Genomic DNA, 230,686 nt, shown 5'->3' on the forward strand with positions numbered 1-230,686 from the left:
GATCACCATCGGCTAGCCCCTGCCATACCCCTATTTTTATCGATTCACTTTGAAGCTCTTCTTCCTGCAATACGTGTGCTTTGGAGTTAATTAGATCCAAGGGTAAGCCACGCGGCCATATGTGCTGTTTAGTAAAGGTCTTGTATATATTAACAAATCCTTTGCTATCCTTTGAGGTCAGAAAATCACCTTCCATTGCTGGAAATTCCCAGCCCTCATAAGGAATGTTGTCATCGTCTGTATCAATGATGACCTGAGCACCCTGTTGCATGGCGTGCAGATAGCCCATCATCTTACGTCCATAGTGATTGTAGGGCAATTTGGCCGACATCTGCATACCCATCGTCTCCTGTTCTTGCACTGATAAGTAGGTGACATTATCACTGCTCCAGTGCGCAGGAGACTTTTTATCGCCAGCAACTACAAGCTGATAGTCAGCAAGGGTAGCGAATTTTTTTACTGCCTTCGTTGGGGCAAAAATAGATGTAATGACAATGAAAGACTTCAACGAAGACATAAGCTGGAATAAGATTATATGAGAGAAGTTGGCGAATCAGAGTACTGCAGATAATGCTAACAACTCATAGTTAATGCTGATTTTGAGGCGCAAAGGTACAGTGTTTTTATTCACACTCTGTTTTGTTCAGTCAGCGCGAGCGTCTAGGAGCTCAGTATTTCACCCATATTGCTTGGTGTACAAGCCGGTAAGATAAGCCTACTCGCTGATTTTACAAGGTTTTATAAAAGCCTCCGATGCCTTCGGCTACTACTTTTACCTCTGGCTCTTGCATACCCGGCCATATTGGCAAACTCAATGAAGTTTGGGCTAATTCCTCAGCAATTGGGCAAACTCCTTCCTGCATATTCAGGTGGCTATAGGCCTGTTGACGATGAGGAGGCACAGGGTAATGAATTAGTGTACCAATGCCATGTTCCTGCAAATAGCGTTGGAGTGCGTCGCGATGGGCCGTACGCACTACATAAAGATGATACACATGTGATGCTCCTACTGTAGTAACCGGTAGAATAAGGTCTCCTAAGCCATACAAGTATTGGTCATAAAAAGCAGCTACTGTTCGGCGTTGTTGGGTCCAGGTGTACAGATATGGCAGTTTCACGTTTAATACAGCCGCCTGCAGCTCATCGAGGCGGGAATTATAGCCTATGACCTCGTTGTAGTATTTTTTTTGAGAGCCATAATTGCGCAGTGTGCGAATTTTGCCCCCCAGCACCTCATCATTCGTTGTTACGGCACCCGCGTCACCGAGAGCCCCAAGGTTTTTACCTGGATAAAAACTAGTACCATTTACATTGCCAAAACTGCCGGTCATCTGACCTTGCCAGGTAGCTCCCTGCGCCTGCGCATTATCTTCGACCACCCATAGCCCATGTCGCTGCGCCACTTCCATTATGGAAGTCATCTCACATGCTTGGCCGTACAAATGGACGGGCATTATGCCTTTGGTTTTGGGGGTTATAGCCGCTTCTAGGCGGTTAGGATCAATATTATAAGTAAAAGGATTGGGCTCAACTGGAACTGGTGTAGCGCCAACAAAAGAAACGGCCAACCAAGTGGCAATGTATGTGTTGCTAGGTACCAGCACTTCATCACCTGGCCCAACATTTAGCGCTAGGAGCGCCAGATGCAATGCATCGAGCCCATTTGCTACGCCGATGCAGTGCTTTACATCATTAAACGTGGCGTAGGCGGCCTCAAAAGCCTTTACTTGGTCGCCTAAAACATACCATTGCTTATCGTATACACCTGCAATTGCAGCAAGTATTTCCTCACGAATGGGGTCGTGCTGAGGCGAAAAAGACAGAAATGGAATATTCATCAGGATGTGAATTGCAATAGAAAACAGCCTCTAAAACCGCTGTAGTAGTCGAAGTATATAAGATGCCTAACAAGAAATTGTCAGACGAAGTAAGCGGTTATTGATTTGAGTAAAACAGCTATTGCGTTTGCAATACTATTTAGGGCGCAACACCGGTCTCATAAGTGTTTTTTACTACATACAACGGACGGTTGCGAGAGGCATCAAGTCCGCGCCAAACGTATTCGCCTATTATTCCTAGTGCAATCATTTGAAAAGCCGACACAAATAATACAACGACCATTAAGGTTGTCCAGCCAGTGGGCGCTTGGGGGGCAAAAATATTCAGACCGATAACGTACAAACCGTAGAGAAGGGCAATTATGCCCAGTAAAAGACCTACGACTGAAATGGCTCGAATAGGGAAATAGGAGAAGGCAAGCAGAGAATCAATAAACAATTTTATCTTTTTCTGTAAGGTCCAGCGCGACTTCCCTACTTCACGCTTACGGCGGACATACGGGATATTCACATATGGATATCCCAGCCACACCATGAGGTAAAACACATTGCTGTTGCGCTCGTGCATCTTTAACACCTCTTCGGCTACCTGACGGTCAAAAAAGACGAAGTCAAAGCCGCCCTCGGGTATGTTGCTCAGGGCTAAATGCTTCATCAACCAGTGGAAAGTCTCGGCAAATGTCTTTGCTAACCCCGTTTCCTGCCGGTCCTGCCTGTTACCGATGACTAGCTTAAAACCCTTTGACCAGTGGCCATACATTTGCACCATCAGCTCCGGCGGGTCCTGCATATCAGCGGTAATAACAGCCATACAGTCACCTGTTGCGTGAGCCATGCCGGCTACAATAGCGTTATATGACCCCACATTGCCCGCAAGCTCCACTACCCGGATTCGATCGGGGTATTGAGCGCGGGCTTCCAATAATACCTCTAGTGTACGGTCGCCAGAGCCATCGTCTACAAATACATACTCAAATTCGACTTCAGTGGGAAAACGGGCCTCATTGGCAACCAATTCTCGTACTGTAATCGGAATATTCTCCTCATTGTAATAACAAGGAACGATGACAGATAGCTTGGGCATTCAGGGACAGAAAAACGGTAATTATTTAACAATTTAATCACCGTGGAAAGATAAGATATGACTACTACCTCCTAGCTTGAAGCCTAATTTTTCGCACGTGCGGAATACAGCTCGATTAGTTGCTTGCGTTGTCATCAAAACAGCCTTATCACCTTTTTCACGAGCTCGGTGTATGGTTTCAGCTACAAGCTTCAGGTGCCATCCCCGATTTTGAGGTCCTACAGCCGTGAGAACCACTCTGGACATGCCGAACCCTGTTGCAGCTGAATCGTCTTTTAAATCACTGATTGCCAGAAAGGATTGAATAGGCAAGCCGGGCTCATCGGGCACAAGCACAGCATCGCAATAACCGCGAACGGCAGCGCTTGCATAACGCGCCAAAAAAGCATCGGCACGTTCAGCTCCAAACCAAGGATCGGCATGAAACCGATCATAATCATTGCGATTCTCAGCAGATATGCGAGCAATCTGTGCTTCGTCTTCTGAATTAGCTAGGCGTACCGGATAGCGCTCCTCATTGAATGATTCGAGGTTGTCACGATAGAAGAGCAAGCGTGTTTCAACTAGCCGCCATCCACTAGATGTCAACGTTTGCAATAGCATGCTATCCTCGCTTGGCACTTCACTAAAACAATAGTAGGGCCCGGATGCTGCTAAGTGCTTTTCAAAAGCTTTAATAGTTTTCAATCGATCCGCTGGGGGGCTTTTCTCAGAGAAGAGCCCTGTCAACAATCTATATGTGGGGACGGCAAAAAACTGGGTGTCCCAAGGCAAATCACTATATAACAGCTGACCTGAGCGATGCGTAAAAATGTTGTTATGAGCTGATTCATCAACAAACCTTGCTGCTCTGCCAACCCCAAATAGTTCTTGTTGGCGCTCAACGGAAACTAAGTTGCGAAGGAAAATATAGGGCGAATAGAATGCTAATACTGAAGCTCGTTGCGCAAGTAAAGCTTGGTTTACGCCTTCCATATTCTGCGAAATTGCTCATACTCACGTATGTAGTCTTTCTCGTCGTAAGGCTGAGAAGCGAAAACCAATTGCACAGCTGAATGCGAATACTGCATTGTATGCCAGGCATTTGGTGGCACATACAGACCCATATAGGGATCTTCTAAGCGATACACTTCAATTGTTCCATCCGACATTTCTGTCGTCACGGTAATACGCCCAGCAGCCGCCACGAGCACCTGTTCGGTCAAGTGATGCGCGTGACGGCCACGGACGATGCTCTCTGGAGTGTAATAGGTCCAGAATGTCCGTTTTACCTCAAAAGGAATAGGACGCAGTTGTTCTGTTACTGATATAAACCCAATAGTAGAGTCTCCTATTTTAGGAAACTCTATTAAATAAGGCTTCATCATGTGCAGGACCTAAACCTTGTCTTTGAAATACTCCAGCGTCCGGCGTAATCCTTCAGCCCGATCAACTTTCGGCTCCCAACCCAAAATCTCCTTGGCTTTTGTGATATCAGGCCGGCGCTTCATGGGGTCATTCTCAGGCAAGGCCTGATACGTTGGTTTAAATTCAACGCCCGTCAGCTTTGCAATTTCCTCCCCAAATTCCTTGATCGTGATTTCTGACGGATTACCAATATTCACTGGCAGTGGGTAATCAGAAAGCAGCAAGCGATAAATCCCTTCTACCAAATCATCGACATAGCAGAAAGAGCGCGTCTGCGAGCCATCGCCAAACACAGTCAGGTTTTCGCCTCTTAGCGCTTGTGAGAGGAACGCTGGTAATACACGGCCGTCATTGAGTCGCATGCGAGGGCCATAGGTATTGAAAATACGAATAATACGCGTTTCCAGTCCATGATGTGTATGATACGCCATAGTAATTGCTTCCTGAAAGCGCTTAGCTTCGTCGTAGCAACCGCGCGGACCCACTGGGTTCACATTACCGAAGTATTCTTCTACTTGTGGATGAACCTCAGGGTCACCATACACCTCTGACGTGCTAGCAATTAGAATGCGTGCATTTTTAACACGAGCCAGTCCTAATAGATTATGCGTACCCAATGACCCAACCTTCAAAGTTTGGATTGGAATCTTGAGGTAGTCGATTGGTGAAGCGGGGGAGGCAAAATGCAGAATGTAATCTAGTTTGCCTGGCACAAACACATACTTGGACACATCGTGATGGTGAAACTCGAAAGCTTCTTGCCCAAACAAATGCTCGATGTTGGATAAGTCACCCGTAATGAGGTTATCCATGGCTATAACATGGTAGCCTTCCGCCAAAAATCGATCACAAAGGTGAGAACCCAAAAATCCGGCACCGCCAGTAATGAGTATGCGTTTCTTATCAGACATGCGTGCTAAATAATATGGTGCTTGGGTATGTATGTTGATGAATGCTACGCCTGAACTACTGGCTCCTTGTGGTTGGCTCGGATGCCAATGCAATGGTAAGTAAAGCCAATCTCGCTTAGCTCTTTCGCATCATAGATATTACGACCGTCGAATATGGCTTTTTGCTTCATCAAGCGGCCCAGAACTTCGAAATTGGGTGAGCGAAACTCTGGCCATTCCGTTACGATAAGCAGGGCATCAGCATCAATCAGTGCATCAAATTGATCTTTGGCGTACGTGATACGGTCGCCCAACGAGTGCTTCGCCTCTTTGATAGCAACTGGGTCGTAGGCCGATACTGTACAGCCAGCTTCCAATAAGCGCTCAATAATCACCAAAGAAGGAGCCTCCCGCATATCATCGGTCTTGGGCTTAAAGGAAAGGCCCCAAATGGCCATCTTCTTACCTTGCAGATCGCCGCCGAAGTGCTTATTCACTTTGTCGAATAGTACTGACTTCTGCGCCTCATTGACATTCTCGACAGCTTTTAGCACCTGCATCTCATAGCCATTCTCAGCGGCTGTTTTAATGAGTGCCTTTACGTCTTTTGGGAAGCAAGAGCCGCCGTAGCCAATACCTGGATAGATGAACTTAGTACCGATACGAGCGTCAGAGCCAATACCCTGGCGAACCTTGTTCACATCGGCGCCCATAATCTCACATAGATTGGCGATGTCGTTCATAAACGAAATTTTGGTCGCTAGCATGGAGTTAGCGGCATATTTCGTCATTTCAGCCGAAGGAATATCCATGAAGATGATAGGATGACCATTGAGCAGAAAAGGCTTATACAGTTTGGTCATTACCTCTTCCGCACGCTCGGACGCTACACCAACTACGATACGGTCGGGCTTCAGGAAGTCGTCGATGGCGGCACCTTCCTTCAGGAATTCGGGGTTAGAGGCTACATCAAAATCGATATTCTCACCGCGCTTTTCCAGTGCTTTTTCGATTTCGGCACGCACTTTCGCAGCTGTGCCAACGGGCACCGTGCTCTTAGTGACGATAACCCCGTAGCTGTTCATATGCTCACCAATACCACGGGCTACTGCCAGCACGTACTTCAGATCAGCAGATCCATCTTCGCCGGGGGGCGTTCCTACCGCAATAAAGGCTACGTCGGCATCGTGGATGCTTTCGGCGAGGCTGGTAGAAAAGTGCAGACGGCCTTTCTCTACATTTCGCGAAACCATTTCCTCCAAGCCAGGCTCATAAATAGGTAGAATGCCTTTCTTGAGGTTATCAATCTTTTTCTGGTCGATATCAATGCATGTAACATCAATGCCAACTTCGGCGAAGCAAGTGCCTGTAACCAGACCTACGTAACCGGTGCCTACTACTGCAATTTTCATAGTGTATGAAAGGGTAAGAAAATTCTGAGTTTATGATTTTATATTGAGGGGCAACACTGGGGGGCAAATTAGCCCATCATCCATTTTTTCCACCAATGCTGGAACACAATAAGGGCCCAAATACGAGCATGAATATCACCAGGGTTACTAGAAAACAACTGCGTCTTGAGCGCACGTACGGCGTCTACGTCAAAAACGCCCTGAGATTCAATAAAATCGTCAGAAAGTAGATCGTCGGTTATTAGAGGACGCAGCTCATTGCGAAACCACTTCAGCAACGGCACTTCAAAGCCATGCTTCGGACGCTTATATAGTTCCGGCGGTAACATTGGGCGGAAAGCATCCTGCACGATGCGCTTTTTCATGTTCGCGTTGATCTTGCTTTCAACGGGAAGAGAAAAAGCAAAATTGACTACTTTATAATCCAGAAATGGCGTCCTTACTTCCAGCGAGTTTGCCATACTCATCATGTCCACTTTCGTAAGCATGTCATTTGGTAGCACCAAGTTCATATCAGTGAGCAACACCTCGTTCAAGTCACCATCTGCATGTAAGTGCTGAAGCACGTCACGCCGACGCTTTTCGGCCAACTTCTTCCCTACTTTACGCCGTGATGCCTGGCTTAGCAAGTTGCGGGCGTCGCGCTCGCTCACAAAGGAGGCCCAGTCCCAATAGCGGTCTTTTGGGCCGCTAAGCATGCCACGGGAGAAGCGCTGAAACTGACGGATACGATTGCCAAAAAACGAATTGCGCGATTTGGGCAGAATATCCCATAAGAAGTCGAGTCCAGCAACAGCCTCGGCTTTGAAGCCACCATTCCTGATTTGAAACTCGCCCATGTGCTTGTTGTAGCCAGCAAAAAGCTCGTCAGCACCATCACCAGATAAAGCAACAGTCACTTTTTCGCGCGTGCGCTTACTAAGGATGTACACAGCTAACGCTGAAGAGTCGGCGAAGGGCTCATCGATATACTCTAGTACATCAAAGATGTGATCGTAGAGGTCCTGATTTGTCAGAGAAAAGACCGTATGGTTCGTCTGGTGCATTTTGGCTACCAGATTGGCATACTTCGTTTCATCAAAGAAGGGCTCGTCTCGAAAACCTATGCTGAAGGTATTCAGGTGAGGCGTATGGCGAGCAGCGAGAGCGGTAATAGCGGAAGAATCGATGCCACCGCTTAAGAAAGAGCCTAATGGCACGTCAGCAACCAAGCGGCGTGCTACGGCATCGTCCATCAATTCCAGCAGTTTCTTTTGCTGCTCCTCGTAGCTGAGCTTATTCTTCTGCGTCTTTTTAGGATCGTAGGGAATCCGATACCACGCTTTGCCGACTACCTTTTGGCCTTTGACATACAAATAATGGCCGGGCAGCAATTTCTTGACACCTTTGAAGATAGTAGCCGGGCCAGGAATGTAGTTGAGCTGCAAATAGTGGCTCAAGGCCACATAATCCATCTTGCGCGGCACTCCCAAAGCCAACAGCGACTTCATTTCGGAGGCAAAGAACAGCTTGTCCTCGTCGCGATAAACCAGCAAGGGCTTAACCCCCATTCGGTCGCGGGCGATGAACAGCGAATCTTCCTCTTTATCGTAAATAGCCAAGGCGAAAAAGCCGTTGAGCTTTTTCAGGCAGCTGCGCCCTTCTGTAATATATAGGCGCAGAATGACTTCCGTGTCAGTTTGGGAATGAAACTGATGCCCCTTGCGAACAAGGCGCTGTCGTAGCTCGCGAAAGTTAAATATCTCACCATTGAAGACAATCGTATACCGCCCCGACTCATCGGTCATAGGCTGATTGCCGTCGCAGGAAAGGTCAAGAATGGCAAGCCGGCGAAAGCCGAGGCCTACATTGTCGTATACATAATGCCCTTGCGAATCAGGCCCACGGCTGATAATGGCATCAGTTGAGGCTGGCAATGCGGCTAGCGAATTGCGACCAGCGTCGGAGAAAGCGAATATTCCAGTAATTCCACACATAATAGGCGGGCAAAAGTACAAACTATAAAGACGTGTGCCCAAAAAAGTAGCCGCAAGCATCTGCAACCAAAGCCGTGCCACGGTAGTACACAGCTTAGCTTACTGCTTTTTCCCACTCATTTTTGCCATGAACCTTCAGCAGCAAATGGACTTACAGCAACAATTCGAAGCCGCCGTCTCTCGCGTAGACAACCTGCCCGGCGACCAGGCCGCACCGCATATGACCGAACTCTATGGCTTATATAAACAAGCAACGGAGGGCGACCACGATACCAAAGGCGAAGTAGTGGGCGACGATAGCCCCGATAATCCTAGTGGCACACCTGGCATGTCGCAGGCGCAGTGGGACTCGTGGAGCAAGTTTAAAGGTGTAAGCGAGGAAGATGCGAAACGTCACTATATAGAAAAGGTGAATGAAATAGCAGGTCCAGTTGGCGAGCAAACTTCCGTTATAACTGGATCAGGGCAGCCAGCAACTGGTTCGCAGGTAAAACCTGAAAATACGACTCCCTCCCAGCAGCCCGGCACAGGCCCCGGCGTTTCTACTGGCGGCTTGCGCGGTGATATTACAGCTGGTGCTCCGTATGGCGGCGAAGACAAGCTGAAGGGCGACCAAGAATCGGTTTGAGGCCTACACTGATGCCAGCCCGTAAGCCGGGCAACTAGTCAGTTTTTAATTAAGACTATAAAAGAAGCCCCCAGATTAGTTCTGGGGGGCTTCTTTTATGCGTGCTTTAAAAAATCTTGCCGGGATTCATAATACCATGCGGGTCGAATACGCTTTTTATACCGCGCATCAAGTTCAGCTGCGCTTCTCCCAGCGCGATGCCGATGTAGGGCTTTTGCACCAGCCCGATACCGTGCTCACCTGAGATGGTCCCCCCCAGTTTCACACAAAGTTGAAATATCTCCCGGATCGGCTCAGCCAAGCCCTTGTGCCACATAGCATCATCAAGGTCGCCGCGAATGATATTTACGTGCAGATTGCCATCGCCAGCGTGGCCGTAGCATACCGAAGTAAATCCGTAGCGCTGCCCAATCTCTTTCACTCCTTTCAATAATGTGGGCAATTCGGCGCGAGGAACTACGGTATCTTCCTCCTTATACACAGAGTTATATCGGACGGCATTCCCCACGTTGCGACGTATTTTCCACAACTCTTCTTTCTGAGTAGCCGTGTCAGCGAGCAGTATTTCGCCGATGTCATACTTTTCTAGTACACCGTAGACCAGTTCGGCATCTTTGTACAGTTGCTCCAGTTCATTGCCATCCAGCTCGATAAGCAAGTGCGCGGTGATGTCGGGGGGCAAATTCAGCGGAATATTCAGGTAGCGCGCCGACCACTCAATGGCCTCACGCTCCATAAACTCCATTCCGGAAGGCACGATACCAGCCCGAAATATTTCTGAGACTGCAGCGGCGGCTTGCGTCTGGTCGCGAAAAGGCACTAGCAACACGATATCCTGCTTCGGGTGCGGAATAAGCCGAAAAACGACGCGCGTAATAATACCTAGCGTTCCCTCCGACCCTACCATCAGTTGAGTCAGGTTGTAGCCGGTAGCGTTTTTCAGAACATTGGCTCCCGTCCAAATAATATCACCAGTAGGCAGAACTACCTGCAAATTGAGCACATAGTCCTTGGTCACGCCATACTTTACGGCCTTCGGACCACCGCTGCTTTGGCTCAAATTGCCCCCCAGAAAGCAACTACCCTTGCTGGCAGGGTCTGGCGGGTAGAACAAGCCCTTCGCCTGTACTGCTTCCTGAAACACCTGGTTGATAACGCCCGGCTCGACAGTAGCCTGCAGGTTTCGCTCGTCGATTTCAATAATTTTATTAAGGCGCTCCGTGCTTAGCACCACGCCATGGTGTATAGGCAAAGCGCCACCACTCAACCCAGTGCCTGCACCGCGCGGCGTGACAGGAATGTGGTGCTGATGGCACAAACGAACAATCTGGCTGATCTCTTCAGCGTTAGCCGGACGTAATACAACGTCAGGAGCAAAATGCAGATCCTCTGTGTGGTCGCGGCCATAGTCGGCGTAGGCATCAGCAGTAGCGGCGGCTTCAGCGCGTTGAGCCGTGAAAAGGTGTGCAGGGCCCACGATGGCCTCAAAAGCCACCAGTAATTCGGGGGTGAGCGGTTGAAAATTCATCGAAATTTGAAAGCAAATGACTGATTCGAGTATCTTTGCGCCAATGCAGAAACACCCTACGAAGGTACATGTTTCGAGACAGTATAGCCGCCTAATCGCTATGCTGCTACTAATGACGCTGGTGTGGCTGGCCAGTTGCGGCGGCGCAAAAAAAGTAAACTACCGCAACGGGCGCTACTACTCAGCCCGTGAAATGGCCCGAATAAAGGCCGCTGAACGGCGCAAAGGCGGTTCTAAATCAAAGAGTAAATATGCATCGTCCCGAGGAAAGACGAAGGTAGTAGCTAAGCGTGGTGCCCGACGGAAGCTGCCTGCCAATATCAGCCGAGAGTTGGCCACTGTTATTCAGACGGCGCGGTCATACGAAGGTACTCCCTATAAATGGGGCGGTACAACCCGTCTGGGAATGGATTGCTCAGGACTTCTCGCTACCTCGTTTAGTGCTATCAACGTTGACATTCCGCGTTCCTCTAATGAGCAAGCAGAATGGGGTACTCCAGTTCGTTCTCAAGAACTGCAGGTAGGTGATCTAGTATTTTTTGGTGCTTCACCCGGTAGCAACCGCATCACGCACGTTGGCTTAGTAACAGAAGCCACAGCCGAAAGTGTGCAGTTTATTCACGCTTCTAGCTCTTTAGGGGTTACTGAGAACAGTTTAGATACTGATTACTACCTCAGCAGATTTATTAAGGCTGTCCGACCCAAGTTGTGAAATTGCCTTCTACCTTTGCGGCCGCAAATTGGATCTATCAACTTTTGGTAGAATAGTTAATGATTCGATAATGCATAGCTACAAAGTCATCAGTACTTTTGTAGCGCCGTCGTCTGGCTTCTTCTTTTTTCACCTTTTTTTCTCTCTATGAAACAGTTACGTTTACGCTACTTGCTGTTGTTTCTGCTTAGCGTCTGTACAGCGAGGCTGGGTTGGGCGCAGGGCGTTACCACATCAGCTATGACCGGTATTATTACCGATCAAACTGGTGCAGGGCTGCCCGGAGCAACAGTTATTGCTGTTCACACACCTACCAACACGCAGTATGTAGCTCCTACTAATGCTGAGGGACGCTTCAACCTACAAAACATGCGTGTAGGTGGTCCTTATAACGTGCGTGTTACGTTCATTGGCTACCAAGAAGCTGTACGGGAGAACATCACTTTAACTTTGGGTCAGGTACTGCGCCTAGATGTAAACCTGAGTGAAGCTACCACTCAACTGGCTGGTGTAGTTGTGACGGGCGAAGATTCGCGCTCTGTACTCAGCGGTGGCCGCGCCGGTTCTACTACTAACATCAGTACCGAAGAAATTCAGCGTCTACCTACTATCACGCGTAACCTAAACGATTTCACTCGTTTGACGCCCCAGGCTTCATCTACTTCCTCCGGCTCTATTGGAGGTGGTAACTTCCGTCAAAATAACATTACTATTGACGGTTCTGACTTCAACAACAACTTCGGTATTGGAGGCAACCTTCCCGCTGGTGGTAACCCTATCTCACTGGATGCTGTGTCGGAAATCACAGTAAACGTAACGCCTTTCGACGTGCGTCAGTCAGGCTTCATTGGTAGCGCCGTGAATGCCGTAACCCGCTCCGGGACTAATGATTTCTCCGGCTCAGTTTATACTTACTGGAGAAATGACAAGCTACAAGGCAATGAAGTAGGCGACGAAACATTTACAAAGCAAAAGTTGGAAGAAAAGCAATACGGCTTTCGGTTAGGCGGTCCCATTATTAAGGATAAGCTTTTCTTCTTTGTTAATGCCGAAAAGCTTGATAGAACTAGCCCTGGTCAGCAAAGCGTAGTTTCTTCAGCGGAGCAACCTTATGGTGTTGCTGGTACGCCCGCCAACGTTGTGCGTCCCACTGCTGCTCAATTAGATGAATTCAGCAATTATCTGCGAGATACTTATAACTACGAGACCGGACCCTACTCTGGTTACTCCTTCCAAACCGACCGTACTACCCTTTTAGGACGTCTTGACTGGAATATCAGCACCAACCACCGGCTTACTGTTCGTTACAACCAAGTAGAGAGCAAGTCACCCAGCTTTGTTAGTGGATCTAGAAGCCCTTTAGGTAACTTTCAGTTCGGTGCTAACGCTCGTACCAGCAACCTTGCTTTGTGGTATAAGAACTCTAATTATTATCAGGAACAGAACTTTTACTCGCTGGCTGTTGAGGCCAACTCTACTTTTGGAGGCAAGTTCTTCAATACATTACGGGCTACTTACACTAATCAGAATGATCCCCGTAGCTCAGATAGCGAGGTTTTCCCATTCGTAGATATCTTGGATGGTAGCCCTGGCACCACTGGTAATCCTATCACTTCTTTCGGATACGAACCATTCACGTATGGCAACCTACGCGATGTACAAACCTATTCGGTTGTTGACTTTGTGAACTTCACAGCAGGTATTCACAATCTCACGGCTGGCTTCCAATTCGATCTGCAAAACACCAAGAACGGCTTCCAGCGCTTTGCCACTAGCTATTATACCTTCAGCTCGTGGGATGATTTCAAAAATGGCGCGAAGCCCCGTGATTTCGCTCTTACCTATTCATTGCTACCTGGTTTTGAGCAGGCCTTCCCTCGCTTTCAAACAGCTCAGGGCTCCGTGTATGCTCAAGACGAAATTAACGTAACCGATAAGTTGCGTATAACTGCAGGTTTAAGAGCTGAGTTGAACTCATATTTGGATGTAAAAGAGATTCAAACACATCCAATTGTAGCAAGCCTAGCATTTGCTAACGGTGAGCAGATCGACACAGGCATATTGCCTAAGAACCGCGTATTATGGTCACCTCGCTTAGGTTTCAATTATGATGTAAAAGGTGATCGCACACTACAAGTACGTGGTGGCAGCGGCCTTTTCGCTGGCCGTGTTCCCACGGTATGGATTGTATCTCAGTCTGGTGACGCTGGTATGATTCAGTTGACTACTACCTCTTCAGGTAACGATACTCCTGGTCCATTTAATCCGGATCCAGCAGCTTACCGTCCAGATACTCCTCCAGCAGCTGGTACCCAAGTACCAGGTACAATTAGTGCAACTGATCGTGATTTCAAAAATCCACAGACTTGGAAGAGCAGCTTAGCTGTTGATGCTCAATTGCCTTTTGGCATAGTAGGTACCTTGGAAGGTATTTATAACAAAGACCTCACCGTAGCACTAGGCCGTAACCCCAACTTAGTAGAAGCGCAGCCGCTGAACATCGCTGGTTACCCAGATAATCGGCCGATCTATCCAAATGCTGTTTTCAACAAGTTTATTAATCCGCTAACTCCAGGTAGTGCTACCCCTAGTGCTACTAACCCGGGCCCAAACCAGCCAGTAGCTAATGGTAACCCCTTAGGTACACAAGCCTTCAATACTGTTGTTCTAGACAATGGAACAAAGGGCTATTACTGGTCAGTAGCAGGCAAACTAGAAAAGCGCTTTGAAGGAGGCTTATTTGCTTCGGTTGCGTATGTACGCAGCAACGCTGAAGTTTTGTTTGATGGCGGCGGCGACCAATTGTTGAATACTTGGTCGAACACCCAAATCGTTAATAACTCGAACAACCCCGAGCTGAGCTACGCTAACTACGTTGTACCTCATCGTGTAATCGGCTCTTTGTCTTATCGTAAGGAGTACCTTGGCCACTTAGGAACCACCATTTCATTGTTCTATGAAGGTTCTACCCAAGGTCGCTTTTCTTACGCTTACGGGGGTGACTTCAACCGCGATGGTCAGACTTCAAATGATCTGATCTATATACCGAAAGATGGTTCGGAGATCGACTTCTCTGACTTCAACTACGGTACTACTGCGGCGCCTAACAACGTGAGTGGAGCCCGCCAGGAAGACTTATTTTTCCAGTACATCGAGCAGGATGACTATTTGAGAAGCCGCAAGGGCCAATACGCTGAACGCAACGGTGCAAAGTTTCCATGGCGTCATCAAGTAGACGTGAAACTTGCGCAGGATCTTTTCATGGACCTTGGCGGCAAGCGTAACACTTTACAATTTACGCTTGACATTTTCAATGTAGGAAACCTGCTCAATGAGAATTGGGGCGTATTCAAGTCTGTTAACAATGCTTCTATCTTGGTTCCAACTAACGTGACAACCAATAATACCACGGTTAATCCAGGTGGAACAACTCGCCCAACTTTCCGTTTGGCTACAGACCGCAATCAGCCTATTACTTCCACTTTCAGAAATAATAACTCGCTGACATCAACTTACTTCATGCAGTTTGGCTTGCGCTACATCTTCAACTAAGCCAAGCTATTACTTGATTCTGAAAGCGGCCGGAGAAATTCTCCGGCCGCTTTTTTTGAGTGGCAATGGAAAAGATTTGCCAAAAAAAGCCCCCCAGCCTTGCAGAATCCGAAACGCGCCGTACTTTTGTCCCACCAAACACGGAAGGTGAATGGCATAACAGAAATGGGGGATTAGCTCAGCTGGCTAGAGCGCTTGCATGGCATGCAAGAGGTCATCGGTTCGACTCCGATATTCTCCACTCAAACAAAAGGCCCGGCTTATCCAGCTGGGCCTTTTGTTTGGACTTCAGATTCCGTAAGCAACTGAGCGTTGCTGTTCAGTAGGCATCAAGTCTTAAGTCAGAAAAAAGCCTCCCAGACATATTCTGGGGGCTTTTTCTTTACTTATTATTGCACCTTACACAAACAACCCTTCTACAGACAGATACCGCTCGCCGGTGTCATAGCAAAACGTGAGCACGCGGCTGCCTTGGGGCATTTCGGCAAGCTTTTGAGCTACGGCGGCCAAAGAGGCCCCAGACGAAACACCCACAAAAATCCCTTCCTCGCGGGCTGCACGACGTGCCATATCGAAGGCGGCTTGTTGACTTACCTGGATGGTGCCGTCCAGAATATTCGTGTGCAAGTTATTAGGAATGAAGCCGGCGCCGATGCCTTGAATAGGATGCGGGCCAGGGGCACCGCCACTAATAACCGGCGACAATTCAGGCTCCACGGCGAAGGTCAGCATCTTCGGAAATAATGGCTTAAGCACCTCCGTCACAGCGGTAATATGCCCCCCGTGCCAACTCCCGTGATGTGATAGTCGAAGCCTTCGGGCGCGTCGCGCAGAATTTCCTGAGCGGTTGTTTCAGCGTGCACTTTAATATTGGCGGGGTTATCAAACTGCATAGGGATCCAGGCGCCAGGGGTGTTTTGCACGATTTCATTGGCTTTTTCAATAGCGCCTTTCATGCCTTTCTCGCGCGGTGTCAGCTCCAGGTTCGCGCCATACGCTGTCATCAGACGACGGCGCTCAATCGACATTGATTCGGGCATCACCAAAGTAAGTTTGTAGCCTTTTACGGCCGCTACCATAGCCAGACCGACGCCGGTATTGCCGGAAGTTGGCTCTACAATCAAGCTATCGGGCTTGAGGATACCATCTTTTTCGGCCTGCTCAATCATAGAAAGGGCAATACGGTCTTTGATGCTGCCGCCGGGATTAGCGCGTTCCACCTTCATCCAGACTTCCACATCGGGGCGGTTGGCAAAAAGGCGATTGATACGCAGTAAGGGAGTATTGCCGATGGTGTCGAGAATGGTATTTGCTTTCATTTTCAGATGTGTGTAGGTAGATGTAAGAGACTAATTATCAGGGACAAGCCACCAGAAACAATGTTGGCTTGTCTATTCGGAATTCATATGGAAAAGGAAATATCCGCACTGGGATCTTCGGTGCGGGTCACATGGAGCTGTGCTTTATGATAAACACGGGAATGGGAAGGGACGCTATCAGTCAGCCAGACGTTGCCGCCGATAATGCTGTGGCTACCTACCACCGTACTGCCCCCTAGGATGGTTGCATTGGCATACACCACTACGTTATCTTCAATAGTTGGATGGCGCTTAATGCCTTGCAGCTGCTTGGCCACGCTCAGGGCGCCCAGCGTAACCCCCTGAAATATTTTGACATGGGCCCCGATGACTGCCGTCTCACCTATCACAATGCCGGTGCCGTGGTCAATACAGAAGGAAGAACCAATACGGGCGCCAGGATGAATATCAATGCCGGTGCGGGTGTGGGCGTACTCACCGAGCAGCCGGGGCACGCGAGGAACCGCTAACTGGTGCAGCGCATGGGCCAGCCGGTGCAATGCGATGGCGTAAAAACCCGGATACGTGGATACTACCTCGGCTACCCCCTGCGCGGCAGGGTCGGCGGCCACAATGGCATTCGCATCGAGCAGCAACAATTCCCGCAGGTGCGGGAGCTGCGCGCCTAAGGCAGATGCTACGGCCTCAGGGGCCTGGAGAGACAGAATAGGGCGAAGCAAGGCCGTCAGGTCGGCACGGAGGTGGCTCAACGTGGCAGCTACGGCATCGGCGCTGGATAATTGGCGGTCGGCACGCTCAGGGAATAACAAAGACAGTAGCTGGTCGGCCCAATGGCAAAAGGCGTGCGCTGGCAATGGAACGGTGGCTTGTTGGTGTGCTAAAGCCAGCGTCTGAACAAATTCTTCGGACATAAAGAGTATGCGTAAGGGCGCTATATGGCTGCTCTGGGGCAGCTTGACAGGCCCATTGGGCCTAAGATAACGTCATTTGAAGTAGCAGCAACAATCGGTAGTAGCGAAGGTTTGGGGCAGCTACACGCAGACAACCGCAACACTGCCTTGCTCGTTATGAAAGCACAACCTCCGACACTTCACTCCAAAACACCCCATTTATGTCCGATTCCACTATCATCAAAGTCGATTCTCAGCACTCGCCCAAAGGCAACGACGGGGAAAAGTACCTCGCCTCAGGCAAGAACATATCCATGCGCCTCTGGGAAAATGAGCAGCCCAGCGACGACAAAGAGCCCGTATCGCGGCCTTATGAAACAGTAGGCTATGTGATTAGTGGCCGCGCCGAGCTACACTCCGAGGGCCAAGTGGTCATACTGGAGCCCGGCAATTCGTGGGTGGTGCCCAAAGGAGCCTCGCATACGTACAAAATTCTGGAAACCTTCACGGCTGTAGAAGCCACCACTCCTCCCTACCAAGTACACGGCCGCGAAGACAAGCAGGCCTAAGGCCGCGCTTCCTTCACCGCAAAAAAGCCCCCCAGTCAGCTTACAGTAATCTGAAAGCTGACTGGGGGGCTTTTTTATAAAGCTAAGTGCTAGCGTACCAACTCAATGCGGTCAATTTTGTCACCGATCTCCAGTCGGCTTACTACATCAAGCCCACCGACAACCTGAGCAAAAATTGTGTAGCGGCCATCGAGGTGGGGCGTGGGGGCGTGAGTGATAAACCACTGGCAGCTTTCGGTGTCTTTGCCAGCTGAGGCCAGCCCAACGGCCCCCGCGCCATAGCGCAGGTCAGCAAATTCGGAGCGAAGGTTATAGTCGGTGCTGCCCCAGCCATCACCGCGCGGGCAGCCTCCCTGAGCCACAAAGTTGGGCACGACCCGATGGAAGTTTTTCCCGTTGTAAAAACCTTTCTCCAGCAGTTCCACGAAGTTGGCCACCGAGCCCGGCGCTGCTTCCACCAGCAACTGAAAGACAATATCGCCTTTACTCGTGTGCACAATAGCCCGCTGCCCAGTCGGAATCCTACTTATCGTTGTCCAGCTTATTGGGTGCGCCACGATGGAGGACGAGGTTACGAGCGGCGTGGGGGGCTTTTTGGTTAGATAATCAATCGTCTGCTGCAGGGATTGCCAGGCTTCGAGGTCGCGGGGCATGGTGAGCTTGTCGCGAGCCTGGGTTAGAAAGTCGATAGAGGTCAGCAGCGGCTGCACATTCAGCTTGGGGTCTCGGATGGCTTCGGCAGCGAGGCCCATAACGGCTACATCACCGCTGCCCACAGCCCGCTGCAACAGCAAGGCAAAAGCCGGATACTGGGCTTCTGGAAAGTCGGGTAAGCGCCGCATAGCTACCAGCGCCTCCATACCATACGTCCCGATAAGGACCGGCTGCTGGGGGGCAAATGTGGCCGCAGAAACGAATTCGTAAGCACTCGGGTCTTCGCCTAACGCTTTTAATAAATAGCCTTTCTCATACGGATCGGTGGCGGCGGTGTAGCGTTCCTGCACGGCTCCACGAATAGCTTGTTGGCCTTCTCCCCGCTGTTTGAGGGCAGCGGCTAGCAACGTTGCCCGCACCCGCCACGGTTGTAGCTTATTGGCTTTCTCCAGAAATAGCGTACCCGGCTCTTGGGCAGCATGAGTCAGAAAAAACTCTGCCGCCGTTAGCGCCACCTGATCATTTTTATCCGTTAGGGCCGCCCATGCTGCTTCTTTTACGGGCACATACATGGCTGCATTCATCGCCCGTAGCGCACTCACGCGCACCTGATATTCGGGGTCGCGGCGTGTGATAGCGGCCAAAACGCTGGGCACGGATGGTGCTTCGGCCGCTTTGCTCAAGGCAGAAGTAGCGGCACTTCGCACAGCATAAGCCGGATCGGCCTGGGCTACTCTGGCGAGGGCAACGGCATACAATGTCAGATCGAGGCCGCGGGAACGAGCCAGAGCGTTGGTTGCAGCCAGGCGCGCTCCATGCGGATTAGGCAACTCTATCAGCTGCATGAGCCGAGCTACGGCCGCGTCAGAAGTAATGCCACGCAATCCAGCCCGATACAGCCCCCAAGCCTGACCCGTAATGCTAGCGGTATCAGAGGCCAGACTAGGGGGCAAACGCAGCAGGGTGTTTAGCTCATTGCGGGTGAGGCAGCGGCCGAGGGCTTCGAGAATAGTGCGGCGCGCGGCCGGGTCGGGCTCGGCAGCTATACGCTGTTGCAGTGCCGGGGTAGCGCTACTATCAGCCGTCTGGCCGAGGGCAAATGCTGCTGCGCGGCGCACACCCGGATCAGTATCGCTGAGGCAGGTAACTAAAGCGGAGGTGGCGGCTTTGTCCTGCACTGAGGCGAAAGCTAAGGCTGCCTCACGCCGATGCGTAGCGTCGGGCCGGCTCAGATACGGCAGCAGCAACGCCATTTGGCGAGCATCCTGCGCGGTTGCAATTCGCCGCAGGGCCGTGTCAGCCGTAAACTTATTGATGGAAGTAGCCGAGCCTGTACTTGGCGCGCTGGGGCGCGGCGTGGTACAGGCGCCCAGCCAACTGCTCAGGCAGCCAAAAGCGAGCAGTTTGGTGAGGCGGAAAAGGAAGAGTGGATGGGTCATCGATGGCCAAAATAGCCAAAATATGACGCTGACGCTAGTGTACTCGCTAAGCAGTTGTTAGTGAATACAATACAGTTCAAAATAGGCTCTATCACTGCGCTAGCCCAGCGATGAACTTCTTTATTCTGCAATAAAGCAGCCCACAGCCTCTGTCCGTGACTTGGCCACTGGCTTACCAGTAGTAATAGCGGCTAGTGCGTCGCGCAGTTCCTGCTCGGTCACAACAGTACGGCGCTGGCCGAGACGCACGTAGCTATTGTCAATGCGGCCCTGGTAAAGTATGGTACGACCATCGGCCGAGGCCACTACTACCTCCGGAGTGATACGGGCCTGAAAACGATGCGTAAGCTGCTTTTTGCTATCCATTTTCAGCGGAAAAGGCACCTTGTAGGTGCGGCCAAACGCGGCAATATCGGCCAGCGATGTTTGCTGATCAGGAAACAAGCCTACAAACTGTACGCCTTGCGAAGAATATGCAGCATACAAGTTGCGCAGCGCCAATGTAGCCTGTTGGCTAATTGGGCAGGTTTCGGCCAGAAATACGTAAACTGTGGCCACCTGCTTCGGACTTCGGCCTGGGTTCTGACTAAACACTGGCAGCGTGGTCACGAAAAAGCACACTAAAGCAAGCGTCTCTACCAGCCACCATTTTACACGAATCATATTCCTTTAGCTTAAGGTACGCTATTGTACATGAGCCATACTACTCATTGCAAGTAATAGTCAGTTGACAAACGGAAGGTTCGCTGGCAGTCATTTATTTCTAACGGCCAAGTATTGATCTACTCTAATCCGGTGCTTCTAGGCAGCACATGCGGCCGGTTGGAATCGGTGGTGGCCGAAAGCCCTGGGTCAACGTGGTGCCGCGCATTTCCAGCTCAATTTCCGGGCAAGTAGCGCAGGGCAACGGGGCATTCCAACACTGAATCCCGACCTGCGGTACGCGAACCAATAAGCCCTTACTCGGTTTCAGGAACAGCGTAGGCACCGCGGGAGCCGCCGCAGGCCACAGCAGGCGTTGCGCGAAAGTCTGGGGCTGCGTGCGTAACTGGTACACTGGGTCGCGCAGGGAATGAAGGCCCCACGCCAGAGTCAGCAACACTGGCAACCACGCAACGGCTCCACTACGCGGCCGCGTTGGGGCATGATTCAACCAAGGCCACAATCCAGCAATCAGCAGAAAACCAACACCGAAGCGGTAATCAGGTGCCGCCCAGAACCAAAAAAAGCCCCCAGCCACGCGGTTAACCAGCCTGCGGCCCACCCTGTTTCCTGGGAAGAGAACTTGCGCCAACGTATTATCGCCGGCACCACAGAGCCAGCAGCCAGCAACATGACGCCCTGCATAAAATTACTTTGCGTAAGCCACCAATGCGGCACCCATTGGGCTAGCGTCTGGTGGGGCGGCAAACAAGTGGGGTGCGTTGTCCACCGGCCCACGTTTGTAATCATGTATTGCTCTTTTTGAACTGAGTCCAGCGGAATCTTCCAATCGACTGTGATCCAATCGAGAGCAGCAACAGGGTAGATAAGGTAGCCCGACAAGAGGATACCGCGCACCAGCCAAGGCGTGAGCATACAGAATACAAGTCCTGCCACTAGTAACCAATGGCTACGAGTCATAGCGCGTCGGCTGGCCCACAGGCTATGTAAGGGCAGCAACAAAGCCGGCAGCGCCGAGAGCTTTATCGTAACAGCCAGCAGAACAACCAGCCCTACCAACACAGTATCAGCATCGAAGCGATGGCCGTTGCCTAGCTCCCACTTTCGAGCGTAGCGCAGGAAGGCAAAAATTAACAGCACGGGCAGCACGTAGTCGGGAGTTGGCGACGACAGCCAAATCTGAAAGCTCCAGAGCAGCAAAAAGAAAAGCAGCGGCAGTGCCCACGCCTCCCGCGAGCCACGCCTCGTTCCTATCATTGCCCGCACCATGGCTCCCAGCAATAACACATATAAAAAGCCCCCCAGCCCATACACAGTGCCCACCGGGCTGCCGTAGCGAAACAAGGACAGCAGCGGAAACCAGCTGGAATTGAAGGCCAGTCGCCCGTGCAAGTTGCCCAAGCCCGGAACCGTTGGGTATTCATTCAGCCATTTTAAGGTCTGGAAATGATACAGCCCTGAGTCGAAATTGGCGGGGGCTACAGTGCTTAGATGGAGCAGTCGGATGCCGAGCACGCCCAGAATGGCGAGGCTAGCCAGGAGTGAATAGCGGTTATTAGGATGCTTAACTACTTGCCAGCCTTGTCGGAAATCGGCTGATATTTCTTTGCGTTGCGCCACCATCAGAGCCAGAACACTGGCCGCAACCACCAGTTGAATACTCGTCCTGATGGCCCAGCTCAGCGAAATGCCCCCCACAACTGGCGCCACCACACACAGGCCCAACAAACTGAGCCATTCCAACGGCAGTGCTTCCTCGGTGCCAGATAACCCTTTGCTTCGCAGCCAACTCCACGCAGTTCGCCCCACCACCCTTGTTACGGCAGCAGTTATCAACCAGGAAAGCAACAGGGTCAACATGGGGGGCAAATATGCCAGGATGCGATGATAAACCAGCAGTCGCTCCTAAATCTGCGGGCGAAAGAATCATTCTGGTACTATAGTTCGATTCGTTAGGCTTCCGGCCTGATTTTGGCGCTGGGGGGCTTTATCACCAACTTTGCCCCGCTTTACTCCTCCCTTCATGACTATTCTCCGCCCTTCCCTCCTTCGCTATCTGCCTTTGCTTGCGGTACTGGCCACGGCCTGCACCGCGCCGCGCACCTTTACTAGTTCGGGTAAGGTTACTCCCCGGGGTGAGTTTCGGGTAGGCGGCAACACAGCGTTCAATGTGGCCACCGAAACGCTGGATCAGGCGGGCTCAACGCTGAAAGATGCTGCTACAGCGGCCGCCCGCAAAGACACTGTGCAGTATAGCGCCGCCGTTGATAGGCTACAGGCGGCGGCTCTGGCCTACGTGCTCGATCCGGTGCAGCCTACTGCCGACCTATACGTGCGCTACGGCGTCACCGACCGCGTAGATGCAGGCTACAAGTACGCTTTCGGCTCACACGTTTTCGACGCCATGTACCAGTTTATGGGGCCAACGGGTACACCGGAAAACCCTGATGGCCAAGCGGGTGCCATGTATGGTAGCATCGGGCTACAGTTTGCTACCCAGCGCGCCAAGTTGCCCAACCTTCCCTTCCTCGATGATATTGCGGACGTATTAAGCTTTCGGGCCAACCGCAATGACTTGATTGTACCACTGGTGTTCAGCAAATCGTTTGGGCCCGAAGAGGAAATTGGCGCGTTGTCGTTCGGCGTGGTTTATACGCACACCTTCGTACGCTATGGCTTCGATTCCAATAAAGTATATCAAGTCGGCACCAACAACCTCTTGGCCGGCTTAAATCAGAAGCAGGATTTTGGTGCTTTCGGTGGCTTTATAAATGCCAAAATTGGGTACCGTTACGCCTACGTCATTCCGGCCGTATCGGTGTTTTACCAAAACTACGGTACCTATCAACTGCTGAACAACCGTTCTACTACGCTGAAAGGCGTAACGATTGTGCCCTCTATCGGCCTGCAGTTTCGCATACCTGGCAGCCGACGCTAACTCATCAGCCAAGTAGCAATACGCTTCCAACCCCGGCTTCTTTATGGCGTACACCGTACGTGTAGGACAAGCACCCTGCACGTACGGTTTTGCCTTTTCCAGACTACATAGAACCAGTCTGGGGGCAATTTTCAGCTTATCCAATGAAGCCTATTCGCTCTTCTTTCCTGGCAATGCTGGCCCTGCGCTGTCCGCGCTGCCATCAGGGACCGTTGTTTAAATACCCAACGTATCGCGTTACCAAGTTCTCCCAAATGCTGGATTCCTGTCCGGTTTGCGGGCAGGCCTATGAGCCGGAGCCGGGCTTTTACTGGGGGGCAATGTTTGTGAGCTACGGCTTCTCAGTCGCAATTTTTGCGCTGAGCGGCGTCGGCTTATACTACCTGGCCGGCGACCCAGCCGTGTGGGTTTACGTGCTCACCGTAGCCGTCGTCACCGTACTGACAATGCCGCTGGTATTTCGCTACTCCCGCGCCCTGATGCTGTATTTGTTCGGCTTTGTCCGCTATAATCCGCGGTGGGCCGAAAACACGGAGCAGCCGTCGCAGAAGGCGTAGCCGGCCGCACCTCAAATAAGGCTTTAGAAGTTGGCTACTGCCGGTTATTCTCCAAATACCCTTCGGTGAAGATCTGGTAGCGGTCAAAAATAGAGCGCACCGAGCGCTTCAATACCAATTCACCCTGTGCGCCGGGGGGCACCGTTACGCCCGAAGCGTAGCCGTTCCACACGGCGCGGTTGGTTTTGTTATCGATAAGCGTGACCAGCAACGTGCCTTCCGTGAGCAGCAGCTTCACTGGCTTGTAGCCCTGGCGCTCTTCTTTGGGAGTCTCGTCATCTTCCACGATGCCAGTTGTTACCCACCGCGTGAGGTCCTCTTGGGCATAACCGCGAAAACGCATATCGCCTTCAAACACGCGGAAGTTTACCAGCAAGTCAGCGCGGCTGCGCGCCGGCCGGTAGCCTTGCACCCGCATACGGGTCCGAATAGCCTCGCGCAATACTTCGCCCAGCCGACTAGTATCAGCAGCTAAGCCTTGGCCAGTAATGAAATCATAGGTCCGATAGCGGCGAAAATTGCCAGTGTAGCTATAGTCCGATTCGACTCGGGCCTCACGTGAGGCGAAGCAGCCTGTCATTGCTAGTGCCAGCAAAGTTAGGAGCAGCGTAAACGATAGTTTCATGGGTGTTGGCTATTGGTGATACCTATTCCCAAGATACGAAATCGATTTTGTTTACGGTTTGATAATCAAGTGAAAAGGGGCAAAAAATATTGGTAATAGCTACTGATGCGCTTCGTTCGCGCTTCGTGGTTATTCTGGCAGTATTCTGCCTCAAATCAAACGTCTAGCGATAGCCTGCGGCCTGCAAAGCAAACAACTCAGCATAACGCCCCCCACGGGCCAGCAGCTCCGGGTGCGAACCAATCTCGACGAACTCGCCGTTTTCAATGACCAGAATGCGGTCGGCCATGCGCACAGTGCTAAAGCGGTGCGAAATGAGCACGGCGGTTTTGCCTTTGGTCAGGTCGGCGAAGCGTTGGAAAACTTCGTGCTCAGCGCGGGCATCGAGGGCGGCAGTAGGCTCATCCAGAATAAGCAGCTGGGCATCGCGCATGTAGGCCCGACCCAAGGCAATTTTTTGCCATTCGCCCCCGCTTAGATCTACGCCACCAGCGAAGCGGCGCCCGATAATCTGGTCGTAGCCAGCGGGCAGCTTTTGCACCACCGTATCGGCCAGACTTTGGGCCGCCGCCGCCTGAATGCGGTCTTGGTTTCCCTTCTCTTCAATGCGGCCTACAGCCAGATTCTGCCCCGCCGATAATTGGAAGCGCACGAAGTCCTGAAAGATGACGCCGATTTCCTGACGCAGCTCGGCCGGGTCATATTCGCGTAGGTCATAGCCGTCGAGCAGAATGCGGCCCTCCGTGGGGTCATACAGGCGAGCCAGCAGTTTAACTAAGGTTGTTTTGCCGGCGCCGTTTTCGCCCACCAATGCCAGTTTCTCGCCGGCTTGCAGCGTAAAGCTCAGGTTGCGAATGGCCCATTTGCCGGCGTTCCGGTATTTGAAGCCCACATTTTCAAACTGGAAACCCACCTGAATAGGCCGCGGAAACGGCCGCACGACGTGGGCTTCGTCGCGAATAATGCGCGGCTGAATACGGAAGAAATCGAAGAAGTCCTGTAGATACAGTGCGCCTTCGGCCACGCTGCTAAAGCGGCTCAGGATACCTTCGAGCAAGCCGCGCATGCGGGCAAATGAACCCGCCAAAAACGTAAGCTGGCCAATCGAAATTTGCCCCCTGACGGCTTGCGAAATGATATACACATAGGCTGCGTAGTAGCCAGCCGCGCCTACCGCCGCGAAAAAAGCCCCCCAGCCCGCCCGACGCAATACCAACGCTTTATTCTGTTGATAAAATTGATCTGACAGCAGCTTAAACCGATCAATCAGAAAGCCTGACAAGCCAAATATCTTAACTTCCTTGGCGGTTTCGTCGCTGGCGCCGGTTTGGCGCAGGTAGTCCAGCTCGCGGCGCTCCGGCGTCCAGCCGTGCACCAGCGAATAGCTGCGCTCATTAAAGTGGGACTCGCCCAGAAAAGCCGGAATAACGGCCACCAACAGTAACAGCAGCAACCACGGATTGAACGCTACCAGCCCTACGGCCAGAAACGCCATGGTAATGGCATCCTGGGCTTGACTGAGCACTTGCGCCATCAGCACGGTGCGCGAAAGGGTTTGGCGGCGGGCGCGTTCGAGCTTATCGTAAAAGGTGCTGTCTTCGAACTGATCGAGATCGAGTTCTGCGGCGTGCTCCATGAGGCGCACGGAGGAACGGTTGGCGAATAAATCGCCCAGCAAACTATCGAGCAAGGCCACACCGCGCCCCAGCGTATCCGACAAAATGGCCAGCCCAAACTCCAGCGCTACTAAGCTCAGCAGCGGCCTCAACGAAGCGTCAGAATTGCCCCCCGACCGCGCTAAACTCACGACGGAGTCGAGAATAAGCTGACCTACATACAGCATGGCCACGGGCAATGCCGCTCGCAGCAGACGCAGACCAATATTACCGAGGGTGAGGCTGGGGCTGGTTTCCCAAATGAGCTTCAGGAAAGCCGGAATGTTTTTTAGCGCCGAAAATCGCTCCCGCACGGTGAGGGCTGGCTTACCATCAGGACGGGGGCGTTTGGCGGAAATTTTATCGAAAAGATCAGAGAACCAAGGCATAGAAAATGGCACCGACACACTTCGCGCCGAACTGTTGAGGCAGCCGTTTTGGCATACAGTCTACCCGAAAACGCAGTGTATAATACAGCCTGGCCTATACCTAATTATATAGCCACAAGCCATCGGAACTGGTTAATTCTTAGACAACAAAAAGTGCTGGGAAAAGGCTAGTGGCTTGTGAAGAAGATCAGCATATGGCGTATATCTCATAATTTCAATATCTTCCTTAACACGCTAACAACTGGACAGATATGAATGCAGAAGCTAAAATTCTGAAGGCGGAAGACGGGACTCGGCTCACCGTGCTAGGTGATCATCAGCGTATTATGCTAAGTGGCAAGGACACCAACAATCAGTTCACGCTGATAGAACAATGGAATGACCCCGGTATCGGCGTTCCGAAGCACGTGCATGCCAATGAAGACGAGGTGTTTCATGTGTTGGAAGGCACGGTTGAGTTTCATATAGAAGACACGGTTCAAACCTTGAAGGCAGGCGAGCTAACCTACGTGCCGCGCGGCGTAGCGCACCGCTTTACTGTGGTGGGCGATGCCAAAGCCAAGGTTCATTTATCCATCTTTCCGGCTGGGATAGAGCGCATGTTTGAGGAGTTGAACCAACTACCGCCCGGTCCGCCAGACTTTGCCCGCATTACGCAAATATGCGCGAGTTACGGGGTGACGATTCTACCGTAAAACCCAGGTCTTAATACAGTTAGAACAAACACCCCTAGAGGTGTACAGCTTCGCTTTATTGCTTTCGCTGCTGCTTGCTCATGGGGGGCAAAAACTTTAACCAACTGGTGTGAGGAGGCGTACCTTTGCATCTATGCGCTTCTTCAAGAACAGTATTTACTCGGCTGGCTTTTGGCTGATGTGTCTGAGTTCATTTCTGTTTTTCATCAGCTTCAATATGCTCCTACCGGAGCTCCCTGATTATCTCACGCGGCTGGGCGGAGCTGACTATAAAGGATTTATCATTGCGCTTTTTACACTTACGGCGGGAATTTCGCGGCCGTTTAGTGGCAAGTTGGCCGATACTGTGGGGCGTATTCCGGTAATGGTATTTGGCTCGCTGGTGTGCTTTCTGTGCGGCTTCTTCTACCCCTGGGTAACCACGGTTGCGGGGTTTCTGCTGCTGCGCCTGCTTCACGGATTCAGCACGGGTTTCAAACCTACTGGCACGGCCGCCTTTATTGCCGATATCATTCCGCTCCAGCGCCGGGGTGAGGCAATGGGCTTACTGGGTGTGGCGGGCAGTTTAGGTATGGCCGCCGGGCCAGTAGTAGGAAGCTTGATTACCAATCAGTTTTCGCTCGAAACAATGTTTTACTGCTCTTCAGGAGCGGCGTTACTATCGTTAGCAGTGCAGGGCACCATGACTGAAACCTTGCCCCAAGCCCAGCGCGAACGGTTTAGCTGGCGTCTGCTACGCTTGGAATGGAGTGAGGTACTGGAACCTCAGGTGCGCGCGCCGGCTATTGTTACGCTGCTGTGCCTGTTCCCATTCGGCATTGTGCTCACCGTTATTCCCGACCAAAGCCAACTGCTGGGCATCACCAACAAAGGGCTGTTTTTTACCTTTTTTACCACTGCATCCTTATTGGTGCGGCTAGTGGCAGGCCGCGCTTCCGACACTTACGGGCGCGTACCAATTCTACGGGTCTCGGCGGCCTTGCTGGCTTTCTCCATGATTCTGCTGATTGTAGCCAACTCGGCAACAATATTTCTAGCTGCTGCCGTCATATTCGGCTTAGCCGCAGGGCTTAACTCCCCTACCCTCTACGCCTGGACCATCGACCTGAGCCATGAGCAGCGGCGCGGACGGGCCGTGGCCACCATGTACATCGCGCTGGAAGCCGGCATTGGGCTGGGGGCGCTGCTGTCGGGCTGGCTGTATGGCAACATCGCCAGTCATTTGCCTTATGTACACGCACTTGGAGCCATTGCTACGCTAGCCGCGCTGGCTTACCTGATGTGGGGCGTACGGGCCGAAGAGCGAGTTCGAGCTACCGCTTAACGTATACATAAATCTATATAGCAGAAAACTTGGAAGAGACGCGTCAATCTTGCACTTTTGGTTGCCGGATTCCCGGTCTCTTTCCTACACGGTGATTTTGGCTTATTTTAAGGAGCTATGCATGAAGGAGTATAAGCTATTCTTATCCCTTTTATTGTTTCCTTATGCCTTCTTCTGTAGGCCACTGGTCAGCTCTGGCTATAGTTTTTCTTGTTGGGGGGCAATTTTGCCAAGCTCAGCAAGCTCCCATTCAGTTCGGCGATGTAAAGGCCGCCGATTTTGCCCCCCAAGCTAAAGCTGATACGACGGCTGCCGCCGAAATCCTGTGCGACTTTGGGCAGTCGAAGATCAAGGGTGGCGACGAAGGTTTCGAGCTGGTATTTGAGCGTACTACGCGTCTGCGCATCCACCGCAAAGCTGGTTATGCATGGGCTACCGTGCAGGTGCCGCTCTACCATAAAGACGGGCGAAAGGAAGAAATAAATGGCCTTAAGGGTTTCACTTACAATCTGGTGAATGGCCAGGTAGTGAAGGAGAAGCTGAACAAAGAAGCCATCTTCGAAGAAAAGGTAGATGCGAATCATCTGCGCTGCGCTTTTACGTTGCCCAATGTGCGTGAGGGGTCCATTATCGAGTACTCCTACACCATCAAATCGGACTTCCTGTTCAACCTTCAGGACTGGCAGTTTCAGCATACCATTCCAGTGCGCTGGAGTGAGTACCGCACCGTCGTTCCGCAGTTCTTTACCTACAAAGCTACCGTTCGCAGCTATCTGCCTTTCGCGGTAAAGGAAAGTCAGGCCGTCGCCTATGGCACAAGCATTCGCATGGCCAAAAAGGACTCCTATGGCAATCAGGTAGCAAGTAGCGGCACCAACACGATGCAGATCAGCGCTCAGGCGCTCAGCTCGCGTTGGGTAATGAAGGATGTTGCGGCTTTCCGCGACGAGCCTTACATGACAACCGCGCGGGACTATATCAGCAGTCTGGATTTCGAATTAGATGGCATTCAGTACCCCGAGCAGAAATACCAGCAGATAACCAGCACCTGGGAGAAAATAGCCTCTGAATTGCTGAATGACGAGCAATTCGGCTTAGCACTAAGCAAGACTACGCCGCTCACAAATTCTGCAACAGCCTTAGTGGCGCAATATCCTAATCCCACGGAGCGCCTGAATGCGGCCGTGGCATTAGTGCAGCGCACGGTGCATTACAACGGGCAAAATCGTTTGTACACCACAGCGTCACTGAAGCGCATATGCGAGCAAGGCACTGGAAACGCAGCCGAGCTGAATCTGCTGCTCATTAATACGCTACGCGCGGCTGGTCTGGCGGCAGAACTGCTGCTGATCAGCACCCGCAGCCACGGCCGCATCCAGACTGATTTGCCCGTACTCAGCCAATTCAACTATGTGGCGGCTCTGGTCACCATGCCTGATAACAAAGAGGTGTTAGTAGATGCTACCGCACCCCTCACCACTGTTGGTATCTTGCCCGAGCGCTGCCTCAATGGACAAGGTCGGCTGGTTGACAAGGCGGGCGGCCGCTGGGTGTCGTTGGTGCCAACCCAACGCTACACCCGTTATACCTCGGCCCAACTGGCGTTAGATGAGCAGGGCGCACTGGGGGGCAAAGTTAAGCTAGAGCACACAGGCTATGCTGGCATAGAGGCCCGCGAACAACTAGCCGGCACCACCGAGCAACAGTTTGTCAAGAATTTGCAGCAACGCTGGCCCGAGTGGACCCTGACAGGGCCCGTATTCAATAACGTTGCCGCCTCACAGCAACCATTTAGCGTAGAAGTTGGCGTAAAAATCCCGGGTGCTGAGTCATCAGCTACCACGCTATACGTGCAGCCTTTACGCCACCTTGGAGAAGCTCAAAATCCCTTTCGCTTTGAAGATCGGCAGTTCCCAGTCGATTTTGGAATGCCCCATGAGCATAGCCAAACTATAGTACTGACGTTGCCAGCCGGCTATGAAGTGCAGGAACTTCCAGCTAACCTACTGCTAACCCTGCCCAACGATGGGGGGCGTTTTCAATTCAATATCACGCCGCAGCAAAATACCCTGCATATCAGCAGCCGCCTTCAGCTTCGCAAAACCGAATATTCAGCCCAGGAATATGCTTCCCTGCGCGAACTGTACAGTCGCGTGGTAGCAAAGCACGCGGAGGCCATTGTGGTAAAGCGCAAGTAATTAAGCATGTATACTTTATAACGCTTCATCTTACAGTAAGCCTATTGCATTTTTTGACGACTCTAGGCACGGGAATGCCCGGAATACTTTAACTGTAAAATTTCACTTTGCCCTGTATTCTCTCCGAGTAATTTTCTTCCTCCGAATAATCTCAACCTCATTCAACAGCAATACTTTATGCCGAAAAATTTACTCCATCGTAGCGCTCTAACTTTATTGCTACTGACGGGCGCTTCCCAACTTCCCGTCTTTGGTCAGGCTGATCCGATCAAGTTTGGCAAGCCTGACCTAGCTGATTTCGACGCCAAAAACTTTGTGGCCGACAGCGCCGCTGAAGCCGTCGTGCTCTGCGACTTCGGCCGCACTCGCTTCGAAACCGGCAGCGGCGACTTTAAGCTAGTTTTTGAGCGCGTTACTCGGATCAAAATCCTCAAAAAATCGGGCTACGACTGGGCCATCGTGAAGGTGCCACTTTATAAAAAGGGCTCCAACGAAGAGAAGATTTCGGCACTACGCGGCTTCACTTACAATATGGTGAACGGGCAGCTAGTGAAGGAGAAAATGGCTTCCGATGCTACCTTCATGGAGCAGCAGACGACCAACAACTTCATCCGCAAGTTCACGCTGCCCAACGTGCGTGAGGGCTCCGTAATTGAGTATACCTACACCGTCAACTCCGATTTCCTGTTCAACTTCCAGGACTGGCAGTTTCAGCACTACATCCCCGTGCGCTGGAGCGAGTATCGGGCGGCTATTCCGGAGTATTTCGATTACAAGCAGCTATTTCAGGGCTATGAGCCTCTAGCTGTGCAGGAGCGCACCGAAGGACTCACGCAGTTCAGCTTTAGTCAGGGTGGGTCATTCAATGAAGGCACTGCAATGAGTGGAGGAAGCGGGCGCACAGGGCCTAGCTCTACAACCGTGACGCCGCGCGTTACCAACTACCGCTGGGCTATGAAGCAGGTACCCGGCTTCCGTAATGAGCCTTTTATGACGACCTCTAAGGACTATGTTGCCCGCGTGGACTTCGAATTAGCCGGATATCAATGGCCTGGACAAGCGTACGAAAGTGTAGCCGGCTCTTGGCAAAAAATTGATGATGAACTGCTTAATCACGAAAACCTAGGGTCTCAGCTGAAACGCGGCGGCTTCTTGAAAGCAGAGCTGGCAGCCATCACCGCCCAGCACACCGACCCAGCGGCCCGCGCCGCAGCGGTACACGCTATGGTGCGCAAAGCCGTGAAGCACAACGGCACTGACTGGATGCTGAGTACTGGCTCGCTTAAGCGCACTTACGATCAGCATACCGGCAATTCGGCCGACGTAAACCTGCTGCTCATCGCGGCGTTGCGCGATGCTGGCTTGGAGGCCAACCCCGTAGTACTTAGCACTCGCAGCCATGGCCGCCTGACGGAGACAATGCCCTTGATGTCGAGCTTCAACTACGTGGTAGCCCATGTTGCTTTACCCGGCAACCAAGAACTGCTAGCCGACGCTACCGATGCCTTGCTCCCTTTCGGAATGCTTCCGACGCGCTGCCTCAGCGGGACGGGTCGCCTGTTGCTGCCGGGCGCGGGCAAGTCGCGGTGGGTAAGCCTTACACCTGCTCAACGCTATGTAAACTATCATCTAGTCCATCTCACGATGGATGAGCGCGGGGGCATGAAGGGTAAAGTGCACCGGGAAAACGGCGGCTACGCAGGGCTGGACCAACGTGAAACCCTGGAAAAAAAGGGAGAGAAGAAGTTTATGGAAGATATGGCCAAAACCCACGAGGGCTGGTCCATTCCTGCCTATGCCTTCAAAGAGCGCGAAACCCTGCACAAACCACTTACCCTAGATTACGAGTTTACCGCACCCGGCGCTGATGCCCCTACTCCTACCCTTTACCTGAATCTGGTGCGGCACTTCAGCGCGGAACGCAATCCTTTTGTGCACGAAGACCGTCGTTTTCCGGTTGATTTTGCGGCTCCTTATGACGAAACAGTACAGTTGAACATTACTCTCCCTGCCGGCTACGAACCGGAGGATATGCCCAAACCTACGGCTGTAAAGCTGCCCGAAGATGGGGGCTTATTTACATATCAGGTGGCAGCCTCGCCGGGCACTATCCAGATTATGAGCCGCATGACGCTGCGTCGGGCCGTGTATTCGGCGGAAGAATACACGTACCTGCGCGAGTTTTATAGCCGTATGCTGGCCAAGCAGGCCGAGCAGATTGTGTTGAAGAAGAAATCATGAGCTATTTTTTAACTACTCTGCGCCGTGCAAGCCTTGGCTTTACGCTGAGCGGCCTGGTTGCCTCAGCGGCCTGGGCCGGAGGGCAGCCCCCCAAATATGCACTGTCAGATTTGCCCACCAGCCTGCGCGAAAATGCCCACGCTGTAGTGCGCGAATATGAGGAGACTCTACTAGTAAAATCGGTGGGACGCACGGTGCAGACGGTGCACCGCGCAGCCACCATCCTCGACGACAATGGTAAGCATTGGGCGGGCGAACTGGTGTCTTACGATCAGCTAAACTCGGTGAATTACCTGCGCGGCGCTGTCTATGACGCAAACGGGCGGCTGATTCGGCAGCTGAAGGCCTCGGATGTAAAAGACTACAGCCTCGCCGATGGAATTAGTCTGGCGACCGACACGCGCGGCCGGCTCGCCGATTTAAGTCAGGCTACCTACCCCTACACCGTTGAGTTTGAGTACGAAGTCACTTCGGACAATCCTTTGTTCTACTCTTCCTGGCATCCACAAGCTGGTGAGCACGTCGCGGTGGAGCACGCCTCATTTCGGGTGATAACGCCCACGGAGTTGCCGCTACGCTACCAGGAGCGCCACTTGCCCGGCAGTTCAGCTGTGGTTCGCAGCAAGCAGGGCGCCTTGGATGTATATCAGTGGCAGGTAGCCAACTTGGTGGCGCTGGAGCAGGAGACAGCCGGTCCGCCCCTGGAAGAGCTAGTGCCCGCCGTGCTAACTGCGCCTACCGCCTTTGAAGTGCAAGGCCATCGGGGCGCACTCACCTCCTGGCAGACGCTGGGCCAGTGGAACTACGATCTGAATGCGGGCCGCGACGTGCTACCCGCCGACGTGAAAGCGCGCATCGCAGCTTTGGTGAAAGATGTACCTGACGAGCGGACCCGCATTCGCAAGGTGTATGAGTATTTGCAAGCCAATACACGCTACATTTCTATTCAACTGGGATTAGGCGGATGGCAGACCTTTCCGGCCAGCGCCGTGAGTGCAACCGGCTACGGCGACTGCAAGGCGCTGACTAACTATTGCATGGCTTTGCTTAAGGCTGCCGACGTCACTGCCTACTGCGCCCTGGTGCGGGCCGATGAGGCAGATATTCGGACGGAGTTCCCAAGCAATCAGTTTAACCACGTTGTGCTCTGTGTACCGCTGAAAGCAGCTAAGGCAGATACAGTGTGGCTGGAGTGCACGAGTCAGAATCAAGCGTTCGGCTACATGGGCAGCTTTACCGGCAACCGTCACGCGTTGCTGCTCACGCCTACGGGGGGCAAAATTGTGCGTACGCCTCGTTATGGTGCCGTTGAAAACCGACGCGAGCGGCGCGCTGACCTCTATCTGGATGCCCAAGGCACGGCCACTGTCAGCGTTCGGACGATGCGCACGGGGCAGGAACAAGATCACCATAGCCAATTGCTTCACGGCTTATCCCCGGCTGATCAGAAAAAGCAAATTGCTGAATCATTGCCTTTGCCCAACTTCAGCATCACAAAGTTTAATCTCGCTCCTGACCGGCGCACAGCATTGCCGGCCGTGGTAGAAACGCTTGGGCTTACGTTACCCAATTTTGCCCCCCCGAGCGGCAAACGGGCTTTCCTCACGCCAAATCTGCTCAGCCGCCTGCCAGCCTTGGCAGCGCCCGTGGGTGAGCGCCGGGCCGATATTTGGCTCGATCATGCCTTTTCGCATGCCGATACGGTGCGCATACACGTGCCGGCTGGCTTCCAGGCAGAAACCTTACCGCCTCCGGTACAGCTGACGACGGCTTTTGGAACGTATTCCAGCCAAATTCAAACGTTGCCCGACGGCACATTACAATATGTGCGGCGTTTGCACATGCCCCGCACCCGCTTTCCCCGCACCGATTATCCGGCATATGTCGAGTTTCGCCGCAAAATCAGCACGGCTGATAAAGCGCAACTGGTACTGCTGAAAAATGAAGCGTAACAGACTTTGTGTTATAAAAAAGCCGGCCTAAGGCCGGCTTTTTTTATGTCTGGGGGGCAAATTATTTGGGAGTTGGCACCTTTCAAAACCGATAAGTATCGTTGCATGAAAATACTACTCTAGTGCGCTCACTGCTACCCGGCTACCTTTCTCGGACAGAGGCGTAACTTGTTTGCCGATAGGTACTTCTTTATGCCCGTAATTTTTCTTTGGGCTGGCCGCCCTAGTAGGCGCTGGCCGCTGTTTTTATTTATGCTGTTGGGTGCAGTGGAAGCCGTTGCGCAAGTACCCAAGACTATATGGGCGGATGCTGCGCCTGCCTCTGCCGCCGCACGGATTTTGGCTTCCGGCCTAACTCAGTTTCGGGCAGTTCGCTTTCAGACGTCGGCTTTGCGGACAGCGCTACAAGCCGCTCCAGTTATTCGTAAAGGTGCTCAGCTCGGTCAGGAAACTGTGCTTTCGCTTCCTTTTCCAGATGGCTCCAGCCAACGCTTTCAGGTGACGGAAACTGCTGTGCTGCATCCTCAGCTAGCTGCTCGTTATCCACGCATTAAAACGTATACGGCGCAGAGCCTTGATAACTCGACAACTACAGCCCACCTCGATCTGACGTCCGCTGGGTTTCACGCACAAATATTGACTGGTGCCACAACTGTTTACATCGACCCTGCCGCGCCGGGTGACACCGTTAATCATCGGGTATTTTATCGAGCGGCGATGCGCCCGGATGGTGAGGCCTGTCTTACCACTGATGCAAAGCTGAAATTGCCCCCCGCTTCCAATGAGTTGCGGTCCAATGGCGCGCAGCTTCGGACTTACCGTTTGGCCGTGGCTTGTACGGGCGAATATGCGATAACTAAAGGCGGAACGAAGGCTGCTGCCCTGTCCGGCATCGTGACAACTATAAACCGGGTGAACGGTATTTATGAGCAGGAACTAGCCATTCAGCTGCAACTTGTGCCCACCAATGATGCTCTGCTTTTCCTTGATCCTGCCACCGACCCGTACACTAATAATAACGCGTCGGATTTGCTCACCGAGAACCAGCGCACCACGGATGCGCTGATTGGCTCGGCTAATTATGATCTGGGGCATGTGTTTGGTACGCGAGTTGGCGGGTTGGCTTACGTGGGCACCGTGTGCGATGCCTTATTCAAGGCGAGTGGCACTACAGGCCAGGCCGACCCCAGCGGCGACGCGTTCGATGTGGATTTTGTGGCGCATGAGCTAGGCCACCAGTTTGGGGCCGATCATACATTCAACGGTACCACCGGATTTTGTGCCAGCAGCCGCGTTGACAGCCAGGCGTATGAGCCGGGCAGTGGCAGCTCCCTGATGAGCTATGCGGGCCTGTGCTCGCCTCAGAATATTCAACCAAGCAGCTTCCCTTACTTCCATTCACGCAGCCTCGATCAGATCCTGGATTACGTGGCCGCGTTTGGCACCTGCGCTCAGGTTACGGCCAGCGGCAATCGGCCACCGACAGTGGATGCGGGGGGCAATTTTCGCATTCCCTTCAGCACACCTTTCACGCTCACCGGCACAGGCTCTGACCCTGATGACGACGCGGTAGCCTATACCTGGGAGCAGAACGACCTTGGGACCGCCGGCAACCCCGCTACTCCGACCGGTGATGCGCCCCTGTTCCGTTTTTTGCCCCCCAGCGCCTCTACTAGCCGGACATTTCCAGACCTCGGCAGCTTACTTGGAGCTGCCGAGCTGCCGCCTGGTGAGCTGTTGCCTACCTACGCCCGGCGCCTGCACTTTCGCTTGGTAGCCCGCGACCAGCGCCGGCCGGCCGGGGGCACCGATTATGATACGACCAGCGTAGCCGTGATCGGCACTGCTGGCCCGTTTCTGCTTAAATCTCCAACGGCGCCAACTACTTGGGTAGCCGGGACAAATCAAGAAGTCATTTGGGATGTGGCTGGTACAGACCAGGCGCCCATCAACACCGCGCAGGTGGCAATTCTGCTTTCTACCGATGGAGGACTCACTTTTCCTACCACGCTGACTACCGCTACGCCCAATGATGGTTCTGAGACGGTGCTAATTCCTGCTGGTCTGAGTACTACTACAGCCCGCATAAAGGTGCAGGCAGCGGGCAATATTTTCTTCGCCATCTCTCCACAGAACTTCACTATTTCCGGTGTACTGGCTAGCTCAGTCTCTGGCGTTGCACTTGGTACGGTGGAGGTTTTCCCTAATCCCAGCACTGGTGTCTTTCAACTAGAAGTGCACAACCAACAGTCAGGCCCCATTCGCGTGCTCGTTACGGATGCTATAGGGCGCATTATTCGCCAGGAAACAGTAGCTAAGTCAATAGCTCCGCTACAGTACCACCTCGACCTGCGCAGCCTGAGCCGGGGCGTTTATTATCTGCGCCTGACTATGCCCCAAGGTACCAGCGTAACACGCCTGCTGAAGGAATAGACTCACCGGTTTAATGCTCGTGCTCTACCACACAAAATCACCCTTACTTCCGCTGGCACTGCATTGAAGTCAAGTGCTTACCCGATACGCTAAGGACGTATTAAAATGTGTAACGAGCCTGCATCTTCACGTCGGAACGAAGGGAGCCCTCAATTTCTTCCAGGCCGGAGCTGATTACTTGCTGATGGCGATATTGCGTAGCAGCATAGCGCAGCCAGAACGTGAGGTGGCGAGTGCATTTTACCTCCGCCAACGCGTACGTGCGCGTACCACGACCGAAGAGCGCGGGCACCGAAAAGGCGTACAGCACATCCTGCTCGAAAGCATACTGCCGGGTATCGTAGTCGTCGGTGTCAAAGAGGGCGTAGCGGGCGCTAAGGCGCAAATAGCGGTTGAGGCGAACGGTGGCATCCTGGGCTAACAGGAAACCTGTGTGCGGCGTGGCTCCGTCGTCGCGGTAATGAGTGCCTTGCAGACGCGTGCGCAGACTGATACTAGATGAGGGCGCGGCGTCGTAGAAAAGCAGCAGGCTGCGGCGCTCGGTGGGTATGGGCTGGGGCACGGAGCGAGAGGGCGTCAGGTCGGCGTTCTGGTCTTTGGTACGTGAGCGGACTTGCACATAGAGTTGGCTGGTTTTGGTAGGCGCAAACGAGAAGCGCAGCAAATAATCGTGGCCGCGCGAGGGGGCATCAACACGATACTTCAACCACGGAAACCAGAATTGATCATAATACCCGGTTATTTCCCAGCGCGGCGCAGGTCGCACTTTTAGGCCCAGGTACACCCCGCTTTCGTTGATGTTACGCGTATTTTCGCCAAAGGCCTGCCCGTAAAAGGTGTGAAAGTTGCGGTCGTAGCGGCGGTACAGGATGGAGGCTTCTACGTTGGTGGCCAGACTGGCCAACAGGCCATTTACGGTGCCCAAGCCACCGCTGCTGGAGCGCGCTGTTTCACCGAAAAAGAGCACGTTACCGAGCACATAGCTATAGTGAAGGCCCACCGCCAGGTTATCTTTCCCCCGAAACTCAAACTGATTATAGGGCTCAGGACGGCGCTGCAAAGCCACGTCATAGTGTGTGCCTACCAAGGTAGCGCCGGCCGCAAAATCGCCCCCCACACTTGTATAAGTGATGTTACCGCCGGCTACAGCTTCGTGCAAACGCTTCCGATTGGCCAACTCAGTAGTGGTGCGGTGCAGGCCACTGGTGCTGATACCCGACGAAAATGTATCGTAGATGGCCAGCGAATCGGTGGCAAACTGTTGATTTGCATCCACTTTTTTGGCCGAGAAAAACGCTGTCGCGCGCACGGTCTTGTGCAAGCTTACGGTTGCCGCCGCCCCACGAAAGAAGGACGTTTCCAGCACCGATGAATAGGGTCGCACACCTAAGCTGCTGCGCCGCAGGGTGGTGATAGTTTCAGCCCCCTTGCCTACCTGCAAACCCGATGAGAGCAGTAAGCCCTGGCCAAATTGCAGCTGGTAATCACCCAAGGCCAGGGTTTTGAGTCGGCCTCGCTCCTGCACCACAAAGTGTGCGGAGTAAAAATCGGCCCCCAGACGCCCTTGCCCAGGTTTCCAAATCAGTGGTTCACCCGCATCTTTCTCCGCCGTAAAACCCAGACTAAAGTCGCGCGTGTGACTGACGCGATAACGCACCAAAAGCTTATCGGGTGAGCCGAGATAGCGACTAAGTGGTCGACCGGTGCTGGTAGTATCAGCGGCGGCATAGCCTCTACGAGCCTGCAAACCTCGCTCGTAGCGCAGAAATAAGGCATTATTATCCTCGTGCAGTATACGCTGCCAGAGCGGACCACGCGCAGCGTTCTGGTTTCCAGATTGTACCGTTACGAAAGGTGCCACGCGGTAAATACTGCGCACTTGCTCAAAGCCCACAATGCTTTGCAGTTCATACAAGCTCAGGAGCGGACCAAGCTGCTGCCGATGATCCAGCAAGGCTGAAATCTGCGTTTCCGAAAGCAATAGTAAGCCTCGCAGTTCTTCCCGGCTGGCTGTATTCAGGTTTAGAGGCGTCTGATAATAAAGCAGCAGGGTTTCATATACATCTTCAAAAGCTACCTCGTCGCTCTGAATTTCGGCAAACAATTCCTGCACGAGCCGGTCCAGATCGGCGGCGGGGCGCACGTAGTCCTGCCCTTGAAGCCGCAGAGGCAAAATCAGACACAGCATCCCGCAGGCCCACACTATAGTACGCCACCAACGATGCTTGCTGGCAGTGGTACAGCGTAGCATCCCATCGTGCGCGCCCTCCAGGCTTGACCTATACTGGGGGGCTTTTTTGGACGTAGCACTCACTTTTTAGCCCACTGCAAACTCACGCCCACATGCTGACTCAAGCCCAGCGCCGATTGCCAAGCCGCGGCATAGTCTATCTGAAAACGGCCGGCTTTAAAGCCTACGCCGGCTGTGGCTTGCTCCACTAGAGAAGCAAATCCGGCCCGAAGCGTCAACGCCTCCAGCAACTGATACTCAATACCCGCCTTGAAATCAGCATCCTGCTCCACATCTTTTTCCGTTTCCACGTTGAGCATTAGCTTACTCGTGGGGCGGTATGAGAGCCCAGCTTTGAGCACAGTGGGCACCCGCTCATCCTCATAGGCAGCCAAGCGCGCCTGATTCAGATTATATAAATATCCCCCGAATATCAGCCTATCTGGAATCAGTTCAGCTTGCCCTCCCAGCGAAGCAGCAACCACTCTTTTACTACCCAAGCCCTGAATACTGACCTGCAATACATCCACGCGGCCACCCACGCTGATCTGTCCGCCCCGATATCCGTAGCCTAAGCCCAGCCGCTGCTCAGCATACAGATTATTGCCAAAACGTTGCGCTTCGAAGCCGATTACACCACGACTGGGGGGCTTTTCGGTATGTACTGCACCCATCGGAGTAGCCACCACAAGCGCCACGTTATTGAATGCAGAGCTTAAATAGCGGTTTTCAGCATAGAAACCGAAACTAGTTTGACTTACTTGGCCCAGCCCGGCTACGTTGTTGCCTACTGCCCAAACATCCGTGATTGTTACCGACGCGTTGCCCAGCGCTGCCGCCCGCGCACCACGCACGCCAGGGCCGTTTCCAGCACTCGCAATAGAAATAGTAACGGAAAGAAATAAGCTTACTAACGATAAGTACCCGTTTAGCATAATAAGGAGATATGAGGCTAATTTATGCCTCGCACGCCCAAAGCAAATTTCGCGGCAAATGTTTCCGTTCGCGTTTTTATTATAACGAGAATGTAAAGCCATCTTATCACGGCGCAATTGCGGTCAATCGGTTTGCTACTATTGGTACACAAAAAAGCCCCCAGATTCATCTAAGGGGCTTTTTAAACAGCAATAAAGTCGTGGGCCTTACATATTCGCGCTGGCCTCGGCTTTCTCTTTGTTCTTTTTCTTCTTGATTTTGATCTTGCCGGCCTCAGCCGATTTGGTTTTCATCTTCCCGGCTTCCCAAGCGCCATTTACCTGGCTAGGCGTGCTGGCAGTAGCGCCGACGCCCGGATTGGGTCCCTTATTCACTACGGTCATTTCATCAACGAGGTGCTTAGCGCCACCAAGCTTATCCACGCAGAACAGCACGTAGCGGATGTCGACATTAATGCACCGCTTCAGGTCGGGGTCGTAGGCCAGGTCGCCAGTCATGGCTTCCCAGTTGCCATCGAAAGCCAATCCGATCAGCTCGCCGCGCCCGTTGATGACAGGTGAGCCGGAATTGCCCCCGTAATGTCGTTATCCGTGATAAAGGCCACCGGTAGTTGCCCGTCCTTATTGGCATAAGGTCCAAAGTCTTTAGATTTCAAAAGCGCCACCTGCTTGGCTGGCACCACAAATTCGGGGTTCGTAGGATCTTCTTTTTCCAAAATGCCCTTTCCCGTCGTCTGATAGTCATAGCTTACCGCATCGCGGCCCTGATAGGAGCGCACGGTACCGTAGCTCAGGCGCAGCGTCGAGTTCGCGTCGGGCGAGTACACTTTATCGGTGTTCTTGGCTCGCAGACCTGCTACATACTGGCGGTTGGCCCGGCCCATGGTAGCTTGGCTGGCTTGCAGCTGGGGGGCAATTTTCTGCACATAGTTCAGGTACACGGAGTTCATTGTTTTGAACGCCGGATCTGCTTCCAGCTTGGCTAAGGTAGGTGCCGCCAGAAAAGCGTTTAGCTTCGTTGGGGAGGTCAGGAAGGTATTGCCAAACACGTAGTCGGCGTACTTCTTCATGGAGCCACCGTACTGTTTGGCTACCGTTTGAAATACATCTGGGTGCTGAGCCTTGGGCACATCGGTGTAGTAGAGGCCCATCAGGGCGGCAAAAACCTTCTTATCCGTGGTAGCGCTGTAGTCTTTGAAGAACTCGGCGGCTGGTTCCTTCAAATCGGCTGTAGCCTTTTGAATGGCAGCTTTATCAGCATTCGGATCTTTCAGCAACGAATGCAAAGGCAGCATTCGAGCCGCGAACGTCATGATTTCGGTACCGAATGCGGCCTCATTCAAGTACACATTGCTTAGGTTGAACTCACGTAGCGCCGCGTAATTCTGATTGATATCCTGCAAGGCACTGCCATAGAGTTGCTGGCGGGCGGGGTCAGCGGCAATCCACTGGGCAAACTGCGCTTCTTCTGCTTTTTTCTTATCTACCGTTTTCAGGCGCTTCATGCCTTCGTTTTGCCCAATGTAGTACTTCCAGTAATTAGCAATGCTGGCGTACTTAGAGGCGTATTTGAGGCGGAGCGCAGGGTCGGCATCCATATCTTCCTTCCACAGTTTCAGGCGGGTATCACGCAGTTTGATGCGGGCTGGGTTGCTTTGGTCAAGCGTTAGCTGAAGGCCAGCGGCGGGCAGAAAGCGCTGCGTGCGGCCTGGAAAGCCAAATACCATGGCAAAATCGCCCTCGCTCACTCCCTGCAGGCTCACGGGTAGGTGCTTTTTGGGCACATAAGGCACATTGTCGGCTACGTAACCGGTGGTGGGCTTATTGTCTTTGCTGGCATACACCCGAAACATGGAAAAGTCGCCGGTGTGGCGGGGCCACATCCAGTTGTCAGTGTCGCCGCCAAATTTGCCCACTGATTCGGGTGGAGCACCTACCAGCCGCACATCGCCAAAGCGCTGATACACGAACATATAGTACTCGTTGCCGGCAAAGAAATCGCGCACGTAGGCTACGTACTGGCCGTTCTCTTTGGCTGCGTCAGCGAGTTGCTTCTGCCGCTGCTGCACCAGCGCGACGCGCTCCTGCTCCGGCGTTTGGGGGGTGATGCCCTCCAGTACTTGGCCCGTCACGTCTTCCATCCGCACCAAAATGTCGACAAACAGTCCGGGGTTGGGTTTCTCTTCGCTCTTATTGGCCGCAAAAAAGCCGTCGGCAAGCAGGTTTTTCTCGGGCGTACTATGGCTCTGAATAGCATCGTAGCCACAATGGTGGTTGGTGAGCAGCAAGCCCTGGCCGCTCACCAACTCGCCCGTACAAAAGCCCCCCAGCTGCACTACAGCATCTTTCAGGCTAGCATTATTGATATCATAGATTTCTTCGGCCGTCAGTTGCAGACCTTTCTTCTGCATATCGACGTAGTTGAGGCGCTTCACAAACATCGGCAGCCACATTCCTTCGTCGGCACGGGCGGCCATTGGTAACAAGAGTACCAGCAGCAACGCATTTGCCCAGATTTTTTTCAGCATAAGGGGTGGGTAGTGGGAATGAAAAGGGGAAGTGAGTGTGTAAGAAAGGGACTTCTATAAAGCAAAGGCTAAACTTACTCAGGTGGGGCGAGTAGTGAGCATATTTTGTTGAAACCTTGTCTTGTTATACTCATTTGGCGGACTGCATACGGGTACGCAACTCACTAGATCGATTCCTGCTTTTTGTTTGTTGCTCAAGGGAACGAACACAAAAACTAATTTGCCGTTGCTTTTCGCATAACCTTCGCTATGGCTTCCCTGTTCCGGCGCTTTTTTCTTGGTCTTATCTGGTTGTACAGGCACTTTATTTCGCCGCTCACCCCAGCCAGCTGTCGGTTTCAGCCTACCTGCTCGGCCTACGCGGCGCAGGCCATCGGCAAATTTGGCCCCTGGCGCGGTGGCTGGCTGGCGCTACGCCGTATTGGGCGGTGCCATCCGTGGGGTGGCCATGGCTACGACCCCGTACCCTAAGGTGAATCTTGCGTATAGCTAACCATAACCGTTGCTTGTGCCTACTGGGTCAGGCAACGTTTTTCTGTTTTTATACTCTCAACCCATGCGTTTAATTCCCATCATAACACTGTCAATCAGCGCTTTGCTTAGCGCTAGTTGTTCGCAGGCCCAGTCCGATGAAGTAGCAGGCGGCAAGAAGGGCAAGAAGAAGGATAAGAAGGAAAGCCTGGAGAATCGCCTTATGGAGGGAGCGGTGCCAGGTTTGAGCCGCACAGGTTCGCTTAACAAAGCAGTTCCAGAAAGCTCGGGTTTGGCCCGTGCCGATCAGGCAGGCACCTTTTACACGCACGGCGACGCCGGTAACTCCCCTATTCTTTACAAAATTGACGAAACGGGCAAGCTGCTGAACGAAACCAGACTCAGTGTGCCGAACCAAGACTGGGAAAGCCTGGCGCAGGATAACAAGGGCAACTTATTCGTGATAGATGCGGGCAACAACAACAACAGCCGCCAAGATCTGGCTATCTACCGCCTCAACCCAGCCAACCCTAAGCAAGTAGGCGCCATCCGATTCACGTATGCGGATCAGCGCGAATTTCCGCCCGCAAAAGGTGCCCGGAACTTCGACTGCGAGGCTGCGCTCTGGCACGACGGCATGATTTATCTTTTCACCCGCGACCGCGCCAATCAAACAACCAGTAAGGTGTATGCTGTACCGGATAAGCCCGGCCAGCAAACCGCCCGCTTACTTACCAGCCTCTCTATCAACGGGAGGTAACGGATGCTGACTTAAGCCCTGACGGCAAACGCTTGGCTCTGATGGGTAAGGAAGAGATGTTTTTGTATGAGGGCGACTCGTTTCAGACACTGCTCAAGTCGACGCCTCAGCGTATAGCCTTGCCCGGCGCGGGCCAAACAGAAGGCATTGTTTTCACCGATAACCAAACCCTAGTTATCAGCACGGAAGAAGGATCACTTTACCAGTATTCGTTGCAGGGCCAGTCGAAATCAGGGGCCAATGTTGGAGCCCAGTAATAGGCAAGGAAGCATCAGCAACTTTACAAGCACAAAAAAGCCCCCCAGAGTTGCTCTGGGGGCTTTTTTGTGCTTGTATGATGGACTACTTCGATTTTACCATTTTTTGGGCTTGCTCAGCGGCCGCGCGTGCTTCTAAATCTCGAGGGGCAAAGCCGAATGGATTGCTGGGCCATTTGCCGGCGCGCAATAATACCCACAAACCCATAAAGATCAGCGGAATACTTAGGATCTGGCCCATGTTCAGCACCATTCCGCTCTCGAAGTCAGACTGATCTTCTTTGAGAAATTCCACTAGAAAACGGAAGGTAAACAGCAGCACTACGAACAAGCCGAACAGTTGCCCTCTAGGCGTTTTTTCCTTCGTACGGTTCCACATCAGGTACAGCAGCACCAGCAAAAATACGCAAAATAGCGACTCATAAATCTGGGTTGGATGACGTGGGACGGCTACACCATTCACTAAATGCTCCGTGTCGCGCACAAACTTGAAGGCCCAGGGCACGGTAGTTTCGTGGCCGAAAATCTCGGAGTTGAACAAGTTGCCCAAGCGAATAAGTGCACCACCGAGCGCCACCACAATCACAATTCGATCGAGGGTCCAGAGGTAATCGAACTTATTATTGCGACTGAATAGCCACACCGCCAGCAAGATACCCAGCGTAGCACCGTGGCTAGCCAGCCCGCCTTCCCATATCTTGAGAATATCGAGCGGATGAGTAAGGTAATAGCCAGGGTCGTAGAATAAGCAGTGGCCGAGCCGGGCACCTACAATAGTGCCCACCAGCATATAAATCGTGATTACATCGACCCACTGCGGCGATACGCGCTCGGAACGGTAGATGTGCGACAGCACAAAGCTACCCAGCACAAAGCCGGACATAAACAGCAGGCCGTACCAGCGCAGGGTAAGGGGGCCTATCTTAACGATTTCGGGCGCAACGTCCCATGTAATGTAAGCGAGCAGCGAGGTCATGCGAAGAAAAAAGAGGGGTACAAAGGCAAAGGTACTCAGGCATTCGACTTACATCTTTGTAAGCCGCTTACCTATTCAGGTATCGGGCGTAAGCACGACGAGACAGTGCTGAAGTAATTAGCGGCGGGCGGGTAGAGGCGCCGGCGGGCCTCCATCAAGCTGATAGTGAATTACGGGTTCTGCAGAGCGCAGTGCGGCACCGTCGCCGCTAAGTAACAGCACTATGCCCAGTAATGCAGCATAGCTGGGCCAGCGCAGCCAAGTACGCAGCGGTTGGCGCTCTCCGGTTGCCTCCCCAACGAGCCGGGCACGTACTCGGCTATAGAAGAAAGGCTGAGGCTGGGCATCTTGCATGTTACGCCACTGGCGCAACAGGTCTTCCAATTCCTCATCGGCAGAGGAGCGAGTAGCAGGATCAGACATGGGGCAAGAGTGGAATAAGATGATTGCGAAGGGTTTTGCGAGCGCGAAACAACAGAGATTCCACGGCCGGCACGGTTGTTCTGAGGACAGCGGCTATTTCCTCGTAACTCAATTCCTGCTCGTGGCGCAGCGTAAAAGCCACTTGCTGCTGGTCGGGCAAGCGGGCAATATGCGTCAGTAAAAGTGTCACCTGCTGCTGCCCTTCCAGTTGGGCCTGCGGGTGGGCATGGTCGGCCGGCTCGTGCAGCACCTGATTATCGAAGCCCAAGAGGCTGGTGAAATAAGCGAAGCGCTTCTGCGCCTTGGCGCGCTGTCGGTGTTTAAGGGCCTGCGAGGTGGCCAGCCGATAAAGCCAAGTGCTCAGCGCGGCCTCTCCCCGAAACCTATCGATTGTTTGGTACACCTCCACGAATACTTCCTGCGCCACATCCTCCGCCTCTTCCGGCGACCGTAGTAGCGCCAATACCGTGCGGTAAATCCGGTTTTGGTATTGTTCTACCAACTGGCGAAACGCGGCCTCACTGCCCTGCTGGAGTTGCGCTACCAACTTGGCATCGGCAGATGCCGCGAAGCCTTGGCCGGACGACGGAATGCTGTGAGCGACGGGCAGCGGAAGTGTGTACACCAGTGAAGCGAAAACCGAAGAATAAAAACGACCTAAGCTCAGCACTCGGCTTTTCCTGCACATAGTAAGCTTATATCTGCTTAGGCCAAGTTAACGCGTAAAACTTGCGCTCACAGTTCTATATTTCCATAACATCTTGATTATTACAGCCTTGATTTATACAAAGCAGCAACATTTCCTCTGCATAAGCCTGGTCAAGGCACGCTCAGCGGCTATAGTTCACTTAGCTCTTGCGTATAGCCCCCACTCAGGATCGGGAAGCGCAACCAAGAGCGCGGATCCACATTGTAGTCATCAAGGTGGAACGCGGGTGCGTAACGCTCACGCTTCCACTGATTGCGCGCCCACAGCGAGTAAAAGTGCTTCACATAAGTTTTCAGCTGTTCCGCATCGGTCGATGCTTCTTCTTGCACCAAAGTGGCTAACACCTGGCGTGGACTGAGGCGGTCGTAGAAAGCCAGACGCTCGATGCGGTTGAGCAACACGTACGGCATCAGGTCGCGCTCGTCCGTTTGCTTGTCTTCCAAAGGGCGAAGCTCAGCCGTGGGTTGCAGCGCATTCACGTGGCGCAAAGCGTGGTAGCCAAGTTCTTTTTCGGCCCAGCGCAACCATTTTTTTACGAAATCCTTATCGACGCCTGCAATGGGCGAAATACTGCCGGCTGTGTCGCCATCCATCGTGCAGTAGCCCACCGACGCTTCGGAGCGGTTGGACGTGGTAATCAGCAGACAGTTTTGCACGTTGGCTAAAAGCCAAATACCCGGAGCTCGTACTCGCGCCTGAATATTTTGGAGAGCTAAATCGTCGGTCTGCCAGGTCAGCGGCCGATTGAGAGCGTGTTCAATCTTGGCAACATACCCTTCCACTTCCTCATCGATGGTCCAATCAAAGAAAATGCCCCCCAGCTCGCCGGCCAACTCCTTCGCCGACTGAAACGTATCATCGGAAGAGTTGACCGTGCCTTGATAAGCAGTAGTAAGCAAGCGGCCAGTTAGCTTTTGATTGACTGCTTTTTGCTCCTGATTAAGTAGGCTGAGGGAAGCATCTTTTGGGCCGGGTGCATTCTGGTCGTCTACTAGCACAACCGGGCCAGCTAGCGTCGCAATTTCTTCGGCTGTGAAGCACCCAGCACGGCGCATGAACTCGGCTGTACCTAGCTCCGCTGTGCCTAAGCGTACCATTTCGGCCACGGCTACGGCACACATGCAGGAGTCGGCGCCGCCACTAAGGGACAGCACAAATCCACGACTGCGCGCCTTCCGCATGTAGTCGAACAGGGCTAAGCTGAGGGCTTGGTTCAGCTCGCGGTATTCATCGGGCGTGGGCAAGGGCACAACATCCGTGGGGGGCAAATCTGAGTCAAAGTCAACATCTGTGCACTCCAAGTCCACTTCCTTGAAGCTTAATAGCTGATTGCGGAGCAGCAAATGCCCATTACGCGCCACCAGTATTTCGCCGTCGTAAATGATACGTCCAGCTTCGTTGCCCAGTAGGTTAGCGTAGAGGTAAGTGCAATTATACTTTTGCGAAGCCTGCAATACGAGTTGGTAGCGCACATCCGTTTTGCTCATGGCAAAATGGCTGGCCGATGGGTTTACAATGAGCTGTACTCCGCGCTCCATCAAACGGCCTGCCGGCCGATCAGCAGCGGGACGCCACGCGTCCTCGCATATTTCGAAGCCAAAACGGATGCCTTGGTGCTCAAAAACTAAGTCGCCCAAAGGCCATGTCTCTCCTTGCCACGCAATTGTCGTCGTTTCGCCCGCCCGCCAGGAGTTAAAGAAACGCGGCTCGTAATGCACGCCATCATTGGCCAGAAACTGCTTGGCAGCAAAGCCCAGAATTTCGCCGTCGCGCAGTACAGCGGCAGTGTTATAGGTCCTTCCGTCAATGCGAACAGGCAAACCCACACAAACCAGAATACCCTCTGTCCAGGGCCGAATCTGCTGCAGATACTCGAGCGCTGCCGCCGATAGCCAATCACTCAAAAACAAGTCTTCGCACCCGTAGCCTGTCAGGCTTAGCTCCGGTAGGCATAGCAAATCGACACCAGCCGCCTTCGCTTGCTCAATAGCTTCGCGAATGGTACGTAGATTATGATGCCAGTCAAAAGGAATCTGGTTGAGGGCAGCGCCAGCTAATCGCATGGAAAGAGAGAATAGTTTAGCCAACAACTACTTTTTGCCCCCCAGAGTTGTCTTAGCGGCTCAAAAGCTCTGCAGAAGACGGGCAGCGCACAAACAATGGGAGCAGCTATACGCCCAAGACTGTCAGAGCACGCTCGGCTGCTGTTTGTTCGGCTTGTTTCTTCGAGAGGCCCATGCCCGTTGCTACGGCTTCATCATCCACAAATACGGTAGCTGAAAATTCCATTACGCCACCCATCTGAGGCTCACCGGCCAGCTCGTAGCGCAGATGCTTGCCTTGGCGCTGCGCCCACTCAATAAGCTTACTCTTGAAATTAGCAGTCGTTGTGGTGAGCGACTTTACGTCTACGTAAGGCTTAATCAAGCGGGCTAGCACAAATTTTCGGGCAGCTTTGTAACCCTGATCCAGATAAACAGCTCCTACTAAGGCCTCCAGCGCATTACCGTTTACGGAGCGTGAACGAGCCGCCCGGCCTTGGGTTGGGTCGAGCTGCACCAGCTTATCCAGCCCAATTTTCAGAGCCAAGGCGTTTAGGCTTTCACGATTTACAATGCGGGAGCGCATTTCCGTGAGAAATCCTTCCTGCTCGTAAGGATACTTGCGAAACAGGTATTCGGCCACCACCGTCCCGAGCACGGCATCACCCAAAAACTCTAGGCGCTCGTTGCTTTGAGTACGACTTTTATCATCCTGTTGTCGCACCAGCGACGAGTGCGTGAACGCCAGTTGGTACAGCCGAATATTATCCGGCGTGCGGCCAGTCACTGTGGCAATGGCTTGGCGAAAAGCCCTATCCTGCCCCAGCAACCGCCGGAAGAATCCGAACAGCGGAAGTGGCTGCCCCGGCCGTGTCATTAACCTTGAAATTTGCGAAACAGAACCGACGTATTGTGCCCACCAAAGCCAAAGGTGTTGCTTAGCGTCACATTTATATCCCGCTTCTGCGCTTCGTTGAAAGTAAAGTTCAGCCGTGGATCTAGTTCTGGATCAGCGGTAAAGTGGTTGATGGTAGGCGGAATCACGCCATGCTGCAAAGCCAGAATACAGGCAATAGCCTCAATACCGCCAGCGCCGCCCAACAGGTGGCCAGTCATGCTTTTGGTGGAGCTAATGTTTAGGTTGTAAGCATGCTCACCAAATACCTTCTCAATGGCTTTCACCTCGGCCCCATCGCCTAGGGGCGTGCTAGTACCATGAGTATTAATGTAATCCACATCCTCTGGGCCAATGCCTGCATCGCGCAGGGCGTTTTGCATCACCAGCACTACCCCATTGCCTTCTGGGTCAGGAGCGGTGATGTGGTAAGCATCCGAAGACATGCCGCCGCCGATAATCTCAGCATAGATTTTTGCCCCCCGGGCTACTGCGTGCTCGTAGGCTTCTAGAATAATAGCGCCGCCGCCTTCACCCAACACAAAACCATCGCGCTCCTTATCATAAGGGCGGGAAGCTTGCTCGGGCGCGTCGTTACGCTCACTCATAGCCTTCAGGGCGTTGAATCCGCCTACGCCTGCTTCCGTAATAGCCGCTTCTGAGCCACCAGTTACCATTACATCGGCCAGATTGAGGCGGATGTAATTGTAGGCAGCAACAATAGAATCGGACGACGACGCGCAAGCGGAAGTAGTGACGAAATTTGGCCCCCGGAACTTGTGGCGAATGGAAATATTGCCCGATGAGCTATCGGCAATCATCTTCGGAATGAAGAAGGGATTGTAGCGGGGTGTGCCGTCGCCCTTCGCGAAGGTGAAGCACTCTTCCTGGAAGGTTTTGAGCCCACCAATACCGGAACCCCAAATAACACCTACCCGGTCGCGGTTTACTCCTTCCAGCAAGCCAGCATCTTTGATAGCTTCGTCGCTGGCAATGATGGCGAACTGCGTGAAGAAGTCCATTTTACGGCCCTCTTTACGCTCGAAATAATCATCGGGGTTGTACCCCTTTATCTCGCAGGCGAAACGGGTTTTGAACTTGCTGGCGTCAAAGCGCGTGATGGGTGCGGCACCACTAACGCCCCTTGACAAGCCATCCCAATATTCGGTGACGGTTTTGCCAAGAGGCGTAAGGGCTCCAAGGCCGGTCACAACAACTCTCCGAAGAGACATAGGCTAACGGGAGAAATTAGAAAGCAAAACGGCCGGCGGCGGGCCGGCCGGTAAGCAATAGAACGGGTAACGGCTACAAAGCCGTCAGGTTATTTGGCGTGCTCCTCGAGGTAGCTGATAGCTTGACCCACGGTGGCGATATTCTCGGCCTGATCGTCGGGGATAGACACGTTAAATTCTTTTTCGAATTCCATGATCAATTCAACAGTATCCAGCGAATCAGCGCCCAGATCGTTGGTGAAGCTAGCTTCTGGAGTTACTTCCGAGGCTTCAACGCCAAGCTTGTCAATGATAATGGCCTTTACTTTTTCTGCAATTTCAGACATTTCCGTGGGGGTTTAGAGAAAACTCGGCACAAATAACACTAACTTCCCTAACATTGTCAAACCAACCACCCCTAATCTTGCAGGTACAAGATTACGGCCGAGCTAGTTCCCGTTGGCTCCTGCGGTCCGTTGTTTTGTCCTGCGTAAGCCCGCAAGCACCCTATGAAAATGCTAACGCTGGATGTTGAGTATGACTGTGATTTTGAGCTATTTGGCCTCGTCTCATCGAGCCGCGAGCACACCCTTGCCTGGACGCTGAATCAGGCCCTGCGCCTGCGCTTGGTGAAGCAGCAAGACCTCATATATGACCTGCTAACAAAAGGTCGTTTGGTTATCAGCAATTATGTGTACGCCACTGAAACACTTACTTTACGGCTACTACGCAACCGTTCCGTGGACCCATCGCCACTGAAAAAGCCGTTTCTTGCACCTGACATTAAAGAGTATGACTACTTGCTGCAAGTTAGTAATGGGTCGGGTGCGCTGGCGGCCAGTGAATTGATAGAACAGCTTACGGCCTTACCCGCAGTACAGTACGTATGTCAGTTCGACCCAAATGAATTGAAGTTCAAAGAAAATCTGCTGTTTTGATAAAGTAACCTAGCTCCAGCGTGGTGTGCTGTCATAAATAGCCTTCAAATTGCCCCCAACTTACTCGTTCAACGATCCACCAAGCTGGAGCTTGGTGCTACTTGCTTATGGAACCTCGTCCGCATTACAATAAAACCAAAATTGTGGCCACCGTTGGCCCTGCCTCAAACACTTACGAACGCTTGGGTACGCTCATTCGGGAGGGTGTCGATGTGTTTCGCCTCAACTTCTCACATGGCTCCTACGAGGATCATTTAGCAGTTATTAATAATGTGCGGCGCCTGAACAAGGATATACGCACGAATGTGGGCTTACTGCAAGACTTGCAGGGGCCCAAAATTCGTCTTGGCGATGTAGAAGGTGGCGGTGTTGAGATAAAGCCTGGCGATAAGATTAAGCTGGTGTGCGGAGAGAAAGAAATCAGTACGGCTACTCGCTTAAGCACCATTTATATGGGGCTAGCCCGCGATGTGAAGCCCGGCGACATGATTCTGATTGACGACGGCAAAATTGAGCTACGGGTACTAGCTACCGACCGTGAGCAGGAGGTAGATGTGGAAGTAGTGTACGGAGGACTTGTGAAGCCGCGCAAAGGGATTAACCTGCCCGACTCGGACGTATCAGCGCCGTCGATGACGGAGAAGGACATCGAGGACCTCAAATTCGGCTTGGAGCACGATGTAGATTGGGTAGCCCTTTCCTTTGCCCGCCGGGCAGAGGACATCCGATTCATTAAGTCATTGATTGCAGAAAGTGGCAAGCAGACGCGCGTGGTTGCGAAAATCGAAACGCCGGAAGCTCTCCGCAACATCGACGAGATCATTGCGCTAACAGATGCTGTTATGGTAGCCCGTGGCGACCTAGGCGTAGAAATCAATGGTGGCGAGGTTCCGCTGGCGCAGAAGATGATTATTGAGAAGTGCAATAAGCTCGGCAAGCCGGTAATCGTTGCTACCCAGATGATGGAGAGCATGATTACTAACCCACGACCTACGCGCGCGGAAACCAATGACGTGGCCAACGCCGTCCTTGATGGTGCTGATGCCCTTATGCTGTCCGCCGAGACGGCCGTGGGTGAGTATCCGGTTGAGGTTATCCGTTCTATGGTGAACACTGTGCGCAGTGTTGAAACCCACGCCAATAATATTTTCCACCGCTTCCACCCCATCGACCCAGCCGCACCATCGTTTATGGTCGACAGCGTATTATCTGCGGCGGTTCACCTAGCTCGTAATACAAAAGCCAGCGCTATTACTGGCTTAACGCACCGTGGCTACACAGCCTTTCAAATCGCTAAATACCGTCCCAAAGCCGATATTTTCGTCTTCACTGACACCCGCGACTTGCTGACAGTATTGAGCCTCGTGTGGGGTGTGCGCGCTTTCTACTATGACCGCATGGTGAGCACCGACAACACCGTATCTGATCTGAAGTATGTGCTGACCACTACTGGCAACCTCAAAAAAGGTGACGTATTCATCAATACAGCGTCAATGCCCATTAACGAGAAAGGCAAGACCAATATGGTGAAGGTGAGCGTAGCTTAGACTAAGAAGGTAATAAACGGAAGCGGAGTACATTAACTCGGCTTCCGTTTATCGCTTAGCTTAATAGAAACATGAAAAGGCCCTGCACTTGCGCGCAGGGCCTTTTCTATGCTAGAGCAGAAAGCCTCTTAAATTACTTAAGCGGCAGCCAGCGAGTTCACGAACTTGGTCAGGCTCGACTTATTGTTAGCCGCCTTGTTCTTGTGAATGATGTTCTTCTTAGCCAGACGATCTAGCATTGACGATACTTTCTTCAGCAACTCTTGGGCTTCAGTGGCATCGGTGGCAGCACGCAGCTTCTTGATAGCGGTGCGGGTAGATTTGGCCTGGTAACGGTTCAACACGCGCTTGGCTTCGTTGGAACGGATGCGCTTGAGGGCCGATTTATGATTCGCCATGGTATGGAAATAGTGACGTTCTGCTCGATTTAAATTTCAGTTCGGGTGGCAAAGGTAAGGCTTTGGATGGAAATACCAAATAGCTCCCTCTCACTTTTGCTCCTTGTTGAAGCAATTAACGAATAGCGCGCCTCTTTTAAAGCTTTGTCTAACCCGACAGTAATGGTATGCATGACGAACTTTTTTCTGCGTTTATACTTTAGGAAGTGATTTTTGTCTATTTTAGAGTAACACCGCCGGGCAAACACCATTCTATACCTTTTTGGTCATGCCGCTTATTCAACACTCGCGCTATCAGCCGCCGTTTTACATGTTTAACGGCCATTTGCAGACCATTGTGCCCAGCCTGTGGCGCACAGTACCCGATGTACGTTACCAGCGCGAACGGGTGGAAACCGACGATGGTGACTTCTTAGACCTTGACTGGTCGAGAGTGACGGAAGGGAAAGCGGCTGACACGTTGACCATCGTCTCGCATGGGCTGGAGGGTGACGCTGGCCGGCCGTATGTGCGTGGTATGGTACGAGCTATCAACCGCGCTGGCTTTGATGCCTTGGCGTGGAACTACCGCAGCTGCAGTGGCGAAATGAACCGGCTGCTCCGCTCCTATCACCTCGGCGACACCGATGACCTTGACTTCGTAGTGCGCTACGCCCTAGGCGTTGGTCATTACAAGCGACTATATCTCACTGGTTTTTCTGCCGGCGGCAACGTGACCTTAAAATATTTGGGGGAAAAGGCTGACCGTGTACCTGCTCAGGTACAGCGCGCTGCTGTGTTTTCAGTACCAACTGATTTGAAGTCCAGTTCTCAGCACATTGCCCGCCCCGAAAACCGGGTGTATCTGAACCGGTTTTTAAAAACGCTACGCGCTAAGATGCGCCAAAAGGCTGAATTACTGCCAGGACAAGTGGATATTGAAAACTTAGAGGAGCTACGCGACTTTGTGCAGTTTGATGACCGCTTTACAGCTCCTATGCACGGCTTCAAATCGGCTGATGATTACTATGAGCATTCCAGTTCAGGGCGCTATATCGAGCATATTCGGGTGCCTACCCTTATTGTGAATGCCGAAAACGACCCATTTTTGCCCCCCGCCTGCTTCCCCCGCGACGCGGCCGCAAATAGTCAATTCGTGTTTTTGGAAACGCCTCGTGAGGGTGGCCATGTAGGGTTCCCCGAGGGTACGCCGGATGGCAACTACTATTCGGAGCGCCGCGCTATTGAGTTTCTGACTGCGGAAGTGCCAGCGTAAGCAAGATGAAGTGCTTTACACCTATACTGTAGTTGCGGGCACAAAAACGACTTTCTTCGTCTCGAAAAACTCTTCCTTGAAATAGTCGCTTAGGTCAAATAAAGTGGCAGGCAGGCCTGCTTCGGCTATTTCTTCCGCCAAATCGCCACCTTTCAAATAATATAAGCCGCTGGTAGCATCGCCGGTGCGCTTGTAGCGCTGGGCAATCCAGGTGTGAAAGGTGGCTAAGCGTGCCACGGCTCGGCTCACCACGTAATCAAACTTTGGGCGAACTTGTTCGGCCCGCGTCTGCTCAGCCGTGACATTCGTCAGATGAAGGGCCAGCGCCATTTCCTGCACCGCGTGAATCTTTTTGCCGATACTATCGACGAGGTGAAATTTCACTTCGGGAAATAGGATAGCTAGCGGCAAGCCCGGCAGGCCGCCCCCGTACCTACATCCAGAACAGAGCTACCAGACGTGAATTCTACCACCTTCGCAATACCCAAGGAGTGCAGAATATGGCGCTCCACTAAGTTTTCTACATCAGTGCGCGCCACAAGATTCAGGCGCTCATTCCAGCTTTTGAACTCCACTTCGAGTTGCTGAAAACGCTGACGCTGCTGGTCGGTAAGGTGCGGAAAGTAGTGCTGAATCAGGTCCATGAGAACAAAACTACGATGCTTGCCCATGTAGTACTACCACTTTTTGTTGTGGCACCACATGTTTGTAACCAAAAAAGCCCCCAGAAAATATCTGGGGGGCTTTTTTTAGATGATGTGCTTCTTGTTCTTCACCATGTCATAGAGCAACTCGCGGGCACGGTGCAGCTGGGCTTTTACCGTACCGAGCGGGGCTTTTAGCTCGGTAGCAATTTCTTCGTAGCTCAGCTCATCGAAGTAGCGCAGGGTTACGAGGCGCTGATATTTGTCGGGCAGCCGCGACACCACGTGCTGCATGATTTCGATCTTTTGGTTCTTGATGGCCGACTCCTGCGGGTTCAGGTTCTGGTCGCGGAAGTCAATCGTGATTTCGTCGCCGTTGTCAATCTTGATGGCCGAGTCAATCGACATCGTCTTGATCTTATTCTTGCGAATAAAGTCGATGCAGTTGTTGGTGGCGATGCGAAACAGCCAGGTACTGAAGGCGTACTCGGGGTTGAACTTGTGCAGGTTGCGAAATGCTTTGGCAAATGCCTCAATGGTTAAGTCCTCGGCATCGTCGGGGTTGCGTACCATCTTCAGCACTACATGGTACACGGGCTTCTTGTAAATCTGCATCAACTCGGCGTAGGCTTTTTCGTCGCCCTGCTCAACGGCGGCCCGAATTAGCTTGAAGTCATGCTTAGCTTTGGCGGAGAATTGTTTCTGTATTTCCTGGTTGTTTACTTCCATCGGAGGGTGCGGTAGAGGAACAGTGAAATTCCCAGAGCGAGATAATTAAAAAAATAAACTGCGTCGAGGACTGGTAACAGCCAAAAAGGCAGACGGTCGGCTAAATGACGGCCGAGCCGCGCGTAGGTTGCGCTAATCGCTCCCGTCCGCACCGCCCATATAACCGCCAAAGGTATCCAATCGGGCCGGGAAAACACGAGCAAAGTTGCTGTGAAATAAAAAGAAGATTAGTGCCAATAAACGTTCCAATTCGGACCTGATCTTTCCATGAATAGCGCGGCCCGGCCGACAAATGACGGCGCTTTTGCCGCCACCACGCCGCCCACGTTTGGGCCGGCCAACTCACGGTTTGAGCCGCTAGTTGTACTTGCACTGCCACGCGCTGCCCTTGCGCCACGGCGTCCTGCACCAGCAAGTCGTCGTCGCCGCCCAAGCGCCGCAAGTGAGAAGCAAATCCTTTGGTAGCTTGAAAACAGCTTTTGGTATAAGCTAGGTTTCGACCCACTCCCATATAGGGATTACCACGCCACGCGAACGACAGATACTGTGCTCCGGTCAGCAAGGTTTCAAACCGAATCAGCTTATTTAAAAACCCTGGGCCTGACGCGTATCCTGAGTACCCAAGCACAATATCGGCGGGCTGCGCAAAGCCACTTTGCATGGATTTGATCCACTGATTTGTAGCAGGCCAGCAGTCAGCATCGGTAAAGAGCAACTGCTCGTATCGGGCGGCTTTTATACCCAATGTAAGGGCATACTTCTTCGGCGAAAGCTCGGCTGGCGTATTTAATACGGATACTAAGCGTACGTGCGGGTAAATCTGGGTGAATTGCTGAATCAAGCTGGCGGTACCATCGATCGAGCGGTCGTCAACCAGAATTACCTCAAAGCCTGCTGGGTAGTCTTGCTGTAGCAAGAGCGGCAGCAACCGGCGTAGGTTTTCCACCTCATTGTGAGCACACACTACCACCGAAACAGGCGCCGCCGCCACTTCATCAGGCGCAGCCAAAATGGGGCGACTAATAAAGGATAGAAAATAATAGCCGGCGTAGTAGAGCTGAACCAGCGCACAAGCCAGCAACAGCCAGACCGCGGGCGAAAAAGGCAGGGACAAGGCGCGGAGGGTCAGTGGGGGGCAAAATTAGGTATTAATCACGGGCAGCGGGCTACCTTTGCAGATTCTACCGTCGTTTCCCGCCAACGCTCGCCGGAAACCCCTCTTAGTGATTAGATGACCTTCGATTTAGTAACCCACGATCCGCAGACCAAAGCCCGCGCCGGCGTGGTGCATACCGCCCACGGCGCCATCGAGACGCCGATTTTTATGCCCGTTGGTACGGCCGGCACCGTGAAAGCCGTGCAGCAGCGTGACCTCACCAACGACGTACAAGCCCAGATTATCCTCGGCAATACCTACCATCTGTACCTGCGGCCTGGCCTCGACATCTTGCGCCAAGCTGGCGGCCTACACAAATTCAACGGTTGGGACCGGCCTATTCTGACTGACAGCGGTGGCTATCAGGTGTACTCCTTAAGTAACACTCGCAAGATTAAGGAGGAAGGCGTTAAGTTTCGCTCCCACATTGATGGCTCTCAACATCTATTCTCGCCGGAAGGTGTCATGGACATTCAGCGCACTATCGGGGCCGATATTATCATGGCTTTCGATGAGTGCACGCCGTGGCCCTGTGAGTACGACTACGCTCGCCGCTCCCTAGATATGACGCACCGTTGGCTCACGCGCTGCATTCAGCGCTTCGACAGCACCGAAGGCCACTACGGTTACGAGCAAACGCTTTTCCCTATTGTACAGGGCAGCACCTTTAAAGATCTGCGCATCAAATCAGCGGAGTTTATAGCTGAGCAAGGCCGCGAGGGCAATGCCATCGGTGGCTTGAGCGTGGGCGAGCCCGCCGAACTGATGTATGAGATGACCGAGCTGGTCTGTGATATTTTGCCCCCCGACAAGCCCCGTTACCTCATGGGCGTGGGTACGCCGGCCAATATCTTGGAAAACATCGCGCTCGGCGTGGATATGTTCGACTGTGTGATGCCCACTCGCAATGCCCGTAATGGCATGCTGTTCACCACGCAAGGCATCATCAACATCACCAATAAGAAATGGGCGACTGACTTTGAGCCGATTGATGCTGAACTTGGTGGCTACGTGAGTACGTTTTATACGCGGGCTTACGTTCGGCATTTATTCCAGAGCCAGGAAATGCTCGGCCCGCAGATTGCCTCTATTCACAACCTCACTTTTTACCTCTGGCTGGTAAAGCAAGCGCGCGCCCACATCATCGCTGGCACCTTCCGGGAGTGGAAGGAGAAAATGGTGAAACAGGTAATGACCCGATTATAAGTTTGTATTTCGTTGCTCGTGCTGAGTAGGAATACCTAGCTGATCATCCACGAAAACACATTAACGCAACTCGAAGTGAAGCTTCTCGATAAGTACATCCTCAAAAAATTCCTGACCGCGTTTCTGTTCACGGTTGTGATGTTGGTGGCTGTAATTTGTGTGATCGACTTCACGGAGAAGAACGACGATTTTATCAAGCATAATCTGGCTGCCAAGACGATTATCCTTGATTATTACGTCAATCTGTTCCCCTATTTCGCCAATCTACTCTCGCCCATTACGGTATTTATTGCCGTCGTTTTCGTAACGGCGCAGCTCGCGTCGCGCACTGAAATTGTGGCAATTCTGGCCAGTGGAATTAGTTTTCCGCGGCTCTTGGTGCCGTATGTAATGGGGGGCGTTATTATCGGCGTAGCCACATTTGGGCTGATCGGTTGGGTGATTCCGATTACCAGTAAAACGCGGGTGGAGTTCGAGCGCAAATACACCAAGCGGCAGTTTCGCTTCGATCAGCGCAACGTGCATATTAAAGTGGGACCACGCAGCTACGCCTATATGGAGAGTTACGATAACACCAATAATATTGGTTACCGCTTCGCGCTGGAGGACATTGAGGGCACTACGCTCAAGCGTCGCCTCACCGCCGACGCCATTACTTGGGATTCGGTAAAACGTGCCTGGCGCCTCTCACCCCAACTGGTCCGCATCTTCGATGGCCAGAACGAAAGCCTCAAGTCCTACCCGGCCCGCGACACCACGCTCAACCTCTATCCTAAGGACTTTGCCAGCACCTATCGCCTGGCCGAAACGCTTACGTTGCCCGAGTTGAACCGATTTATTCAGCAGAAAATCGACCGCGGCGCCAGCGACACCCAAACGTATTTGAGCGAGAAGTACGAGCGCTACGCCTACCCATTTGCCATCCTTATTCTGACCGTTATCGGCGTTATTCTGAGCGCGGGTAAGTCGCGTAGTGGCGTGGGGGGCAAAATTGCGCTGGGCTTCGTGCTGGCTTTCATCTTCATCATCTTCGTGATTCTGAGCCGCAATTTGGCTGCTGTCGGGTCGCTGTCGCCTCTGCTGGCAGCCTGGATTCCCAGCATGGTGTTCTCCGTCATCGGGTTAGTCCTGTATAGGTTGGTGCCGAAATAGACAGGCTTCACCTACCCCATCACGAATAAAAAAGCCCCCCGAGATATGCTCAAAGACTACCTACGCCTACACTTTATTGTTTTGCTGTGGGGCTTCACGGCTATTCTAGGAAAGCTTATTTCGGTGCCGCCAGTAGAGCTAGTGTTCTGGCGAACGCTGCTGGCCACTACCGGCTTGGGCCTATTGCTGACCCTCAAAAAGCAAAGCGTACGCATACCACTCGGCCAGGCGGTACGCTTGCTTAGCGTGGGCTCGTTGGTAGCTGTACACTGGATTACCTTTTTCCTCGCCGCCCGCCTTTCGTCCGTGAGTGTGTGCCTAGCCGGTATGGCAACGCTCGCTCTCTGGACCTCGCTGCTGGAGCCCCTCTTGCTGTGGCGCCGGATACGGGGCTACGAGGTTTTTCTAGGTTTGCTAACGATGGTGGGGCTTTATCTAGTGTCGCAGGCTGAGTTTGACCAATTGCTGGGGCTGGCTGTTGCTATTCTCTCGGCGGGTTTGTCAGCGCTGTTTAGTGTGCTCAATGTCAAGCTGGTGAAGCAGCACTCGCCCCTGCGCCTGACGTTTTACGAGATGATGGGTGCTTGTTTATCTATCGTGCTGTTCTTCCCGGTTTACAGCCTGTATTTTACGGAAGGCGCGGGCTTACATCTGGCTCTTGTTTCCTGGGATTGGCTATGGCTGCTAATGCTGGCCGGCGTATGCACGGTCTACGCTTTCTCGGCCTCGATTGAGTTGATGAAGCGTTTGTCGGCTTTCGTTATCAACCTGACTACCAACCTGGAACCTGTGTACGGCATCGTGCTGGCGGTTCTTATTTTTGGGTCGGAAGAAAAAATGTCGTTAGGCTTCTACTTGGGTACGCTTGTCATTCTATTCAGCGTCCTCATTTATCCGGTGCTCGATCAGTGGAATCAGCGCCGCCAGCGGCCCGTCACCGTTGTATAGATCCCAGTCATTACAACACGCCGCTCCACACCAAATAATCGGCTGCAACAGGCACGTTGGGGGGCATTTCGCGGCCCGGAAATAGCCCATACACCGCTGAGCCCGAACCAGATAAGCTAGCATAAGCAGCACCAGCTGCATACAACGCAGCCTTCAGCTCGCCCAGCACCGGATAATGCGGCGTCAAGGCTTCTTCAAAATCGTTGCTCACCGTATCGCGCCACGTTTCGATAGGCTGCGCCAGACTCTCGCGCAAATCGTGGCGCGGCGTACGAGGCGTTACGCGAGAATAAGCCTCGCCTGTGCTAATGTGCAGATTGGGGTAGATAACCTTGCAGGCAACTCCTGTCAGATTAAGGTCAATTGGGGCAAATACGTCGCCTTTTTCGTGGGCAAATACGGGCTTATTCTGAATGAAGAACGCACAGTCGCTACCTAAGCGGCGGGCGTAATTCTCCAGTATTTCGGGGGATAGTTTTAGCTCAAATAATTCGTTCAACGCCCGCAGCGCGAAAGCCGCATCAGCAGAGCCACCACCCAATCCAGCCCCAATGGGCACTATTTTGTGCAAATGCATCTGCACGGGGGGCAAATTAAAGTCGGTTCGCAGCAGTTCGTATGCTCGCCAACATAAGTTCGTGCTGGGCTCGCCAGGAATCGGAATACCCGTCAGGGCGAGAGAATCCGAATCGGCGGGTAGCACTTCCAACGCATCGCTCCACGGCAGCGGCACAAACACCGATTCGAGGTTGCGAAAGCCATCGGGCCGCAGGCCAGTGATATACAGGCCAAGGTTGAGCTTAGCATTCGGAAAAACGAGCATAGAAAGTAGCGTAGGCGTTGTCTGTTGGGTTTAGTAGGTGGCAGGGGCAGATTTTCTGCTTCCCTATTCCTGTTATAAATCACCCAAAGCCCAAACCTAGCGCAAACCACGAAAGCATCCGCTACGAACGCCTCAGAAAACGATAAATTTGCCTCAACTCAACCTATTGATTCATGTCTCACCCGCCGCCTACCGATTGGTACCAAGCCTGGGGCAAGCGCCTACTCGATGTGGTGCTGGCCGCGCCGCTGCTGGTGGCCACGCTGCCAATTCTGCTGCTGGCGGGGGGCTTTTTGGCGGTGCAGAACGGGGGGCAATTTCTGTTTCGGCAGCAGCGGCCCGGCCTTCATGGGGGGCTTTTTTGGCTGTATAAACTGCAAACCATGACCAGCCAGCGCGATGCTCATGGTCAGCTTTTGCCCGATGCGGCGCGATTGCCGCGCCTGGGTCGCTGGCTGCGCGCTACTTCCATCGATGAGCTACCACAACTCTGGAACGTGCTGCGCGGCGACCTTAGCCTAGTAGGCCCGCGGCCGTTGTTGCCAGAGTATCTGCCGCTGTATTCCCCCGAGCAGGCCCGCCGCCACAGCGTACGCCCCGGCCTGACGGGCTGGGCACAGGTAAATGGGCGCAACGCCATTAGCTGGGAGCAGAAATTCGTTTACGATGTCTGGTACGTTGAACGCGTATCTTGGCGCCTCGACCTGCTCATTTTAGCCCGCACCATGCGGCGGGTGCTTGGTGCTCAAGGCATTACTACCCCCGGCCAAGCCACCACCGAAGCCTTTCGCGGCTCCCCCGCCCCCACCATTGCCGACAACTCCCCCTCATGACCAAGCTTTTTTTCTCTGAGTACGAAGAAGCCGACCAGCCTCCCATCACTCGTCCGTTGGCCATTTTCGGGGCTGGCGGACTTGGTCGTGAAGTACTCATGCTGATTCAGCAGATCAACGAATACGAGCCTACCTGGCATATCACTGGTTTCTATGACGACGTGCGGCCGCAGGCAGACTCTATTCATGGCGTGCCCTACTTAGGTACTGCCGCTGACCTCAATGCTGTAACCGAGCCACTCCACGTAACGGTAGCGGTGGGCAATAGCCGGAGCCGGGCCAACGTGGCTGATAAACTCACGTCGCCGCAGCTCTCTTTTGCTACGCTCATTCACCCGGCCGTAGCTTGCGCGCCTTATCAGCAGGTAGAATTGGGCGTAGGCTGCATTATTAGCCAAGGGTGCATCCTGACCTGCGATATTGTATTGGGCAAGCATGTCCTTCTCAACCTCGGCTGCACCATCGGCCACGATGCGGTATTGGGCGATTGTTGCTCCTTAATGCCGCACGCCAATATTGGGGGCGCAGCTCACTTGGAAACCGGCGTGTATTTGGGTACCAATGCCACCGTCATCGACCGAGTGCGCGTGGGTGCTTACGCCATTGTAGGGGCCGGAGCCGTTGCCGTCCGCGATTTGCCCCCCAGCTGCACCGCTGTAGGTGTCCCGGCCACTGTGATTAAGCGGCACTCTGTTTGAGTGACTACTAAAGTAGGCCCGCAAACATAAACGAACGTCATGCAGAGCGCAGCGAAGCATCTCGTTGGCGGTAGTAACAAGTAACCCAACATCAGCACACGAGATGCTGCGCTCCGCGCTGCATGACCGCCTTTTGAAACTCAGCTTAGCTATACATTACACTATCTACCCGCCCTTATCACCTTATGCGCAGCCAAGACCACGACCGTATTTTTCTTTCCCCGCCCCACCTTGGTCGTCACGAGCTGAACTATGTGCATAAGGCTATTGAGGATAATTGGGTAGCCCCTGCTGGCCCCAACATTACGGGCTTTGAGGCAGATATCTGCCAATTCACCGGCGCCCCCCATTGCGTCGCGCTCAACTCGGGCACTGCCGCTATTCACCTGGGCTTGATTTTACTGGGCGTAGAAGCTGGCCATGAAGTACTCTGCTCCTCCTTCACTTTCGTAGCTACGGCTAATCCCATTGTATATCTGGGTGCCACGCCAGTTTTTGTGGACAGCGAGCCGCAGACTTGGAATATGTGCCCAGTGCACTTGCGCGAAGCCATAGAAGACCGCCTGCGGCACGGCAAAAAGCCCAAAGCGCTGCTGCTGGTTCACTTATACGGCATGCCCGCCCAGCTGCGTGAGATAATAGCTATAGCCGACGAGTACAGCATTCCGGTGCTCGAAGATGCGGCTGAAGCCCTGGGCTCTTGCTACGACAAGCGGGCGCTGGGCACCTTCGGGTCAGTAGGTGTTTTCTCGTTTAACGGTAATAAGATTCTGACTACCAGCGGTGGCGGCGCCCTTATCACCAACAACGCCGAGCTAGCCCAACAAGCTCGTTTTTTGGCTACCCAGGCTAAAGACCCGGCCCCCCACTACCAGCACTCCGCCACGGGCTATAATTACCGCCTCAGCAATATCCTGGCGGGCATTGGGCGGGGTCAAATGGAATTGCTGGACGACCGCGTAAAAAAGCGTCGCGAAATTTACGCCTGGTACCAGCGCAACCTCGCCGACTTATCAGCCCTAGAATTTGCCCCCCAGGAGCCTGCTGGCAGCCGCTCCAACCGTTGGCTCACCACCATCCTCCTCGACCCTGCCCACACCAGCGTCACCCCTGAGCAGGTCCGCCTCCACCTCGAAACACGCAACATCGAAGCTCGCCCCCTCTGGAAGCCCCTGCACCTACAGCCCCTCTTCCAAAATGCCCCCCAGTACGGCGGCAGCGTCTGCGAGGATCTGTTTGAACGCGGCCTCTGCCTGCCCTCCGGCTCCGCTATGACGGATGAGGATTTGCGGCGCGTGGCCGGCGCTCTGCGTGAAGCAATTGGTAGTATCTAGACTATTCTATACCAGATGATTAGTCAGGGATATTTATAATTCTATTAAAGATTTCTAACCAAGCTGATATTCAACTTTCTAAAGTATGCTGTTATAACTCTTGTGGCTGTTGCAAAAGTCTGGCAAGAGGCCGAAACCAGGTTATTCGGATCCCCACCCGCCGCCAATTGGTGGCGCTGCTCAAGACTTTTTAGCCCTTACTTGGCGCTGATGCGACCCAGCAGGTTCCCTACGGGGACTTTTGCAACAGCCACTTACGTTATGTTTAGCAACTTTCCCAGGACTCGCGTCTTCAACTTAGTATCGGCTTGTTACCATAAAAGTCCAGTTTTCGCTACCTGATCAGGCTCTTCTCCCTTGGTTCCCACTACATCGCCCGAACTCCGTCGTTTGGCCTTTTTACTCGGTTTATCTCGCCCGCATCTGTGGCTGTGTTCGAAGCCTACGCCTATCCTCCACCAGCGCCCCAGGCAGTTCCTTGCCGACGCCCGCGCAGCCCTTAGAACCGGCGATTAAGGGCGGCAGGAAGCTGCCGGTGAAGGATTATAAAAGACAAAGGTCCTGGCTTGTAGGCCAGAACCTTTGTGCCTTCGCGTAATCCCTGGGGAGTTCGGCTTAGAAACCTAAGCCAATTGTGAATCCACTCATGGCACCCGCAAAGTCCGAAATCGTACTAGAAGAAACTTGCGTGGCCCTGCCTCTCTCTAAGTCAATTGTGTACAGCCGCGTAAAGCCAGGGGTAGACAGAATAGCGTAGCCCTTGTTGCTGGTGCTGCCGATATCGAAGCCGTCACGCACTTCGGAGTCAAGGCCCAGATCGCCGACCTCGACGAGGCGGCCTTCGTTGGGGGGAGTCTGCAAAAAGAGCTTGTCGCGGCCGATCACATATAGGTTGGTCGTGGTGGCACCCGCCACATTATTGCTGTAGGCGGCGGCCGTGATGCTGGGGAAGCCCGGATTAAGGCGACGATCCTCCTCCACCACCCCGTCTACCGGATTCACCCGCAGATTTTGGCCGTTGCTACTCACAATGCGCAGGCGATCGGCGACGGGATTGAAGTCGAAGCCGAAGGTAGAATTATTCTCCAGGGAGGCACTCAGGGGCGTGACTAGGGTCGCCACGGCGGTAGCAGGATTGATCGAGTAGAGGCGGGCATTGTCCGTGCGGTAAAAGCCGGAAAAGTCCCGGATCTGACTCCCCACCAAGGCATACAATTGCCCCGTGGCCGGCCGGAAATCCAAGCCATAAATGAAGTCGGAGGCGTTAGGCAGGCCCGTGATCGTCTTTTGCACATAGCTGGCCCGTGGGTTGGTCGGGTCGAAGATGAAGAAATAGCTAAAGTATTCATTGACTCGCGCCTGGGTTGAATACGCACTATAGGCCACGGGCTGCGTCGGAATGGCGATACCGGCGTAGTCCAGGGTAGCCGCATACTGGGCTAGGGGCTGGGCGGCGCCCGTGGCCAGGTTGACGGCGAAAAGCGTGGGCCGCCCGTTGACTGGGTATAAGCCCAACGCCGTACCCGTCTTCGCATCAATGTCAAAGCCGCCGTTCCCGCTCACGGGCAGGTTCAGATTGCCCACGGGTACGAGCGAGCCCTCGTTAGGTGGGTTAACCAGGTACAGCTGCTGGTTCTGGGTGTTAATGGCGTAGAGCGCAGTCGTCGCGGCGCCGGATGTGTTGCTAGTGTACGCGACGCCGGTCAGCGTAGCGCCCACCGCGCCATTAATAGCGCCATCGGTCGCGGCCACGGTACCGGTCTCGGGGTTAATCCGTAGGTTCTGGCCTGCGCTGGTCACGAGGCGGATGCGGTCGACGGTGGGGTTAAAGTCGAAGCCTACGAGGTTGCCCGCCACAGCCGGGCTGAAAGCCTCGGCACCGATGGCCCGCGCGGCGCCCGTGTTCTGGTTGATCACGTAGAGCCGGCTCGCACTGCTCACCCCGTAGAGTTGACCCGTGGCGGGCCGGAAGTCAATGGCTAAGAGCGTTTCGCCGCTACCGAGGCCAGTGAGGGCCACGGAACTGGTGCGGGTAGCGGCATTGGCCGTGGAGTAGCCATCCAGCCGGGTGCCGCCCGCTAAGGCATAAAACGCAATATCTTGGCCTAGCGGGGGAAAGGTGGGGATGGTCGGCGGCGTCGGAGTGGGTTTGGGGAAATACTGCTCCAGAATGTCTTCGCAACTCGTGAGCGAGGACAACAGGAGAACAGCCGCGCCCCAGGTGGCAAGAGAAGAAGGTTTTAGCATGCAAATAAGAGTATAGGATGGAAGAAAGAAAGTATAGCACCACGATGGTTTTCCCCTACGTAGGTCTCCTCTAGTTGGATTGCTAGAAGTCTATAATTTTGCAATTCCTTGGTTCGAGGCGGACGGCGCTCCCCAAAGAGCGGACGGTAGGTAACGACAAAACAGGCCCGGCGCCGGCTGCCCATTGGCTTTGGCGAAGGCACCTTCCAGCAACCCCGATGGCCGTCAGGGTCCTACGGCCCTTCGTTCGTCAAAATAGGTGCTCTTTAACCGCCGTCGTAGCTTGGCGGGCAGACCCTGGCCCTGCTCATAGCCTTCTACCAGGGCTCGTTCCTTCGCCCGGCGAAACCGGAGCCGTAGATACAGGCCGGGCGCCACGCCCCGAGCAGCCCGAGGTTGACCAGCACGCTGCCGACTTCGCCGGTATTGTTATTGGCCCCCGCGCTGGTCAGGGCTTGGCCGAGCGTGATCACCGCCGCGAGGGGAATCGTGAGCAGGCCAGCCCCTGCCAAGTGCTTGCCTGATTGGCGGTGGAGTGCAAAGTAGCGGTGCAGGGCCTGCACGGTATCCTGGCGCGTCCCCGCGGTCAGGGCAGGGGGCGCTGCTGCCGGACGGGGGTCCGGTTGGGCAACGCTCAGCCGCGGGTGCAGGCTGCCGAGCAGCAGCAGGCGGACCAACAAGAAGTAACGCATGAGCGGCGATTCAGGGGTAGAACATATCCCTTCTAAAGTAGAACGTTTTCCGCTAGGACCTATCAGTAACCGTCCGCTGAGCCACGGGCGAGAATCAAGGGCCTTCCCTGCCCGAACACCTAGCCTATAGCCAGCGCCAAGGCTGGACGCAGGAAGGAGAGCCAGTGGGCGCTTTTCACCCCGAGCCGCCGGGGATGGAGCCACTCAGCTGGACGCTCCCCTGCCAGAGGCGGAGCGACCATTCCTAAAAGTCTACATTATAGCCTCAAACTGTTTCATGATGAACAGGTTACGGCTATGCAAATGGCTGTAGAGAAGTCGAGAATGGGGAAGTTATGGTTTGGCGAAGCCTCGGGATTGCGGTAGGTTTACCTACTGCCCGGTTCCGGGCTGGATTCCTTCTCTATCCCTCTGACTATGAACCCCATTTCCTTCCCTATCCGGTTACGTTTTCCCCCGCAGTCTGCCCGCGGCTGGTTATCCCGCTGGGCCTGCGGCTGGCTCGTCGCCCTGCTGCTCGGCCCCGGGCCCTGGGTGCAGGCGCAAGCCCCGGATTCCACGGCGCGCCCGGCAACCCGCCGCTTCCTGTCCGACCCCCAGGTAGCGGCCATCCCCGCCCCCGGCGCAATGTGCTGAAGCTCAGTCCGCTGGTGGTCGTGGGGCATCTCTCGGCCTTTTACGAACGGACCCTGACCGACCGGCTGACGGTAGTCCTGGGTTACGGGATCGGGGGTAAGAACCTGGATTTTGGCCGCTCCCTGGACGAGAGCAGCTTCACCTACCAGCGCGCCACGCTCGAAGGGCGCCGCTACGGGCACCAGCGGGGGCTGCAGGGCTGGTATGTGGGCCCGTATCTACGGGCCGGCCCCCTGCGCGCCTCTTACTTCCGTGCTGACCCGCCGGGTCCGGGCACCTGGCAAACGGAGCAGGCCTGGCTCTGGCATCCCGGCGCCTTAGTGGGTCACCAGCTGCTCACCCGCTGGTTCGTCCTGGATACCTTTCTAGGGCTGCATGCAAAAGTGATCCAGGGAAGCCTGCAGTCCACCAATCAGTTCGTGGAGGCGATGACCCAGCCGGGGGTGGGGCTGCGCGTGGGCTGCAGTGTGGGCGTGCCCTTTTAGTCTCCCTAGCGGGGATCAAGCCCGCCCAGGCTGCGCCGTCGAGGCCGCGTCGCCGCCAGGGAAGAACAGACGACGCGGGCGTTTGGGTCACCGGTGAAAAGTAGACAAACGGTAGAAACGATCGCCTAGTTAGGTTACTTTGTTTCTGCGTTTTACCCTTAACCTAATGGGCGTGGCTGTTGCAAAAGTCAACTTCCTGCAGGCGTGCGAGGTTGGTAACGTATGCTCGGCTTTCATCCCATTCGGACTTCGCTGCTGAAGCTGGTGCCTACGCGCCATTTCTACCAGCAACTGCTGCAGACCGTCGATTTCAGCTTCGTACGGTCCCTTTTTGCCCCTTTTTACAGCGCGGGCGGCCGTCCCTCGCTCGATCCGGTCGTGTTTGTCAAGTTGCTCTTGGTGGGTCACTTGGAGAACATTACTTCGGATCGCAAACTCTTGGAGCTGGCGCAATTGCATCTGGGCATTCGCGCCTTTTTGGGCTATGACCTGGCCCAGCCCTTGCCCTGGCACAGCACCCTGTCGCGGACGCGGCAACGCCTGCCGGTGGCCGTCTTTGAAGCCTGCTTTACCCACATCGTCGGCCTGTGCATCCAGCAGGGCCTCGTCAGTGGCCATACCCAAGCGGTGGATTCGGCCTACATCAAGGCCAATGCGTCCATGAGCCGGCTCCAGCCCAAGCGTTCGAGGGCATCTACGGAGGCAACCAACACTGTCGACCCTACCAACGCCCCGCCCATCACCGCTTCGGAGGACCGCCTGCAGCATATTCAACGCTTCCATGCCGCGATTCGTAAGGCTGCCCCGACCAAAAGCGGACGACTGGTGAGCAACCTGACCCACTACAGTCCGGCGGATCCGGAGGCCCGGATTTGCTTCAAAACGGGCAAAATTCGCCAATTAGCGTACACCGCCAGTGTGAGTGTCGACGCGGCGCAGCACGTGATCACCCACATCCACGCGGACCTGGCCGACTGGCGCGACAGCCGGTATTTACTCGCCATTGTCGACTCCACGCAGCAGCGCTTGCAGACCTTTGCGCTGGCTATGACCACCGTCGTCGCCGATGCCGGGTACAGCTCCGGGGAAAACTATGAGCAGCTGGAAAAGCGGGGCCTAACCGGCTATATCCCGGCCCATGGCAAGTATAAGGCCGAGCACGCCGGGTTTACCTACGATGCGGTGACGGACCGCTACACCTGTAGCCAGGGCAAACAACTGGTTTTTGATAAGCTGATCCTTGATCGGCAAGGCAACCCGAAGAAACGCTACTGGGCGAAAGCCGCCGACTGCAAGCACTGCCCGCTGGCAGCGCAGTGTAAGGGGAAGAAGGCGCGGGAAAAACGCCTGCATCATACGGTCTACAAAGGGCAGTACGATCGCATGCTGGCGCGCTTAGCTACCCGCGTCGGCCAACGCATGCGCCGGCTGCGGGCGTCGACGGTCGAACCGGTCTTGGGCAGTTTAATTACCTATTTCGGCGTACGCCATATCACCAAAAAAGGCCAGGCAGGGGCTGCCAAGGTGCTGTATGTAGCGGCGATGGCCTACAATCTGAAGAAGTACCTGCGCTTTAACTCCTGGCAGCCCGGCGGGTGCGAGTTAGTGCTTCCAGCACCGGCTCCCTTTCGTTGGCTTCTACTCTCCTTTTGCAACAGCCACGGCCATTATCCTATGTTCGCCAACCCGCCCTAACTTGAGGCTGCTGAGAAGGAAAAGGGAGGAATAAGATTCCGCCATTATGGGGCTATTGCAAGCTCGTTTGACATGACAATCCCCTCCCTTTTCTAGGGCTACTTTGGACAGTTCCACGAGGCCGCAGAGCCTGTATCAGGATAACAAAAGACTCCCTAGAAGTCCTTGTCGCGTCATCTTACCACCTTACTTACTGCTTGTTATGGTCTCGCACGTATTATTCTCTGTCGTTGGCATTGACGTGAGCAAAGCCACGCTGGCCGTCTGTTACCAAGTGGGTGAACAAGTCAAGCACTTGGAGGTGCCCAACACCAAAGCTGGCTTTCAGCAGGTAATCAAGACGTGCGGAGCGCACTGCCGGTTCGTGATGGAAGCCACCGGCACCTATAACCTGGCCCTGGCCTATTACCTGCATGAGCAGGGTGGCCAAGTCGCCGTGCTCAATCCCTTGGTCATCCGGCGCTTTATTCAGATGCATCTGAGCAAAGGCAAGACTGACCGCAAGGATGCCCAGTGGCTGCTGCGCTATGGCCAACAGCAGACAGTCACCGTCTGGCAGCCCGAGGAATCCGTACTGGTGGAGTGCCGCCAACTCGAACAGGTGACGGAGCAACTGCTCAAACAGAAAACCATGGTCAGCAACTCGCTCGAAGCGTTGCAGCGCCAACCGGTTATCAGTAAGTTGGCCTGTAAGCGCCTCCAGCGGTTGTTGAAAGCCCTCACCCAGCAGGTAGCAGCCGTGGAGACCGAGCTGCTGACTTTACTGGAACAGCGTTTTGCGGCGGAAATGACCTTGCTGTGCTCCATTCCCGGCATCGGGCGCAAGACGGCGGGCATGTTGCTCTTGTTTGCCGGCGGCTTTACGCGCCTGGATAACTACCGCCAGCTCATTGCCATGGCGGGCCTCTCGCCGCGCGAGCACAGTTCGGGCACGAGTATTCGCGGCAAGGTGCGCATCACCAAGATGGGCGGAGGCTTGATTCGCGGCAAACTGTTCATGTGCAGCTTCGCAGCCAAGAAAACCAACGCGGCCTGTAGCGCGCTTTTTGACCGCCTGGTGGCCAAAGGCAAGAACAAGAAACTCGCCTTGATTGCCGTCTGCAACAAGCTGCTCAAGCAAGCCTTTGCCATCGTCAAATCGGGCGTGCCCTACCAAGCTGATTTTACCTCCAAACTGGCCCTCAACGCTTGACTTTTAACACAGTTCATGTTAAGCGGAGCAAGTAGACCCTTGCTTCTTGATGCATAGACGTTGGAAATCGTTGCTCCAACATTACTGAAGTCCGTTGCAAAGTATTAGGGGTGCGGTTGATGACTTGTCCCTTCACTTTCTTTTTCCAGCGTTGGTGAAGTAGTCTGTACTCTCACCTACAACGTTACCTTGATTTCTTTAGCGGTTTTTTGGCCTTTAGTAGAGGAAGTTTTAGAGAATACTGCGTCTAATCAGGGAGAAGAAAAGCGGTCGTTTCGTCTACTTTACTTGTTTATAGTCTCCCCTCTAGCCCAATCGGCTTCGGTACTCACTTGGTGTAGCACCCAACAACTTTTTCACATAGCGGGTAAAAAACGAACGGCTGCTAAATTCCATCTCATTGGCAATCTCAGAAATATTCAGGTTTCTGTTTTGCAAGAGAAGAATGATGCGCTCCCTAGCGAAGCGTTGAATCCATTCAGAGGCGGTGACACCAGATGCCTTTTTGCAAATCTGGCTGAGGTATTTGGAAGTGATGTTCAACTGATCGCTGTAAAACTGCACTTCCCGCTCAGTCAAGCAATGCTCCTGTGCCAACTGCATGAATCGCTCATATAAGGTTCCGGTTTGCAGGGTGTGCTTCCGTCTTTCATACTCGTTGGCGAAGATGTGCCACATGTCGAGAATAAACAGCTGCATCTGCAAGTTCAGGGCTTCGTGGTAAAAGCGATGATCAGTTTCCGCCGCACGGTCACGCAGCCACTTGAAGTTCGAAAGGATTTTTTGCCTGTCATTTTTGCCGTGCAGTGTTTTGACCGGATAAACCCTAGAATGCAAGAGGGCATTAATACTCCAACCCTGGTCAGGCATATTGGTGTTCAAAAAATCTTTTTCCACCAGCAATACGGTTGCCTTAAAGCTTTTCGAAAGCTGCAAACCTGAAAGTCTGCTTTCGGCAAACCAAAACAAAAATTGCCCCCGCTCGCATTCCAGCAGCTGATCGTTGAACATAAACCTGATGCTTCCGCGATGACAGAATAAGTGGGTATGGTAAAGCCTTTCGAATTGATCGGGAAAGTCCTCCTTATCAGATATCACTAGTAAAATGACTTTCGGCATTGCTTCCTGTGGCATTGTATGGATTTCATCTGCTACTATAGGTGCTATTTGACATTATTGTCGAATAATGTGTAATAAATGAGAATTGATACCCCCTTAACTTTGTATGTATCAATCTAATACAGCATGCACACTTCCGATAAAGATATTTTTGAACGACTGAGGCAAGGGGAAACAATCAGCCCGAATGATTCGCAGAGTGGCCGATTGCGTGAAGCATCCTTTGCTACGATGGAATTGGTTCAAAGAATGAATAATTCCAGCAACCCGGATGAGATTAGAAGTCTTTTAAGCCAGATCACTGAAAGTGAAATCGATGCATCAACGGCTGTATTTCCACCCTTATACATCAATTACGGTAAGAACACCAAAATCGGGAAGAAGGTATTCATCAACTTTGGCTGCACCTTTTTAGACTTGGGGGGCATTACCATTGAGGATAATGTGCAATTGGCGCCCGGTGTGAAACTGCTTTCGGAAAGCCACCCGCTATCCTCCAGAGACAGGCAGTCGCTCGTTCCAAAACCCATTCACATCAAGCGAAACGTTTGGATAGGCGCGGCCGCCACCATCTTACCTGGGGTCACCATAGGAGAAAACGCCATCGTGGCGGCGGGGGCAGTCGTTTCAAGGGATGTTCCGGCCAACACTATAGTAGGCGGCATACCCGCCAAAATACTGAAGCCTATAGAATAGGCACACAGTAGCCGAGCCTACAGTACTGAGGTCATTCCAAAGGGTAGCCATATCGATTTGTAGGATAGGCTGAAGCCAATCCTGGTTGATGAAACAACGGTATTCCGGAGAAAGAATCCTGCTTCGGGGCGATTTCACTGAAAACAGCCCCAAAACGGAGGTATTGAATCAGCATCTCCGTCTTGTGCTCCAAAAACCCCACCGCCTACATCAGTTTTCTTATGAAAACAGTTCCTCTTTTTCTTCTACTGCTCCTCAGCTTAAATATATCTACCTGTACGGGCAATCAGAAAGAGCTTGTGGAGCCAGACACCCCAACTAGTGGGAACATGAACCTAAGGATAACAATTGGCCAGCGCGTATTTACGGCTACGCTCTATGACAATGCTACCGTCACGGCTTTTACCGCGAAGCTGCCGATGACCCTCACCATGGAGGAATTGAACGGAAACGAAAAGTACGTTGACCTACCGGACAATCTGCCAACCAATGAATCCAATCCCGGTACCATCCAAACAGGTGATTTGATGCTATATGGTGCGAGCACCCTGGTGCTTTTCTACAAAGGATTTTCCACCTCCTACAGGTACACCAGACTAGGACGCATCCATGACGCTAACGGGCTTGCTGCCGCATTGGGCGCCGGAAATGCCACGGTAACCTATGAACTGGCGCAATGAAGCAGACCGGTTAAGCTTTACGGGCCAGGCGATTCTGAAGGTGTAAGCCATACCTACGCCATACCCCAAATGAGATTGTATGAAGCAGCATAGCGCGATCAAAGCAACAGTGGCAGCCCTGGGAGTGGTGCTGTTCTTAAGTCATTGTCAACAGCAACAAACGGGGACTACCTCACCGGAAGAGCGGCCGGCCATCTTCCCCAAAGGGGAACTGGGACCGGCGGAAAACTTTACGGGCCAAGCCTGGAATACAGGCCTGGTTCCCAATGATTCTGTGTTTAATACGGTGGTGGGCAATGTCTATTTTGAGCCGGGGGCCAGAAGTAATTGGCACAGGCATCCGGCTGGGCAAATCCTGGTAATCACCGACGGGGAGGGATACCACCAGCTAAAGGGCCAGCCCCGTCAAACCCTCAAAAAAGGGGACGTGGTGAAGTGCCCGCCCAATGTGACCCATTGGCATGGGGCTAGCCCAGCGAAGGGCATGCAGCAACTGTACATTATCCCGAATACCGAAAAAGGCATTGTGGAATGGCTGGAACCCGTGACCGATGAAGAATATCACAAGTCGAAATAAGTCACTGTAGACCGTGTCATGTAGAACCAAGGGGTATGAAGGAGCCGCTTGATAATTAGACATTTTTATTCCACCAAAATATACGGAGCGATGGAGAAGAATAATGGTAAGCAGTGGGAGCATAATAACACAGATTCTGTACGGCGAAGAGACTTTTTAAAAACAGCAACGGTGCTGGGTATAGGGGCGATAGCTGCCGGACCGGTTAGTAGTTATGCCAGTGCTTCCCTGGAAAGCGAAAAGAGAAAAGCCATCGGTACCATTTTAACTAAAAAGCGGGTTTTAGGCGCAAAGAAGAATCCGCTTAAAGTGTCGGCCATTCAATTGGGCTGTATGGGTATGCATACTGGTCGTGGTATCCATCCGGATCATAAGAGCATGGTCAAGCTAATCAGGGAGGCGGCCGAACGGGGCTGCGACTTTTTCGATACCGCTGAAGTTTATGGGCCCTATATAAACGAAGAATTGGTTGGCGAGGCCCTGGCGCCCATCCGCAACCAAGTTGCCATCTCCACTAAGTTTGGGTTTGATATTGAGGGTACAAAGGGCTTAAACAGTCGGCCAGAGCATATTCGCAAGGTTGTAGAGCAATCACTCAAGCGCCTCAGAACGGACCGCATTGGCCTCCTCTATCAGCACAGGGTGGATCCCACCGTACCAATCGAAGATGTTGCCGGTGCCGTAAAGGATCTTATTAAAGCTGGTAAGGTTCTGCACTTTGGGCTGAGTGAAGCAAAAGCGGAAACCATCAGAAAGGCACATGCCGTCTGCCCTGTTACGGCAGTGCAAAGTGAGTATTCCTTGATGACCCGGCTGCCCGAAGATTTCATCTTTTCCACTTTACAGGAACTGGAGATAGGGTTTGTGGCCTATAGTCCGCTTTGCCGCGGTTTATTGGGCGGAAACCTGACCGAATATTCCGACTTGAAAACCAATGACATTCGGGGTGCATGGCCGCGCTTTCAACCGGAGGCAATAAAATCAAACATTCGGCTTGTCGAGGCGCTCAATGAGTTTGGTAAGACAAGAGGCATGACTTCCTCTCAACTATGCATCGCGTGGATGCTATCAAAGTATCCTTTTATTGTCCCCTTGCCTGGCACAACCAAGCTCTCGCATCTGGAGGAGGATTTACGCGCTGCTGACTTCGTCCTAACCGCAGCCGAGATCGAGGAGATTGAAAGCAGAATTGAGAAAATAGGGGTTGTTGGCGACCGCTATGACGCGTTGCAACAGTCGCGGGTAGAATATTAACCAGTCACCTAGCTGGCTGCAGGAATAGCAGTGATATATACCTGTAAAAAAATTCTATGAAAGAGAATAATCAACCATCCAGAAGAAAGTTCATTCAACAAACGTCATTGGCCACGGCAGGAGTATTGTTGGCGAGCCCCTTACCAATTTTCTCCCAAACAGCTGTTGCAAAAAACATTAGATCCAGAGCTTACGCTGCTAAAGACGCTTCAGGAAAACTGGTCCCTTGGGAATTTGAACGCAGGCCGGTCGGCGATAATGACATTCTTATTGAGATCAAGTTTGCCAGTATCTGCCATTCCGATATTCATCAGATGAAGGGCGACTGGGGGCACAGCCCTACCCGCAGGTTCCCGGTCATGAAATCGCAGGCATTGTGACAACCGTGGGCAAGAAGGTAACGAAGTTTAAAGTGGGCGACCGAGCTGGTGTTGGCTGCATGGTAGACAGTTGCCTGCAATGCGAAAGCTGCAAGCATGGGGAGGAGCAGTTTTGCGACAATGGTGCTACCGTCTTCACCTATGGCTATCCTGATAAAACGTCGCCTTCCGGTATCTCACAAGGCGGCTATTCCAACAACATTGTTGTGCGGGATCATTTTGCCGTTCATATCCCCGACCATATTTCCCTGGAGCAGGCGTCTCCCTTGTTGTGTGCCGGGATCACGACCTACTCCCCGTTGATGAATGCAGGTTTTAAACCTGGCGACAAGATTGGGGTGGCGGGTATTGGCGGGCTGGGCCATTTAGCGGTGAAACTGGCAGTGGCGAAAGGTGCGGAGGTGTATGCCTTCACGACATCGCCTGATAAAGTGAAGGATGTTCGTGGGTTTGGTGCCAAGGAAGTGGTAGTGGTAGATGACGTGGCTAAGCTGAAGCCTTATAAAGGAAAGTTCGACTACCTGATCTCTACAATCCCGGCGCAATTTGATGTGGCTGCCTATGCCTCGGTGCTGAAACGGGGGGGCTTTTTTACCCAAGTAGGTATGCCAGTTGGCTTCAATCTAACGCTGAGCACTATCGGGTTGGCCAATACACATGTCAATTTCAACGCTTCCTTGATAGGGGGCATGCCTGAAACCCAAGAGGTGGTAGACTATTGCGCAGACAACAAGGTCTATCCGCAGATACAAATCATAAATGCCAAGCAAATCAATGATGCCTGGACGAAGGTGCTCAATAAAAAAGCCCGTTACCGGTATGTGATTGATGCGGCAACTATCTAAGCATCAAACAAAATCAAAAAATGGAAAGTAACATTAAAGGTAAAGTTGTAGTAATTACAGGAGCAAGCAGTGGTATGGGCGAAGCGGCGGCGAAGCACTTGTCAGCCCTTGGGGCAACAGTTGTGCTAGGCGCAAGAAGAGCTGACAGGATTAAAATGCTGGCACAGGAGATACAGGACAATGGTGGACAAGCGCTTGCCTTCGCGGTGGATGTCACGCAGCGGGATCAGGTAAAAGGCCTGGTAGATGCGGCCGTTGCGCAATTCGGGCGGGTAGATGTTATCCTAAATAATGCGGGTATCATGCCCTTGTCGCCCATAGACCGTCTAAATGTGGAGGAGTGGGATACTATGATAGATGTAAATATCAAAGGAGTGCTTAATGGTATTGCCGCCGTTCTCCCCTACATGAAAGACCAAAAGTCTGGTCAGATCATCAATACTTCTTCTGTAGCGGGCCACAAAGTGTTTACTGGCTCTGCCGTTTATTCTGCTACTAAATATGCGGTCCGTGCCTTAACAGAAGGCTTACGGATGGAGGTGAAGCCCTATAATATCCGGACAACCATCGTTTGCCCCGGCGCTGTAAAAACAGAGCTGCTAGAACATATCACGGAGGCCGACATCCAGCAAGCAAACAAAGAGTATGTGGGAGCAGTAGGAATTAGCCCGGACAGTTTTGCTCGGGTGGTTGCTTTTGCCATCAGCCAGCCAGAGGATGTAGATATTAACGAGGTCATCTTTCGTCCAACATCCCAGGAACTTTAAAACTAACTTTATCCTGGGGCGATATGCTTCTAAGAAGTAGCATACTCATCGGGTACAGGAAACGGCAGGCCATGGAATAGCTGCACTAGGCTGGCCAGATTCGGGCCATCGGGATCAGCAATTTCCCGCTTGACCGCGTGATGGACCTGCTGCACTATACAGTAGCCTCAGCCGTTCATCAGATTGAGACGCATGCTTTCTAGCAGCGGATCGAAGACCAGCAATTCCTGCCGTCAGCACGTTCAATTCTTAATACTCTTTACGAATCACGGATATGCAACAACGCACATTAGGCACTAACGGATTGCAGGTATCGGCTCTCGGCCTCGGCTGCATGGGCATGAGCTTTGGCTACGGCCAGGCCCCCAACCAGCAAGAAATGATTCAGCTGATTCGGGCCGCCGTGGAGCAGGGCGTGACCTTTTTCGACACAGCGGAGGTGTATGGCCCCTGGGTTAACGAAGAGCTAGTAGGCGAAGCCCTGCAGCCCGTACGGGACCAAGTGGTCATCGCCACCAAGTTCGGCTTTGATATTGACCAAGTCACCGGCCAGAACCGTGGGGGCCTCAACAGCCAGCCTGCCCACATCCGGCAAGTAGTGGAAAATTCACTTAAGCGCCTGCGTACCGACCGCATCGACCTGCTCTACCAACACCGCGTCGACCCGAATGTGCCCATGGAGGACGTGGCCGGGGCAGTCAAAGACTTGATTCAGGAAGGCAAGGTGCGGCACTTTGGCTTGAGCGAGGCCGGCATGGAGGCCATCCGGCGCGCCCACGCCGTGCAGCCGGTGGCGGCCCTGCAGAGCGAGTATTCGCTGTGGTGGCGCGAGCCGGAACAGGAAATCCTGCCTACGCTGGAAGAGCTAGGCATTGGCTTCGTGCCCTTCAGTCCGCTGGGCAAGGGTTTTCTGACGGGTAAGATTGATGAACATACGGAGTTTGATAAGACGGACTTCCGCAACACGGTGCCGCGCTTCTCGACCGAAGCCCGACAGGCCAACCAGGCCCTAGTGGACCTGCTGGTCCGCGTGGCCCAGGAGAAGCAGGTGATACCGGCCCAGATTGCGCTGGCTTGGCTCTTGGCGCAAAAGCCCTGGATTGTGCCCATCCCCGGCACCACCAAGCGGCACCGCCTCGAAGAAAACCTCGGGGCCGTCGAGCTGGAGCTGACGACCGACGACCTAGAGGAAATCGAGCAGGCCGCTGCGCGCATCCCCGTGCAGGGTGCCCGTTACGCCGAGGCCCAACAGAAAATGATAAACCGCTAAGCGGGGGGCATTTTTTTCAACTTTCAACCAGTAATGCACCACCCCTTCTCCCGCAGAACATTGCAGGTAAGGTAATGGTCAGCAGCGGCCTGGGCTTCGAATAGCCGTCTTACTTCAACATCCTTTTCAATAAGTACGAGGGCCTGCCGCCCCTGGCTTTTCGAAGGCGGTTTGAGGGATGGAAGGGAAGCAGCTACCCATTTACCTATTGTACCGAACTTTAACCATGGCAATTACCCGGTTGTGTGCCTTCACCGGTTATGTTAGATGGGGCCACCTGGCTGCTTGAGAACCATTAAGCGAGTGGGTACCACTTGGTCAATCGAGCTTCTCCCGACGAGGCTGACTCGTTTCGCCGCGCCTGTGAGTATTTACTGGACCTCAGCTCCGTTCGCCAAGAAGATCGGTATTAACCGATACCTAGTGTTCCTACGGCCCAAGCCTGGTAGGCAGCAGCTAAGCGAGTCCGAGAATAAGTACTAAGAACTGACCGTGTTCAACTATCCAAATTCCCAGTAATATCCAGCAGGATTAGGTCGTTAGGATGAAGGGATGGCTTTATTCTCACCGGAGAGCAGAGTAATGCGCTTTGAGTCACTAAAAGTACCGCTGCATCTATCGGCTTAATACAGCCGCTTTATTTGAATACCATTGAGCATGGCTTCGCCTTGCTGGGCTTTGAAATCAACGCGTATGCCCTGCTTTGCTCGCGCCGATGCAGCTACCTTGAAGCTAACCGCTTGCAAGGGTAGCAGGTAGGTTTTGGCACTGAGTTCAGGCATCACTTCTTGGCCGTTAACCAAGACAGAAAAGGCTCGCTCCTGCTTAGATGAGGCATTTCCATTGATACCGGAGCCAGCTAAGTTGTACACCAGCTGCTCGCCCTGCGGCACGGCTTCCAGTTCGGCAAAATGCAGGACTACTTCATACTCACCGTCGGGCACGTCGGCGCGAAACTGGGTGAGGCCGAGGCGCTGGGTTTCGTAGATGGCATCGTATTCGGTGCCCAGAATGTTGCGGTCGGAGCCGTAGGGCACGCGGTTGCCGGCTTGCTTGTAGATTTTGCCCCCCACGCACCCCCAGCTACCCGGCGTGTAGGCTTGCTCCGGCACCCATACTTGGTGCAGGCGGTCATCGGTGAAGGTGCGCTCATCGCCCAGGCTCACGTTCAGTTCGGTGAAAGGCAGCTGCGCCGACGCCAGGTTTGAGCTCAGCAATTGAAAGTTGATATCAACCTGGTCAGAGACAACTTGCCCGGCTACCTGAGCTCGTAATTGGTTGACTCCATTACTGAATGGCACCTGAAAGCGAGCCACCCCAAACTCAGTCGGTTGCGTGCCTAGGTTGCGGCCGTTGAGCAGAAGCTGCACGGCGGGCTGATTAGTGTACACTTCCACGGGCTGCCGACAGTAAAGTGAATCGGACGTGGCAGCCGTGCCAGCTCGCAGCGTCCAGCCCCGGGAGCCGATTTTCACAAAGGGCGTTTTGAGCAAATGCGCCTGATAAAACAGGTAGGCATCCTTGGGCTGCCGGTCGCCGGTGAGCAGGCTTTTATTATTGATATGCGGCACGGCTTCCTGCCGCGTTTCCGAGTTGAACTCCGCCAGATTCCAGACGTTGCTGCCCGCCACGAAGGGCCGCTCCAGAATGGCTTTCAGGTAGACTAGATGAAACAGATTGGCGTACTCCGAGGTCTTATCGAAGCGCTGGGGCTGGAAGGAATGCAAGCGCACGTCGGAATCGGCACCGTACTCGGTCACTAGCAAGGGCTTGGTGGGCAGCTCGCGATGGTGCATATCCAGGAACTGCGCAAAACCCGACAAGTCGCCGGAATACCAGCCGCTATACAAGTTCCAGCCTGCGAGCTGGGCAATGGCGGGCAGGCCGGCTTGCTGGTAAAGCTTGAAATCGCCGTGGTTGACGATCATCGTGTAGCGCGCGGGATCTTCGCGGCGGGTTAGCGCTTCGAGTTGGCGGGCCAGTTCGGCTACTTTCGTCAGGTAGGCACGCCCGGGCTCGTTGTCCCGCTTGATGCCTTCGGGTAGGCGCAGCAGCACCTCGTTCATGTAGGTCCAGATGATGACGCTCGGGTGGTTAAAGCCCTGGCGAATCATCTCCGTTTGCATAGTGCGGCAATTAGCAAAGAAGGCTTCAGAGTCGGTAATGGCATTGACAATGGGAATTTCTACCGAAGCCAGAATGCCCAGCCGGTCGCAGGCCTGAAGCACGGCCGGGTCCTGCGGGTAGTGCGACACGCGCAGAAAATTGCCCCCCAGCTGCTTGATCAGCTCTACATCCCGCTCGTGCAGGGCATCAGGCAAGGCGTTGCCCAAGCCCGGAAAGTCCTGGTGACGGTTGGTGCCGATGAGCTTCAGGTGCTTGCCATTAAGGAAAAACCCCTCGGTGGCATCAAACCGATACCACCGCAGCCCCACCGGATTGCTTACTTCATCGAGGGGGGCTTTTTTCTTTACATCCAATACCTGCGACACGGCTCGGTACAGATACGGCTTGTCCGGCGACCAGAGCTGGGGCTGGCGCACGGGCGGCAGCTTCTGCTGAAACTGCCGCTTCTCCCCTGCTTTCAGCGTAAGGCTGGTTTGCCGCTTACTTACTACTTGGCTGTTTTGGTCGAGCAGTTGGGTAAGCACGGTCACCTTGCGCGCCGCCCCCGACGCATTCGTGAGCGCGCCGCTCACTACCACCTCCGCCGCCTCATTCGATACGGCCGGCGTGGTGATGAAAGTGCCGTTTGAGGCATGGTTATCTAGGTCGAAGTGCACAGGGTCAGCAGCAACCAGGTACACGTCGCGGTAAATACCGCCGTAGAAAGTGAAGTCGGCGGAGAGGGGCGGAATATCCGCGTTGTGGCGGTTGGTGAGCTTTACCAGCACCTCGTTAGCGGCCAGCCCAGTACCGGTGAACTTCAGATACTGGCTAATCGGGAAGCTGAAGGCCGTGTAGCCCCCGGCATGCCGACCCGCCAACTGCCCATTCACAAAGACTTCTGCTTCTTGGTTGGCACCCTCGAAGTATACATACACGCGGCGGCGCTGCCAATCGGTGGGTATGTGCAGCGTCTTTTTGTACCAGCCCACGCCGCGGTAATAGCCCGGCTCATCGTCGAGCACATCGGCGGCGTTCCAGGTATGCGGCAATGATATCTTTTCCCAGCCGGAAGCCGGCGCCACACTGCTGGCGAATTCCTGCCCCTCAGCTTTGCTAAACAGCCAGTTCGCATTGATGGACTGCACCACGCGCTGGGCCTGCGCTGGCATAATCAGCAACGTCAGCAGCAGGACTAGCAGCAGCTTATGCGTAAAGTTATTTTGCTTGTAAAAAAGCCCCCCAACCGACTTCGAATTCTTCCTCATAGCGTCAGCAGCACACTTTCCAAGTCCGGCGACTGAGCAGATACGGCGGTCTTGCCAGATTGGGCTTCGAGGCGAATAATGGCCCGTCCGTTATAGGCCTGCACCTTGCTGGAGCCACTGCTGGTACCTAAGTCATCGTGCAGCTTGCCCGCGCCGGCTAGGGAGAAATGCACCCAATTGGCCGCATCCAGGCACTGTACGCCCTGGGCGTCGAATAGCTTGGCTTCGACCGTGGTTAGGCCCTTAGCTTCGCTTATTTTTTCTAGGGTCAGGCGGGTTGGTTTGCCCCACTTCTGGGTTTGGTAGCGGAAGCTGATTTCGTCCTGCACCATCTGCTTACCCTGGCGCGCCACCACTTTCACCTGATTCTGGCCCGCTACAAACGGCACGGTCCAGTGCAGGCCGGCGGCGGGAAAATCCTGGCTGTTGCGCTTTTTTACGCCGTAGCTTTTGCCGTTCACAAACAGCTCGGCCTGCTCGCAGTTGGAGTACACTTTTACCATTTTCTGCTCGCCTTCATTGCCCCAGCGCACGGGCCAGCTATGCCCGTAGATGTGCACCATCGGCTTGGTGGTCCAGTACGATTGAAACACGTAATAGGCCTCTTTTTTAGTAAAATCGCGCTCTACCACTCCCTTCTGGTTCATGTAGGGCACGGGGTTGTCGGGGCGGACGGGTGTGGAGAAATCCTTGAAGGGCCAGTAAGCGGTGCCGCTGAGCCAGGGCATGGTTTCCTGCTCTTTCAGGTGCCAATCGACGAGGTTGCAGAGGTAAGATTCGCTCCAGTCGCCATCTTTCGAGACGCGGGCGCTGCCGCCGAATAAAGACGCGTCGCCGGCGCGTTCGTCGGCCCGCTGGGCGCTGCTGATTTTGGCCAGAGCGTTATCAGGGTTTTCGGAGTGGCGACCAGCGTGGCTGTCGCCGCCCCATTCCACGTGCAGAAAGCGTTTTACACTCTGAAACTCTTTCTCGCTAACTTCCTTGTAATCAGTGTACACTCCGCGGTACCAACCAGCCCATATGGAGGGCGAGTACACGTCTACGATGTCTTTGCAGAAGTCGCAGCGGCGGATGGCGGTGTAGCGGGCCGGGTCGAGCTGGTGAGACAGCGCGTTTAGCTCCTTCATGTAAGTCCGAATCTTTTCCTTATCGAACTCCGGAAAATCGCCGGGCCAGTCGTTTTCGTTGCCCAACCCCCAGATGATAACTGACGGGTGGTTGTAGTGCTGCTGAATCATGTTGGTGAGCATGCGGCGGCCCTGCTCCTGGTAAATTTTGCCCCCCAGCCCACCCCGACACCACGGAATCTCCTCCCACACCACGATGCCCAGACTGTCGCACTGCTGCAGCACAATGCGCGACTGCTGGTAATGCCCCAGCCGAATAAAATTGACGCCCATTTCCTTCATCATCCGCATCTCCTGCCGGATCATGGGCTCAGTCATGGCGGCAGCTACGCCCGCGTGATCTTCGTGGCGGTGAGTGCCGCGCAGCAGCAGGCGCTGGCCATTTAATTTAAACGGCCCTTTCTCCACAAACTCGATGTGCCGAAATCCAATTTTCTCGGTTTGCACAAAGGTGTCGGCGCCAGATTTTACGGTCACTTGCACCGTGTACAGCTGCGGTTTCTCTGGCGACCAAAGCTGCGGGGTTTTCAGCTGAAACGTGTGCAAATCTTGCTCGCCCGCTTTTACCGCATAGTTTGCCTGGTGCTTGCCAACCTGCTTGCCTTTGGGGTCCAGCACGCGCACCTGTACCTGGGTTTCGCCACCCTGCGCGGGTTCCTGAAACGCAGCTTTGATGCTCAGCCGGCCCTGTTTGCCGGCCGGGTCAACTTCCGCTTTGGCCATCACCCGCTCCAGCGAAATAGCCGGCACGTGCACCATGTTCAGGTAGCGATAAAGCCCCCCATAGAGGTTAAAGTCCGATAAATCGGAAGGCATCATCTCCAGGTCGCGCGAGTTGTCGCTGCGGATGGAGAGTGGAATTTTGCCTTTGAATTGCTTTTGGAAGGCTTCCGTTTTCTGGAAGTCGGCAACGGCTTGGGTAATATCGACCGTCCACTCGTCGTAGCCGCCCACGTGGCTACCTACTTTGGTGGTGTTGATATAGACCTCGGTTTTCTGGCCGGCGCCCTCAAAATGGAGCAGTGTGCGGCCGTTGGTATATGGGTTTTGCACCTCAAGCTGCGTGCGGTACCAGCCGGGTCCCTGGTAGTAGTTCACGTCTGGATTGACCGCATCGCGAGCGTTGAAACAGTGCGGCAGCGTTACTTTCTCCCACAGCGGCACGCTTTCCGGATTGCCGGCTCCTACGGGCCGCACGGCCTCCCACACGCCACCAAGGTCTTGTTTTACGAACTCCCAGTTGTCAGTCAGACGGGTACTTTTTTGGGCGAAAGCAAATTTGCCCCCCAACAGGAAAATCAGAAGTAGTATAGTGAGTTTGACGACTTTCACAGGCTAATGGTTAATGCGTATTCTTTCAGTTCTCACTGAACTAAAAGTTGCTTCGTGTTTACTCAAATAAGGCGGTCATGCAGCGCAGCGCGAAGCATCTCGCGGGCTGATGCAGGATTACTACTCTTGGTAAACACGCGAGATGCTTCGGCTCCGCCTCTGCATGACGTTCTGGGGTTACTGAAGCGCCAATGTCGTGTAGTTTTTGTGGCGCCACAGGGCTTCCAGGAAATAATAATCGGCGTACACCAGCGGCACATCGATTTCCGATTTAGAAGGCTTGTTGCCGGTGGAGTGCTTCAGCAGGAAAAAGTTATTTGTGCCTGCCGCTGCGAGATACTGCGGCGTGCAAAGGCTGCTGAGCATCGCTGTTGCAGACTCATAATACTTCTTTGGGTTCTTGGCATACTTGCTCAGTTCCAGCAACCCCGAGGCAGCCACGGCGGCGGCCGATGCGTCGCGGGGTGAGTTGGGGATGGCAGGGTCGTTGAAATCCCAGTAGGGAATGTGGTCGGGAACCCTGTTGGTTTGCTTGATGAAATAGTCGGCGGCGTTTTGGGCAGCGGTGAGGTACTGCTTGTTGCCGGTGAAGCGGTAGAGCATGGTGTAGCCGTAAATCGCCCAGGCTTGGCCCCGCGCCCAGCAGGAGTTATCGGCAATGCCCTGGTGGGTCATCTGCTTGCGCAGCTTGCCGGTGGCCGGGTCGAAATCGAGGACGTGGAAGGTACTGTGGTCCTTGCGAAACCGGTACTTCAGATCGGTATTGGCGTGTGCTTTGGCGATGCGCGCTAAGGTTGTGTCGCCGCTGAGCTTGGCCGCCGACAGCAGCATTTCCAGGTTCATCAAATTATCGACGATAACCGGATACGTGAACGGCGCGAAATCCCAGGAGCGAATGGCGCCGACCGTCGGGTTGAAGCGGCGCACCAGCGTGGCCGAGGCTTGCAACACTACCTGCTTGTACTTCGGATTCTGCGTGAGAGCGTAGCCCTGACCAAAGGAGTTATTGATAATGAAGCCCAGATCGTGCGTGCTGGTCGTATTCTTCTCCGCCTCTAAGGTTTCGGTCCAGGCGGCGGCGCGGCGGCGCCAGCTTTCCTTCTTGGTAAGCCGGGCCATGTACCACAGGTTGCCGGCGAAAAACCCGCTGGTCCAGTTGCGGGAAGAAGTGAGCAGAATCGTACCGTCCTCTTTGCTGCTGCGTGGATATTTCGTGCTATCCGGGTATTGACTTAAATAGCCCGTGTACTGCTTCTCGGCCAACGCAAGCACTTGCTCCACCGGAATAGCAGTGACTTTTTGAGCAAAACCTGCTTGGCCCACTAGTACCAATGCGAAGAGAGAAAAAAGGGCTTTGTGCAGTACTCCCATTACTTCAGGTTAAGAATGAGTCAGTGAAAGGCGGCGCGAATGCTGCTGATTTCGATAACGTAGTAGCCAACGGATGATGGCATATGGAGCGCCCGAAAATTGCCCCCCAGCCAAGTAACTAGCGGCTGGGGGGCAATTTCTGATAGTCGGCGTGTGGACGTGTTTTTCCGGCAGCATTTGCAGATGCAACCGCACGCTCACCACGCATTCGTGACTACCAAAAAAGCCCCCCGCCGTAGTTTTTGAAGGCTAGAAGCCGGGATTTTGCGTGAGGTTGGGGTTGAGCAACACTTCGCTCTGCGGAATCGGGAATAGCAGGTAGTTGTCGCTAATGGTGCGGTTGAAGGTGGCTTGCTGCACCGGCTTCAGGCGGTTGAGCCGAATCAGGTCGTAGCGGCGGTGGCCTTCGTTGCACAGTTCCCAAGCGCGCTCCCGCACCAGCAAATCCACAAATGCATCTTTGGTAGTGGCCGTGAGCGGCAGCGGCGCCAGGCCCGCCCGTACGCGCACCCGGTTGATGCCTTCGTACTTGGCCGCGTTCCCCGCATTTAGGTTGTTGTACGCCTCCGACTGCATCAGCAGCACGTCGGCGAAGCGGGTAATCAGCCAGTTCACGCGCGAGTCGTTGCCGATGCGGCGGTCGTCGCGGAATTTGTTGAAGTAATACTGAGGCAGCACGGTGGTGCCGGCGCGGTTGCTCACGTTCCACTCTTTGCGCACATCGGTAGCCGCGTAGGAGTTGACAAAAGCATTCGAAACCGTGAAGGAGGCAAACCCACCCAGCAGCGCCGGATAATTCTGCCGCACGATGATATTACCCACGTTGGGGGGCAAATCGAACTGCACGGAGAGAATATGCTCCGGGCCGTTTTCCCGATCTGGCAAGAATACGTCGCCGTACACCGGGGACAGGCTATAGGTATTGGAAGAAATTACGCGGTTGCAGGCTTCCAGCGCACTCTGGTTGTCCGTGCCTTGGGCAAACGCCGTGCTGGCGCGCGTCAGGTATACTTTGGCCAGCATAGCCGAGGCTGCGCCCGTGGAAATGCGGCCTTTGCTGGCGGCCGGAATCTGGTTTTCGGGCAGGCAATTAGTTTCGGCAAACTTCAGATCGTCGATAATCTGCTGGTATATCTGCTCCTGGGGCGTGCGCGAAGGCCGCAAATCATCATTGGGGCCAGCCACGGGGGCCAAAATCAGCGGCACATCGCCAAAGCTGCGCACCAACTCAAAATACCCCAGAGCCCGCAAGAAGCGCGCGTTGCCGATGATATTATTTTTGCGCGCCTCATCCATATTGATGGGGGGCGTTTTTTGGATTACATCATTGGCCCGACTGATCATCCGGTAGGTGTTGATCCACCAGAAAGCTATTTCGCCGTTGTTAGCGGTGTAGGTGTAGCGGCTCAGCTCGGCGCGGTCGCCGGTGGCGGCGCCCACCACTTCCATGTATTCGCCGGGCAGCTCCGTCACCAGCCACACGGTGCGGCCATAGTGCGTTTGGGCTTGCATGGTGCTGAAAACGCCGTTTAGGGCCGCAGTGGCGTCGCCTTCGTTTTGATAAAAGTTGCTGCTCGTCAGGAAGTCGTAGGGCTTTTCTTCCAGAAATTTCTCGCAGGAGGAGAACAAGCCAAGTGAACAGATGCCCAGGAGAATAATCTTCTTTTTCATGTCAGTACCGATTATTACCTAGTTGATTAAAAGCCAATCCGCACACCGGCAATGAAGGTCCGGGTGGTGGGAAATGCGTTATAGTCCGTGTTTTGGCTCAAAGGCGAGTTGTTGGGGTTGCTGCGGTCGCCAAACGAGTTCACCTCCGGGTCGAAGCCCGAGTAATCCGTAATCGTAATCAGATTATGCCCCGTCACGTAGATGCTCGCCGATTTTACGGTGGCGCTGATACCTTGTGGCACGGGCACTTGGAAGGAAATGGTAGCGGTTTTGAGGCGCACAAAGCTGCCATCTTCTATCACGTCGCTTGTGATGCCCGTATTGCGTCGCACTACGCTGTTGGCTTTCGGGATGGTGTTGCTGGTGCCGGGGCCAGTCCAGCGGTCGACAACCGTTTTCAGCTTATTAGGAGCTACAAACCCCGATTCCAACTCGTAGCGGTTCAGGTTCAGAATATCGGAGCCTTCTACCCCTTGAATAAAGAAGTTTAGGCTAACTGGACCGAGGGTGAAGTTGTTGGTGACGCCATAAATAAACTTGGGTTGGGCCTGCCCGATGATGGTGCGGTCGTTGCCGTCAATTCTGTTGTCGCCGTTCAGGTCGGCGTAGCGCGGGTCGCCGGGACGCACGCTGGTGGTGATGCCGCTGGCCGTAATTTCTTCAGGCGTCTGCCAGATTCCCTGAAACACGTAGCCGTAAAATGCGCCAATTGGCTCCCCTACGCGCAGCACACTCGTCGCGCCTGTGGCGCCTGGGAAGATGCTGGTGCTCGACTGACCCACAAACCGCTCCCGCTCCCCGTTCAGGTCGAGCACTTCATTGCGGTTGAGCGACAGGTTCAGATTGGTATTCCAGGAGAATGCTTTGGTGTCAAAATTCACCGTATTCAAAGAAAACTCGAAGCCTTTGTTCTGCACGCTGCCGGCATTTTGCAGAATATTGGAGAAGCCCGAGGTCTGCGGGATAGACACTTGCAGCAGCAGATCCGTAGTTTTCTTGTAGTAATAGTCCGCCGTTACAGTTATTCGGTTTTTCAGGAAAGCCAAGTCAATGCCCACATCGGTAGAAGCCGTTGATTCCCAGCTCAGATTCGGATTGGGAATATTAGAAGCCGTCAGGCCAACTAAGCGGGTAGTGCCCGCAGTGTACGCGTTCAAGCCATAGCGTCCCACCGACTGATATGAGCCGATTTCCTGGTTGCCGGTAATGCCGTAGCTGGCGCGCAGCTTCAGGTCGCTGAAAGCAGTCAGGTTCTCCATGAAACGCTCATCGATAACCCGGTAAGCCACGGCCGCCGATGGGAAATATCCCCATTTATTGTCTTCTCCGAAACGCGACGAGCCGTCGGCGCGCATGGTAAAGGTGAACAGGTATTTCTCGAACAGGCGGTAGTTGACGCGGCCAAAATAAGACGCCAGCGTATTCTGGTTTTTCCCGGATGAAGGCGTCAGCACATTGGCACCAATACCGATATTGTCGCTACCCAGCGCGTTCGTAAAAAAGTTGTTTGCTGAGGCGCTATAGTTGCCATTTACAAACTGCTGCGACGTAAGACCCACCACCACATTCAGCGCATTATTCTCGTTTAGCGCCCGGTCGAAGGTCAGCGTGTTTTCATTCAGCCAGCTATAATTACTGTTCGACGCTTTCGTTGCCGAGCCATTGGTATTTTGCCCTACAAACACTGTGGAGGGAATAAACTGGTCGCGCTGGTTGCCAAACACATCAACGCCGCCGGAAATGCGCAGCTTCAAGCCCTTCAGAATTTCATACTCGCCGGCCACATTAATTAAGCCCCGCGTGATAGTTGCCTCGTCCTTGGCCAGATCAGCGTAAGCAACGGGGTTACCCCCAATTTCCACGTAGGGAATTGGCTGGTTTTGTAAGGTGTAGTTGCCATCTGCGTCGCGCACGGTTTGCGTGGGGCTAAAACGCAGAGCGTCCAGCACCACGCCGCCAAGGCTCCCCCCGTTGCTATTCACGGTCGTGCGCTGCTGTTGCGTCCGGGAAATTTGGCTGGTGAAGTTGAGGTTGATTTTATTACTGATCTTCTTATCCAGATTCAGTCGAATGGATCCACGCTTGAAGCCCGAGTTCTGAATAATACCGTCCTGATCGAAGTAGTTGAAGCTCAGGTTGTAGCGCGTCTCCGCGTTGCCCCCATTAAAACCCAGCTGGTAGTTGCTTATCCGGCCCTGGCGAAAAACCTCGTCCTGCCAGTTGGTGCCTTCCCCAAACTGATCTATCTGTTGCTGAGTAAAGGGTAAAGGCGTAGTCGTTCTATTTTCTAAGTTATTGAGCGTCTGGGCTTCATTCAGGTACGTAGCATACTCCGTGGCATTCATCAGCTCATACTGCTTCCGAATGTTGCTCACGCCGGTATATGCTTCAAAGCTGATGGTATTTGCGCCGGCCTTGCCTTTTTTAGTGGTGATAATCACGACACCATTTGCCCCCCGGCTGCCATAAATGGCGGTGGCCGACGCATCTTTCAACACCTCAATCGACTCGATATCGCTGGGGTTGATGGAGTTCAGGTCGCCGGCGCCCGGAAAGCCGTCAATCACGAACAGCGGCTCGTTGCCGGAGTTGATGGAATTGGTACCCCGAATCCGGATAGAAACGCTGCCGCCCGGCTCCGAATTCGTTTGTGTAACCTGTACGCCACTCACGCGGCCTTGCAGTATCTGTTCGGGCCGCGTAATGGGCGTTTCGGCCACCTGCTCCGCCGATATGGAAGCGACGGCGCCTGTTACGTCCTGCTTGCGCTGGGTGCCGTAGCCCACTACCACTACATCATTCAGTTCCGTCGTTTTCTCCTTTAACTGGACTGAACCAACTGTAGAATTGCCCCCCACACTCACTTCCGTCGACTCAAAGCCGATAAAGGAGAACACCAGTACTGGCGAGCTTTCAGTGGGCACCGACAGACTAAACCTTCCTTCAGGATCAGTGGAAGTACCCGTGGTAGTGCCTTTCACAACTACTGAGACTCCAGGGAGCGGCGCCTTATCGACGGCGCTCAGAACGGTGCCGGCCACCTGACGGGTTTGGGCATGTGCTGATAAGCTCGCGACCAGCGCCAAGAATATCAGCAAAAGAGTAGGTGTTCGCATGGGACGGTGGGCTTAGTGGAGAATTAGTATTGTAATCTCCGCAAACTCACTGGCTATCAATCATCGGGGGCTTTTTTATTTACGTAAACGTTTACAGTGATTAATAAAAAACTCTCCGTTTAATTATCTAAGATTGGCAGAGAATCGGATTGGGGATTTATCTCGGGCGCTAAATTCATTTACCAAAAATCAATCTAGCACCATAGGTGTCACCTCTGCGGCTTCTTTTACCTGCCAGTTTTGCCCCCAATGATCACATTAAAAACGAAATAATTCGTTTGCTCTCATTTTAATAATTTGATTGATGGAGCCGGTAAACCTGAAGCGACTTGCCCAAGAACTCAAACTTTCTGTGGCTACAGTATCCAGAGCTCTGAATAACAGTAAAAGCGCATCACAGGAGACCAAAGCCAGAGTATTGGCCATGGCCCAAAAGTTGAATTATGAGCCAAATCCACACGCCAGCAGCCTACGCCGACACAATAGCAAAACAATTGGAGTAATACTTCCGGAAGTAACCAACCCCTTTTTTTCCTTAGTAATAGATGGAATTGAGGAGGTGGCGCGCGATAATAATTACCACGTATTAATTTATCTGACGCATGATAATTATCAGCGTGAATTAGCAATTACCCGATTATTGGTTGGGGGGCGAATTGACGGGGTTTTGATATCGGTTGCTAGCACCAGTCAGAATTTTGATCATCTAGATTTACTAAGACAACGAAATATTCCAACTGTATTTTTCGACCGGGTGTATGACGGCCTCGACACGGCGCAGGTAACGACTGATAATTATGAAAGCAGCTACGCGGCAACTTGCCATCTTATTGATAACGGCTGCCGCACAATAGCTCACTTGGCAGTTTCGAACAGCTTATCCATCGGGCGTACGCGCACGCAAGGCTACGTTGCCGCTCTACATCAAAACGGAATTCCTTTCGATGATGAACTGCTGCTACGCGCACAAACCACTAAGAACCAGGATGTGGCTATGATTCAAGGGTTATTGCAACGTAGACCGGATATCGACGGAATTTTCGCGTCGGTTGAGAGCCTAGCAATGAGTAGCTATGAAGCCTGCCAGAATCTGGGGCTGTCTATTGTAACAGATATAAAAATCATAGCCTTTTCCAATCTCGAAATCGCCTCTTTTCTGAGTCCTCCCCTCACTACTATTACCCAACCAGCCTACACTATGGGCCGAGAAGCCGCCCGAATTCTATTCGAAGCACTCCTTGAAAATACGCCGATTTCAGCCAGCCACAGCCTAGAATTAAAATCAACACTGGTTGTCAGAAGCTCTACTCTGGCAGTGAGCTAAGGAGCGCGCGCAATTCGATTCTGAATTGAAGGATTCGCTCAGAGTAGCAAGACGAACCCTAGATTGAGCGCAAATGAATAGTGGGGGGCAAATTAGTGACGCCATACTGGCTTTAGGGCACATATCCGCGTTGGACTGTGGCTCTTTATCCCAAAGCCTGCTCTAGATCGGCTACTAATTCTTCTTTCAACTCAATTCCCACCGATAAACGAATCAGACCTACGGTGATGCCCAGTCGTTGCTGCTGCTCAGGCGTGAGGGCGCGGTGTGAAGTGCTAAGTGGATGCGACAGCGACGAATCAACGCCCGCCAAGGACGGAGCAAATGGAAAGCGCTGGGAGCGGCGCATAAACTGATTCACGAGCTTCTCATCATCGGGCAAACGGAAGGAAAGCATACCTCCAAACTGCGTCCCGCCTTGGCGAGCGGCAAGCGGGTGCTCCGCATGATTTGGCAACCCCGGATAATATACCTCTTGTACGAGCGGGTGGCGCTCTAGCATCTGGGCTATGGCCAGCGCGTTGGAGCTGTGCTCCTGCACGCGCAAGCGCAGCGTTTTGAGTCCACGCACAGCCAACCAGCTCTCCATTGGGCTCAAAGTCAAGCCCATAACCATTCCGATCTGCCGCAGGCGAGCGGCAATTTCAGGAGACGCAGCCACAACAACCCCGGCTGTTACATCGGAATGGCCAGCTAGGTATTTAGTTACGCTGTGTAGCGTAATATCGGCGCCATATTCAATGGGACGAGTAAGCAGAGGCGTGGCAAACGTATTATCAATAACCAGCTTTACGTCGTGCTGATGGCACTCTTCGGCCAGCGCCTTCAGATCAACCACGCGCAGCAACGGATTGCTCATGGTTTCGGCTAGCAACAGCCGGGTGCGGGGTTGCAGATGAGACTTTAGGTCATAAAGCTCGTCGAAAGGCACATAGCTCACCGAAATTCCCAAGCGACTAAGCTCCTGATTCAGCAGAGCCGCCGATCCACCATAGATATCGGCAGCGCACAGCACATGGTCACCGGCTTCGCAGTATGCTAAGATGGCCGCTAGAATAGCTGCCATGCCGGAACCCGTTGCAATTGCCCCTTGCCCACGTTCCAGCCGGTTTACCGCCTCGGCGAGTTCATCGGAGTTGGGATTGCCATTCCGTGAATACATGTAGCGGCTGCCGGGCTCATCGAAATACTGCGCTATGCCATCCAGATCATCAAATTTGAAAACCGACGTTTGATAGATGGGAGTGATTTTAGGATGAATATGCATACAGAATGATGTTGCCGAATCTCGGGATATCGGTACTGTGGGGGGCAAAATTAGATCGGTCTTGCGCTAGTAGCTCTTCCTCACGAATGGTCAAAGGAAGTAGGATCAGCCAAAAACAAAAAAGCCTTTCCTAGCAAAGGAAAGGCTTTTTATTACTACATGAACCAGCTTAGGCAACTACGCCTTCCGCCAGCACGATAACATTGTTGCGCAGCACTTCTACCACGCCACCTTCGATGCGGAAGGATTCGCGGCCCGTAGCGCTGTTCACGTTGATGCTACCCGCTTGCAAAGCACTGATAAGCGGAGCGTGGTTATTAAGCACTTCAAAAAGTCCATCCGCCCCTGGAAACTGAGCCGAAGTGACCTCGCCCGCAAATATTTTCCGGTCTGGCGTGATGATTTCTAAATGCATGTCAGTTGAATTACTTTGCTTCAGCAATCAGACGCTCACCTTTCACAACGGCATCCTCGATAGTACCAACAAGGTTGAAAGCTGCTTCAGGTAGATGGTCGTGCTTGCCGTCGATAATTTCGTTGAAGCCACGGATGGTGTCTTTGATATCAACCAATACCCCTTTCAAGCCAGTGAACTGCTCAGCTACGAAGAAAGGCTGTGACAGGAAGCGCTGCACGCGCCGAGCGCGGTTAACGACCTGCTTATCCTCCTCCGACAACTCATCCATACCAAGAATGGCGATGATGTCCTGCAGTTCTTTGTAGCGCTGTAAAATCTCTTTTACGCGCTGAGCGGTGTTGTAGTGCTCCTCCCCTAGAACCTCAACCGACAGAATGCGTGAGGTAGAGTCTAGTGGGTCCACAGCAGGGTAAATGCCAAGCTCAGCAATCTTACGCGACAATACTGTTGTAGCGTCCAAGTGAGCGAAGGTGTTAGCCGGCGCTGGGTCAGTCAAGTCATCGGCAGGTACATATACCGCCTGTACCGACGTAATAGAACCACGCTTAGTAGAAGTAATACGCTCCTGCATAGCACCCATTTCGGTGGCCAGCGTGGGCTGGTAACCTACGGCTGAAGGCATACGACCCAAGAGAGCCGATACTTCCGAACCAGCCTGGGTAAAGCGGAAGATATTATCAATAAAGAACAGGATGTCGCGGCCTGAACCAGTACCGTCGCCATCGCGGAAGCTTTCAGCGATAGTAAGACCTGACAGCGCAACACGAGCACGAGCTCCGGGCGGCTCATTCATCTGACCGAACACGAGCGTAGCCTGCGACTTCGCCAGTTCTACCTCGTCAACTTTTGACAGATCCCAGCCGCCTTCTTCCATCGAGTGCTTGAACTCAGCGCCGTAGCGAATGATGTCCGACTCAATAAACTCACGCAGCAAGTCATTTCCCTCACGGGTACGCTCACCTACACCAGCAAACACCGACAAACCCGAGTAAGCCTTTGCGATGTTGTTGATCAGCTCCTGAATCAATACGGTTTTGCCTACGCCAGCACCACCAAACAAACCAATTTTGCCACCCTTTACATAAGGAGCCAACAGGTCAATTACTTTGATACCAGTGAAGAATACTTCCGAAGTCGTAGCCAGATCCTCAAACGGAGGAGCCGAGCGGTGAATCGACATAGGTCCATCACTCTTGGGCTGAGGGATGCCGTCAATGGCTTGGCCAATTACATTGAACAAGCGGCCTTTTACGCCTTCACCAGTCGGCATCGAGATGGGCGAACCCAAGTCGCGCACGATAGCACCGCGGGTCAGACCCTCGGTCGAGTCCATGGCGATGGTGCGCACCCGGTCTTCGCCTAAGTGCTGCTGGCATTCGAGGATAACAATCTGGCCGTTGTCTTTTATGACTTCCAGCGCGTCGAGAATGTTGGGGAGGCGCGTGTCATCACCGGCGAAGCTTACGTCCACTACGGGACCAATTACTTGGGTGATTTTGCCGTTATTCGCCATTGTAGGTCTTTATATAGATGGGTGGCAACGTTTTCAGGCCGCAAAACTACGGCTTAATCCCCGCTTTGCCAAAGCTCCCATGAGCGGAAAGTTTACGCAGCGCTGGAGTATTGACAATCAGGCACTCAGCAGGCTTTAAACCCAATATTTGCCCCCCAGCTCCGGAAAAATTTTAAAAAAATATTCGATTAGAATTTGCCCCGAATTATTCGCCTCGTACATTTGCACACCCAAACAGCAATGCTGATGGGAATTTTGTCCGATGGTGTAACTGGCAACACGCTTGATTTTGATTCAAGAAAGTCCAGGTTCGAGCCCTGGTCGGACAACTGCTCGTAACGCGAAAGGCGCTGATACTTCCCTCGGGAGGAATCAGCGCCTTTCGCTTTTTAGTTTAGCCTTATCGGCCTTTTAGCGTTAAATTCGGCTGTTTTTACTTACCACTCCCCTCTGCCTAGCTCAGCCATATAGCGTCTACTCTTTACCTTTGCCCACTCCGCTGATTCCCAACTGAATTAAACTCATGTCCCAGCAGGTTAAACTTTTCGCAGGCAACGCCTCGCACGAACTCGGTGAGAAAATTGCCGCCGCCTACGGCACCCAGCTCGGTGACCTGAGCCTTCAGCGCTTTGCCGACACTGAATTGGGACCAAGCTTCAATGAAAGCGTTCGGGGTTGTGCCGTGTTTCTGATTCAGAGCACGTTTCCGCCGGCTGAAAACTTGATGGAACTCATGCTGATGGTAGACGCTGCAAAACGCGCTTCTGCTGCTTCTGTCACCATTGTAATGCCTTATTATGGCTACGCTCGTCAAGACCGTAAGGACAAGCCGCGGGTGAGCATTGGGGCCAAAGTGGTGGCCGACTTCATCCAAAGTGTTGGCACCGACCGCCTGATGACCTGCGACCTGCACGCCGGCCAGATTCAAGGGTTTTTCGATATCCCTGTTGACCACCTCGACGGTTCGGCCATGTTTGTGCCCTACATCAAATCGCTGAATCTGGACAACCTCATTTTTGCCTCTCCTGACGTTGGTGGCGTGGTGCGGACCCGCGCTTTTGCCAAGCGCTTCGGGGCCGAAATCGTAGTGTGCGACAAAACACGTCTGCGGGCCAATGAAATTGCCTCTATGCAGGTAATTGGCGACGTAACTGGGCTAGATGTCGTTTTAGTCGATGATATTGTGGATACGGCTGGCACCATCTGCAAGGCGGCTGAGTTGCTGTTGGAGCGTGGGGCACGTTCGGTGCGGGCTGTTATTACGCACCCCGTACTCAGCGGCCCGGCCCACGACCGCATTCGCAACTCGGTTTTGGAGGAGCTTGTGGTCTCCGACACGATTCCGTTGCGGCAGGAAAATCCGAAAATCCGGGTGATATCATTAGCTGATCTGTTTGCCCATGCTATTCGCAACGTGGTGACGCACGAGTCAATTAGCTCGCTGTTTACTTAAAAGATTAGGACAGTCCAGCGTTGCCCTGCTCAGCAGGACGGCATTTTACATCCTATATAGCAAGTCCTTTTTTGTTAACGGACTTAAACCGTATCTTTGCGGCCCCATTAATTGATGGGATCAGAAAATACTTTTTCCAAAAACACTCTTTTTATGAAAAGCTTAGAGATTGTAGGGTTTAAAAGAGCGAATCTCGGCAAGAAAGAGGCAAAGCAGCTGCGTCTTGATTCTTATGTTCCGTGCGTAATGTATGGTGCAGGAGAGCAAGTACACTTCTCGGCTCCTGCCATTCTCTTCCGCGAATTGCTGTACACGCCTGAAGTACACATCGTCGATTTGAACGTAGAGGGCACTATCTACCGTGCTATCGTGCAGGACGCTCAGTTTCACCCTGTGAACGAAATGTTGCTGCACGTTGACTTCCTGCAATTGCAGGATGGCAAAGAGGTAAAAATGGACATCCCTGTAAAATACATCGGCACTTCGCCCGGCGTACAGCAAGGTGGCAAGTTGATCTCGAAGCTGCGTAAGGTAAAGGTGAAGGCGCTGCCCGAGAACCTGCCTGACTATGTTGAGGTGAACATTTCGGAGCTTGAGCTAGGCAAGTCTATCAAAGTAAGCAAAGTGCAGCCTACTAACTACACTATTCTTACGAACCCCCTCGCTCCTATCGCTACCGTGGCTATCCCACGTGCACTGAAAGGTGCTATGGCCGGCGGCGACAAGTAAGCCCACGCCACGGATTTTGTAATCCGTTCGATTACCTAAAGAAAAGCCCCCAGGAACATTCTGGGGGCTTTTCTTTAGATCATTTGGGCACCAAAATCAGATTGATCATTTATCAATTCTGAGCAATCCACTATATCCGATTTTAATCCGTGATTCAATGAAATACCTGGTTTTAGGCCTCGGCAATATTGGTCCCGAATACGCCAATACACGCCATAATATCGGCTTTATGGTAGCTGATTATTTGGCACAAAAACATGAGGCGCGGTTTGAAATAAATCGACACGCGTTCGTGACGGAAATCAAGCATAAAGGCAAAACCTTTGTGTTGGTGAAGCCCACAACGTACATGAACTTGAGCGGTAAAGCAGCGGCACATTATCTGACCAGCCTGAAGCTAGAAAAAGAGCAGATGCTGGTTGTAACCGATGATTTGGCCCTGCCTTATGGCAAGTTGCGTTTGAAAGGAAAAGGCTCAGCCGGAGGTCATAATGGCTTAAAATCCATTCAGGAAACGTTGGGCACCGACGAATACGCTCGCCTGCGCTTCGGCGTCGATGCTAATTTTCCGAAGGGCCGGCAAGTGGATTATGTGCTAGATCCTTTCTCGGCTGACGAGCAAATCGACCTGCCGCTGCGCATTGAAAAAGCGGCGGATGCAGTCTTGGCTTTCGGAACCTTAGGTATTGAACGCGCTATGAATGTGGTTAACGTGAAATAAAGCCTTGGTAGAAGCGCTGGCTATTTTATGACAGGGTCGCCTTTAGAATACATAGAATAAGAAAGCCCCCACTTTGCGCAAAGTGGGGGCTTCTTTATGGGTTGTCGGTTGGGAAATTGTATACCGACAGCAAGCTTACATCACGCCGCTACCGGGCCGCACTTGCTGGCCGGGTTGCATGAGTGCCAACGAGCCGTCGGCGTTTTCGGCTAGCAATAGCATGCCCTGCGACTGAATACCTTTTATCTCTCTAGGGGCCAAATTTAGCAGCACCAACACCTGCTGCCCGACCAGCGCTTCCGGAATAAATGACTCCGCAATACCGCTCACGATGGTGCGCTGGTCCAGGCCAGTATCAACAGTGAGTTTGAGGAGCTTTTTAGTCTTGGCGACTTTCTCAGCGGCCGTAATCGTGCCTACTCGCAAATCCATGCGGCTGAATTCATCAAACGACACATTATCCTTCGCAGAAGCCGTGACAGCGTTTGCCAATTCATTAGCTTTTTTAGTGTCAAGCAGCTTTTGCACCTGCGCCTCTACCGTCGCATCTTCTATCTTTTCAAAAAGTAGAAAAGCTTCATTGAGTTGGTGTCCAACCGGGAGAGCATTCGTGTTGCCAGCAGCAGCCCAAGGGGCTTTTTCGGTATTTAACATACTACCCAAGCGCGCAGCCGTGTTGGGCAAAAATGGCTCCATCAGCGTGGTGAGGCTAGCTGTAATTTGCAGGGCGATATTGAGGATCGTAGCTACTCTTGGCTCATCCGTTTTTATAAGCTTCCAAGGCTCCGTATCCGCCAGATATTTATTACCCAAACGAGCCAGATTCATTAGCTCATTGAGCGCATCGCGGAAGCGGTAGTTCTCAATGAGCTGCCCAATACGCGCCGGGAAATCGGCCAGCTGCTGTAGGACATCTTGGTCAAATTCAGTGAGCTCATTTCGCGCCGGAATTTGCCCCCCAAAGTACTTATGCGTGAGCACTACAGCGCGATTTACGAAGTTGCCGAGCGTAGCTAAAAGCTCGTTGTTGTTGCGCGCCTGAAAATCCTTCCAGGTGAAATCATTGTCTTTATTCTCGGGTGCATTTGCGCACAACACGTAGCGCAATACATCAGCGCGGCCCTCGAAATCCTGCAAGTATTCGTGCAGCCACACCGCCCAGTTGCGCGAAGTAGAAATCTTGTCGCCTTCAAGGTTTAGGAATTCATTGGCCGGCACATTATCGGGCAAAATATAGTCGCCGTGAGCCTTGAGCATGGCCGGAAATATGATGCAGTGAAACACGATATTATCCTTGCCAATAAAGTGCACAAGCTTCGAGCCGCTGTCTTTCCAATAGGTTTCCCACGTGTCGGGCAGCAGGTCTTTAGTGGCGGAAATGTAGCCGATGGGTGCATCAAACCACACGTAGAGCACCTTGCCCTCAGCACCTTCTACCGGCACAGGCACGCCCCAATCCAGGTCGCGGGTAACGGCGCGCGGGTGCAGGCCCTGATCAATCCAGGATTTGCATTGCCCGTACACGTTGGCTTTCCAATCGTTTTTATGGCCTTCCACAATCCATTCACGCAGCCAGGGCTCATACTGGTCGAGGGGCAAGTACCAGTGCTTGGTTTCGCGCAGCACCGGATTATTGCCGCTAAGCATGCTGCGCGGATTAATTAGTTCAGTGGGGCTGAGCGACGTACCGCACCGCTCGCACTGGTCGCCGTAGGCGTTTTCGTTGCCGCAGTTTGGGCACGTACCCACGATATAACGGTCGGCTAAAAATTGGTTGGCCTGCTCATCGTAATATTGCTGCGACGTCTGCTCGATGAATTTTCCTTCTTCGTACAGCTTGCGAAAAAAGCCGCTCGAAACTTCGCGGTGCGTAGCCGACGACGTGCGGGAATAAATATCGAACGACACCCCAAAATCCACGAAAGAATCGCGGATTAATGCATGATATTTATCGACCACTTGCTGCGGTGTGACGCCTTCTTTTTGCGCCCGAATAGTGATGGGCACACCGTGTTCATCGGAGCCGCAAATAAACTTTACATCACGACCCGCACTGCGTAGGTAGCGCACATAAATATCAGCTGGCAGATAAACACCTGCCAGATGACCAATATGCACCGGACCATTGGCATATGGCAAAGCAGCTGTAACAGTATAACGCTGAAAATCAGAGGACATATGGAGAAACTAAACCGAAAAAAGGATTCGAAAGAAAGAAGTAGAAATACTGTACTCACGCAGCATTTGGCTACAAAGAAAGTTTTAAAAAACAGGAGAAAGCTGCTTAATAAAACCATAACATCTCAGACCTAGTAAATAGGTCTATATTTGAATGAATAGGTTGAATAATTTTATTGAAATTAAGGCGATCTATCTACCTCTCACTTGCTTCCATCATGAAAAAATCCGACGAGGAAAAATCCGCTAAAAAGGCTAAAAAAGTGTCGACTCCAAAAGCCTCAAAGGCGGAACGCAAAGCGGCCAAATCAACGGTGCGAGTGACCAAGTCGCTTAACAACGATCGCACTAACGAGAAAGCCAGCCAGAAGAAAGCTCTCAAATTGGCAGCTAAGCAACTTCAGAAAGAGCTGGATACGCGTGTAAGTGATGTGGTAAAACGCATTCGCAAAGAAACGAAAGCGAAGCTGAAAGAAGTAGTGAAGGAAGCGACGCGGCGGCTCGATCAGGATACGGAGCGCATGTTTGAGGAAGCACTGCATACTATTGTGCGTCATTATGACTCCGCCGATACAACAACTGATACCTCGATTGCCCCCGCTGCTACTCCTACCGCGCCTGCTCGAAGCCGCAAGTCGGCACCTAAGCCGAGCGTAGCAACGAACAAGGATGGTAGCGCTCGTAAAAGCCGAGCTAGCTCGCAGGGCCAAAGTAGCACACCAGCGGCTTCGTCTAATGGCAAAACCTCAACCAGCGCGCGCCGACCTAGTACCAGCGCGCGCAAGCCCGCAACTACCGCTGCTGCCAGAACAAGCCGCAAGCCTGCCGCCACAGAAACTCCGGCACCAAGCACCGACACAAACAGTGCTAGCTAGGATTGCATAAAAAAGCCCCCGACGAGTATTTTACTTCGCTGGGGGCTTTTTATGCTTTGCGATTATTTTAAGGACGGCGAATGGTATCGGAAGGTGCACCGCGCAGGCGACGCAGCCGTGTTTCCGGCGTACTGGTGTTAGGGTCGTTGGTATTCACGTTTTCGATTCGTTGACGGGCGTTAGTCCCGGCAGCCTGTTCACCCAACTCCACCCGGCCGGGCGTTGCGTCAGGCACAACGGCGCGAGTGCCAGTTCCGCTATTATAAGCAGCCTGCCGATCGGCATCGGTCCGGATTTCAGTGGGTAGCGGGGCACGATCTACTTCGGCCCCTTGCTCTTGAGTAGCGGTGCAAGCGACGCCCAAAAACACCAAGCTACCCAGCCAAAAGACGCGGCAAGGCAAACCCAAACGATACGTGCTCATAAATTTTAGCTAAATGCAGGGTCTGGGGCGAGCCTGCACCCTTACAACGCAACCCAATAGTATAAGTTGGCTACGGGAGCGTTTGCACCCTAAGTGTAGTACTGGCTACACTGGGGGCTTTTTTAGAATTAATTACTGCTTCTTAAAAGTCATAGCGGCCGAGTTCATGCAGTACCGCTGCCCTGTAGGTTTTGGGCCATCATCGAAGACGTGACCGATGTGGCCGCCGCATTTGGCGCATACAATCTCGTCGCGCGACATGCCATAACTGTTATCCTGCTGCACTTTCACGCTGGCGGCGGTGGCCGGCGCAAAGAAGCTGGGCCAACCCGTACCCGACTCAAATTTGGTAGCCGAATCGAAAAGTTTGTTGTCGCAGCCGGCGCAGTAGTACACGCCCTTTTCGTGGTTATCGTTGTATTTATTGGCAAATGCCCGCTCGGTGCCTTGCTCGCGCAACACATTGAACTGCTCGGGCGTGAGCTGCTTGCGCCATTCTGCCTCCGTTTTGCGAACGGCAAACTCGTCGGCTTTGTTGGTCATGGGCTGAGCGGTCGGATAGGCTTTGGCAGCACCTCCGGGTGTGGTAGCGGCCTGAGCCTTAGCGGTTGCCAGCGCGTCCTTTTTCTGCGAACAGGCAGTACCCAACGTCAAAAAAGAAAGAGCCAGAATAAGGGCGTAGTTACGCATTAGAGGAAAATGAGGGAAGTGTAAATGAAACAGATGAATAGCGCGCTAATGTAGCGGCTATTGGCACAACATACGCGACGGGGTCCGGGTTCGGTTCGCTGGGGCGGGTGCTATTTCAGTTTCAAACAGTTAACATTTTCTTCTCACTCATTTATCCGCTGACAATTGCGTACCTTTGCGCCCGCAAAAACCTTTGTATGCAGAACATTCGGAATATCGCAATTATTGCGCACGTTGACCACGGCAAGACGACGCTCGTGGACAAAATCATTCACGCCTCTAAGCTATTCGATGAGCACCAGCACTTCGACGACCTGATCTTGGACAACAACGATCTGGAGCGCGAGCGGGGCATTACCATCGTTTCCAAGAACGTATCGGTTCGTTATAAGGACGTTAAGATCAACATCATTGATACGCCTGGTCACGCCGACTTTGGCGGTGAGGTAGAGCGCGTGCTGAAGATGGCCGACGGCGTACTGCTGCTCGTGGATGCCTTCGAAGGTGCCATGCCGCAGACCCGTTTCGTACTGGGCAAGGCCATTGACCTCGGTCTAAAGCCTATCGTGGTAGTAAATAAAGTTGACAAAGAGAACTGCCGCCCCGACGAGGTACACGAGCAGGTGTTCGACCTTATGTTCAACCTCGGCGCATCAGAAGATCAGCTTGACTTTGTGACCTTGTATGGTTCATCGAAGCAAGGTTGGATGAGCACCGACTGGAAAGTAAAGACCGACAACATCATTCCGCTGCTCGATGCGGTAGTAGCTTCTATTCCAGCGGCTCCTACTTTGGACGGCACGCCTCAGATGCAGGTGACTTCGCTCGACTATTCGTCGTTCGTGGGTCGTATTGCCATTGGTCGCGTACACCGCGGCACGCTGAAAGAAGGCTCCAACATGAGCTTAGTGAAGCGTGACGGCACTATTAAGAAAGTAAAAATCAAAGAGCTACACGTGTTCGAAGGCCTGGGCCGGAACAAGGTAGCAGAGGTTAGCTCGGGCGAAATCTGCGCCGTAACCGGTATTGAAGGTTTCGATATCGGCGATACGCTGGCTGATGCCGACAATCCAGAAGGATTGGCAGTTATCAGCATCGACGAGCCAACGATGAACATGTTGTTCACCATCAACAACTCGCCGTTTTTTGGTAAGGAAGGTAAGTTTGTGACCTCGCGTCACTTGCGTGATCGTTTGTTTAAGGAGACGGAGAAAAACCTTGCGCTACGCGTGAAGGAAACCGATAAGGAAGATACATTCTTGGTGTACGGCCGCGGTATTCTTCACTTGTCGGTACTGATTGAAACGATGCGTCGCGAAGGCTTTGAATTGCAAGTGGGTCAGCCCCAGGTGCTGTTCAAAGAAGACGACAATGGCAACCGCTTGGAGCCAATTGAGCACTTGGTAGTGGACGTGCCAGAGGAAACTGCTGGTAAGGTTATCGAGCTGGTAACGATGCGGAAGGGCGACCTAACCATCATGGAGCCGAAAGGCGACTTGCAGCACTTGGAGTTCAATATTCCGGCCCGTGGCCTGATTGGTCTGCGTAACAACGTCTTGACCGCTACCGCTGGTGAGGCTATCATGAACCACCGCTTCCAGAGCTACGAGCCCTACAAAGGCGTAATTCCAGGTCGTATTGCTGGTTCGCTGATTTCGATGGATACGGGTGCTGGCACCGCGTACACCATCGATAAGATGCAGGACCGTGGCGAGTTCTTCGTTGATCCAGGCGAGGAAGTATACGCTGGCCAGGTTATCGGTGAGCACACCCGCCCCAACGACTTGACCATCAATATTCAGAAAGGCAAGAAGCTCACCAACATGCGCGCTTCCGGCTCCGACGACAACGCGAAGATTGTTCCGAAGCGTCAGTTCTCGCTGGAAGAGGCGATGGAGTACATCCAGAAAGATGAGTATCTGGAAGTAACCCCAAAGTCGGTACGGATGCGCAAGATTCTGCTGGACGAGAACGAGCGTTTGCGCTCCGCCAAGAAAGTAGACTAGTTTTAGTATTATCTCTCCCTAAGAAGGGCGCAGCCAATGGTTGCGCCCTTCTGTCGTTTTACGGGGTCATGCCAGACACTTTGCTCACTCCGCTTGTTATGAGGCGGAACTGCCACCATGTCTTCCACTACCTTCTCAAAACCAGTGATAAAAAGCCCCCCAGGTCTGCCCCTGATGCGGCAGCGGTGGAGCCAGTTGCTCTTTGCGCATTGGGCCATAGATCCAGCGCTACTGCGTCCTTACCTGCCGGCGCGACTAGAGCTGGACTTATTTGAGGGACAAGCGTGGCTGGGCGTAGTGCCGTTTACTATGAGCCATATTCGGCCGCTGGGCTTGCCAGCGGTACCGGGGCTGCATCATTTGCATGAACTGAATGTGCGAACCTACGCGCGCCTTGATGGTGTGCCGGGCGTGTGGTTTTTGTCCTTGGATGCGTCGCTGGCGCTGGGCGTGTGGGCGGCGCGCACGTTTTTCCATCTTCCCTATCTGCACGCCCGCATGAGCCTGACGCAAACGGGCGACACATTGCGTGCCACGGCGGAACGAACGCACCACGGCATTGCCTCTGCATCTTTCGCGGCCACGTGGAAGCTGGGTGAAACATTGCCCGCGTCGCAGCCGGGCACTTTGCAGCACTTCCTCACGGAGCGCTACTATCTCTATACTGCCGGCCCGAATTTGATGCAAGCGGTGCGCGGCAACGACCTTTGGCGCGGAAAATTATTTCATGAGCCGTGGACGCTTCGGGAAGCTAGGCTGAACGAATGGGACTCCACCTTAGTCGAAAGCCACGGCTTACCGACGCCCAATGGTGAGCCACTCCTGTATGCTGCCGATACCTTAGATGTGTGGGTGCAGGAGTTCAGACGGGTATAAACACTGGTCATTTTGCCCCCCAGCGGAGTCTGCGTCATCCACCAGAAGCGTCGTGGTTAAAGTTTTAAGCTGAGCCGAATAATATATAGCTGCACAACGGTAGCTTGCAGTATGAAACACGCGTCAATTGCTGCTGGCTTCTTGGTCTTGATAGCATCCAGTTGCGGCTCTACAGTGCAGGAGCAGCGGGCAGAGCCTCGCCGGGGCGAAACCGTCACCACTGCTCCAGCCCCAAAAGCACCCGCCAAAATCACGTTTAGCAAAACCCTGGAGCGTGGTGATTTCACGGCTGATGTTACCTCGACTGGCGAAGGCAACCGCCGCGCGTTGGCGCTCACGGCTCGCCGCGCGGGCCGTGAGATGGCAGCCATTCGCGACTCCATCGTGGGCGAAATTACGGAGGCGCTGCTCACCGATTTAAACCAGAATGAGCTGCCGGAAACGTTGGTTTTCGTGCGCGAAACTGGCTCTAACGCTCGCGGACAAGTATATGGTTTTGAGTTTGCCACCCAGAACTGGGAGCGGTTTCAATTGCCAACTTTGCCCCCCGAGGCCACCACGGGCTACCAAGGCCACGACCAGTTCACAGTAGCGGGTGCCGACCTAGTGCGCACATTCCCCATCTACCGCCCGGCCGACGCACCCATGGAGCCCACGGGCGGCAAACGCACCATTCGCTACGCTCTCGATCATACGCTTCGACTAACGGAAGTCAGCATCGAGGACCAGCCGTAGCGAAGTGGGGGGCTTTTTTGTGGTCGGAGCCAACCTTAGCATTGAATTTATGCGCCACAATGGCATCGTCTGCAATGCAGTGCAGCCCCGAACTGGGCACACAAATAGCTAGCATACAAAAGCGACACCTTCACGGCATTTGCGCCCCTAACTGTCTAAATTATATCCTTATTTAGCCTTAGATTTCATAGGTCTGAGGCCATGTCAATAACGTGGCAAAAAGCGTCTTCTTTACCGGTTGTTTATTTTAATTTATGCGGCTGACTTTTACTGTTTTACTGAGCGTTTTAAGTATTCTAGCCAGCTTTGCCAATGCACCGGCGCCATCGGCATTCCAGTTTGTTGCCAACGCCGGCCAATGGCCTGCCCAGGTACAATTTGCTACAGCAGTACCTGGGGGGCATTTATTCTTAGAAAACAATCAGTTCACTTACAATTTGCAAGCTCTGCCCGCCGAGTACAGTCACTCGGCGGTTAGCACGAGCGAGGCCGTGCAAGGGCATGCTTTTCGGATGCAGCTGGTAGGTGCTCAGATGAAGCCCAAAACGCTGGGCCAGGAGCGCCAGTCAACCTATCACAATTACTTCCTGGGCTCTGATCCGAAGAAGTGGGCCAGCAAGGTTCCGCTGTTTGCCGTGGTGCGGTACGAGCAAGTGTACCGTGGTGTAGATATGGTGTGGCACTCCGTGGATGGACAGCTGAAATACGATTATGAAGTAGCGCCCGGCGCCGACCCCAGCCAGATTCGGATGCGTTACGAAGGTCTCGACAAAATGGAGTTGCACGACGGCCATCTTCAGCTTCACACTCAGTTGGGGATACAAGCGGAGCAGGCGCCGATAGCCTACCAGGTGCTGGCCAACGGAAAGCGACGCCCCGTAGCCTGTCGTTTCCGGCTATATGACAAAGAAGTGCGTTTTGAGTTGACCGAAAAGTATGACACCAGGCTGCCGCTGATCATCGATCCAGCGCTTGTATTCAGCACATACACTACCAACTCCACGTTTTTATCGGCTAACTCGGCGGCGGGCGATGAGTATGGCAATATGTACACGGCTGGCTACTGTCAGGATGCCACTTATCCCGTCACCATTGGTGCTTATCAAAGTCAGCAGCGAGGCCAGAACATGGGCATTTCCAAGCTAGATCCTACGGGCCGCACAGTACTATTTGCCACGTATCTGGGGGGCGGCAGCACCGAATACCCATTGGATATGGCCATTACGGCTAAAAATGAGTTGCTTGTGCTGGCTCTTTCGGGCTCTACCAATTATCCGGTGACCTCCACCGCCTATGACAACTCCTTCAATGGCGGCCAAGATTACGTTATTTCTCGGCTGAGTGCCGACGGTTCTTCCTTATTGGCCTCTACGTACTTAGGTGGCTCAGGCTATGAGGCAGGTTCGCTTTCCTCTAGGCCGGCAACTGTTACCAGTACTCCCACCGGCGACGTGCTGATAGGCGGAAATACGAACTCCCCTAATTTTCCAGTGCGTAACGCGTTGCAGTCTACCCTAAGAAGCATTGGTATATCTGGGAATGATGGATTTGTTACAAGCTTGAATGAGACATTATCAACGCTACAATGGTCAACCTACCTGGGCGGCACGGCCGAAGATCAGGTGCACGACATCAAAGTAGCTCCCGATGGGAGTATCTACGTTTGCGGCCAAACCGCCAGCGCCGACTTTGCGGTGGGAAGCACCGGACTAAATCCTACGTTTCGGGGTGGCCAGCTTGATGGGTTTCTGGTTCACTTAAGTGCTACGGGCAACAACCTGCTGGGGGGCACGTTTCTGGGCACAACGGCCACCGATCTGGCCCGCTTTATCGACTTTGACGCCGATGGCCAAGTGTTAGTAGCCGGCGCTACGGCTGGCAGCTACCCCGTTACGAGCGGAGCATTCACGCTTCAGACGCCAAATACGGACAAAGTTTTTATCCACTGCTTTAATCCGGCGCTGACCAGCACTATTTTCTCCACCCAAATTTCCACTGGGGTTAGCGGCTCCATGGAGTCGTCTAAGCTGACTACGGCTTTCAACCTCGACGCCTGCAACCGCATCTATTTTTGCGCCTACGGAAGTACCAGCACCTCCCCTACTACGTCCGATGCTTTTTCCAGCGCCCAGCGCAGCATCTACTTAGCCGTTTTGAGCCCGGGTGCCCGCCGCCTGGAGTACGGTACGTATTTCGGCGGGCCAGCCAACGGCGGAACGCACCTCCACCCAGCTGCTTCCAACGAAATCACAAAGCAGGGCGTGTTGTATCACATTGAATGCACAACTGCTACAAGCTTCACGACGACGCCGGGCACCTATTCTCCTACCAAAACGGTAGGCACCAATAGCGGAGCGGCATTTAAGTTTAACATGCTGCCAACGGGGGCTTCTCTCCCAACGCTGACGGCCGCGCTGCCTCCGGTACCGACAGGTTGCGCGCCCTATACGGTTCAGTTCAGCAATGCCGGCAGCGGAGCTGAAACCTACGAATGGGATTTCGGCGACGGTAGCCCACTTGAAACCACGGCCACGCCAACCCACCGCTTCGAGCGTCCTGGCACGTACCAAGTTCGGCTGACGGTAACACGCACGGGCGGCTGCGGTCCGCAGCGTCTGACGACCACTACAATGGTCGGCGTTACCAGCCCGGCGGCGCCTTTGGTATCGGCGGTGGCGGCCGTGCCGGCGGGCTGTGCGCCCTATGTTGTTCAGTTTCAGAATACCAGCACCAGTACCGGCCCCGTGCGCTACCAGTGGGACTTTGGCGATGGCAGCCAGGAAATTGGAATTGCCCCCCAACACCGCTTTACAATACCCGGCCGGTACGTGGTGCGGCTGACGGCTGAGCAAGCAAGTCCTTGCGGTACTCAACGCAGCGTGAGTGAAACCATCGTTGTGGTTGATCCGCCAGCTCCCACACTGATTGCGGCATTTCAGGGCCCCATCGCAGTCTGCGCGGCTAATCCCGTGGAGTTTGTGAGCACTGGCCAAGGTGCCCAGCGCTACGAGTGGAACTTTGGCGATGGCACCCCAATAGAAACATCTGAAAAGCCCCTGCATCGCTTTCTGCGTGCGGGCACCTACCAGGTACAACTTACTGTGAGTCTCACGAATGTGTGTGGCAACAAGCAGGAAGTAATCCGCCGCAATATTGTGGTGCAGGACCCGCCAGCCCTCGTGGAGCGAATCGACTCGCTGGACTGTCGCGCGCAGCTCACTCTGGATGCTGGCATGGAAGGCAACAAATATGAGTGGTCGACGGGCGAGACGACGCGCTCAATCATCATAAAGGCGGCCGGCATCTATCGGGTAAATGTGACGACAAATGCCCCCTGTCCTACTACCATTGCCTTCACTATTCGGCCCGCCGGCGAGCGGAATATCTTCAACGTCATCACGCCCAACGGCGACCGGCGCAACGACACCTTTGTGCTGCCGTCGGAGCTGGGTATCCCGGAGCTGCGCATTTTCAACCGCTGGGGTCGTGAGGTATACCAGAGCGCGGCCTACCGCAATGAGTGGAAAGCAGAAGGCCAACCAGCCGGCGTATATTACTACCAGGTGCGCCAGCCGCAGTGCTCCCTCACGCTGAAGGGCTGGGTGGAGGTTATTCGCTAAGGCCTACGGAAACCTCAATTTTGCCCCCCACGCTGGCGTACGGCCTCAAAGGTCATGATGGCCGTGCAGGTGCTCACGTTGAGCGAATCGATGTAGCCTGCCATCGGAATCTTGATCTGAGCATCGGCGGCCGCGAGCCATTCGTCGCTGAGGCCGGTGGCTTCGGTGCCCATCACAATGGCGCTGGGGCCGCTGAAGTCCATATTGGTGTATAGCTCCGTGGCGGCGGGAGTAGTAGCAAAGCTGCGAATACCATGCTGGCGCAGCCAGGCTACTACCTCGGCGGTTGGGGCGGCCACCACCTGATTAGTGAATACGCACCCAATGCTGGCCCGGATAACGTTGGGATTATATAGGTCGGTGCGCGGGTCGCACACAATGACGGCATCTACGCGGGCTGCGTCGGCGGTGCGGAGCACGGCCCCCAGGTTACCAGGTTTTTCTACGGCTTCCAGAATAATCAGGAGCGGGCTGGGGGGCAATTTCAAATCGGTGAGGGCGCGGCGCGGGGGGCGAGCCAAGGCCAAGATTCCGTCGGAGCCTTCGCGGTAAGCCACTTTCTCGAATACCGCTTTCGATACCGTGAAGTACTCTGGGCGGGGGGCAAATAACGTTTCCAGCTCCCGCTGCCTCGTTGGGTCGGTCAGTTCCGGACACACAAACAACGTCGTAACCTCCACGCCAGCTTGCTGGGCGATAGTCAGCTCGCGGTAGCCCTCAATAATGGTCAGGTTTTGCTGCCGACGCTCAGCGGGCTTTTGCTGCAAGCGTAGCAGGTTCTTGATGCGCGGATTCTGGGGGCTGGTAATCGGGTCGGGGGGCATTTTTCCGAGGAGTAAAGACAATGTGGCATAACCGGGCGGCACACAAATGTAGAAGCAAAGCGCACGAGCCGTTTGCTTATCGTTTGAGGGCCGCGCTCATAAAAGTGCGAACTTTACCCTTTACCACCATTACCGGTGCTTGTTCCCTCCTCAATTCTACTTGAAATCAAGTGCGGCTGAATCTTAATACTAAAATCAGGCTGGGCTTTGGCATTGCGCTGATTGTGCTGCTGCTTACCTCCCTGTTCGCTTACATCAGTATTCAGCAGGTGGCGTACTACACCAATCGGGTGGAGCATACCTACAAGGTATTGCAGCACAGCACCGAATTGCGCACCCAAATGCGTGATGCGCAAGGCTCTGTTCGGGGCTACTTATTGCTGGGCGATAAGTCATACTTGAATAATTACGATGACCTGATCATGGGCGTGCGCGGCAGCTACGAGGACCTGCGGCACCTCACCTTCGATAATGCCGACCACCAGCGGCGCCTGGATACGCTGGGCACCCTTTTAGCCCAAGAAATTCTGCTGCTAGATAGCTGGCGGCAGCAACCTCCCAGTCCCTACGCGGCCCGCGACTTAGTGAGGGGCGACCGGCGCCTGCTAGACCAGATTCGGGCCACGATTTCGCGCATCAAAAACTCCGAAGATCTACTGCTGCACAGGCGAACCCGCGACCGTGATATCTGGGAGCGCATGGCCCCGCTGGCCATTATTGGCTCGGCAGTACTGGCTATTGTATTGGTGCTCTGGCTGTTTAGCCGCATTGTGCAAGAGCTGAAGGAAAAAGAGCGCTTACAGGCCGAGCTGGCCGCCGTCAACCACAATACGGCCCAGCGCATTCAGCTTATCGAAAACCTGGCGGAACAGGTAGTGCTGGGTGATTACAAGGTTAAAATTCGGGACAAGGAGCAGGATAGCATCGGCAAGCTGGCCGGCTCTCTCAATCGCATGACCCAAACCCTCGATCAAACCTTCGAGGCGCTGAACAAGCGTAACCTAGAGCTGGACCAGTTTGCCTACGTAGCCTCCCACGACCTGAAAGCGCCTTTACGCGGCATTGGAGCCTTGGTAAAGTGGATAGAGGAGGAATTACCACACGAAGTATCAGCGCAGATGCGGGAGTATCTGGTCATGCTGAAGGGCCGCCTCACCCGCCTCGATGACCTCATCAACGGCCTGCTGGCGTATGCCCGCGCCGGCCGCACTCAGCCTTTACCGGAGGAAGTAGATGTGCGCGCACTGGTAGCGGAAGTAGCCGATATGGTAGTTCCGGCCGGATTCACGGTCGATTTGCCCCCCAGCCTGCCATCCTTGCTCACCGACCGGCTGAGTCTGCAACAGGTATTTACTAATCTGCTCAGCAACGCTGTGAAGCACCATCACAGCAGCCAAGGCCACCTTAATATTGGGGTGCAGGAGCTGAAAAAGGAGTACGAGTTCAGTATAACCGACGATGGCCCCGGCATCGCGCCGGAATACCACGAAAAAATCTTCCAGATATTCCAGACCCTGCGCGACCGAAATACGGCGGAGAGTACCGGTATCGGGCTCAGTATTGTGCGCAAGATCATCGAAGAACATAAAGGCAGCATTCGGGTGCAATCGGTACCGGGGCAGGGTACTACCTTTGTGTTTACGTGGCCCAAAACGCTGGCGCCTGTTTCTGCGGTGACCACGTCAGCCAGTGTTCTTTTTTAGTCGTTGTTTAACAAGTAGTTATGCGTTCTATCCTCCTCGTCGAAGACGATTTCTTTGATACGATGATCGTGGAGAAGTCCTTCGCCAAGTTCAGTGTGCAGCATAAGCTGCACACCGCCTTTAATGGCATAGAAGCGCTAGACATGCTGCTCGGACGCAATGGACAAGAGGCCATGGACCCGCTACCAGAGGTCATTCTGCTGGATCTGAATATGCCCAAAATGAATGGCCACGAGTTTCTGGAAGAGCTGCGCAGTCAGCCCAAGCTGCGCGATATTCCGGTGTTCATCACCACTACTTCGGCTATGGATGTAGATAGGCTACATGCCCAGCATCTGGGTGTGGCCGGGTATATTTTGAAGCCCATCGACTTCGAAACTTCTACCGATATGGTTGACAGCCTGAGCCTGCTGGAGAAGCTACTGAAGTAGCACCGCGCCTGACTCAAGCTGTGAAGCCCGCCTGCATCAGGGCGATGAGGTGCGTAGCAGCGGTGGTGTAAAAATTAAATAGCGATTAGGTGGCTCAACAACGCAACGTCGGGGCGCTTCGATGGCTCTTGAGTAGAAAAAGCCCCCCGCGTTCATTCAGACCGCTTTTTCGCGGGTAGCTCCGGCTATAACTATCGGTGAACAAATACTTCTGGCGGGGGGCTTTTTCGGCATACTAAATCGACTTCCTCTGTAGTTTTTTGAGTCTATCTTGCTGTCCATCTTCCCTCCTTTTGCCTGCATGACCAGCCGCTCCTTTCTTCTGGCATTCCCCTTTTTAGCGCTGTGCTCTGCGCCGGTACTGGCTCAGAATGCCCCCCGCGAGCTGAATACGCTCCCTCAGCCTACCCCGCCAACCACCGCGCCCGCGCGCACTACTCCTCCCTCCACGGTAAATACTCCCCCCGTACTCCCCGATTCGGTGCGGGCCGAGCAGCAGCGGCGCCGTGAGGTTGCGCCGCCCGTCGAAACCACTCGTTTTGCGGTGGGCCTCAAGGATGGCCGCGTATTTCAGGCCTACGACGTTGAAACCAAGCAGCCCATCTTCGGGAAGCCTTTTCTGTTACTGGATGGGCAGCAGCGCTTCGACCTGAACACTATCAGTTACTACAGCGATGAAACCGGCCACTATGTACGCACGGTGCTGCCGGGCCGCTCTACCCGTGAGGCCACCCTGCGCCGCGACCGGGTGGGGCGCATCAGTCTGTATTCCATCACCAACACCCAATATGCTGGCAACTCGCCGTATGGCTACAGCCCCTACGGCTTCGGGCGCTACGGCTACGGCGGTATGGGTGGATTTGGCGGCCCGATGTACCGCACCACTAAAACCGAGTATTTCAGCAAAGACAACGGCCCAATTGAAGACCTTAACCTGCGCAACCTCAGCATTGCCACCGCTGACTTTGCGGCCAGTCGGGGCTTGCTAGAACAGGCACGCAAGTACCAGACCTACAGCACGCTGAGCTACATTGCAGCCGGTGGAATTATAGCGGCGGGCATGTTCTCCACATTTAACAACTCCTCAGGTGGGCGAGCCAGCATATCGCCGCTGGTGTATGCAGGCATGCCGCTATTCATTGTGCCGCTTATTATGCAGGGTAAGCAGCAGCGCAATATTCGCCAGGCTATTTCGCTTTATAATCGGGGGAATAACTAAGCGGCGGCAACCTCGGCGGGCCTGGCTTGCGTAGGCGATACTTGTGGAAACCATCGCCCCCAATTTGCCCCCCGACTTTGCCATTCGCCAAGCGAAAGCCCTATTGGTGCACGAGCGCCTGTGCGCTGAGTATGGAGCGCCATTCCGCTTTTTCAGCTCCAAAGATCCGCTTAGCGAGCTAATCAGTGCCTTGCTTTCGCACCGCACCCGCAACCAAGAGTCGCATAAGGCTTACCAGCAACTGGTGGCCCGATTTCCAACCTGGGAAGAAGTGCGCGACGCTCCTACCGAGGAAGTGCAGGCTGCCATCAGCCCGTGTACCTGGCCCGAGCAAAAAGCCCCCCGCATTCAGGCGGTGCTCCGCGAAGTCAGTACGCGCTGCGACGGCCCTTGCGACCTCGAATTCTTAGCTGAGGTACCAGTTACGGAAGCACGCGCCTGGCTAGAGTCTATTCCGGGAGTGGGCCCTAAAACCAGCGCCGCCACGCTGCTATTCAGCACGTTACGCCTACCCGCGATGCCCGTCGATAGCCATCACCACCGCGTGGCGCAGCGGCTGGCGCTCATCGGGCCCAAAGTGGGTACAGAGGCCGCGCATGCCCTACTGTCCGAACTTTTGCCCCCCGACTGGTCGGCGCAGGAGGTGTACGATCATCACGAAGCCCTCATGTTTCATGGGCAGAAATGCTGCTACTTTAGCGCGCCCGCTTGCCAGCGCTGCGTGGTGCTGGATCAGTGCCCGTTTGGGCAGGCGCGCATGGGTGACGCACATTCACTGGAGCCTGCTACTTCTACTACATAAGCGCTGTTTATCTTTCGTCTTTCACCCTCTCCTTATTTGCCATGAAACCGACCTACGGCGTACCCGCAATCTTTTCTTTCTTCATTCCCGGCTTAGGGCAGCTTATCAAAGGCCAGATTCTGAAGGCGTTTCTTATTTGGGCGCTGGGCGGTGTAGTTGGCTTTTTGCTGGCCTGGACGCTGATTGTTCCATTTCTCATTTGGGCTTGGAACGTGTACGATGCCTATAATTCGCCCGCCTAAAGGTTGAGCAAAGCTCGGTGCGAGGGGCATTCAGAAGATATTTCCTTGTTTACAATTCTGCATATTAAAGCCAAACCCAACGGCCGCGTCAATCAGATATTGGTGGCCGCCAATGGTGAGGTGGCGATCCGCATAAAGGCGCCAGCGCATGCCGGACAAGCCAATTCGGAGCTCATAGCCTATCTGGCGCAGGTATTTGGACTTAGCAAATCCAGCGTTACCATCCTGACGGGCCACACCGCGCCATTCAAGAAGATTAAGCTTGATGGCCTGAGCGAGGAGGATTGTCAGCGTGTACTGGCGCAGTACCGAGGAGAAGTAAGCTGATACCCAAGCTTTAGGTTAGCACGTATGGAGATTCGGGGGCAGTCTGCTGCTACCCGAAACCAGCCAACAACGCCGGGCGCTGGCTGCGCACATATTTGTCCGTTTTCTGAGTATTTCTACTTTCCTTCCTTTTCTATGACCTTCCCTACGTGGGCAATGGCTGGCTTTTGGGGCTTGGTGTCAGGATCGGCATTGTTGCTCGGGGCGGCCGTAGGCTATTACTTTAGCGTACCACAGCGCCTGATTGCGGCGGTAGTAGCCTTTGGCAGCGGGGTGCTCATCTCTACGCTTTCACTGGAGCTGATGGAGGAAGCGTACACAAAAGGCGGCTTCAACTCTACGGCCGTTGGCTTTTTGGGCGGTGCCGTGATGTATACGTTAGCTAATTGGCTGCTAGCTCTCAAGGGTGCGAAGCACCGCAAGCGCTCGGGCCAACACCAACACACCGAACGGAAAGCTGTGCAGGCCCAGGCCAAAGCAGAAAACGAGCCCGAAGGCGACAATGGAACGGCCATTGCCGTGGGAGCCCTACTCGACGGCATTCCCGAAAGTATCGTTATCGGATTGAGTTTACTGGCCGGTGGAGCCGTAAGCACGGTAGCGGTGGTGGCCATTTTCCTGTCCAATCTTCCCGAAGGGCTTTCTAGTGCCTCGGGCATGAAAAAGGCTGGGCGGTCGGCGCGCTACGTACTGTTTCTTTGGGGGGGCATCGCCGTCATTTCGGGACTAGCTTCCCTAGCTGGCTACACCGTGTTTAGCAACTTCTCCCCCCAAGTGGTATCGGCTACTACGGCAGTGGCTGCGGGGGCCATTTTGGCCATGCTAGCTGACACCATGATTCCGGAAGCCTTCGCCGTGGCGCACAATTTTACGGGTCTGATTACGGTGCTGGGCTTTCTGGCGTCCTTCTTCCTGAGCAAAATGGCTGAGTAAGCGCTCAGCTAACCAAGCTATCCGACATGCGGTGGGATAATTGACCGTTATCGTGGCGCTGGTTCTGATAGGTTTGCTCGAACTCTTCGTCTACATGGTAGGTAGATTCTTCATGCTGGCTAAGGTCGAGACCGAGCTGTTCCTCGGCAGGCTTCACGCGCAGGCCGAAGAGTTTGGCCGTCAGCTTTAATAGCAGCCAGGAGCCAACAAAGGAATACGCTACCACGATCAGCAGGCCCAACACGTGGTAGCCGAATATGGTGGCGTCGCCATGAATCAGGCCCACTTTATCGGCGAATACGCCGGTAAGCAGCATGCCCACAATGCCCCCCAGACCATGGCAGGGAAACACATCGAGCGTGTCGTCGATAGTAGTACGGCTGTTTTGCCAGTGTACGGCGGCGTGGCTCACCAGCGCCGCGACCACCCCAATCAGAATGCTTTGCCCGTACTGCACATAGCCGGCAGCGGGCGTGATGGCAACGAGGCCCACTACCGCGCCGGTGCAGGCGCCTACGGCCGTAGGCTTAGTGCCACGCACTACTTCGACCAGCAGCCAGGCAACCAGCGCGGCGGCCGAGGCTAGGTTAGTATTTACAAAAGAAGTGGCCGCCAACTCATTGGCGCCTAGGGCTGAACCCGCATTGAACCCGAACCAGCCAAACCACAACAAGCCAGTACCCAACAGTACGTAAGGCACATTGGGCGTCGAGAAAGACGTGTTGCGCACGTGGCTGTTCCGTCGGCCCAGCACCATGGCTCCGGCCAAAGCCGCAATACCTGCGGAGATGTGCACGACCGTTCCGCCCGCAAAGTCGAGCACACCCCACTGGCGCAGAAAGCCTTCGGGGTGCCACGTCCAGTGGGCTAAAGGGCAATAGATGAACAGGCAGAACAGCACCATGAACGCCAGATACCCTTTGAAGCGCACCCGCTCAGCAAACGAACCGGTAATAAGAGCCGGCGTGATAATAGCAAACTTGAGCTGAAAGGCGAAGAACAACACAAACGGAATACCCGGCGACAGCACGGGATGTGGCGCCGTGCCTACGTTATTAAGCAACGCATAGGTGAAAGGGTTGCCAATGAAGCCGTGCCAGCTGGTACCGTAGGCCAGCGAGAAGCCCACAAAATACCATAGCAGCGAAATCACGCCCAGGGCCACGAAGCTTTGCAGCATAGTGGAAATCACGTTTTTGGGCCGCACCATTCCGCCATAGAAAAAGGACAGACCAGGCGTCATGATCAGCACGAAGGCAGTGGCGGTGAGCATCCAAGCCACATCGGCCGCCTGCAAGCTGCCGGGAGCAGCGCTAGGATGAGAAGTCGGAACAAATGCCGCGAGCCCACTCAAGAGCAAAAGCCCAAGCATAGCAACCAAACTGTAGGTTGGACGGGGTAGAAGTGATGAAGCCATAAAACAAGCAACTTTAAAATCAGCACACTATCGTTTTCAATGGCAATATAGATTCAAATCACACATTTTCATAAAATACCCTATTGTTTACAAGGCCGATTTTTAAAAATTACATAATAATATAGAATAGGCCCCTTATTTTTTATGGTATTATTTCAAAAAGAAGATTAAGCAAGGCCATACATCTTTCATGACGTATGGCCTTACTTTATCTGCTTGTAATGAGTGGAAATAATATAAAGCTTACCCTATAACTCCAGAATTGCCCCCCAGACGCCGTTTACGACCTCGGCCATCCGTTTGAAGTCGAGTGTATCGATGGTATCGGTGGGTTGGTGGTAGTGAGGGTTGCGCAGGAAGGAGGTGTCGTTGATCATCACCGCCTGATAGTCATAGGTCCAGTAGTTGCGGTGGTCTGAAAGGCCGACCAAACCATAGCTGGGGGGCAAATTGATGCGTTGCACATCCAGATCAGTATGCTTGCGCATGAGGGTTTGGAGGCGCTGGGTTATTTCCTCCTGTCCCGTTTTACCCACAACGGTGATGAAATTACCCGTGTGGGGATACAGCTTGGCCAAGCTATCATCGGGGAAACGCTGCGAACCGGGCACGTCGCTGAAGTAGCCGATCATCTCGTAGCAAATCATGGCCCGCACCCGCACTTTCTGCAAATGGAGCAAGTAGGCATGGATGGCGCTCCCCATAAAGTCGGTCGCGAAATAAGGCGGCTCCTCGTTCGGGTAAGCAACCAGATCGAGGCGGCGCTTCAGTAAGGGTTGTTGCTCGTGCAGCAAACGCGCCGTTTCGAGCAGGCCAGCTACCGCGCTGGCATTGTCGTCGGCACCGGGCTGCTCACCAAATACATCGTAATGAGCCCCCAGAATAATGCGCTCAGCATCAGGCGGCCCAAATGAGGCAATGATGTTACGATAGTCGCGGCCGTCGGCCCGAAAAGGCTGCTCTTCTACCTGAGCACTCAGCTTTTCAAACTCGGCTTTGATATAATCGGCCGCTTTGTTCAGCGACGCGAGATTGAGGTAGTTGCGGGCCGGCTGAATGGACGTCAGGAACTCGACATCGGCGTAGAGGCGGGATGGGTTAGCAGACATAGCGGTGGCAGTATGGCTCACCGTTTTGTACGATGAACAACCACCCTATGAAGGGCAGCCGTAAGCGGTTTTGCACCGGCATTATAGGCTATTAACCAGCAGGATAGCCTTTTTCTACACCATTTGTCATCCTGCGGCCCGCAGGACCTTCTCCCGTAGCAATGACTTGTGCTAACGGGAGAAGGCCCTGCGGGCCGCAGGATAACAATGATTTTAGGAAGTCTAAATGCTTATATGGGTAACATGAGTACGTGAAATGAAGCTCATATTCGGCCGAGGCATGGTTTCTAATTGTTGAATCGGCCGGCTACATTGTCCATGTACTTCTGGCCAGAGCCAGTATTCAGAAGCAAAATCTGTTCGGTAGGGCTTATGGAGCCTTCTTGCAGCAGCTTACGAGCCGCCATCCACACGGCACCACCTTCGGGCGCCACAAATAAGCCTTCTTGGCGGCTTAGCTCACGCATCCCTTCTATCATCTCTTCATCAGAAATACCGACTACCGTACCACCCGACTCTTGCAGCACACGCAGCATCAGCGGCTCCCCCAATGGGCGCGGCACGGCCAGACCGTTGGCGATAGTGGGTTTGCCGTTATAATTATGCGAGTTGGCCTGCTTGCCTAGGTACGTCTCCAGCAGAGGGCAGCAGTTTTCGGCTTGCACGGCTATCATGCGCGGCAATTTGCCCCCCAATGGCAACCAGCCGATGGCCTGCATTTCGCGCAGTGCTTTCCAAATGCCGATAAGGCCTGTGCCACCGCCGGCGGGGTATAGAATCACGTCGGGCAGCTGCCAGTTAAGTTGCTCAGCAATTTCGTAGCCCATGGTTTTCTTGCCTTCCAAGCGGTAGGGCTCCTTCAGGGTCGAGACATCCAGCAGCTCACCGTTGGCGTTTTTTTCGCGCACCCAAGCGGCGCAGTCGTTGATGAGGCCGTCGATTAGCTGCACTTCAGCGCCGTACCAGTAGCATTCCTCTTTAAAAGCGTTTGGGGTATGGCGGGGCATGGCTACTACGGCTTTCAAACCCGCTTTGGCGCAGTAGGCGGCCATAGCCACGCCAGCATTACCAGCAGTTGGGATAATGCAGCCGCTCACACCAAGCTCCAAAGCCTTAGAAATGGCCATGCTCAGGCCGCGCGCTTTGAAGGAGCCGGTGGGGTTCTGGCCTTCATCCTTAAGCACCAATGAGCGCAGTCCGTACTGGCGAGCCAAAGTAGAAAGCGGCAGTATGGGCGTAAAGCCTTCGCCCAGCGTTACTTTATTTGCCTCATCAAGGAGTGGCAGCAGGGCCTGGTAGCGCCACATGCTGCCATCGAGTTGGTTGATGCTGCTTTTAGGAATGGGCTGGTGCAGATCGTAGGTGGCCACCAAGGGCATACTGCAACACGTCGATACTTTTTGAAGCTTAAAAGCGGAGTGCTGCAGCCCGCAGGCCGAGCATTCCAGCGCTTGGATATGGGTGGTGGTTTCGGTACTAACTGACATGGTAGGGTGGGTGGAATACCCCGGCAAGTAGAACAGTTGGTATGCGAAAACAAAATAGAGATTCGGAATAGGCTATTCCGTTTTGGAATAATAGCGCTTCGTGAATTGCACGAAGTTTTTATAAGGCAGATTGTTCTCAGTGCCTCTGCGCTGTATAAAATTAAAGTGGCGCACCATGGGCAAATCCGGAATTTGCACCTGTACCAGTTCGCCCGAGATCAACTCTTTTACTACTGCTTGCCGAGGCAAAAAGGCTAAGCAGGTATCTACCCGCACGAAGTTCTTGAGCGCTTCCGTGCCACCTAAGCGCACCTTTACGGGCAGCTCGCTCAGCTTCACATGCTTTTGTGCCAAAGCTTCCTCCAGCACCGCCAGCGTACCCGAACCCGACTCACGCAACGCCAGGGGAATGCTATACAAGTCCTGGGCGCTCAGCTGCTGTTGCTTCAGCGGGTTCTTGGCCGAGCACACTGCTATTACCTCGTCGGTCAGGAAGGGCGTGTAGGTAACGTTGCTGACTTTATTAATGCCCTCAATAACACCCAAATCAATTTCGTGCTCCAGCAGCGCCTTCAAAATGTTCTCGCTGTTGCGGTTTTTGAGGGTGAGCTGAGTATTTGGGTTTTGCTCTAGATACGCCGAGAGTACGGGGGGCAAAACGTAAAGCGAAATGGTGGTGCTGGCCCCAATCATCATTTGAATGCGGGGCGAAAAGTCTTCGCTGATTTTTACAAACTCCTGGTGCAGCTCATGTTGCAGCTGCTTGGCTACGAGCAGCTTTTTATACAGCAATTTGCCCCCCGGCGTCAGTACTACGCTATTGCCGAGGCGCTCGAAGAGGCCCGTTTTGTAATACTCTTCCAGCGCCTTTATCTGCTTGCTGATAGCCGATTGGCTGATGAATAGCGTCTGGCTGGCTTTGGTAAAGCTCAGCAAGCGGGCCACTTCCAGAAAAATTTCGTGCTTGTGGGAAAGCATAAGGTGTTATGAGTGGCTGGGGACAAATACGGGTTTCTACTGCATCAACTTAAACTCCTGACGCAGCAGTTTCTCGGTTAGGGCGCGGCGTCCTTTGATGAAGGCTTCCGTAGCGGGGCCGTTGTTTTTGGGCTCTACGTTTAACGCGAAAAAGTACGGCTTGCCGTTTTGTTCCAGCCAGCCCACAAACCAGCCGTTGTTGTATTCTTTGGTGGAAGTCCAGCCGGTTTTGCCGCGCAATGTCCAGCCCTTACCCCGGCTCAGCACCAACAGCGCTTTTACCGTTTCCTGATGCTGCCGCGCTATCGGCAACTGGTTGCGCTCCATGCGTTGCAGAAAATCCATTTCCTCAAACTGCGTGATGCGCGAAGGGCCTTCCAGCCAAAACATGTCCACCGTAGCCGGCGTCACGACCATGCGCCCATACTGCAGCTTCGGCAGCCATTGGTTGTAGCGCACGGCTCCAATGCGGCGGGCCAACTGCTGGTAACACGGTACACACGACACGCGCAGAGCCGTGGCCAGCGTCATATCCTGGTTCCAGGCCGCCGAGATAGTCCGGGTCACGCCATCCCAGCGGAATATTTCGCTGGTATCGCGCACGGCTCCAGTTTCCAGGCCAATAAGGGTGTTTGGAATTTTGAAAGTGGAGGCGGGCAGAAAGCCCTGGCGGCAGCGCTTCAGGTTATAAGCGGTGTATTGCTTGGCATCGGCATCTAACAGTAGAAAGGAGCCTTGCAGCCCATATTCGTCGAAGTATTTCTGAAAGTTGCGCTCAACTATGCCTTGGGCGGAGGCGGTGAAGAAACGAAGCAGCAAAAGCAGCGAGAGTAGCGGCAGACGCATAAAGGAGAAAGGGAAGCGTGGAGCGGGCAAGTTTAGCGCTTTGGCAGGATATGGTACCTAGCGGCGCGTTATTGCCTCTTTTTTAGAGCGTGACTGGACGATTACAAAACAGACCGTCATGCAGCGCAGCGCATCTCGCGTGCTGATGTTGCCAAGCTAAACAACTAAACACGCGAGATGCTTCGCTCTGCATGACGGTCTATTGAAATTACCAATACATCACCGCACCCAATTACAGCCCATTTCCGTTATGCCGCCCCCGACTGGATCATCGAAATCCTGAGCCCCGGCAACTTCGCCCGCGACACGAAGGAGAAATTCGACCTCTATGAGGAAAATGAAGTGCCCGAATACTGGATTGTGTCGCCCGGCGACAAGAGTGTGATGGTGTATCTGCTGCAAGACGGCCGCTACCAGGTGCGCGGCGAATATTATACCCCGGGCCCTATTCCTGTGCAGAAGCTACCGGGGTTTAATATTGAGTGGGATGAGGTTTTTGAGGGTGTATAGATTTTGTAGTTTTCACTATGTAGCCGAGCGACTGCCCATACTTTGATAAATAGTTTAAATCCCTTAACTACGCAGAAGAAAGAAACCAAAACAGCTCAACTAAATGAAAAAGTATTTATTATTTCTATCAGTAATATTATTGTTAGTTCCAAGCTGCAAATCAGATGAAGACATTATGAAAGAAAACAACTTACTCAAGCTACTCACTTATATAGAAAACAACGAAGTTAATGAGAATATATTCAAACAATATTTTTTAGATACTAGACTAAAGGGAAAAGATAAATCTAGAGCTAATAAAATAATATTCAGTTATCTTAAAAACACGATCAACAAGTCTAATAGCTACAGTATAAATAAAGTTAATATATACAAGAGCATGTACAAATTTGATGATATTTACAAAAATGAGGTTTATATGATTATAATAAATACATCTTCAAAAGCTGATACAGTATACGCCTGGGTAGGTAGAAATGGAGTAAAATCTATTTTTTTGCAAAGAAAAGGCAACATCGCAATTGGATGGGGCTAAATACATAAGCGAGTAGCAATTATTATTTATAAATATTATTGTCGCTCGGCTGTACCGAGTGACCGATACGCTTGATCGGCAGAAGAGTAAACTAAATACTATTCCATACCTCCGGCTTTAAATAATCAAGTGGAGAATTAGATTTGAAATTTAAGTCACCTTTTAATAGCTGTTTAAAAAGCACACCAACTTTAGCTATACTATTTACAAGAGGGGCTTGCGCCCATTTTATTCCTAGCGAATTATTTTCAATATCAGCTATTATATTTTTAGGAATGCGTTTACCAAAACGTAGTAATCTTTCTTGCATATCATCAGCAATAAGTAATAAAAAATCCCTATCATCATCAGAATTGATAATATTATCTAAATCTAAATTAATACAGCCTACAAACCCTACTGTTGCAGCCAAATACCATTCTGTGACTACCTTATCTCTTAGCACAGATTTCGGCAGTGTCTCTTTGTTTTCTATCTCTTTCACAAATAGGTATAACCACGTTTCAAGATAAGCGTCGTTACACCAGAATCCGTTTCCATTATATTCTACGAAACTTGTAGCCATATTTTATTAATTGAATTTTCAGCATAACACTTCTGATACCTCTCATACGGCGCTCAGTGGCTCCTGTGTCTTAGGCGTGATTGTCACGGGGATGCAATAAAACGCAGCTTATCAGAATCTATTACCTAAGTTGGCTCAGGCTAAAACAGGATAAAGAATCGCGTTTTCTCTATACCTTCCGGAGTCCTTTCAAGCGCTCTCCTAACCATGCTTTCCCTCCCCCTTTCTCGCCTGCCGCTGCTGGTGCTGCTGGCTTTGCTGTGTGCTTGCTCCAAGCCAGCCACGGACAACGATACAGCTGACGGCGAAGAGATTAGCCCCTACCAAAACCTGGTGTTTCAGCTGGATGCGGCGGTGGCGGAGGAAGCCCAGCTCAACCGCTGGGACACGACCCAGTACGTGCGCTTCGAGCCGGCCGTGCGGGGCAAGTTCAAGTGGACCGGCGAGCGGGAGCTGACGTTTTCGCCCCTGGAGCCGTTTCGGCCGACTACGGCGTTTACGGCCACGCTGCAACCCCAGTATTTGCCCCCCAGTCAGCAAAAAAGCCCCCCAGCTCTCGACCGGACGCGGTTTCACACGCCCTACCTACAACTGCGGGAGGCGCAGGCGTATTGGGGCCAGAGCCGGCGGGCGGCGGGCACGGCGGAAGCCCGCACGACCCTGCGTTTCAACTACCCAGTACAGCCCAGCCAGGTACAGACCTTGCTGCGGGTAAGTCAGGATGGGCAGCCGGTGGCGTTTGAACTTACCTCGACTGAGGCCGACAGCGCCGTGAGCGTGACGCTGACGCAAAGCCTGCGGCCGGGCAACCCGCTCCAGTTGGAAGTAGCGCCGGGCCTGCGGGCCGTGGGCAGCGACCAACCCACCCAAAAACCGCTGATAGCGCAGGCCGCCGTACCCAGCCAGGAGACGCTACTGGTGCGCGAAGCCACGGGCGCGCTGGTGGAGGGCGAGCCGGTCATTACGGTGCTGACCAGTCAGCCGTTGGTGCCGAGCGAGGTGGAGCGCCTGCTTTCGGTGCAGCCGATGGTGACCTACACGGTGGAGGCGCTGGAAAGTGGTTTTAAGCTCAAAGGCAACTTCGACATTGATAAAACTTACCAGTTGGGGCTGGGCACCGGCATTCGGGGGGCGCTGGGCGGACAGTTGGAGGAGGCGTTTTCGCAGTCGGTTTCCTTTGTGGATGAGCGGCCTAGTCTGGCGTTTGCCCACGGCGACAAGGCTATGTATCTCAATGCGTTGGGTGCCCGCAACCTGGGTTTGCGGGTGTCGGAGGTGGAGAAAGTGAAGGTGAGCATTGCCAAGGTGTACGCCAATAATATTCAGCACCTCTTGCGCAGCGGCCGGCAATACGGCTACCCTGATTACAACGAAGAAAGCGGCGACGTTACCGAAACTCAGGATGAAAACGGCGACTACATAGACCGTTCCTACAACTATTACGACACCGAATCCTTTGGCAACGTGCTTACCGAGCGCACCTACACGGTGGCCGGTTTGCCTAAGCAGGGCGGTTTGCGTTTGCTGAATCTGAGCCTCAAGGACTTGGAGTTTTCGGGGCCGCTGAAGGGCCTATACGTGGTGCGGGTGCAGGACACCGAGCGGCAGTGGCTGCAAGTGAGCAAGCTGGTGGCCGTATCGGATATTGGGCTGATTGTGAAGCAGGGACTGAAGGGGCGCACGCTGGTATTTGCCAATTCCATCCGGTCGGCGGCGCCGCTGGGGGGCGTTTCGGTGCGCTTTGTGAGCAGCAACAACCAGGTAATCAGTACGGGCACTACCAACCGCGACGGCGTGGCGGTGTTCGATAGTACAGCGGCTACGTCGCGGTTTCGATTGAGCCTAATTACGGCCCAGAAAGACGCGGATTTTACCTTTCTAAACTTGCCCCAAAGTCGGGTCGAGACTTCGCGCTTTGACGTGGGCGGATTGCAAAGCAACGCGGCCCGCTACCAGGCCTTCCTCTACGGCGACCGGGACCTCTACCGCCCCGGCGACACAGTGCGCACCAACACCATCGTGCGCACCGAAGCCTGGCAGGCGCCGCCCGCGAATCTGCCGGTGAAGCTGCGCCTGCTGCTGCCCACGGGCAAGGAGTACGCGAGCTTGCGCCAGAAGCTGTCGGCCGATGGGGCGTTTGAGTCGCGCTTCATTTTGCCCCCCGCCATCATGACGGGCCTGTACACGCTGGAGGTGCTCACCGGCAACGACGTGCTGCTCACCTCCCGCCAGATCAGCGTGGAGGAGTTTATTCCCGACCGCCTGAAAGTGACCGTGCAGGCCGCGCCCGCCGTGGCCAAGCCCGGCCAGTCGGTGGAGGCCCAGATTACGGCGCTCAACTTATTCGGCCCGCCGGCCGCCGACCGCAAGTTTGAGGTGGAGTTTTCGCTCAAGGAAAAGCCCTTTAAGCCCAAGAACTTCCCTGGCTACACCTTCCAGATCAGCAGCGGCGAGCGGCGGCGCAATGGCCCCGGCGACCAAGAAGCCACGCCCATTTCCGACCGCTTCGAGAAAACCACCCGCGAAGGCACCACCGACGCCGCCGGCCGCAGCACCGCCACCTACGAAGTGCCCGATTATTCCGACCTCGGCACCCTAGAAGGTGCGGCTTTCACCACCGTTTTTGATGAATCGGGGCGGCCCGTGAATCGATTGGCGACCTTTGAGGTGCAGACTCAGCCGGTGCTGTTTGGCATCAAAAACCTGCCGGAGCTGGTCAGCACGCGGCAGGCGGTTTCTACGCAACTGGTGGCCCTCACGCCCCAGGGTCAGCCGACGAGCGCGCCAGCGCAAGTGCGCGTGGTGCGTTTGCTTTGGGAAACGGTGATTGAGCGTCAGGGCGGGCGGTATATATACAATTCGCAGAAGCGCGAGGAAGTCATAACCACCCAAACGCGCACGGTGGGGGGCAAATCGGGGCGGAAACGGCGTTCAGCTTCACCCCTACGTACTCCGGCGAGTACGAAGTGCGCGTGGCCCGGCCCGGCGCCGCTACCTACGTGGCCAGCCGCTTTTACGCTTACGGTTTCGGCGACACCCAGAGCAATTCCTTCGAGGTAAACAACGAGGGCGAAGTCACGATTGAAGCTGACAAAGCCAAATACCAGCCCGGCGAAACGGCCAGCTTACTGCTCAAAACGCCCTTCCCCGGCCGCGTGCTCGTAACCGTGGAGCGCGACAAAGTGCTGAACCATTTCTACGTCAACACCGACCAGAAATCGGCCCGCGTGCGCATCCCGATTACCGGCGGCCATGTGCCCAACGTGTACGTGACGGCCACCGCCATTCGGGCCATCACCGATAATCGGTTGCCGCTCACGGTGGCGCGGGGCTTCGTGCCTCTGGCCGTCGAAAAGCCCGGCACCAAGCTTTCCGTGGCCATAAAAGCCCCCAGCAAAGCCGTTCGCAAACTTTCCAGACCATTGAGGTGACCACCGCGCCCCGCGCCGCCGTAACCCTGGCCGTGGTGGATGAGGGCATTTTGCAGATGAAGGACTACCGCACGCCCGACCCCTACGGCTACTTCTACCAGAAGCGCGCCCTAGAAGTGCAGGCCTACGACGTGTACCCGTTTCTGCTGCCCGAGTTGGGGGGCAATTCCAGCACCGGCGGCGACGGCTACGATCTCGGCCGCCGCACCACGCCCGTGCCCTCGCGCCGGGTGCAACTGGTAGCCAAATGGAGCGGCATTCTTCGCGCCGATGCCCAGGGCAAAGTGCGCTACCGGGTGCGCGTGCCGCAATTCTCGGGCGCCCTGCGCGTGATGGCCGTGGCCTACAAAGGCGAAGCGTTCGGGACCGCCGAGCACACCATGCGCGTCGCCGACCCGGTGGTCATCAGCACCAGCCTCCCCCGTTTCTTAAGCCCCGGCGACACGATTGACGTGCCGGTGACACTGACGAATACGACGGATAAGCCTATAGAAGTAAGTGCAAGGGTTACTGTAAGTGGTCCTCTCGAATGGCTTGATGCAGCACTAGAACAGCGAAAAAAAACCGTTCTACGAAAATTTGGAGACATATTAATTCCGGATCCTAGACCTACCTCATTTTGGTCAGGCGGAGACTTAAAGCCTAATTCGGAGAAGAGAGTTATATACAGAATAAATGCTCAAAACAGCATAGGTAACGGAGTCGTAAAAATAGCTATCTATAAGACTGGTATGAATAGTTCTGAAAGAGACCTATTCACCGAAACCATCGAACTCCCCATTCGTCCCGCGTCGCCGCTGCAGAAGCGCACGGGTTCCGGGGTAGTGGCTGGGGGGCAAATCCAGAACCTGAATCTGAAAACCGACTTCCTGCCGGCTTCCCTGCGGAGCCAGTTGGTTGTCAGTCGCTCGCCGATGACGGAGTTTGCCAAGGACCTGCGCTACCTGCTGCAATACCCCTACGGCTGCCTGGAGCAAATCGTGTCGGGGGCGTTTCCGCAGCTCTACTACGGCGATTTGGCCGCTACTTTGAGTCAGCGAAAAGGCCAGCAAGCCAAAGCTGCGGGCTACAATCCGAACTACCACGTGCAGGAAGCCATCCGCAAGGTGGAGGCCCAGCAGCTCTACAACGGCTCACTCAGCTACTGGCCCGGCGGCGACTACGACAACTGGTGGGCCACCGCCTACGCCGCTCATTTCCTGCTTGAAGCCCAGCAAGCCGGCTTCCAGGTAAACAAAGCCGTGCTCGACAAAACCCTCGCCTACCTGCAATTCCGCCTCCGCAAACGCGAAACCGAGCCCTACAACTACCTCGACGCCCAAAACGCGATTCACCTCAAGACCATCGCTAAGAAGGAAATCACCTACTCGCTCTACGTGCTGGCCCTGGCCGGCCGCCAGGATGCCGTGGCCCTGAATTACTACAAAGCCAACCGCCAACTCCTCTCTCAAGATTCGCGCGTGCTCCTAGCCGCCACCTACGCCCTGAACGGCGACCAACGCAGCTTCCAGGCCGTATTGCCCACCCGCCTCGGCACCGAAACCGCCGCCCGCCGCTACTTCGACGGTAGCTTCTCCTCGCCCCTCCGCGACCAGGCCCTCACCCTCAACGCCCTGCTTGCCGCCGACCCCAACAACCCCCAAATTGCCCCCCAGGCCCGCCAGCTCAGCCGCCAGATGAAACAAGCCGGCTGGCTCAGCACCCAGGAACGGGCTTTTGGCCTGTTGGCTCTAGGTAAAATAGCGCGTCAAAACGCCCGCAGCACCGCCACGGCTACGCTGCTAGATGATGGCAAAAAACTAGGCGAATTTTCGGGTAAAGACCTCACGGTAAACAACGTAGCCAACCGCGCCCTAACCCTGCGCACCAGCGGCACCGGCAGCCTCTTTTATTTCTGGGAAGTGGAAGGAATCAGCGCCGGGGGGCAAATTCAGGAGGAAGACGCCTACCTGCGCGTGCGCCGTCAGTACCTGAACCGCGCCGGCCAACCCATCGGCAACACCTTCCAGCAAAATGACCTGGTAATCGTCAAGATAACCCTGCAAGCCCCCGAAGCCGCCGGCGACATCCCCAACGTGGCCATCACCGACCTGCTGCCCGCCGGTCTGGAAATCGAGAATCCGCGCATCGGCGCCATCCGCGACATCACCTGGGCCACCGACGCCGCCCAACCCGACTACCTCGACCTCCGCGACGACCGCCTTAACCTCTTCACCACTGCCACCGCCGCGCCCAAGTCGTTCTACTACGTCGCCCGCGCCGTGTCCAAAGGCACGTTCCAGTTAGGCCCCGTCAGCGCTGACGCCATGTACAACGCGGAGTACCACAGCTACAATGGCTCCGGCGTGATTAAAGTTAAATAACTCGTCTGTCATCCTGAGGCACGAAGGACCTTCTCACCGAGAAACGAAGCATTATTACGCTCTTGTTCAGATGTGAGAAGGTCCTTCGTGCCTCAGGATGACAGACGGTTTTTTAGATCGGTAACGCACTATAGCTCGCTACCCAACAAGCTCCTCCAGAGCCTTTCAAAGTATCCAAGCGTACATTTTCTCACTATCCAGGCACAGCCGGCGACTTTGTAAGCGCCGGCTGTGTTGTTAATACAACCTTATGTTATAGATAACTTATGAAACGGCTCCCAATTTTCCCGCGCTACGCAATTCTAGCGCTCTTAACTCTTACCCTTTTCCTGTCCTCAACTCTTTCACATGCTGATATCGTCACGCTCACGGCGGCCGATAACGGCAAGCAAGTGCAGCTCACTGTCGGTGATCAACTGATCGTGCGCTTACCCACCGTTTCGCCGCGGTTTGGCTGGCGGATGGTGCAGAATTACCCTGGTCAGCTCACTGTTACAAGTACCCACAATCTGCCCGGTGTGAGTAGTGGCGTACCGGGAGCTCCGGCAACTTTCGAGATCCACTTCCAAGCCACCGGGCCCGGTGGCCTTGATTTAGCCTTGGTATCGGCGCTGCCGGGAACTGGCTATGCGGCCTTGGGGGGTTTTTTTCACGCCTATATCACCATCGACCAACCGGGCGTGGCCAAAAACGTGAACATCAGCGAATACGGCAACCACAGCCGAGTGAAAGTAAACAAGGGCGACCAGCTCCAAATCAAGCTTGATAACACCGCCAGCGCCCAATACAAGTGGGAAGTGATGCCCATCGCCGACAACGTTATCCAACTTGTAACTGCCCAGCCCGAACAGCCGCAGAAGAAATCCAGGCAGCGCAAAACAGACGCCCCAGAGGATATAACCTTCAACTTCCAAGCGCTGAACCCTGGCAAAACCACGCTACGCTTTCTGTACCGCAACGCCACCAACAACGAAGCACCGCCTAAGCGGGATTTTGAGCTCGAAGTGGAAGTGCCCGACCCACCTCGATAAAACGTGTTTATATCCGGTTATCCTACGTCAGGTCAAGTACTCCGACAGTCAAAAGCAAAAAGGCAGCCTGCTCCGTGGAGCAGGCTGCCTTTTTTAGGTAGGTTGATGAAGCAGTTTTATTGCACTACCAAGCGCTTAGTCGTCACGTTAGCACCGGTTTTCACCTTGTACAGGTAAGTACCACGCGACAGGTTACCAGCATCGAATTTCACTTGGTGATTGCCAGCTGGCTCCGAGCCCGATACTAGGGTCTGCACCTTGCGACCCATTGAGCTGAACACTTCCACACTTACTGGGCCCTCTTCGGCCACGTAGTAGTTGATGGTGGTAGTGCCAGAGAAAGGGTTCGGATAAGCTACTGTTTCTTGAGCTACTGCACCCTTAGTTGCAGTGGCGGCGCTAGTGCTAGCCGCAGCGGTTGGCTGCGTCTGGGCGTTGTATTGTGGGAATGTGCGGCTCACAATCACAGCGAAGTCGGCGCGGGTTACGGTTTGGGCAGGCTTGAACGTTGCCTGAATGATAGGCTGCAAATCGAATGGCCCCTGCTTTACCGTGTAGTAAGCATTGATCAGGTTTAGCTCCAAGGCAATGCTCACATAGCCCTCCAGACCAGCTGGAATCTTGGAAGCGTCGTCAATGGCGACGGTTTTGCCGTTTACCTGTACTGTTACTGGCTTACCATTGCGCTCCAGCGCAAACTGCTGGAATCCTAAGCCCTGCACGAGTGAGTAAGCTAATTCGGCGCGGCTAACGGTGCCAGCAGGCGAGAAAGTACCCGCTGCGCTAGGCCGCATTACGCCGTTGAACTGATGGAAACGGTCGCGCTGGGCGGCACCCTTGGCAGCTACGGCTTCAGTCAGCAGAATGTCGTTGGTGGTAGTCACATCAGAAAAGGTGCGGGCGCCGCTGGTGGGCAAATATTGGCGAATGCCTTGGCCCATCAATAGATAATCAGCTAATTGAATGCGGGTCAGGTTAGCATTGGGCTGAAAACCGGTAGCCAAGCCATCTACGAGGCGGCTAGTTACCGCCATCTTGATTGCAGCCTCGGCTGGGTGGCCTGCGATATCAGCTAAATTGGTAGTACCAGTAGGAATCAGCATCGAGATATTGCCCGAAATGGTTTCGGGCAAAGCCACACCGCGCAAACCTTCTACCGCTACCGTCCAGGTGCCAGCTATGGGCGAGGCTACGGCTACACCGCGGTCGGTAGAGAGCGTGAATGTAACTGGCGTACCGGAAGTGTAGCGAACGCCATTCGGATCAATCAGAACTAGGTTAGTAAGGTTACCGGTTTGCCCCAGAAGGCCAGTCGAAGAGACCTTCACTTCCACGCTGTTCGTACCAGGATTTACAGGAAAAGTAAGCGAGTTACCTGTGGTCAGAATGGGGTTGAAGTTGATGGTGAAAGGTACCGTAGTAGTCTGCGCGTTCACGCTGCTGTTGAAGCGACGCGTAGCATTTACTGTAGAGCCGAAAGCGGAAGAGCGGAAAGCCTGATCGACGGCGGCAAAGGCATTTACGTAGCCAGCACCCACCTCCCACGACTGATGGCCGGGCATGTTTGTGGCCGTCTTCATCAACAAATCCTTTACCTGCGCAGGCGAGAGGGTAGGCTTCGCCTCCAGCAGGAGAGCTATAATACCGGCTACGTGCGGTGTAGCCATAGAAGTGCCACTGCTGTGCGTATAGAACGGAACTTGGCCGGGAGGAAGCACCTCAATGTCTTGCTGTGCACCCAAGGAAGATACTGGAGCAATAGCACGAGTAGAAACTACATCTACGCCAGGAGCTACGATAGAAGGCTCGTTCTTGAAAGTCCAGGTTTCGCCATCGACGGTGAAGGTGCCTTGCTCGCCGCGCACACCGCGGGAGGAGAAGTCAGCCAGCAAGCCGTTGCGGTCGCCGGCACCTACCGAGATAGTCCAGGGGGCAATTGCGTAAGGGTTATGCGTATCAGCGCTTGGACCTTCGTTGCCGGCGGCAAATACTACCACCATGCCACGGTCGTAGCATTTCTTGGTTACCACGTTTATTGGCATATCAGGGTTGAAATCGCCGCTGGTGCCGAAAGAGTTGCTGATAACACGGATGTTGTATTGCGCTTGGTGGGTAAGCGCATAGTCGAAACCACCGATGGCATCAAGCACGAGCAGCGCACCACCCGAGCCGTAGCCCAACAGGTTAGCGCCGGGCGCTACACCCTCATATTTGCCCCCCGACTTAGCCCCATTGCCCCCCACAGTGCCAGCGCAGTGCGTGCCGTGACCGGAGTTGGTGTCGGTGTTTGGAACGCCTTCCAAATAGGTAACGGGCAGCATCGCATCCTGAGCGTTCAGGTTGGTAGAGCCCAAAACGTTCTGTACCAGGTGCGAGCCAAACTTGATATCGTCATGCGTACCATCGACGCCACTATCGTTGATAAGTACCCCAACGCCCTTTCCGGACACGGGCGAGCCGCCGTTGCGGGCAGTCGTCTCTTTATCTGTGCGCAGGCGCTTCACGCCGGTCAGGTTCGTGTCGTCGAAGTTGTAGTAATCAAGCTTCTTGTTGATGTAGAGCGAGCGCACCTGGGGGTTGCTGGCCAAAGCATCCACTTGCGTGGACGTTGCTAGTACACCGGCTATTGGCAAAGCCCGAAAGGTGATGCCTTTAGTAATGCCGAGCTGCTGGAGTAAGCTCAGCTGGGTGGCTTGGGGAGCACCATCGCCTTTAAAGGTGACGATTACCTGTGCAAGAGGGTTGGTCTTGAGGGCGGCGCGCAGCTCTGGATCAACGGTTGCCTGCCCAAAAGACGTGGTGACCTTCAGGCCAACCAGCAGGAGGGTGGTGAGGAATTTGCCTTTCATGTAGAGTTTTAGAATAGATGGAAGGTGGGAAAGAGAGAATGAGAACTAAAAAGCTATGCAGGTTAAATACCTGCTCGAAAGACTCGTAAAACGACTACAAAAACTCTTAAGCGCAAGCAGTAATATTTAATCAACTACATATACGAGTAGTGATTTACAACTGGATTTTCCACACTTAATTTATTTGCTTAGAGAACGATTTATTTTATTTTAAATCTTTTTTCTCTTTACAAAACCTTTGCATGAATTCAGCGTAAAAGCCGCGCTTTCACATTAAAATCAAGTTATTGCCGATATAATTCCTGCTCTGTTGCTAGCTATTACAGAGTTAAACACGACAATATATTATTACAATATGCTGCTATACAAAGCGTTGCGAATACTCCTGCTATCATCGCTTGTATAAGCTCTTGTAACTGTGACAATATTATTTGCCAAGCACGCGCACGAAAAGGAATACTAAACTACTTTTGTGACACACAGCATTAAAATCTCTTTTTTATTCTGTGCTTTAATTATTAAACAGAGCTACCCGCATTAAATGAATCGGCAGGCTTTTTTGAATTATAAACCGAATTTATCTACGATGCTGACCCTCAAATTGGATTAGCGAAAAGCCAACTATTTAGCGGCCCTTTCGGAAAGAATAAGGCGCATTTGTGACATAGTAAATACATAATATAGCACACCGTGTGCTCGTAGCAAGTGCAAGCAGCATGTGCAGCGGCGGCAATTATTCTTCACCAGTTAGATAGCTCCGCACGCTGGTTTAGGAGCCTGTTCACGGTTATATTTGACCATGACTCGGCGGCACACATGGCGAATGATAATGGCGTTGCTGGCTGGGTTGTTGGCATTGCTGGGGCTCGACCGTCTGTTTCCGCTGCCACCGGCTCCGCAGTACTCGCCCCTGGTGATGGCCGCCGATGGCTCGGTCCTGCACGCCTACCTCAACCCCACACAGAAGTGGCGGATGAAAACCGAGCTGCGCGAGATAACACCGGTTTTGCGTACCGCTATCATTGAGAAGGAAGACCGTTACTTCTATTACCATTTCGGCGTCAATCCGCTGGCAATCATCAAGGCCGCGACGCGTAATCTGTTCAAAGACGGTCGCACGACGGGGGCTAGCACGATTTCTATGCAAGTGGCGCGGCTGCTGGAACCTAAGGAACGCACGGTAGCCAATAAGCTCTTGGAAATGCTGCGGGCCGTGCAGCTGGAGGCACATTACAGCAAAGACGAAATTCTGCAGCTATATCTGAATCTGATCCCCTACGGTGGCAATGTGGAAGGCGTAAAATCGGCGGCGCTCCTCTACTTTCAGCAGCCACCCGATTACTTGTCTCTGGCTCAAACAGTGACGCTGGCTATCATCCCGAACCGGCCCACGGGCTTGGTGCTGGGCAAACACAACGCCGCTATTCTCGCAGAGCGAAACAGGTGGCTGCGGCGCTTCGGGGGGCAAAATCTGTTTCCTAAACAGGATATAGCCGACGCCCTGCTGGAGCCGCTGGACGTGCAACGCCACGCGGCGCCGGCCCTAGCCCCACATCTGGCGCGGCGGATGGTGCAGCGGTTTCCGGGTCAGGCCAGCATCAGCTCCACCTTGCAGCGCGGCAAGCAAGCCAAAGCCGAAGACCTGACCCGCAATTATGTACGCAGATTGTATGGGCTGGGCATCACCAACGCGGCAGTATTAGTCATTAATAACCGCACCCGCGCCGTGGAAGCCTACGTGGGTTCGGCTGATTTTGGCGACGCCGCCAACCAAGGGCAGAATGATGGGGTGCAGGCGGTTCGTTCGCCGGGCAGTACGCTCAAGCCCTTTCTGTATGCGTTGGCCCTCGACCGCGGGCTGCTCACGCCCAAGCAGCTTTTGTCCGATGTACCCACGAACTTTCGCGGCTACCGACCCGAGAACTTTGATAAGCGCTGCCATGGGGAGGTAACCGTGGAACGGGCGTTGGCTTACTCGCTTAATATTCCGGCCGTGGGCGTGCTCGCTGAGTTAGGTGTTCCCACGTTTACGGACAAGCTCAGCCAGGCCGGCTTCCGGCGCGTAACGCGCGACGCGCCGCATTTGGGGCTAAGCACCATTCTCGGCGGCTGCGGGGCGACGCTGGAAGAGTTAACCAACTTGTACGTGACGCTGGCCAATGGCGGACAGTACGCGCCGCTCGCGTGGACTACCGCAATTACTTCGAGCAAAACCTTTACATCCAAAAAGACCACTGGGGGGCAAAAATCGGCAACTGCGCTACTCTCGGAATCGGCCGCTTACCTGACCACTGATATTCTCGCCCAGCTCACGCGCCCTGATTTGCCCGTGGGCTACGAAACTAGTCGGCGTCTGCCCAAAATTGCCTGGAAAACCGGCACCAGCTACGGTCGCCGCGATGCCTGGAGTATCGGTTATAACCGCGAATACACGATTGGCGTGTGGGTGGGCAATTTCAGCGGGCACGGCGCGCCCGCGCTCACCGGCTCGGAGGTAGCTACTCCCCTCCTGTTTGACTTGTTCAATGCGTTGGCGTACAATTCGCCCAACAACTGGTTTTTGCCCCCCAGTAGCCTCGACTTCCGATTGGTGTGCGCCGAGAGTGGCCGTCCGCCCGGCGAGTATTGCCCCAACCAGCTCATCGATTATTTCCTGCCGGGCGTATCGTCGGCGCAGCGCTGCCAACACCAGCGCGAGGTGCTTTTGGCAGCTGATGGGGCCACCGTCTATTGCCGGGCCTGCGCGCCAGCGGCCGGTTTTCGGCGCGAGCTGTATCCTAATTTGCCCCCCAGGGTGGCGGCTTTTCGCGAAACGCAAGGATTACCCTACCGGCGTCTGCCGCCCCACAATCCCACTTGCCAGCTCGTGCGGGGCGGTCCCGAAATGGCCCCCAGCATCATCTCGCCCCAGGCGGGCACCGACTATGTGCTCAACCGGGGCGAGGGCCAGCAGCTGCTGCTGAGCTGCACCACCGATAGCGAAGTCCGGCAGGTGTACTGGTACGTGAATGATGAGTTTTTGCGAGCCGCCTCCGCTACGGAGCGTGTCTTTTTTCGGCCATCGGCGGGGCCCCTGAAAATATCCTGCGCCGACGACCACGGCCGCAATACGGATATCCAAATCACCGTGACGGAGCTCTAGCAAAACGCAATTTCCTGCTGTCTGTTTCACCAGTCAGCTTTGCGAAAAACAATGCTCTGAAAGCAGAAAATCTTGGCTAATTATCCTTTGAAACAGAGCAAATTAGCCTCCCTTTTCTAGCTTTTATTTCAAATCCGATAATCCTTTTTGCATTCTACTTCGTTAATCGTGCAACGACAGATGAGCTGTTGTGGCACGGTGCTTGTATTTACCTGCTAAGAATTTGTATAAGATTCCCAACTTAAAACATTCGTCATGAAAAAGCTCAGTTATATATCGACGCTGATTTTGCTGATCTCGGCAACCTTTACAAACGCGGTTCAGGCGCAGGAGAAAAAGCCTTGGAGCCCTCAGGCGAAAGGTGCCGTAATTGGTGGTGTAGGTGGCGCCGCTGCTGGCGCTATTATTAACAAGCGCAACCGCCCCGTGGGTGGTGTAGTAGGCGGTGTGGCCGGCGCTGGCGTAGGGTATGCTATTGGTAAACGCACCGACAATAAGCGCAAGGAAGCCGCTCGCGTAGCCGCTGCCAATCGTGCTGCTGCTAACCGCGCTGCTGCCGACCGCGCTGAGCGTGCTGCCCTGGCTCGCCGCGTAGAGGCGGCCGAAAAGAAAGCCGTTGTAGCCACAGCCAAACCACAGCAAACGCAGTATCCTATGATGGCTAATGGCTTTGCAGCCACTACTCCTATGATGCTAGTTGGCGCCGACGGCGCTCCTACCGCTTCGAGTGCTGCTTATTTGCCCAACGAGTCGTATGGCGAGCGTAACACGCCGTATCCTTCTTCGGAAGTGCGCAGAAAGAGCTGGTAACTCCGGAATTTTTCTACTTTCGCCGACTCTAGCCTTGCGCCGGAGCCGGCGAATTTCTTTACAGTCCACACTCTAATACTCCCCTTTTTATGAAATCCTTCCTTTGGATTTTGTCCGCTACCGTACTTCTGACGGCCTCTTGCACCAAAACCGACGAGAAAGACTCGGCCGTAAATGCGCAGACGCTCAATCAGCAGTTTATCAGTGCCTGGAACAGTAAAAATGCCATTCAGCTAGATACGCTTTTCGCCGACGATGTGCATTTCCTGCAAGGTGAAGCCCATTTCCAGGGCAAGTCGGAAGTGTCGAACCGTTGGGTGCGCGAAACCATGGGCACCATTTCCAACTTGCGCACCAACGTAGTAAGCTCCGGCACCGACGCGCAAATAGCCTACGAGGCCGGCACTTACTCCGTAGATGTAGAGCCTTCAACACCGGGCACTCCTATGGGCGAAGGCGAAGGCAACTTTATTCTACTTTGGAAAAAGAACCCGAAAGGCAGCTGGAAACTTAGCTATGCCCAGCTCGAAGGTTTGCCAGTTAAGGTTAAATAGACAACAAAGCTCGTTCTGAACGATATAGGCATAAAAAAGCCCCCACAACCAGTTGTGGGGGGCTTTTTTATGCCTATGCTTATTTAAGAAGCGGTCGTGCGGGCTAGGTACTCTTCTCCATCCAGCACCGGCTCCATGTGCTTTGACTCTTCCTCCGTGAATAGCCGCGAGCGAATCAGAAAGCGCACACCCAAGGGAATTTCGAGCGAGAAGCTGGCGCCCCGTCCCTTCGTAACATCTACCGTGAGCTGGGTGTGCTGCCAGTACTCAAACTGACTGGCGCTCATGAAAAAGTCGCAGCCGTGGATAGTGCCCAGCCATACATCGGCCCCGCCCACCCGAAATTCACCCGCCGCAAAGCACATGGGCGAAGATCCGTCGCAGCAGCCCCCGCTTTGATGAAACATCAATGGGCCATGCTCATCGCGGAGCAAATCAATAGTGGCTTCTGCAGCGGGTGTTACGAGGACGCGGGGGGTGGTCATGGCAATGGTAAAGGATGATTTTTCAACATAATAGAACGTCATGCTGACGACAGGAAGCATCTCGCGTGCTGATGCAGGAGTAATAACCCTACTACCGCGAGCGAGATGCGTCGCTGTCGCTCGGCATGACGTTCTAATTAAACAGTTTCAACTCAAGTAATGCTTAAAAGAAGCCCAGCTTTTGCTGGCTGTAGGAGATGAGCATGTTCTTGGTCTGACGGTAATGTGCGAGCATCATCTTGTGGTTCTCCCTGCCGAAACCAGATGCCTTATAGCCGCCGAATGGGGCGCCAGCGGGGTAGTCGTGGTAACAGTTGACCCACACGCGGCCGGCCTGAATGGCGCGGGGCATTTTGTACAGCTCGTGGGCGTCGCGGCTCCAGAGGCCAGCACCAAGGCCGTAAAGCGTGTCGTTAGCTAGCTCAATGGCCTCGTCATTGTCCTTGAAAGTGGTTACCGACAGCACCGGCCCAAAGATCTCCTCCTGGAAAATGCGCATCTTATTATGTCCACGGAAAATGGTGGGCTTGATGTAGTAGCCTTCGGTTAGATCCTCATGATCGTGGGCGTGGGCTTCGCCGCCTACCAGCACCTCCGCTCCTTCGGCCTTGCCGATTTCGAGGTAGCTCAGGATTTTTTCGTACTGATCGTTCGAGGCCTGGGCGCCCATCATGGTGTCGGGGTCAAGCGGATGGCCGAGCTTGATGGCTTTCACGCGCTCAATCAGGCGAGGCATAAACTGGTCGTAAATGTCTTCGTGAATGAGCAAGCGCGACGGACAGGTGCAGATTTCGCCCTGATTTAGCGCAAACATGGCTGCACCTTCCAAGCATTTGTCGAGGAAGTCGTCATCGTGGTCCATCACCGATTTGCAGAAGATGTTCGGCGATTTGCCCCCCAGCTCCATCGTCACGGGAATAATATTCTCGGCAGCATATTGCAGAATGAGGCGGCCAGTAGTCGTCTCGCCCGTGAAGGCAACTTTCTGTACGCGCTTGTTGCTAGCCAGTGGCTTACCGGCTTCGAGGCCAAAGCCATTCACGACGTTGATTACACCGGCGGGCAGCACGTCTTGGATCAGCTCCATGAGCACCATAATAGAGGCAGGCGTCTGCTCGGCGGGCTTCACGACCACACAGCAACCAGCGGCCAGTGCGGGGGCAATTTTCCAGGTGGCCATCAGCAGCGGGAAGTTCCAGGGAATGATCTGGCCCACTACGCCCAGCGGCTCCTGAATGACGAGGGAAAGCGTGTTCTCATTCAGCTCCGTCGCGGAGCCTTCCTCAGCCCGAATCACGCCCGCGAAGTAGCGGAAATGGTCGATGGCGAGAGGTAGGTCGGCGGCCATGGTTTCGCGGATGGCTTTGCCGTTCTCTACCGTTTCTACCGCCGCCAAGTGCTCCAGATTCGCTTCCATGATGTCGGCAATCTTCAAAAGCACGTTGCTGCGGGTAGTAGCCGAAGCTTTGCTCCACGACTTAAACGCCTCATGGGCGGCATCCAAGGCCAGCTCAATATCCTCTTTGGTGGAGCGAGCTACCTTACAAAACGCCTTGCCATCGATGGGTGACGGGTTCTCGAAGTACTGACCTTTGACGGGAGCCACCCACTTGCCGCCGATGAAGTTGTCGTAGTGGGATTTGAACTGGGGGCGAGCGATGAGTGTGGTGGGATTTTCTAACGTTTCCATGCTGTGGGAGTTATGAATGAACACTTACCCCAAGGTAGCTTTCGTTATTGCTGAAAAGTGTGTAGTATTCTCTCAGTCTATCCGCCTATAGTCGCAAGTTTTTCGCTTCCTAGTCCCACCCGTTATGTCCCAGGCCTTTCTACCGTCGCCCGTTGCGCTGCGCCACCCCGATCAGCTTCATGCTTTGGTTGAAAACCGCACTGTGTATTCGCTGGATGCCTTCGAACTGAACATCTTCGAGACGCGCCAGACGGCCAGCAAGGTGCCGCTGAGCATGGGCAACCTCGTGCTGACCACTATGCTGCGGGGTAAGAAAGTAATGCACCTGGCCGGCCGACCAGCCTTCGATTATTTGCCCGGCGAATCGGTAATCGTAGGTGAGCAGCAGCTGATGGAGATTGATTTTCCCGAAGCCAGCGCCACCAATCCCACCCAGTGTCTGGCCCTAGCCATCCCCGCCGACACTATTCGCCAAACGGTTGACTTACTGAATGAGCGCCTGCCGCTGGCCGAAGAAAAAGCCCCCTGGAGTCTGGCCATGACCGATAATGCTCATCTGACCAATACGCCCGAGCTAACCGGCACGCTGGAGCGCCTAATCCATCTTTCGCAGGAGACACACGCCAGCAAAGACGTATTGGCGTCGTTTACCCTGCAAGAGTTACTTATTCGGCTGATGCAGACGCAGGCCCGCCAGCTCATTTTTCACAATTACGCTCACCACCTGAGCACTCACCGCTTCGCCCACGTGGTGCAGTATATCAAGCGGCACCTCACCGAGCAGATAACCGTAGAAAAGCTCAGCGAGTTGGCCTGCATGAGCAAAGCCACCTTCTTTCGCTTATTTAAGCGCGAGTTTGGTCTCACACCAGTTGAATACATTATTCAGGAGCGCCTAGCCGAAGCCAAACGCCTACTGCGCAATCCCCTCACGACGGTAGCCGACGTATGCTTCCGGGCCGGTTTCAACAACACAAATTACTTCCAGTCGCTATTCAAAAAGTACGAGGGAATTACACCCGGCTTGTACAAGAAGCGGTGCCGGTAATGACAAGCGGGGGGCTTTTTAGCCTGAACTAAGTCAACTTATCAAGCTCGTCATGCCGAGCGGCAGTGAAGCATCGCGCGCGCTTCGTTGCAATACGAACCCTGACGACTGCATGCGAGATGCTTCGCTGCGCTCTGCATGACAATCGTATAGATGCTTAAATGCTTACTACTTATTGCAGCTGATTCGAATCCTTGGTTAATGTCTTGTTTTTAATTGGTTGAAACCGGGTTTCGCGTGGCTGCTTTTCGCTTAGGTATCGCCAATAGCGCAGCGGGATGTGACGCCGGTGCAGCTTCATATTGCGGCGTTCTGGGATATTGGCGTGGTCAAAATAAGTTTGCCAGAGCAGGCGAAATAATGGCTCGCGCTCGTCCAGCACCGTGGCCGATACATCGGTGGAGCGCTGGGGGGCTTTTTCCTCAAACTGCACGATGTCGGTGCGGTGCAGGTCGTAGTAAAGACCGTAGCCGCGGCGCCGGTCAAAGATCAGCCAGCGCTGATCGGCGTAGCGCTTGGTGAAGTGGGGCGCAATGAGCGGTAGCACATCAAAATCGGGTTCAATGGTGGCGTGAAATAGCTCGTCCTGAGTTTTCTCGAAGCGCACGAAAGCTTCCATGCGGTGCTTTTCGCGAAACATCTGCTTGTCGATGTCGGCCACAAGGCGCACGCTGTCGTTGGTGTAGTTCTCCGAAATATCCACCCTACCCTTGGCCTCCACTGCTAGCTGTACGTAACGGCAAATAATGATTTCGCGGTCGGCGCGCTCAGACAGAAACACATGATACAAACGCGTACGCGCCTCCATATCCATGTATTTCAGCAGTCCTTGCCATACACGGGTGGCTTTTTCTTCGCTGGTGGCAATGGGTACAGTGGCGGTAAAAAGCCCCCCTGCGCCGCATCGGCCGGCTGAATGCTGTTGGGGGGCGTTTTGCGCTCGTACATCTCCAGCAATACCGTCAACAAGCCATCAAAAGAGCCATCGTAAGTGTAATCGTGCATAAAGCGGAGTAAAGAGAAGGCTATACGAACCAACTAACAGCCCGTTATGCTTCGGCAGGCAAGCGCCAGATTCAGCACAACGGGCCAGATTAGGAGATATTTAGCCTTGTACGGGTTGCAGCTGGCGAGCCGCGTCGCTGAGAGCTTGGGCCAACTGGTGCAGCTGATCAATAGAATTGGGCGTAGCGCCATCAACCACACTGTTGATATGCTCAGCCAGAGTCAGAAGCAGGCTACTGATCTGAGCTGCATCGCCTGTATTAATCACACTTTCCAGCTCTCTCAAATCGTTGGCAATTGTATCGTAGGCCGGATCATCGCCCGTTTCCAGAAGTTCACTCCAGCCATTTATGTTGCCAATAGCAGGAGTTTTACCGTTGTTGATATTGCCCTTCAGAATCTCAAGAGAAGCGTTTAAGTGAGTGGCGGCGGCAGATTGGGAAATGCTCATATATCGGTTGGGTTTAAGTGAACACTAGCCTTTCTTACTGCATCTGGCGCTCTGAGGTTAAGTAATGCAAGGGTTCCCCGTAGTTCCTCTCCTTTCAATGGCCTCCATTCTCATGATAATGGCCAAAAAATCGCAGCAGCAATTCATTGACAGCTTCGGGATCTTCGTGCTGCACCCAATGCGTAGCCTTATCAAAATAGGTAAGACGACCAGCCTCGCACCACGCCAGGCTTTCCTGCGCCATATTGGCGTTGAGAAAAGCATCTCGCTTGCCCCACACAATGTGCACCGGCACCCGCACCCGCCCCGGCGGATTCAATTGCCGCACGTAGCGCGCCGCCGCCCGATACCAATTGAGCATGCTGGTAATAGCCCCAGGCTGCGCCCAAGCTGCTCGGTACTGCTTTAAGTCTTCATTACTAAATGCCCCCCGACGGCTGGTTCCACGCAGTGTTTGCTCGCCGAGTTGGTAATTATTAAGGCTGAATGCCTTCTCGGGCAGCCACGAAAGCTGAAAAAAGAAAATATACCAACTCTTGCTTAACTGCCGGAAGCTGCGCCGTAGCTCCTGAGTCATTACCCTCGGGTGCGGCACATTTAGGATTGCCACCCGGGCCACTCGATCAGGAAAATAGGCCGCCAGATTCCACGCTACGAGCGCGCCCCAGTCGTGGCCGACCAGAAAGGCGTGCTCGTGCCCGGCCGCGTCAATCAGGCCAATGATATCGGCTGCCAAAGCCGGCATCTTATAATCGGCCAAGCGCGGAGGCTTGTTGCTAAGGTTATAGCCGCGCTGGTCAGGCGCCCACACCCGGTAGCCGGCCTCAGCCAACGCCGGGATTTGGCGGCGCCAACTGTACCAGAACTCGGGGAAGCCGTGCAGCAGTATAATCAGTGGGCCATCCTGCGGCCCACACTGCACAACGTGCAGCGTAATGCCGTTGGTAATGACGTTGTGGTGTTCGAGTTCGTAGCGCACAAACCGTCTTACTACAGTTGCGGTAAGAAGTTGCCGCTCAGCTACAAACCAATCTTACAACATCAGGCAGCCTCCGGGTGCGACTCGTCGCGGGCGCTGGTAGTGCGCACCGACTCGTGCAACTGACGGACCAGCGGCAACAGGTCGCTGAGCTTGCAGCAGCAAGCCAAACGTGCCACTTTCATAGTTTTGGGAGCTTCGGAAGGAGCGGCCGACGCGTCGGCGCCGCGGTGAGAAACAGTCATGGTAGTAGTTGTTGGTCGCTAATGGTTGGTTGTATAAAGAGCCTTAGGCCGGTGTGGAAGTGGCAGAATCAGATAAAAAAACTAGAAAGCCGCATCGCAGTGATTGAATAGCTACTTGCGAATGTTATTCACTGCGATGCGGCTTTAGTAATGCATTAAGAAGCCTGCGCAAAAAGATCGAGCTGCTGGGTGACGAGGGCTGAACGCACTGCACCCGACCCAAACAGAATCTGTCGACGCAAGCTCTGCTCATCATATTCGCGGCTATCCAGCGCTTGGCCACGGCATGTCAGAAAGAACTTGGCCCGCTTGAGCACCACGCCAAACTTGTGTAAATGATCTAAAGTGAGCGGGGCGAAACGGCGAGCTGCCACAATGCGCTTGGCGGAACGTGCTCCAACACCAGGCACCCGCAGAATCATCTCATAGTCAGCGGTCTGCACATCCACGGGGAAAACGTGACGGTTGCGTAGCGCCCAAGCCAACTTAGGGTCAATCTCCAGATCGAGGTGGGGATGCTGAGGATCCAGGATTTCATCGGCCTGAAAGCCGTAGAAGCGAATCAACCAGTCGGACTGATACAGGCGATGCTCCCGAATAACGGGTGGGCGCGTGAGCTGTGGCAGGCGCGCGTCATCTGTGACCGGGACGTAGCCGGAGTAATACACGCGCTTCAATCCATAACCCTTGTACAGGGAATCGGAGAGCTGAAGAATCTGATGGTCGTTCTCGTCAGAAGCACCTACAATAAGCTGGGTGCTTTGGCCCGCCGCCGCGAAAGCCGGTACTTTCTTGAAAAGCGCCTTCTCTTCCTTGTTCTGCACGATGCCCTGATGAATCTGCTTCATCGGGGTCAAAATTTCTTTATAATTCTTCTCGGGGCCAAATTCTGCAAGCTCAACTCAGAAGGCAGCTCAATGTTGACGCTCAGACGGTCGGCGTACAGGCCAGCTTCCGCAATCAGCTCGGGTGAAGCACCCGGAATGGTCTTGACGTGGATGTAGCCATTGAACTTGTGCTCGGTGCGCAGCTTCTTCACGATGCGCACGAGGCGCTCCATGGTGTAGTCAGAATCCTTGAAAATACCGGAGCTGAGAAACAGCCCTTCGATATAATTGCGCCGATAGAAGTTCATCGTGAGATCAACTACTTCATCTACTGTAAAGGCCGCACGCTTCACATCATTACTCCGCCGCGATACGCAGTAGGCACAATCGAAGATGCAATAGTTGGTCAGCAGAATTTTTAGCAGGGACACGCAACGCCCGTCTTCGGTGTAGCTGTGGCAGATACCCATGCCCTCCGCATTGCCTAAGCCCTTGTTCTCGTTTTTGCGCTTTCCACCACTGCTGGAGCACGATACATCGTACTTCGCGGCGTCTGCCAAAATACTTAGCTTTTCCTGAATCCGTTCGTTCATCCGAGGGCTTTTGATGGCTTAAAAATAGCAACTACACTTCATATACACAATACTACCTTAAGCTAATTTTTTTAGGAAAGGTTTCAAAAGCACATCTTAAAAGTGCTGGTTTGGGTGAGTATTTGCCCCCCAGTGTTCCAATCTTTAGATTGGAATGACTTGTGATTTTTTGGCTCCGATTTGGGATATTATTTACGCGCAACTCCGTTGGAAATTCCAGCTAACATCCAGCTTCGTACTTACTGAGTGGCCGCTGGCGTTTGTACCTTGCAGGTTGCCGATTGGCTTTCGTTTTGTCTCGCTTTATGCTTGCTTACCTCGTGTCTGCTTTCCAGTTGTTGCCCCATTTCCGGTGGCGGCTGGTGCTGCCGTTGGTGTTCTTAGTAATTATAGCGCAGGCCCAGGACCCGCAGCCATCTGTACCCGACACGGTGCGAACTCCGCTTGAAACCCGCCCTGACTCCTTGCGGCGGCGCTTCGATGAGGAGCGCATTCTAACGGGTCTGCAAGCGTATGCCAAGCGCAAGACCATTGCCGGCAAGGCGGTGGCGGCGCTGTTCAACTTCACGGCTCGGGCCGAGGAAAGAGCCGGCCTCGATGCTACCCTGCTCGATCGCCAATACAGCCAGCACAACTATAAGATTGTGCGCAGCATCAACATTACCACGCTCGACGCCTTCGGTTACAGCATCAACAACCCCGACCGCAAGCCGCGCAACTTTCTGGAGAAGGGGGGCAATATTTTCCACATTCGCACGGCCCCGTCGCGGGTGCGGCAGCTGCTGCTGTTTCGGGTGGGCGAAGAGCTAGAACCCCAAGAGCTAAGCGAAACCGAGCGTTTGTTGCGCCAGACGGGTGAGTTGCTTGACGCCCGTGTGTTTGTGAATGAGGCCACCACCACGCCCGACAGCGTGGACGTTCAGATCATTACCAAGGATGTATTCAGTTTGAGCGGCTCGCTCCAGATTCGTGATGTGGATGCGGCCGTCATTGGGCTGAACGATGTAAACTTTATGGGGCTGGGCCATCAGTTTCGGAACCGCTACGAGTATGGTCGCGCCAGCCCCCAGCCTTGGCGCTATCGGGGTAGCTACTTAGTGCCTTTCCGCAACTTTGTCAATGCCGAGGTACGCTACCGTAACGAGTATGAAAACAAAGAAATAGGCGCTTACGTGGCCCGCGACTTTGTTTCCATCAATACCAAGTACGCCGGCGCGGTGGCGCTCGATTTTTATGATCGGCTTATTCAGCTACCACAATTGCCCCCCATCGATCCGTTTCGCCTGGAGCGGCTGCGCTACAGCACGCGTGATGTATGGCTGGGGCGGGCCTTACGCCTAAAAAGCTACGACCTAGGTTACGAGAACCCGGCCCGATTTGTCGTTTCTGGGCGCTTCTTGAACACAACGTATGGCGAGCGGCCCATTGAGGATTATGCCGACGCGAGCCTTTTTCTAGGCACCATCGGCTACAGCGTACGGCACTATTACAAAGACAAATACCTCTTCGGTTTTGGTCGTACCGAGGACGTACCGACGGGCACGTTGCTCAGCCTTACCGCGGGCTACGAGCTAAACGAGTTGGGGAATCGGCGCTACTATGGCGTACGAGCTTCCAGTGGCTTATACAGCGTACGGCGGGGTTACCTATATCTGAGTGGTGAGTATGGGTCTTTTGTGCGTGCGCGCGACCGGGACTGGCAGCAAGGCCTGCTTAGCACCCAGGTTCTGTATTTCACCCGCCTCTATAATACGGGTAACTATCAGTGGCGCCATTTTCTGTGGAACCGTATGGACTTGGGATTCGACCGGCGCCCTGGCGAGCAGCTGCTATCTATTGAAGGCGAACGGGGCCTGCGCGGCTTTCGCACCGATGGTACCCTGCGCGGCACGAGTCGCTTTGTGCTCAACTATGAGGCTACTATGTACACGCCCGTCTCTTTCCTGGGCTTCCGCCTGGCCGGTGTGGCCTTTGCTGATGCCGCTTGGCTGGCTACTACCCCCGGCCGCGACTCCCCATTTCTCGACAAGCCATTTACCGGTTTCGGCTTGGGTTTGCGTTTCCGCAACGAGTACACCGCGCTCCGCACCATTCAGATTTTGTTTGGCTTCTATCCGCGGGGCCAGTTAACTAATAATGGCTACCGAATCTTTGAGAATTCCGGGGCCTACTATGACTTCAGTGATTTCAATTTCACCCGCCCCGGTGTTGCGCCGTATCAGTAGCGCCGCAGCTTATCCTGGTCATGGTAGGCTGACTTGACCCTATTGCTATTCTACCGTAGAATGGCTGCGGTGCCGGCAAATAACCTGAGTGAAATTTGCCCCCCAGCCTTCAGTACCTTTGCGCGCTCAACCTTTTCACCCTCATACGCCCTTCCCATGCTTGCCCTCGGCGACTATAACGAACTAGAAGTAGCCCGCGCCGTGGATTTCGGCCTCTATCTTACTTCTGATGATGGCGACTTGCTGTTGCCCATTAAGTACGTGCCCGAAGGCACTCAGATTGGTGACCGGTTGCGGGTATTTGTGTACCGCGACTCCGAAGACCGCCTTATTGCTACCACGTTAGAGCCGCTGGCGCGGGTAGGTGAGTTTGCGGCGCTCACTGTCAAGGATGTATCATCCAATGGTGCTTTTCTTGAGTGGGGCCTCGAAAAAGACCTTTTTCTCCCCTATCGTAATCAGCGCCAGGCCTTGCGCGTGGGGCAGCGCGCCACCGTCTATGTTTACCTCGACGAAAACTCCGACCGTATCGTGGCTTCGTCTAAGTGGGAGAAGTACTTGCCGCATGCGGAATTTCCGGGCCAAGTTGGCGACCAAGTAGAGCTTTTCGTTGCGCAGGACACTGACTTAGGCTACACCGTCATCGTGAATGGCGCTTACCTCGGCCTGTTATATCACAACGAGATCTTTCGCCCCCTACGCTTAGGAGATAGGCCAACCGGTTACGTGCGTCAGATCAGGCCCGACGGCAAGCTGGATATAAGTCTGCAAAAAGTGGGCTACGACGAGGCGTTGGACGCCACCGAAACCATTCTCACGGCCCTACGCGCCAGCGGCGGTACCCTACCCCTGTCCGACAAAAGCGAGCCAGACGATATTTACCGCCGCCTCGGCATGAGCAAGAAGGTATTCAAAAAAGCACTCGGCACCCTCTACAAGCGCGGCTTGGTGCAACTAGCACCCGATGAAACCCGACTACTAGGGCAGGAATAAACAGCCAAAGCAGGCCTTCATTGAATAGATTGACATTCAATGGCAATGGTGCACTACGCGCCGTTTTCGTTGCGATGTTCCTTGTCTTCTTTGCCCTTCTGTGGTATTTATCGTAGAAGGACTACTGCTGCTCTTCCCTCTGCTCTCGTGCTTCCAACCACCTTATGACACCTCAAAAAACTGCTCTCATTGCCGGCGCCAGTGGCTTGGTTGGCAGCCAACTCCTTTCGTTGCTGCTGGCCTCCGAGCGCTACGCCAAAGTCATTGTGATAGGTCGGCGGCCCCTGCCCCAGGTGCACCCTAAGCTGGAGCAGCGCATATTTGACCTGGATGATTTAGATCAGCACCGTCTGGCCCTGATTGCCGATGATGTGTACTGCTGCCTGGGCACCACCATGCGGCAGGCGGGCTCCAAAGAGGCTTTTTACAAGGTCGATTACTTGTACGTAGTAAAGCTGGCGGCCCTTACGGCTGGCAATTTTGCGGCGCAGTTCTTAGTGGTGTCAGCGATGGGCGCCGATGCAAATTCGCGTATCTACTACAATCGGGTGAAGGGCGAGATGGAGCAGGCCGTGCGGCAGACGCCCTTTCGGGTTATTCATTTTTTTCGGCCTTCTCTGCTGCTAGGCAATCGCACGGAAAAGCGTTTGGGCGAGCAGATTGGGGCCGTTTTGATGAAAGCTTTGCGGCCCTTGATGGTGGGGCCACTACGTAAGTATCAGCCTGTTGAGGCCGTCACAGTCGCACGCGCTATGCTGCGCGCCGCCGAGGAAGATGGCGGCGGAATACGCGTGCATCTGTCGGATGAAATTGCTCAGGCGCGCTAAAACCAGCGGACGAAGATGAGTTCAGCACGGAGTTTGTGCTTTACGGGGTCAGTTGACTTTTAACCCTAACATCTCCGTAATGAAGTTTTTGTACCGTCTAGTTTTATTACTTCTTCTAACGGCTCCTGCTGCCTACGCCCAGAAGGGCGGTTACAACACTGGTATTGGTTTGCGCGCTGGCGGCTATTCTTCCGGCCTCACAGTGAAGCATTTTTTGAGCGGCAAGAATAACGTGGCATTTGAAGGCTTGCTAACCAGAGAGTACGCTGCCCGTGGTGGCCGGCTCACCTTGCTATTGGAAAAGCACCTGCCCGTAAGTGATATCAAGGGTTTGCAGTTTTACTACGGCGCCGGCGGTCATGTGGGATCTTACAATGGGCGCTACTACTTCTCCGACCGCCGTTATTACGGCCGGAAAGGCAAGGATTACTACTACGTTTATTACGCTGAAGACCGCAACTACATCGCCTTCGGTGCCGACTTAATTCTGGGTCTGGAATACAAATTGCCAGATTTGCCCTTCGTGGTAGGTGTTGACTATAAGCCATTCTTCGAGGTATTCGACGGTGCAACGGGCTTGTATTCTGATGCAGCCTTCAGCTTACGTTTTGTTTTCTAAGACAACGAGTCTTTTTTACACTAACAAAAAAGCCCCCCAGATTGTGTCTGGGGGGCTTTTTTGTTAGTGTAATCGTCACTAGCGTATCCGACCACGGTCGCGGCCATAGGGTCGCCCGTCGCGGGCGGGCTGACGGCCATCCTGGCGATAGTAGCCGGGTCGGGGCCGCACCACCACGGGCCGCTGCCGGTAGGGCCGGACAATAACGGGCTGACGCTCTACCACAACCACCCGCGATGGACGATGGTAGTAGGGCCGAGGTCGATACCCATAATACGGGCGAGGGGGCGGATAATATGCTGGCCCGCTTGCCACCACAACGCCAGGCTGCGCCGAGGCCACGCAACCCGTCATCAGGGCCGCCGAGAAAACCAGCGCCACCAGTACTACAGAAGATTTTATCAGCTTTTTCATTGTCTATACCGTGGAGCCTTGGTTTAGCTACCACAAATCAATAGACACCGATTTTGACGTAGGGTTTAATGAGGCACATCAGGAATTTGGGCCACTTTTCCACCGCAACTCGCTTGCAGCTAGCGTTCTGCTAAGCATAACTCATAAACATAGGTTGGGGGGCTTTTTACAATGCGCCAGCTCAGACAGAAGCTTCTTTTAGGCTAAAGCAAAGCGCCCGCTGCTCCAAGGAACAGCGGGCGCTTTGATGGCTTCTTGAGCGCCAAACCTGACTACTTCTTTCCGTATTCAGTGTTTAGGCGCTTCAGTACCGGAGCTGTTACGTCGAGGTCTTTGCGGCTGTAGGCAATAGAGCCACCGGGCTGCGCAATGAGAATAAACTGGTAACCATTCTCTTTGCCGTACTGCTCAATCAGCTTGTTCACGCGAGTAAGCACCTGCTGGCTCATTTTGGCCTCTTCCTCGGCGGCCTGACGCTGGAGTTTTTGCTGCTCCTGACCCACCTTCTGCTCCTGCTGCTGCAGTTGTTGCTCGGTAGCGGCCCGTTGCTCAGGTGTGAGGCTGGCAGCCTGTGCTTGGTATTTCTGCACGGCTGCCTGGAAGTTGGTTATCATCGTTTTGTTTTGCTGCTCCCAACCTTTGGCTTTTGCCTCAAAGTTGCGACGCGCAACCTGCATGCCCTTGTAGCCATCCAGCAGTTTGCTTGACTCTACGTAACCGATTTTGACGGGCTCAGGTGCCGCTGTTACTGCGGCGGGCGCGGCAGCCGTTGTATCCTCAGGACTGATGCTGGCGCTGTCGGAGGTAGCAGTGACGGCAGCAGTTTTGGCGACGGCAGGCACCGCAGCCGGCTTTTGGGCAAAGTGCAGGTAAAATAACACTGCCACGGCGACAACCAGGACCGCATTGATGGCTAAAAGCAACGAATTCGTCTTCATTCAAAGAAATAGTAGTGGCCGACACCTCGTCGGCTCCCCAAAGAAACGCAGAAACCAGCAGGATCAGAAATTAAGGGTCGAAGCCAGGCCTTCCAACGCTTTGCTACGACTGAATCAGAGCACGCAGCGCAGTACTATATCTGGTCGTCGTCCTCTTCTTTCGACTTGGGGGGCGATTCTAGCATGTGCGGCCAATGCGAGGCAGGATTGGGGGGCAAATTATCCGGCCAGGCAATGTGTACCAGCGCATCGCCTTGGTTCACAACCGGCATATGGTTCAGGCCAATAACGTAACCCGCCGTTGGCGTTTCGAGCCGCACGGTGCCTTCGCCATATGGGTCGGCTACGCTACCATACACCTCCCCTTTTTCCAGAAATTGCCCATTCTGCACATGGCTCCGAAACAAGCCCGCGAACTTAGCCCGCAGCCACGTATGCCGCCGACACACAATGCTCGGCTGGGCGGCTGCCGGAGCTTCAGCCAGCATTCCTAGTTGATGTAGAACGCGGAATGTGCCCGCTATAGCCAGCTCAATTCCGGCTTCATCGAGGCGTAACGATTCGCCGGTTTCGTACACGATAATACGGCGGCCCTGCTGCATGGCCGCCTCGCGCAGGGAGCCGGGCCGCAACGACGCGTGCAAAGTAAACGGAGCCGCAAAAGCCGACGCCAGCACATCAGTTTGTTCATCTTCGCCCAGCAGACAGCGCACTTGCGGCATGTTGGCCCGCGCCGCGCCACCCGTATGAAAATCGATGCCGTAGTCGATAAGCGGCATGATTTCGCGCATAAAGCGGTGGGCCACTCTGCTGGCCAAGGACCCGCGCGGATTGCCCGGAAAGCTCCGATTCACATCCTTGCCGTCGGGCACCTCTCGCGAGAAATTGAGAAAGCCGTAGATGTTGAGGATAGGAATGGCGATGATAGTGCCGCGCAAAGGCTGCAGCAAATCGCGGCGCACCAGGCGACGAATTGTTTCAATGCCGTTTACCTCGTCGCCGTGCATCCCCGCCATTAGCAGCACCGTTGGCCCCGGTTCCTGCGCCCGATAGACGTACACGGGCACATCAATGACGGTACGGGAAGGCAGGCGCGAAATTACCAACCGCGTCAGCACCCGTTCGCCCGGCCTGATAACCAAGCCGTTGATTAACATATCGGTGGGGCCGTAGGTATGGGGCAAAGGCTGAAGCGTTAAGAGTGGAACGAATACAGGTACATTTCAAGCCATTTACCCTACTACATCGGGCTGGGTATCCGGCTGGGGGGCTTTTCTGGTCGTTTTTTTAGCGGAATCCTTGCGCTTGCTGTGTACCAGCGCCGCCGTGTACTCTATGATTTTGCCGGCAATATCCAGGCCGGTAGCCTTCTCAATTCCTTCCAGACCCGGCGATGAATTCACTTCCAATACCAGCGGTCCACGCTTGCTCTGCAACATATCGACGCCGGCAATGCCCAAGCCCAGCGCTTTGGTAGCCAGCAATGCAGCAGCTTTTTCGGCCCGGCTCAGCTTCACTAGCTTACCCGATCCGCCCCGGTGCAGATTCGAGCGAAACTCGCCTTCCTTGCCTTGGCGCTTCATGGCACCCACCACCTCGCCATTCACCACAAATGCCCGCAGGTCGGCGCCCTTGCTTTCGGCAATAAACTCCTGCACAATGATGCGGGCCTTAAGGTTGTGAAAGGCCTCAATTACCGATTGGGCGGCTTTTTCAGTCTCAGCCAGCACCACTCCCAGGCCTTGCGTACCTTCTAGAAGCTTAATAATCACCGGGGCGCCACCAACCTGCTTGATCATTTCGGGCACCTCATCGGAGTAGTTGGTGAAAGCGGTTTTGGGCATTCCGACTCCGGCCCGCGACAGAATCTGCATAGAGCGCAGCTTATCCCGTGAGCGCACAATAGCTTGACTATCGATGGCCGTGCGCACTTTCATCATCTCAAATTGCCGCACTACGGCCGTGCCGTAGAATGTCACCGAGGCGCCAATGCGCGGGATAATGGCATCGAAACCCGTCAGTTTCTTGCCTTCGTAAATTATGCCTGGGTCGCCTTTCTCCAGCACCAGGTTGCAATGCAGATGGTCGACGACCACCGCCTCGTAGCCGCGCTGCGTGGCAGCTTCGACAAGGCGCATGGTGGAGTACAGCCTCGGCTCGCGCGAGAGAATGGCCAGTTTCATTGGAAAGATAGGTCAGAGGTAAATGGGGGCGGAGGCAGGAAAGCAGGGGAAACCCTAATCAATCTGAGGCCGCGGATGTTTGGCCGCAGCCTGACTTTTATACGACAAATGTAGGCGAGCCACATCAACTACCAGTTGTGCTTTGCGCAACAAGGCCCGTCCGATGAGCACAGGGTAGCGCATATCGGAGCGGTCAGACAGGGAGAATTCGGCGGAAATATCTTCACCAAATAACTGAATAACTGTCTGAATAACATAGCGTTCCTGCACTTCCCCGTTCGAGCTTTTGATGTCGCGCAGGGAGAAGTTGGCGAACTGCAACGGCCGGCCATTAAAATTTGGATGCGAGGGGTCGAGCAGCTGCACGCAGAGCAGTTCGCGCCCGTCGGGCAGAGTTTCGATGTGAATATTGGAGCAGTGAATGGCACCCGTGTAGGCGCCCGTATCCACCTTCGCTTCTACCCCACGCAACTTAAACTGGGGAAAGTCAACCAACTCCCGCCGCCCCACTACTCGCTTTGGAACCCGCTTTTTTATCATCGTAGAGGCAATATAAGGGAAGCAACGGGTTTGCAGCCACCAAGAGCGCATCGCTAGCAAAAATGTAAGTCAGCGGCCTTCACCCTAATGGAGTAAAGAAGAAGCGTGGGCAGAATTAAATGCAGCTAACGTTTTTTGTAACGGGTTGGGGGGCTTTTTAGCGTGAACCCTAGACACATCCTACCGTTCCCACAGAATGGAGCGTGTTCTTCAAGCGTCTATTTCCAATTTTCTTATGCCGAATCAATCTCTTAACAGCTCATGGCGCGCCCAAGCCCAATCATTTGGCCGCATTTTATTATACCAAGGTGACATTACTATCCTCGACACTGATGCTATCGTAAATGCCGCCAACTCCTCCCTGCTCGGCGGCGGTGGCGTAGATGGCGCTATTCATCGCGCTGGCGGCCCTCAAATTCTGGAAGAATGCCGCCGCTTGCGAGCTGGTCACTACGGCAAAGGATTGCGCACAGGAGAGGCAGTGATTACCACGGGTGGCCGCCTGTCTGCTAAGCACATCATTCATACTGTTGGGCCAGTTTGGAACGGTGGGCACAAGCAAGAGCCCGAGTTACTAGCCAACTGCTACCGCAATAGTCTGCGTGTTGCCGCCGAGAATGGACTACATAGTATCGCTTTCCCGGGCATTAGCACCGGCATTTATGGGTATCCAAAGCCCGAAGCTACTACCATTGCCGTGCGCGAGGTGCTGGCCTTTTTGGAAGCTCATGCGCAGCCAGCAGAAGTCGTATTTGTGGTGTTCGACGCGGAGAACAAGCGACTTTATGAGCGCGAACTAACGGCTAAGACGTCGGCGTAATGACTTCCGGATGGCGACGCAGATACGCGGCCACGTCGTAAATGAGTCCCGCGTGGCCCGTATCGAGGAGGACAGTGCGTGCCTGCTGCAACGAGCCAATAAAGCGTTGCAAACCAGCATGCGGAATCACCCGGTCGTATTTTCCCAGAAAAAAGGTGACTTGCACCTGATGCTCGTTCAGGATATGAGCTAGGTCTTTTAGGCTGAACACCAGCAGCCGAAAGCCGACCCAGCTTCGGTACACGCGCAGGCGTTTTTCGCGGCTCTCAAGCTGCCATTCAGCAAAGCGTATCAGGTTGGTGTCCACAACGCGGCGCTCCCCCAACACATTCAGAAAGCGCAGCAGGCGCTGCGGACGCAGCACAGCCCGGCCCAGCACCCCGCGCATCCATGGCGGATAGGTAGCCAGCGAATACCAGAACTGACGTTGGAGGCCGTCGGGGGCAATAAGCCAGATTTTCTCTACTCTACCCGGAAAGTGCTCGACGGCCGTAAGCGCAAATTTGGCCCCCATGCTAAAGGCAAGTAGGCTGAACTTCTCAATCTTATGATCGATCAGAAAGTGCGCAAGCAGCTCACCGAGGCGCTTTTTGGTTAGTGGCGCATCTGCTTTAGCCAGCCGACTATTGCCGTGATAAAACAGATCAAACGAATAAATAGTGGCCCTATCGCCCAGCACGGCGGCTATGCTACGCCAGTGGCCTTCGCTCTGCCCGTAGCCGTGGAAAGCCAGCACCACCCGCGGGCCAGTGCCATAGGTTCGATAATGCAAGAGTGTCTTCACGGGCAGCTGCTAACCTGATAATTACAAGATTAGCCTATACGGCTTTTGACATCAGGAAGAAGGACTTGTGGTTATCCGGTGAATTTTACAGCCGCGAAACGCCCCCCGATACCACAAACTTCATTACCTCACTGCTGGGTAGCTCCAGGAAAGTGACATTCTCTTTGGGCACCAGGAATAGCTCGCCGGAAAAGTTGTAGGAGTGTGGGCAGTACACGGCTACTAAGTCGGGGCGGTTGGCGGGCTCCATGTTTTCCTGCGTGACAAACCCCATTTTGAAAATCTTGGCTTCCTGATTTACACACATGACAACAGGGCAGTTGAACTTCTGATTATCGCCCACAAAGGCATCAAACAGGTCTTTAAGGCTGGAATAAATGATGCTTACTAGGGGTGTGCGGTGCAGCACTCGCTCGGCAATAATCAGGAAGGGCCGCACCATGAAAGACTTAGCGACAAAGCCCACAATGGTCAGGAGCACAATGGCGGTCAGCAAGCCCATGCCGGGAGGCACATTGTCCATGCGGAACAGGCTATCGAGCCACCGAATGGTGGCAAATAGAATGTAGATGGTGAGGCCAACTGGCGCCACAATCAGAAAGCCATTGAGGAAGTAGTTGAAGAGTTTGCGCATACGGCAGCAGAGGTAAACAAAAATGCCCGACCAGAAACCGGCCGGGCAAATAACGATGATGTTGAACAGAAATCCGTGCGGTGCTATACGGCCTCCAAAGCTACTTGCTCGATGCGGGCGGCTACGCGCTGCATCAGCCACATTGGCGTGCTGGTAGCCCCACATATCCCGACAGAATTGGCCCCCACAAACCATTCATCATTAATATCCTGATCATTTTCGATGAAGTAACTCCGCGGATTCGTCTGGTTAACCACCGAAAACAGTGCTTTGCCATTGGAGCTTTTACGGCCGCTTACAAACACGATTACATCGTGTTCCACGGCGAACTTTGCTAGTGCGGGCTCGCGGTTGCTTACCTGACGGCAAATACTGTCGTTGGCGTCGAAGCTGTCCAAGCTACCCCCAGCGGCAGCAATGCGGTCTTCAATTAGCTGCTTCATGCGGTAGAAGCCGGCGGTGCTCTTCGTCGTTTGGCTAAACAGCGTAACGGGGCGAGCGAAGTCAATCTGGTCGAGGTCAGCTTCGGTCATCACAATCAGGGCACGGTTGCCGGTTTGGCCAGCTAAGCCAGTAACTTCGGCATGACCCGGCTGTCCGTAAATGACAATCTGACCTTCCTGCCGCTGGCTTACATCATAGGCATGCTTTACGCGGTTTTGCAGCTTCAGCACCACAGGGCACGAAGCATCGATCAATTCCAGGTTATTGCGCAGGGCCAGTTCGTAGGTCTCCGGTGGCTCTCCGTGGGCTCGTATCAGTACTTTACTATCGTGTATCTGCTGAAGCTGTTCGCGGTCGATGATGCGCAGGCCGCGTTGGTGCAGACGCTCCACTTCCATGCGGTTGTGCACAATATCGCCCAAGCAATATAAAGTCGATTCGTTCTCTAGCTCATCCTCGGCCATCTGAATGGCGAACTCAACGCCAAAACAATAGCCGGAATTTTTATCGATAGTGATGTTCATGACAGGGAAAATATTTCGGCAGTTGTAGCTGCAACTTTAGTGCCCTAACTGGTCGCCGATAGCACCAGACCTCGTTCATCTTTTTGGCATTTAGCCGGGTAAACTCATGCGTAATACGAAGATGAGCACAAAAAAATGCCCCCCAAAACGATATAGTTTGCCCTAACCCGACTTACAGGCCCACGGAGCCCTTATTACCCCAATACCTTTTAGGTATGACGGACCGTGGGGGGCATTTTTTCGTCGTTGGGCACGGCTAAGTCGCCAACTGCGGCCAGCGAAAATAGCGTAGCTGAGACGCGCTCCAGCACGAAATCTACCTGCTCATCAATGGTAATATGCGTGGTATCGAGCATGATGGCATCGGCAGCGCGGCGCAATGGACTTTCGGCGCGGGTCGAGTCGATGTGGTCGCGCTTGGTGAGGTTGTCAATAATAGCTTCGACCTCCACATGCTCACCATTCATAGCCAACTCCTCCTGCCGACGTAGCGCCCGCACGCGGGTTTCGGCGGTCATAAACACCTTTACTTCCGCATCCGGGAACACCGTGGTGCCAATGTCGCGGCCGTCCATCACTACTCCGCGCTTGCGGCCCATGCGCTGCTGCTGACTGACCATAGCGTGGCGCACGGCCGGTATCACCGACACCTCACTTACGGAGTTAGAGATAACCATCTGACGAATCTCATCTTCGCGGATTTCGCCGTCCAGACACAATTCGTTTCGCCCCGTGCGGCGGTTGCGCTTAAACGAGATGTGCATATCGTGCAGGGCCTGCTCGATACGGGGCAAATCGTCGAACGCAATTTTATGTTCGAGCAAATACAGGGTCACGGCCCGGTACATGGCGCCCGTGTCAATGTAGGCATACCCTAACTCGGCGGCTACGGCTTTGGCGGTAGTGCTTTTACCGCACGAAGAGTAGCCGTCGATGGCAATGACGATTTTTCTCATGGGGAAGTCGTTCGGCGCGGGGGCAAGGGGACGGGAATCCAGGTTCGACGACGTGGTATGGCAGCCGCGGCTAAGCGGGTGGGCACAGAGTGGAAGAATACCATTACGGACTCAACCGCACCATGCACCAATTGCCGCTCCACGTAGCTGAACGGATTGATAAAGGTACAACCAGCTATCTGTACGCCGACCAGCCCAGAGGCGTCGCGGTGCCAGTGGCCCCCAAAGCTACGGATTATGCACTCCCCCAAAAAGCACCCCAGCGCATTTACTACTCCGGGCTGAGCTTCATGGCTAATGCTACTGCGCTCACGATCAATAAATTCGGTGAGCGTTGACACCGCTACTTCGTCAAAAGAAGGGATGTTTAAATTTTGCCGCACGGCTTCGGCGGCGCTTCGTAGTTCTTCCATCGTAGAAAAAACGCAGCATCCGGTAACTGACGCAAGTAAGGTTCAAAATGAAAACTACCGGATTAGTTAAGTTTTAAACTTACAACAGAAGAAAATAATATTTCAGGGAAAATATAGTAATTAAATCCAATTTTTGCGCGGTGCTTCCGCCTCCAAGCGGGCCGGAATCTGCTCAAAAAATGTCACTACCGAATTAGCTAGGCCACTGTTTAACTGTTGCCCTACGCGATAAAAAGGATTTAGAAATAGCTTCTCGCGCAAGCCGATGCCCGTGGTTCCGTCTGGCCCGGTGGCCCACTCGCCCTGGTAGGTTTGCACGATGCACTCACCCAGAAAGCAACCTAAAGCATTGATCACACCTTCCCGGCTCGCCTCAGGCAATTGCGCCCGCTGTCCTTCAATAAAGTCGGAAAGGCGCTGTACCCCGGCGGCGTCGAAGCCATTGACCTGCAATTGTTGGCGCACGGCATCGGCGGCTGCGCGGAGGGCGGTGAGAGGGTTTTGCTCGGGGGCATTTTCAGATGTAAGTAAAGCGGAATAAGCCGTTCAGCCTATTAGCTGAGTGGGCGATATGCATTAGCAGTCGTGTGTGGGGCAGGGCATACGGCCGCCTTTGCTCTGGCGCTTAAAGGCTTTGGTTTTCTTCTGTTGGGCTGTGCGCTGGGCGCAACCAGCCATGGGAGCCACGGCAGAACCAGTCAGCACTGCCGCCAGCAACAAGGTCATTATCTTTCTCACGAGACGAATTTGGCAGGTATAATTAACCAAATATAAGGTTCTTTACCCGTCCGCCGGCCTGGGGGGCAAATTCTCAATCCTTACCTTTTCCGCCTTATGCCCGCCGAATTCAGCCTGCGCGCCAACGTCGTTAATCTGTTTGCTAACACCATTACTCCGGCTACCATTTACGTGGCTGGGGGGCAAATTCAGCGCATTGAACCCCTCTCCTCTCCCGTTCCTGATCCGGCGCTGCCATATGCGTTGCCGGGGTTTGTGGATGCTCATGTGCACGTGGAAAGCTCCCTGCTCGTGCCCGCCGAGTTTGCCCGCCTAGCGGTGGTACATGGCACCGTAGCCACCGTCTCCGATCCGCACGAAATCGGGAATGTGCTCGGCACTGCGGGCGTGGAATATATGCTGGCGAGTGGGCGCACCGTGCCGTTTAAATTTTGCTTCGGCGCCCCTTCCTGCGTGCCCGCTACACCTTTCGAAACGGCTGGGGCTGTTATATCGGCTCAGGATATTGAGCAGCTATTTCAGAACCCCGAAATCGGCTATCTAGCCGAAATGATGAACTGGCCCGGCGTGCTGCACAACGACCCTGATGTAGCAGCCAAAATTGGCTTGGCCCAGCGCTACGGTCGCCCCGTAGACGGCCACGCACCCGGCTTGCGCGGCCAGGATGCCCAGCGCTACGCCGCAGCCGGCATCAGCACCGATCATGAGTGCTTCACCGCTGATGAAGCTCGCGACAAGCTGGCCGTGGGCATGAAGATTCTTATCCGGGAAGGCTCCGCGGCCCGCAATTTTGAAGCACTGATTGACCTGCTACCGGAACACCACGAGAACATGATGTTCTGTTCCGACGACAAGCACCCGGACACGCTTGTTCTAGGTCACATCAATCAGTTAGTACAGCGGGCCGTAGCGCGCGGTCAGGAGGTTCTGAAAGTACTGCGCGTAGCTTGTTTGAACCCAGTATTGCACTACAACTTGCCCGTAGGTTTGCTGCGCGAGGGCGATTCCGCCGACTTTATCGTGGTCGATGACTTAACTGATTTCCGAGTGCGCCAAACGTATGTGGGGGGCAAATTGGTAGCCGAAAACGGCCAAACGCTTATTCCCGCCGCGCCGGTTGCTGTTGTTAATAACTTCCACGCGCAGCTTTTCACAGCTGAAGATTTTCAAGTGACTGCGCCTCAAAAAGCCCCCCAGGCACAGCAAACCGAGATTCGCGTGATTGAGTGCTTCGACGGTCAGCTTATCACCGCCCGCCACGACTTACCCGCCAACGTTGAAAATGGCCTTGTCGTGCCCGACGTAGCACACGACATACTAAAGCTCACTGTTGTAAACCGTTATGAAGTTGCGCCGCCAGCGGTAGCCTTTATCACAGGCTTTGGTTTGAAGCGTGGCGCCTTGGCCTCCAGTGTCGGCCACGATTCGCACAATATTACCGCAGTCGGCACCGATGATGAGAGTATTGCCCGAGCAGTAAACTTGGTTATCGAAGCAAAAGGCGGGCTGGCGGCTGTGGGGGGCAATTTGGAGGAAATACTCCTCCCTTTACCCGTAGCTGGCCTCATGTCCGATCAGGATGGCTACCGGGTAGCCGAAGCGTATGCTGCCGTCGATGCACTGGCCAAAGAGTTAGGCTCACCGCTGGCCGCGCCCTTTATGACCTTGTCCTTCATGGCTTTGCTAGTAATTCCCAGCCTGAAGCTCAGCGACAAAGGCTTATTTGATGGGGAGGCTTTCCAGTTTGTGGAAGCCGTGGTATAAAGGCTAACACTACAACCCTAGGCCGTCATGCAGAGCGGAAGCGAAGCATCTCGCGTGCTGACACAGGATTAGTAATCATGATACCGCGAGCGAGATGCTTCGCTCCCGCTCTGCATGACGGCCTAACTTATATAAATGGAAACAAAAAAGCCGCTGCACATTCGTGTAGCGGCTTTTTGTAGAATCAATACTGTAAAACTTATACCTCCGCAAAACGCTTACTCATCAGCTTGTTCAGCTTCTCCTCGGTGAGCGGCTTAGCCAAATATTCCACATCTGGATACTGCGCTACGCGAGCGGTGTCGGCGGCGTGCATGGAGGTAGTCAGTACGGCTAGTACCGTGCGCGCCTTCACTTCCTCGGGCAGAGCGCTGTAGCGTTGCAAAAACTCAAAACCATCCATGCCCGGCATCTTCAAATCAACGAAAATTAAGGCAGGCGTTTCATTGGGAATGGGATCAACAAGGTTGCGACCTTCACCCCAGAAGAAATCGTAAGCCTGCTGGGCACGGGTAAAAACTAACACGTTATCGGCCACATCGAGGCGGCTGAGCAAGCGATTGTTCAGGAAACAGGTGGTCTCGTTATCATCCACCAGCACGATATTGCGCAGCTTTTTAGTCACGGTCATAGGTCTATGTATTTCTATAAGGAGAATACTAAACCGGAAGCCGGCGATAAAGATATTTTTTCTTTACAGCCAACCTTGCTCACGCATCCAGTCGTCGTTATAAATCTTTCCTAGGTAGCGCGTGCCGTGGTCGGGGAGGATAATCACCATCGTGTCGTCTTCCTGCAAATGCTCACGAGCATACTCTAAGGCCCCGTACACCGCCGATCCGCAGGACCAGCCCACAAATAAGCCTTCTTCTTTGGCCAACCGGCGCGTCATTACGGCTGCGTCTTGGTCGGTTACTTTAATGAAAAGGTCAATCAGGTCGAAGTCGACATTCTTGGGCAGAATATCCTCTCCAATGCCTTCGGTTTTGTAAGGATAAATCTCGTTTTCATCGAAAACACCCGTCTCCTTATACTTCTTGAACACCGAGCCATAAGTATCCAAACCCACCGTAATTAGCGACGGGTTCTGCTCTTTCAGATACTTGGCCGTACCGCAAATAGTACCCCCAGTGCCAACACCGCAGGCTAAATGAGTAATCTTTCCATCCGTCTGGGCCCACAGTTCGGGGCCGGTGCTCTCGTAGTGGGCAGCCGTGTTGGAGAGGTTGTCGTACTGGTTTGGATAGAAGGAATTTGGCGTTTCCGCGTTCAGGCGGCGCGCTACGGAATAGTAGGAGCGCGGATCTTCAGGAGCTACATCCACGGGGCAGATAACTACCTCGGCGCCCACGGCGCGCAGGATATCCTGCTTTTCCTTGCTCTGCTTGTCGCTCATCACGAAAATGCACTTGTAGCCCTTCGCAATAGCAGCTAGGGCCAGGCCCATGCCGGTGTTGCCGCTAGTGCCTTCGATGATGGTGCCGCCGGGCTTGAGCAAGCCGGCTTTTTCCGCGTCCTCTACCATGCGCACGGCCATGCGGTCCTTCACAGAATTGCCCGGATTGAAGTATTCAACCTTGGCCAGCACCGTGCCTTTGATGCCGTCGGCTACTTTATTGAGTTTGACCAAGGGAGTATTGCCGATGGCTTCAACTATGTTATTCAGATACATACAGTTGGGTACGCAGAGTAGTTGGGTGGACCGCAAAGGTACGTATTTACCTTCTTAGCCCCACGCTGCAATTCACCACAACCCCATAAGCACCCCCAAATCCTGACCAAAAAAGAGCCGTAAAGCGACTTAATAAGTCTTGTGTGTTTAACAAGTAATCCCTTCCTCCTCTACCTTCCGTAAGGGAAGCGGCAGCTTGGCTTGCCTCCCCCCAAAAAAGCCTACTTTTGCGCACCGATGACTTGTTAAGTCATTCCCCATTACCACCCTATATCGCATTTTCCTCCTAACCTTTCTCCTAATGAGCGTTCTGGTCAATAAGGATTCTAAAGTGATTGTGCAGGGCTTCACGGGCTCCGAAGGCTCGTTTCATGCTCAGCAGATGATTGAATACGGCACCAACGTGGTTGGCGGCGTAACGCCCGGCAAAGGCGGCACTACCCACCTCGACCGTCCTGTGTTCAACACCGTGGCTGAAGCCGTGGAGCAAGCCGGTGCCGACACGAGCATTATTTTCGTGCCCCCAGCTTTCGCCGCCGATGCTATCATGGAAGCCGCCGACGCGGGCATCAAAGTCATCGTGACCATCACCGAAGGCATCCCGACCAAGGACATGATTGCGGTAAAGGAGTACCTGAAAGGCCGCGACGGTTTGCGCATGATTGGGCCAAACTGCCCCGGCGTAATGACCGCCGGCGAGTGCAAAGTGGGCATCATGCCCGGCTTTATCTTCACCAAAGGCAAAATCGGTATCGTGTCTAAGTCGGGCACGCTGACCTATGAGGCTGTTGACCAACTCACCAAGGCCGGCCTCGGCCAGACCACGGCTATCGGCATCGGCGGCGACCCCATCATCGGCACGACCACTAAAGAAGCGGTGGAGCTGCTCATGAACGACCCCGAAACCGAAGGCATCGTGATGATCGGTGAAATTGGTGGTGGCATGGAAGCAGAAGCTGCTCGCTGGATCAAAGAAACCGGCAACAAAAAGCCCGTGGTAGGCTTCATTGCTGGTCAAACTGCACCTCCCGGCCGTCGCATGGGCCACGCTGGTGCCATCGTAGGCGGCGCCGATGATACGGCAGCGGCCAAAATGGCCATCATGCGCGAGTGCGGCATCCACGTAGTTGACTCACCCGCTGAGATTGGCGACACGATGCTCCGCGTACTACAAGGCGAGAAAGTCACTGCATAGTTTCTCGATTACTACAACCATAAAAAAGCCCCCAGAAGATTTCTGGGGCTTTTTTATGGTTGCTTGTTGTACTACTTCTTTCCACTTTGCCCCCCGATATTCACGACCACGCCAAAATTAAATACTGAGTTAGAAGCCTTTAAATACTTCTGACTGCGCAAGCCAAACATACCACCGCTGATGAGCTGCAGTTGTACCGGACCGGCTACCTGCACGCGGGTGAAGGTGATAGGCTCAACGAAAACGTTATCCTCGGGTGTGGTAGCCACCCCATCCACGCGCAAGTCGCTTAGCTCCAGATAGCTCAGGCGCAACGCGGTGCCGTACGAAACAGGAAAGTCATTGCCGAAAAGGTGAAATGACTTCTTCTCTTTGGAGCTGTAATTTACCTGCAGGAAATACTTGTTCAAGTCGCCTTCTACCGTGCGCTCCACGGTTTTGATATCATTCTCGGTTTTGAAATCGGTGCGCTTGGTAGAGCCGGCACCGAGGCCCACATATACCTCCAGCGCGCGCTTGTCGGGCAGACGGGTGAAGTAACCGCCACCTATTTCGGCAAATCGGTGCTCCTCGGCTTTGCGTTTTTTGTCGGTATTCAGCGTCGTAAACGTGCCGATGGCCCCAATGTGCTCGCCCACGGCGTAGGCCCCTTGGATGGCAAGGTTATTATCCAGATTGGTATGAATACCGCCGCTGAATTCGCCTTTTTGGGTGAGTAAAGGCACATTCGGCGGTGGCGGAAAGTACAAGGACGTACAAGCACCCAGCCCCGGCAGAACGGCGAGCAGGGCGAGGCGGCGCAAAAATCGGTTAGCCACAAGGCGGAAGTTATTGTTAAAGGTACCCAAGCCAACAATCCGATTAGGGTATAGTCGGCTGGCAAGCTGAACCGTATAGGAATAGCTCTGGGGGGCAAAAATAGCATTGCCCCGCGCATTACTCGTCTTCTCGCTCTCTGATTTCCGCATTCTATGCCTGATTCCTATGATGTTGTGATAATTGGCTCGGGCCAAGCCGGCAATCCATTGGCTACCGCCTTGGCCGACGCCGGCCGGCGGGTGGTGCTGATCGAGGAGTATTTGCTGGGCGGCTCGTGCATAAACTATGGCTGCTCCCCCGTCAAAACGATGCTAGCCTCGGCCGAGCGCGCCCATCAAGTGCGCACTGCCGCCACCTTTGGCGTACAAAGCCATGCGCCGCACGTTGATATGGCCGCCGTGGTAGCCCGCAAAGATGAGGTCATTGGCGCGATGCGCGAAGGCGTACGCAGCAACCTCACCCAAGAGCGCCCCGGCATTACCGTACTGGCCGGGCGAGCTGTCTTTACAGGGCCCCGCAGTTTGCGCGTAGCCATGGAAAGCGGCCCCGAAAAACAGGTAACCGCGCCGCTCATCTTTATCAATACCGGCACCCGGGCTGCTATTCCGGAGGTAGAGGGCTTGGCTGAAACTGGCTTTCTCACCACCACCGAGCTACTCGATCTGAAGGAATTACCTGAGCATCTGCTGATTCTAGGTGGCGGCTATATCGGGTTGGAGTTTGGGCAAATGTTCCGGCGCTTCGGCAGCCGCGTCACCATTATCGAATCGGGCGCACAAGTGCTGGAGCATGAGGATGAAGACGTGTGCGCCACCTTGCAGGAATTGTTGGAGGCCGAGGGCGTTGCGTTTGTACTTGGTGCGGAGGCTTACCGTGCAGCCAAAGGTGCTGGGGGGCAAATTACCGTTACGGCCCGCACCCGCACTGGCGAGCGACGCCTAAGCGGCACTCACCTGCTCATTGCCACCGGCCGCACGCCCAACTCGGATAAGCTAAATCTGGCCGCCGCTGGCGTGAGGGTTGACGAGAAAGGCTACATCGAGGTAAACAGCCGCCTCCAAACCAACGTGCGCGGCGTGTATGCCCTGGGCGACGTGCACGGCGGCCCCCAGTTTACCCATCTCAGCTACGACGACTACCGCATCGTCCGCGACGCGCTGCTGGGGGGCAAATCACGCTCCGCCAAGCAGCGCCCCCTACCCTACACCGTTTTTACTGATCCGCAGCTGGGGCGTATTGGCTTGTCGGAAGAGCAGGCTCGCGAGAAAAATATTGCCTACCGCGTGGCTGTGATGCCTGTTTCAACTATAGGTCGGGCTCGCGAAACCGGCCGCCTGGGGGGCTTTTTTAAGGTAATGGTCGACGACAAAGACCAGATTATCGGAGCCGCTATTCTCTGCGCGGAAGGCGGTGAAATCATGACAATGCTGCAACTAGCCATGACGGGCAAGCTCAAATATCAAGTGCTACAGGAAATGATATTTGCGCACCCGCTGTGGGCCGAAGCACTGAATAACGCGTTTACGAAGCTGGAAAAACCAAAAAAGTAAACCCCTGAACATCCGGTCTTTACTGAATGAAAACGCCGACTAGGTTCAGAAGTAAGAGTATGATTTATCCTCCTGCTCGGCTTTACTCACGGGCAAAGACACAATCACCTCCGTGTATTTGCCCTCTTGACTTTCCACAGAGAGCGTGCCGCCGTGGCCCTTTGTTACGATATCGTAGCTGAGCGAGAGGCCCAGGCCGGTGCCTTCGCCGGCGGGCTTCGTGGTAAAAAAGGGCTGAAAGATTTTCTCCTGAATAGCCTCCGGAATGCCGATGCCATTGTCGCGCACCCGCAGCTTTACCTGCCCGTTGCGGCGGCGGGTCGTTACCAGCACCTGCGGCTGATAGCCATTCTCATGCCGGGCAGCCTGCTGGCTTACAGCATAAAAGGCATTGGTGTACAGATTCAATAATACTCGCCCAATTTCCTGGGGCACCACCGGCACTAGGCCCAAATCCGAATCGAAATTGGTGGTGAATTTGACCTCAAAGTTGGGGTCTTTGGCTCGCTGCCCGTGGTAGGCAAGCCGCAGATTCTCGTCGCAGAGGGCATTCAAGTCAGTTAACTGTCTTTCACCGGTGCTGGGACGGGCGTGTTCCATCATGCCCTGTACAATGCGGGCGGCGCGGCCTCCGTGCTCCCGGATCTTGCATAGATTTTGCGACAAGTATGCCAGCAGATCCGCCTCCAACGCTGCATCGCGGTCGGGACTTTTCTGGGCCGTTCCAAGCTCACCCACTAACTCAGCTGACACCTCGGCGAAGTTATTGACGAAGTTCAAGGGGTTCTGAATCTCGTGGGCAATACCGGCAGTAAACTCTCCCAGTGAAGCCATCTTCTCCCGCTGAATCAATTGCGATTGGGCAGCTTGTAGTTCCTCCTGCTGACGTTGAAGCTGCGCATTGGCCCGCTGCTTTTGCTGATTGTTGCGCCAGAGCAGCACGCTCAACCCGGCCACCACCGCCAAGGCCACCAGCGCCCCCACCAGCAGCAGCTTCTGCTGCTGACTTCGCTGCTGGCTCAACTGCTCATTGCGAGTCAGCAGCCGTATTTGCGATTGTTTCTTATCCAGCTCGTAGGTGTATTGCAGCGCGGCCGTTCGCCGGACAATGTCTTGGGTACTCAGGCTGTCTTTGTAAGCCGTAAACAGCGTTTGATAACGGTAAGCATCCTCGTAGCGCCCCAGTTGAGCACTGGCTTGGGCAAGTATGTCGCTGGCATCGTGTATTATTTGTTTGGTGCCGCTGCGCTGACTTGCCCGCAGGCTGGCCCGCCCATACACCATTGCACTGTCAGGGCGCCCGGTATGCAGGAAGGCGCGCGCAAATATGACTTCAATAAGCGGGATGTTACCTACATCTTCCATCTGCTTCAACCGCCGTAACCCAAGCCGCCCCACGGAAAACACTTCCGCGTAGCGTCCTAGGCGCTCATTCATCTCCGCGCTGCGCACTTGTCCGAGCGTAACTAGCCGCTCATTGCCGGCTTCATGAGCCAGGGTCATTTGCCTCTCAAAATGCTGTAGCGCTTCCAACCATTTGCTTTGAGCACCAGCCAACCTCCCCAGCCCATTCAGGCAAAACGCTGCACCTTCTTTGTCGCCTGCCTTGGTAGCCAGTAGCATACCCCGGTCTAAGTACTGTTTGGCTTTCGTGTACTCGCCCACAATCATGGATGCAAGGCCCAGTTGACTGTTTATTAAAGTCAGCCATTTCTGATTTTGCATAGTCTCCGCCAAACGCAGCCCTTCGAAACTATGGGTCATTGCTTGGGTGAAGTCGCCCTGCCCGTAGTAAACGAAGCCGAGGTTATACAAGCACGAAATCTGGTTCAGCCGGTCGTCGAGCTGGCGGAATAGCTGCTGGGCTTGGCGCGTATAGATCAGGCTCTCCTTGTAATCGCCACGGAAACGATAGTAATAGCCCAATCCCATCAGCGCCCGTGCCTCCCCCGATTTGTACGTCAACTGCCGTGAAAGCCCCAGCGCCTCCTGAAAACTCGCTAAGGCGCTGCTGGTCGTCTTTTCCTTTTCCGCAAATGCTATTAATCGATTTACTCGAATGGTGTCGGGCTGCAGATAGTTGCGTACGGGCACCTGCGGCGGCTGGGGGGCTTTATTCTGCGCACCTATACCTATCGAAAGTACGCTCAGGCAGCAGATGAACAGGAGCTTCTTCATACAGGCCAGCGCTTCGTGGGCCAATACTTACAGTACTGGCACAATCCATTACAAGATATGAATTGTACCAATACTTATAAAGACACAACAGTGTAGAAGTAGCTGCTAATTCAAGGGCTGCACACTATTTTTTGGTACTATCAAGTTGTTGAGCCAAAGAAGGAAGCACTACCCGTTAGCTACGCTTTTTGCTTGCGGCGCCCCTCCAGGATACGGAAGAAAGAGCGCGTGTTAATCTCGTCCTTCGTCAGGCCCGTAGCTGTTATTTCCTCCTCCGTAATCGCCCCACAGTTTAGCGCCTTCAGGAAGAAGTTTAGTAAGCCCTGGCCGGTAGCCGCATCATCGAAGATGTCGCCGGTGAGCGTGGAAATGGCCGCTCGCTCCACGAAGCTTTTCAGGCGAAACACGGCGTCTTCGTAGCTGCTCAGGAAGAAGGCATACGTAGCTGCGTAGCGCATCGGGAGTTGCGCCGGATTTAGGTCCCAGCCTTGGTACAGGCCATTGATGAGGGAGTGCGTGGTGTGGTGAAAGCCTTGTCGCCAGGCGTTGTGCACTGATTCGCGGTTTTCTTTTTGCTGCTCAAACGTCAGGTTTTCGCCTCTGTGCGGACCGATGGGCATTACATTAGTGGCGCCATCAGAGAGAAAAATACCGGTGCCGCCCAGCGCTACTTTGGTCATGTGGTGGGCAAAGTCGCAGACGGGGTGCGCCATGGTCTGGTAGCGGGCCGTGATGCCAGCCGAAGCCGTGTAATCATAAGTGCCGAAGTGGGCGGCAACGCAGCGGCCTTCGCTAGCCCGGATGATGCGCATCAGTGGGTTGCGGCCTTCCTCATCCATAATGATTTGGGTGGCCTCTACCATCGTTTCCATCTGGAGGGTTCCGGGGGGCAAATTGTTTGCCTTTTCCAGAATTTCGAACAGGCGCACCATCGTCGTCATCTGCTCCGGAATGGTCACCTTTGGCAGCATCACCACAAAGTTGTCGGGCAGCTTACCGCCGGTTTTTTCCAGCAACGTCGTCAGAAAAATATCCAGCGTCCGAACACCGCGCTGCTTCAAATCCTCGGTGAAGGGCTTGATGCGAATACCGATGAACGGCGACAAGGTACGGTTCTGCATCCCGATGGCTACTTCATTGGCGGCTTGCACGGCCGTGGCATCTTCTTCCGCGTCGGGGCGGTTGCCGAAGCCGTCTTCAAAATCAATCCGAAAGTCCTCAACGGGTTCGGCCTTGAGCTTGGCGATGATCTTATCATACACCGAGTACGCCAGCCAGGCCATTTCCTTTTTGCGATCTTCCGGCGACAAAGCATCTAGCTTGGCAGTTAGCTCCGCAATGTCTTTCCCCGATTTTGGTAGGTGCTCGTAGCCTTTGAGCTGAAGCACGTTGGCCAGCTCCACAAAGTTAGGCGCGTAGGTGCGGAGGTTGTTCAGGGCAATGTCGCCCATGCGCACGCAGGTATCCGATTTGAACAAGTTGGCGCCGCCGTACACCGTGTGCACTGGTTGCCGATCAGGCTTGTCGCCGGGATAAGTTTGCTGAAACTTAAGGTTAGCGACGCCGAGCTGATGGAGCAGCTGCTCTTTATCGGAGTCTTGTATGCTGAGCTTCATATGCGTGGGGGGCAAATTTGGATGGGATGGGAACAGCCGGTTTTCAGCTTCAGGAACCGCGGTAGGTGGAGTAGCCAAAGGGGTTCAACAGCAGCGGCACGTGGTAGTGCTCCGGTGCAGTAACAGCAAAGACAATTTCCACGAAAGGATAGAAAGCGGTAGTTGCGTGCTGGTCGAAGTATTCTTGGGTGAAGAACTTTAGCTTATAGATTCCTCGCGCCAACAACTCCCCTTGCGGCAGCAAATCCGCAACGCGACCATCCAGGTTAGTTGTGCTGCGAGCCAGTTCGTGCCACGTTTCCGCCTGCTGGCTGTAAAGCGCAATAGCTACGCCCTGAGCCGGTTTGCCTCGGGTGGTATCGAGAATATGGGTGGTGATCTGGCTCATGTTGCTAACAGCTTTTCCAGCCTAATGTGAGTGATTTTTGCTTGTTCGCCCATGGCGATTTTTATCTCCTCATCGGGCTCATTGGGAAGCCTGGCTTGCAGCAGGGCTAGCATTTCCTCCGCCGATTTGCCCGTGGCGCAGACGATGAAAATATAGCCGAATTTCTCCTCGTAACGGGTATTTCCTTCGGCCAACGCTTCGAGCACTGCTTGGGAAGAATGTTGCACTGCCGCCTGCTCGCCAGCGGCCCAGGCGCTAGTGCTGGCAAACTTTTCCTTCAACGAGTTGATATCCCCAATCTTCGGGTGATGGGTAAACGCCTCCCGCCAATCGGGCTCCGAAAGGCCGTACCAAATACTGTCAGCCTTCCTGAGCAATGTTCCCTTATCCGGCACTGGGAAAATGTGGGTCATGGCTTCCACCCAGGCCGTGCTGCCGCAGCATTTACGGAGCGCTTCGCTTAGCGTGGGTTTCGGTAAAGCGTTAAGTTCGGGTAGGGTCATTCCGGATCAAGTTATCTAAACCTAAAGACGGTCATGCAGAGCGGAGCGAAGCATCTCGCGTGCTGATGCAGGATTACCATTCTTACACGCGAGATGCTTCGCTGCGCTCTGCATGACGGTTTGAGCAAGGTCTCTTTGAAAAAATAATCAACTACACCACGGTCGGGAAGCGATTGACGTTTTTGTAGTAGATATACACGGCGGGCTCCTTGCCCATGGCCGTGAACCATTGCTGGCAGTAAGGAGCCATCCAGATGGAGTCGCCTTTCTTGATGGGGTACCATTCGTGGTCGAGCATGTAGATGCCCTGGCCTTGAAGATAGAGAAGGCCGTGCTCCATGATGTGGGTTTCGACCATGGGCAAATTGCCCCCCGTCTGGTAGGTGAAGATGTTCACGGCCATGTCGAAGCTGAGGTGGTCGGGAAGCAGTACTTGGATGCGCAGAGCCTCATCGTTCATGTAGATGGGCGCCTTCGTGTCGTCCTTCTCGCCGAACAGAACGCCGGGTACCGCGTGGCCTTCCAGCGGCTCGTAAACTTTGTGAAAGGTGAGAATCTGAGTGCCAACTGTGGGATTTTCGAAACGGTATGCCTTACCGATGGGCACATACACGAACTCGCCGGTACTGAGCGTCCGATCTTGGCCATCGACACTGACCTGAATCTGGCCTTCCACCACGTAAAAGAAAATCTGCGACGCCTGCGTTTTGCCCACTAATTGCCCCCCAGCCTGCAACGTAACCAACGTTTGGCAAAGCCGAGCCCCCATCTGCTCGTTGATAATCACATTCACGGTACAGCCCGTCCAGCCCGGCACGTTGCTGTTGATGTAGCCATCAGGACTGATAACGGCATGATTGCGCTTGACGACGGAGCGGGTTAAGGCAGAAATTTCCATAGGGAATTACGAATGGTGGGAAATGAGTTGGGTTAGGAAGCGCTCGGCAACCCGCAGCGCGGCCGCTAGGTCGGGCAGCTCCACGCTTTCTAAAGGATTGTGGCTAATGCCTTTAAAGCAACGCACAAATAGCATAGTGGCCGGCGCGACTTTGGATATCGGCACGGCGTCGTGGCCGGCCCCACTAACCAGCGAAACGACTGGGTAGCCGGAATCGGCGATGGCGCGGGCTAGCAGGCTGTTTAAGGTAGCGTCGCACGTCACTGGGGCCGTCTGCTGAATGAGGTTCCAGGTCAGCGTGATAACGCGCTGATCCGCAATGGTTTCTATCTTTTCTCGCAGCACGTGATAGGCCCAGGTTAAGCGTGCTTCATCCGCGCTCCGCAGATCAAGGCTGCACACCACTTCACCGGGAATCACGTTGCTGGCCGCGTGACGAATATCGAGCTTGCCCACCGTTGCAACCAGCGTCTGCTGGTGATCCTGACCAAACTGCTCGATAGCCAAAATAGCTTCGGCGGCGCAGCACAGCGCATCCTGCCGCATGTTCATCGGCACCGTGCCCACATGGCCGGCCATGCCTTTGAAGACCATTTCCACGCGCTGCTGCCCGGCAATGGCCGTTACGAGGGCCACCGGAATGGCACGCTCGTACAGCACCGGGCCTTGCTCAATGTGAGCCTCGAAGTAACCCAGCCAGTTATCGGCGGGAATTGCATCGTGCGTAAGCTGCTGCGTATCGCCGCCCATGGTTGCCACAGCTTCCGCCAGAGTGACACCAGCCGCATCTCGTTTTTGGAGTAAGTCAGCCTCAAAAAAGCCCCCTACAACCTTACTACCTAAGTAAGTAGTATGAAACCGGCAGCCTTCCTCGTCGCTGAACGCAATAAGCTCTATGTGAAACGGTAGCTCGACTCTTCGTTGCACGAGTTGCTCCAGCAAATCCAGTCCCAGCAGCACGCCTAATGGTCCATCGAATTTGCCGGCATTTACCACCGTGTCAATATGCGAGGCAATAACGAAGGTTTTGGCTCCCGGCCGTAGGCTAATCAGTCGGCCACGCACGTTGCCGATGCTATCAATGCGGGTTTCGAGCCCCGCTGCATTCATCCAGCTTTTTACTAATGCGCTGCCCGCTAGAAAAGCAGGCGTACCAAAAGTGCGCGTTATGCAGCTTTGGTCTTCGCTAATAGCGGCCAGGGTGTTAATGCGCTGTAGGAGTTGCTCGGCTCGGTGTACGTAGGCATCCATGCAGCTAGCGCGTAATGATTTCACCCTGATTGAGGTGCGTGAAGTTGGGTTGATCATACACCTGCTGCCCCTTCAGAAACGTTTGGGTCACCACGCCCCGCAGCTCTTGCCCAATGTAAGGCGACACCTTATGCCGATGGTGCAGCATATCAGCCGTTACAATGAAGGCTTGATCAGGCTCCAGCACCAGCAGGTCGGCATCATAGCCTTTGGCAATTTGGCCTTTGCGCGCTTGCTGCCCAATGAGTTTCGCGGGGTTCGTGCTTAGCCACCGAACGATGTCCGTCAGATCGGCTCCACGCTTTTGGGCGGCAGTCCACAGTACGGGCAGGGCCAATTGCAACGACGCAATGCCGCCCCAGGCCGTGGTAAAATCTCCGCTTTCCAGCTGCTTCAAATCGGGCGGCGCGGGTGAGTGGTCGGTGGCGACGAAGTCGATAATACCAGCCTGTAAAGCCCCCCACAGCTCATCATTGTTGGCCTGCTCCCGAATAGGCGGAGCGCATTTGAACTGCGTCTGCCCGTCATTAATGTTTTCAGCGTTGAAAAACAGGTAATGCTGGGCAGTTTCTACGGTCAGTGGCAACCCGTTGGCCTTGGCCGCAGCAATCGGCGCAATAGAGTTGGCCGATGATAAATGCACGATGTGCGTAGGGCAATCATACTCCTCGCACAGCCGAATCATCAGCGCCACGGCTTCATCTTCCCACTGTTTGGGGCGCGAGGCGAGGTAATTTTGGTACGACCGTTTATCCCCGGTTTTCCAAGTCTCATCGTTTGTGGTTAGCTCACAGTGCACCAGCAGCGGCAGGCCGTGGCGGGCCAGAATCGGCATCACTTGCCGTAGGTCTTGCTCGGTGGCATTGGGAAAATCGTCGATGCCGGAATGGGTCAGAAACGCCTTGAACCCAAGCACTCCATGATTAATCAGTCCTTCTATCTCGCTGGCGTTGCCCGGCACAATGCCGCCCCAAAACCCGCAATTAGTGTGCAGCTGACCTTTCGTAGCAGCTAGCTTCAGCGCTAGGTTAGCGACTGAAGTTGTCACCGGCGCTGAGTTCAGGGGCATATCCACCAGCGTGGTAAGGCCGCCGGCTAGGGCGGCGCGGGTGGCTGTATCGAAGCCTTCCCACTCGGTGCGGCCGGGCTCGTTGATATGTACGTGGGGGTCAATTACGCCGGGCAGCACCGCCCGATTTTGCACGTCGATAACTGGGCAATCGACAGCCGTAGTAGCCGGCACCACGTCCACAATCTGGCCATCCCGGAGCAAGATTAGCGCCTCCAGTATGCCCTGCGGCGTCACTACGTTTTTACTTTTTATAGCTGCGTCCAGCATGCGAGGGGGCAGAATGGGCGATGAACAAGATTGGTCCTTCAATCTAGCAGGATAATTTTCTAGATTGGAAATCTTTCCATGCGTAACCAGCCAACGAGAATGGGTATCAAACTAGGAATCAATGCCTACGGCAAAAACGCGATTAATCTATCCAAGATTATCCGTCACGCCGACCACCACGAGTTTCGCCAGATTTCGGTGAGTGTGGCGCTCGAAGGCGAGTTTGAAACGGCCCACACACTCGGCGACAATTCAACCATTCTCCCCACCGACACGCAGAAGAATACGGTGTATGCGCTGGCTAAAGAGCATTTTACTACCACTATCGAAGCCTTTGGAATTCACTTGGCCAACTTCTTCTTCACCCGAAATCCGCAGGTAAGCAAGGTCAGAATTGAGATAATAGAGCACGGTTGGCAGCGCATGTCTTTTGATGGAGAAGCGCACACGCACGCCTTCACGGGCGGTAGCTCAGAAAAGCGTCGCGCCATCATCACCCAGACCGCCCAAGGCGTGCAGGTTTCCGCTGGTCTCCAGGATTTATTGCTGCTAAAAACCACTGATTCAGCTTTCGAGAAGTATATCCAAGATGAGTACACCGTCCTGAAGGAAACTACGGACCGCATTCTGGCTACTAAATGTGAAGCAACCTGGAAATACACAACCTCAGACCTAGATTTCGAAGCCACTTACCAGATGATTCGCACGTCGCTGCTGCGCACGTTTGCCGGGCACAAGAGTCTTTCGGTGCAGCACACCCTGTATGCCATTGGGGAGCAAATTCTGCTGGAGAATGAGGTAGTCAAAGAAGTCAGCCTCATCATGCCTAACAAGCACCATATTCCCTTCAACCTAGAACAGTTTGGGATGGAGAATAACAACGAGATTTTCATCGCTACCGATGAGCCCTTCGGCTATATCACGGGCACAGTAGTGCGGGACTAACCGTTTTTAGTGAACGATAAAAAAGCCCCCCAAACGTCATGCAGAGCACCGCGAAGCATGAACGGCGGTAAGGTATTGATTACTTCATATTCTTCACGGCAATTAGTTGCGCGGCAATGCTGATGGCTATTTCTTCGGGTGTTTGACTGTTGATGGGCACACCAACTGGGGCGTGCAAGCGCTGTAGCTGTTCAGGCGGAATGCCCGCTGCTTGGTAGTCAGCAAGCATCTTTTCTATCTTCTTTTGGCTGCCTAACAAACCTAGAAAACGCAACTTCTTGTTCAGCAGCGCCCGCACGGCAATATCATCGGTGCGGTAGCCTACCGTCATGATAACCACGTACTGATCTACGCCTTCGGGGATAAGCTCTTGTAAGTCGGTGTAATTGGCGACGGTCGTTTTATCGTGGACGAAACTGTTCTCTAAGAACGTATTAAGTTGCGGTCGGTCTTCATAGAGGTGAACTCGGAAATCGAGCGACTGCAACAAGCGCGATAAAGCCAAGGCGCAGTGGCCGCCACCGATGAGATGCAGCTGGTATTTATGACCAATTTTCTCCTGATACAGCCAAGCATCTGCGGGCTCCGGCCGAAACAAATAATCTTGCGCTGGCTGCTTGCTTACTTCGAAAAAAATGCCCCCCGACGTCAGGGTCAGCGTGCCGGTTTGCTCGTGTTGGAGAGCTGAGAGCAGTTGCTGAATTGCCGTGGCATCCGTTTGCCGCACGGGGTATAGCAGCACAGTTTGCTCGCCGGAGCAAATCATCCCGCTTTGGTCTTGGGGGGCTTTTTTGTTATGAATCTGGCGGTGCAAAGAGCTTACTGGTGAGGGCTGCACGAGACACTCACGGGCCAGTTGCACCAGCTTGTGCTCCATAATGCCACCACCAATGGAGCCCTGCATAGCGCCGTGCGCATCTACACTCATTGCAAACCCCTGCCGGCCCGGACTACTGCCCTGACTTTGCACCACATACAGCAGCATGGCTGGAACGCCACAGCGCAAACTTTCGCTAAGAAGCAGCCACGTGGCGCAGGCTCTGTTCATGTACTTGTGGGGTGCCGGTGGCCGACTGCGGATATAACCCAAGCAATACTTTCTCCGGGGTCATCGGGGCACCAAAGGCGATAGGAGAAGTTGGATTGAATGCTTTAATAGCATTGCGCAGGGCGAAATAGGTGCCAATTCCATACATAAAGGGCGGCTCGCCTACGGCCTTGGAGCGGAAAATAGCGAGGTTGTCCTGCTCGGTTTGCAAGGGTTCGATGGAAATTTCCTTCGGCACCGAATAGATATCAGGAATCTTATAGGTAGAGAGCGTATTGGAGCGCAGCCGACCGGCCGGGTCATAAAGCAGTTCTTCGAGCGTCATCCAGCCTATTCCCTGCACAATACCGCCCTCAATCTGGCCACGATCCACGGCGGGGTTCATGCTGCGCCCAAAGTCGTGCACCACCCGTACCGCGTCTACTTGATAGGTGCCACGCAGACAATCCACGGTTACGGTGGTGATGGCGGTGCCATAGACGTGGTAAGCGAACGGGTGGCCTTTCTCGGTAGCCTTATCGAAGTGCACCTCCGGCGTGGCATAGTGGGCGTGCTCCGATAAGCTCACGCGCTTTAGAAAAGCGGCTGTAACCAGCTTTTTCCAGTCTAGCTCTGTTTGCTGGCCGTTGAGTAGTACTTGTTCATCCCGAAGTTCAATAGCGGTTTCGGATGCTTGCAGGACCTGAGCAGCAACCTCTTTCAGCCGCTGCACAATGGCTTGGCAAGCCAGCTGCACGGCCTTGCCATTCAGGTCAGCGGTAGCGCTGGCGGCGGACGGCGACGTATTGGCGATGCGGTTGGTGCTGGTAGTTTGCACCCGCACTTTGCTGGGGCTGATGGACAAGGTTTGGGCCGCCACTTGCAGCATTTTCGTGTTCACGCCCTGCCCCATTTCCACGGCGCCGGTGCTCACTTTCACGCTACCATCATAGTAGATATGTACCAGCGCCCGCGCCTGGTTCATCGATGTGTTGGTGAAGGAGATACCAAAGCAGACCGGCATCAGGGCCAAGCCTTTTTTATAGAGCGAAGAAGAGGCATTGAATGCTTCAACCTCCTGTCGCAGCTTTTCCACATCGTATAACTCTTCCGCCTTGTGCCAGCAAGCATGCGCTTCGCTCACAGCTTTTTGCCCGAAAGGAAACTCGTCGCCAGTCTGATTTAGGTTCTTTTTCTGAATTACACAGGCCTCTATACCAAGCTTTTCGGCAGCAGTAGCGATGGCGGCTTCCATCACAAACTTAGCTTGCGGACCGCCAAAACCCCGAAATGCCGTATTGGGGGGCAAATGCGTGCGACAACTGTAGGCCGTGGCCCGCACATTGGGGATAAAATAGGTGCCGGTAGTGTGAAACAACGTTCGCTCCATAATGGCCGGCGACAGGTCGGCAGCGGCACCGGCATTCTGGTAGAAGTCGACCTCGTAGGCTACGATTTTGAGGTTTTTATCCAGCCCAATTTTAAAGTCGGAAGAGTATGGGTGGCGCTTGCCGGTCATGGCCATATCCTCTAGCCGGTGCAACACATATTTTACCGGGCGGCGCAGATGATGCGCGGCCAGCGCGCACAGGGCTACCCAAGCATTAGCTTGATCCTCTTTGCCGCCAAAACCGCCCCCCAGCCGAATCACGTCTACTTCCAGCTGGTGCATGGGCACACCCAGCACCCGCGCCGCCGTACGCTGCCCGGCCGTGGGGCTTTGAGTTGAAGAATAAATTTTTAACTCGCCGTTCTCCTGCGGAATAGCATAGGCGCACTGCGTTTCGATATAGAGGTGCTCCTGGCCGTTGGTATCGGCTGTACCTTCAAACACATACTCGCACTCCTCCCACACTTGCGTTGTATCACCGAGCCGGAAGGTGCGGGGTGGCACAATCAGTTCGCCTTGAGCATGTGCCACACGCGGGTCAGTAATTACTGGCAGCGGCGTGATATCGACCTTAATTTTCTTTACCGCCGCTCGTGCCGCTTCATCCGACGTAGCCACGACAAAGGCAATGGGCATTCCACAGAAATCTACTTCGTGCTCCGCCAGCAGCGGCTCATCCGGTATGATACCGCCAATCTGGTTTTCGCCGGTAATATCTTGATGAGTAAAAATGCGCACCACGCCGGGTTGCTGCGCGGCCTCTGCCAAATGCAGCTGCTTAATATGTCCGTGCGCGACCGGCGAACTAAATACAGCTCCAAATAGAGTCCCGGCTACCAACGGAATGTCATCCAGGTAGACTGACTGCCCTCTTGTATGGTTACCGGAATCTATATTTTTCATGGTAGTGACTGATGATCAATGAACGTCAGGCAGAGCGGAGCATCTCGCATGCTGACGCAGGAGTAGCAATCTAACGGCGCATGCGAGATGCTCAGCTTGCGCTCTGCTTGACGTTCTATTTTTGGAATGTCTGTGACTGTTGCATCAATTCCTGCACATTCAACTGGGGAAACAATGCCAGGAAGTGTGCTTTAATCAACTGGTTCAATAGAAGTCGCTTGTAGGTTTCGGTGCCGCGGGCGTCACTGATGGGTGCTATTTCGGTCTGCGCGATTTCCAGCGCTTTTTGAATAAGCTCTTCCGAAACCTCCCTGCCTACCAAGAACTCGGAAGTCTTGTGAAGAAGCATTGGAATTGGGCCTACGCCACCGGCCGAAATTGCAGCTGTTATGAGTAAGCCATCCTGAACCGTGAAGCAGCAGGCCGAGTTGACGCTGGCGATATCCAGATGAGTGCGTTTGCTTACTTTTTCAAAGTTGAAGCGGGTAGCCGAGGCAGGCAGTTCAAACCAGATGGCCGTGATATTCTCCTGGGGGCTTTTTCTAAAACTTTGTAGCCTTTGTAAAACTGACGCAACGGAATTTCGCGCGCCGTATGCCCGTCGCTGAGCACCAGCTGCGCATCCAGCGCTAGGAACATAATCGTCAGGTCACCAATGGGGGAAGCGTTGACGAAGTTGCCCGCCACGGTGGCCATGTTGCGGATCGGTGTGGATGACACCAGCCGCAGAAACGGACGAAACGCAGGGAAGTACTCCTGCATTACCGCCGACTCGGCTAAGTCGCTTACCGTGGCCGCGCCGCCAATCACGCAGCGGTTTTCCTTGCGGACAATCCCTTGTAAGTCGGCCTGATTGAACAGAAAACGAGCAGCCAACTCTTTCATCTGGTCATGCTTCTGCACATATAGATCGGTGCCGCCCCTACAAACTGTAGTGTTCCGTTTAGAACGTGCCCATTGGGTGTGCCATCCGCTGCTAGCGCCCGCAGCCGGCTTTTAATCGAAGTAAAATACTCGGGCATAATCTGTTGCCGCGCGACGAAAGCGGCCGGTTCCTCCCCTTCACTTGCTGCTAGCAACTGCGCAACTTTAGCGGCCGCCCGCTCAATGGATTTGTAGCCCGTACACCGGCAGATGTTGCCGTCCACAGCCGCTATAGCGTTTTGGGCCGTTGGTTTTTGCCCGCTCAAACAGAAGCCCGCCAAAGAAACTACAAAGCCTGGCGTACAAAACCCGCATTGCGTCGCCGATTCGTCTACCATGGCCTGCTGAATAGGGTTCAGCTGCTCCATATTTATGCCCTCCACCGTCACCACATGCTTACCCTGCACGTTGCTCAGGGGCGTAAGGCAGGAAGTATACGAGCGGTAGCGCACCTGATCCTCCACAAGTTCGCCTACCAGCATTGTGCATGCGCCACAGTCACCTTCCCGGCACCCGATTTTGGTGCCCGGCAGGTGCTGATGATAGCGCACAAAGTCTAGCAGCACGGTACCCGCCGGCAAGTCCGTATCTACTTCTTGATTGTTGAGAATAAACTTCAGCAAGGGAAAAGCATTTGAGGTGGTTGCGGAAGTTACTTGATTTGAGTGAGATAATCGTGAGTGGCGGAGTAGAGAAAACGCGGCTACAGAACAGTAGGATAGCCGCGATGATAGCTATTGGGTCTGCGCTGGTAAAGTCACGGGCAATGTGACTCCAGGAGTGGTTCTACAGTCAGCCTATTCATAGCACCGCAGGCTGTCAAAACGCAGACGCAAGTGGCAGTATGAGCCATCAATTGCCACGCTCCTCATTCTCGCTTAACCGAATAGAAACCAAGCTATTCCACCAAGAGGCGAGCGAGATGAGTCAGCCGGCAACGTTCCCGATAACGATTGCATAAAAAAAAAGCCCCCAGCCAAATCAAAGGCCGTGGGAATATTTAACATTATACCACAGTAATCTCCAAAAAGAGGTTTTCTAGCGATTCTATGACGCTAGTATTTTGTCGCTTGAGCCATCACAGAGCCTAGGTAAAGACTCGGGTAGAAGCGACATTCTGCAGAAGCTACTCATGACTTCTGTCGCGCACGAACGCGGCGCCCTGCATACATACCTAACGTGGCCTTAGAGCCACGTAACTCCTTCTATTCCAATCTATCCACATTACATGAAGCACAAACTACTCTTACCAGCAATCTTGCTCTGCGCAGGAATGCCGGCTTGGGCCCAACAATCCCGTTCGGTAACGGGACAGGTGCTGGACGCCGTCACCGGTGAAGGACTACCGGGCGTAACGGTACTGGTCAAAAACACGACCGTTGGTGCTTCGACTGATCCGGATGGCCGCTTTTTGCTGAGCGTGCCCGACGGTAGCGAAGCCAGCCTGACGGTGAGCTCAATCGGCTACCTGACGCAAACGATTACCGTTGGCTCGCAGACTGACCTCAAAATCAGGCTCGCTCCCGATCGTAAGGCCCTCGATGAGGTGGTTGTAATTGGCTACGGTCAGGTTAAAAAGAGTGACGTTACGGGTGCCATTGTTTCCGTGAAAGAGGCCGACCTGAAAAAGGTGCCCGTGGCGAACGTCATGGAGTCGTTGCAGGGACGGCTGCCAGGCGTTGACATCGTTAGCGCCGGGGGCCAAGCCGGAGCGCCGGTGAATATTACGGTGCGCGGCAACCGCTCTATCAATGCCAGCAACGGACCGCTGTTTGTGGTAGATGGGGTGCAGTACAACTCTATTCAGGACATCAACCCCAACGACATTGCCTCCATGGAGGTGCTCAAGGATGCGGCCTCTACCGCCATCTACGGCGCCCGGGGGCAAATGGCGTTATTATCGTGAGCACCAAGAAAGGCGCGGCAGGCAAAACGCGCGTTACACTCAACTCCTACTATGGCATCACCGACCGAGTTTATTATCCGAAGGTGAACAACGCGGCCGAGTTTGTGGCGCAGAAGCGCGAAGCCAACCGCACCAGCGGCCGGTGGGCTACCGTCGCCGACGACCCGAAGATTTTCACGGCTGCAGAGTTGGAAGCCATTGCCAACGGCACCTCCACCAATTGGGCCGACTTGCTGTTCCGCGATGGGGTTCAGCAGGAGCATCAGATTGGCTTGTCGGGCGGCTCGGAGAAGACCAAGTTCTACCTGTCGGGCGATTACTACAACGAGCAGGGCCTGTTTCGCAACGATAACCTCAACCGCTATTCTTTTCGGGCTAACCTCGACCAGGCTCTCAATGACAAGGTCAGCATCGGCCTACAAAACCAGCTGACGTACTACAACCAGAATACCCGCCGCGACCCCACCAACCAAGCGAATAAGATTAACCCCCTCGGTACGCCGTATGATGCGGATGGTAACATCATTAACTATCCTAACAACCAAGCCTTTATCAACCCATTGGTAGATGAGCTGCCGGACAACTACGCCAATAATACCCGCACTACGCGCACTTTCTCCACGGCCTACATCAGCTACCAGATTCTGCCGAGCCTGAACCTGCGCTCCAACCTGGGTTTGACGCTTTCCAACGGCCGCACGGGCATTTATCAAGGCCAATACACCCTCGACCGCAACGGACAAGTTTCGCAGTCGTCGTACGGTACGCAGTTCGACACGAACTGGAGTTGGGAGAACATTCTTAACTACAATAAGACTTTTGGCAACCACTCGCTGACGGCCACTGGCGTCACGTCGCTGCTGACGTTCAATACCGAAAACTCCAACGCGCAGGGCCGCAACCAGCTGCTGGCGTATCAGGAGTTCTTTGCCTTGGCTAATGCGAACCAGCAAGTTGGCATCAATAGCGGCTACACCGACAGCAAGCTGATTTCGTTCACGGGGCGCGTGCAGTACGGCTTCAAAGGCAAGTATCTGCTAACGCTGACTGGCCGCGAAGACTTATCGTCGAAGCTGGCGCGGGGTAATAAAGGCTCCTTCTTTCCCTCGGCCGCCGTGGCCTGGCGCATCATCGACGAGGAGTTCATGAAGGACATGACGTCGGTAACGGATCTGAAGCTGCGCGCTAGCTACGGCCGCGCCGGTAACTATGACGTGCCCGCGTACTCATCGCAGAGCTTGCTGTCGCGGATTCCGTATGCGTTTGGCGAAACCGCTGCCGCCGGCTACACCTTTGCCAACCGCATCGGCAACCCCGAGCTGGGCTGGGAGATTTCGCTGACTAAAAACGTCGGCCTCGATTTTGGCTTTCTCGATAACCGCGTGACGGGCTCCGTAGATGTGTACGACACCGAGACCAGTGACTTGTTGTTAAACCGCTTCCTGCCACTGTCTTCCGGTGTATCATTTATCACCCAAAACATTGGCAAGACCCGGAACCGTGGGGTAGAAGTGGGCTTGAACGCACGCGTTGTCGAGCGGGAAGATTTCACTTGGAACGTAGGCCTGACGTGGTTTAAGAACAAAGAAGAGATTTTGGAACTGGGCACCGGCGCCAACGACATTACCAACGGCCTGTTTATCGGCTCGCCGGTACGGGTGTTCTACGATTACGAGAAGATCGGCATCTGGCAAACGGATGAGGCTGACGCGGCCAAGGCATTTGGCCAAAAGCCCGGTCAGATCAAGGTAAAAGACCTAGATGGCGACGGGCGCATCACGGCGGCCAACGACCGGCGCGTGCTTGGTACGGCCGTACCCAAGTGGAGCGGCAGCATCAGCAGCGACCTGAGCTACAAAGGCTTCGACCTTTCGTTCCAGGTGTTTGCGCGCATCGGGCAGATGATTAACTACGACTACGCCCAAATTTTTGACCCCCAAGGAATTGAGAATAGTTCGCGCCAGAACTACTGGACACCTGAAAACCCTTCCAACGATTACCCACGCCCCGACGCGGCCCTGTCGAAGAGCACGCTCCAGAATGGTTTGTTTGGCACCACGCTCGGCTACCGCGACGGCTCATACGTGAAGCTGCGCGGCGTGACGCTCGGCTACAACCTGCCGGCCTCTTGGCTGGAAAAGGTGGCTATCAGTTCGGCCCGCGTGTATGTGCAGGGCAAGAACCTGGTGACGCTCAGTGAGATTGACAACTACGACCCTGAGCGTGGTGGTGCAATCACTACTCCCATTCCGCGCGTGGTATCAGCGGGCATCAACTTAGGCTTCTAGGGGGCTTTTTTGGAGCCATTGCCTGTGTTTTCAACCAGTATTTGACGAAGAAGATGAAAATATCAAAGATAACTTTAGGCGTTGCGGCCTGCGCGCTGGCCTTTTTAACCTCGTGCGAAAAGCAATTGGAGGAATACAACCCTTCTGGCCTGACCGCCGATGCCGTGTACACCACACCAGCCGGTTTTGAGAGCTTAGTAAACGCAGCGTACTCCTACACACGCTGGTGGTACGGCAAGGAAGACGGCATCAGCATGTCGGAAATGGGTACTGACCTCTGGCTCCGCGGCGCCGGCGACGTGAACCCCGACCTGACGGAATACACCACGCTGCAATCCAGCTCGCGGGCGGTGGAAAGCGTGTGGGGCAAGCTGTATACCGCCATTAACCTTTGCAATGCCGGTATTTCGCGGGTAAAAGATTCGGGGATGACGGATGCGCAGAAAACGGTGCGTGAGGGCGAACTGCGCTTTCTGCGGGCTTTCTACTACTGGCACATCGTGGAGACCTGGGGTGGCGTACATTTCACCACTACCGAAACGTCTGGAGTGCAAGCCACTGCCAACCGCACGCCAGTTGATACCTTTTACAACCAAATTGTTGAGGATTTGAACGTAGCAGTTGCTAATCTGCCAACTACTACCGCCGAGTACGGCCGCGTGACCAAGCCGGCGGCGGAAGCGTTTCTGGCCAAAATCTACCTGACACGGGGCGACAACCAGCAGGCAGCTACGCTGGCGCAGAAAGTAATTTCGGGCTACAATTTCATCCTGCTCCCCCGCTACGCCGACCTATGGTCGATGACGAACCTGGAAAACCGGGAAATTGTGTGGGCCGTGAACTACACCAAGGAGCTCACATTAAATGACCGAGTAGACAACACACTTTATCCTGATGGGCACTCGCGGGGAGGGAATAATGGCCATTTGATGTGGCTGATGAAGTATGATGATCAGCCTGGTATGGTTCGCGACGTTGCGAATGGCCGGCCCTTCAACCGCTTCATGCCGACCAAGTTCCTGCTGAACCTGTTCGACGAAACCAAAGACTCGCGCTACGCCGCTTCCTTCCGCACAGTGTGGCTGGCTAACACGGCCGTAGCCGGTCGTTTCGCCGTGGGCGATACCGCCATTCTGGCCACTAAAAAGGTAATTCCTGCTTCAGTACAGGCGTCAAAGAAGTATGTTACCTACGACGTAAACACGATATACAACGCCAACGGCACCGCCAAAAACCGCTTGCAGTATGTGTGCCTACGCAAGTTTGAGGACCCTACTCGCCCTACCATTCAGGAGGAGCAAAGTGCCCGCGACGCCTACGTTATTCGTTTGGCCGATGTGTATTTGATGGCCGCTGAAGCGCAGTTTAAGCTGGGCAACACGGCACAGGCTACCACCCTCATTAACGCTGTGCGGGAGCGGGCTGCCCTGCCTGGTAAAGCCGCTGACATGCGCATTACGGCCGCCAACCTGAGCCTCGACTTTATTCTGGACGAGCGGGCCCGCGAACTAGCCGGTGAGCAAGTGCGCTGGTTCGACCTCAAGCGCACGAATAAGCTCGTAGATCGGGTGAAGGCCAATAACCCGGAGGCAGGCGCCAGCATTCAGCCGTATCATACGGTGCGACCTATTCCGCAGCGTCAGCTTGATGCTATTCTGAACAAAGAGGAATTTACTCAGAACCCAAGCTACCGGTAGGCTTTATAGCGTCAGGCCCAAGCGGCATTTTATCTATGCGTTCGGTAACACCAAAAAAGCCCCCAGCACAAATGCTGGGGGCTTTTTTGGTGTGGTACAGTGTACTGTGATGCTACTAAATGTTTCAGCGTTATTTAGTTGCTCCTTAACTTTTTATACAACTCAGCGGGCATTATTATCACTCCTAATCCTAGTAACACGGAGCCGTCTGCTAAAACACTTTTCTGCTCTTCTCTCATCTTCCCACAAGGCACAGAAATACCTACCGTTGCTTGGCCTTGTAGCCACGGTGAGCCTAAACGCCAGAACCATGATGGTTCAAAGTACAGCATAGATGGCTCGTATGCAGGCACATCATTCAGTGTAAGCCGATTAACCTTCACCCAGGTAGCCCGCATTGTTGCGCCCATAATACGCTGGTTTCCTCTGGCTGAAGTATCAAAATGAGCTACGCTAGCTTCTCCGAAGTATTTGTGATACGCTCCGCGCCAATCTGGTTTTTTAACCTCGCCATTGCCAGTCACCGGAAAGCCGGAAGGAAAGCCACCAAAGCCTTGAGCCCCATACACCCGGCCGCGACCTTGGCCTACGCCACTTAGTAAGCTGAAGCGTAGGCTCGGTCGAAAAATCGTGGTATAGTATCCAACTCCAACTTCGTATTGCCTATTGCGCGTGAAGCTGTAGGTACTATCCGGCGTCTTGGTAGCTGCTACAATATGTCCTCTCGCTGCTACTTGCAAATGCTGGACAGGCGAATACGCTATACTGCCTTCCATAGCGGGTACACGTATGTTTCCATTAACCTCCACTGCGCCTTTCTGCCGAACAAGCGATGGGCTAGGCAAAATAGGTTGGTATAGTGTACAGCTAGTAGTTAAGCTTAGTACCAACAGAGATGCTGTGCCAGTAAACTGATTCTGTAAAAGCGAAGTCACTTGGGGGTTATAAGAGGAAGATCAATAGTACTCTAGCACTCCCTCCTTTTCAACCCAAGTTGTGCGATAATCAGACTTTACAAAGTATCTAAAGCCATACAGATCTCAACAATTCGCAGCTAAAAGCTTGCGTTAGAAGCCATTTTCACAATTCTGCATGATTCCAATTCAGACTTCTTTCTTTTAATAAATTTATAACCTGCTTTTGGAATTTGTAATAAAAAAGCCCCCAGCACTAGTGCTGGGGGCTTTTTTATTACTCTAAATGAAGCCTTTACTTGGCGTACGCTACAGCGCGCATCTCCCGAATGACGGTGATTTTAATCTGGCCGGGATACTGCATTTCCTTCTCAATCTTCTGTGAGATTTCGTAGCTCAGCTCTTGGGCACGGTCGTCGGTTACGTTGTCGGCATTCACCATCACGCGCAGCTCGCGACCCGCCTGAATAGCGTAGCACTGGAGTACTCCATCGAAGCTTACGGCTGTTTCTTCCAGTTGCTTGAGGCGCTTGATGTAGCTCTCCATCATCTCGCGCCGAGCGCCGGGGCGTGAGCCGCTGATGGCGTCGCAGGCCTGCACCAAGGGCGAGACCATGGCGGTCATCTCAATCTCGTCGTGGTGAGCACCGATGGCGTTGATGACGTCGGGATGTTCTTTGTATTTCTTAGCCAGCTCCATGCCCAAGATGGCGTGGGGCAGTTCGGGCTCCTCAGTGCTTACTTTACCGATGTCGTGCAGCAGACCGGCGCGCTTGGCGTGCTTCACGTTCAAGCCCAGCTCGGCAGCCATAGTAGCGCAGAGGTTAGCTACTTCGCGGGAGTGCTGGAGCAGATTTTGGCCATAGCTGGAGCGGAAACGCATCCGGCCAACCATCTTAATCAGCTCGGGATGCAAGCCATGAATACCGAGATCAATGATAGTCCGCTCACCGATTTCCACGATTTCCTCGTCGATGTTCTTGCGGGTTTTAGCCACAATTTCCTCAATGCGCGCAGGGTGAATACGGCCGTCTTTCACCAGCAAGTGCAGCGACAAGCGCGCTACCTCACGGCGCACCGGGTCGAAGCCGGAAATAATGATTGCCTCAGGGGTATCATCAACGATGATTTCCACCCCGGTAGCAGCTTCCAGTGCACGAATATTACGGCCTTCGCGGCCAATGATCTTGCCCTTGACGTCGTCCGATTCAATGTTGAAAATCGATACGCAGTTCTCAATAGCGTGCTCAGCGGCCGTGCGCTGAATCGTCTCCAGGACCACTTTCTTAGCGTCCTTCGTAGCCGAAAGCTTAGCCTGCGCTACCACATCTTTGATATAGGAAGATGCCTGAATTTGCGCTTCGTTTTTCAGTGACTCAACTAGCTGCTCGCGAGCTTCGGCCGCCGACAAGTTGGCGATGGTTTCGAGTTGGTGCTGCACATCGTGGATGCGAGCATCGAGGTCGTGCTCTTTTTGCTGAAGCTTAGCTTGCTGAGTTTCGAGCGTTACGCGGCGCTTTTCTTCCTGACTGTCGAGACGCTCGCGCTGCTGTTGAGCATCGGCCTGAAGCTTTTCGCGGAGGGTTTCTAAGTCCTGCTCTTTACGCTGTAGTTGTTCGAGCTGCTTTTGCGTGGTTTCGGTGAGGCGCTTGATGCTCTGCTCCTGCTCAAGTACGGTGGCCCGGCGCTCTGTTAACTCTTGCTCTAACGCTTGCTTTTGGCGTTTGCTTTCCTGCTCAAACTCGTTCTTAAGCTGGCGAAATTTATCCTTGGACTGCTGAATACGCTCGTCGCGGGTGCGGTTGGCTTGGGCCTCAGCCTCCTGAAGAAGTTGTTGGGCCCTAGCTTGCGCCTGGGCTTCGTGGTCCTGCCTGGCCTTGCCGGCCAGCAGGCGTCCTAGCACCACGCCGGCCACAAGGGCAACGATGGCGGCTAGAACAATATAGATTATGTAGTTGGGCATGAGTTATGGTTTTTAGGGGGTACTACTAAACCATAACAAAAAAATCTGCCCAACAATCTCCAAGTAGCGGAGCGTAGGCCCCGCCCGGTCGGGCATAAAACTGCGCCAATACTCAGCCGAGTACCAGCGACGAAAGCAGATTATCTAAGCGCGTAAGGCGCTCAGTAAGAGCTGCATCAGTGCCATCCTTCTCTTTGCTGACTTTCAAGCCGTCAGCCATTGTGGATAGGGCAATCATGGCTAGCAAGTCTTGCTTGTCCTGAATGCCGTACTGTTCGCGAAATTCCTTGATCCGTTCGTTGAGCTGACGCCCAGCCAGGCGCAGACGCTCCTCTTCCAAGGGGCTAACGCGCATGGGGTAGTCCCGTTCGGCAATACGGATTTTAATGGCTAAGTCACTCATCAGCAATTGGCTGGACGTTCGATGGTCATTACTCCCTCAAATAGGCAAGGCACTTATCAATCTCGCGGATATATTCGTTTAGGCGCAGTTTAAGCTCGTTGGCGTTGGCAGGTTCCTCTGCTATGGTATGGACAAGTTTAGCGATATTCTCCTGATTCTGGAAATCCTTGAGCTGCCGTTCCCGGTCGCGCACATCGGCGTGAAGCTGCTGAATGGTGGTTTGAGCATCGGCCAGTTCCTCGCGCAACTGCTGATAGGCAGCCACTAAGGTGGTTACCTGCCGCTCTAGGCGGTCTAGTTGAGCGAGCTGCTGAGAGGAGGCCATGCGGGAGAATTATTTTTGAGAAATAAGCGCCACAGTAAATTTGCCGTCTGCTTCGCTTAGGCAATTTGGCAGGATTTCACCTGTTCCCCAAACTTCAAGCTAGGAGCACGAGTTCAAACCTACTGCGGCGCTTGGGCTAACGACGAATTACGGCGCCTGCCTGCTTTTCAAATTGTTGGATCAGGCGCTGCATCACGCCGTCGATGGCTTGGTCGGTGAGCGTCTGAGTGGGGTCTTGAAGATTGAAGCTAACGGAGTACGACTTCTTACCTTCCGGCAGTTTGTCACCCTCATACACGTCAAACACATTCACGCCTTGCAGCAGCTTGCGCTCAGCCCGCTGAGCAATCTGGCGAAGCTGATCGAAGGTTACGTTTTTGTCTACTACCAGCGACAAGTCGCGGCGCACCTCGGGGAACTTGGGCAGTTCGCGGGCCACGAGGGCGTTCTTGTATTTCTTCACCAGCCAATCCCAATCCAGCTCAGCATACCACACAGGCTGATTCACGTCGAGGCGCTTCAGCACTCCCGCAGAAATGCCCCCCAGATGTGCGACCGGCTGGTTTTGGGCCAACAGCGTGAGACCACCAGCTAAATATTGGTGCTGCACTGGCTGCGAGGTGGGCGAGGCGTGGCCCAGAGCCGTCAGCACTTGCTGAACGGCACCAGCCAGATGATGGAAGGTAGCCTTGTCGGCTTCATGCTGCCAGGTTTCGGCGGTGGCGTTGCCGGTGAGCAGAATTATGAGGCTGTTTTTCTCCTCGTACTGACCGTCAGCTTTGCGTAAGTAGGTTTTGCCGAACTCGTAGAGTTTGAGGTCGCGCTGGCGGCGGTTGAGGTTGTAGCGCACTACTTCCAGGGCGCTGTGCAGTACCGTGGGGCGTAGCACGTTCAGGTCGGCGCTGTTGTAGTTCAGCACGCGCACCAGGGCTTCGTTGGTTTCACCTTCGGCTTCGAAGTAGCGGGCGTTGGTGATGGAGTTGGTGATGATTTCCGAGAAGCCTTGGCCGCTAAGCAGACGGGAAGTATTCTGGCGCAGAATCTCTGGGTCAGGATTCGGAAATTTGGCTAGGAAGGAAGCTGAATTGTTCGGACGCAAAGCCACGTTGTTGTAGCCGTAAATGCGCAGGATTTCCTCAATTACGTCAGCCTCGCGGGTTACATCCACCTTAAAAGGCGGCACAATCAACCACCAATCATCACCGGTTTCATTTTGAATAATGATATCCAAATCAGTCAGGATCTGGCGGATTTGCTCCGGCGCTATGTACTGACCGATCAGGCGCTCCACCCGCGAGAAACGCAGGCGTACGGTGAAAGGCAGCACATGCTTCGGGTACTCATCCACGACGGGCGCAGCAATGGTAGCGCCAGCTACTTCCTGGAGCAGCAGGGCAGCCCGCTGCAAAGCCACTAGCACCATGTTTGGATCAGTGCCGCGCTCGAAGCGGAAGGAAGCGTCGGTTTTGAGTTGGTGGGTTTGACTGGTCCGACGCACCACCGCAGGCGTGAAGTAGGCGCTTTCCAGAAACACACGCTTGGTAGCGGCGCTTACACCGGAAGTTTGCCCCCCGAACACGCCAGCCAAGGCCATTGGCTCCCCGCCCCCGCCAGCAATCACTAAATCATCAGCGCGTAGGGTGCGCTCGGTGCCATCCAGCGTTGTGAATTTTTCACCCTCAGCGGCGCGCTTCACGCGAATTTTCTCCCCAGGAATCTGGTCGGCGTCGAAGGCATGCAGGGGCTGGCCTAGCTCGTGCAGCACGAAGTTGGTCACGTCCACTACATTATTGATTGGCGATAAGCCAATACTGCGCAGGCGGCGCTGCAGCCACTCCGGCGACGGACCGACCTGCACGTTCTCCAACAGCAAACCGGCGTAGCGTGGGCAGGCCTCTTCGTCCTCAATCAGCACCTGCACATTCTGCGCGGCGGCTGTGGGGGGCAAAAATGCGCTTACATCGGGCAGTTGGGAGGGCTGGCGCAGGAGCGCACGTAACTCGCGGGCCACGCCGTAGTGAGAGGCCGCATCGGCGCGGTTGGGCGTTAGGCCGATTTCCAGCACGGCATCTGAACCTAAGCCGAAATAGTCGGCGGCCGGGGTGCCATTTGGCAGATCTGTGTCGAGTACGATGATACCGGCGTGGGAAGTGCCAATGCCAATTTCATCCTCGGCGCAAATCATACCCTCGGAAGCGGCGCCCCGAATTTTGGACTTCTTGATCTTAAATGGTTCGCCTTGGGCTGGATGCAGCGTAGCACCTTCTAGAGCTACTACTACCTTCTGGCCAGCGGCCACATTAGAAGCACCGCACACGATTTGGCGCGGTGTAGTGTCGCCTACGGCTACGGTAGTCAGGCTGAGCTTGTCGGCGTCGGGGTGCTTTTCGCAGGTCAGCACTTCACCGATTACCACGCCGCGCAGGCCGCCCGGTATGCTTTCCAGCTCTTCTACCCCTTCCACTTCCAGGCCCGAGCCCGTAAGCAAAGCCGCCAACTCTGTGGCCGATTTATCGGTGGGAATTAATGTACGGAGCCAGTCGAGGGAGATTTTCATGGATAATGGATAAGCAGTAATCAGGAGCCGAATGTACTAGCGCGGAAACGGCGGAATGGGCAAAGGTAGAAATTTGAGTAAGGCAGGCTGAAAGGCCAAGCCCACAAAACTTCTATTCGGTTTGGCGGAGCAAGAACAGCAAACAACCCATTCCTTATGCGTCAACTCAACTTAATCTTTGTGAAATGTCTTTTCGCCAGCCTTGATATACACGGATAAGATGTTCTCGGCGGGCGGCACAGGGCAGGCAAAGGACACATTGTAAGCGCAGAAGGGATTGTAAGCCTTATTGAAGTCCAGCACGATTTCGTCATCGCCTTCAGCCACGGGGTCAGCGTCGAGGTAGCGGCCGCCGCCGTAGGTATCGAAGCCGTTGGTTTTGTCGGTAAAGGGAATAAAAAGCGTGGTGTCGGGGCCATTGGCTTTTCGAAACACAGTGAGGCGTTGCGGCTGCTTTTGCCACTCAAAAGAGGCGCGGCCCCAGCGCAGATACTTTTCGGCCTTGCCGTCGGTGAGGCGCATAGCGATAGTATCGCGCATAGGAAAGGGCTCAAACTCGGCGGTGAGGCGATACGTTTTATCGGGAGCGTAGTAGTGCAGGCTGTCGAACTCCTGGCGCTGCTCGGCGGACAGCGGCGAGCCTTGTACCCGCCGAAACTCGTCGTTTTTGGCGTGGCGCTCCTTCTCGATGCGAGCAACATACTGCTCGTCATTCAGGACGAGGTCTTGGAGGAAATAGCCGAGTACGAGAACTAGGCCGAGGAGAATAAAAAGCTTGGGATTGAGGCGCATGGTAGCAGCAAAGATACCGGGGCGCGACGGCTCTTGCTAGGTTTGCAGCAGAAAAGCCCCCAGTGCCGCCGGGGGGCTTTTTTAAATAACTATGTGTAGAGACGCGACACTTTGCGTCTTTTAGGTTGAAAGACTACCCAAGAACATTATTCCAAACAATCTCAGCAACGTTAAGACGTAAAGTGCCGCGTCTCTACACGCCAAAAGGCCGTCTACAGGCAGCTTATAACACGCCTTCGTCGGCGAAGCTGTAGTAGCCGTGGTCGGTATAGATGAGGTGGTCGAGGATAGGCAAATCCAAGAACTGGCCGGCTTCTTTGAGCTTGCGGGTAAGGGCAATATCGGCGGCGCTGGGCTTCTGGTTGCCGCTGGGGTGATTGTGCACCAGGATAATAGAACTGGCCAACTGCTCTAGGGCGTGTTTGAAAATCATCTTCGGGTCGGCGACGGTGCCGGCTACGCCTCCGCTGCTGATGGGTTGTTTGCGCATCACCACATTGGCGCGGTTGAGCAGAATCACCCAAAATTCTTCGTGGGGCAAATCCTGAAGATTGGGACGAATGAGCTGGTAAATATCGCGGGAGCAAGTGATGGTAGTGCGGGCCGCGGCGGCCGTTTCCTTACGGCGCCGGCCTAACTCTAAAGCCGCCACAATGGTTATGGCTTTCGCCTCCCCGATACCTTTGTGGCGCATCAGCTCCTTCACCGACAATTTGGCCAACTCATTCAAATCGTTCTCTACCGCGTTCAGAATCAGCTTAGCTACGTCTACAGCGGAGAGCTTGGCGGTGCCTGAGCCGAGCAGAATTCCCATTAGCTCCGCGTCGGAGAGAGCTGAGCGGCCTTTTTGCAGAAGCTTTTCGCGGGGGCGGTCTTCCTCGGCCCAGCTTTTAATACCGAAAGAAGTGGGCGCTACGTAACGCACGGGGGCCGCGGCCTCTTCCGCCAGATTGTCAACTGATTTCATACTGCACTATTGTTGCTGAGGGCTGGTGCTTAAGGTAAAAGCTGTAGTCAGCCGTCTATCCTAGTCTTAGCTGGCATTTTCAATAACTAAACCAAAGCCGCCAGATTCCTCTTTAATTATCCGCATGTCACGAATTCTGAGTTTCCCCTTCATCTTATTGCTCATTTTAGCCGAATGGTACGGCTACCAAGCTATAAAAACCCTTATTCCAGCCAGCTCTATTAGCGGACGACGCCTTGCCGGAGCTATCTATTGGATTGTCACTGCATTGGCTTGGGGTTTCGCTATCTGGGCCATCACTACCCGCCACAACGGCCCGGCACCCTACAAAACGTATCTATCCAGCGCCTTGGTGGGTTTGCTGCTGGCTAAACTAGTGGTGTTGCTGTTTTTGCTCCCCGAAGATTTAGTTCGGATGGGGCGCTGGGTGGTGCAGCAGTTTACGCAGCGTAATGGTGTGGCTACCGGCACGCCCATTACGCGGAGTCAGTTTTTGAGCGGCTTGGCACTGGTAGTGGCAGGCATTCCGTTTGTAGCCTTTGTCTGGGGAATGCTGCGCGGAGCAACCGATTACCAGGTAAAGCGTGTAACACTGCGCTTCCCCAACCTACCGGCATCTTTCGACGGCTTTAAAGTGCTTCAGATTTCCGATTTGCACACGGGTAGTTTTCAGTCGAGCGAGCCGCTCGAACGGGCCGTCAGGATGATTAATAAGCAGCAGGCCGACCTCATTTTTATGACCGGCGACTTAGTAAATAATGTGGCCACGGAGGTCGAAAACCACATTGATACCCTCGCTCAAATCGAGTCCAAGCTCCCCAAGTTCTCTATCCTCGGCAACCACGACTACGGCGATTACGTGCAGTGGCCTAGCCCGAAGCCAAGCGCGCCAACCTGGCACGCCTGGCGCAGAATCACGCCAAAATCGGGTGGCGCCTGCTCTTGGATGAAAGCCATACTATTGAGCGCGACGGCGAGAAAATAGCCGTGTTGGGCGTGCAAAACTGGGGGGCTCAAATGCGCTTTCCTAAGTACGGCAATCTGCCTAAGGCCCATGCTGCCAGCGGCGACGCGCCCTTCAAAATTCTCCTCTCCCACGACCCATCCCACTGGGAAGGTGAGGTACTGAGTTACCCTGACATCGACCTCACTCTTTCAGGTCACACCCACGGCATGCAGTTTGGCGTGAATCTCCCCTTTTTCAAGTGGAGCCCTGTGCAGTATGTGTATAAGCAGTGGGCCGGCCTGTACAATAGAGGTGAGCAGTATCTGTACGTTAATACTGGCCTAGGCTTTTTGGGATATCCGGGACGGGTGGGCTTCCTGCCCGAAATAACCGTATTTGAATTGCGACGAGCGTAAGCAGTCGTATCACTTATATATAAAAAAGCCCCCGGCAATGGCGTTGGGGGGCTTTTTTATATATAATAATTCAATTATACAACTGCAAACAACCTGAACCGTATAGCGGCCGTGGTCTGATTCTCGGACCACTACTCTCTCCCTCCCACATTTTTGTCATGAAAAAGACCTTCCTCCTATTCTCCTGCGCTGGTGCGCTGGCATTTGCGTCCTGCTCGCAGGAAAAAGCAGCCGAAACCACGACGACCACAACGACCACGCAGACCGTCACCACCACGCCGGCCGCGTCGCGCAGCCGCGCTACCCGCATTGCCACACGCATGGCTTCCGACCTGAAAATCACGGATACGACCGTAGTAGCCCGGGCCGAGGATATCTATTTCGAGCGTTCGCGCCGCCTCGCTGAGTTGGAGGCACAGTATGCTACCGACACCACGGGCATGTACGCGGCTATGCAAAGCATTAATACCGAAATCGATACGCAGTTCAAAACTGTTTTCTCCGATCCGGCGCAGTACGACGCCTACGTAGCCAACCGCATGAACTACGCCGAGGAAATGTACATGGAGGAAGCGCCCGCACCTGCAGCTTCAGCCGCGGTTGACCAAGGCGTAACCAAAACGGAAGCCGACGGCGACACGAAAACCAAGTACGCCGACGGCACCAAGGTGAAAACCGAATCGGACGGTGAAATGAAAATAAAGGCTGCCGACGGATCCAAAGTGAAAGTGGACGACGACGGCGAAACCAAGATGAAAGAGGAATAACGAACCGCTCCGCCAGTTTTCTGGTTAATCGAAGCCCGCACCTGCAACGGTGCGGGCTTTTTTGACTCTGTAGTTGGCTACCTTGCAGTTTGGTTGCGTTCGTATAATTGATGGGTTTATCGTCTCGTTTGTTCACCGGATTCTGGAATAAAGCCGCTGTATTGCTGGTTTTAGGGTTGTTGATGGCCCTGTCGGCCTCGGCTCAGTTGCGCGTGTCGGGCACAATTACCAATGCCGCCGACGGCAAACCAATACCTGGCACCACCGTGCGTATTAAAGGCAACAAAACCGGCGTAGTAGCCAATAACGTCGGTGATTTCCGCATCGACGTGGCGTATACGGACACGCTGGAGTTTATTTCGCTAGGCTTTGCCACCAAGCGAATGGCGTTAGGCCGCTCGGGACTTTCCCAACTCATTGTGCAGGTAAAGCTCGACCGGGCTAGCATTCAACTGGGCGAAGTGCGGGTGCAGGAAGGCCGCCCGGCGGATGCGCAGATAAAGAAGGCCCTGCGCAATGTGCGCCGCCCCACACCGCCCGCCAACGCCGTAAAACGCCCCCCAGCGCCCAAGCCACTGTTCCCCGTCGACTCTACGGCTCCTAAAGCGCCGGTTGCCTCCCTTGAAAACCCAGCCAGCCTGCTCTACGACGCTCTTTCGCGGGAGGGCAAGGCGCGGCGCAAGTTAGAGGAGCTACAACAGCAGGAAGCCCTGAAAAAGAAGATGGAGCAAGCCCGCCGCGACCGGGAGCGGTACAACCGCAACTTCAAGGATAATCGGGGGTACGAGTAGCATTTCATTGCTTGGAGGCACTGGCCATTAGGCGCTTCCCACAACAGCCGACGCGCAACCTGCGTAAGCTGAAGCTATGAAAATTGGGTATCCCTGCGTAAATGAAACGCTCGACTGTAGCGCGGCCACTACTTTCCGGCTGGCGTCTTACACCGATGAGCGCGTGGTAACCACCGTTACCAATAATCTGGCTTGTTTGCAGCGCATTCTGGAATACAACGTCCAGCACGGTCTGCTCTTCTTCCGAATCGGTTCCGGCATCGTGCCTTTTGGCTCGCATGCGGTCAATACGTTTCCGTGGCAGACAGAATTTGCCCCCCACTTCCGCGCTATTGGCGATTATATCAAGGCCGAGCAGATGCGCATCTCTTTCCACCCCGATCAGTTTGTGGTGCTCAACTCCCCCGATCCGGGTATTGTGGAGCGCAGCATTGCCGAGTTGGTCTATCAGGGCTCCATGTTGGATTTGATGGGCCTTGATAGCACGGCCAAGCTGCAAATTCACGTGGGCGGCCTCTATGGCGACCGAGACGTGGCTATTGAGCGCTTTATTGCCACCTACCGCACGCTCCCGGAAGCGGTGCAGGTACGGCTGGTTATCGAAAACGATGACCGTCTGTTTAGTCTGCGCGACTGCCTGCGGGTGCACGAGGCTGTAGGAATTCCTATCCTGTTCGACAACTTCCACCACGAGTGCCTCAACCACAAAGAGCCGATGCAGGAAGCCCTGCGGCTGGCGGCCGGCACCTGGAACCCGACCCGCGACGGCGTGCTGATGATGGATTACAGCTCTCAGCAGCTTGGGGAGCGCAAGGGCAAGCACACTTCGTCGTTGGTAGAGGATAGGTTTCGTGAGTTTATCACGCATCTCAACGGCCTCGACGTAGATATGATGCTTGAAATTAAAGACAAAGAAGCCAGCGCCCTGCGCGCCGTGGCTATTCTGCGCGAGTTGGGTTTGGCTGCGCCAATCCCACTCAGCGCCTCCGTTTAGGTTTACACACGTCATTCATTCCCCATTATATGAACCAGCCAAACGCCCCTCAGTCCGGCGCCGATTTGCTTGCCGGCACGGTACACGCCCTGCACGGTGGTCTCACTTCTCTGCCTTTAAGCACGGCTCACACCAACATTGACACCTGGCAGGAAACCCTGCAACAAAGCGGTATTCCGGAGCTACAGGACATCGACCGAGAGCTCGGAAATCTACAATCACTGCTTAGCAACACCGACGGCATTGATGGCGCGGCCGTTGGCGACTCATTGGATATGCTGGGCACGCAGACGTTGCAGGCTGCCGTGCATGCCACGCCCGACGCCCAAGTGGCCCTTCGCGCCCTCGGCGACTTGCTGCTGCAGCACAGTGCCAAGCTCAAGGAATAAGAATCAACCATTCGCAAAAAAGCCCCCAGATATTCTCTGGGGGCTTTTTTAGTACCTTTTCAGTACGCTAGCGCGTAGGTGGCGTGCCATTCTGGGTGTCGGCGGCCGGGCGCTTCTTCTCGTTTACTCGCTTGGTGCGGCGGTTGGTGGTGGTTTCTACACTTGGCGAGGCTTGGCCATCCATCACGGTCTGCCGTTTGCGTACGCGCTCCTGGGCTGGAGCCGTAGGCGACGCGCTTTGATCTAATGTACTGCGCTCCGTATTCTGAGGCGTAGGTACAGGATTGATGGGCGCTGGCGTGGCTGCTTTTGGAGCCGCGGCTGGCGAACCAGTAGCGGCTGGTGGCGTAGCTGGTGCGGGGGCCGTTTGGGCATACGCCGAAGCACTTAATAATAAGGCCGCACATAGGAATTTCGTTTTCATATTATTCACAGAATCATGTCCAGAGAATTTAGCCGCAAATTCGCACAGCCCTAAAACAAGTACGCGTTATGAACCTTGATAGCCGCTTTTAGTTTTCGCAGCGTATATAATTTTGGCTTTTAAATTTTATATAAATAATCAAAATAAACACAGCAATAAAAATATAATCGACCCTTAATTACGACCAAGCAGAATAAATAAAGCCCGCTTTACGTGCGTAAAGCGGGCTTTAATAACTTAATCAAATTAAGGTTTTAGACCTTATTTTGATGGATCAGCCTTCATTTTAGACTTCTTCTTTTTGTTCTTCACTTTTACGTCAGCAGCTTCGTCCTTAGGAGCAGCAACGGCTGGCTGCGTGGTCGTGCTCTGCGTTTCTACAGTAGTAGAAGTTTGCGTAGGAGCAGTAGTAGTGGTGTTGATAGTAGCATCCGTGGCCGGTGTTGTGGTTGTGGTGCTCTGAGTGCTGGTAGGCGTGGTGGGCTGCGTTGTAGTCGTGGTGCTCTGAGTGGTAGTAGTCTGGGCGTTAGCAGCAGAAATACCAGCAACCAACAAAGCGACTAAAATCAGGGACTTTTTCATAATACAGGACTAATGTTGAAAAGAGATTTTTAAAGAGTCGAGAGCAAGTGCAAATGCACTAGCGATATCCATCAGAAGATAATCGCAAGCCCTCAACGGAAGCAAGAACGAATAAGTTACAGGCCTTATTATTTAAGCGAATAAAAATTGGAGCAGCAACCCAAGCAATACAGGCTTAATACATTCACAAAGCGCATTTTACAATTCATAAATATATTTTGAAAACACCTATTATTTTAATTGTCAAGCTACCATTTTATTAATTTCAATGCCTTTAGTCGACTTCCTTACTCTACTCACTGGCGAGGAAATTTGCCCCCCAGCCAGCACCACGGGGCTTAGTTCTGCTTGCGGAAGAATACGTCGCCGCTGATAGACTCGAGGCGGATGGCCGGGCCGCTGCTGCCCAACGTCCCGCGCACTTGGTAGCCCACGGGGGAGTTGTTTTTTTGGCCGTTCAAGGCAATATCCTGGTTGGTGTACACCTCACCGGTGATGGTTTTCATGGCTACTTCAGCGCCTTTTGTCGGCGGCCAGCTTACATCTACAAAGCCGCTGATAGATTTCGCTTCCAGGGGGCCATTCAGCCCCTTAACCTCAATGTTGCCGCTAATGGTATTCACCTGAACCGTGGCGCCAGCGGGCACTTCAATCACGTAGTCGATGCGGGCACAGACGCGATACGAGCCCTTCCCATTCTTGCCTGAGTCGTTCCAGGTGCTGTAGCCCTCGCCGTCGGGGCAGTCGGGTTCGTTGCTGGTGTACAGCAGCGCTTTATCGAACGCCGACTTCACTTTTACCTCGTCGCCTTCCGTGTTCAGGGTCAGCAGTAAAGCGTCGTTCAGCTTGTTATTGTTGATGGTAACCGAGGCACGCACGGCTACTTCCTTACCGCTGCCGCCTTTGATCTGAATGCTGGATGCCTGTTGCAAATCCAGCACCAGCCGCTGCTTCGAGTTCAGGGGGCTTTTTTCTCAATTATTTTCTGGGCTTGGGTAGGGCTCGTGCCCAGGAGCAGGGCAAACATGGCCCCAAGTAGCAAGAAGAGTTTCATGACAAGACAGTAATTAAGTTAGTGTAACCAATTGATATGTAGACAGAAGTATTACTTGGCTTTGCGAACGAACACGTCGCCGCTTATCGATTGCAAGGCGATTTTGGTACCGCCGCCGTTCACGGTGCCTTCCACCGTTTGGCCGCCCACACGCCGCATATCGCCCTCCTCCTTGCTCTTACCCATATTGATGTCGAAGTCGGTGTAAACCTCGCCCGAAATGGTGCGCAGTTGCAGGGTGGTTTTGCTGCTGGCCGGCATCGTGATATCCACCGCCCCACTCACACTGGAAATAGAGCTAGGCGATTTGCCCACTCCAGCGTAGCGCACGATAATGTCGCTGCTGATGCTGTTAGCTACTACGCCACCGCCCATGTTTAGGAGTTGGGCGTCGCCATTCTTCATGTTCACTTCCAAGTCGCCCTGCAAGTCGTTTACTTTCAGATTACCGCTGCCGAATTGGGTTTGGGTAAACACCACCGCTGTTTGCCGCGGCACCCGAATGACGTAATCCGTATCCTTGCGAGAGGCCTGCACCACGCGCACTACATTATCCTTTTCGGTCACGGAAAGGCCAATCTTGGTATTGTCAACAGCCGAGTTGTACACGGGCCGCAGCCCTTCGGCGCGCTTGGGGGCTGGCTCGAAACCGTTGCCCCGAATGATGAGCTCATCGCCGTTATAGCCTTCCAGCGTGACGTCGCTGCCGTTCATATCCAGCACGATTTTGCGGGCTTTACCGCCGAGCTTAAGCTTGTATTCCTGGGCCCACAAGGCCGGACTAGCCGCTAGCAGGTAAAGTAGAGTGAGAAACAGAGTCTTTTTCATGACAAAGAGAAGTGGAGTAAGTAAGGAGTCGAACGTACCCGCAACCGCGACTTCCGGGGGCTTTTTTCAGGCCCAGTTCGTTGGGAAAATGGATTGAGAAGAGAGAAAAGTATGTGTAGGTGAGCTTGTGGAGCAGCCATGCCGAGTGGAGCGAAGCAACTTCATTCGCTTCGTAATCAGCCTTGTTGCTTCGGTCGGCTCTGTATGCTATTGCGCTTTATATCTGTATCAGCTGGCCCAGCCCCGATTCTGCCTGCTGCCGCACAATGGGTAAGGCATCGCGGCGCTGCGACAAACGTTCCAGTTCCGGCACCGCTCGCCGCTCGCGCAGGGCTACCAGTAGCTCAATGAGCATGATTTGCACGTTGGGGTCGGTCTGAATGGTAAGCGACTGCACGAAGGCCTCCCTTACCCGGGGGTCGTCGCGAAGGCGGTATAGTGCCTGCCCGGCAGCTAGTCGCACGTTCGTATTCGGGTCGAAGTTGAGCGTATTGATAAGCGCCTGCACTGTTGGGTCGGCACTGCCCTTTACTTCCCCAGCCATCTCATTTACCAGCTGAATCCGGTCGCTGGCGGAGAGGGAAGGCACTGCAGGATTTACCTTGAGAGTACCCAAGCGTGAGTCAGCCGTTGTAGCTACCGGGCTGATGCCAGCAACATCAGCGCCTAACGGCCGCCACAAGTTGCCCAGCAGCACACCCGTAGCCAGCAGCACAAGGCTGGCGGCAATCCGTAGCCACCACATTCCCGACTGCTCCGACGTGGCAGGCTCTAGGCGCACCACTTTCGCCTCACGCACTTCTGATTCAGGCTTTGCCAGCGCCGCTTTTTCTCGTTCTAGCGCGGCCATAAAGTTTACGCGCAATGCTAGTGGAGGAGTGATAGGCTCGGCAGCTTCAAATTTGGTCCCCAACTCCTGCAACTGCGCCACGCGCTCCTGGCAGCGGGGGCACGTAGCTACGTGGGCCGCCATCTGGGCCGTCTGAGCCGGAGGCAGGCTGTGCTCGGCATAGTCAACCAGCAGGTCGGCTACATCAAGGCATTCGGAAGAATTAGGCGTGATATTCATGGTTGTTAGTTGAAATAGATGGTGCGCAAGGCTTGTAAGGCCCGGTGCGCTTTTACTTTGGCCGCGCCCGCTGTGCAGCCCAGCATGTCGGCTATCTCCTCGTAGCTGAAACCCTGGAAGCGATGCAGTACCAGAATTTCGTGCTGAGCCGGGGAGAGCTGAGCCATTGCTTCGTGCAAATCCTGTTCGCGGTCGGCGGCGGCCGTGTGGCGGAAGGCGGCTCCGCCCAATGCCCCTTTACGCTCTACTTCCACCACGTCGGCAGTGCGCATGCGCTGCTGGCGCTGCCAGTGGTCGGTGTGCACGTTGCGGGCCAGTTGGTAAGCCCAGGCTCGGAAGGGCTGACCGGGCCGGTAGCTGGCCCGGTACTTCAGCAGGCGCTCAAACACCGTTTGCGTAAGGTCCTGGCTAGTTTCGTAGTCGCTGGTGAGGCGGTAGAGGAAGTTGAACAGTGGCCCCTGATAGCGTTCAAACAACGGCACTACCTGGTCGAGGTCATCGGCCTGCACAGCTGCCATTAGTTCTTCGTCGCTTCTGGTTTCCACCGCGTGAGTTTTGGGGTTGAATTGCAGCGAGTACCGGGAGATTGGGTAATCGTTACAAGGGTGTTGAAATATTTTTTCAGGAAGGCAAAAGGTAGCTAAAACCCCAGCCTCATGCTGACAATTGCCCGGCTACTTATTTAGCTAAGACTTTATCACAAACCACAAGCAAAAAAGTCCCCCGCTGTAGCTGAGGTACAGTGGGGGCTTTTTTAGTAAGCATAGCTTGAAGATGCCTACTATGATTTGCTATGGTTAAAGTCGAATGGTAGAGCACCACTGGTTACCCTCCCCGCCTAACTAAAATATGTGCACGCAAAAAAGCCTGGCTCCTCTCGGAACCAGGCTTTTCAGGCTAGTCTACTAGAAAAGGCTACTTGGTCTTTTCTGTTTTCTCTTTAATCTTCATCTTTTTGCCGTCTTCTTTCATTTTCCGCTTGGCCTTTTTATCCGTGGCCGGCGCCGCTTCGGGCGCGGCGGCCGCCGGGGCCACGACGTTGTAGGAAGCGGACATGTCGGCTTTGACGGGGTTGCCATCCAGGTCCAGTTCGATGACTTCATAGCCCAGCTTCTGGAGCTCGGGCAGCTGCTGCTTATCGCCGGTCACTACCAACACCATGCTTTCTAGGGGCAGATACTTCGCGGCGCTGGCCTTCACGTCTTCTTTCGTGAAGTTCTGCAAGATCTCCGTTTGCTTTTTCAGGTAATCCGGCGTCAGGTCGTACTCCAATAAACGACCCAGGAAGGCGGCTTTCTGCTGGCCAGTTTCGTAACGCAAGGCATCGTTCTGGCCCACCGACGACTTGAGGAACGCCAACTCTTCATCCGTAATCCCAGTCTTGCGATACGAGTCGATTTCCTTGACAAACTCTTTCACCGACGCAGCCGTAGCATCGGCCCGCACACCCGCGCTAGCCGTAAAGGGCCCAGCGTAGCGGCTACCGGAGTAGCCTGACCCAGCCCCATAGGTGTAGCCTTTGTCCTCGCGCAAATTCAAGTTGATGCGCGAGTTGAAGGCGCCACCTAGAACGTAGTTCGAGAGGTAGGCTTTGTAGTAATCGCCCGTCGCATCGTAGGGCAAGGCCACATAGCCAATACGTATTTCCGATTGCGCGGCCCCGTCCTTATTCACAAAGTAGAGCTTGGTCTTGTCAGGTTTGGAGGCCACCGTAGCAGCTGGAAGGGTTACTTCCTTGCGGCTCCAGTTTTGTAAGAAGCCTAGCTTCGAGACCAGCGCCTGCTGCTCCACGTCGCCCACGGCCACGAGGTGCGAGATGTTGGGTGCGTAGTTCTGGGCGTAGAATTGCTTCACGTCGTCCAGGCTGATGCTCTGCACCGAGTTCTGCGTGCCGCTCACCGGGATGCTCATGATGTTCTCGGCGCCATACAGCAGGCGGCTATACGTCTTGTTGGCAATCGTGACCGGCTGCGTGTTCTGGTTGGCAATGCCTTCCAGGGTCTGCTTCTTGATGCGCGCAAAGTCGGCTGCATCAAAGCGCGGACGCATCAAGCGCTCTTCTACTAAGGCAAGGGTCTGGTCCAGGTTTTTGGTTAACGACTGCACGTACACCGTCGTGTTGTCGGCGCCGGCGCTAACCTGCACGGTGCTACCCAAGCGGTTTAGGGCCGCGGTAAACTCTTCGCCTGAGTATTTCTGCGAGCCTTCATTGAGCATGGCTGCCGTGAGCGAGGCGATGCCCGCTTTGGTGCGGTCAGCTTGCTCTAAGCGGTGGCCGCCGCGAATGGTCAGCAGCATGGTCACGGAGGGGATTTCGGTGTTGCGGGTGCCCATCACGCGCAAACCATTCTTGAATTGCTCCTGCCATACCGCGGGTACTTGCACGACGGGGTTGGTGCCGCTCTTGGGCTGCTTGCTGCGGTCAAACGTATCCTTGGCTTTGACGTAGGTCAGGCCTTTATAGACATCCGCCGGGGCTTGGTAGCCTTCTTGGGAAACCGTATAGTTATCTGCCTTCGCGAGCAGATTAGGAGCCGTCTTGGGCACTACGCTTACAAATATCGCTTTCTTGCCTTTGATGTATTGGTTGTAGACGCGCACCACATCGGCTTTGGTCAGGGCGCGTAAGCGCTTCAGATCTTCTGGCAAGCGGTTCGGGTTGCCGGTGTAGGTCTGGTAGGCAGCTAGCTGCGAGACCTTACCGCTGACGCTTGCTAGGCTGTTAATTATCTGCGCTTCCCGGCTCGACTTGAAGCGCTGTACCTGCTCGTCGCTGACGCCGGTTTTTTCAAACTCGGCCAGGGTCTGACGCACGAGTACCTCCGTGCTATCCAAACCTTTGCCAGGGAAACTTAGAGCCGTGATGTTAAATTCTCCGGCCAACTCCGAACAGGGGTGAGAAGCCGACGCTTGAACGGCTTTCTGGTTCTTGACCAAGTTTTTATAGAGCAGTGAATTCTTACCCCGCCCCATAATTTCTGCCAACGCATCCAGTGGTGTTTCGTCGGGGTGGTACTGCGGGACAGTCGGAAACACCATTTGCAGCATGGGGAAGCGCACATTGTCTTCGTAGCTGACATAACGGTCGGCCGTGAGCTTGGGCGCAGGCAGCTTCATGTTCTCTACGGCCGGACCGCGATTGATAGAGCCGAAATACTTCTCGACCAGCTTCACTACCTCGGCCGGCTTCACGTCGCCACCAACTGTCAGCGTGGCGTTATTGGGGCCGTACCAGCGCAGGAAGAAGTTCTTTAGATCATTTACGTCCGAGCGGTCCAGGTCTTCCAAGTAGCCAATGACATCCCAGGAATAGGGATGGCCATAGGGGTACAGGGCTTTATACAGCGTTTCTTCGGCTCGGCCATAGGGTACGTTGTCCACGCCCTGACCTCGTTCATTTTTGACGGTTGAGCGCTGCACCTCAAACTTTTGCTGCGTTACCGCGTCGAGTAGGAAACCCATCCGGTCGGCTTCCAGCCACAAGGCCGTTTCGAGCTGATTGTTCGGCACAGTTTCAAAATAATTGGTGCGGTCCCGGTTGGTAGTCCCGTTCAGATTGCCGCCCGAGGCCGTTACGGTTTTAAAGTGCTGTTCGTCGGCCACGTTGTCCGAGCCCTGGAACATCATGTGCTCGAAGAAGTGGGCAAAGCCCGACTTGCCCAGCGATTCGCGGGCGGAACCCACGTGGTAGGTGACGTCGACATGCACCAGCGGGTCGCTGTGGTCTTCGTGCACGAGTAGCGTCAGGCCATTAGGCAGCACGTACTTCTCGTAGGGAATCACCAGCTCCGAGCCCTTGCGGGTGACTTTCTCAACCAACTTAGTGCCCCCGGGTGCAGGCGCTGGCTTGGTGATTTTCTTCGGGGCGGGTGTTTGCTGAGCCACGACTGGGGGCAAGGCTAGGGTAAGGCCTAGGCCCAATAGCCACAAGGATTTAAGGGGCATAAAACGGACGTTCTACGGGGGGTGAAAAAGGAAGTGAGGCGAGAGAATATGATCGACCAGAAAGGAAGGCGCATATTTCCATCCAATATTACCTATTTTTTATGATGTTTTTAGCTGGCTAGCTGGTTGAAAATAGGGAAGGTTTTGCCCCCGTTTAAGCCACCCCATAGCTACTGCTGGCATTGTTCTTTATATAGTAGTAGTGGTGCCTTGTAACTGATTCCGCAAAGGCCCACAAGAGGAAGTGCGGATGGCTCACCTTCTAGCAGCTCCTTGCAATGATCAGGAGTAGAATTTAACACACATCTTATTTGTGGTACTAGGCAACTGTCTATCTTCTACAAAAAAGCCCCCAGCTGTAACCGCGCTACAGTGGGGGGCTTTTTCGAGAAAGAGGATGTTACGATCCGCCGGCCCGGCGCTTCTCATCCTCGGCGCCACCTTGCCGGCGACGCGTAGGCGCTAGTTTATCGTTGCCAAAACGATAGGTAAAGGAGAGCGTGGCCACGCGCGAATCTTGGCGCTGGTAGAAGCGCTCCACGTAGTTATCGTAGGCCGAAACGGCGCGCACTCTATTCATATAAAACAGGTCCGTCACGTTCAGCTTGATGTTGCCCTTCCGGTCCCACACCGATTTCTGCACGCCCAACGACACTTGTCCGTTTGGCTTCACGCGCAGGAAACCGTACTGTTCGCCCGATTGAAAGCGGGTATTCAATTCTGCCCCCCAGCCCTTCTCAAACGTGAAGGTGCTGTTGCTGGTGATGTTAAAGGCCGGCCGACCTTTATCGAGCGAGGTGCCGGCCAAGTCGCCAACGAAGCGGCTGTAATAGAACACGGCGTTGTTGTAAATCTGCCACCACTTCTTGACTTCCAACGGAGCCGTCAGCGTCAGAGCGTAGTAATCCTGACGGCTCAGGTTTACGCTGGTTGATACAACGGTCGAGTCCGTTTCGGGCTGCACCACGCCAATAATAGGCTGATCGGTGCGGCTGTAGCTGAGCGTGCTAGTAAATTTCTGCTTGAAGGTGTGCGACAACTCCACGTTGTAGCTGGTTTCGGGCAACAGATTTGGGTTGCCCGCTCCCGAAGTAGTTGGATTGATAATAATCCGGAAAGGGTTGAGCTGGCCGTAAGAAGGGCGGTTGATACGGCGGCTTAAGGTCAGGTTCACCTCGTTTTTGTCGTTGATAGTGCGCTTAATAGCCGCACTGGGAAACAGCTGAGCGTAGTTGCGGCGAAACGAGCTATCGCCGACCACCTGGCGGCCGATGGCCTTAGTTTGCTCTACTCGCAACCCGGCCTGCAAGCTGGTCTTAGCCAATGTCCGATTCAGGTTCACGTACGCTGCTCCAATGTTCTCCTCGTACTTAAAGCGGTTGGTACGGCTGGTGTCAATGGTCGTGACGCTGCCTTCGGTATTGCGAAATACCACGTCATTATCAGATGTTACTCGACTGATTTTGGCGCCCGCCTCCAACCGCGTTTTGCGGGCCAATGGCTGAATATAATCCGCTTTGGCCGACATGATGGCCAGATCTCCCTCCTGGTCGCCTACGAGCAGATTACTGGTTCGCTCGCGCAGCAAATACTCGGTGCGCTGTCCCTGGAATCGGTCGAGGGTATAGCGGGCGTAGTCTACGTCGGCGGTCACTTCGCCGCTATTGGCTGAGTCGGCAAAAGTGTGCTTGAAGTTCAGGTTAGCCGTGCCATTTGCCGACCGAAAATTTCGGTCGGTAGTAGCCGTGTACAAGTCGGCCAGACCGCCCGTAGCGTCGAAAAGCGAGGTATTGTTGCGCGCTAAGCCCGGTCCTTTATTAGATAGGCCGCTGAAGGCCGCGCCCACCACGGTACGCTCCGAGATATTATAATCCAGACCGGCCCGGCCGCTGTGTGTTTTTGAGCGGCTTTGGCTGCTGTTTTGTTGGTCGCTGCTACCGGTCAGCACTTGGCGGCCCGTACTATTATCAAAGAAATTGCGGTAGATATCCAGTTTGCCAATGCCTTCGCGGTCGGAATAGGTATAGCTCCCAAATGTATTCAAGCCTTTGCGGCGGTTGTTCACAGAAAAGCCCCCCGTCAGCTTATCGTAGGGGCTGCGGCCGTAGCTGGCATTCACCGAGCCATTGGTGCCCTGCCGCTGGTCCTTTTTGAGGTTGATGGCAATGATACCCGCGCCGCCCTGGGCGTCGTACTTGGCCGGCGGATTCGTTATCAGCTCAATGCTTTTCAATTGGTCGGCGGGCAAGGCGCGTAGATAGTCAGCTAGCTCGGTGCCGGTCATGGGTTGGCGCTTGCCATCAATGAGTACTAATACGCCCTGACGGCCACGCAACGCTAAGTTGTCGCTGCCATCCACGGTTACGCCGGGGGCCCGATTGAGCACGTCGAGCGTGGTGTTGCCAGCGGCCAGCGTCGAGCCTTCCACGTTTACTACCGTGCGGTCGGCTAGGCGTTCATAGAGTGGTTTTTGGCCAATTACCGTCACCTCTTTCAGCGCCGTAGCCTGGCTCGACTTCAGCACTAAAGCGGGCAGCGTGTAGTTTTCCGTCGTCACTTCAAACGGCCCCGACCACATCCGCACAAACCCCACTTGCGCCGCCGACACCAAGTACCGCCCCGCCGCCGCCTGCTCGAAACGAAATGCTCCCTGCGCATCGCTAAACTCGGTTTTGACCATGGCAGAATCGGCGGCCCGGTGCAGCGTGACGGTGGCATACTCAATGCCAGCACCCGCATCGGCACTACGCACAGTACCGCTCACCCGACCCTGAGCCGCTGCACTCAAGCCAGCCAGTAAGCCAGGTATAAGAAGATAAAAAACGCGCTTTGCAGCCAGTGAGCGCCGAAAAAATGGAAGACGTAGCATGTATGTAGGGAGAAATGTATGGACACGATGAGGAACGTGACCATTTTGGCCACGGTACTGACTAGCAAGAAATCAGGGGCAGCTTACAGCGAAGCTGGGGGGCAAATTTGCCTACTTAGGCGGGCGGCGGACGATAACTTGTGTGCATAGCAACGACTTTATAGCGCTTAAGAACCTTTGGCAACTGGCACAGGATTCTGGGTAGCAGCGTCTGTAATTGGTGTTTCTGTAGGCGTCACCGGTGAGGGAAGGCAATTCGTATAAATGCGCTCCAAGCTGCGGCGCACCTGATCTAGCGTGGCCTCGTTCAGGCCATCCAGGGCGGTGGCGCGGTTGCTGAGTACCACCGGCTGCACCGCCACCAGCGTGTCGTGGCCGGCCGCCGTTACCCGCAGTTGGGTGCGCCGACCATCGTTGGGCAATGGTTCGGCTCCTATCAGGCCGCGCTTCAGCAGCAGCGCGATAATGCGGGCAACCGATGCTTGATCTTTGAAAACCCGGTCGGCGATGTCGGCCTGGGTTAAATCGTCGTGCTCGTCGATCACGCGCAGCACCAGCCATTGGTCTACCGTGATGTCAATACCAGCTCGATCAATGTTGGCTTGCGCGAACTTGCGGTATTGCCGGATGGCCCGGTCGAGGGAGTAAAAGAGAATTTCGTTTAGCATCACGAAAGATTTCGTATTACAGACTATGACATATCATTGAAGTTGCATGCAAACGAAATATTTTTTAATGATATATCATAATGATTGGGGCATGCGTCAGACTTCCTGAAATAATTTCAGCTTTAGGAACAACCTGCTTGCCCGACTTTCATCTTTCTCTTATTCCGGCTTCATATATGTTGTAGTAGAATCCGTATTATCTCTTTGTCGGGTGTTTTCACCTTGTTTTCTTCTGTTTTGACTCGCTCTGCCATGCTTTCTACTCGCGCTATTGCCACCTACGGCACCGTTCTACTGCTCGGTATTTCTGGTTTAACGGCCTTCAACTCCCCTCCTTCTTGGCTTAACAAAGACAAGGTCTTGGCCAATAACCCGAAGGATGAAGTGCTCTTAAAAACCTTAGTACAAGGCTTAAGCGAAGCACATTTTCAGCCGCTGCCCGTCGACGACAAGTTTTCACAGCGGGTATTCAAGCTGTATTTGAAGCGCCTGGATTCCGGCCACCGATTCCTGCTGAAATCTGATGTGGAACAGCTTCGAAAGTATCAGAATGAACTGGACGACGAGTTGAAGAAAGGTGACCATCCGTTTCTGGATCTGAGCACCAAACTGATTGAACAGCGTATCGGCGAAACTCAAACTTTATATCGGGAGTTGCTGGCCAACCCTTTCGATCTGACCGTGGCCGAGTCGTTTGAGACCGACCCTGACAAGCTGGATTACCCCGCCGATGCCGCCGCGCGCCGTGACTACTGGCACCGACTGCTCAAGTATCAAACGCTGGTTCAGGTATCCGATATGATGGACGAGCAAGCTAAAAAAGCCGAAAAGCCGTTGGCCTCGAAGCAAGCTGGTCCTGTAACCAAGCGCACGGCGGCGGAGCTGGAAGCCGAAGCCCGAAAGCGTGTCTTGAAGTATTATGATGAGTTGTTCAATGATATAAAGCAAACTGATGCCGCCGACCGACTGGCGCTCTACGCTTCCGCTGTTACGAATGCCTACGACCCGCACACCGAGTATTTTGCCCCCCAGGACAAAGACAACTTCGATATTGCCCTAACTGGGCGCCTTGAGGGCACGGGCGCGTTGCTCGATGAAAAAGACGGTCAGATTTCGGTAGCAGACATTGTGCCCGGCAGCGCCGCTTACCGGCAGGGCGAGCTCAAAACCGGCGACATCATTCTGCGGGTAGCACAAGGCGATGCAGAGCCCGTAGATATAACCGGCATGCGCCGGGACAAAGTGGTGAAGCTGATTCGGGGTAAGAAAGGCACCGAAGTACGCCTGACGGTGCGTAAGCCCGACGCCAGCACCCACGTTATCAGCATTATCCGCGACGTGGTTATTATCGAAGACACCTATGCTCAGTCGGCGGTGGTGAATGAAGGCGGACGCAAAATCGGCTACATTCTGCTGCCCAGCTTCTACGCCGACTTCAACCACAATGGCAGCCGCAGCTCGGCCACCGATGTAAAAAACGAATTAGAAAAGCTGAAGAAAGCCGGTGTGCAGGGCGTCGTCCTCGATTTGCGCTTTAATGGTGGCGGCTCGTTGCAGGATGCGGTAGAAATGGCGGGCTTGTTTGTAAAAAATGGCCCTATGGTGCAGATAAAAAGCCGACAGCGGGCCGCCCAGATTATCGGCGACCCCGACAATGACGTGCAGTACGAAGGCCCGTTGGTAGTGTTGGTGAACAAATACAGCGCCTCGGCTTCCGAGATTCTGGCCGCTGCTATCCAAGATTATAAGCGGGGGCTAATTCTGGGCAACACGACTTACGGCAAAGGCACTGTACAGCAGATGTTCGACTTGGATCAGGTGCTGCCCGCCACCTTTGACAACCTGAAGCCTTTCGGGTCGCTCAAGCTGACGGTGCAGAAGTATTACCGCATCAATGGTGGCTCCACGCAGTTTAAGGGCGTTACGCCGGATGTAGTGGTGCCGGATGCTTACAGCACGCTTGGCGAGGGCGAACAAGACACCGACTATGCGTTGCCGTGGGACGAAATTGCGCCCGCCAATTATAAAACATGGTCTGGGGCGGCTTCCCTGCCGCAGCTAGTGGCCGCTAGTAACAACCGCGTGGCTACAAGTGCCGGTCTGAAACTTATCACCGAATCGGTGCTGCGGATGCAGAAGCGTAAGAACGACACCAAGGTTTCCCTAAATCTGGCCGGCTACCGGGCCGAACAGGAACTGACGCGGGCCGCTTCCAACAAGTATACGGAGTCGCAAAAGCTGCTGCCGGCTCTGGAAATTACCCCACTCAACGTCACGGCCTCTACGGCTACCACTGCTGACACCACGCTGACTAATCGCGCTTCTCGCTTTGTGAAGCCACTGCGGAAGGATCTGGCTTTGCGTGAAGCTGTGGCTGTGATCAAGGATGCGCTCTAGGGGCTTTTTTAATTTTGTTATAGGTGACGTTTCTATAATCGTCTGGTATCCTTTCTGGCACCTCACCAGAAAGGATACCAGACGATTATTATTTAACGACCAACCTTTCCTACTTGGCCTTTCGGATGTACAGATTGCCATTTAGCGACTTCATCATCACCTCGGCGCCGCCACCATTAATCTTGCCGTAGCTCCAATCATCGGTGCTGACCCGATAGGTGCCGCCCTGAGCTGTCTTGTTGACCTTGGGGGCGCTTTTTTCAGTGGCCAGATCGAAGTCACTGTAAATCTCGCCCATGTCGGATTTCATCTTGAAGGCGGCTTTAGCATTAGCGGGAAAGGTCACATCGACTTTGCCATTTACGGTAGAGAAAGCCATAGGAGCGCCGTTAGTGACGTTTTTGAAAGTAGCAACCACAGATCCGTTTACCGTGTTGGCTACCGCCGAACCCGACACCTGCTTGAGCTGCACGCTGCCGTTCACGTTGCTAACTTCCAACTCCCCGCTCACGTTTTCCACCACAATATCGCCGTCTTGCACCGTGCCGATTTTCAGCGAAAACTGCTGCGGCACTTTGATTACCAGGTCGATAGGCTGCTGCCAGGAGTTTGTCTTGATATAGACTTTGTTGTCTCTTTCCTCAGCTGTCAAGTCGAAGCTAGGGTTCCGGTCAATGCGGCGCATACCGGAAGCGTCGCCGGCTGGAGCACTTCGGCCGCGTCGTTCGCCGCGGGCTGAGGCTTCAATCACAACGTCTTTGCCGTTGTAGCCTACCACATTGATGGAACCACCTACTAGTTTCACGTTCAAGGAGCCGGGCTTACCGGGCGAGGTCAGCGCTACGACTACCTGCTCTTTTACCTGCTCACTTGTTTGCTCCCTCGTCTTTGTTTGTTCCCTCGTCCTCTCCCGGGTTTGGGCCAGAAGCGGCAGCGAAGGAGTCAGTAACAGTGCGAGCAGACTGGCTTGGAGTAGTTGGCGAATGCGGAATTGACTATGCAAAGGGGATTTCATTTGGTTTGCTGTTTGATGGTCACGTCGCCGTTGAGGGTCTCGAAGCGGAAATCTTTTCCGCCCTTACCCAGCCGTACTGCTGTGTCCTTGGTTAATTTGTATTTGGTACCGCTGCCAGTACTTTGCTTGTTTTGAGTGACTTGTACCGGTAGCGTTTCCACTTGGGGGAAGTCCGTGAACAGCTCACCGTGCATGCTTTTGAAATGCACATCCGCTGAGAAGTTGGCGGGATACGTCACTTTGATATCCCCATTGATGGTGTTGTAGGAGGAAGCTTCGGGGGGGCTGGCCAGGTAGGTAGCTTCCACATTGCCGTTCACGGTGCGCGCTTTCGTGGTGCCCTTCACATTCTTGAGCGTGACTGCCCCGTTCACGTTGTAAGCCCGCAACGAACCGCTGACATCCTGCACCATCACCTCGCCATCATTTACCGTCGAGACGTGCACGTGCATTTGCGACGGCACTTTCACCACGTAGTCGATGGTGGCTTTGTATTCTATGTCGCGGTCATTGTTGCGGTTGTTATTGCGCCGGGGGCGGGAGTCGTACGGCTCAGAGATGTAGGCGATAACGCTGTCGCCGCGCTGCTCAAAGCCTAGCTTCACCTCCTTTACGCCTTGCTCTATGGTTTTCGCATCGGGGCCGGTGATGGTTTTGGTGGCTTCGACAACCACTTTATTGCCACTGTAGCCTTGCACACGCACGGAGCCGAAGATGTTGTAGACGGCCAGTGTACTGCGCGCGGCGTCGCCGGTGAGCGTAAACTCTTTATTGATTTTTTCAGTGTTTTCGCGGTCTTGAGCCCAGAGTTGGCAGCTAGACAATAGCACCAGCAGACCGATCAGGCTGGGGAGAAAGGAACGTTTCATCGTAGTCGTTTGAAGTGGAGGGCGCAGCAGGCTGGCCGTTTGACAAGTTTTTGATGCTTTCTTTGATCTTATCTTTCACAGTCTGATCCAGATCAGGCTGCTTGAGCAGGCGGCGTAAGGGCTGAACCGACCGCTTTTCCTGGAGCTGCACCATCACATCGGCCAGGGCCGACTGCACCAGCGGCGATTCCTGCTGTGGTAGCGACTGCACAAGGCCCATTCTTACTTTCGGCTCATCGGCCAGTTCGGCCAAGGCTTCCAGCGTGGCGAGGCGCACGTTCACGTTGTCGTCATGATTCAGAGTGCTGAGCAGGGCGTCGATCACACGGTCATTGGGGCCGCTTATTTCCTTCGTGTAGCTCACGGCCCGCAGCCGCTCACTAGCCGAAGGATTTTTGATGAGCGAGAGCAGCATTACCTGGCGCATTTGTTCTACCTGCGTGGTCAGCGTGGCAAGTTGCTGCTGCTCCGGCGTGGCGGCTGTTTTCTTGTTGTTCAGCCAATAGCCGCCTACCAATCCAATGGCCAATAAGCTAAGGCCGTACGCCAACCGCACCGCGGCCTGGGGCAGCATTAAGCTTTGTAGCCATCCAAAAAAGCCCCCCAGTGGATTAGTCGACGCCGTGGGCATGGTTTCCTTATAGGAAGCAAGCATGGCGTAGAACTCGGGGCGCAGGTTTTCGCTTGGCTCCGGCACGGGCACGCTGCCCAGCATTTGCCACATCTGCTCCATGCTTTGCAGCTCTTCCTGACATTCGGGGCACTTGGCTACGTGAGCCTCCAGTGCAAACCGTTCGGCATCCGGCAGCTGGTGGTTTAGGTAGTCAGCTAATTGTTCTTTTATGTGGTCGCAATTCATTGCCTTCCCGTCAGTTTTCAATTCGCAAGTAGATTGTCTTTAACTCATTCATGGCCCGGTGCACGCGCACCTTCACGGCCCCTTCGGTCGTGTTCATCACGCGGGCTATTTCCTCGTACTTCAATTCCTGGAAGCGGCTCAGCACCAATACCTCGCGGTTTTCGGCACTTAGCTTAGCCAGGGCACTGTGCAGGGTAGCTACTTCCTGCTCGCGCTGTAGTTGCTCGTCAGCCCCTACTCCACCCCCAATTTTTTCGGCATAATCGGCTACATCGGAATGCCGAACCGAGTGCCGATTCTTCTTCACATGGTCGGCCAGCACGTTGCGGGCCAGGTGGTACATCCAGGTCCTGAATTCCCCGTCGCCAGTGAAGGTGTGACGGTATTTCAGCATCCGGTAGAACACCGTTTGCACCAGGTCTTCGCTGGCTTCGGCCTGGCCCAACATGTGATAGAGAAAGCCGAACAGCTTGCGGTGGTAGCGCTCAAAGAGCAACCCCATCCGGTCCACGTCTCCGGCCTTCACCCGAAGCATGAGCGCATTGTCTGTGAGCGAGTTCAACCGGTTGAAAGGTAGTTTTTGAGCTTATTTTGATGTGGACACCGCGCCAACTCCCGAAGGTTACAGGAAGTCGTCAACTTTTTTTGAAAAAAGCCCCCCAAGCCGCTTTATCTGACTGTAAAGCGTAGATAAAGTGGCTTGGGGGGCTTTTCTGAGGGAAACATGAAATCGCGATGCCCAAGCGGCGCAGTTGCATTCAACTATTAAGACGTCAATACGCGTCTCTACAGCAGCCTACTAGCTCAGGCGCGCACCTCCGGCAACCACACCGTAAACTCGCTGTATTCTCCATACTCGGAGTTCACCGTGAGCGTGCCGCCGTGGCCTTTGGTGACGATGTCGTAGCTGAGCGAGAGGCCTAGGCCCGTGCCTTCGCCCGGCGGCTTGGTCGTGAAAAACGGATGGAAAATCTTGTCAATCACATCCAGCGGAATGCCCGTGCCATTGTCGCGCACCCGCAACAGCACGCCATTTACCGCCCGCTGCGTACTCACCGACACGGTTGGCTTATAATTACTCCCGGGCGGCAGCTGCGTGGCCTTTTTGTGCACCGCGTAAAAAGCATTGGTAAACAAATTCAGCAGCACCCGGCTGATATCCTCGACCACCACGGTTATCGGCCCCAATTGTAGGTTGAAGTCGGTAGAGAGAGTGGCGTTGAAGTCTTTGTGCTTGGCGCGCAGGCCGTGATAAGCCAACCGTAAATACTCGTCGGCCAGCGCGTTCAGGTCCGTGGGCTGCCGTTCGCCCCGGCTGGCGCGCGAGTGCAGGAGCATTCCCCGCACAATATTGCCAGCGCGGTCGGCGTGCTCATTTACCTTCTTCTGACTTTGGGCCAGATCATCCAGCAATGACGTTATCATCACCCTGCGCTTCTCCGATATTGCCTCATGGTCGAGTTCCTGGCGCAGTTCCTCCACCAACTCTATTCCTACCTCCGAGAAGTTATCAACGAAGTTGAGCGGGTTCTGAATCTCGTGGGCAATACCGGCCGTGAGGGCGCCCAGCGAGGCCAGCTTTTCCTGTTGCACCAGTTGGTCCTGCGTGTTCTGCAAATGCTCCAGCGACTGACCTAGCGTCTCGTTTTTCTGGCTCAGCATCTTCTCCTGCCGAAAGTTTTCGGCGCGGAAGTAGTACACCACAAAAAACAGCGTCATGAAAAACAGCAGCACATTGGCGTTATAGAAATAGGTGCTATCCTTCACATAAAGAAAAGGTTGTACATGCTGCATCGCGTAGCGCACCGCAAAATAGGCGGCCACGTTGAGCGAAAACAACATGAGTATTTTCCAGAATTTGCGAAAGAACAGCATGGCGACAATGCTGTTCGAAATCAGGTAATACTCGACGCCGTCGTACTTGCGGGCAATGGCAATAAAGGAGCATAACACCGTAACGCTCAGGATGCAGTAGTAGGCCGAAGCATTGTAGCGTCGGTAATGATTGAGTATAAAAGGGGGTAAATTCAGGAATACGCCCGCCAGGCAAATCCGAAACGTCAGCCAGTCCGGGGAGTTAAAGAACACAATGACGTAGCCGGTATAGATGGCAATTGTGATGGCGCTAATCCCATTCAGCAGCCGCACCCGCTTCCATTGCCATTCGGTAAGCTCCTTGTGCACCCCAATATTGATGAGGCGCTTCCACATTTCCAGAAAAGGCCAAATCAACCTGGCCAGAGGCCCAGCCGGAGCACCATCCGCAGCCGACTTGTGAAGTGTGAGCATAGCAGAACTAACTGACCAAGGATAGATTAGCGCTAAAGTCAGCGAAATGACAAGGGTGCGTCGCTATCGTTGCTTATGGCTAAGGAAATGAAACAGATAGGCTGAATGGTTAAGATTAAGTAATTTAGTTGAAATGGATTCATTTATAATTGTTCCACCTATAATCATACTATATTTAATACTGATCATCCTTTCCCTAAGGCCTTATGCAGGCCGGTTATAATGCCTGTTCTATTCCCTCCCGCTCCTGCCTGATCAGGTAGTAGCACTTTGCTATCCTACGAGCATAACCGGCTGCTAAAGCTGGTATTGCTCGCCACCGCATCAGAAGCGCCACTGCCTATTATGCACTGCTATCTGCCCATAAGAGTTCTCATGCTGCTGGCACTGGTTTTTGCCATACGGGCAGGAGTGGCACAATCAGGCAGTGACACGGCTGTTTACTTCGATAAAATGCCCCCGGTGGCATTGTGCTCGACAAAGGCTGGAAGTTTCAGCCCGGCGACGATGAGCAGTGGGCGCAGCCGGATATCGACGACCAAGGCTGGCAACCGATCAACCCAACCCTTCCACCCCGGCAGCTGCCGCAGGTGCAGCAGGCGGGTATTGGCTGGCTTCGGCTACGCTTCCGGGTAAGCCCCGAGCTTCAGCGCAAAGCCCTGATCTTGAGCATTGCCCAATACGCCGCCTCGGAGGTGTACCTGAATGGACAGCTGCTGCGTCAATACGGAGTGGTTAGCTCTATACCTGTGCTGGTAAGGGCTTACTGGCCCAATCGGGAGCCTATTGAGTTGCCCCTTTCTGAGGAGGGCGAGCAGGTATTGGCCATTCGGGTTGCGCACTGGGGGCTTTTTCCGTCTTCAACGATTTTTTCGTTCCTACTTTCTTTCAGGCACGCTTGGCTGGGCTACAGCAGATCGAGGAAAATTTTCAGATGGAGTCCAAATACAAGGTAGCCGATATGCTCCTTTTTGGGGCTCTGCTCCTGCTTAGCACGCTGCATGTCGCGTTCTATTTATATAACCCCAATCAGCGGGCTAATTTCTATTTCGCGCTGTATACCATGGCCGAAGCCAGCGCCTTTTTCTGTACTGGCTTTCTCGATGATATCGGCGCGCATGGGCTCCGCCTGGGAATGGATATCGTGTCTTACGCGAGCCTGCAGATAGGGAGCGTGTTAGCCGTTCGGGCCCTCTACAGCTTCTTCTATCTGCGAGTTGGGCGCATTTATTACGCCCTCTGGATAGCCAATATTTTCAGCCTGTTGCTATTGATGTTCGGGCAAGGGTTCCATTGGTATCCTACCGTCGGCTTTATGCTGCTAGTTACAGCAGAGCAGTTGCGCATTACCGTAGGCGCCCTACGGCAGGCGAAGCGGGCTGCGGGCATCATTGCACTGGGCTTCGGCATCGCCTTCGTGCTGCTGCTAGCATTTGCTTTGCTGTCTGTAGTACAGCCAGAAATACTTCGGCAGGAAGTACTGGGAATTCCGCTGCATACGATGCTTACGTTCTCCGCTTTTCTGTGTCCCGTGCTGGCTATTTCGCTGTTTCTGGCCTGCCGCTTCGCCCTCGATAGTCGCCTGCTCATGATTAAGCTGGCCCAGGTACGTCGGCTTTCGGCCCAGGCTACGGCCCAACAGGAGGAGAAGCAGCAACTGCTGGCGCAGCAGAATGAGCTATTGGAACAGCAGGTGCAGCAGCGAACGGCCGCTTTGCAGCAAACTTTGAGCAACCTGCAAGCTATGCAGCAGCAATTGATTCAAAGCGAGAAAATGGCCAGCTTAGGTGAGCTGACGGCCGGCATTGCCCACGAGATTCAGAACCCGCTCAACTTCGTCAATAACTTCGCGGAGGTAGGCGTAGATTTATTAGCCGAGCTAAAAGCTGGCCCTTTGCTCAGCTTGCCTGATAAGGAGCGAAAATCAGCCGCGGAGCTGGTTGATGACTTATCGCAAAACCTGGAGAAGATCACCTACCACGGAAAGCGCGCCGATAGCATTGTGAAGGGCATGCTAGAGCACTCGCGCGCCAGCCGGGGCGAACGGCAACTCACGGACCTGAATGCCTTGGCCGACGAGTACTTACGCCTGGCTTACCACGGCCTGCGCGCCAAGCACAAAGACTTTAACGCTACCCTTACTACAGATTTCGACAAGAATCTGGGCCTTGTGGAGCTTGTACCGCAGGAAATAGGACGTGTGCTCCTCAATTTGATTAACAATGCTTTCTACGCCGTCCAGCAACGGCAACGGCTAGGCCAGGCCGGCTACCGGCCCGAAGTGTGTGTGGCTACCAAACGCCTGAAAAATGAGCAGGTGGTTATCTGGGTGAAGGATAATGGCATGGGCATCCCGGAAGTAATTCGGCAAAAAATCTTTCACCCCTTTTTCACGACCAAGCCGCCGGGCGAAGGCACGGGCCTGGGCCTCTCGCTCAGCTACGACATCGTCACCAAAGGCCACGGCGGCACCCTCACAGTCACGACGAAGCCAGGCGAATACACGGAGTTTGCAGTATCTCTACCCGTCAGTCAGGAACACGTACAGACACAAACGCTAAGTTATTCCATATGAGAAAGATCTTGGTTGTCGACGATGAGGCTGATGTGCGGCTCCTGTTTGAGCAACGCTTCCGACGGGAAATCCGTGACGGCGTATTTTCGTTTTCCTTTGCCTTCTCCGGGGAAGAGGCGTTGTCGTACTTAGAACAAGAGCCACATTATTCGGAAGTAGTGCTGATTTTGTCCGACATTAATATGCCGGGCATGAGTGGCCTGGAACTGCTTCGCCTGATAAAAAAAGACCATCCGATTCCGCCTCCCTTGGTGATGATGATTACCGCTTATGCCGATGCCGAGAGCTATAACAAAGCCATGGAGCTGGGAGCCAATGATTTTTTATCAAAACCACTTGACTTTGCTACGTTAAGGCAAAAACTACTTCTCCTGAATACTATCTGAAAGCCGCGCTATGAAAACCAAAATACTGGTGGTAGATGATGAGGCTGACTTAGAGTTGCTGATCAAGCAGAAGTTCCGACGCAAGATTCGCGAAGGCACCTATGAGTTTCGTTTTGCCCACGATGGACAGCAGGCGCTGGATAAGCTCAAAGAGCAGCCGGATGTCGATATCGTTCTCTCTGATATCAACATGCCCGTGATGGATGGGCTGACGCTGCTGACCAAGCTACCCGAGGTAAACCCAACCCTGAAAACCGTGATGGTTTCGGCTTACGGCGATATGCAGAATATCCGCACGGCCATGAACCGCGGCGCCTTCGACTTCGTGTGCAAGCCCGTCGATTTTGCTGACCTGGAAGTAACCTTGGAGAAGACAATTGCACAAGTACAGCAGCTGCGCGAAACTCTGCGGGCGATTCAGGAAAACAACATCCTGAAGATGTACGTGGACGAAACGGTCATCAATTTTATGGCCCGCCCCGGCTTGGAAAACCGCCTGATGGCCAGTGAAAGCATTGAGGCCACAGTGGTTTTTATTGATATCTGCGGCTTTACCGCACTGGCCGAGAAGCTACAGGCCGATGCCTTAGTGCGCTTGCTGAATCTGTATTTTGATCAGATGGTGAAGGAGATTATTGCGCAGGGCGGCTACATCGACAAGTTTATGGGCGACGCCGTGATGGCTGTTTTCCGGGGCACTTTTCACCTCGACCGCGCCATCGATGCGGCCTTATCAGTGCGGACCTTGCTTCAAACCAACGCGGAGCCCCTCCCCGATGGCATCACGTACCGGCCTGATGTAGCCATTGGCATCAGTACGGGAGAAGTAGTGTCAGGCAATATCGGGTCGGCCTCGCTGAAGCGGCTAGATTATACCATCATCGGGGATACCGTGAACCTGGGGCAACGTTTGCAGTCGGTCGCCCAGCCCGGACAGATTCTCATTACCGAGGCTACTTATCAGCAGGTAAAAGAGTCGTTCCAATGTCAGCCCGTGCAGGAGTTTACCCTAAAGAACAAGGCCAAACCTGTGATGACGTATGAAGTAGTATCGTAGCGGAGCCGGCCACCAAGCCGGTTATAGCGGCGGCGGGGCCAGTACCGCCTTTATTTTGGTACCAGCTAGTAGCGAGCCGCCGGCCACGCGGTCCAAGCGCAAGTCTACGAACAGGGAGCCGTCGGTGCTGATATGACTGCCTAGTACTACGCCGCTCGCGGCGAAGGTCTTATCGTCTGCGCGACTAATATTTGCCCCCCAACCCGGCGCAACAGGCTGGGTATAAAGACTGGGGGGCATTATTTGAATCTGAAACGGCTCTAGTTCCAGCAGCGAAGCTACCACGGTATTAGGAGACAGGTAGGAACTGCCATCAATCAGGCGCTCAGCAACCAAGGCATTCATGGGTGCCACTACAAAGTTGTGGTCGTAGCCCTTCACCAGAATCTCGCCTTTGTGCACGTATTGCCCTGGCACGAAGAATATTCGCTTGATCCGCCCTTTGGTACGAGCGAGCAGCGGTGAATGACGGCTTGTCGTCACGATTCCCGGCAACTCCTCCAACACAGGCCGCGGCGCGTCAGCGAAAGCACCTTTACTCGCTGGCCCAGTTTTTTGCGCTACCCGCTGATCTGCATCGTCTACTTTCTCTGCCAGCGAGCCGCTCCACCAGCATCCGCTACAGCTCATTGCCACCAACAGGGCTATTGCGGATAATCTTGTAGCAGGCGAAATGAATGTGTACTGATTGCCCATAAATAAAGTATTTGCCTGAAACCAAACACTACTAATGGCATTATATAAAACCTTATGTCATGTCCTGACTGGTTTCATGTTCGCGCGCTCCAAGCCCGGATGGAAGCCATAGTTCGAATAAGATAAATGCTTTACTCAGGTTCTCACCTCATGGAGTCCATATTACCAACCAGCCTTATAAAAGCTCATTGATTGAATGGGTATTAATGCCAGATCAACTGACAACCCAATATGCACCTCCATTTAAAGTAATTATATGTCAATCGGGTGGACAGCTCATTACAGGATAATAGCTGGCCCTTCGAATCTCTTACAGCTTTAGTAAGAGTACTAAACTACACTTTTTTAAAAGTATTTCAATATACTATTGAATGTTTCTATTAAAAAAAGCCCGCCATTATGTCCATATCTTCAGTGGCTCTCTACCATCAGCTTAGTATTCAGTTTGCATCCATCATATAAACCAAACCGGGCATAACCTGCAACTAGCAGCATGCCATAATCTTTCGATTCGGGAAAGGTTTGTGTGATTATCTATTCACTCATATAGCGCCACCGGGCATGAGCCTTGCGCCGAACAAAGAGCAGAGTACGAGGTGCCACTGAAGTTCGCGGGCCCTCGCTTTGGGGCGTAATCTCCTCTAATGTGGCTTGGCTACTGGAGAGCAGTACTTGAATGCGTAGGCTTGAGGAGCAAATAGGGTAGCGCAACAAGAGATTCAGCGCAGTTTGTATTTCTTTTTCAGTTGCCATAACCTAAGACTAAAAAGCTTATTGTTGAGCTACCAATCTCATGCCATGTTACTAAATCCACTATTTCACCTTGTACTATTCACATGATACCCCTACAAACACCTGCTTTTAGTTTGTATACCACTCAAAACAGGGTCATGTTGAATGTACTATTTCTACCCTGTTTAGTGTTCCCCCTATGTTACCTTTTTCAGAGTATATCATCTTATAGAGAATAGCTTTGTGTTTCACTTGGCAAATTCGTTATGCTATTACCCAATACAGGCATCCCTGATCAACTGATTAATAAAGAAGACACTAAAATCAGATATAGCCTAGAGGCACTACGAGGAGTAGCGGCATTCATTGTGGTATGGTGCCATGCGATCGAAAATTTTAACTTCTTAGATCCGCATTACTCGCCAAAAGGGGTATTAGCTTTTCTACCGCCTTCACATCTGAGTGTACTTCTATTTTTTGTTCTTTCAGGCTATGTGATTGGCCTTTCCACAAAACAGCGTCTGGCGAGTAAAGCAACTATTAGAACATATCTTAAGAAACGCTTCTTACGCATCTATCCTATCTATTTTGTAAGCATGGTGGTGGCGGTGCTAATAGCGCAGCCTTACCCAATAAAAACATTGCTTGGAAATTTTACACTTACTCAGGTTTTACTTACGCCGCTAGTAATTGAGAATGGCCCATCGTGGTCGTTGCACTATGAGGTCCTTTACTATCTTCTATTTATACCTATCTCCTTTTTTAGAGTTCCTCCTTTTCCAGCAGCTATTATCTGTATGTGCATTGGCGTAGCAAATATGTACGCAGCACCTGATGCTCCATTACTGAGCTCTTATGCGTTTGGATTCGCCTTTTGGTTGGTCGGCTTAGGATTGGCCCACTCTGCAAAGCATCTTCCGGATTTTCAAACCTCTTACCAAGTTCTTATCGGTATGTTACTGGTGCTACTCAGTATGTATCAGTTTAATATACTCGAAACAGTTACTCTCAAGGTAACGAGATTACTAACGGGCGAAACGTTATTTTTTAAGCCTGGTAAGCCTTACGAAACGCAAATCAGATTTAATGACATGGCGTTTTTGCCGTACGCAGCCGCTTATATATTACTATTTGCTGACAAGAGCTTCCCCTATCGTCGTATTATATTAATATGCTTGTTCGGGTTACCCGCCTTAACGTTCGGCTACTTGGCTCTACGTTTTAAAGAACTGGATTTGGCTTCTTATATCTTGGCCACGTTCTTTTATCTGATGGGTATCGCAGCAATGCTCGTCAAATCTGATGCGCTCGAACAATTATCTCAAAGACTAATGAATCCTTTAATTAAGTTAGGTAGCATTTCGTATGGAATGTATATTATACATATACCTATTCTGTTTATTTTCCACAGAGTAGAGACTTTCTCAGGTACAGCGCTAACTTATTGGGTGCGTTTTGCAATTGCTATTCCAGCAGTGATCTTAGCCGCCTACTGGTTAGAAAAAAAGTTTCAACCGAGGGTGCGAAGTCTTTTTCATTAAGAATTCACAAACAAATTGTGAAGTAACAAAAAAAGCCCCCGAAACCGGGGGCTTTTTTTAAATAACGTGGAGCTGCAGGGATTCGAACCCTGGTCCAGACAAGGAAACCGACGAGCTTTCTACGTGTGTATCTATGCTTGAATTGTCGGGGAAATCCGGGCGCACATCAGGCCTTTAGATCTCCCTTAGATGCAGTTGTTTTCGCCTGAGCATCACACCTCTGCCCAAACTATCCCTTTACTTACGACGTCCCGTGCTCACCCGTGAAAAGGAAGACGGATGCGGAACGATGGCATTACTTAGTACCTAGACTAAGCAGCCATGGCGTAGCTATACTCGCCATTTACTGTTCGAATGACTTTTTAACAGGAGATCCATTCAACTCCTGACACGCTTACTCGCGACCTGCACAAGCTGTCAATTCCAGTCAGCCCCAAATTAGAAAGAACGATGCCCGCGCCGAAGAGCGGGGTGCGAATGTACGCACATCACGGAGAAAACGTTGCTGGGGGGCTTTTTTGTTCCCACAAATTGCCCCCCAGCCCCAGTATAAAGCCCAATAATCGTCTCCTACGCGCCGCTAGCTCTTTACTTCATAGCAGAGGTTTTGGGTTGGAAGGCCGGCACTCCGGTTTGCCAGAGTCCGAAGGCCAACAAGTCGGCCATGGTTTCGAACTGCTTCTGCTTGGAGTCGCCGATGCCGTGACCGGCGTCGTAGTCGGTGAAAAACAGGATGGGCTTGTTGGAGGCGTTGCTGGCTTGCAAACGAGCGGCAAACTTGGCCGGCTGCCAGGCAATAACGCGCGGATCGTTGAAGCCGGCCGTAATGAGCGTGGCGGGGTACTTAGTTCCCTCCTTTAGGTGCAGATAAGCATCCATCTCCAGCAGGGCCTTGCACTCATCCTCCTTGGCTACGGTGCCAAATTCGGGAGCGTTTACGGGGCCATTAGGCGAATTCTCCATCCGGATGGCGTTCAGGCAGCCCACCTCCGGCATCGCGACGGCAAACAGATCGGGGCGCTCCGTCATGGCCCGGCCAATGAGGATACCGCCGGCGCTGCCACCGTTGATGGCGATGCGGCCGGGAGCGGTGTACTTGTTTTTAACGAGGTACTCGGCGCAGGCAATAAGGTCTTTCCAAGTGTTGGGCTTCGTGGCTTTCTGTCCGGCTTTGTGCCAGGCTTCGCCCATCTCGCCTCCCCCGCGCACGTGGGGCACCGCAAATACGCCCCCCTGTTGGGTCCAAAGCAGGTAAGGTGGGTAAAAGAAAGGGTTTGCGGAAATGGAATAGGCACCGTAGCCCACCATCAATATGGGTGCAGAACCGTTGCGTGGAGTACCTTTTTTGTACACCAACGATAAGGGCACCTGCACCCCATCGTGCGAAGGCACCATGAGTTCCTCCACGACCAAATCTGCAAACTCCGGGTACTGCGCTTCGGAGGAAATGGGCTCGAGTGTAAACTTCTTGGTGGCGGCGGTGTAGCGGTAGCGAGTACGGTCGGTGGTCCAGCCTACGGGCAGTATCCACAGGTCGGGTGAGTCGGCATTCTTGGTTTGTAGCGTAATGGTTCCGGCGGCTTGGGGCAGCGGAATACGCTCCACGTTTTTGCCCCCTTTGGCCACGAAGTAAAGCGAGGCTTCTACCCCATTCTTGGTGCGCACGAAATACAGTCCATCTTTCGTGACTTTGAGCTGCTCCATATCAATGGCCTCGTTAGGGCTTTCCGGCACCAGCAATTCGGCGGTAGCTACGTCGGGCTTGGCCACCGGCATGCGCATGATTTTCTGGCGGGGGCATTTTTGGAGGTTATGAAGTACACATACTTCGCGTCGGTCGCGAAATTAGTAACCTCCTGCCCAGGCTTAAAAAGTGGCTTCCAAGCAATTTTGGGCCGAGCAAGCTCTGCTACCGGAGCGTAATATATATGCTGATACCGATCTACGGAGCTGATAAGACCATACAAGAGCTTGGTGTCGCGGTCGTAATAAGCGTAGGGATAATCGGAGGGCCTGATGCCTAAAGTCGGGTAGAGTTTGGCCGAAAACACCGGCCGGTCCTGGCTGGGTGGCGTACCTACTTGGTGCAGCAACGACTGCGTGTTGAGGCGAGCCGTCGGATCGTTCACATCGCGCCCATTCAGAGGCACGTAGGTAAAGCTGTTGCCGTCTTGTAGCCACTCGCCCACTCCCCAAGTATTCTCCAGCTTTTCAGGGTAGAGCTTTTTCCCGCTCACGTCCATAATGCGCAAGGTGCCTACTTCAGCGCCCTTTTCGCTAATTTCAAAAGCTACTTTAGAGCCATCGTAGGAGGGCGAAAAGCTGTTGACGGTATACACTTTCCCTGTCTCAAACGCTTCCGGGTCGAAAAGCAATACCTCAGTCCCTTTGTAGCCGTCGCGGCAATACAGCTTGGGCTGCTGATCCTGGGGGCGAATTTTGAGGTAGAAGTAACGGTCGTTATCGGCTATTTTCAACTCGCGTACCTGCTCGGCTTTGCGCGCATCAAACTCCTTCATTTTATCTAGAAGCCCCTGACGCCCCGGAATGGCATTCAGCGTCTGACGAGCGTAATCGGCCTGCGCCTTCATCCAAGTCTGGACGGCCGGGTCGGTTAGGGTTTCAAGGTTGCGGTAGGGGTCGGTTACTTTGATACCAAAATACTCGTCAGTAGCCGGGACCGAGGGCGCCGCCGGCGGATTTGTTTGTGCCCAGGTTAGTCCAACGGCTTGAAGCGAAAGCAGACAGAAAGCCAATAGCGTTTTTTTCATGACAGGTCTGGTTAAGGTTGGTATGAAGACTGGGCACTGTATAGATAAAAGCTTGAGACAGAGAAGTCATGGCAGGTAGATCAGGACGCTACTGCCTATTCTAATAAGTGCTGTATGCTACTGAAACAGAAGGCTACGTGCAGCCTCCTATTCACTCAATCCAAGTGATATGGAAGGACGCATTATCACACATAAGATAGTTTGGAAAATCGACCAAACAAATCAAAAATCTACATTATCCATCTGTTAGTCAATGATATAATATAATTACAATATTAAAGTTAATACAACCGCATTGGGCTGATGCTAGTGGCGTGCAACGCCTAAAATGCAGTCGGATGCGCCACTTGGATTGCCTATCTTTGTAGATAGAAGTATGGAAAATTTCGTCGTTTCGGCCCGTAAGTACCGTCCTGCCACCTTTCGGAGCGTGGTGGGGCAGCAGCACGTGACTACCACGCTGCAAAACGCTATTGTCAGCAACCACCTAGCCCAGGCTTTCCTGTTTTGCGGCCCGCGCGGGTGGGCAAAACCACTTGCGCCCGCATTCTGGCCAAGACCATCAACTGCCAGAACCTCTCGCCCGAAACGGAAGCCTGCGACCAGTGCGAGTCGTGCCGCTCGTTCAACCAGAACGCCTCGTTCAACGTGCACGAGCTGGATGCAGCCTCCAACAACTCCGTCGAGGACATTCGCTCCTTAGTCGAGCAGGTGCGCTACGCCCCCCAGACCGGCAAATACAAGATCTACATTATTGACGAGGTGCACATGCTCTCCAACGCGGCCTTCAATGCCTTTTTGAAGACCCTGGAAGAGCCGCCCTCCTACGCCATTTTCATCCTGGCTACCACCGAGCGGCACAAGATCATTCCCACGATTCTGTCGCGCTGCCAGATCTTCGATTTCAACCGGATTCGGGTTGATGACATCGTGGGTCACTTGGGCTACATCGCAAAGCAAGAGCACATTACGGCCGAGCCGGATGCACTGCATTTAGTAGCGCAGAAGGCTGACGGCGCTCTGCGCGATGCCTTGTCCATCTTCGATCAGATGGTCACGTTTTCGGGCAACTCGCTCCGCTATCAGGATGTGGTGCAGAACCTGCACATTCTGGACTATGAATACTACTTCCGGCTGGTCGATTTTCTGGTGAGCGAAAACCTCTCCGGCTCGCTGCTTTTGCTGGAGGAAATCATGCAGAACGGCTTCGACCTGCACAACTTTGTGGTGGGCGCGGCCGAGCATTTGCGTGGCTTGCTGGTGTGCAAAGACCCGGTAACGGTGCAGTTGCTGGAGGTTTCGGAAGGCATTCGGGCGCGCTACGTGCAGCAGGCTCAGGCGGCGCCGCTGCCGTTTTTGCTGTCGGCCCTGAATCTGATCAGCCAGTGTGACCGGGAGTTTAAGCAAGCCAAAAACCAGCGCCTGCACGTGGAGCTGACGCTGATGAAGCTGACGTATCTCAACGGCGCGGTGCAGTTTGCGCGCGAGCTAGGCGCTGGCTCCAACGGGTCGGCGAACGGCGAGGCTAAAAAAAAAGTAGCGTAAATAGTTCAGCGCCGCAAAATGTCCCCCAGCCTACTCCCGTAACTGGTCTAAGCGCTCCAATGGCGCGGCCAGTAGCGGTTCCGGCGGCACCTGCTGCCTCTATTACTCCGGCTTCGAGCAATGGGGTAGCTAAAATACCCCCCAGCGCTACTTTATCAGAATCAGAACTCGTGTCGGCACCCGCTGAACCGGAGGAGATAATTCCGGTGGAAAGCGGCGTGGAGGAATTGCACGACACGCCCAGCATCGAAGACGAAGAGGCTGACTTGCCAACAGCACAGCATCAGGTGCTTGATACGGTGCCGCACGTGGATACCGGCGCGCCCAGTGTAGCCGGTCACGAGCCAGGTCAAACGCCACCAGCGCCAAAAATGCCCCCCGCTCCCTCGCTGGCCGCTGTCAAGCCGCTGAATGGAGCTAGTAAGATTCCGAGTCTGAAAGACCTCAAAGCCCAGGTGGCCCAGCAGGCCACCGTGGTCAAAAATGCCCCCCAGGAAGTGGCTGAGCCCAGTGGGCCCGCACTTGGTCTGCCGGCCGTGGACGAAGAACTGCTCCAGCGCGTGTGGCAGGAGTTGAAAGAGGAAAAACGGGCGCAGGACCGTATGAGTGAGTACATGGTGCTGAATCGGCCGGTGACGGTTAATGAGCAGCATGTCATTGAGCTAGTGGTCGACAATCCTATTCAAATTGATCAGTTCAATGATTTTCGGATTGAGTTTCTGACCGAGCTGCGGCGGCGTACGGGCTACCCGCGCCTCACGGTGCAGCCCGTGATGGGGGAGCAGGTGCAGACGGCGCGCAAGCTGTATACCTCGGCCGATAAGTTTGAATATCTGGCCGACAAGTTTCCGTCCCTTCGTGAGATGAAGCAACGGCTGGGGCTCGACACTGATTTTTAAGGTATTGGTTGAGCGTTAGGCTCTTCTTACATCCACAAGCCTACACATATTGACTTTTCTTAGCAGCTTGATAAACAAGCTTTTACCGGCTCGTCATCAACGGCTTATTGTCGGCTCCTTTTTTGGCCTGCTTGTTTTGTTGGGCCTGCTGCTGCACCGCGACTATGGCGTATCGGCTGATGAGCGAGTAGACCGGCTAAACGGGATGGTGAATGTCAAGTACATTGCGGAGCTCGTCGTACCGGCCCTGGTTCGAAATCAAGCTGGCTATGAGCTCATTCCGCCGCTTAAAAATTACATAGAAAACGACCACGGTGTCGCGTTTGAGATACCTATGGCGTTGGTGAGCTTCGTGCTCACGCGTGGCGATGCGCAAGCCGCCTATTATCTGCGCCACTTCTGCATTTTTCTGGTTTTCGTGGCGGGTGTGTATGCCTTATTCCGTCTGAGTACTCTATACTTAAAAAGTTGGCGTTGGGGCCTGCTTACGGCACTTTTACTGGTGATTTCGCCCCGTCTTTTTGCCGATGCGTTTTACAATGCCAAGGACATCGTATTTATGTCGCTCTTCACGCTCGGCATTTACTCTCTACTCCGCTTTGTCCGGCAACCTACCCTTCCACGCGCGCTACTGCACGCCCTGATTACGGCCCTTGCCGTGGATATCCGCATCCTAGGGATGCTGCTGGTAGCTTTCACTGTGGGCATGCTGGGGCTGGAAGTACTATTTCGGCCGAATGACCAACGAACTGCCAATCGGCAACTTATAAAGGGTGCAGGAGTGTATCTGGCCGCTACTCCGGTGGCTATTCTTATCGGATGGCCGGCGCTTTGGGAAGCGCCGTTCGCCAACTTACTGGCTTCCTTTCACAGCTTAAGCAAATATCCTTTCAGGGGCACGCTACTCTACTGGGGAAACACAATTCATCTGCCAGTTGATCCAATGCCTTGGCATTACATTCCAGGTTGGATTCTGGTAACGACGCCCGTGGCCTACACATTGGGGGCTGCGGGGGGCTTTTTGCTGACTCTGTTTGCTTTGCTGAAGCAGTGGCGTACATTTTTGCAGACGCCGGAGCACCGCCAGAATCTGCTATTGCTGCTGTGGCTGTTGGTGCCGCCATTGCTGGTTATTGGCCTGAATTCAATTCTGTACAACGCTTGGCGGCATCTGTTCTTTATCTATCCGGCGCTGCTGATTCTGGCTGTTCGGGGTCTGTATTACTTGTACTGCCTTGCGCGCTACGCCTCCCGAACGCGGGCTTGGGTGGCGTCGCTGCTGCTCGTCGCGGCGGGGTTGGAGGGTGTCTACACTGTCGTGCGTATGGTCCGGCTTCATCCGCATCAATACGTGTACTTCAGCTTTTTGCCCCCCAGTGCGGCCGAGCGGCTGTTTGAGCTTGATTACTGGGGCCTCTCCTATCGGGAAGGGTTGGAGTGGGTGCTGGCCCACGATCCGAACCCGCAGATAACTATCAGTGGCAATCCGAGCTACCTGGATAATAACATGCTGATTTTGCCCCCCAGTCAGCGCGCCCGCCTCCGCTATATTCCCAGCCATGCCGAAACGCCCACCGAAGCCTGTTACTTTCTGACTGCTTACCATTACTACGGCGCACGCCCCAAAACCTACCC

At 53.9% G+C, this 230,686-nt stretch carries 194 protein-coding genes, 2 tRNA genes, 1 other RNA gene and 6 pseudogenes (2 of these 203 only partly in view); 91 read left to right on the forward strand and 112 right to left on the reverse strand.

Going from position 1 to position 230,686, the window contains the following annotated elements; translation table 11 throughout:
- The 8 genes from EPD59_RS16975 to asnB all read right to left on the reverse strand — a co-directional run.
- On the reverse strand, positions 1-517 hold the 5' portion of the coding sequence (locus tag EPD59_RS16975; protein ID WP_133273825.1) for an STELLO glycosyltransferase family protein. The gene continues 485 nt to the left of window position 1, outside the view; only the first 517 of its 1,002 coding nucleotides appear in the window; the start codon lies at positions 515-517; the stop codon falls past the left edge of the window.
- A gap of 211 nt (positions 518-728) precedes the next feature.
- The gene (locus tag EPD59_RS16980) at positions 729-1,838 is read right to left on the reverse strand and encodes a DegT/DnrJ/EryC1/StrS family aminotransferase (protein WP_133273826.1); all 1,110 of its coding nucleotides are present in this window, start codon (positions 1,836-1,838) and stop codon (positions 729-731) included.
- Between the two features lie 139 nt (positions 1,839-1,977).
- Entirely contained in the window at positions 1,978-2,922 is a 945-nt protein-coding gene (locus EPD59_RS16985) for a glycosyltransferase family 2 protein (RefSeq protein ID WP_133273827.1), read from the reverse strand.
- Between the two features lie 33 nt (positions 2,923-2,955).
- Complete coding sequence (locus tag EPD59_RS16990) at positions 2,956-3,897, reverse strand: GNAT family protein (protein WP_133273828.1); 942 nt, start codon at positions 3,895-3,897, stop codon at positions 2,956-2,958.
- Positions 3,885-4,289 (reverse strand): sugar 3,4-ketoisomerase, encoded by a 405-nt coding sequence (locus EPD59_RS16995; protein WP_133273829.1) that lies wholly within the window; start codon positions 4,287-4,289, stop codon positions 3,885-3,887. Before EPD59_RS16995 ends, EPD59_RS16990 begins: the two co-directional genes overlap by 13 nt.
- 9 nt (positions 4,290-4,298) lie before the next feature.
- Positions 4,299-5,240 carry a UDP-glucuronic acid decarboxylase family protein gene (locus EPD59_RS17000; protein ID WP_133273830.1) on the reverse strand — a complete coding sequence of 314 codons (942 nt, stop codon included), beginning with the start codon at positions 5,238-5,240 and terminating at the stop codon, positions 4,299-4,301.
- Between the two features lie 44 nt (positions 5,241-5,284).
- Positions 5,285-6,631: a UDP-glucose dehydrogenase family protein gene (locus EPD59_RS17005; RefSeq protein ID WP_133273831.1), complete on the reverse strand. Its 1,347-nt coding sequence runs from the start codon at positions 6,629-6,631 to the stop codon at positions 5,285-5,287.
- A 68-nt stretch (positions 6,632-6,699) separates the two neighbouring features.
- Positions 6,700-8,607, reverse strand: coding sequence for an asparagine synthase (glutamine-hydrolyzing) (gene asnB, locus EPD59_RS17010; RefSeq protein WP_133273832.1), 1,908 nt, complete (start codon positions 8,605-8,607; stop codon positions 6,700-6,702).
- A 34-nt stretch (positions 8,608-8,641) separates the two neighbouring features.
- On the opposite strand from asnB, the gene EPD59_RS17015 reads away from it, so the two are divergent.
- Positions 8,642-9,235, forward strand: coding sequence for an acyl-CoA-binding protein (locus EPD59_RS17015; RefSeq protein WP_133273833.1), 594 nt, complete (start codon positions 8,642-8,644; stop codon positions 9,233-9,235).
- Between the two features lie 106 nt (positions 9,236-9,341).
- On the opposite strand, the gene EPD59_RS17020 is transcribed toward EPD59_RS17015, so the two are convergent.
- The gene (locus EPD59_RS17020) at positions 9,342-10,763 is read right to left on the reverse strand and encodes an FAD-binding oxidoreductase (RefSeq protein ID WP_133273834.1); all 1,422 of its coding nucleotides are present in this window, start codon (positions 10,761-10,763) and stop codon (positions 9,342-9,344) included.
- A gap of 100 nt (positions 10,764-10,863) precedes the next feature.
- Here EPD59_RS17020 and EPD59_RS17025 point away from each other — a divergent pair, with 100 nt between their 5' ends.
- From EPD59_RS17025 to EPD59_RS17035, 3 genes are all read left to right on the forward strand, one after another.
- Positions 10,864-11,475, forward strand: coding sequence for a C40 family peptidase (locus EPD59_RS17025; protein WP_240731463.1), 612 nt, complete (start codon positions 10,864-10,866; stop codon positions 11,473-11,475).
- Between the two features lie 147 nt (positions 11,476-11,622).
- The gene (locus EPD59_RS17030; protein ID WP_133273835.1) at positions 11,623-15,027 is read left to right on the forward strand and encodes a TonB-dependent receptor; all 3,405 of its coding nucleotides are present in this window, start codon (positions 11,623-11,625) and stop codon (positions 15,025-15,027) included.
- 167 nt (positions 15,028-15,194) lie between these two features.
- Positions 15,195-15,268 (forward strand) — tRNA-Ala (locus tag EPD59_RS17035).
- Positions 15,269-15,426: 158 nt separating this feature from the next.
- Here EPD59_RS17035 and cysK read toward each other — a convergent pair.
- Both cysK and EPD59_RS17045 read right to left on the reverse strand, forming a co-directional pair.
- Positions 15,427-16,346 (reverse strand): annotated as a pseudogene (gene cysK / locus EPD59_RS24195) (cysteine synthase A).
- Between the two features lie 83 nt (positions 16,347-16,429).
- Complete coding sequence (locus EPD59_RS17045) at positions 16,430-17,257, reverse strand: serine O-acetyltransferase (protein WP_133273836.1); 828 nt, start codon at positions 17,255-17,257, stop codon at positions 16,430-16,432.
- A 200-nt stretch (positions 17,258-17,457) separates the two neighbouring features.
- Here EPD59_RS17045 and EPD59_RS17050 point away from each other — a divergent pair, with 200 nt between their 5' ends.
- The gene (locus EPD59_RS17050) at positions 17,458-17,805 is read left to right on the forward strand and encodes a cupin domain-containing protein (RefSeq protein WP_133273837.1); all 348 of its coding nucleotides are present in this window, start codon (positions 17,458-17,460) and stop codon (positions 17,803-17,805) included.
- A gap of 89 nt (positions 17,806-17,894) precedes the next feature.
- On the opposite strand, the gene EPD59_RS17055 is transcribed toward EPD59_RS17050, so the two are convergent.
- The 4 genes from EPD59_RS17055 to EPD59_RS17070 all read right to left on the reverse strand — a co-directional run bounded on the left by EPD59_RS17055 (position 17,895) and on the right by EPD59_RS17070 (position 22,421).
- Positions 17,895-19,898, reverse strand: coding sequence for a peptidylprolyl isomerase (locus EPD59_RS17055; RefSeq protein WP_133273838.1), 2,004 nt, complete (start codon positions 19,896-19,898; stop codon positions 17,895-17,897).
- Positions 19,899-20,018: 120 nt separating this feature from the next.
- A complete protein-coding gene (locus EPD59_RS17060; RefSeq protein ID WP_133273839.1) occupies positions 20,019-20,561 on the reverse strand; it encodes a redoxin domain-containing protein in 543 nt (180 codons plus the stop codon).
- A gap of 124 nt (positions 20,562-20,685) precedes the next feature.
- Positions 20,686-21,138 carry a hypothetical protein gene (locus EPD59_RS17065; protein ID WP_133273840.1) on the reverse strand — a complete coding sequence of 151 codons (453 nt, stop codon included), beginning with the start codon at positions 21,136-21,138 and terminating at the stop codon, positions 20,686-20,688.
- On the reverse strand, positions 21,072-22,421 hold the full coding sequence (locus EPD59_RS17070; protein ID WP_133273841.1) for an LIC_10190 family membrane protein: 1,350 nt from the start codon (positions 22,419-22,421) through the stop codon (positions 21,072-21,074). Before EPD59_RS17070 ends, EPD59_RS17065 begins: the two co-directional genes overlap by 67 nt.
- 163 nt (positions 22,422-22,584) lie before the next feature.
- Here EPD59_RS17070 and EPD59_RS17075 point away from each other — a divergent pair, with 163 nt between their 5' ends.
- Positions 22,585-23,499 carry a hypothetical protein gene (locus EPD59_RS17075; protein WP_133273842.1) on the forward strand — a complete coding sequence of 305 codons (915 nt, stop codon included), beginning with the start codon at positions 22,585-22,587 and terminating at the stop codon, positions 23,497-23,499.
- Positions 23,500-23,642: 143 nt separating this feature from the next.
- Positions 23,643-24,056: a DUF983 domain-containing protein gene (locus EPD59_RS17080; protein WP_240731466.1), complete on the forward strand. Its 414-nt coding sequence runs from the start codon at positions 23,643-23,645 to the stop codon at positions 24,054-24,056.
- A 34-nt stretch (positions 24,057-24,090) separates the two neighbouring features.
- Here EPD59_RS17080 and EPD59_RS17085 read toward each other — a convergent pair whose 3' ends face one another.
- Positions 24,091-24,681, reverse strand: coding sequence for a DUF4136 domain-containing protein (locus EPD59_RS17085; protein WP_133273843.1), 591 nt, complete (start codon positions 24,679-24,681; stop codon positions 24,091-24,093).
- A gap of 163 nt (positions 24,682-24,844) precedes the next feature.
- A complete protein-coding gene (locus EPD59_RS17090; protein ID WP_133273844.1) occupies positions 24,845-26,725 on the reverse strand; it encodes an ABC transporter ATP-binding protein in 1,881 nt (626 codons plus the stop codon).
- 251 nt (positions 26,726-26,976) lie between these two features.
- Between EPD59_RS17090 and EPD59_RS17095 the strand changes: the two genes are divergently transcribed.
- The 6 genes from EPD59_RS17095 to EPD59_RS17120 all read left to right on the forward strand — a co-directional run bounded on the left by EPD59_RS17095 (position 26,977) and on the right by EPD59_RS17120 (position 37,568).
- Positions 26,977-27,420, forward strand: coding sequence for a cupin domain-containing protein (locus EPD59_RS17095; RefSeq protein WP_133273845.1), 444 nt, complete (start codon positions 26,977-26,979; stop codon positions 27,418-27,420).
- Positions 27,421-27,553: 133 nt separating this feature from the next.
- Entirely contained in the window at positions 27,554-28,744 is a 1,191-nt protein-coding gene (locus EPD59_RS17100; RefSeq protein WP_133273846.1) for an MFS transporter, read from the forward strand.
- 164 nt (positions 28,745-28,908) lie between these two features.
- Positions 28,909-30,942 (forward strand): DUF3857 domain-containing protein, encoded by a 2,034-nt coding sequence (locus EPD59_RS17105; protein WP_133273847.1) that lies wholly within the window; start codon positions 28,909-28,911, stop codon positions 30,940-30,942.
- Positions 30,943-31,119: 177 nt separating this feature from the next.
- Positions 31,120-33,183, forward strand: a complete 2,064-nt coding sequence (locus EPD59_RS17110; protein WP_133273848.1) for a DUF3857 domain-containing protein — start codon at positions 31,120-31,122, stop codon at positions 33,181-33,183.
- Positions 33,180-35,135, forward strand: coding sequence for a DUF3857 domain-containing protein (locus EPD59_RS17115; protein WP_133273849.1), 1,956 nt, complete (start codon positions 33,180-33,182; stop codon positions 35,133-35,135). Before EPD59_RS17110 ends, EPD59_RS17115 begins: the two co-directional genes overlap by 4 nt.
- A 252-nt stretch (positions 35,136-35,387) precedes the next feature.
- Positions 35,388-37,568, forward strand: a complete 2,181-nt coding sequence (locus tag EPD59_RS17120; protein WP_165963646.1) for a reprolysin-like metallopeptidase — start codon at positions 35,388-35,390, stop codon at positions 37,566-37,568.
- A gap of 100 nt (positions 37,569-37,668) precedes the next feature.
- On the opposite strand, the gene EPD59_RS17125 is transcribed toward EPD59_RS17120, so the two are convergent.
- The 3 genes and pseudogenes from EPD59_RS17125 to EPD59_RS17135 all read right to left on the reverse strand — a co-directional run bounded on the left by EPD59_RS17125 (position 37,669) and on the right by EPD59_RS17135 (position 43,261).
- Positions 37,669-39,741 (reverse strand): helix-hairpin-helix domain-containing protein, encoded by a 2,073-nt coding sequence (locus EPD59_RS17125; RefSeq protein ID WP_240731467.1) that lies wholly within the window; start codon positions 39,739-39,741, stop codon positions 37,669-37,671.
- Positions 39,742-39,878: 137 nt separating this feature from the next.
- Positions 39,879-40,733 carry a hypothetical protein gene (locus EPD59_RS17130; protein ID WP_133273851.1) on the reverse strand — a complete coding sequence of 285 codons (855 nt, stop codon included), beginning with the start codon at positions 40,731-40,733 and terminating at the stop codon, positions 39,879-39,881.
- A 207-nt stretch (positions 40,734-40,940) separates the two neighbouring features.
- A pseudogene (locus EPD59_RS17135) lies at positions 40,941-43,261 on the reverse strand (S46 family peptidase).
- Positions 43,262-43,510: 249 nt separating this feature from the next.
- Here EPD59_RS17135 and yidD point away from each other — a divergent pair.
- From yidD to EPD59_RS17150, 3 genes are all read left to right on the forward strand, one after another.
- Positions 43,511-43,732 (forward strand): membrane protein insertion efficiency factor YidD, encoded by a 222-nt coding sequence (yidD, locus tag EPD59_RS17140; RefSeq protein ID WP_133273852.1) that lies wholly within the window; start codon positions 43,511-43,513, stop codon positions 43,730-43,732.
- An 85-nt stretch (positions 43,733-43,817) separates the two neighbouring features.
- On the forward strand, positions 43,818-44,492 hold the full coding sequence (locus EPD59_RS17145) for a hypothetical protein (RefSeq protein WP_133273853.1): 675 nt from the start codon (positions 43,818-43,820) through the stop codon (positions 44,490-44,492).
- A gap of 41 nt (positions 44,493-44,533) precedes the next feature.
- Entirely contained in the window at positions 44,534-44,749 is a 216-nt protein-coding gene (locus tag EPD59_RS17150; protein ID WP_133273854.1) for a hypothetical protein, read from the forward strand.
- An 85-nt stretch (positions 44,750-44,834) separates the two neighbouring features.
- Here the strand turns inward: EPD59_RS17150 and lgt are convergent, their stop codons facing one another.
- The 7 genes from lgt to EPD59_RS17185 form a co-directional block, all read right to left on the reverse strand.
- Positions 44,835-45,725 carry a prolipoprotein diacylglyceryl transferase gene (gene lgt, locus EPD59_RS17155; RefSeq protein ID WP_133273855.1) on the reverse strand — a complete coding sequence of 297 codons (891 nt, stop codon included), beginning with the start codon at positions 45,723-45,725 and terminating at the stop codon, positions 44,835-44,837.
- 117 nt (positions 45,726-45,842) lie between these two features.
- Positions 45,843-46,148 (reverse strand): hypothetical protein, encoded by a 306-nt coding sequence (locus EPD59_RS17160; protein ID WP_133273856.1) that lies wholly within the window; start codon positions 46,146-46,148, stop codon positions 45,843-45,845.
- Entirely contained in the window at positions 46,141-46,773 is a 633-nt protein-coding gene (locus EPD59_RS17165; protein WP_240731470.1) for an RNA polymerase sigma factor, read from the reverse strand. Before EPD59_RS17165 ends, EPD59_RS17160 begins: the two co-directional genes overlap by 8 nt.
- A 212-nt stretch (positions 46,774-46,985) precedes the next feature.
- Positions 46,986-48,920 (reverse strand): NAD(+) synthase, encoded by a 1,935-nt coding sequence (gene nadE, locus EPD59_RS17170; protein ID WP_133273858.1) that lies wholly within the window; start codon positions 48,918-48,920, stop codon positions 46,986-46,988.
- 106 nt (positions 48,921-49,026) lie between these two features.
- Positions 49,027-49,776: a ribonuclease III gene (rnc, locus tag EPD59_RS17175; protein ID WP_133273859.1), complete on the reverse strand. Its 750-nt coding sequence runs from the start codon at positions 49,774-49,776 to the stop codon at positions 49,027-49,029.
- Complete coding sequence (gene fabF / locus EPD59_RS17180; protein ID WP_133273860.1) at positions 49,776-51,026, reverse strand: beta-ketoacyl-ACP synthase II; 1,251 nt, start codon at positions 51,024-51,026, stop codon at positions 49,776-49,778. The genes rnc and fabF overlap by 1 nt, the downstream gene beginning before the upstream one ends.
- 89 nt (positions 51,027-51,115) lie before the next feature.
- Entirely contained in the window at positions 51,116-51,352 is a 237-nt protein-coding gene (locus tag EPD59_RS17185; protein WP_073109216.1) for an acyl carrier protein, read from the reverse strand.
- A gap of 162 nt (positions 51,353-51,514) precedes the next feature.
- On the opposite strand from EPD59_RS17185, the gene EPD59_RS17190 reads away from it, so the two are divergent.
- Entirely contained in the window at positions 51,515-51,943 is a 429-nt protein-coding gene (locus tag EPD59_RS17190; RefSeq protein ID WP_133273861.1) for an IPExxxVDY family protein, read from the forward strand.
- Between the two features lie 107 nt (positions 51,944-52,050).
- On the forward strand, positions 52,051-53,490 hold the full coding sequence (gene pyk, locus EPD59_RS17195) for a pyruvate kinase (RefSeq protein WP_133273862.1): 1,440 nt from the start codon (positions 52,051-52,053) through the stop codon (positions 53,488-53,490).
- Positions 53,491-53,627: 137 nt separating this feature from the next.
- On the opposite strand, the gene rpsT is transcribed toward pyk, so the two are convergent.
- Positions 53,628-53,888 (reverse strand): 30S ribosomal protein S20, encoded by a 261-nt coding sequence (gene rpsT / locus EPD59_RS17200; RefSeq protein ID WP_084444338.1) that lies wholly within the window; start codon positions 53,886-53,888, stop codon positions 53,628-53,630.
- A gap of 268 nt (positions 53,889-54,156) precedes the next feature.
- Between rpsT and EPD59_RS17205 the strand changes: the two genes are divergently transcribed.
- On the forward strand, positions 54,157-55,143 hold the full coding sequence (locus EPD59_RS17205) for a YheT family hydrolase (RefSeq protein ID WP_133273863.1): 987 nt from the start codon (positions 54,157-54,159) through the stop codon (positions 55,141-55,143).
- A gap of 21 nt (positions 55,144-55,164) precedes the next feature.
- Here the strand turns inward: EPD59_RS17205 and rsmG are convergent.
- The 3 genes and pseudogenes from rsmG to EPD59_RS17220 all read right to left on the reverse strand — a co-directional run bounded on the left by rsmG (position 55,165) and on the right by EPD59_RS17220 (position 57,630).
- Positions 55,165-55,787, reverse strand: a pseudogene (rsmG, locus tag EPD59_RS17210) (16S rRNA (guanine(527)-N(7))-methyltransferase RsmG).
- A 105-nt stretch (positions 55,788-55,892) separates the two neighbouring features.
- Positions 55,893-56,516, reverse strand: a complete 624-nt coding sequence (locus EPD59_RS17215) for an RNA polymerase sigma factor (protein ID WP_084444334.1) — start codon at positions 56,514-56,516, stop codon at positions 55,893-55,895.
- Between the two features lie 100 nt (positions 56,517-56,616).
- Positions 56,617-57,630: a glycosyltransferase gene (locus EPD59_RS17220; protein ID WP_165963647.1), complete on the reverse strand. Its 1,014-nt coding sequence runs from the start codon at positions 57,628-57,630 to the stop codon at positions 56,617-56,619.
- A gap of 117 nt (positions 57,631-57,747) precedes the next feature.
- Here EPD59_RS17220 and tgt point away from each other — a divergent pair, with 117 nt between their 5' ends.
- From tgt to EPD59_RS17235, 3 genes are all read left to right on the forward strand, one after another.
- A complete protein-coding gene (gene tgt, locus EPD59_RS17225) occupies positions 57,748-58,878 on the forward strand; it encodes a tRNA guanosine(34) transglycosylase Tgt (RefSeq protein WP_133273865.1) in 1,131 nt (376 codons plus the stop codon).
- A 75-nt stretch (positions 58,879-58,953) separates the two neighbouring features.
- Complete coding sequence (locus EPD59_RS17230; RefSeq protein ID WP_133273866.1) at positions 58,954-60,030, forward strand: LptF/LptG family permease; 1,077 nt, start codon at positions 58,954-58,956, stop codon at positions 60,028-60,030.
- A 45-nt stretch (positions 60,031-60,075) separates the two neighbouring features.
- Positions 60,076-60,978: a DMT family transporter gene (locus EPD59_RS17235; RefSeq protein ID WP_133273867.1), complete on the forward strand. Its 903-nt coding sequence runs from the start codon at positions 60,076-60,078 to the stop codon at positions 60,976-60,978.
- A 10-nt stretch (positions 60,979-60,988) separates the two neighbouring features.
- Here the strand turns inward: EPD59_RS17235 and ispE are convergent, their stop codons facing one another.
- Entirely contained in the window at positions 60,989-61,801 is an 813-nt protein-coding gene (ispE, locus tag EPD59_RS17240) for a 4-(cytidine 5'-diphospho)-2-C-methyl-D-erythritol kinase (protein WP_133273868.1), read from the reverse strand.
- A gap of 173 nt (positions 61,802-61,974) precedes the next feature.
- Between ispE and EPD59_RS17245 the strand changes: the two genes are divergently transcribed.
- The 3 genes from EPD59_RS17245 to EPD59_RS17255 all read left to right on the forward strand — a co-directional run bounded on the left by EPD59_RS17245 (position 61,975) and on the right by EPD59_RS17255 (position 64,666).
- Positions 61,975-62,634: a sugar transferase gene (locus tag EPD59_RS17245; RefSeq protein ID WP_133273869.1), complete on the forward strand. Its 660-nt coding sequence runs from the start codon at positions 61,975-61,977 to the stop codon at positions 62,632-62,634.
- A complete protein-coding gene (locus EPD59_RS17250) occupies positions 62,631-63,332 on the forward strand; it encodes an acetyltransferase (protein WP_133273870.1) in 702 nt (233 codons plus the stop codon). Before EPD59_RS17245 ends, EPD59_RS17250 begins: the two co-directional genes overlap by 4 nt.
- Positions 63,333-63,517: 185 nt before the next feature.
- Positions 63,518-64,666, forward strand: coding sequence for a DegT/DnrJ/EryC1/StrS family aminotransferase (locus EPD59_RS17255; protein ID WP_133273871.1), 1,149 nt, complete (start codon positions 63,518-63,520; stop codon positions 64,664-64,666).
- A gap of 615 nt (positions 64,667-65,281) precedes the next feature.
- Here EPD59_RS17255 and EPD59_RS17260 read toward each other — a convergent pair.
- Positions 65,282-66,913, reverse strand: a complete 1,632-nt coding sequence (locus EPD59_RS17260) for a DUF4394 domain-containing protein (protein ID WP_133273872.1) — start codon at positions 66,911-66,913, stop codon at positions 65,282-65,284.
- A 317-nt stretch (positions 66,914-67,230) separates the two neighbouring features.
- Positions 67,231-67,605: a hypothetical protein gene (locus tag EPD59_RS17265; protein ID WP_133273873.1), complete on the reverse strand. Its 375-nt coding sequence runs from the start codon at positions 67,603-67,605 to the stop codon at positions 67,231-67,233.
- Between the two features lie 629 nt (positions 67,606-68,234).
- Between EPD59_RS17265 and EPD59_RS17270 the strand changes: the two genes are divergently transcribed.
- From EPD59_RS17270 to EPD59_RS17280, 3 genes are all read left to right on the forward strand, one after another.
- Positions 68,235-68,726, forward strand: coding sequence for a hypothetical protein (locus EPD59_RS17270; RefSeq protein ID WP_133273874.1), 492 nt, complete (start codon positions 68,235-68,237; stop codon positions 68,724-68,726).
- A 222-nt stretch (positions 68,727-68,948) separates the two neighbouring features.
- Positions 68,949-70,421, forward strand: coding sequence for an IS1182 family transposase (locus EPD59_RS17275; RefSeq protein ID WP_133273875.1), 1,473 nt, complete (start codon positions 68,949-68,951; stop codon positions 70,419-70,421).
- 202 nt (positions 70,422-70,623) lie between these two features.
- Positions 70,624-71,613, forward strand: coding sequence for an IS110 family RNA-guided transposase (locus tag EPD59_RS17280; RefSeq protein WP_133271117.1), 990 nt, complete (start codon positions 70,624-70,626; stop codon positions 71,611-71,613).
- Positions 71,614-71,919: 306 nt separating this feature from the next.
- Here EPD59_RS17280 and EPD59_RS17285 read toward each other — a convergent pair whose 3' ends face one another.
- Positions 71,920-72,624 carry a helix-turn-helix domain-containing protein gene (locus EPD59_RS17285; RefSeq protein ID WP_205703435.1) on the reverse strand — a complete coding sequence of 235 codons (705 nt, stop codon included), beginning with the start codon at positions 72,622-72,624 and terminating at the stop codon, positions 71,920-71,922.
- A 234-nt stretch (positions 72,625-72,858) separates the two neighbouring features.
- On the opposite strand from EPD59_RS17285, the gene EPD59_RS17290 reads away from it, so the two are divergent.
- From EPD59_RS17290 to EPD59_RS17320, 8 genes are all read left to right on the forward strand, one after another.
- Positions 72,859-73,428 (forward strand): sugar O-acetyltransferase, encoded by a 570-nt coding sequence (locus tag EPD59_RS17290; RefSeq protein ID WP_133273877.1) that lies wholly within the window; start codon positions 72,859-72,861, stop codon positions 73,426-73,428.
- 221 nt (positions 73,429-73,649) lie between these two features.
- Complete coding sequence (locus tag EPD59_RS17295; protein ID WP_133273878.1) at positions 73,650-74,108, forward strand: cyclophilin-like fold protein; 459 nt, start codon at positions 73,650-73,652, stop codon at positions 74,106-74,108.
- 79 nt (positions 74,109-74,187) lie between these two features.
- A complete protein-coding gene (locus EPD59_RS17300; RefSeq protein ID WP_133273879.1) occupies positions 74,188-74,685 on the forward strand; it encodes a cupin domain-containing protein in 498 nt (165 codons plus the stop codon).
- A gap of 90 nt (positions 74,686-74,775) precedes the next feature.
- A complete protein-coding gene (locus tag EPD59_RS17305) occupies positions 74,776-75,939 on the forward strand; it encodes an aldo/keto reductase (RefSeq protein ID WP_133273880.1) in 1,164 nt (387 codons plus the stop codon).
- 56 nt (positions 75,940-75,995) lie between these two features.
- Positions 75,996-76,319 (forward strand): twin-arginine translocation signal domain-containing protein, encoded by a 324-nt coding sequence (locus EPD59_RS22795; RefSeq protein ID WP_394347201.1) that lies wholly within the window; start codon positions 75,996-75,998, stop codon positions 76,317-76,319.
- Positions 76,316-77,164, forward strand: coding sequence for an NAD(P)-dependent alcohol dehydrogenase (locus EPD59_RS24200; protein ID WP_394347202.1), 849 nt, complete (start codon positions 76,316-76,318; stop codon positions 77,162-77,164). The genes EPD59_RS22795 and EPD59_RS24200 overlap by 4 nt, the downstream gene beginning before the upstream one ends.
- A 20-nt stretch (positions 77,165-77,184) precedes the next feature.
- Positions 77,185-77,931: an SDR family oxidoreductase gene (locus tag EPD59_RS17315; RefSeq protein ID WP_133273881.1), complete on the forward strand. Its 747-nt coding sequence runs from the start codon at positions 77,185-77,187 to the stop codon at positions 77,929-77,931.
- Positions 77,932-78,205: 274 nt separating this feature from the next.
- Positions 78,206-79,201 carry an aldo/keto reductase gene (locus tag EPD59_RS17320; RefSeq protein WP_133273882.1) on the forward strand — a complete coding sequence of 332 codons (996 nt, stop codon included), beginning with the start codon at positions 78,206-78,208 and terminating at the stop codon, positions 79,199-79,201.
- Positions 79,202-79,824: 623 nt separating this feature from the next.
- On the opposite strand, the gene EPD59_RS17325 is transcribed toward EPD59_RS17320, so the two are convergent.
- The 5 genes from EPD59_RS17325 to EPD59_RS17345 form a co-directional block, all read right to left on the reverse strand.
- On the reverse strand, positions 79,825-82,575 hold the full coding sequence (locus EPD59_RS17325) for a glycoside hydrolase family 2 TIM barrel-domain containing protein (RefSeq protein WP_133273883.1): 2,751 nt from the start codon (positions 82,573-82,575) through the stop codon (positions 79,825-79,827).
- A complete protein-coding gene (locus tag EPD59_RS17330; RefSeq protein ID WP_133273884.1) occupies positions 82,572-85,034 on the reverse strand; it encodes a glycoside hydrolase family 2 TIM barrel-domain containing protein in 2,463 nt (820 codons plus the stop codon). The genes EPD59_RS17325 and EPD59_RS17330 overlap by 4 nt, the downstream gene beginning before the upstream one ends.
- Positions 85,035-85,211: 177 nt before the next feature.
- A complete protein-coding gene (locus EPD59_RS17335; protein ID WP_133273885.1) occupies positions 85,212-86,405 on the reverse strand; it encodes a glycoside hydrolase family 88 protein in 1,194 nt (397 codons plus the stop codon).
- 249 nt (positions 86,406-86,654) lie between these two features.
- Positions 86,655-88,076 (reverse strand): RagB/SusD family nutrient uptake outer membrane protein, encoded by a 1,422-nt coding sequence (locus EPD59_RS17340; protein WP_133273886.1) that lies wholly within the window; start codon positions 88,074-88,076, stop codon positions 86,655-86,657.
- A 26-nt stretch (positions 88,077-88,102) separates the two neighbouring features.
- Positions 88,103-91,192 carry a SusC/RagA family TonB-linked outer membrane protein gene (locus EPD59_RS17345; RefSeq protein WP_133273887.1) on the reverse strand — a complete coding sequence of 1,030 codons (3,090 nt, stop codon included), beginning with the start codon at positions 91,190-91,192 and terminating at the stop codon, positions 88,103-88,105.
- Positions 91,193-91,496: 304 nt separating this feature from the next.
- Here EPD59_RS17345 and EPD59_RS17350 point away from each other — a divergent pair, with 304 nt between their 5' ends.
- Positions 91,497-92,516 (forward strand): LacI family DNA-binding transcriptional regulator, encoded by a 1,020-nt coding sequence (locus EPD59_RS17350; RefSeq protein WP_133273888.1) that lies wholly within the window; start codon positions 91,497-91,499, stop codon positions 92,514-92,516.
- Between the two features lie 145 nt (positions 92,517-92,661).
- Here the strand turns inward: EPD59_RS17350 and EPD59_RS17355 are convergent, their stop codons facing one another.
- From EPD59_RS17355 to atpD, 3 genes are all read right to left on the reverse strand, one after another.
- Positions 92,662-93,783, reverse strand: a complete 1,122-nt coding sequence (locus EPD59_RS17355; RefSeq protein WP_133273889.1) for a trans-sulfuration enzyme family protein — start codon at positions 93,781-93,783, stop codon at positions 92,662-92,664.
- A gap of 169 nt (positions 93,784-93,952) precedes the next feature.
- Entirely contained in the window at positions 93,953-94,198 is a 246-nt protein-coding gene (gene atpC, locus EPD59_RS17360) for an ATP synthase F1 subunit epsilon (protein ID WP_084444313.1), read from the reverse strand.
- 10 nt (positions 94,199-94,208) lie between these two features.
- On the reverse strand, positions 94,209-95,714 hold the full coding sequence (gene atpD / locus EPD59_RS17365; protein WP_133273890.1) for a F0F1 ATP synthase subunit beta: 1,506 nt from the start codon (positions 95,712-95,714) through the stop codon (positions 94,209-94,211).
- A 256-nt stretch (positions 95,715-95,970) separates the two neighbouring features.
- Between atpD and EPD59_RS17370 the strand changes: the two genes are divergently transcribed.
- The 4 genes from EPD59_RS17370 to pth all read left to right on the forward strand — a co-directional run bounded on the left by EPD59_RS17370 (position 95,971) and on the right by pth (position 98,617).
- A tRNA-Gln gene (locus EPD59_RS17370) sits at positions 95,971-96,043 on the forward strand.
- Positions 96,044-96,237: 194 nt separating this feature from the next.
- A complete protein-coding gene (locus EPD59_RS17375) occupies positions 96,238-97,167 on the forward strand; it encodes a ribose-phosphate pyrophosphokinase (protein ID WP_133273891.1) in 930 nt (309 codons plus the stop codon).
- 153 nt (positions 97,168-97,320) lie between these two features.
- Complete coding sequence (locus EPD59_RS17380; protein ID WP_133273892.1) at positions 97,321-97,896, forward strand: 50S ribosomal protein L25/general stress protein Ctc; 576 nt, start codon at positions 97,321-97,323, stop codon at positions 97,894-97,896.
- A gap of 157 nt (positions 97,897-98,053) precedes the next feature.
- Positions 98,054-98,617 (forward strand): aminoacyl-tRNA hydrolase, encoded by a 564-nt coding sequence (gene pth / locus EPD59_RS17385; protein ID WP_133273893.1) that lies wholly within the window; start codon positions 98,054-98,056, stop codon positions 98,615-98,617.
- A gap of 135 nt (positions 98,618-98,752) precedes the next feature.
- On the opposite strand, the gene metG is transcribed toward pth, so the two are convergent.
- Positions 98,753-100,795 (reverse strand): methionine--tRNA ligase, encoded by a 2,043-nt coding sequence (metG, locus tag EPD59_RS17390; protein ID WP_133273894.1) that lies wholly within the window; start codon positions 100,793-100,795, stop codon positions 98,753-98,755.
- Positions 100,796-101,013: 218 nt separating this feature from the next.
- On the opposite strand from metG, the gene EPD59_RS17395 reads away from it, so the two are divergent.
- Complete coding sequence (locus EPD59_RS17395; RefSeq protein WP_133273895.1) at positions 101,014-101,670, forward strand: hypothetical protein; 657 nt, start codon at positions 101,014-101,016, stop codon at positions 101,668-101,670.
- A gap of 67 nt (positions 101,671-101,737) precedes the next feature.
- On the opposite strand, the gene EPD59_RS17400 is transcribed toward EPD59_RS17395, so the two are convergent.
- Positions 101,738-102,094 (reverse strand): hypothetical protein, encoded by a 357-nt coding sequence (locus EPD59_RS17400; RefSeq protein WP_133273896.1) that lies wholly within the window; start codon positions 102,092-102,094, stop codon positions 101,738-101,740.
- Between the two features lie 132 nt (positions 102,095-102,226).
- Positions 102,227-102,784: a peptide-methionine (R)-S-oxide reductase MsrB gene (gene msrB, locus EPD59_RS17405; RefSeq protein WP_133273897.1), complete on the reverse strand. Its 558-nt coding sequence runs from the start codon at positions 102,782-102,784 to the stop codon at positions 102,227-102,229.
- Positions 102,785-102,981: 197 nt separating this feature from the next.
- Here msrB and typA point away from each other — a divergent pair, with 197 nt between their 5' ends.
- From typA to EPD59_RS17425, 4 genes are all read left to right on the forward strand, one after another.
- Complete coding sequence (gene typA, locus EPD59_RS17410) at positions 102,982-104,790, forward strand: translational GTPase TypA (RefSeq protein ID WP_133273898.1); 1,809 nt, start codon at positions 102,982-102,984, stop codon at positions 104,788-104,790.
- A 144-nt stretch (positions 104,791-104,934) separates the two neighbouring features.
- Positions 104,935-105,666 (forward strand): YqjF family protein, encoded by a 732-nt coding sequence (locus EPD59_RS17415; RefSeq protein WP_165963648.1) that lies wholly within the window; start codon positions 104,935-104,937, stop codon positions 105,664-105,666.
- A 111-nt stretch (positions 105,667-105,777) separates the two neighbouring features.
- Entirely contained in the window at positions 105,778-106,401 is a 624-nt protein-coding gene (locus tag EPD59_RS17420) for a hypothetical protein (protein ID WP_133273900.1), read from the forward strand.
- A gap of 254 nt (positions 106,402-106,655) precedes the next feature.
- A complete protein-coding gene (locus EPD59_RS17425) occupies positions 106,656-110,021 on the forward strand; it encodes a DUF7948 domain-containing protein (protein ID WP_133273901.1) in 3,366 nt (1,121 codons plus the stop codon).
- A gap of 14 nt (positions 110,022-110,035) precedes the next feature.
- Here EPD59_RS17425 and EPD59_RS17430 read toward each other — a convergent pair whose 3' ends face one another.
- Entirely contained in the window at positions 110,036-110,845 is an 810-nt protein-coding gene (locus tag EPD59_RS17430; RefSeq protein WP_133273902.1) for a TrmH family RNA methyltransferase, read from the reverse strand.
- Between the two features lie 170 nt (positions 110,846-111,015).
- On the opposite strand from EPD59_RS17430, the gene EPD59_RS17435 reads away from it, so the two are divergent.
- The 7 genes from EPD59_RS17435 (at position 111,016) to EPD59_RS17465 (ending at position 116,502) form a co-directional block, all read left to right on the forward strand.
- Entirely contained in the window at positions 111,016-112,548 is a 1,533-nt protein-coding gene (locus tag EPD59_RS17435; RefSeq protein ID WP_133273903.1) for a sensor histidine kinase, read from the forward strand.
- Between the two features lie 20 nt (positions 112,549-112,568).
- The gene (locus tag EPD59_RS17440; protein ID WP_133273904.1) at positions 112,569-112,979 is read left to right on the forward strand and encodes a response regulator; all 411 of its coding nucleotides are present in this window, start codon (positions 112,569-112,571) and stop codon (positions 112,977-112,979) included.
- A gap of 301 nt (positions 112,980-113,280) precedes the next feature.
- Positions 113,281-114,198 (forward strand): hypothetical protein, encoded by a 918-nt coding sequence (locus EPD59_RS17445; RefSeq protein WP_133273905.1) that lies wholly within the window; start codon positions 113,281-113,283, stop codon positions 114,196-114,198.
- Between the two features lie 43 nt (positions 114,199-114,241).
- The gene (locus EPD59_RS17450) at positions 114,242-115,000 is read left to right on the forward strand and encodes an endonuclease III domain-containing protein (RefSeq protein WP_240731471.1); all 759 of its coding nucleotides are present in this window, start codon (positions 114,242-114,244) and stop codon (positions 114,998-115,000) included.
- 41 nt (positions 115,001-115,041) lie between these two features.
- Positions 115,042-115,242, forward strand: coding sequence for a hypothetical protein (locus EPD59_RS17455; RefSeq protein WP_133273906.1), 201 nt, complete (start codon positions 115,042-115,044; stop codon positions 115,240-115,242).
- A gap of 45 nt (positions 115,243-115,287) precedes the next feature.
- Entirely contained in the window at positions 115,288-115,569 is a 282-nt protein-coding gene (locus tag EPD59_RS17460; protein WP_165963649.1) for a DUF167 domain-containing protein, read from the forward strand.
- A gap of 135 nt (positions 115,570-115,704) precedes the next feature.
- On the forward strand, positions 115,705-116,502 hold the full coding sequence (locus EPD59_RS17465; protein WP_133273908.1) for a ZIP family metal transporter: 798 nt from the start codon (positions 115,705-115,707) through the stop codon (positions 116,500-116,502).
- 4 nt (positions 116,503-116,506) lie between these two features.
- Here the strand turns inward: EPD59_RS17465 and EPD59_RS17470 are convergent, their stop codons facing one another.
- The 5 genes from EPD59_RS17470 to blaOXA all read right to left on the reverse strand — a co-directional run bounded on the left by EPD59_RS17470 (position 116,507) and on the right by blaOXA (position 122,339).
- Positions 116,507-117,874 (reverse strand): ammonium transporter, encoded by a 1,368-nt coding sequence (locus EPD59_RS17470; protein ID WP_133273909.1) that lies wholly within the window; start codon positions 117,872-117,874, stop codon positions 116,507-116,509.
- Between the two features lie 293 nt (positions 117,875-118,167).
- On the reverse strand, positions 118,168-119,028 hold the full coding sequence (locus tag EPD59_RS17475) for a M28 family peptidase (RefSeq protein WP_133273910.1): 861 nt from the start codon (positions 119,026-119,028) through the stop codon (positions 118,168-118,170).
- A gap of 287 nt (positions 119,029-119,315) precedes the next feature.
- Positions 119,316-120,515: a threonine synthase gene (locus tag EPD59_RS17480; RefSeq protein WP_133273911.1), complete on the reverse strand. Its 1,200-nt coding sequence runs from the start codon at positions 120,513-120,515 to the stop codon at positions 119,316-119,318.
- A gap of 72 nt (positions 120,516-120,587) precedes the next feature.
- Complete coding sequence (locus EPD59_RS17485) at positions 120,588-121,493, reverse strand: LysR family transcriptional regulator (RefSeq protein WP_133273912.1); 906 nt, start codon at positions 121,491-121,493, stop codon at positions 120,588-120,590.
- 36 nt (positions 121,494-121,529) lie between these two features.
- Positions 121,530-122,339: a class D beta-lactamase gene (blaOXA, locus tag EPD59_RS17490; protein WP_133273913.1), complete on the reverse strand. Its 810-nt coding sequence runs from the start codon at positions 122,337-122,339 to the stop codon at positions 121,530-121,532.
- 279 nt (positions 122,340-122,618) lie between these two features.
- Between blaOXA and EPD59_RS17495 the strand changes: the two genes are divergently transcribed.
- Positions 122,619-122,849 carry a Uma2 family endonuclease gene (locus EPD59_RS17495; RefSeq protein ID WP_240731762.1) on the forward strand — a complete coding sequence of 77 codons (231 nt, stop codon included), beginning with the start codon at positions 122,619-122,621 and terminating at the stop codon, positions 122,847-122,849.
- A 103-nt stretch (positions 122,850-122,952) separates the two neighbouring features.
- Positions 122,953-123,384: a hypothetical protein gene (locus tag EPD59_RS17500; RefSeq protein ID WP_133273915.1), complete on the forward strand. Its 432-nt coding sequence runs from the start codon at positions 122,953-122,955 to the stop codon at positions 123,382-123,384.
- Between the two features lie 91 nt (positions 123,385-123,475).
- Here the strand turns inward: EPD59_RS17500 and EPD59_RS17505 are convergent, their stop codons facing one another.
- Positions 123,476-123,868 carry a hypothetical protein gene (locus EPD59_RS17505; protein ID WP_133273916.1) on the reverse strand — a complete coding sequence of 131 codons (393 nt, stop codon included), beginning with the start codon at positions 123,866-123,868 and terminating at the stop codon, positions 123,476-123,478.
- A 288-nt stretch (positions 123,869-124,156) separates the two neighbouring features.
- Here EPD59_RS17505 and EPD59_RS17510 point away from each other — a divergent pair, with 288 nt between their 5' ends.
- The 4 genes from EPD59_RS17510 (at position 124,157) to EPD59_RS17525 (ending at position 130,774) form a co-directional block, all read left to right on the forward strand.
- A complete protein-coding gene (locus tag EPD59_RS17510) occupies positions 124,157-127,009 on the forward strand; it encodes an MG2 domain-containing protein (protein WP_133273917.1) in 2,853 nt (950 codons plus the stop codon).
- Positions 126,949-127,380, forward strand: a complete 432-nt coding sequence (locus tag EPD59_RS17515; RefSeq protein ID WP_165963650.1) for a hypothetical protein — start codon at positions 126,949-126,951, stop codon at positions 127,378-127,380. The genes EPD59_RS17510 and EPD59_RS17515 overlap by 61 nt, the downstream gene beginning before the upstream one ends.
- The gene (locus EPD59_RS23325; RefSeq protein ID WP_133273919.1) at positions 127,377-129,743 is read left to right on the forward strand and encodes an alpha-2-macroglobulin family protein; all 2,367 of its coding nucleotides are present in this window, start codon (positions 127,377-127,379) and stop codon (positions 129,741-129,743) included. Before EPD59_RS17515 ends, EPD59_RS23325 begins: the two co-directional genes overlap by 4 nt.
- Positions 129,744-130,009: 266 nt before the next feature.
- Positions 130,010-130,774, forward strand: a complete 765-nt coding sequence (locus EPD59_RS17525; protein ID WP_133273920.1) for a protease inhibitor I42 family protein — start codon at positions 130,010-130,012, stop codon at positions 130,772-130,774.
- Between the two features lie 116 nt (positions 130,775-130,890).
- On the opposite strand, the gene EPD59_RS17530 is transcribed toward EPD59_RS17525, so the two are convergent.
- Positions 130,891-133,623 carry a S8/S53 family peptidase gene (locus EPD59_RS17530; RefSeq protein ID WP_133273921.1) on the reverse strand — a complete coding sequence of 911 codons (2,733 nt, stop codon included), beginning with the start codon at positions 133,621-133,623 and terminating at the stop codon, positions 130,891-130,893.
- Between the two features lie 829 nt (positions 133,624-134,452).
- Between EPD59_RS17530 and pbpC the strand changes: the two genes are divergently transcribed.
- The 3 genes from pbpC (at position 134,453) to EPD59_RS17545 (ending at position 138,129) form a co-directional block, all read left to right on the forward strand.
- The gene (gene pbpC / locus EPD59_RS17535; protein WP_240731472.1) at positions 134,453-136,765 is read left to right on the forward strand and encodes a penicillin-binding protein 1C; all 2,313 of its coding nucleotides are present in this window, start codon (positions 134,453-134,455) and stop codon (positions 136,763-136,765) included.
- 255 nt (positions 136,766-137,020) lie between these two features.
- The gene (locus EPD59_RS17540; protein ID WP_133273923.1) at positions 137,021-137,575 is read left to right on the forward strand and encodes a YMGG-like glycine zipper-containing protein; all 555 of its coding nucleotides are present in this window, start codon (positions 137,021-137,023) and stop codon (positions 137,573-137,575) included.
- Between the two features lie 89 nt (positions 137,576-137,664).
- Entirely contained in the window at positions 137,665-138,129 is a 465-nt protein-coding gene (locus EPD59_RS17545) for a YybH family protein (protein ID WP_133273924.1), read from the forward strand.
- Between the two features lie 83 nt (positions 138,130-138,212).
- On the opposite strand, the gene EPD59_RS17550 is transcribed toward EPD59_RS17545, so the two are convergent.
- Together EPD59_RS17550 and EPD59_RS17555 are read right to left on the reverse strand one after the other, a co-directional pair.
- Positions 138,213-138,656 carry a DUF779 domain-containing protein gene (locus EPD59_RS17550; protein ID WP_240731473.1) on the reverse strand — a complete coding sequence of 148 codons (444 nt, stop codon included), beginning with the start codon at positions 138,654-138,656 and terminating at the stop codon, positions 138,213-138,215.
- A 121-nt stretch (positions 138,657-138,777) separates the two neighbouring features.
- Positions 138,778-140,304, reverse strand: a complete 1,527-nt coding sequence (locus tag EPD59_RS17555) for an aldehyde dehydrogenase family protein (protein ID WP_133273925.1) — start codon at positions 140,302-140,304, stop codon at positions 138,778-138,780.
- A gap of 124 nt (positions 140,305-140,428) precedes the next feature.
- Here EPD59_RS17555 and EPD59_RS17560 point away from each other — a divergent pair, with 124 nt between their 5' ends.
- Positions 140,429-141,352: an AraC family transcriptional regulator gene (locus tag EPD59_RS17560; protein ID WP_133273926.1), complete on the forward strand. Its 924-nt coding sequence runs from the start codon at positions 140,429-140,431 to the stop codon at positions 141,350-141,352.
- Positions 141,353-141,524: 172 nt separating this feature from the next.
- Here EPD59_RS17560 and EPD59_RS17565 read toward each other — a convergent pair whose 3' ends face one another.
- The 5 genes and pseudogenes from EPD59_RS17565 to EPD59_RS17585 form a co-directional block, all read right to left on the reverse strand.
- Entirely contained in the window at positions 141,525-142,310 is a 786-nt protein-coding gene (locus tag EPD59_RS17565; protein ID WP_317128539.1) for a TIGR03915 family putative DNA repair protein, read from the reverse strand.
- Between the two features lie 147 nt (positions 142,311-142,457).
- Positions 142,458-142,808: a hypothetical protein gene (locus EPD59_RS17570; RefSeq protein ID WP_133273927.1), complete on the reverse strand. Its 351-nt coding sequence runs from the start codon at positions 142,806-142,808 to the stop codon at positions 142,458-142,460.
- A gap of 94 nt (positions 142,809-142,902) precedes the next feature.
- Positions 142,903-143,787 (reverse strand): alpha/beta fold hydrolase, encoded by an 885-nt coding sequence (locus EPD59_RS17575; protein ID WP_133273928.1) that lies wholly within the window; start codon positions 143,785-143,787, stop codon positions 142,903-142,905.
- Between the two features lie 62 nt (positions 143,788-143,849).
- The gene (locus EPD59_RS17580; protein ID WP_133273929.1) at positions 143,850-144,032 is read right to left on the reverse strand and encodes a hypothetical protein; all 183 of its coding nucleotides are present in this window, start codon (positions 144,030-144,032) and stop codon (positions 143,850-143,852) included.
- 155 nt (positions 144,033-144,187) lie between these two features.
- Positions 144,188-145,452: pseudogene (locus EPD59_RS17585) on the reverse strand (putative DNA modification/repair radical SAM protein).
- 305 nt (positions 145,453-145,757) lie between these two features.
- Between EPD59_RS17585 and EPD59_RS17590 the strand changes: the two are divergent.
- From EPD59_RS17590 to EPD59_RS17605, 4 genes are all read left to right on the forward strand, one after another.
- Complete coding sequence (locus tag EPD59_RS17590) at positions 145,758-147,677, forward strand: BamA/TamA family outer membrane protein (protein WP_133273930.1); 1,920 nt, start codon at positions 145,758-145,760, stop codon at positions 147,675-147,677.
- Between the two features lie 156 nt (positions 147,678-147,833).
- Positions 147,834-148,670, forward strand: coding sequence for a CvfB family protein (locus tag EPD59_RS17595; RefSeq protein WP_133273931.1), 837 nt, complete (start codon positions 147,834-147,836; stop codon positions 148,668-148,670).
- A gap of 164 nt (positions 148,671-148,834) precedes the next feature.
- A complete protein-coding gene (locus EPD59_RS17600) occupies positions 148,835-149,497 on the forward strand; it encodes an NAD-dependent epimerase/dehydratase family protein (RefSeq protein ID WP_133273932.1) in 663 nt (220 codons plus the stop codon).
- Positions 149,498-149,576: 79 nt separating this feature from the next.
- Positions 149,577-150,116 (forward strand): hypothetical protein, encoded by a 540-nt coding sequence (locus EPD59_RS17605; protein WP_133273933.1) that lies wholly within the window; start codon positions 149,577-149,579, stop codon positions 150,114-150,116.
- A 78-nt stretch (positions 150,117-150,194) separates the two neighbouring features.
- Here the strand turns inward: EPD59_RS17605 and EPD59_RS17610 are convergent, their stop codons facing one another.
- The 5 genes from EPD59_RS17610 to EPD59_RS17630 all read right to left on the reverse strand — a co-directional run bounded on the left by EPD59_RS17610 (position 150,195) and on the right by EPD59_RS17630 (position 154,191).
- Positions 150,195-150,530 carry a hypothetical protein gene (locus EPD59_RS17610; protein ID WP_133273934.1) on the reverse strand — a complete coding sequence of 112 codons (336 nt, stop codon included), beginning with the start codon at positions 150,528-150,530 and terminating at the stop codon, positions 150,195-150,197.
- 272 nt (positions 150,531-150,802) lie between these two features.
- Positions 150,803-151,468, reverse strand: coding sequence for an OmpH family outer membrane protein (locus EPD59_RS17615; protein ID WP_133273935.1), 666 nt, complete (start codon positions 151,466-151,468; stop codon positions 150,803-150,805).
- 134 nt (positions 151,469-151,602) lie between these two features.
- Positions 151,603-152,652, reverse strand: a complete 1,050-nt coding sequence (locus EPD59_RS17620) for a succinylglutamate desuccinylase/aspartoacylase family protein (protein ID WP_317128392.1) — start codon at positions 152,650-152,652, stop codon at positions 151,603-151,605.
- Between the two features lie 48 nt (positions 152,653-152,700).
- On the reverse strand, positions 152,701-153,651 hold the full coding sequence (rimK, locus tag EPD59_RS17625) for a 30S ribosomal protein S6--L-glutamate ligase (RefSeq protein WP_133273936.1): 951 nt from the start codon (positions 153,649-153,651) through the stop codon (positions 152,701-152,703).
- Between the two features lie 54 nt (positions 153,652-153,705).
- The gene (locus tag EPD59_RS17630) at positions 153,706-154,191 is read right to left on the reverse strand and encodes an ATP-dependent zinc protease family protein (RefSeq protein WP_133273937.1); all 486 of its coding nucleotides are present in this window, start codon (positions 154,189-154,191) and stop codon (positions 153,706-153,708) included.
- Positions 154,192-154,426: 235 nt separating this feature from the next.
- Between EPD59_RS17630 and EPD59_RS17635 the strand changes: the two genes are divergently transcribed.
- Positions 154,427-155,011, forward strand: coding sequence for an O-acetyl-ADP-ribose deacetylase (locus EPD59_RS17635; protein ID WP_133273938.1), 585 nt, complete (start codon positions 154,427-154,429; stop codon positions 155,009-155,011).
- On the opposite strand, the gene EPD59_RS17640 is transcribed toward EPD59_RS17635, so the two are convergent.
- From EPD59_RS17640 to cmk, 4 genes are all read right to left on the reverse strand, one after another.
- Positions 154,995-155,795, reverse strand: a complete 801-nt coding sequence (locus EPD59_RS17640; RefSeq protein WP_165963651.1) for an alpha/beta fold hydrolase — start codon at positions 155,793-155,795, stop codon at positions 154,995-154,997. The two genes, EPD59_RS17635 and EPD59_RS17640, sit on opposite strands and share 17 nt — an antisense overlap.
- Positions 155,796-155,880: 85 nt before the next feature.
- Positions 155,881-156,429, reverse strand: a complete 549-nt coding sequence (locus EPD59_RS17645; RefSeq protein ID WP_133273940.1) for a DUF502 domain-containing protein — start codon at positions 156,427-156,429, stop codon at positions 155,881-155,883.
- A gap of 83 nt (positions 156,430-156,512) precedes the next feature.
- The gene (locus tag EPD59_RS17650; protein ID WP_133273941.1) at positions 156,513-157,397 is read right to left on the reverse strand and encodes a 4-hydroxy-3-methylbut-2-enyl diphosphate reductase; all 885 of its coding nucleotides are present in this window, start codon (positions 157,395-157,397) and stop codon (positions 156,513-156,515) included.
- Between the two features lie 209 nt (positions 157,398-157,606).
- Positions 157,607-158,353 carry a (d)CMP kinase gene (gene cmk / locus EPD59_RS17655; RefSeq protein WP_133273942.1) on the reverse strand — a complete coding sequence of 249 codons (747 nt, stop codon included), beginning with the start codon at positions 158,351-158,353 and terminating at the stop codon, positions 157,607-157,609.
- Between the two features lie 89 nt (positions 158,354-158,442).
- On the opposite strand from cmk, the gene EPD59_RS17660 reads away from it, so the two are divergent.
- Positions 158,443-158,691 (forward strand): hypothetical protein, encoded by a 249-nt coding sequence (locus tag EPD59_RS17660; RefSeq protein WP_133273943.1) that lies wholly within the window; start codon positions 158,443-158,445, stop codon positions 158,689-158,691.
- A 195-nt stretch (positions 158,692-158,886) separates the two neighbouring features.
- Here EPD59_RS17660 and EPD59_RS17665 read toward each other — a convergent pair whose 3' ends face one another.
- Both EPD59_RS17665 and EPD59_RS21690 read right to left on the reverse strand, forming a co-directional pair.
- Entirely contained in the window at positions 158,887-159,231 is a 345-nt protein-coding gene (locus EPD59_RS17665; protein ID WP_133273944.1) for a hypothetical protein, read from the reverse strand.
- Between the two features lie 111 nt (positions 159,232-159,342).
- Positions 159,343-159,504 carry a hypothetical protein gene (locus tag EPD59_RS21690; RefSeq protein WP_165963652.1) on the reverse strand — a complete coding sequence of 54 codons (162 nt, stop codon included), beginning with the start codon at positions 159,502-159,504 and terminating at the stop codon, positions 159,343-159,345.
- A 96-nt stretch (positions 159,505-159,600) separates the two neighbouring features.
- Here EPD59_RS21690 and ade point away from each other — a divergent pair, with 96 nt between their 5' ends.
- Positions 159,601-161,268: an adenine deaminase gene (gene ade / locus EPD59_RS17670; protein ID WP_133273945.1), complete on the forward strand. Its 1,668-nt coding sequence runs from the start codon at positions 159,601-159,603 to the stop codon at positions 161,266-161,268.
- 199 nt (positions 161,269-161,467) lie between these two features.
- On the opposite strand, the gene EPD59_RS17675 is transcribed toward ade, so the two are convergent.
- Both EPD59_RS17675 and EPD59_RS17680 read right to left on the reverse strand, forming a co-directional pair.
- Positions 161,468-161,899 (reverse strand): response regulator, encoded by a 432-nt coding sequence (locus EPD59_RS17675; protein ID WP_133273946.1) that lies wholly within the window; start codon positions 161,897-161,899, stop codon positions 161,468-161,470.
- A gap of 66 nt (positions 161,900-161,965) precedes the next feature.
- A pseudogene (locus EPD59_RS17680) lies at positions 161,966-162,940 on the reverse strand (PLP-dependent cysteine synthase family protein); the annotation flags it as partial.
- A 301-nt stretch (positions 162,941-163,241) separates the two neighbouring features.
- On the opposite strand from EPD59_RS17680, the gene sucD reads away from it, so the two are divergent.
- Positions 163,242-164,135, forward strand: a complete 894-nt coding sequence (gene sucD / locus EPD59_RS17685) for a succinate--CoA ligase subunit alpha (protein ID WP_133273948.1) — start codon at positions 163,242-163,244, stop codon at positions 164,133-164,135.
- A gap of 71 nt (positions 164,136-164,206) precedes the next feature.
- Here the strand turns inward: sucD and EPD59_RS17690 are convergent, their stop codons facing one another.
- Positions 164,207-165,103, reverse strand: a complete 897-nt coding sequence (locus EPD59_RS17690; protein ID WP_133273949.1) for a hypothetical protein — start codon at positions 165,101-165,103, stop codon at positions 164,207-164,209.
- A gap of 3 nt (positions 165,104-165,106) precedes the next feature.
- Here EPD59_RS17690 and EPD59_RS17695 point away from each other — a divergent pair, with 3 nt between their 5' ends.
- A complete protein-coding gene (locus EPD59_RS17695) occupies positions 165,107-166,504 on the forward strand; it encodes a mercuric reductase (RefSeq protein ID WP_133273950.1) in 1,398 nt (465 codons plus the stop codon).
- A 45-nt stretch (positions 166,505-166,549) separates the two neighbouring features.
- Here the strand turns inward: EPD59_RS17695 and EPD59_RS17700 are convergent, their stop codons facing one another.
- The 7 genes from EPD59_RS17700 to allB form a co-directional block, all read right to left on the reverse strand.
- A complete protein-coding gene (locus tag EPD59_RS17700; protein ID WP_133273951.1) occupies positions 166,550-168,682 on the reverse strand; it encodes an ATP-binding protein in 2,133 nt (710 codons plus the stop codon).
- A 179-nt stretch (positions 168,683-168,861) separates the two neighbouring features.
- Complete coding sequence (locus EPD59_RS17705) at positions 168,862-170,298, reverse strand: DUF6986 family protein (RefSeq protein ID WP_133273952.1); 1,437 nt, start codon at positions 170,296-170,298, stop codon at positions 168,862-168,864.
- Between the two features lie 49 nt (positions 170,299-170,347).
- Positions 170,348-170,686 carry a hydroxyisourate hydrolase gene (uraH, locus tag EPD59_RS17710; protein ID WP_133273953.1) on the reverse strand — a complete coding sequence of 113 codons (339 nt, stop codon included), beginning with the start codon at positions 170,684-170,686 and terminating at the stop codon, positions 170,348-170,350.
- Positions 170,683-171,189 carry a 2-oxo-4-hydroxy-4-carboxy-5-ureidoimidazoline decarboxylase gene (uraD, locus tag EPD59_RS17715; protein WP_133273954.1) on the reverse strand — a complete coding sequence of 169 codons (507 nt, stop codon included), beginning with the start codon at positions 171,187-171,189 and terminating at the stop codon, positions 170,683-170,685. The genes uraH and uraD overlap by 4 nt, the downstream gene beginning before the upstream one ends.
- A gap of 151 nt (positions 171,190-171,340) precedes the next feature.
- The gene (gene allE, locus EPD59_RS17720) at positions 171,341-172,087 is read right to left on the reverse strand and encodes a (S)-ureidoglycine aminohydrolase (RefSeq protein WP_133273955.1); all 747 of its coding nucleotides are present in this window, start codon (positions 172,085-172,087) and stop codon (positions 171,341-171,343) included.
- 6 nt (positions 172,088-172,093) lie between these two features.
- Positions 172,094-173,338, reverse strand: a complete 1,245-nt coding sequence (locus tag EPD59_RS17725) for an allantoate amidohydrolase (protein WP_133274742.1) — start codon at positions 173,336-173,338, stop codon at positions 172,094-172,096.
- Positions 173,339-173,342: 4 nt separating this feature from the next.
- Positions 173,343-174,719: an allantoinase AllB gene (gene allB / locus EPD59_RS17730; protein WP_240731475.1), complete on the reverse strand. Its 1,377-nt coding sequence runs from the start codon at positions 174,717-174,719 to the stop codon at positions 173,343-173,345.
- 57 nt (positions 174,720-174,776) lie between these two features.
- Between allB and pucL the strand changes: the two genes are divergently transcribed.
- Positions 174,777-175,622 (forward strand): factor-independent urate hydroxylase, encoded by an 846-nt coding sequence (gene pucL, locus EPD59_RS17735; protein WP_133273956.1) that lies wholly within the window; start codon positions 174,777-174,779, stop codon positions 175,620-175,622.
- 79 nt (positions 175,623-175,701) lie between these two features.
- Here pucL and EPD59_RS17740 read toward each other — a convergent pair whose 3' ends face one another.
- The 5 genes from EPD59_RS17740 to EPD59_RS22830 all read right to left on the reverse strand — a co-directional run bounded on the left by EPD59_RS17740 (position 175,702) and on the right by EPD59_RS22830 (position 180,489).
- Positions 175,702-176,670, reverse strand: a complete 969-nt coding sequence (locus tag EPD59_RS17740; protein ID WP_133273957.1) for an XdhC family protein — start codon at positions 176,668-176,670, stop codon at positions 175,702-175,704.
- Positions 176,636-178,942, reverse strand: a complete 2,307-nt coding sequence (locus EPD59_RS17745) for a xanthine dehydrogenase molybdopterin binding subunit (protein WP_133273958.1) — start codon at positions 178,940-178,942, stop codon at positions 176,636-176,638. Before EPD59_RS17745 ends, EPD59_RS17740 begins: the two co-directional genes overlap by 35 nt.
- Positions 178,943-179,057: 115 nt before the next feature.
- Positions 179,058-179,465 carry a hypothetical protein gene (locus EPD59_RS22820; RefSeq protein WP_317128540.1) on the reverse strand — a complete coding sequence of 136 codons (408 nt, stop codon included), beginning with the start codon at positions 179,463-179,465 and terminating at the stop codon, positions 179,058-179,060.
- Complete coding sequence (locus tag EPD59_RS22825; protein WP_240731476.1) at positions 179,405-179,845, reverse strand: FAD binding domain-containing protein; 441 nt, start codon at positions 179,843-179,845, stop codon at positions 179,405-179,407. The genes EPD59_RS22820 and EPD59_RS22825 overlap by 61 nt, the downstream gene beginning before the upstream one ends.
- Positions 179,824-180,489, reverse strand: a complete 666-nt coding sequence (locus EPD59_RS22830; protein ID WP_240731477.1) for a 2Fe-2S iron-sulfur cluster-binding protein — start codon at positions 180,487-180,489, stop codon at positions 179,824-179,826. Before EPD59_RS22830 ends, EPD59_RS22825 begins: the two co-directional genes overlap by 22 nt.
- A 605-nt stretch (positions 180,490-181,094) precedes the next feature.
- Here EPD59_RS22830 and EPD59_RS21980 point away from each other — a divergent pair.
- From EPD59_RS21980 to EPD59_RS17760, 3 genes are read left to right on the forward strand one after another with little or no spacing between them, the layout of a single operon-like run.
- Positions 181,095-181,772, forward strand: coding sequence for a carboxypeptidase-like regulatory domain-containing protein (locus EPD59_RS21980; protein ID WP_205703437.1), 678 nt, complete (start codon positions 181,095-181,097; stop codon positions 181,770-181,772).
- Positions 181,769-184,060: a SusC/RagA family TonB-linked outer membrane protein gene (locus EPD59_RS17755; protein ID WP_205703438.1), complete on the forward strand. Its 2,292-nt coding sequence runs from the start codon at positions 181,769-181,771 to the stop codon at positions 184,058-184,060. Before EPD59_RS21980 ends, EPD59_RS17755 begins: the two co-directional genes overlap by 4 nt.
- A 53-nt stretch (positions 184,061-184,113) precedes the next feature.
- Positions 184,114-185,757, forward strand: a complete 1,644-nt coding sequence (locus tag EPD59_RS17760; protein ID WP_133273959.1) for a RagB/SusD family nutrient uptake outer membrane protein — start codon at positions 184,114-184,116, stop codon at positions 185,755-185,757.
- 134 nt (positions 185,758-185,891) lie between these two features.
- On the opposite strand, the gene EPD59_RS17765 is transcribed toward EPD59_RS17760, so the two are convergent.
- The 7 genes from EPD59_RS17765 to radC form a co-directional block, all read right to left on the reverse strand.
- Positions 185,892-186,533 (reverse strand): hypothetical protein, encoded by a 642-nt coding sequence (locus EPD59_RS17765; protein WP_133273960.1) that lies wholly within the window; start codon positions 186,531-186,533, stop codon positions 185,892-185,894.
- Between the two features lie 433 nt (positions 186,534-186,966).
- The gene (rny, locus tag EPD59_RS17770) at positions 186,967-188,634 is read right to left on the reverse strand and encodes a ribonuclease Y (RefSeq protein WP_133273961.1); all 1,668 of its coding nucleotides are present in this window, start codon (positions 188,632-188,634) and stop codon (positions 186,967-186,969) included.
- A 112-nt stretch (positions 188,635-188,746) separates the two neighbouring features.
- Entirely contained in the window at positions 188,747-189,037 is a 291-nt protein-coding gene (locus EPD59_RS17775; protein WP_133273962.1) for a cell division protein ZapA, read from the reverse strand.
- Between the two features lie 28 nt (positions 189,038-189,065).
- A complete protein-coding gene (locus EPD59_RS17780) occupies positions 189,066-189,362 on the reverse strand; it encodes a hypothetical protein (RefSeq protein ID WP_133273963.1) in 297 nt (98 codons plus the stop codon).
- 136 nt (positions 189,363-189,498) lie between these two features.
- Positions 189,499-191,919, reverse strand: a complete 2,421-nt coding sequence (pheT, locus tag EPD59_RS17785; protein ID WP_133273964.1) for a phenylalanine--tRNA ligase subunit beta — start codon at positions 191,917-191,919, stop codon at positions 189,499-189,501.
- Between the two features lie 171 nt (positions 191,920-192,090).
- Positions 192,091-192,711, reverse strand: coding sequence for a DUF1684 domain-containing protein (locus EPD59_RS17790; RefSeq protein ID WP_133273965.1), 621 nt, complete (start codon positions 192,709-192,711; stop codon positions 192,091-192,093).
- A gap of 223 nt (positions 192,712-192,934) precedes the next feature.
- Positions 192,935-193,678 carry a RadC family protein gene (gene radC / locus EPD59_RS17795; RefSeq protein ID WP_133273966.1) on the reverse strand — a complete coding sequence of 248 codons (744 nt, stop codon included), beginning with the start codon at positions 193,676-193,678 and terminating at the stop codon, positions 192,935-192,937.
- Between the two features lie 124 nt (positions 193,679-193,802).
- Between radC and EPD59_RS17800 the strand changes: the two genes are divergently transcribed.
- The 6 genes from EPD59_RS17800 (at position 193,803) to EPD59_RS17820 (ending at position 197,981) form a co-directional block, all read left to right on the forward strand.
- Complete coding sequence (locus tag EPD59_RS17800; protein WP_240731478.1) at positions 193,803-194,663, forward strand: metallophosphoesterase; 861 nt, start codon at positions 193,803-193,805, stop codon at positions 194,661-194,663.
- Positions 194,621-195,040, forward strand: coding sequence for a metallophosphoesterase (locus EPD59_RS22835; RefSeq protein WP_240731479.1), 420 nt, complete (start codon positions 194,621-194,623; stop codon positions 195,038-195,040). The genes EPD59_RS17800 and EPD59_RS22835 overlap by 43 nt, the downstream gene beginning before the upstream one ends.
- Positions 195,041-195,198: 158 nt before the next feature.
- On the forward strand, positions 195,199-195,807 hold the full coding sequence (locus EPD59_RS17805; RefSeq protein WP_133273967.1) for a hypothetical protein: 609 nt from the start codon (positions 195,199-195,201) through the stop codon (positions 195,805-195,807).
- 110 nt (positions 195,808-195,917) lie between these two features.
- Positions 195,918-196,598 carry a carboxypeptidase-like regulatory domain-containing protein gene (locus tag EPD59_RS17810; RefSeq protein WP_133273968.1) on the forward strand — a complete coding sequence of 227 codons (681 nt, stop codon included), beginning with the start codon at positions 195,918-195,920 and terminating at the stop codon, positions 196,596-196,598.
- 76 nt (positions 196,599-196,674) lie between these two features.
- The gene (gene uvsE / locus EPD59_RS17815) at positions 196,675-197,592 is read left to right on the forward strand and encodes a UV DNA damage repair endonuclease UvsE (RefSeq protein ID WP_133273969.1); all 918 of its coding nucleotides are present in this window, start codon (positions 196,675-196,677) and stop codon (positions 197,590-197,592) included.
- 29 nt (positions 197,593-197,621) lie between these two features.
- Positions 197,622-197,981: a hypothetical protein gene (locus EPD59_RS17820; RefSeq protein WP_133273970.1), complete on the forward strand. Its 360-nt coding sequence runs from the start codon at positions 197,622-197,624 to the stop codon at positions 197,979-197,981.
- 67 nt (positions 197,982-198,048) lie between these two features.
- On the opposite strand, the gene EPD59_RS17825 is transcribed toward EPD59_RS17820, so the two are convergent.
- The 9 genes from EPD59_RS17825 to EPD59_RS17865 all read right to left on the reverse strand — a co-directional run bounded on the left by EPD59_RS17825 (position 198,049) and on the right by EPD59_RS17865 (position 209,420).
- Positions 198,049-198,405: a hypothetical protein gene (locus EPD59_RS17825; protein WP_133273971.1), complete on the reverse strand. Its 357-nt coding sequence runs from the start codon at positions 198,403-198,405 to the stop codon at positions 198,049-198,051.
- 261 nt (positions 198,406-198,666) lie between these two features.
- On the reverse strand, positions 198,667-198,987 hold the full coding sequence (locus tag EPD59_RS17830; protein ID WP_133273972.1) for a hypothetical protein: 321 nt from the start codon (positions 198,985-198,987) through the stop codon (positions 198,667-198,669).
- 338 nt (positions 198,988-199,325) lie between these two features.
- Positions 199,326-199,928: a DUF4097 family beta strand repeat-containing protein gene (locus EPD59_RS17835; RefSeq protein ID WP_133273973.1), complete on the reverse strand. Its 603-nt coding sequence runs from the start codon at positions 199,926-199,928 to the stop codon at positions 199,326-199,328.
- Positions 199,929-200,092: 164 nt separating this feature from the next.
- Positions 200,093-200,869, reverse strand: a complete 777-nt coding sequence (locus tag EPD59_RS17840; RefSeq protein ID WP_133273974.1) for a DUF4097 family beta strand repeat-containing protein — start codon at positions 200,867-200,869, stop codon at positions 200,093-200,095.
- A gap of 217 nt (positions 200,870-201,086) precedes the next feature.
- The gene (locus tag EPD59_RS17845; protein WP_133273975.1) at positions 201,087-201,938 is read right to left on the reverse strand and encodes a HEAT repeat domain-containing protein; all 852 of its coding nucleotides are present in this window, start codon (positions 201,936-201,938) and stop codon (positions 201,087-201,089) included.
- A gap of 5 nt (positions 201,939-201,943) precedes the next feature.
- Complete coding sequence (locus EPD59_RS17850) at positions 201,944-202,483, reverse strand: RNA polymerase sigma factor (protein ID WP_133273976.1); 540 nt, start codon at positions 202,481-202,483, stop codon at positions 201,944-201,946.
- Positions 202,484-202,853: 370 nt separating this feature from the next.
- On the reverse strand, positions 202,854-205,883 hold the full coding sequence (locus tag EPD59_RS17855) for a M16 family metallopeptidase (protein WP_133273977.1): 3,030 nt from the start codon (positions 205,881-205,883) through the stop codon (positions 202,854-202,856).
- Positions 205,884-206,283: 400 nt separating this feature from the next.
- Positions 206,284-208,752: a TonB-dependent receptor gene (locus EPD59_RS17860; RefSeq protein ID WP_133273978.1), complete on the reverse strand. Its 2,469-nt coding sequence runs from the start codon at positions 208,750-208,752 to the stop codon at positions 206,284-206,286.
- Between the two features lie 167 nt (positions 208,753-208,919).
- Positions 208,920-209,420, reverse strand: coding sequence for a MarR family winged helix-turn-helix transcriptional regulator (locus EPD59_RS17865; RefSeq protein ID WP_133273979.1), 501 nt, complete (start codon positions 209,418-209,420; stop codon positions 208,920-208,922).
- A gap of 252 nt (positions 209,421-209,672) precedes the next feature.
- Between EPD59_RS17865 and EPD59_RS17870 the strand changes: the two genes are divergently transcribed.
- The gene (locus EPD59_RS17870; RefSeq protein ID WP_133273980.1) at positions 209,673-211,817 is read left to right on the forward strand and encodes a carboxy terminal-processing peptidase; all 2,145 of its coding nucleotides are present in this window, start codon (positions 209,673-209,675) and stop codon (positions 211,815-211,817) included.
- A 109-nt stretch (positions 211,818-211,926) separates the two neighbouring features.
- On the opposite strand, the gene EPD59_RS17875 is transcribed toward EPD59_RS17870, so the two are convergent.
- The 5 genes from EPD59_RS17875 to EPD59_RS17895 form a co-directional block, all read right to left on the reverse strand.
- Positions 211,927-212,832: a DUF4097 family beta strand repeat-containing protein gene (locus tag EPD59_RS17875; RefSeq protein WP_133273981.1), complete on the reverse strand. Its 906-nt coding sequence runs from the start codon at positions 212,830-212,832 to the stop codon at positions 211,927-211,929.
- Positions 212,829-213,701 carry a DUF4097 family beta strand repeat-containing protein gene (locus EPD59_RS17880; protein WP_133273982.1) on the reverse strand — a complete coding sequence of 291 codons (873 nt, stop codon included), beginning with the start codon at positions 213,699-213,701 and terminating at the stop codon, positions 212,829-212,831. The genes EPD59_RS17875 and EPD59_RS17880 overlap by 4 nt, the downstream gene beginning before the upstream one ends.
- Positions 213,649-214,560 (reverse strand): HEAT repeat domain-containing protein, encoded by a 912-nt coding sequence (locus EPD59_RS17885; RefSeq protein WP_133273983.1) that lies wholly within the window; start codon positions 214,558-214,560, stop codon positions 213,649-213,651. The genes EPD59_RS17880 and EPD59_RS17885 overlap by 53 nt, the downstream gene beginning before the upstream one ends.
- Positions 214,561-214,570: 10 nt before the next feature.
- Positions 214,571-215,095, reverse strand: coding sequence for an RNA polymerase sigma factor (locus EPD59_RS17890; RefSeq protein WP_133274743.1), 525 nt, complete (start codon positions 215,093-215,095; stop codon positions 214,571-214,573).
- Positions 215,096-215,364: 269 nt separating this feature from the next.
- Positions 215,365-216,849, reverse strand: coding sequence for a sensor histidine kinase (locus EPD59_RS17895; protein WP_240731480.1), 1,485 nt, complete (start codon positions 216,847-216,849; stop codon positions 215,365-215,367).
- A 470-nt stretch (positions 216,850-217,319) separates the two neighbouring features.
- Here EPD59_RS17895 and EPD59_RS17900 point away from each other — a divergent pair, with 470 nt between their 5' ends.
- From EPD59_RS17900 to EPD59_RS17915, 4 genes are read left to right on the forward strand one after another with little or no spacing between them, the layout of a single operon-like run.
- The gene (locus EPD59_RS17900) at positions 217,320-217,805 is read left to right on the forward strand and encodes a hypothetical protein (protein ID WP_133273984.1); all 486 of its coding nucleotides are present in this window, start codon (positions 217,320-217,322) and stop codon (positions 217,803-217,805) included.
- The gene (locus EPD59_RS17905; protein ID WP_133273985.1) at positions 217,784-219,424 is read left to right on the forward strand and encodes a sensor histidine kinase; all 1,641 of its coding nucleotides are present in this window, start codon (positions 217,784-217,786) and stop codon (positions 219,422-219,424) included. The genes EPD59_RS17900 and EPD59_RS17905 overlap by 22 nt, the downstream gene beginning before the upstream one ends.
- Complete coding sequence (locus EPD59_RS17910; RefSeq protein WP_133273986.1) at positions 219,421-219,810, forward strand: response regulator; 390 nt, start codon at positions 219,421-219,423, stop codon at positions 219,808-219,810. Before EPD59_RS17905 ends, EPD59_RS17910 begins: the two co-directional genes overlap by 4 nt.
- A gap of 10 nt (positions 219,811-219,820) precedes the next feature.
- A complete protein-coding gene (locus tag EPD59_RS17915; protein WP_133273987.1) occupies positions 219,821-220,867 on the forward strand; it encodes an adenylate/guanylate cyclase domain-containing protein in 1,047 nt (348 codons plus the stop codon).
- A 21-nt stretch (positions 220,868-220,888) separates the two neighbouring features.
- Here the strand turns inward: EPD59_RS17915 and EPD59_RS17920 are convergent, their stop codons facing one another.
- On the reverse strand, positions 220,889-221,563 hold the full coding sequence (locus EPD59_RS17920; RefSeq protein ID WP_133273988.1) for a hypothetical protein: 675 nt from the start codon (positions 221,561-221,563) through the stop codon (positions 220,889-220,891).
- Between the two features lie 998 nt (positions 221,564-222,561).
- Here EPD59_RS17920 and EPD59_RS17925 point away from each other — a divergent pair.
- Positions 222,562-223,836, forward strand: a complete 1,275-nt coding sequence (locus EPD59_RS17925; protein ID WP_133273989.1) for an acyltransferase family protein — start codon at positions 222,562-222,564, stop codon at positions 223,834-223,836.
- Between the two features lie 64 nt (positions 223,837-223,900).
- On the opposite strand, the gene ssrA is transcribed toward EPD59_RS17925, so the two are convergent.
- The 3 genes from ssrA to EPD59_RS21990 all read right to left on the reverse strand — a co-directional run bounded on the left by ssrA (position 223,901) and on the right by EPD59_RS21990 (position 226,607).
- Positions 223,901-224,271, reverse strand: a transfer-messenger RNA (tmRNA) gene (gene ssrA, locus EPD59_RS17930).
- A 153-nt stretch (positions 224,272-224,424) separates the two neighbouring features.
- Entirely contained in the window at positions 224,425-225,618 is a 1,194-nt protein-coding gene (locus EPD59_RS21985) for a prolyl oligopeptidase family serine peptidase (RefSeq protein WP_205703439.1), read from the reverse strand.
- A complete protein-coding gene (locus tag EPD59_RS21990) occupies positions 225,588-226,607 on the reverse strand; it encodes a prolyl oligopeptidase family protein (protein WP_205703440.1) in 1,020 nt (339 codons plus the stop codon). The genes EPD59_RS21985 and EPD59_RS21990 overlap by 31 nt, the downstream gene beginning before the upstream one ends.
- A 376-nt stretch (positions 226,608-226,983) precedes the next feature.
- Here EPD59_RS21990 and EPD59_RS17940 point away from each other — a divergent pair.
- The 3 genes and pseudogenes from EPD59_RS17940 to EPD59_RS17950 form a co-directional block, all read left to right on the forward strand.
- A pseudogene (locus EPD59_RS17940) lies at positions 226,984-228,152 on the forward strand (DNA polymerase III subunit gamma/tau).
- Between the two features lie 59 nt (positions 228,153-228,211).
- Positions 228,212-229,051 (forward strand): hypothetical protein, encoded by an 840-nt coding sequence (locus tag EPD59_RS17945; protein WP_133273990.1) that lies wholly within the window; start codon positions 228,212-228,214, stop codon positions 229,049-229,051.
- A 67-nt stretch (positions 229,052-229,118) separates the two neighbouring features.
- Positions 229,119-230,686, forward strand: partial view of a hypothetical protein gene (locus EPD59_RS17950; protein WP_133273991.1) — the 5' portion only. It continues 76 nt past the right edge of the window; 1,568 of the gene's 1,644 nt are visible here — the first part of the coding sequence; its start codon is at positions 229,119-229,121; the stop codon falls past the right edge of the window.

Source organism: Hymenobacter radiodurans, from assembly GCF_004355185.1.
GTDB classification, from domain to species: domain Bacteria; phylum Bacteroidota; class Bacteroidia; order Cytophagales; family Hymenobacteraceae; genus Hymenobacter; species Hymenobacter radiodurans.

Coding starts and splice junctions, on each gene's coding strand:
- EPD59_RS17290 (WP_133273877.1), top strand. CDS start 72,859: ATGCACACTTCCGATAAAGATATTTTTGAACGACTGAGGCAAGGGGAA.
- EPD59_RS17895 (WP_240731480.1), bottom strand. CDS start 216,849: ATGCTCACACTTCACAAGTCGGCTGCGGATGGTGCTCCGGCTGGGCCT.
- EPD59_RS21980 (WP_205703437.1), top strand. CDS start 181,095: ATGAAGCACAAACTACTCTTACCAGCAATCTTGCTCTGCGCAGGAATG.
- EPD59_RS17245 (WP_133273869.1), top strand. CDS start 61,975: ATGTCTCACCCGCCGCCTACCGATTGGTACCAAGCCTGGGGCAAGCGC.
- EPD59_RS17875 (WP_133273981.1), bottom strand. CDS start 212,832: ATGAAATCCCCTTTGCATAGTCAATTCCGCATTCGCCAACTACTCCAA.
- EPD59_RS17775 (WP_133273962.1), bottom strand. CDS start 189,037: ATGAGTGACTTAGCCATTAAAATCCGTATTGCCGAACGGGACTACCCC.
- EPD59_RS17510 (WP_133273917.1), top strand. CDS start 124,157: ATGCTTTCCCTCCCCCTTTCTCGCCTGCCGCTGCTGGTGCTGCTGGCT.
- EPD59_RS21990 (WP_205703440.1), bottom strand. CDS start 226,607: ATGAAAAAAACGCTATTGGCTTTCTGTCTGCTTTCGCTTCAAGCCGTT.
- EPD59_RS17910 (WP_133273986.1), top strand. CDS start 219,421: ATGAGAAAGATCTTGGTTGTCGACGATGAGGCTGATGTGCGGCTCCTG.
- cmk (WP_133273942.1), bottom strand. CDS start 158,353: ATGAGAAAAATCGTCATTGCCATCGACGGCTACTCTTCGTGCGGTAAA.
- EPD59_RS17540 (WP_133273923.1), top strand. CDS start 137,021: ATGAAAAAGCTCAGTTATATATCGACGCTGATTTTGCTGATCTCGGCA.
- EPD59_RS17645 (WP_133273940.1), bottom strand. CDS start 156,429: ATGCGCAAACTCTTCAACTACTTCCTCAATGGCTTTCTGATTGTGGCG.
- EPD59_RS17805 (WP_133273967.1), top strand. CDS start 195,199: ATGAAAAAGACCTTCCTCCTATTCTCCTGCGCTGGTGCGCTGGCATTT.
- asnB (WP_133273832.1), bottom strand. CDS start 8,607: ATGTGTGGAATTACTGGAATATTCGCTTTCTCCGACGCTGGTCGCAAT.
- EPD59_RS17130 (WP_133273851.1), bottom strand. CDS start 40,733: ATGCTAAACGGGTACTTATCGTTAGTAAGCTTATTTCTTTCCGTTACT.
- EPD59_RS17030 (WP_133273835.1), top strand. CDS start 11,623: ATGAAACAGTTACGTTTACGCTACTTGCTGTTGTTTCTGCTTAGCGTC.
- EPD59_RS17580 (WP_133273929.1), bottom strand. CDS start 144,032: ATGACTGTTTCTCACCGCGGCGCCGACGCGTCGGCCGCTCCTTCCGAA.
- EPD59_RS17550 (WP_240731473.1), bottom strand. CDS start 138,656: ATGACGTTCTATTATGTTGAAAAATCATCCTTTACCATTGCCATGACC.
- EPD59_RS17725 (WP_133274742.1), bottom strand. CDS start 173,338: ATGGATGCCTACGTACACCGAGCCGAGCAACTCCTACAGCGCATTAAC.
- EPD59_RS17395 (WP_133273895.1), top strand. CDS start 101,014: ATGAAAAAATCCGACGAGGAAAAATCCGCTAAAAAGGCTAAAAAAGTG.
- EPD59_RS17345 (WP_133273887.1), bottom strand. CDS start 91,192: ATGCGAACACCTACTCTTTTGCTGATATTCTTGGCGCTGGTCGCGAGC.
- EPD59_RS17355 (WP_133273889.1), bottom strand. CDS start 93,783: ATGCATATTCATCCTAAAATCACTCCCATCTATCAAACGTCGGTTTTC.
- EPD59_RS17595 (WP_133273931.1), top strand. CDS start 147,834: ATGCTTGCCCTCGGCGACTATAACGAACTAGAAGTAGCCCGCGCCGTG.
- EPD59_RS17885 (WP_133273983.1), bottom strand. CDS start 214,560: ATGAATTGCGACCACATAAAAGAACAATTAGCTGACTACCTAAACCAC.
- EPD59_RS17890 (WP_133274743.1), bottom strand. CDS start 215,095: ATGCTTCGGGTGAAGGCCGGAGACGTGGACCGGATGGGGTTGCTCTTT.
- EPD59_RS17745 (WP_133273958.1), bottom strand. CDS start 178,942: ATGAAAAATATAGATTCCGGTAACCATACAAGAGGGCAGTCAGTCTAC.
- EPD59_RS17150 (WP_133273854.1), top strand. CDS start 44,534: ATGGGTAAGGAAGAGATGTTTTTGTATGAGGGCGACTCGTTTCAGACA.
- EPD59_RS17555 (WP_133273925.1), bottom strand. CDS start 140,304: ATGGAAACGTTAGAAAATCCCACCACACTCATCGCTCGCCCCCAGTTC.
- EPD59_RS17315 (WP_133273881.1), top strand. CDS start 77,185: ATGGAAAGTAACATTAAAGGTAAAGTTGTAGTAATTACAGGAGCAAGC.
- EPD59_RS17525 (WP_133273920.1), top strand. CDS start 130,010: ATGAAACGGCTCCCAATTTTCCCGCGCTACGCAATTCTAGCGCTCTTA.
- EPD59_RS17075 (WP_133273842.1), top strand. CDS start 22,585: ATGACTATTCTCCGCCCTTCCCTCCTTCGCTATCTGCCTTTGCTTGCG.
- EPD59_RS17285 (WP_205703435.1), bottom strand. CDS start 72,624: ATGTTCAACGATCAGCTGCTGGAATGCGAGCGGGGGCAATTTTTGTTT.
- sucD (WP_133273948.1), top strand. CDS start 163,242: ATGAGCGTTCTGGTCAATAAGGATTCTAAAGTGATTGTGCAGGGCTTC.
- EPD59_RS17545 (WP_133273924.1), top strand. CDS start 137,665: ATGAAATCCTTCCTTTGGATTTTGTCCGCTACCGTACTTCTGACGGCC.
- blaOXA (WP_133273913.1), bottom strand. CDS start 122,339: ATGCGTCTGCCGCTACTCTCGCTGCTTTTGCTGCTTCGTTTCTTCACC.
- EPD59_RS16985 (WP_133273827.1), bottom strand. CDS start 2,922: ATGCCCAAGCTATCTGTCATCGTTCCTTGTTATTACAATGAGGAGAAT.
- EPD59_RS17820 (WP_133273970.1), top strand. CDS start 197,622: ATGAACCAGCCAAACGCCCCTCAGTCCGGCGCCGATTTGCTTGCCGGC.
- EPD59_RS17705 (WP_133273952.1), bottom strand. CDS start 170,298: ATGAAGCTCAGCATACAAGACTCCGATAAAGAGCAGCTGCTCCATCAG.
- EPD59_RS17690 (WP_133273949.1), bottom strand. CDS start 165,103: ATGCGGAAATCAGAGAGCGAGAAGACGAGTAATGCGCGGGGCAATGCT.
- EPD59_RS17300 (WP_133273879.1), top strand. CDS start 74,188: ATGAAGCAGCATAGCGCGATCAAAGCAACAGTGGCAGCCCTGGGAGTG.
- radC (WP_133273966.1), bottom strand. CDS start 193,678: ATGAAATCAGTTGACAATCTGGCGGAAGAGGCCGCGGCCCCCGTGCGT.
- rnc (WP_133273859.1), bottom strand. CDS start 49,776: ATGACACGGCCGGGGCAGCCACTTCCGCTGTTCGGATTCTTCCGGCGG.
- nadE (WP_133273858.1), bottom strand. CDS start 48,920: ATGCGATTAGCTGGCGCTGCCCTCAACCAGATTCCTTTTGACTGGCAT.
- uraD (WP_133273954.1), bottom strand. CDS start 171,189: ATGACCCTACCCGAACTTAACGCTTTACCGAAACCCACGCTAAGCGAA.
- pyk (WP_133273862.1), top strand. CDS start 52,051: ATGGAACCTCGTCCGCATTACAATAAAACCAAAATTGTGGCCACCGTT.
- EPD59_RS17675 (WP_133273946.1), bottom strand. CDS start 161,899: ATGACCGTGACTAAAAAGCTGCGCAATATCGTGCTGGTGGATGATAAC.
- EPD59_RS17320 (WP_133273882.1), top strand. CDS start 78,206: ATGCAACAACGCACATTAGGCACTAACGGATTGCAGGTATCGGCTCTC.
- EPD59_RS17085 (WP_133273843.1), bottom strand. CDS start 24,681: ATGAAACTATCGTTTACGCTGCTCCTAACTTTGCTGGCACTAGCAATG.
- EPD59_RS17920 (WP_133273988.1), bottom strand. CDS start 221,563: ATGGGCAATCAGTACACATTCATTTCGCCTGCTACAAGATTATCCGCA.
- EPD59_RS17840 (WP_133273974.1), bottom strand. CDS start 200,869: ATGAAAAAGACTCTGTTTCTCACTCTACTTTACCTGCTAGCGGCTAGT.
- EPD59_RS16980 (WP_133273826.1), bottom strand. CDS start 1,838: ATGAATATTCCATTTCTGTCTTTTTCGCCTCAGCACGACCCCATTCGT.
- EPD59_RS17205 (WP_133273863.1), top strand. CDS start 54,157: ATGCCGCTTATTCAACACTCGCGCTATCAGCCGCCGTTTTACATGTTT.
- EPD59_RS17830 (WP_133273972.1), bottom strand. CDS start 198,987: ATGAAAAAGTCCCTGATTTTAGTCGCTTTGTTGGTTGCTGGTATTTCT.
- EPD59_RS17185 (WP_073109216.1), bottom strand. CDS start 51,352: ATGTCTGAAATTGCAGAAAAAGTAAAGGCCATTATCATTGACAAGCTT.
- EPD59_RS17325 (WP_133273883.1), bottom strand. CDS start 82,575: ATGAGGAAGAATTCGAAGTCGGTTGGGGGGCTTTTTTACAAGCAAAAT.
- lgt (WP_133273855.1), bottom strand. CDS start 45,725: ATGACCTCGCTGCTCGCTTACATTACATGGGACGTTGCGCCCGAAATC.
- EPD59_RS17095 (WP_133273845.1), top strand. CDS start 26,977: ATGAATGCAGAAGCTAAAATTCTGAAGGCGGAAGACGGGACTCGGCTC.
- ispE (WP_133273868.1), bottom strand. CDS start 61,801: ATGCTCGTTTTTCCGAATGCTAAGCTCAACCTTGGCCTGTATATCACT.
- EPD59_RS17760 (WP_133273959.1), top strand. CDS start 184,114: ATGAAAATATCAAAGATAACTTTAGGCGTTGCGGCCTGCGCGCTGGCC.
- EPD59_RS17250 (WP_133273870.1), top strand. CDS start 62,631: ATGACCAAGCTTTTTTTCTCTGAGTACGAAGAAGCCGACCAGCCTCCC.
- EPD59_RS17915 (WP_133273987.1), top strand. CDS start 219,821: ATGAAAACCAAAATACTGGTGGTAGATGATGAGGCTGACTTAGAGTTG.
- EPD59_RS17600 (WP_133273932.1), top strand. CDS start 148,835: ATGACACCTCAAAAAACTGCTCTCATTGCCGGCGCCAGTGGCTTGGTT.
- EPD59_RS17020 (WP_133273834.1), bottom strand. CDS start 10,763: ATGAATTTTCAACCGCTCACCCCCGAATTACTGGTGGCTTTTGAGGCC.
- typA (WP_133273898.1), top strand. CDS start 102,982: ATGCAGAACATTCGGAATATCGCAATTATTGCGCACGTTGACCACGGC.
- EPD59_RS17000 (WP_133273830.1), bottom strand. CDS start 5,240: ATGTCTGATAAGAAACGCATACTCATTACTGGCGGTGCCGGATTTTTG.
- uvsE (WP_133273969.1), top strand. CDS start 196,675: ATGAAAATTGGGTATCCCTGCGTAAATGAAACGCTCGACTGTAGCGCG.
- EPD59_RS17420 (WP_133273900.1), top strand. CDS start 105,778: ATGAAACACGCGTCAATTGCTGCTGGCTTCTTGGTCTTGATAGCATCC.
- EPD59_RS17945 (WP_133273990.1), top strand. CDS start 228,212: ATGGCGCGGCCAGTAGCGGTTCCGGCGGCACCTGCTGCCTCTATTACT.
- EPD59_RS17110 (WP_133273848.1), top strand. CDS start 31,120: ATGCCGAAAAATTTACTCCATCGTAGCGCTCTAACTTTATTGCTACTG.
- EPD59_RS17845 (WP_133273975.1), bottom strand. CDS start 201,938: ATGAATATCACGCCTAATTCTTCCGAATGCCTTGATGTAGCCGACCTG.
- EPD59_RS17605 (WP_133273933.1), top strand. CDS start 149,577: ATGAAGTTTTTGTACCGTCTAGTTTTATTACTTCTTCTAACGGCTCCT.
- EPD59_RS16990 (WP_133273828.1), bottom strand. CDS start 3,897: ATGGAAGGCGTAAACCAAGCTTTACTTGCGCAACGAGCTTCAGTATTA.
- EPD59_RS17485 (WP_133273912.1), bottom strand. CDS start 121,493: ATGCTTTCCCACAAGCACGAAATTTTTCTGGAAGTGGCCCGCTTGCTG.
- EPD59_RS17090 (WP_133273844.1), bottom strand. CDS start 26,725: ATGCCTTGGTTCTCTGATCTTTTCGATAAAATTTCCGCCAAACGCCCC.
- EPD59_RS17255 (WP_133273871.1), top strand. CDS start 63,518: ATGCGCAGCCAAGACCACGACCGTATTTTTCTTTCCCCGCCCCACCTT.
- EPD59_RS17105 (WP_133273847.1), top strand. CDS start 28,909: ATGCCTTCTTCTGTAGGCCACTGGTCAGCTCTGGCTATAGTTTTTCTT.
- pucL (WP_133273956.1), top strand. CDS start 174,777: ATGGGTATCAAACTAGGAATCAATGCCTACGGCAAAAACGCGATTAAT.
- EPD59_RS17440 (WP_133273904.1), top strand. CDS start 112,569: ATGCGTTCTATCCTCCTCGTCGAAGACGATTTCTTTGATACGATGATC.
- EPD59_RS17280 (WP_133271117.1), top strand. CDS start 70,624: ATGGTCTCGCACGTATTATTCTCTGTCGTTGGCATTGACGTGAGCAAA.
- EPD59_RS17470 (WP_133273909.1), bottom strand. CDS start 117,874: ATGCTTGGGCTTTTGCTCTTGAGTGGGCTCGCGGCATTTGTTCCGACT.
- EPD59_RS17120 (WP_165963646.1), top strand. CDS start 35,388: ATGCTGTTGGGTGCAGTGGAAGCCGTTGCGCAAGTACCCAAGACTATA.
- pbpC (WP_240731472.1), top strand. CDS start 134,453: ATGGCGTTGCTGGCTGGGTTGTTGGCATTGCTGGGGCTCGACCGTCTG.
- EPD59_RS17570 (WP_133273927.1), bottom strand. CDS start 142,808: ATGAGCATTTCCCAATCTGCCGCCGCCACTCACTTAAACGCTTCTCTT.
- EPD59_RS17500 (WP_133273915.1), top strand. CDS start 122,953: ATGAAAAAGTATTTATTATTTCTATCAGTAATATTATTGTTAGTTCCA.
- rpsT (WP_084444338.1), bottom strand. CDS start 53,888: ATGGCGAATCATAAATCGGCCCTCAAGCGCATCCGTTCCAACGAAGCC.
- atpC (WP_084444313.1), bottom strand. CDS start 94,198: ATGCATTTAGAAATCATCACGCCAGACCGGAAAATATTTGCGGGCGAG.
- EPD59_RS17780 (WP_133273963.1), bottom strand. CDS start 189,362: ATGGCCTCCTCTCAGCAGCTCGCTCAACTAGACCGCCTAGAGCGGCAG.
- EPD59_RS17430 (WP_133273902.1), bottom strand. CDS start 110,845: ATGCCCCCCGACCCGATTACCAGCCCCCAGAATCCGCGCATCAAGAAC.
- EPD59_RS17925 (WP_133273989.1), top strand. CDS start 222,562: ATGCTATTACCCAATACAGGCATCCCTGATCAACTGATTAATAAAGAA.
- EPD59_RS17375 (WP_133273891.1), top strand. CDS start 96,238: ATGTCCCAGCAGGTTAAACTTTTCGCAGGCAACGCCTCGCACGAACTC.
- pheT (WP_133273964.1), bottom strand. CDS start 191,919: ATGAAAATCTCCCTCGACTGGCTCCGTACATTAATTCCCACCGATAAA.
- EPD59_RS17800 (WP_240731478.1), top strand. CDS start 193,803: ATGTCACGAATTCTGAGTTTCCCCTTCATCTTATTGCTCATTTTAGCC.
- EPD59_RS17615 (WP_133273935.1), bottom strand. CDS start 151,468: ATGAAGACGAATTCGTTGCTTTTAGCCATCAATGCGGTCCTGGTTGTC.
- EPD59_RS17055 (WP_133273838.1), bottom strand. CDS start 19,898: ATGACCCATCCACTCTTCCTTTTCCGCCTCACCAAACTGCTCGCTTTT.
- EPD59_RS17700 (WP_133273951.1), bottom strand. CDS start 168,682: ATGAAGAAGCTCCTGTTCATCTGCTGCCTGAGCGTACTTTCGATAGGT.
- EPD59_RS17050 (WP_133273837.1), top strand. CDS start 17,458: ATGTCCGATTCCACTATCATCAAAGTCGATTCTCAGCACTCGCCCAAA.
- EPD59_RS17825 (WP_133273971.1), bottom strand. CDS start 198,405: ATGAAAACGAAATTCCTATGTGCGGCCTTATTATTAAGTGCTTCGGCG.
- EPD59_RS17465 (WP_133273908.1), top strand. CDS start 115,705: ATGACCTTCCCTACGTGGGCAATGGCTGGCTTTTGGGGCTTGGTGTCA.
- EPD59_RS17880 (WP_133273982.1), bottom strand. CDS start 213,701: ATGAAACGTTCCTTTCTCCCCAGCCTGATCGGTCTGCTGGTGCTATTG.
- EPD59_RS17445 (WP_133273905.1), top strand. CDS start 113,281: ATGACCAGCCGCTCCTTTCTTCTGGCATTCCCCTTTTTAGCGCTGTGC.
- EPD59_RS17790 (WP_133273965.1), bottom strand. CDS start 192,711: ATGCGCCTCAATCCCAAGCTTTTTATTCTCCTCGGCCTAGTTCTCGTA.
- EPD59_RS17340 (WP_133273886.1), bottom strand. CDS start 88,076: ATGAAAAAGAAGATTATTCTCCTGGGCATCTGTTCACTTGGCTTGTTC.
- EPD59_RS17860 (WP_133273978.1), bottom strand. CDS start 208,752: ATGCTACGTCTTCCATTTTTTCGGCGCTCACTGGCTGCAAAGCGCGTT.
- EPD59_RS17650 (WP_133273941.1), bottom strand. CDS start 157,397: ATGAACATCACTATCGATAAAAATTCCGGCTATTGTTTTGGCGTTGAG.
- EPD59_RS17560 (WP_133273926.1), top strand. CDS start 140,429: ATGTCCCAGGCCTTTCTACCGTCGCCCGTTGCGCTGCGCCACCCCGAT.
- EPD59_RS17025 (WP_240731463.1), top strand. CDS start 10,864: ATGCTGCTACTAATGACGCTGGTGTGGCTGGCCAGTTGCGGCGGCGCA.
- EPD59_RS17060 (WP_133273839.1), bottom strand. CDS start 20,561: ATGATTCGTGTAAAATGGTGGCTGGTAGAGACGCTTGCTTTAGTGTGC.
- EPD59_RS17610 (WP_133273934.1), bottom strand. CDS start 150,530: ATGAAAAAGCTGATAAAATCTTCTGTAGTACTGGTGGCGCTGGTTTTC.
- EPD59_RS17100 (WP_133273846.1), top strand. CDS start 27,554: ATGCGCTTCTTCAAGAACAGTATTTACTCGGCTGGCTTTTGGCTGATG.
- EPD59_RS17335 (WP_133273885.1), bottom strand. CDS start 86,405: ATGGGAGTACTGCACAAAGCCCTTTTTTCTCTCTTCGCATTGGTACTA.
- EPD59_RS17005 (WP_133273831.1), bottom strand. CDS start 6,631: ATGAAAATTGCAGTAGTAGGCACCGGTTACGTAGGTCTGGTTACAGGC.
- uraH (WP_133273953.1), bottom strand. CDS start 170,686: ATGAGCCAGATCACCACCCATATTCTCGATACCACCCGAGGCAAACCG.
- EPD59_RS17265 (WP_133273873.1), bottom strand. CDS start 67,605: ATGCGTTACTTCTTGTTGGTCCGCCTGCTGCTGCTCGGCAGCCTGCAC.
- tgt (WP_133273865.1), top strand. CDS start 57,748: ATGACCTTCGATTTAGTAACCCACGATCCGCAGACCAAAGCCCGCGCC.
- EPD59_RS17480 (WP_133273911.1), bottom strand. CDS start 120,515: ATGTCAGTTAGTACCGAAACCACCACCCATATCCAAGCGCTGGAATGC.
- EPD59_RS17260 (WP_133273872.1), bottom strand. CDS start 66,913: ATGCTAAAACCTTCTTCTCTTGCCACCTGGGGCGCGGCTGTTCTCCTG.
- EPD59_RS17080 (WP_240731466.1), top strand. CDS start 23,643: ATGAAGCCTATTCGCTCTTCTTTCCTGGCAATGCTGGCCCTGCGCTGT.
- EPD59_RS17305 (WP_133273880.1), top strand. CDS start 74,776: ATGGAGAAGAATAATGGTAAGCAGTGGGAGCATAATAACACAGATTCT.
- EPD59_RS17190 (WP_133273861.1), top strand. CDS start 51,515: ATGAAAATGCTAACGCTGGATGTTGAGTATGACTGTGATTTTGAGCTA.
- yidD (WP_133273852.1), top strand. CDS start 43,511: ATGGCTTCCCTGTTCCGGCGCTTTTTTCTTGGTCTTATCTGGTTGTAC.
- EPD59_RS17215 (WP_084444334.1), bottom strand. CDS start 56,516: ATGGAAGTAAACAACCAGGAAATACAGAAACAATTCTCCGCCAAAGCT.
- EPD59_RS17145 (WP_133273853.1), top strand. CDS start 43,818: ATGCGTTTAATTCCCATCATAACACTGTCAATCAGCGCTTTGCTTAGC.
- EPD59_RS17115 (WP_133273849.1), top strand. CDS start 33,180: ATGAGCTATTTTTTAACTACTCTGCGCCGTGCAAGCCTTGGCTTTACG.
- EPD59_RS17865 (WP_133273979.1), bottom strand. CDS start 209,420: ATGCTAAACGAAATTCTCTTTTACTCCCTCGACCGGGCCATCCGGCAA.
- EPD59_RS17425 (WP_133273901.1), top strand. CDS start 106,656: ATGCGGCTGACTTTTACTGTTTTACTGAGCGTTTTAAGTATTCTAGCC.
- EPD59_RS17275 (WP_133273875.1), top strand. CDS start 68,949: ATGCTCGGCTTTCATCCCATTCGGACTTCGCTGCTGAAGCTGGTGCCT.
- EPD59_RS17295 (WP_133273878.1), top strand. CDS start 73,650: ATGAAAACAGTTCCTCTTTTTCTTCTACTGCTCCTCAGCTTAAATATA.
- EPD59_RS17905 (WP_133273985.1), top strand. CDS start 217,784: ATGGAGTCCAAATACAAGGTAGCCGATATGCTCCTTTTTGGGGCTCTG.
- EPD59_RS17855 (WP_133273977.1), bottom strand. CDS start 205,883: ATGCCCCTTAAATCCTTGTGGCTATTGGGCCTAGGCCTTACCCTAGCC.
- rny (WP_133273961.1), bottom strand. CDS start 188,634: ATGCCCAACTACATAATCTATATTGTTCTAGCCGCCATCGTTGCCCTT.
- EPD59_RS16995 (WP_133273829.1), bottom strand. CDS start 4,289: ATGATGAAGCCTTATTTAATAGAGTTTCCTAAAATAGGAGACTCTACT.
- EPD59_RS17160 (WP_133273856.1), bottom strand. CDS start 46,148: ATGTCTGATCCTGCTACTCGCTCCTCTGCCGATGAGGAATTGGAAGAC.
- EPD59_RS17235 (WP_133273867.1), top strand. CDS start 60,076: ATGCTCAAAGACTACCTACGCCTACACTTTATTGTTTTGCTGTGGGGC.
- EPD59_RS21985 (WP_205703439.1), bottom strand. CDS start 225,618: ATGCGCATGCCGGTGGCCAAGCCCGACGTAGCTACCGCCGAATTGCTG.
- rimK (WP_133273936.1), bottom strand. CDS start 153,651: ATGAAACTGGCCATTCTCTCGCGCGAGCCGAGGCTGTACTCCACCATG.
- EPD59_RS17045 (WP_133273836.1), bottom strand. CDS start 17,257: ATGTCCGAAGAATTTGTTCAGACGCTGGCTTTAGCACACCAACAAGCC.
- fabF (WP_133273860.1), bottom strand. CDS start 51,026: ATGTCTCTTCGGAGAGTTGTTGTGACCGGCCTTGGAGCCCTTACGCCT.
- EPD59_RS17810 (WP_133273968.1), top strand. CDS start 195,918: ATGGGTTTATCGTCTCGTTTGTTCACCGGATTCTGGAATAAAGCCGCT.
- EPD59_RS22795 (WP_394347201.1), top strand. CDS start 75,996: ATGAAAGAGAATAATCAACCATCCAGAAGAAAGTTCATTCAACAAACG.
- EPD59_RS17380 (WP_133273892.1), top strand. CDS start 97,321: ATGAAAAGCTTAGAGATTGTAGGGTTTAAAAGAGCGAATCTCGGCAAG.
- atpD (WP_133273890.1), bottom strand. CDS start 95,714: ATGGCGAATAACGGCAAAATCACCCAAGTAATTGGTCCCGTAGTGGAC.
- ade (WP_133273945.1), top strand. CDS start 159,601: ATGCCCGCCGAATTCAGCCTGCGCGCCAACGTCGTTAATCTGTTTGCT.
- EPD59_RS17740 (WP_133273957.1), bottom strand. CDS start 176,670: ATGAACAGAGCCTGCGCCACGTGGCTGCTTCTTAGCGAAAGTTTGCGC.
- EPD59_RS17350 (WP_133273888.1), top strand. CDS start 91,497: ATGGAGCCGGTAAACCTGAAGCGACTTGCCCAAGAACTCAAACTTTCT.
- EPD59_RS17590 (WP_133273930.1), top strand. CDS start 145,758: ATGCTTGCTTACCTCGTGTCTGCTTTCCAGTTGTTGCCCCATTTCCGG.
- EPD59_RS17530 (WP_133273921.1), bottom strand. CDS start 133,623: ATGAAAGGCAAATTCCTCACCACCCTCCTGCTGGTTGGCCTGAAGGTC.
- EPD59_RS17765 (WP_133273960.1), bottom strand. CDS start 186,533: ATGGAAGGCAGTATAGCGTATTCGCCTGTCCAGCATTTGCAAGTAGCA.
- EPD59_RS17475 (WP_133273910.1), bottom strand. CDS start 119,028: ATGTCTGCTAACCCATCCCGCCTCTACGCCGATGTCGAGTTCCTGACG.
- allE (WP_133273955.1), bottom strand. CDS start 172,087: ATGGAAATTTCTGCCTTAACCCGCTCCGTCGTCAAGCGCAATCATGCC.
- msrB (WP_133273897.1), bottom strand. CDS start 102,784: ATGCGTAACTACGCCCTTATTCTGGCTCTTTCTTTTTTGACGTTGGGT.
- EPD59_RS17400 (WP_133273896.1), bottom strand. CDS start 102,094: ATGAGCACGTATCGTTTGGGTTTGCCTTGCCGCGTCTTTTGGCTGGGT.
- EPD59_RS17070 (WP_133273841.1), bottom strand. CDS start 22,421: ATGTTGACCCTGTTGCTTTCCTGGTTGATAACTGCTGCCGTAACAAGG.
- pth (WP_133273893.1), top strand. CDS start 98,054: ATGAAATACCTGGTTTTAGGCCTCGGCAATATTGGTCCCGAATACGCC.
- metG (WP_133273894.1), bottom strand. CDS start 100,795: ATGTCCTCTGATTTTCAGCGTTATACTGTTACAGCTGCTTTGCCATAT.
- EPD59_RS17635 (WP_133273938.1), top strand. CDS start 154,427: ATGCCGAATCAATCTCTTAACAGCTCATGGCGCGCCCAAGCCCAATCA.
- EPD59_RS17695 (WP_133273950.1), top strand. CDS start 165,107: ATGCCTGATTCCTATGATGTTGTGATAATTGGCTCGGGCCAAGCCGGC.
- EPD59_RS17455 (WP_133273906.1), top strand. CDS start 115,042: ATGAAACCGACCTACGGCGTACCCGCAATCTTTTCTTTCTTCATTCCC.
- EPD59_RS17630 (WP_133273937.1), bottom strand. CDS start 154,191: ATGATAAAAAAGCGGGTTCCAAAGCGAGTAGTGGGGCGGCGGGAGTTG.
- EPD59_RS17870 (WP_133273980.1), top strand. CDS start 209,673: ATGCTTTCTACTCGCGCTATTGCCACCTACGGCACCGTTCTACTGCTC.